Annotated in this window: 179 protein-coding genes and 1 pseudogene (1 of these 180 only partly in view); 134 read left to right on the top strand and 46 right to left on the bottom strand. The window is 45.8% G+C overall.

Going from position 1 to position 217,554, the window contains the following annotated elements; all coding sequences use genetic code 11:
* Positions 1-175: 175 nt before the first annotated feature.
* The gene (locus C170_RS09690) at positions 176-2,086 is read left to right on the top strand and encodes an AraC family transcriptional regulator (RefSeq protein ID WP_036608869.1); all 1,911 of its coding nucleotides are present in this window, start codon (positions 176-178) and stop codon (positions 2,084-2,086) included.
* 137 nt (positions 2,087-2,223) lie between these two features.
* Here C170_RS09690 and C170_RS09685 read toward each other — a convergent pair whose 3' ends face one another.
* Positions 2,224-2,895, bottom strand: a complete 672-nt coding sequence (locus C170_RS09685; protein WP_036608867.1) for a hypothetical protein — start codon at positions 2,893-2,895, stop codon at positions 2,224-2,226.
* Between the two features lie 44 nt (positions 2,896-2,939).
* Positions 2,940-3,461 carry a hypothetical protein gene (locus C170_RS09680; protein WP_051447100.1) on the bottom strand — a complete coding sequence of 174 codons (522 nt, stop codon included), beginning with the start codon at positions 3,459-3,461 and terminating at the stop codon, positions 2,940-2,942.
* A 228-nt stretch (positions 3,462-3,689) separates the two neighbouring features.
* Here C170_RS09680 and C170_RS09675 point away from each other — a divergent pair, with 228 nt between their 5' ends.
* The 5 genes from C170_RS09675 to C170_RS09655 all read left to right on the top strand — a co-directional run bounded on the left by C170_RS09675 (position 3,690) and on the right by C170_RS09655 (position 7,718).
* Positions 3,690-4,367: an SOS response-associated peptidase gene (locus C170_RS09675; protein WP_036608866.1), complete on the top strand. Its 678-nt coding sequence runs from the start codon at positions 3,690-3,692 to the stop codon at positions 4,365-4,367.
* 187 nt (positions 4,368-4,554) lie between these two features.
* A complete protein-coding gene (locus C170_RS09670; RefSeq protein ID WP_036608863.1) occupies positions 4,555-5,685 on the top strand; it encodes an NADH-dependent flavin oxidoreductase in 1,131 nt (376 codons plus the stop codon).
* Positions 5,686-5,822: 137 nt separating this feature from the next.
* The gene (locus C170_RS09665) at positions 5,823-6,590 is read left to right on the top strand and encodes a DeoR/GlpR family DNA-binding transcription regulator (RefSeq protein ID WP_036608860.1); all 768 of its coding nucleotides are present in this window, start codon (positions 5,823-5,825) and stop codon (positions 6,588-6,590) included.
* A gap of 20 nt (positions 6,591-6,610) precedes the next feature.
* Positions 6,611-7,069 carry an OsmC family protein gene (locus C170_RS09660; protein WP_036608858.1) on the top strand — a complete coding sequence of 153 codons (459 nt, stop codon included), beginning with the start codon at positions 6,611-6,613 and terminating at the stop codon, positions 7,067-7,069.
* 58 nt (positions 7,070-7,127) lie between these two features.
* Positions 7,128-7,718, top strand: a complete 591-nt coding sequence (locus C170_RS09655) for a DUF2062 domain-containing protein (protein WP_036608856.1) — start codon at positions 7,128-7,130, stop codon at positions 7,716-7,718.
* Here C170_RS09655 and C170_RS09650 read toward each other — a convergent pair.
* Positions 7,696-8,625, bottom strand: a complete 930-nt coding sequence (locus C170_RS09650) for an AEC family transporter (RefSeq protein ID WP_036608854.1) — start codon at positions 8,623-8,625, stop codon at positions 7,696-7,698. The genes C170_RS09655 and C170_RS09650 overlap by 23 nt on opposite strands.
* A gap of 214 nt (positions 8,626-8,839) precedes the next feature.
* On the opposite strand from C170_RS09650, the gene C170_RS09645 reads away from it, so the two are divergent.
* The 13 genes and pseudogenes from C170_RS09645 (at position 8,840) to C170_RS09585 (ending at position 24,693) form a co-directional block, all read left to right on the top strand.
* Complete coding sequence (locus C170_RS09645; RefSeq protein ID WP_036608852.1) at positions 8,840-9,922, top strand: lactonase family protein; 1,083 nt, start codon at positions 8,840-8,842, stop codon at positions 9,920-9,922.
* Positions 9,923-10,302: 380 nt separating this feature from the next.
* A pseudogene (gene hxlA / locus C170_RS09640) lies at positions 10,303-10,935 on the top strand (3-hexulose-6-phosphate synthase).
* Positions 10,936-10,939: 4 nt separating this feature from the next.
* Positions 10,940-11,503: a 6-phospho-3-hexuloisomerase gene (hxlB, locus tag C170_RS09635; RefSeq protein WP_036608850.1), complete on the top strand. Its 564-nt coding sequence runs from the start codon at positions 10,940-10,942 to the stop codon at positions 11,501-11,503.
* A gap of 267 nt (positions 11,504-11,770) precedes the next feature.
* On the top strand, positions 11,771-12,130 hold the full coding sequence (locus C170_RS09630; RefSeq protein ID WP_036608849.1) for a winged helix-turn-helix transcriptional regulator: 360 nt from the start codon (positions 11,771-11,773) through the stop codon (positions 12,128-12,130).
* Positions 12,131-12,452: 322 nt separating this feature from the next.
* Positions 12,453-14,255: an oligoendopeptidase F gene (pepF, locus tag C170_RS09625; protein WP_036608847.1), complete on the top strand. Its 1,803-nt coding sequence runs from the start codon at positions 12,453-12,455 to the stop codon at positions 14,253-14,255.
* 110 nt (positions 14,256-14,365) lie between these two features.
* Positions 14,366-14,881: a DUF2500 domain-containing protein gene (locus C170_RS09620; RefSeq protein WP_235200741.1), complete on the top strand. Its 516-nt coding sequence runs from the start codon at positions 14,366-14,368 to the stop codon at positions 14,879-14,881.
* A 237-nt stretch (positions 14,882-15,118) separates the two neighbouring features.
* Positions 15,119-16,612, top strand: coding sequence for a rhamnulokinase (locus C170_RS09615; RefSeq protein WP_036608845.1), 1,494 nt, complete (start codon positions 15,119-15,121; stop codon positions 16,610-16,612).
* Between the two features lies 1 nt (position 16,613).
* Positions 16,614-17,375 carry a DeoR/GlpR family DNA-binding transcription regulator gene (locus tag C170_RS09610; protein ID WP_036608844.1) on the top strand — a complete coding sequence of 254 codons (762 nt, stop codon included), beginning with the start codon at positions 16,614-16,616 and terminating at the stop codon, positions 17,373-17,375.
* 113 nt (positions 17,376-17,488) lie between these two features.
* Positions 17,489-18,217, top strand: coding sequence for a (Fe-S)-binding protein (locus C170_RS09605; RefSeq protein WP_017688927.1), 729 nt, complete (start codon positions 17,489-17,491; stop codon positions 18,215-18,217).
* On the top strand, positions 18,214-19,734 hold the full coding sequence (locus tag C170_RS09600) for a LutB/LldF family L-lactate oxidation iron-sulfur protein (protein WP_036608841.1): 1,521 nt from the start codon (positions 18,214-18,216) through the stop codon (positions 19,732-19,734). The genes C170_RS09605 and C170_RS09600 overlap by 4 nt, the downstream gene beginning before the upstream one ends.
* Positions 19,724-20,449 carry a LutC/YkgG family protein gene (locus tag C170_RS09595; protein ID WP_036608839.1) on the top strand — a complete coding sequence of 242 codons (726 nt, stop codon included), beginning with the start codon at positions 19,724-19,726 and terminating at the stop codon, positions 20,447-20,449. Before C170_RS09600 ends, C170_RS09595 begins: the two co-directional genes overlap by 11 nt.
* A 215-nt stretch (positions 20,450-20,664) precedes the next feature.
* Positions 20,665-21,219 carry a glutathione peroxidase gene (locus C170_RS09590; protein ID WP_036608837.1) on the top strand — a complete coding sequence of 185 codons (555 nt, stop codon included), beginning with the start codon at positions 20,665-20,667 and terminating at the stop codon, positions 21,217-21,219.
* A 300-nt stretch (positions 21,220-21,519) separates the two neighbouring features.
* Positions 21,520-24,693 carry a bifunctional cytochrome P450/NADPH--P450 reductase gene (locus C170_RS09585; RefSeq protein ID WP_036608834.1) on the top strand — a complete coding sequence of 1,058 codons (3,174 nt, stop codon included), beginning with the start codon at positions 21,520-21,522 and terminating at the stop codon, positions 24,691-24,693.
* A 199-nt stretch (positions 24,694-24,892) separates the two neighbouring features.
* On the opposite strand, the gene C170_RS09580 is transcribed toward C170_RS09585, so the two are convergent.
* The gene (locus tag C170_RS09580; protein ID WP_036608832.1) at positions 24,893-25,315 is read right to left on the bottom strand and encodes a hypothetical protein; all 423 of its coding nucleotides are present in this window, start codon (positions 25,313-25,315) and stop codon (positions 24,893-24,895) included.
* Between the two features lie 123 nt (positions 25,316-25,438).
* Between C170_RS09580 and C170_RS09575 the strand changes: the two genes are divergently transcribed.
* Positions 25,439-25,783, top strand: a complete 345-nt coding sequence (locus tag C170_RS09575) for a hypothetical protein (RefSeq protein WP_036608830.1) — start codon at positions 25,439-25,441, stop codon at positions 25,781-25,783.
* 73 nt (positions 25,784-25,856) lie between these two features.
* Here the strand turns inward: C170_RS09575 and C170_RS09570 are convergent, their stop codons facing one another.
* From C170_RS09570 to C170_RS09540, 7 genes are all read right to left on the bottom strand, one after another.
* Positions 25,857-27,503 (bottom strand): MGH1-like glycoside hydrolase domain-containing protein, encoded by a 1,647-nt coding sequence (locus C170_RS09570; RefSeq protein WP_036608826.1) that lies wholly within the window; start codon positions 27,501-27,503, stop codon positions 25,857-25,859.
* 22 nt (positions 27,504-27,525) lie between these two features.
* Positions 27,526-28,851, bottom strand: coding sequence for an ABC transporter substrate-binding protein (locus C170_RS09565; protein WP_036608823.1), 1,326 nt, complete (start codon positions 28,849-28,851; stop codon positions 27,526-27,528).
* 39 nt (positions 28,852-28,890) lie between these two features.
* Positions 28,891-29,736, bottom strand: a complete 846-nt coding sequence (locus C170_RS09560; RefSeq protein ID WP_175623674.1) for a carbohydrate ABC transporter permease — start codon at positions 29,734-29,736, stop codon at positions 28,891-28,893.
* Positions 29,736-30,650, bottom strand: coding sequence for a carbohydrate ABC transporter permease (locus tag C170_RS09555; protein WP_036608820.1), 915 nt, complete (start codon positions 30,648-30,650; stop codon positions 29,736-29,738). Before C170_RS09555 ends, C170_RS09560 begins: the two co-directional genes overlap by 1 nt.
* 116 nt (positions 30,651-30,766) lie before the next feature.
* Positions 30,767-32,323 (bottom strand): response regulator, encoded by a 1,557-nt coding sequence (locus C170_RS09550; protein ID WP_036608818.1) that lies wholly within the window; start codon positions 32,321-32,323, stop codon positions 30,767-30,769.
* Positions 32,298-34,115, bottom strand: a complete 1,818-nt coding sequence (locus C170_RS09545; RefSeq protein WP_036608813.1) for a sensor histidine kinase — start codon at positions 34,113-34,115, stop codon at positions 32,298-32,300. The genes C170_RS09550 and C170_RS09545 overlap by 26 nt, the downstream gene beginning before the upstream one ends.
* Before the next feature lie 119 nt (positions 34,116-34,234).
* Positions 34,235-35,524 (bottom strand): Gfo/Idh/MocA family oxidoreductase, encoded by a 1,290-nt coding sequence (locus tag C170_RS09540; RefSeq protein ID WP_036608810.1) that lies wholly within the window; start codon positions 35,522-35,524, stop codon positions 34,235-34,237.
* Positions 35,525-35,651: 127 nt separating this feature from the next.
* On the opposite strand from C170_RS09540, the gene C170_RS09535 reads away from it, so the two are divergent.
* The 17 genes from C170_RS09535 to infC all read left to right on the top strand — a co-directional run bounded on the left by C170_RS09535 (position 35,652) and on the right by infC (position 56,026).
* Complete coding sequence (locus tag C170_RS09535) at positions 35,652-36,554, top strand: AraC family transcriptional regulator (RefSeq protein ID WP_036608807.1); 903 nt, start codon at positions 35,652-35,654, stop codon at positions 36,552-36,554.
* The gene (locus tag C170_RS09530) at positions 36,551-36,997 is read left to right on the top strand and encodes a RidA family protein (RefSeq protein WP_036608804.1); all 447 of its coding nucleotides are present in this window, start codon (positions 36,551-36,553) and stop codon (positions 36,995-36,997) included. The genes C170_RS09535 and C170_RS09530 overlap by 4 nt, the downstream gene beginning before the upstream one ends.
* 8 nt (positions 36,998-37,005) lie before the next feature.
* On the top strand, positions 37,006-37,596 hold the full coding sequence (locus C170_RS09525) for a GNAT family N-acetyltransferase (protein ID WP_036608802.1): 591 nt from the start codon (positions 37,006-37,008) through the stop codon (positions 37,594-37,596).
* A 13-nt stretch (positions 37,597-37,609) separates the two neighbouring features.
* Positions 37,610-38,446 (top strand): aminoglycoside phosphotransferase family protein, encoded by an 837-nt coding sequence (locus C170_RS09520; protein ID WP_036608800.1) that lies wholly within the window; start codon positions 37,610-37,612, stop codon positions 38,444-38,446.
* Between the two features lie 25 nt (positions 38,447-38,471).
* Positions 38,472-40,694, top strand: coding sequence for a class I SAM-dependent methyltransferase (locus tag C170_RS09515; RefSeq protein WP_036608795.1), 2,223 nt, complete (start codon positions 38,472-38,474; stop codon positions 40,692-40,694).
* On the top strand, positions 40,691-41,269 hold the full coding sequence (locus tag C170_RS09510) for a histidine phosphatase family protein (RefSeq protein ID WP_327196632.1): 579 nt from the start codon (positions 40,691-40,693) through the stop codon (positions 41,267-41,269). The genes C170_RS09515 and C170_RS09510 overlap by 4 nt, the downstream gene beginning before the upstream one ends.
* Positions 41,270-41,666: 397 nt before the next feature.
* Complete coding sequence (locus C170_RS30020) at positions 41,667-42,041, top strand: hypothetical protein (RefSeq protein WP_051447099.1); 375 nt, start codon at positions 41,667-41,669, stop codon at positions 42,039-42,041.
* Between the two features lie 178 nt (positions 42,042-42,219).
* Positions 42,220-43,224 (top strand): ABC transporter substrate-binding protein, encoded by a 1,005-nt coding sequence (locus C170_RS09500; protein ID WP_036608793.1) that lies wholly within the window; start codon positions 42,220-42,222, stop codon positions 43,222-43,224.
* A 99-nt stretch (positions 43,225-43,323) separates the two neighbouring features.
* Complete coding sequence (locus tag C170_RS09495; protein ID WP_143781411.1) at positions 43,324-44,994, top strand: helix-turn-helix domain-containing protein; 1,671 nt, start codon at positions 43,324-43,326, stop codon at positions 44,992-44,994.
* A gap of 642 nt (positions 44,995-45,636) precedes the next feature.
* Entirely contained in the window at positions 45,637-45,954 is a 318-nt protein-coding gene (locus C170_RS09485) for a hypothetical protein (protein ID WP_036608789.1), read from the top strand.
* 188 nt (positions 45,955-46,142) lie between these two features.
* Positions 46,143-47,219 (top strand): fibronectin type III domain-containing protein, encoded by a 1,077-nt coding sequence (locus C170_RS09480; RefSeq protein ID WP_235200740.1) that lies wholly within the window; start codon positions 46,143-46,145, stop codon positions 47,217-47,219.
* 260 nt (positions 47,220-47,479) lie between these two features.
* Positions 47,480-49,852: a putative PEP-binding protein gene (locus C170_RS30015; protein ID WP_051447097.1), complete on the top strand. Its 2,373-nt coding sequence runs from the start codon at positions 47,480-47,482 to the stop codon at positions 49,850-49,852.
* A gap of 115 nt (positions 49,853-49,967) precedes the next feature.
* The gene (locus C170_RS09470) at positions 49,968-51,905 is read left to right on the top strand and encodes an LTA synthase family protein (protein WP_036608787.1); all 1,938 of its coding nucleotides are present in this window, start codon (positions 49,968-49,970) and stop codon (positions 51,903-51,905) included.
* A 234-nt stretch (positions 51,906-52,139) separates the two neighbouring features.
* A complete protein-coding gene (locus tag C170_RS09465) occupies positions 52,140-53,147 on the top strand; it encodes an LLM class flavin-dependent oxidoreductase (RefSeq protein ID WP_036608785.1) in 1,008 nt (335 codons plus the stop codon).
* 99 nt (positions 53,148-53,246) lie between these two features.
* Entirely contained in the window at positions 53,247-53,999 is a 753-nt protein-coding gene (locus C170_RS09460) for a metallophosphoesterase family protein (RefSeq protein ID WP_036608783.1), read from the top strand.
* Between the two features lie 482 nt (positions 54,000-54,481).
* Entirely contained in the window at positions 54,482-55,414 is a 933-nt protein-coding gene (locus C170_RS09455) for a manganese-dependent inorganic pyrophosphatase (protein WP_036608781.1), read from the top strand.
* A 120-nt stretch (positions 55,415-55,534) separates the two neighbouring features.
* Positions 55,535-56,026, top strand: coding sequence for a translation initiation factor IF-3 (gene infC, locus C170_RS09450; RefSeq protein ID WP_036608779.1), 492 nt, complete (start codon positions 55,535-55,537; stop codon positions 56,024-56,026).
* A 186-nt stretch (positions 56,027-56,212) separates the two neighbouring features.
* On the opposite strand, the gene C170_RS09445 is transcribed toward infC, so the two are convergent.
* Positions 56,213-57,037 carry a protein-glutamine gamma-glutamyltransferase gene (locus C170_RS09445; RefSeq protein WP_081745900.1) on the bottom strand — a complete coding sequence of 275 codons (825 nt, stop codon included), beginning with the start codon at positions 57,035-57,037 and terminating at the stop codon, positions 56,213-56,215.
* A 210-nt stretch (positions 57,038-57,247) separates the two neighbouring features.
* On the opposite strand from C170_RS09445, the gene C170_RS09440 reads away from it, so the two are divergent.
* A complete protein-coding gene (locus C170_RS09440) occupies positions 57,248-59,995 on the top strand; it encodes a PAS domain-containing hybrid sensor histidine kinase/response regulator (protein WP_036608777.1) in 2,748 nt (915 codons plus the stop codon).
* Between the two features lie 50 nt (positions 59,996-60,045).
* Here the strand turns inward: C170_RS09440 and C170_RS09435 are convergent, their stop codons facing one another.
* Together C170_RS09435 and C170_RS09430 are read right to left on the bottom strand one after the other, a co-directional pair.
* Positions 60,046-60,258 carry a hypothetical protein gene (locus tag C170_RS09435; protein WP_017688899.1) on the bottom strand — a complete coding sequence of 71 codons (213 nt, stop codon included), beginning with the start codon at positions 60,256-60,258 and terminating at the stop codon, positions 60,046-60,048.
* A gap of 117 nt (positions 60,259-60,375) precedes the next feature.
* On the bottom strand, positions 60,376-61,131 hold the full coding sequence (locus tag C170_RS09430; RefSeq protein ID WP_162158963.1) for a DUF3153 domain-containing protein: 756 nt from the start codon (positions 61,129-61,131) through the stop codon (positions 60,376-60,378).
* A gap of 606 nt (positions 61,132-61,737) precedes the next feature.
* Here C170_RS09430 and C170_RS09425 point away from each other — a divergent pair.
* The 16 genes from C170_RS09425 (at position 61,738) to C170_RS09350 (ending at position 83,643) form a co-directional block, all read left to right on the top strand.
* Entirely contained in the window at positions 61,738-63,432 is a 1,695-nt protein-coding gene (locus tag C170_RS09425; protein ID WP_036608773.1) for a M3 family oligoendopeptidase, read from the top strand.
* Positions 63,433-63,678: 246 nt separating this feature from the next.
* Positions 63,679-64,830, top strand: a complete 1,152-nt coding sequence (locus C170_RS09420) for an iron-containing alcohol dehydrogenase (protein ID WP_036608771.1) — start codon at positions 63,679-63,681, stop codon at positions 64,828-64,830.
* Between the two features lie 158 nt (positions 64,831-64,988).
* Complete coding sequence (locus tag C170_RS09415) at positions 64,989-65,927, top strand: tyrosine-type recombinase/integrase (RefSeq protein WP_101313923.1); 939 nt, start codon at positions 64,989-64,991, stop codon at positions 65,925-65,927.
* 628 nt (positions 65,928-66,555) lie between these two features.
* Positions 66,556-67,725, top strand: coding sequence for a glucose-1-phosphate adenylyltransferase (locus C170_RS09410; RefSeq protein WP_036608767.1), 1,170 nt, complete (start codon positions 66,556-66,558; stop codon positions 67,723-67,725).
* Positions 67,726-67,751: 26 nt separating this feature from the next.
* The gene (gene glgD / locus C170_RS09405; protein WP_036608765.1) at positions 67,752-68,855 is read left to right on the top strand and encodes a glucose-1-phosphate adenylyltransferase subunit GlgD; all 1,104 of its coding nucleotides are present in this window, start codon (positions 67,752-67,754) and stop codon (positions 68,853-68,855) included.
* A 470-nt stretch (positions 68,856-69,325) separates the two neighbouring features.
* Positions 69,326-71,758 (top strand): glycogen/starch/alpha-glucan phosphorylase, encoded by a 2,433-nt coding sequence (locus C170_RS09400; protein ID WP_036608763.1) that lies wholly within the window; start codon positions 69,326-69,328, stop codon positions 71,756-71,758.
* Between the two features lie 264 nt (positions 71,759-72,022).
* Entirely contained in the window at positions 72,023-72,892 is an 870-nt protein-coding gene (locus C170_RS09395) for an effector binding domain-containing protein (protein WP_036608761.1), read from the top strand.
* 41 nt (positions 72,893-72,933) lie between these two features.
* Positions 72,934-73,392, top strand: a complete 459-nt coding sequence (locus C170_RS09390) for a VanZ family protein (RefSeq protein WP_051447095.1) — start codon at positions 72,934-72,936, stop codon at positions 73,390-73,392.
* A gap of 328 nt (positions 73,393-73,720) precedes the next feature.
* Positions 73,721-75,412 carry a glycoside hydrolase family 13 protein gene (locus C170_RS09385; RefSeq protein WP_155985045.1) on the top strand — a complete coding sequence of 564 codons (1,692 nt, stop codon included), beginning with the start codon at positions 73,721-73,723 and terminating at the stop codon, positions 75,410-75,412.
* A gap of 98 nt (positions 75,413-75,510) precedes the next feature.
* Complete coding sequence (locus C170_RS09380) at positions 75,511-76,203, top strand: metal-dependent hydrolase (protein ID WP_036608759.1); 693 nt, start codon at positions 75,511-75,513, stop codon at positions 76,201-76,203.
* 238 nt (positions 76,204-76,441) lie between these two features.
* Positions 76,442-77,797 carry a C4-dicarboxylate transporter DctA gene (dctA, locus tag C170_RS09375; protein WP_036608757.1) on the top strand — a complete coding sequence of 452 codons (1,356 nt, stop codon included), beginning with the start codon at positions 76,442-76,444 and terminating at the stop codon, positions 77,795-77,797.
* Positions 77,798-78,093: 296 nt separating this feature from the next.
* Positions 78,094-79,815 (top strand): alpha,alpha-phosphotrehalase, encoded by a 1,722-nt coding sequence (gene treC, locus C170_RS09370; protein WP_036608755.1) that lies wholly within the window; start codon positions 78,094-78,096, stop codon positions 79,813-79,815.
* A 28-nt stretch (positions 79,816-79,843) separates the two neighbouring features.
* Positions 79,844-81,862, top strand: a complete 2,019-nt coding sequence (gene treP / locus C170_RS09365; protein ID WP_036608753.1) for a PTS system trehalose-specific EIIBC component — start codon at positions 79,844-79,846, stop codon at positions 81,860-81,862.
* Positions 81,863-82,087: 225 nt separating this feature from the next.
* A complete protein-coding gene (locus C170_RS09360) occupies positions 82,088-82,936 on the top strand; it encodes a hypothetical protein (protein WP_036608751.1) in 849 nt (282 codons plus the stop codon).
* Positions 82,937-83,098: 162 nt separating this feature from the next.
* Positions 83,099-83,362 carry a YkgJ family cysteine cluster protein gene (locus C170_RS09355; RefSeq protein WP_017688873.1) on the top strand — a complete coding sequence of 88 codons (264 nt, stop codon included), beginning with the start codon at positions 83,099-83,101 and terminating at the stop codon, positions 83,360-83,362.
* A gap of 77 nt (positions 83,363-83,439) precedes the next feature.
* Positions 83,440-83,643, top strand: coding sequence for a hypothetical protein (locus tag C170_RS09350; RefSeq protein ID WP_017688872.1), 204 nt, complete (start codon positions 83,440-83,442; stop codon positions 83,641-83,643).
* Between the two features lie 129 nt (positions 83,644-83,772).
* Here C170_RS09350 and C170_RS09345 read toward each other — a convergent pair whose 3' ends face one another.
* The 3 genes from C170_RS09345 to C170_RS09335 all read right to left on the bottom strand — a co-directional run bounded on the left by C170_RS09345 (position 83,773) and on the right by C170_RS09335 (position 87,129).
* Positions 83,773-84,888 (bottom strand): AbrB family transcriptional regulator, encoded by a 1,116-nt coding sequence (locus C170_RS09345; protein WP_235200739.1) that lies wholly within the window; start codon positions 84,886-84,888, stop codon positions 83,773-83,775.
* A 148-nt stretch (positions 84,889-85,036) separates the two neighbouring features.
* Complete coding sequence (locus C170_RS09340) at positions 85,037-86,347, bottom strand: MFS transporter (protein WP_036608748.1); 1,311 nt, start codon at positions 86,345-86,347, stop codon at positions 85,037-85,039.
* Between the two features lie 77 nt (positions 86,348-86,424).
* Positions 86,425-87,129, bottom strand: a complete 705-nt coding sequence (locus C170_RS09335; protein ID WP_051447094.1) for an O-methyltransferase — start codon at positions 87,127-87,129, stop codon at positions 86,425-86,427.
* A 138-nt stretch (positions 87,130-87,267) separates the two neighbouring features.
* Here C170_RS09335 and C170_RS09330 point away from each other — a divergent pair, with 138 nt between their 5' ends.
* Complete coding sequence (locus C170_RS09330; RefSeq protein WP_036608744.1) at positions 87,268-88,164, top strand: LysR family transcriptional regulator; 897 nt, start codon at positions 87,268-87,270, stop codon at positions 88,162-88,164.
* 127 nt (positions 88,165-88,291) lie between these two features.
* Here C170_RS09330 and C170_RS09325 read toward each other — a convergent pair whose 3' ends face one another.
* Positions 88,292-89,008, bottom strand: coding sequence for a YoaK family protein (locus C170_RS09325; RefSeq protein ID WP_036608741.1), 717 nt, complete (start codon positions 89,006-89,008; stop codon positions 88,292-88,294).
* 86 nt (positions 89,009-89,094) lie between these two features.
* Entirely contained in the window at positions 89,095-89,748 is a 654-nt protein-coding gene (locus tag C170_RS09320; RefSeq protein WP_327196631.1) for an alpha/beta hydrolase family protein, read from the bottom strand.
* Positions 89,749-90,224: 476 nt separating this feature from the next.
* On the opposite strand from C170_RS09320, the gene C170_RS09315 reads away from it, so the two are divergent.
* Positions 90,225-90,968: a GTP pyrophosphokinase gene (locus C170_RS09315; RefSeq protein ID WP_036608962.1), complete on the top strand. Its 744-nt coding sequence runs from the start codon at positions 90,225-90,227 to the stop codon at positions 90,966-90,968.
* A 6-nt stretch (positions 90,969-90,974) separates the two neighbouring features.
* Positions 90,975-92,210: a multidrug effflux MFS transporter gene (locus tag C170_RS09310; RefSeq protein ID WP_036608737.1), complete on the top strand. Its 1,236-nt coding sequence runs from the start codon at positions 90,975-90,977 to the stop codon at positions 92,208-92,210.
* Between the two features lie 137 nt (positions 92,211-92,347).
* Here C170_RS09310 and C170_RS30010 read toward each other — a convergent pair whose 3' ends face one another.
* Positions 92,348-92,998: a hypothetical protein gene (locus C170_RS30010; protein WP_051447092.1), complete on the bottom strand. Its 651-nt coding sequence runs from the start codon at positions 92,996-92,998 to the stop codon at positions 92,348-92,350.
* Positions 92,999-93,456: 458 nt separating this feature from the next.
* Between C170_RS30010 and C170_RS09300 the strand changes: the two genes are divergently transcribed.
* From C170_RS09300 to C170_RS09275, 6 genes are all read left to right on the top strand, one after another.
* Positions 93,457-94,455 (top strand): ABC transporter substrate-binding protein, encoded by a 999-nt coding sequence (locus C170_RS09300; RefSeq protein WP_155985041.1) that lies wholly within the window; start codon positions 93,457-93,459, stop codon positions 94,453-94,455.
* A gap of 152 nt (positions 94,456-94,607) precedes the next feature.
* Positions 94,608-95,228, top strand: coding sequence for a flavin reductase family protein (locus C170_RS09295; RefSeq protein ID WP_036608732.1), 621 nt, complete (start codon positions 94,608-94,610; stop codon positions 95,226-95,228).
* A gap of 233 nt (positions 95,229-95,461) precedes the next feature.
* Positions 95,462-96,616 carry a type III polyketide synthase gene (locus C170_RS09290; protein ID WP_036608727.1) on the top strand — a complete coding sequence of 385 codons (1,155 nt, stop codon included), beginning with the start codon at positions 95,462-95,464 and terminating at the stop codon, positions 96,614-96,616.
* Between the two features lie 108 nt (positions 96,617-96,724).
* On the top strand, positions 96,725-98,971 hold the full coding sequence (locus C170_RS09285) for an MMPL family transporter (RefSeq protein WP_036608724.1): 2,247 nt from the start codon (positions 96,725-96,727) through the stop codon (positions 98,969-98,971).
* Positions 98,972-99,162: 191 nt separating this feature from the next.
* The gene (locus tag C170_RS09280) at positions 99,163-100,182 is read left to right on the top strand and encodes a dienelactone hydrolase family protein (RefSeq protein ID WP_036608721.1); all 1,020 of its coding nucleotides are present in this window, start codon (positions 99,163-99,165) and stop codon (positions 100,180-100,182) included.
* Between the two features lie 235 nt (positions 100,183-100,417).
* Positions 100,418-101,533 (top strand): rhamnogalacturonan acetylesterase, encoded by a 1,116-nt coding sequence (locus tag C170_RS09275; RefSeq protein WP_051447107.1) that lies wholly within the window; start codon positions 100,418-100,420, stop codon positions 101,531-101,533.
* Between the two features lie 134 nt (positions 101,534-101,667).
* Here C170_RS09275 and mnhG read toward each other — a convergent pair whose 3' ends face one another.
* From mnhG to C170_RS09245, 6 genes are read right to left on the bottom strand one after another with little or no spacing between them, the layout of a single operon-like run.
* The gene (gene mnhG / locus C170_RS09270) at positions 101,668-102,060 is read right to left on the bottom strand and encodes a monovalent cation/H(+) antiporter subunit G (protein WP_017688856.1); all 393 of its coding nucleotides are present in this window, start codon (positions 102,058-102,060) and stop codon (positions 101,668-101,670) included.
* The gene (locus C170_RS09265) at positions 102,044-102,328 is read right to left on the bottom strand and encodes a Na(+)/H(+) antiporter subunit F1 (protein WP_017688855.1); all 285 of its coding nucleotides are present in this window, start codon (positions 102,326-102,328) and stop codon (positions 102,044-102,046) included. The genes mnhG and C170_RS09265 overlap by 17 nt, the downstream gene beginning before the upstream one ends.
* Positions 102,328-102,804, bottom strand: coding sequence for a Na+/H+ antiporter subunit E (locus C170_RS09260; protein ID WP_036608718.1), 477 nt, complete (start codon positions 102,802-102,804; stop codon positions 102,328-102,330). The genes C170_RS09265 and C170_RS09260 overlap by 1 nt, the downstream gene beginning before the upstream one ends.
* A gap of 6 nt (positions 102,805-102,810) precedes the next feature.
* Positions 102,811-104,289: a Na+/H+ antiporter subunit D gene (locus tag C170_RS09255; protein WP_036608717.1), complete on the bottom strand. Its 1,479-nt coding sequence runs from the start codon at positions 104,287-104,289 to the stop codon at positions 102,811-102,813.
* Positions 104,282-104,620, bottom strand: a complete 339-nt coding sequence (locus C170_RS09250; RefSeq protein ID WP_036608715.1) for a Na(+)/H(+) antiporter subunit C — start codon at positions 104,618-104,620, stop codon at positions 104,282-104,284. The genes C170_RS09255 and C170_RS09250 overlap by 8 nt, the downstream gene beginning before the upstream one ends.
* Position 104,621: 1 nt before the next feature.
* The gene (locus tag C170_RS09245) at positions 104,622-107,576 is read right to left on the bottom strand and encodes a Na+/H+ antiporter subunit A (protein ID WP_036608953.1); all 2,955 of its coding nucleotides are present in this window, start codon (positions 107,574-107,576) and stop codon (positions 104,622-104,624) included.
* Positions 107,577-108,037: 461 nt separating this feature from the next.
* On the opposite strand from C170_RS09245, the gene C170_RS09240 reads away from it, so the two are divergent.
* Together C170_RS09240 and C170_RS09235 are read left to right on the top strand one after the other, a co-directional pair.
* The gene (locus C170_RS09240; RefSeq protein WP_036608713.1) at positions 108,038-109,678 is read left to right on the top strand and encodes a sensor domain-containing diguanylate cyclase; all 1,641 of its coding nucleotides are present in this window, start codon (positions 108,038-108,040) and stop codon (positions 109,676-109,678) included.
* A gap of 71 nt (positions 109,679-109,749) precedes the next feature.
* On the top strand, positions 109,750-110,271 hold the full coding sequence (locus tag C170_RS09235; RefSeq protein WP_036608711.1) for a hypothetical protein: 522 nt from the start codon (positions 109,750-109,752) through the stop codon (positions 110,269-110,271).
* Between the two features lie 103 nt (positions 110,272-110,374).
* On the opposite strand, the gene C170_RS09230 is transcribed toward C170_RS09235, so the two are convergent.
* Complete coding sequence (locus tag C170_RS09230) at positions 110,375-111,514, bottom strand: GGDEF domain-containing protein (protein WP_051447091.1); 1,140 nt, start codon at positions 111,512-111,514, stop codon at positions 110,375-110,377.
* 232 nt (positions 111,515-111,746) lie between these two features.
* Between C170_RS09230 and C170_RS09225 the strand changes: the two genes are divergently transcribed.
* The 7 genes from C170_RS09225 to C170_RS09200 all read left to right on the top strand — a co-directional run bounded on the left by C170_RS09225 (position 111,747) and on the right by C170_RS09200 (position 123,601).
* Positions 111,747-118,457 (top strand): DUF7507 domain-containing protein, encoded by a 6,711-nt coding sequence (locus tag C170_RS09225; RefSeq protein ID WP_051447090.1) that lies wholly within the window; start codon positions 111,747-111,749, stop codon positions 118,455-118,457.
* On the top strand, positions 118,454-120,145 hold the full coding sequence (locus C170_RS30005) for a DUF11 domain-containing protein (protein ID WP_051447089.1): 1,692 nt from the start codon (positions 118,454-118,456) through the stop codon (positions 120,143-120,145). The genes C170_RS09225 and C170_RS30005 overlap by 4 nt, the downstream gene beginning before the upstream one ends.
* A gap of 153 nt (positions 120,146-120,298) precedes the next feature.
* On the top strand, positions 120,299-120,556 hold the full coding sequence (locus tag C170_RS09220; protein WP_036608707.1) for a YolD-like family protein: 258 nt from the start codon (positions 120,299-120,301) through the stop codon (positions 120,554-120,556).
* 100 nt (positions 120,557-120,656) lie between these two features.
* On the top strand, positions 120,657-120,776 hold the full coding sequence (locus C170_RS09215) for a hypothetical protein (protein ID WP_017688846.1): 120 nt from the start codon (positions 120,657-120,659) through the stop codon (positions 120,774-120,776).
* 156 nt (positions 120,777-120,932) lie between these two features.
* Positions 120,933-121,436: a ferritin gene (locus tag C170_RS09210; protein ID WP_036608705.1), complete on the top strand. Its 504-nt coding sequence runs from the start codon at positions 120,933-120,935 to the stop codon at positions 121,434-121,436.
* A 471-nt stretch (positions 121,437-121,907) separates the two neighbouring features.
* Positions 121,908-122,648: a polysaccharide deacetylase family protein gene (locus tag C170_RS09205; protein ID WP_036608702.1), complete on the top strand. Its 741-nt coding sequence runs from the start codon at positions 121,908-121,910 to the stop codon at positions 122,646-122,648.
* 44 nt (positions 122,649-122,692) lie between these two features.
* Positions 122,693-123,601 (top strand): hypothetical protein, encoded by a 909-nt coding sequence (locus C170_RS09200; protein WP_051447088.1) that lies wholly within the window; start codon positions 122,693-122,695, stop codon positions 123,599-123,601.
* Positions 123,602-123,787: 186 nt separating this feature from the next.
* Here C170_RS09200 and C170_RS09195 read toward each other — a convergent pair whose 3' ends face one another.
* The 3 genes from C170_RS09195 to C170_RS09185 all read right to left on the bottom strand — a co-directional run bounded on the left by C170_RS09195 (position 123,788) and on the right by C170_RS09185 (position 126,678).
* Positions 123,788-124,387 carry a response regulator transcription factor gene (locus tag C170_RS09195; protein WP_036608692.1) on the bottom strand — a complete coding sequence of 200 codons (600 nt, stop codon included), beginning with the start codon at positions 124,385-124,387 and terminating at the stop codon, positions 123,788-123,790.
* On the bottom strand, positions 124,384-125,532 hold the full coding sequence (locus tag C170_RS09190; protein ID WP_036608689.1) for a sensor histidine kinase: 1,149 nt from the start codon (positions 125,530-125,532) through the stop codon (positions 124,384-124,386). The genes C170_RS09195 and C170_RS09190 overlap by 4 nt, the downstream gene beginning before the upstream one ends.
* Positions 125,533-125,619: 87 nt before the next feature.
* Entirely contained in the window at positions 125,620-126,678 is a 1,059-nt protein-coding gene (locus C170_RS09185; RefSeq protein ID WP_036608678.1) for a fatty acid desaturase, read from the bottom strand.
* A 373-nt stretch (positions 126,679-127,051) separates the two neighbouring features.
* Here C170_RS09185 and C170_RS09180 point away from each other — a divergent pair, with 373 nt between their 5' ends.
* The 11 genes from C170_RS09180 (at position 127,052) to C170_RS09130 (ending at position 142,104) form a co-directional block, all read left to right on the top strand.
* Positions 127,052-127,891, top strand: coding sequence for a YitT family protein (locus C170_RS09180; protein WP_017688839.1), 840 nt, complete (start codon positions 127,052-127,054; stop codon positions 127,889-127,891).
* Between the two features lie 670 nt (positions 127,892-128,561).
* Positions 128,562-129,764: an ROK family transcriptional regulator gene (locus tag C170_RS09175; protein ID WP_036608676.1), complete on the top strand. Its 1,203-nt coding sequence runs from the start codon at positions 128,562-128,564 to the stop codon at positions 129,762-129,764.
* Positions 129,765-129,800: 36 nt separating this feature from the next.
* Entirely contained in the window at positions 129,801-130,853 is a 1,053-nt protein-coding gene (locus C170_RS09170) for an ROK family protein (protein WP_051447087.1), read from the top strand.
* Positions 130,854-130,902: 49 nt separating this feature from the next.
* Positions 130,903-132,126: an MFS transporter gene (locus C170_RS09165; RefSeq protein ID WP_235200738.1), complete on the top strand. Its 1,224-nt coding sequence runs from the start codon at positions 130,903-130,905 to the stop codon at positions 132,124-132,126.
* Positions 132,127-132,147: 21 nt separating this feature from the next.
* Positions 132,148-134,391, top strand: a complete 2,244-nt coding sequence (locus C170_RS09160) for a helix-turn-helix domain-containing protein (protein WP_051447085.1) — start codon at positions 132,148-132,150, stop codon at positions 134,389-134,391.
* Positions 134,392-134,575: 184 nt separating this feature from the next.
* A complete protein-coding gene (locus tag C170_RS09155) occupies positions 134,576-135,004 on the top strand; it encodes a hypothetical protein (RefSeq protein ID WP_162158962.1) in 429 nt (142 codons plus the stop codon).
* A 395-nt stretch (positions 135,005-135,399) separates the two neighbouring features.
* Positions 135,400-137,001: an extracellular solute-binding protein gene (locus tag C170_RS09150; RefSeq protein ID WP_036608672.1), complete on the top strand. Its 1,602-nt coding sequence runs from the start codon at positions 135,400-135,402 to the stop codon at positions 136,999-137,001.
* Positions 137,002-137,112: 111 nt separating this feature from the next.
* Positions 137,113-138,015 carry an ABC transporter permease gene (locus C170_RS09145; RefSeq protein ID WP_017688833.1) on the top strand — a complete coding sequence of 301 codons (903 nt, stop codon included), beginning with the start codon at positions 137,113-137,115 and terminating at the stop codon, positions 138,013-138,015.
* A 38-nt stretch (positions 138,016-138,053) separates the two neighbouring features.
* Positions 138,054-138,926: a carbohydrate ABC transporter permease gene (locus C170_RS09140; RefSeq protein ID WP_036608671.1), complete on the top strand. Its 873-nt coding sequence runs from the start codon at positions 138,054-138,056 to the stop codon at positions 138,924-138,926.
* A 205-nt stretch (positions 138,927-139,131) separates the two neighbouring features.
* Positions 139,132-140,850 (top strand): hypothetical protein, encoded by a 1,719-nt coding sequence (locus C170_RS09135; RefSeq protein ID WP_036608669.1) that lies wholly within the window; start codon positions 139,132-139,134, stop codon positions 140,848-140,850.
* A 288-nt stretch (positions 140,851-141,138) separates the two neighbouring features.
* On the top strand, positions 141,139-142,104 hold the full coding sequence (locus C170_RS09130) for a sugar phosphate isomerase/epimerase family protein (protein ID WP_036608668.1): 966 nt from the start codon (positions 141,139-141,141) through the stop codon (positions 142,102-142,104).
* Positions 142,105-142,252: 148 nt separating this feature from the next.
* On the opposite strand, the gene C170_RS09125 is transcribed toward C170_RS09130, so the two are convergent.
* The 5 genes from C170_RS09125 to C170_RS09105 all read right to left on the bottom strand — a co-directional run bounded on the left by C170_RS09125 (position 142,253) and on the right by C170_RS09105 (position 150,173).
* Positions 142,253-142,888 carry a response regulator transcription factor gene (locus C170_RS09125; RefSeq protein ID WP_036608667.1) on the bottom strand — a complete coding sequence of 212 codons (636 nt, stop codon included), beginning with the start codon at positions 142,886-142,888 and terminating at the stop codon, positions 142,253-142,255.
* Positions 142,885-144,966 (bottom strand): sensor histidine kinase, encoded by a 2,082-nt coding sequence (locus C170_RS09120; RefSeq protein WP_162158961.1) that lies wholly within the window; start codon positions 144,964-144,966, stop codon positions 142,885-142,887. Before C170_RS09120 ends, C170_RS09125 begins: the two co-directional genes overlap by 4 nt.
* A 386-nt stretch (positions 144,967-145,352) precedes the next feature.
* Positions 145,353-147,392 (bottom strand): serine hydrolase, encoded by a 2,040-nt coding sequence (locus C170_RS09115; RefSeq protein ID WP_051447084.1) that lies wholly within the window; start codon positions 147,390-147,392, stop codon positions 145,353-145,355.
* A 309-nt stretch (positions 147,393-147,701) separates the two neighbouring features.
* Positions 147,702-148,286 (bottom strand): AAA family ATPase, encoded by a 585-nt coding sequence (locus tag C170_RS09110; protein WP_036608665.1) that lies wholly within the window; start codon positions 148,284-148,286, stop codon positions 147,702-147,704.
* Positions 148,287-148,373: 87 nt separating this feature from the next.
* Complete coding sequence (locus C170_RS09105; RefSeq protein ID WP_036608661.1) at positions 148,374-150,173, bottom strand: ABC transporter substrate-binding protein; 1,800 nt, start codon at positions 150,171-150,173, stop codon at positions 148,374-148,376.
* 134 nt (positions 150,174-150,307) lie between these two features.
* Between C170_RS09105 and C170_RS09100 the strand changes: the two genes are divergently transcribed.
* The 6 genes from C170_RS09100 to C170_RS09080 all read left to right on the top strand — a co-directional run bounded on the left by C170_RS09100 (position 150,308) and on the right by C170_RS09080 (position 157,602).
* Positions 150,308-151,927 (top strand): DUF4153 domain-containing protein, encoded by a 1,620-nt coding sequence (locus tag C170_RS09100; protein WP_036608658.1) that lies wholly within the window; start codon positions 150,308-150,310, stop codon positions 151,925-151,927.
* Between the two features lie 92 nt (positions 151,928-152,019).
* Positions 152,020-152,370: a hypothetical protein gene (locus C170_RS31000; RefSeq protein WP_235193801.1), complete on the top strand. Its 351-nt coding sequence runs from the start codon at positions 152,020-152,022 to the stop codon at positions 152,368-152,370.
* Positions 152,307-153,194, top strand: a complete 888-nt coding sequence (yidC, locus tag C170_RS09095; RefSeq protein WP_036608656.1) for a membrane protein insertase YidC — start codon at positions 152,307-152,309, stop codon at positions 153,192-153,194. Before C170_RS31000 ends, yidC begins: the two co-directional genes overlap by 64 nt.
* Positions 153,195-153,481: 287 nt before the next feature.
* Positions 153,482-155,449, top strand: a complete 1,968-nt coding sequence (locus C170_RS09090; protein ID WP_036608653.1) for an AraC family transcriptional regulator — start codon at positions 153,482-153,484, stop codon at positions 155,447-155,449.
* Positions 155,450-155,566: 117 nt separating this feature from the next.
* Entirely contained in the window at positions 155,567-156,592 is a 1,026-nt protein-coding gene (locus C170_RS09085) for a FecCD family ABC transporter permease (protein ID WP_051447083.1), read from the top strand.
* Positions 156,589-157,602, top strand: coding sequence for a FecCD family ABC transporter permease (locus C170_RS09080; RefSeq protein ID WP_036608650.1), 1,014 nt, complete (start codon positions 156,589-156,591; stop codon positions 157,600-157,602). Before C170_RS09085 ends, C170_RS09080 begins: the two co-directional genes overlap by 4 nt.
* Positions 157,603-157,839: 237 nt before the next feature.
* On the opposite strand, the gene C170_RS09075 is transcribed toward C170_RS09080, so the two are convergent.
* Positions 157,840-158,949 carry a helix-turn-helix transcriptional regulator gene (locus C170_RS09075; RefSeq protein ID WP_051447082.1) on the bottom strand — a complete coding sequence of 370 codons (1,110 nt, stop codon included), beginning with the start codon at positions 158,947-158,949 and terminating at the stop codon, positions 157,840-157,842.
* Positions 158,950-159,078: 129 nt separating this feature from the next.
* Here C170_RS09075 and C170_RS09070 point away from each other — a divergent pair, with 129 nt between their 5' ends.
* The 13 genes from C170_RS09070 (at position 159,079) to C170_RS30705 (ending at position 174,500) form a co-directional block, all read left to right on the top strand.
* Positions 159,079-159,786: a class I SAM-dependent methyltransferase gene (locus tag C170_RS09070; protein ID WP_036608640.1), complete on the top strand. Its 708-nt coding sequence runs from the start codon at positions 159,079-159,081 to the stop codon at positions 159,784-159,786.
* The gene (locus C170_RS09065; RefSeq protein WP_051447081.1) at positions 159,770-160,867 is read left to right on the top strand and encodes a saccharopine dehydrogenase family protein; all 1,098 of its coding nucleotides are present in this window, start codon (positions 159,770-159,772) and stop codon (positions 160,865-160,867) included. Before C170_RS09070 ends, C170_RS09065 begins: the two co-directional genes overlap by 17 nt.
* 74 nt (positions 160,868-160,941) lie before the next feature.
* Complete coding sequence (locus C170_RS09060; protein ID WP_036608638.1) at positions 160,942-161,235, top strand: hypothetical protein; 294 nt, start codon at positions 160,942-160,944, stop codon at positions 161,233-161,235.
* A gap of 78 nt (positions 161,236-161,313) precedes the next feature.
* Positions 161,314-162,606: an amidohydrolase gene (locus C170_RS09055; protein ID WP_036608636.1), complete on the top strand. Its 1,293-nt coding sequence runs from the start codon at positions 161,314-161,316 to the stop codon at positions 162,604-162,606.
* 192 nt (positions 162,607-162,798) lie between these two features.
* Complete coding sequence (locus C170_RS09050) at positions 162,799-163,836, top strand: dockerin type I domain-containing protein (protein ID WP_036608633.1); 1,038 nt, start codon at positions 162,799-162,801, stop codon at positions 163,834-163,836.
* A gap of 91 nt (positions 163,837-163,927) precedes the next feature.
* Positions 163,928-165,880 carry an S-layer homology domain-containing protein gene (locus C170_RS09045; RefSeq protein ID WP_051447080.1) on the top strand — a complete coding sequence of 651 codons (1,953 nt, stop codon included), beginning with the start codon at positions 163,928-163,930 and terminating at the stop codon, positions 165,878-165,880.
* A 385-nt stretch (positions 165,881-166,265) separates the two neighbouring features.
* Positions 166,266-168,230, top strand: coding sequence for an ABC transporter ATP-binding protein/permease (locus tag C170_RS09040; RefSeq protein ID WP_036608631.1), 1,965 nt, complete (start codon positions 166,266-166,268; stop codon positions 168,228-168,230).
* Positions 168,231-168,259: 29 nt separating this feature from the next.
* On the top strand, positions 168,260-168,928 hold the full coding sequence (locus C170_RS09035; protein ID WP_036608628.1) for a response regulator transcription factor: 669 nt from the start codon (positions 168,260-168,262) through the stop codon (positions 168,926-168,928).
* Positions 168,929-168,930: 2 nt separating this feature from the next.
* Positions 168,931-170,268 carry a sensor histidine kinase gene (locus C170_RS09030; protein WP_036608626.1) on the top strand — a complete coding sequence of 446 codons (1,338 nt, stop codon included), beginning with the start codon at positions 168,931-168,933 and terminating at the stop codon, positions 170,266-170,268.
* A gap of 216 nt (positions 170,269-170,484) precedes the next feature.
* Positions 170,485-172,320, top strand: coding sequence for a UbiD family decarboxylase (locus C170_RS09025; RefSeq protein ID WP_036608625.1), 1,836 nt, complete (start codon positions 170,485-170,487; stop codon positions 172,318-172,320).
* A gap of 283 nt (positions 172,321-172,603) precedes the next feature.
* Complete coding sequence (locus C170_RS09020) at positions 172,604-173,689, top strand: HD-GYP domain-containing protein (protein ID WP_036608620.1); 1,086 nt, start codon at positions 172,604-172,606, stop codon at positions 173,687-173,689.
* 161 nt (positions 173,690-173,850) lie between these two features.
* A complete protein-coding gene (locus tag C170_RS09015) occupies positions 173,851-174,306 on the top strand; it encodes an SRPBCC family protein (RefSeq protein WP_036608619.1) in 456 nt (151 codons plus the stop codon).
* A gap of 32 nt (positions 174,307-174,338) precedes the next feature.
* Positions 174,339-174,500, top strand: coding sequence for a hypothetical protein (locus tag C170_RS30705; RefSeq protein WP_155985038.1), 162 nt, complete (start codon positions 174,339-174,341; stop codon positions 174,498-174,500).
* A gap of 1 nt (position 174,501) precedes the next feature.
* On the opposite strand, the gene C170_RS09010 is transcribed toward C170_RS30705, so the two are convergent.
* Complete coding sequence (locus tag C170_RS09010; protein WP_235200742.1) at positions 174,502-175,671, bottom strand: MFS transporter; 1,170 nt, start codon at positions 175,669-175,671, stop codon at positions 174,502-174,504.
* 335 nt (positions 175,672-176,006) lie between these two features.
* Between C170_RS09010 and C170_RS09005 the strand changes: the two genes are divergently transcribed.
* The gene (locus C170_RS09005; RefSeq protein WP_036608615.1) at positions 176,007-176,588 is read left to right on the top strand and encodes a TetR/AcrR family transcriptional regulator; all 582 of its coding nucleotides are present in this window, start codon (positions 176,007-176,009) and stop codon (positions 176,586-176,588) included.
* An 80-nt stretch (positions 176,589-176,668) separates the two neighbouring features.
* Positions 176,669-177,637, top strand: coding sequence for a D-2-hydroxyacid dehydrogenase family protein (locus C170_RS09000; protein ID WP_036608613.1), 969 nt, complete (start codon positions 176,669-176,671; stop codon positions 177,635-177,637).
* A gap of 178 nt (positions 177,638-177,815) precedes the next feature.
* On the opposite strand, the gene C170_RS08995 is transcribed toward C170_RS09000, so the two are convergent.
* Positions 177,816-178,853, bottom strand: coding sequence for a LacI family DNA-binding transcriptional regulator (locus C170_RS08995; RefSeq protein ID WP_036608611.1), 1,038 nt, complete (start codon positions 178,851-178,853; stop codon positions 177,816-177,818).
* Between the two features lie 386 nt (positions 178,854-179,239).
* On the opposite strand from C170_RS08995, the gene C170_RS08990 reads away from it, so the two are divergent.
* The 13 genes from C170_RS08990 (at position 179,240) to C170_RS08930 (ending at position 195,233) form a co-directional block, all read left to right on the top strand.
* Positions 179,240-180,289: a 2,3-butanediol dehydrogenase gene (locus C170_RS08990; protein ID WP_017688800.1), complete on the top strand. Its 1,050-nt coding sequence runs from the start codon at positions 179,240-179,242 to the stop codon at positions 180,287-180,289.
* 181 nt (positions 180,290-180,470) lie between these two features.
* Entirely contained in the window at positions 180,471-181,784 is a 1,314-nt protein-coding gene (locus C170_RS08985; protein WP_036608608.1) for a hypothetical protein, read from the top strand.
* A 332-nt stretch (positions 181,785-182,116) separates the two neighbouring features.
* Positions 182,117-183,220, top strand: a complete 1,104-nt coding sequence (locus tag C170_RS08980) for an NADH:flavin oxidoreductase (protein WP_036608606.1) — start codon at positions 182,117-182,119, stop codon at positions 183,218-183,220.
* 397 nt (positions 183,221-183,617) lie between these two features.
* Positions 183,618-184,958, top strand: coding sequence for a beta-N-acetylhexosaminidase (nagZ, locus tag C170_RS08975; RefSeq protein ID WP_235200737.1), 1,341 nt, complete (start codon positions 183,618-183,620; stop codon positions 184,956-184,958).
* 41 nt (positions 184,959-184,999) lie between these two features.
* Positions 185,000-185,704 carry a response regulator transcription factor gene (locus tag C170_RS08970; RefSeq protein ID WP_036608604.1) on the top strand — a complete coding sequence of 235 codons (705 nt, stop codon included), beginning with the start codon at positions 185,000-185,002 and terminating at the stop codon, positions 185,702-185,704.
* Entirely contained in the window at positions 185,701-186,684 is a 984-nt protein-coding gene (locus tag C170_RS08965) for a sensor histidine kinase (protein WP_081745893.1), read from the top strand. The genes C170_RS08970 and C170_RS08965 overlap by 4 nt, the downstream gene beginning before the upstream one ends.
* A gap of 307 nt (positions 186,685-186,991) precedes the next feature.
* On the top strand, positions 186,992-187,762 hold the full coding sequence (locus C170_RS08960; RefSeq protein WP_036608600.1) for an ABC transporter ATP-binding protein: 771 nt from the start codon (positions 186,992-186,994) through the stop codon (positions 187,760-187,762).
* Positions 187,737-189,695, top strand: coding sequence for an ABC transporter permease (locus C170_RS08955; protein WP_036608599.1), 1,959 nt, complete (start codon positions 187,737-187,739; stop codon positions 189,693-189,695). Before C170_RS08960 ends, C170_RS08955 begins: the two co-directional genes overlap by 26 nt.
* 173 nt (positions 189,696-189,868) lie before the next feature.
* A complete protein-coding gene (locus tag C170_RS08950; RefSeq protein WP_081745892.1) occupies positions 189,869-191,314 on the top strand; it encodes a 4-hydroxyphenylacetate 3-hydroxylase family protein in 1,446 nt (481 codons plus the stop codon).
* A gap of 234 nt (positions 191,315-191,548) precedes the next feature.
* Positions 191,549-192,256 carry a response regulator transcription factor gene (locus C170_RS08945; RefSeq protein ID WP_036608597.1) on the top strand — a complete coding sequence of 236 codons (708 nt, stop codon included), beginning with the start codon at positions 191,549-191,551 and terminating at the stop codon, positions 192,254-192,256.
* On the top strand, positions 192,234-193,691 hold the full coding sequence (locus C170_RS08940) for a sensor histidine kinase (RefSeq protein ID WP_036608595.1): 1,458 nt from the start codon (positions 192,234-192,236) through the stop codon (positions 193,689-193,691). Before C170_RS08945 ends, C170_RS08940 begins: the two co-directional genes overlap by 23 nt.
* Positions 193,692-193,726: 35 nt before the next feature.
* Positions 193,727-194,806, top strand: a complete 1,080-nt coding sequence (locus C170_RS08935; RefSeq protein WP_036608593.1) for an AI-2E family transporter — start codon at positions 193,727-193,729, stop codon at positions 194,804-194,806.
* A 28-nt stretch (positions 194,807-194,834) separates the two neighbouring features.
* Positions 194,835-195,233: an Asp23/Gls24 family envelope stress response protein gene (locus tag C170_RS08930; RefSeq protein WP_047842725.1), complete on the top strand. Its 399-nt coding sequence runs from the start codon at positions 194,835-194,837 to the stop codon at positions 195,231-195,233.
* A gap of 69 nt (positions 195,234-195,302) precedes the next feature.
* Here C170_RS08930 and C170_RS08925 read toward each other — a convergent pair whose 3' ends face one another.
* Positions 195,303-196,148 carry an AraC family transcriptional regulator gene (locus C170_RS08925; RefSeq protein WP_051447079.1) on the bottom strand — a complete coding sequence of 282 codons (846 nt, stop codon included), beginning with the start codon at positions 196,146-196,148 and terminating at the stop codon, positions 195,303-195,305.
* A 201-nt stretch (positions 196,149-196,349) separates the two neighbouring features.
* Here C170_RS08925 and C170_RS08920 point away from each other — a divergent pair, with 201 nt between their 5' ends.
* The 3 genes from C170_RS08920 (at position 196,350) to C170_RS08910 (ending at position 200,697) form a co-directional block, all read left to right on the top strand.
* A complete protein-coding gene (locus tag C170_RS08920) occupies positions 196,350-197,354 on the top strand; it encodes an aldo/keto reductase (protein ID WP_036608591.1) in 1,005 nt (334 codons plus the stop codon).
* A gap of 318 nt (positions 197,355-197,672) precedes the next feature.
* On the top strand, positions 197,673-199,214 hold the full coding sequence (locus C170_RS08915) for an acyl-CoA synthetase (RefSeq protein WP_051447106.1): 1,542 nt from the start codon (positions 197,673-197,675) through the stop codon (positions 199,212-199,214).
* Between the two features lie 238 nt (positions 199,215-199,452).
* Positions 199,453-200,697 carry an aminopeptidase gene (locus C170_RS08910; protein ID WP_036608587.1) on the top strand — a complete coding sequence of 415 codons (1,245 nt, stop codon included), beginning with the start codon at positions 199,453-199,455 and terminating at the stop codon, positions 200,695-200,697.
* Positions 200,698-200,796: 99 nt separating this feature from the next.
* Here the strand turns inward: C170_RS08910 and C170_RS08905 are convergent, their stop codons facing one another.
* The gene (locus C170_RS08905; RefSeq protein ID WP_036608586.1) at positions 200,797-201,438 is read right to left on the bottom strand and encodes a superoxide dismutase; all 642 of its coding nucleotides are present in this window, start codon (positions 201,436-201,438) and stop codon (positions 200,797-200,799) included.
* Positions 201,439-201,769: 331 nt separating this feature from the next.
* Here C170_RS08905 and C170_RS08900 point away from each other — a divergent pair, with 331 nt between their 5' ends.
* Entirely contained in the window at positions 201,770-202,417 is a 648-nt protein-coding gene (locus C170_RS08900) for a helix-turn-helix transcriptional regulator (RefSeq protein WP_036608585.1), read from the top strand.
* A 69-nt stretch (positions 202,418-202,486) separates the two neighbouring features.
* Here the strand turns inward: C170_RS08900 and C170_RS08895 are convergent, their stop codons facing one another.
* Positions 202,487-202,726: an indolepyruvate ferredoxin oxidoreductase subunit alpha gene (locus tag C170_RS08895; RefSeq protein ID WP_036608584.1), complete on the bottom strand. Its 240-nt coding sequence runs from the start codon at positions 202,724-202,726 to the stop codon at positions 202,487-202,489.
* A gap of 202 nt (positions 202,727-202,928) precedes the next feature.
* Here C170_RS08895 and C170_RS08890 point away from each other — a divergent pair, with 202 nt between their 5' ends.
* The 4 genes from C170_RS08890 to C170_RS31130 all read left to right on the top strand — a co-directional run bounded on the left by C170_RS08890 (position 202,929) and on the right by C170_RS31130 (position 205,249).
* The gene (locus tag C170_RS08890; protein ID WP_036608580.1) at positions 202,929-203,927 is read left to right on the top strand and encodes an NAD(P)/FAD-dependent oxidoreductase; all 999 of its coding nucleotides are present in this window, start codon (positions 202,929-202,931) and stop codon (positions 203,925-203,927) included.
* 128 nt (positions 203,928-204,055) lie between these two features.
* Positions 204,056-204,484, top strand: a complete 429-nt coding sequence (locus tag C170_RS08885; RefSeq protein ID WP_036608578.1) for an Rrf2 family transcriptional regulator — start codon at positions 204,056-204,058, stop codon at positions 204,482-204,484.
* Positions 204,485-204,518: 34 nt separating this feature from the next.
* Positions 204,519-205,061, top strand: coding sequence for an NADPH-dependent FMN reductase (locus C170_RS08880; RefSeq protein ID WP_036608577.1), 543 nt, complete (start codon positions 204,519-204,521; stop codon positions 205,059-205,061).
* A 35-nt stretch (positions 205,062-205,096) separates the two neighbouring features.
* On the top strand, positions 205,097-205,249 hold the full coding sequence (locus C170_RS31130; protein WP_200868493.1) for a hypothetical protein: 153 nt from the start codon (positions 205,097-205,099) through the stop codon (positions 205,247-205,249).
* Positions 205,250-205,464: 215 nt separating this feature from the next.
* On the opposite strand, the gene C170_RS08875 is transcribed toward C170_RS31130, so the two are convergent.
* Entirely contained in the window at positions 205,465-205,929 is a 465-nt protein-coding gene (locus C170_RS08875) for an AraC family transcriptional regulator (RefSeq protein WP_036608575.1), read from the bottom strand.
* Positions 205,930-206,094: 165 nt separating this feature from the next.
* Here C170_RS08875 and C170_RS08870 point away from each other — a divergent pair, with 165 nt between their 5' ends.
* Positions 206,095-207,255 (top strand): leucine-rich repeat domain-containing protein, encoded by a 1,161-nt coding sequence (locus C170_RS08870; protein WP_036608566.1) that lies wholly within the window; start codon positions 206,095-206,097, stop codon positions 207,253-207,255.
* Positions 207,256-207,524: 269 nt separating this feature from the next.
* Here the strand turns inward: C170_RS08870 and C170_RS08865 are convergent, their stop codons facing one another.
* Positions 207,525-208,157 (bottom strand): nitroreductase family protein, encoded by a 633-nt coding sequence (locus C170_RS08865; RefSeq protein ID WP_036608564.1) that lies wholly within the window; start codon positions 208,155-208,157, stop codon positions 207,525-207,527.
* 130 nt (positions 208,158-208,287) lie between these two features.
* Here C170_RS08865 and C170_RS08860 point away from each other — a divergent pair, with 130 nt between their 5' ends.
* Entirely contained in the window at positions 208,288-208,527 is a 240-nt protein-coding gene (locus C170_RS08860) for a hypothetical protein (protein ID WP_235193803.1), read from the top strand.
* A 138-nt stretch (positions 208,528-208,665) separates the two neighbouring features.
* Here the strand turns inward: C170_RS08860 and C170_RS08855 are convergent, their stop codons facing one another.
* Together C170_RS08855 and C170_RS08850 are read right to left on the bottom strand one after the other, a co-directional pair.
* On the bottom strand, positions 208,666-209,439 hold the full coding sequence (locus C170_RS08855; protein ID WP_036608562.1) for a M15 family metallopeptidase: 774 nt from the start codon (positions 209,437-209,439) through the stop codon (positions 208,666-208,668).
* Between the two features lie 239 nt (positions 209,440-209,678).
* Complete coding sequence (locus C170_RS08850) at positions 209,679-210,041, bottom strand: iron-sulfur cluster biosynthesis family protein (RefSeq protein WP_036608559.1); 363 nt, start codon at positions 210,039-210,041, stop codon at positions 209,679-209,681.
* A gap of 168 nt (positions 210,042-210,209) precedes the next feature.
* Here C170_RS08850 and C170_RS08845 point away from each other — a divergent pair, with 168 nt between their 5' ends.
* The 7 genes from C170_RS08845 (at position 210,210) to C170_RS08815 (ending at position 216,980) form a co-directional block, all read left to right on the top strand.
* Positions 210,210-210,794 carry a TetR/AcrR family transcriptional regulator gene (locus C170_RS08845; protein ID WP_036608551.1) on the top strand — a complete coding sequence of 195 codons (585 nt, stop codon included), beginning with the start codon at positions 210,210-210,212 and terminating at the stop codon, positions 210,792-210,794.
* A gap of 132 nt (positions 210,795-210,926) precedes the next feature.
* Positions 210,927-211,373, top strand: a complete 447-nt coding sequence (locus C170_RS08840; protein ID WP_051447078.1) for a nuclear transport factor 2 family protein — start codon at positions 210,927-210,929, stop codon at positions 211,371-211,373.
* Positions 211,363-212,223 (top strand): ergot alkaloid biosynthesis protein, encoded by an 861-nt coding sequence (locus tag C170_RS08835; protein WP_036608549.1) that lies wholly within the window; start codon positions 211,363-211,365, stop codon positions 212,221-212,223. Before C170_RS08840 ends, C170_RS08835 begins: the two co-directional genes overlap by 11 nt.
* Positions 212,224-212,443: 220 nt before the next feature.
* Positions 212,444-213,418 carry an ABC transporter ATP-binding protein gene (locus C170_RS08830; RefSeq protein ID WP_036608547.1) on the top strand — a complete coding sequence of 325 codons (975 nt, stop codon included), beginning with the start codon at positions 212,444-212,446 and terminating at the stop codon, positions 213,416-213,418.
* Complete coding sequence (opuFB, locus tag C170_RS08825) at positions 213,411-214,925, top strand: osmoprotectant update ABC transporter permease/substrate-binding subunit OpuFB (RefSeq protein WP_036608545.1); 1,515 nt, start codon at positions 213,411-213,413, stop codon at positions 214,923-214,925. The genes C170_RS08830 and opuFB overlap by 8 nt, the downstream gene beginning before the upstream one ends.
* Before the next feature lie 50 nt (positions 214,926-214,975).
* On the top strand, positions 214,976-216,322 hold the full coding sequence (locus tag C170_RS08820; protein WP_036608542.1) for a dihydrolipoyl dehydrogenase family protein: 1,347 nt from the start codon (positions 214,976-214,978) through the stop codon (positions 216,320-216,322).
* 37 nt (positions 216,323-216,359) lie between these two features.
* Positions 216,360-216,980 (top strand): DUF1349 domain-containing protein, encoded by a 621-nt coding sequence (locus tag C170_RS08815; RefSeq protein ID WP_235200736.1) that lies wholly within the window; start codon positions 216,360-216,362, stop codon positions 216,978-216,980.
* A 230-nt stretch (positions 216,981-217,210) separates the two neighbouring features.
* Here the strand turns inward: C170_RS08815 and C170_RS08810 are convergent, their stop codons facing one another.
* Positions 217,211-217,554 carry the 3' portion of an SET domain-containing protein gene (locus C170_RS08810; protein WP_036608537.1) on the bottom strand. It continues 130 nt past the right edge of the window, so only the last 344 of its 474 coding nucleotides appear in the window; its start codon lies beyond the right edge, outside the window; it ends in the stop codon at positions 217,211-217,213.

Raw genomic sequence — 217,554 nt, 5'->3', positions numbered from 1 at the left:
CCCTTTTTTTTTTTTTTTTTTTTTTTTTTTTTGCGGCATCTAACAAAAACGAAGGTAGGCTTCAAAGATGGTTGCATCATTGTTATAATTGATAATCATTATCAATTATAGGTGGGTTTTTAGTCACAATGCCAAGGTATTGTGTGTGTTTGATCGCTTAGGAGAGGGAGTTTATATGGGAATTCAGAATGACATCAAGCTGTGGGATCAGGTTCAGGTTCGCGTGCTTGATGTGCGTCTTATATCACTCGGAACACACGAGTTCATACGCAATTATGTGTTACCGACGAGTGCATTTGTGTATGTTCAAGGCAGGGGGCAGGTCTGGCTTGATGAAGAGGTATGGACTACAAACCAGTTCTTGTTGCTGCATGGGGGAAAAGGAAGACGCCTAACACTTGAAGCGACAGGGGTTATGGAGGTACATCTGATTTTGTACAAATCAACCTTGCCCTCCAATGTGCTTGTGGAGTACCGAATGATGTTGAACCAGCGTAATCCGTTTGAAGAGTCCTGGGCGACAGTGCCGGATCATACACTTGAGCTGCGTGAGCTTGTGCGGAATATACATGAATGCTGGTCAGGGCAGGAGCGAGTGGGCAAAATTCAGGTTAAAGTGTATTTTTTTCAACTGGTACAGCTTGTCTTGTTACAGCGGAGTCGCATGTTTAACGAATTTCAACAGCCTTCGCTTACCGATCAGGTTTTGCGATATATCAAAGCTCATTACCGGGAATCCATCTCACTTGATTTGCTTGCCCAGTCCTTGAGTTACAGTCCGCAATATGTATCACGCAAATTCAAGGAACAGACGGGATGTACACCGACAGAATATGTGATTCGGTTACGAATGGGTGAGGCAAGGAGTCTGCTTGCGTCCACAGAAGCTTCATTACAGGAGATTGCTGCGTATGTGGGTTATATGGACCCGTTTTATTTCAATCGTATATTCAAAAAAGAGATCGGTATCACACCGGGGCAATATCGGTTGAAGCAGCAGGAAAACTCGAAATCAGTTTCAAAAAGTACATTAAATGCAACAAATCAATCCATTGTAACAGGAGGGGATGAACGTTATCCTTTAATTGATGATGATAATCATTATCAATATAAGGGAGATGAGGAAATCAACATGTTTAACCATTTTAAATCAGCGATTATGTCGCTTGCGCTTGTACTCACATTGAGTGCTTGTGGAACAGCCCAGCAGGGGGCAGAAACATCCGAAGTTGCGGCTGAACCCGAACAACCGGCAGTCGTGGAAACCCAAATGGTAAATACGACCTTTGGTGAGGTAGAGATTCCTGCACATCCCGAGCGAGTTGCTGCCATAGATTATCTGGGAACGGTGCTTGCTCTTGGTGTCAAACCGATTGGTGGAGGCCAATTTCTGATGAACAGTCCTTATCTGGAAGGTCACATGGATGGTCTTGAAACGATAGGGGATTCCGTTGAACAATTGATGGAGCTGGAACCTGATCTTATTATTACATTGAATCCGGACAAGGCGGCTTATGAGAAATATAGCAAGATTGCTCCGACCGTTTCGATCGCATCCATCACTTTTCCGACACTCAAGGACGAAGTGAACTATTTCGGTAAAGTCCTTGGCAAAGAAGCGGAAGCAGAGAAGTGGCTGGCTGATTTTGATGAGGAGATTGCCAAAATCAAGCAGGAGGTGCAGAGTGTTGTTCCAGCTGATGCTACATTCTCCGTTATGCAGGAATATGATCGCCAAGTCTTCATTTTTGGCAATCAGTCGGGCCGGGGAGGGCGTAACATCTACGAATTGCTTGGTTTGCAAGCACCAAAGAACATTCCATCCGAGTTGATGCAGGGCGCCTATCATGAATTCTCCATAGAACTGCTCTCCAAATACGCTGGAGATTACATTGTGCTGACCAGCAAGTCTCAGTTGAAAGACCTTCAGGCAGATCCGATCTGGGGTTCATTGCCTGCTATCAAAAATGGAAAAGTGTACATATGGACGGAAGAACAATCCTGGTTCCGTGACCCTATTGCCTTGTTGAAACAGACACAGGATCTGGCTGAATGGATTATTGGACTTAATACACCGTCTAAATAAGGAACTTCAAAAAACCGTGCCGCCCAGTTTGCTGAGCAGCACGGTTTTCATTTTCTTATGTAGGACTGAACAGTAGAGGGGATTAGCTACCTGTACGGAGATGAAATAACAGTGTGGTGTGATTACCGTATAAGAGTTTATTCGCTCTTTTGTTCGTTCTGAATTTCTTGCAGATCCTCCAGTTGCAGTGTGAGGTCATTCTCGGGGTTTGCGCTCACAATGACTTCTGACTGTGATTGTTGCTGACCTGGCTGATTCGACTTGGCGGCAGGTTTGATCACGTAGAGACTTTGAACGGAGTTGAGCAGGCTGGCAGGGGTGTCTTCATACGTTTCCAGGAAGAGTACATAGTCTTTGGTAGGAATCAGCTTGAGGTTGTCATCATTAATAATCTCGGTGTTGCCAAGTTGTCCGCCAAGTTGCTTCACTTCAAGTTTTTCCCCGGCAGTGTAACCGCCCTTATAGGATTCAGCGACCTGAATCGTGTGAATCGTATAGATTTTGTCAAAAGAAGCTGGCTCTCCGCCCGGATCGGACGCGGGGTTTAACTCGTTTTCATTGGCAGCATCAGTAACTTGTACGATATCGTTTAAAGCTTCCACACGAGTCTCAACAACACTGCCTTTTACAATGGTATTTGCTCTCTCGGACAGGTCGCCAATGCTACCATAACTCGGGTAATCTTCAGAAGCAATAATGGTCATGGGTGCATCGGATGGGGACGCGGTAGGTGTAACAGAAGAACATCCAACAGCAGATAAAATGAAAATGGAAGAGAGAAGCAGCGTTAATACTCGATTTTTGTTCATGGACAGGAATCCTCCTTGGATTTTTGGGATAAGTTCGTAGCGGATTAGTACTTGGATTTTACGTTATTGATATCAAAAGTTTGAGGTTGGGTCATGGAATTGCGGTTACGGGAGTAAGACATAATGGAAGGACTGCTTGTTGTCGGGTTGTCACCGAGCCAGATGGAGTGTCCGAGTTCGTGGACAAATACGCTTTGAATGAAGTTGGATAAGTTGGTCGCGTCAGGGGTGATTGTGGATGCATTGAGTTCGATGCGGAAGCTTACGACTTGACTGCCGGATACGGAGGCGTAGTTGACACCATATGCTGTATTATTGAAGTTTCCTGCGGTGATGGTGTTTGGGGAGTTACTTGTTTTGGTGAATTTAACTTTGGCACCTGCATTGTTCCAGTTGGTAAGGGAAGCGTCCATGGGAGTCTGCCATGCGGCGGCGTAATTATACGTACGAATGGGGATGGTGGTGCTGGGGTAACCGTAGGTTAGAAAGGTTGCAGCATAGATGGTACTGCCAAACATCGCAATCGCTGAGAACAACATGATGCTCATCAAAAAATTCCTTTTCATACTTAAAACCTCCAATAAATGTATTTTATTCTCTATTATAGTAACAAGTAATATTGGAGTTGAAATGAGTCCGAGGTCGTTGTTTTTGTCGTGAAAAACATGAAATATACCTTGATCAGACCCTAATGGTGTCAAAATAAGTCATTTTCTGTTCAATGTTCATGAATAATTTCCCTAAAATTACAAACAATACGTTCAACTTCTCATAGGGAAAGGTAGTGCTTGAACATGTGCAACCGTTTTTCATTGGCAGCCGATTTAGACGATGTCAGAGATCATTTCAAGATTCAGCGAGTGATGTATTATTACAAAAACCGATACAATATCAGCCCAACCCAGCATACGCCGATTATTTTGCATCAGGATGGTGAGCGTGTATTGGATGAGTTCCGGTGGGGGTTCATTCCATTCTGGGGTCGTGATGCCGTTAACGCAAATCTTATGACAGTGCATGAGAATCCTTCCTATTACAAACTGGTAGAGACCAAGCGCTGCGTTATTCCCTGCAATGGATTATATTACTGGCGGCAAGAGGGCAAAAAAAGTTATGCGGTTCGTGTTGTTATGCCGGATCGTGGCCTGTTCGGTATTGCTGGGTTATATGAGGTGTGGAGAGATACACGGAAAGAGCCGCTTCGTACCTGCACGATGCTTATGACAGGCGCAAACATGGTTACACGTGAGTTTGGCAGTAAAATGCCAGCGATCCTTTCCGAAGAAGAGATCAACACCTGGCTTGACCCGGCTAATACACGGGTGACTCAGTTGTTACCGCTATTGAAATCGTATAACAGTACAGAGATGAATCTGTATCCAGTCACCCCAATGGTCGCCAACGATGAACACGATTGTTACGAATGCGTAGAAGAGATGGATCAGAAGCTGGCTTACGTTCGGAGTTTCTGAGTATCCTTTGGAAGATGTGAAGAAAATGAAGAGGGCTGAGAGTCTGGAGACACTCTGCTCTTTTTTTCCTTTCTGAAAATGAAAAGTTGCAATTGCAGTGAAACGTAACTATAATCATTACAGTAAGCGAACGCATATATTCATATATCTATTAAAAGAGATATTTATAATCAGGAGGGAACCACGAATGAATCCAAAGTTTAACCAGATGTTTGAACAAGTTTCACTACCGACTGGCATTACACTGAAAAACCGTATCGTGCTCGCTCCCATGACTCATATGTCCTCGAATGCTGATGGTACGATATCCGACGCTGAACTTGCTTATTATGCACGTCGCACCGGTGGTGCGGGCATGTCAATTACGGCTGTAGGGCATGTAACAGAGACAGGCATTGGTTTCCCGGCTCAATTTGGCGTATATGACGACCGCTTCATTCCTGGTCTGAAAAAACTGGCTGATACCATTAAACAACAGGGCTCCTTAGCCGTATTGCAAATTTTCCATGCGGGCCGTCTGACGCCTGAACAAGCTGTACCTGCGGGTCAAGTGGTTGCTCCTAGCGCGGTTGCAAGTGAGCGTCCAGGATCTCCTGAACCCAGAGAATTGACGGATGCCGAGATTACTTCGATTATCAAAGACTTTGGTGAAGCGACACGTCGTGCAATCGAAGCCGGATTTGATGGTGTTGAGATTCACGGTGCTAATGGTTATCTGATCCAGCAATTCTTCTCCCCGCATTCCAACCGACGTGAAGATCGTTGGGGCGGAAATGTAGAGAAACGTCTGACATTCCCACTTGCTGTAGTGGATGAGATTCAGAAAGTGGTTGCCAAACATACCAAACTGCCGTTCATCATTGGTTACCGTTTCTCACCGGAAGAACCGGAAACACCGGGACTCACAATGGAAGATACGTACCTACTAGTGGATGCGCTGAAAGATAAAAACCTGGATTACCTGCACGTTTCCCTGAACGAATTCTGGTCCAAGCCAAGACGTGGCGAAGCAGATACACGTTCTAGAATGGAATTCATCCTGGATCGTGTGAACGGCAAATTGCCTGTGATCGGCGTAGGTTCAATTCATACGGCAGATCAGGCCGCTGAGGCGCTTCAAACGGGAGTACCTCTGCTTGCCATTGGACGTGAGCTGATTATTGAACCGGATTGGGTTGAGAAAATCGAGAGCGGACGGGAAGAAGATATTGAGACGATTCTGACCAAATCGGATCAGGAACGTCTGGTTATCCCTGATGGATTGTGGAATGCAATCATCCACACACCAGGCTGGTTCCCTATGGCAGAAGATAAATAAGATACACTTCAGGACTGGAATGGAGGGGGCGAAAGCTCCCTCTTTTTGCACATGGTCCAAATTCTCCTTGTCATCGCTCTGTGGTATGATGGATGAACAGGATCAACTGGATAATCAACGGTTTGGAGTGAAGGAATATGCTCGTAGCTGAACGGTATGAGAAAATAGTGGAATGGGTGGATACGCAAGGCAGCATGCGTGTGACCGAACTTAGTGAGCGCTGCGGGGTGACGGAAGAGACGATTCGTCGTGATCTGGACAAGCTCGAACAGGCGGGCAGGCTCAGACGGTCCCATGGCGGGGCGGTCAGCGTAAAATACAAGGATGAGTTACAGTCGGAGATTCCGTATCCGGAACGGGCTGTAGCCCATGCAGAAGAGAAGCGCAGAATTGCAAGCGAAGCGGTGAAAATGGTGGAATCCGGCGACCGGATCGCCCTGGATGCAAGTACAACGGCGTGGTACATGGCGGCAGGATTGCCAAACATTCCACTGACGGTATTAACCAACTCGATTAAGGTCGCCGCAGAGCTGAGTAACAAGGAGCAGATTCGTGTGATTGCCACAGGTGGGCAATTGGCTTCGAAGTCACTGTCTTTTGTAGGACCGCTGGCGGAACGTTCGCTTGATGCCTATCATGTGGATAAAGTATTCCTGTCTTGCAAAGGAGTGCATCTGACCAAAGGCATCAGTGAATCCAATGAATTACAGGCCTTGGTGAAGCAGAAAATGATCCATATTGCGGATGAGGTCATTCTACTTGCAGATTCCAGCAAATTTAACATACAGGCGTTTACCAGAGTTGCTGAGATGAGCAGTGTGGGCAAAGTGATTACAGATCAGGGTGTAGATGAAGAGCACGTTAGCGCATTGATTGAGCAGAATATTACGTGTATACGTGTGTAAACAAGAAAGGAATGAATGTCATGAAACATCCTTTTCATCTGAAAGCGGTATGGAATGGTGGGCGTAACAGTGAGGGAACAATCGATGCAGGTGGATTAAAAACGGTCATATCGATTCCGCAGGAGATGGGCGGACCCGGTACGGGAACTAACCCGGACGAGATGCTGCTGGGTGCAGCCTCCACCTGTTACCTGATCACGCTGGCAGCGATGCTGGAGCGTTCGGATATTACGCCGGATGAATTAACGCTTGAATCGGAAGCAACGGTAGATGTTACGAATAACGTATTTACGTACGAACGGATCGTACATAGACCTCGGATTGTGCTCAGCGCAGATGCCTCTGAGGCGGATCTGACCAAGGCTGAGCGCTTGGCGCATAAGGCTGAATCCTCCTGTATGATCTCCCGAGCGGTGGCAGGTAATGTCCAGATGGAGACACAGCCAGTCATTGTTATCACTGGAGCTAACGCGGTGTGATATACTGAAGAATAGACGATTCAAGTCGTCATTTGTACAAAATAAGGAGAAATTCGGTATGAACACACAGAAGCGCAAGACTAACCTCTGGGTACGTTTAACACGTGCTATGAAGCTGAATTTCCTCAAATTGTTACGTGCTCCCGGAGGTGCTCATAAAGTATCCACCGGATTTGCAATAGGGTTCGGACTGGAGCTGATCGTGATCTCGACCGCATCCCTGATATATCTCATATTCTACCCAATTGTGCGACTGTCTGGGGGTTCGATGCCAGCAGCGATTGTTGGTAACGTGATTGGAAAACTTACGTTTTTGCCTATCATTCTGATGCCGCTCGCGAAGCAGATTGGTTCCTGGATTCTACCTGCTCACAGCATGGGACAAGGACCGGTACATGAGAGTGCATTCATGGAGCTGTTTCGCGGGAACTGGTCGGCCGTGAGTGAATTGTTGCTTGGTGGACTGGATATTCTGGCAGGCATGTCCGTGTTTGGTGTCATTCTGGGTGTGATTTCGTACTTTGTCGTAAAATTCTTCTACGTCAGAGCGCTCAACCGGCGTTATGAACGCCGGTTGGAGAAACGCCGACAAGCGGATCTAGCGTCGGTGTCGCCTCCGGTACTAATCAGGAAGCCATCACAATCATAATCGGCAGCATCAACATGGATGCAGCGGTTGTCCACAGGATGCAACGGGATACAAACTGCGGAGAAGCATTGAACTGTTCAGCCAAAATAACGGCGTTCACTGCGGTCGGCATCGATGCGAGGATCAGCAGCACACTGAACAACGTACCCTCGACCTGAAGCGCGGTCAGAATCACCCAGGAGAGGATGGGCGCAGCTGCGAGACGGACCACAAGTCCGGTCCAGAAGGCTCGGCGTACATTGGGCAGCCAGGGCACTGTAGCACCTTTTGGTCTGAGCATCTGTGCTCCCAGAATGGCGAGAACGACAGGAGAGTAACCCGCGGCCATCATGGAGATGCCTCCATCGAGTGCGTCAGGCAGGCTCAGATTGGACGCACGTAGCATAATGGCGATGCCAGCAGCATAGATGGATGGCATGCGGAAAACGGACAGAATCGCATCTTTTACCGTGAATTGGGATCTTGCGGCAAAAAAGATACCTACCGTATTAACAATGATCATCTGTCCAATGACGTAGACCGAAGCCTTGTCCAGTCCAAGCTGACCAAAGGCAAGCAGTACAAGCGGGAGCCCGTAATTCACGCAGTTCGTAAACGTGGAGACGAGGGTGAGACCCGCTTTTTCGCTTGCACCCAGACGGAACACCCGGCTCAACAGTTCGGCGAGGGCCCACAGAGCAATCAGATTAATAATAGAGAACCAGAACGTGCTGGTGACGTCCGTCCAGGTAATCTCTGCATGCAGCAATGTATTGAAGATGAGAGCAGGGCTCAAAATATAAAGGGAAAAGGTCGAGAGCGACCGGGTATCCCAATTCTTGAAGCGTTTTAACAGAATACCTCCGATCACGGGAAGTGATATCGGCAAGAACACATGGTATAAGGTGAGTAAAAATGAGTGAAGCAATGCAATTCAGTCCCTTCTGGATGAAAAACCTATCTTATCATAGCAGAAGATGCATCTCATATGAATGGATTTCAGTATGATGATGTGTAGTAATCGCCTTGTTTAACTAAGGATTTCGCTGATGGGCAGCGACAGCGGATTGCTATTTTGATATGGCAGATTTATTATAGAAGAGGTGCAACAAGATTACATACACATAGAGGAGGAAACTGTAATGAGTGAATCAAAACGCTTGCTCGTACTTGCCGGCTCTTACGCCGAAGCGGAAAATGAGGGCATTTATGCATATGAATTGAATGAGGATACAGGCAGCTTGTCCAAGCTTGACGGCATCGCGGGAGTGAAAAACCCAACGTTTGTCAACGTGGATGCTGAAGGAAACAAACTGTATGCGATTGGTGAAACAGCGTCAGCTGAAGGCAATAAAATGTCTGAAGCTGTAGCTCTGAGCATTGATCCTTCTACAGGAAAATTAACGTTGCTGAACCGGAATAATTCCATTTCAGCTCCACCATGTCATATCCAGCGTGACCCTTCCGGTAAATACTTGATTCTCTCCAGCTACCACGGTGGTCTGGTAGGTCTGCAAGCCTTGACGGATAACGGTGAAGTGGGAGCGCTCTTGGACGAGAAGAAACATGAAGGACAAGGTGCGCATCCTGAACGTCAGGACAAGCCACATGTGCACTCCGCATTCTTCAGCCCGGATGGTAAATACATGATGGTACAGGATCTCGGCGCAGATAACATCGCGATCTATTCTATTGATGCAGACAAAAATGAACTTGTGCTGCACAGTGAAACCAAAACACATCCGGGAGCAGGCCCACGTCACTTGGCATTCCATCCGAATGGTGAATTCGCTTATGTTATCAATGAAGTGGATTCTTCCATTACTTCGTTCAAATATGATGCAGCAGCGGGCACGTTGACTGAATTGTCTACTTTATCCACATTGCCTGATGGATATGATGGCAAAGAGAATACAACAGCCGAAATCACGGTTTCCAATGATGGACGTTATGTATATGGTTCTAACCGTGGACATGACAGCATCGTTGTATTTGCAGTAGATGCAGACAAAGGTCACCTGACACTGGTTGAGCATGTATCTGCTGAAGGTGAGCACCCGCGTCACTTTGCGCTGACACCTAACGGCAAATTGCTGATTGCAGCTAACCGCGATACGAACAACCTCGTGACATTCACGGTAGATCAGGAGAGCGGACGTCTGAAATACACTGGTCACAGCACAGGTGTATCCAAGCCGGTATGCGTGAAACCTGTATATCTGTAAAATGATAAATTTCTAAACCAGCTTTGGCTGGATTGAAAATGAAACGATAAAGATAAAGACCCTGCCATGTGGCGGGGTCTTTTATATTGAATATATAATTGGAAGATTAGGCTGCTGTTCAGCTGTAAGCGTGTGGATTGGAATAGAGCATTAATTCTATATAGGTTCACCTAACAACGAACAATTATCAATAGTATCGTGCAAGTAACTACCCCACTTCAAAGTGCGTACTTCCTGAATGGATAGTCAGGGTCTACAATGAGTGAGTAGCCAAAACAAACACTGCATGCATCTGAACAGACAAATTGGTGCAGGCTAAATATCTGATTATTATTTTTACAGGAACGAATCATATTTGAACAACAAAGGAGAAATAAATGATGAAATTGCAATTGGCGCTTGACTTGGTAAATATCCCTGAAGGTATCGCATTGGTTAAAGAGGTTGAACAATATATTGATATCGTTGAGATTGGTACTCCAATCGTTATTAATGAAGGTTTGCACGCGGTTAAAGCAATGAAAGAAGCATTCCCTAATCTGCAAGTTCTTGCAGACCTTAAAATCATGGATGCTGGTGGTTATGAAATCATGAAAGCAGCTGAAGCTGGTGCGGATCTAATCACTGTGCTTGGGGCAACCAATGACAGTACGATCAAAGGTGCAGTAGCATAAGCGAAGAAACAAAACAAACAAGTTCTTGTGGACATGATCAACGTGCCTAACCTGGAACAACGTGCTCGTGAAATTGATGCGCTTGGCGTAGATTACATCTGTGTACACACAGGTTATGACCTACAAGCTGAAGGACAAAGCCCGTTCGAAGATCTGCAAACGATCAAAGCTGCTGTGAAAAATGCTAAAACGGCTGTCGCTGGTGGAATCAAGCTGGAAACATTGCCAGAAGTAATCAAAGCACAACCGGATCTGGTTATTGTAGGTGGCGGTATCACAGGACAAGCAGACAAAGCGGCAGTTGCAGCTGAAATGCAACGTCTCGTTAAACAAGGGTAAGCAGATGAGCAAAACACAGTACGCAGCTGACATCTTGAAGGAGCTGGAACGTACGTTAAGCCAGATCGACGATGCAGAGATGCAAGCGATGGCTGAGCACATTCTGGCTGCGGAACAGATTTTTGTAGCAGGAGCAGGCCGGTCAGGACTTATGGGGAAGGCTTTTGCCATGAGACTGATGCAGATGGGGCTTCGTGTATATGTGGTGGGCGAAACCGTAACACCTGGGATCAGCTCGAAAGATTTCCTCTTGCTGTGCTCTGGCTCAGGAGAGACAGGCAGTCTGGTGGCCATGGCTCAAAAGGCTAATCAGGCTGGTGCGCCTGTAGGTCTCATTACGATTAAGCCAGAGTCCACGATTGGGAAATTGGCAACTACGGTAGTGCGTCTCCCGGCTTCAGCCAAAGAGGACACAGCAACTTCCGGAGCGGCAGTAACCATTCAGCCGATGGGCTCGTTGTTCGAACAAGGACTGTTAATCGGCATGGATGCTCTCATCCTTACGATGATGGAAATGAAGGGTATGACCGGAGCGGATATGTTTGGCCGCCACGCGAACCTGGAATAGTGAATAGATGAAAGACCGGAATCCTTTGATTATGAAGGGTTCTGGTCTTTTCTGCGATACATAATCATTCATCTGTATAGGTTTTATCCGTGATTTACAGTTAAACTTTGCATCCCGACCAGGCTGTAGTAGAATTAATAGATAGCTGTATCGAATGAATGTACTTATTACATCATGCATGGAGCGGAAAACTTACCTCGTGTGAAGTGTCCCCGTGATATGTGTATTATACGCGATATAAGATTGAAGATGAGGGGGCTCGGAGCCATGGCGTCCGAAGTGAAGGAACGGATTAATCTGAAAGAAATCAACTGTGAGAAGGAATTGACCCTTGCGGTGATCGGTGGCAAGTGGAAACTGATTATTTTGTGGCACTTGGGCCTGGAAGGCACCAAACGTTTCAGTGAGCTGAAACGCCTAATCCCTCATATTACCCAGAAGATGCTGACCAACCAGCTTCGTGAGCTGGAGGAAGACAAACTGATTGAACGCAAGGTGTATGCAGAGGTACCACCTCGGGTGGAATATACGTTGACAGATCACGGTCAAAGCCTGATGCCCGTCCTGCACGCAATGTATAACTGGGGTAAAAATTACGGCGAAAATGTAATCTGGAAAGAAAGCTAAATAAGTTATAGTTAGAACGACCGCTAGGTAAATGGATTCTTCCATAAACCAGCGGTTTTTTTAGTTACTTTTAAATTTTGGACAGTAGATCAATAGTTTACTCCAAACGCAGCGGGCAGAAATAGACTTAAGAAGCGAAGCGTTCGCCTTTATCACCGGATTTTCACCTTTGAAAAAGGGGAATCAAAAAATCTGGGGATAACAGCGATCGAAAGGCTATTCTGCCAGCGGAGTAATAAGGAGTAATCATTGTCATGTATAGATGAGCAGAATATGATACGATGAGAGATATTGGAAAATGCAAGGAGGATGACAACTAAAGATGGAAAAAATACGTACACGTGCTGAGGTAAACCCAGAAACCACTTGGGATCTGAGAGACTTGTTTGTAACCGATGTAGAGTGGGAGCAGGAGCTTCGATCACTTCCTCAGGCTGCTGCCCAGATCGAAACGTTCAAAGGACGTCTGGGCGAAGGCGCTGAACAATTACTGGCTTGTCTGGATGCGCGTGAAGCTTTGCAGGAGCGGATCGGCAAGACGGCTTCTTATGCTCGACTGAAGCAGTCAGAGGACAGCACCAATCCGGTGAATATTGAGAATTCAGCCAAGGCAGGAGATATCCTATCAAATCTGTCTTCGTCCTTGTCTTTTGTCAATTCGGAGATCGTTGATCTGCCGGAGGGAACCGTTGAACGTTACCTTGAAGAACTTCCGGGATTGGAGCCGTATGCGCGCAGTTTGGAGCGTTTGATTCGAGAAAAAGAACATCGGCTTACGCCCGAGACCGAGAAGGTACTCGCTTCATTAGGAGAGGTACTGGATTCGCCATACCGTATCTATCTGCGCGGTAAACTGGCAGACATGACGTTTGACGATGCTCTCGATGGAGAGGACAATAATCGTCCGTTATCCTGGTCATTTTATGAAAATAATTATGAGATGTCGTCTGATACAAAGCTGCGCCGTTCTGCTTATGCTGCATTCAGCTCGACATTAAATGATTACAAAAATACGTTTGCAGAAGGTTATGCAACCGAAGTGAAGAAACAGGTTGTTTTATCCAGGCTGCGTGGTTACGACGATGTTACAGATATGCTTCTCAGCCCACAACAAGTGAGCAAAGAGATGTACAATAATATTCTGGATATTATCCAGCAAGAACTCGCACCTCATATGCGCAGACTGGCGGCTCTCAAGAAACGTGAGCTGGGTCTGGACAAACTGATGTTTTGTGATCTGAAGGCGCCGCTTGATCCTGAATTTAGCCCTGCCATTACATATGATGAGGCGTGCATACTCATTCGAGAAGCGCTTGATGTGCTTGGGCCGGAGTACGGCGAGATCGTAGAGCGCGCATTCAGTGATCGCTGGGTGGATTACGCAGATAACGCAGGCAAATCCACAGGGGCATTTTGCTCCTCTATATATGGTTCACACTCTTATATCTTAATTTCATGGGCAAACAATATGCGCGGAGCATTTACACTTGCCCATGAAGTGGGGCATGCAGGCCACTTCATGCTTGCGGGACGTTACCAACGGCTCACGAATACACGGCCATCTCTTTATTTCATTGAGGCACCATCGACCATGAATGAAATGCTGCTGGCCGATCATCTATTGAAGCGTTCCGATAATCCTAGAATGCGTCGTTGGGTCATTTTGCAACTGTTGAACACGTATTACCATAACTTCGTTACACATCTGCTGGAAGGTGAATTACAGCGCAGGGTGTATGCACGCGCAACCAATGATGAGCCCATTACGGCGAAGACGTTAAGTCAGCTCAAAGGAGACATCCTTTCTGAATTCTGGGGACCTGATCTGGTAATTGATGAAGGGGCCAAGCTCACGTGGATGAGACAACCTCATTATTATATGGGATTATATCCATATACCTATGCGGCAGGTTTGACGGCTTCCACAGCGGCTGCACAGCAGATTCGGGAAGAAGGACAGCCTGCGGTAGATCGCTGGCTTGATGCACTCAAAGCTGGTGGAAGTCTCACACCGCAGGAGTTAATGAAACTTGCGGGTGTGGATATGTCCGGACCTGAGCCGATTCGCTCTGCGGTTGCTTATGTCGGCAGTCTGGTCGACGAACTTGAACGTCTGTATTCCTGATCTGGTTCATATAGTATATGGACAAGGCAGAACGGGTTGTCTGCATGCACCGCCTTCCTTGCGTGGGGGCGGTGCATCTTATTTTTGTAAGGGGAAAGGAACGATGATGAATGGCGTTAACGAGCGTGTCCTCATCGATGGGCCGATTAAGCGTAGACGGCTTTGGTGTGTTTGACGACATGAATGGAGTACCAGGTTTTAAAGGCAATCAGGGTGGTTTTTTTTCGGGATTTAGTGAGTTTGCTGCAATGAATGCATTTGCTTCGATTTTCATTGGTGCCATATTTCTCATCATTGCGGGAGTCATTGTTTTTGTTATTTTTTCAGGCATACGCTCAGGGATGTCAAATAACGCAGCAGCCTTGTTAACCCTGCACTCAACAGTGGTGGCTAAACGAACGGAAGTCTCAGGTGGAAGCGGCGATAGCAGTGCGACTACCCGGTATTATGTTACATTTGAATTCGACAATGGGGAGCGCACTGAACTGATTGTTGGCGGAAACCATTATGGCATGATGGTGGAAAATGATCGAGGGATGCTGACGTATCAGGGAACACGCTTCAAGCATTTTGAGAGAGATGTACAACCCCAGTCGGGGGTAAGCAAAGGTCAATTTTATACGTAAAAAAAAGAAATGCGGCTCCTCCCAGGTGGGAGAGAGTCGTTTTTGGTATACCCAAAAGAAAGAAAAAGCGAAGGGTATTCAAACGCTTACAATGGTGATATACTCGTAAAATAAAGTAAAACAGTATTAAACAAAAACAAACAAACAATAAATATAGAATAAAGTACAGGGTTACGGACTGAATTCAAGAGATGCCGTTTGGAAAATAGGATTGGTTCGAAAGGTTGGTGAAACGCGGTGAGTGTGCTGGCTTATGATTTGGGCGCTGGGAGCGGGAGAGCGCTACTGGGACATCTGAATGATCGTGGGATCGAAACAAGCGAAATTCATCGGTTCAAGAATGAACCAGTGAAGGTTGGCGAGCGGATGCACTGGGATATTCTGCGATTGCATCATGAATTGTTGCAGGGGCTTACCCTTGTGAAACAGCAGGGAGAACAGCCGGAGAGCCTGGGGATCGATTCCTGGGGCGTTGATTTTGGTTTGCTTGGCAGTAATGGTGAGTTGCTTGGTAACCCGTATCATTACCGTGATACACAGTTTAACGGCATGATGGATCAGGTACGGCAAGAGCTGACCTCTCAGCGAATCTTCGAACGTACAGGGATTCAGTTTCTTAGCTTTAATACTTTGTATCAATTGGCAACGCTTCAACGCAGCGGTTCCCCGTTACTTCATGAAGCAGAGCGTTTTCTCATGATTCCGGATTTGCTACGTTATTTCCTGACAGGGGAAGCGGTGAATGAGTTCACCAATGCAACCACAACACAATTATACAATCCATCAGCGGGGCAGTGGGATAGTGAGTTGCTGGCGCATATTCGCATTTCGGAGAAATTGTTTGGTGAAGCCGTGCTGCCAGGTACCCGTGTTGGACAATTGCGAAGCAGTATCTGTAACGATCTGGGATTGTCCCCGATACCTGTGATCGCTGTTGCGGAGCATGATACGGGTTCAGCTGTTGTGGCTGTTCCTGCAACGGAACGTTCATTTGCTTATCTGAGTTGTGGAACCTGGTCCCTGATGGGTACGGAGATAGATCATCCTGCAATTAGTACCGAGAGTCTGGCCTTGAACTTCACGAATGAAGGCGGGGCGGGCGGAACATTCCGTCTGCTGAAAAACATTATGGGTTTATGGATTTTGCAGGAAAGCATGCGCGAGTGGGAGCGCCAGGGGCAGGGAATTAGCTATGATGCGTTATTGGCGCAGGCGGAACAGGCACCCCCATTTGCCAGTTTGTTTGATCCGGATGATGAACTGTTCATGCCCGCAGGAGATATGACGACCCGTATACGTCAGTATTGCCGTGATACAGGGCAAGTGGTACCAGAGGATCAGGGGGCTATTGCCCGGGCAATTCTGGAGAGTCTTGCATTGAAGTATAGAAGAGTTCTGGAATGGACGGAGCAATTGTCGGGTCAGGCGTTCAACGGATTGCATATGGTCGGTGGAGGCATCCAGAACCGCCTGTTATGTCAGTGGACTGCAAATTCCATTGGTAAGCCGGTATGGGCAGGTCCAGCAGAGGGAAGTGCCATCGGGAATATGGCTGTGCAATGGATGGCGAGCGGAGCTTTTAAAGATATCTGGGAAGCTCGTAAGGCCATTCGTGATTCATTTCCGGTAACTGTGTATGAGCCGCAGGACGGATCAATCTGGGAAGATGCTTACGGCAGATTTCTGCGTGTGACGGCTTCATCTAATTCACAAGCGGGGAGTGAGGTGTAACATGCTGGCAGCCGAGCGGTATGACCGAATTGTGGAGATGGTGAATGTAAAGGGCAGTATGCGTGTATCCGAGCTTAGTGAGCGCTGCCGGGTGACGGAGGAAACCATCCGGCGGGACCTGGATCGGCTGGAACAGGCAGGCCGACTGCGACGATCTCACGGTGGTGCAGTGAGTGTGAAGGAAGATCAACCGGAGATCCCTTACCGGATCAGGGAGACAACCTATGCAGAAGAGAAAAAACGGATTGCACAAGCGGCTCTGGCGATGATTAATCCGGGTGATCGCATTCTGTTGGATGCGAGCACAACGGCAGGTTATATGGCAGCGAATATGCCGGATTTCCCGCTGACGGTCTTAACCAACTCGATCCAGATTGCCACTGAACTCAGCAGCCGTGACAAGGTTGAGGTCATCTCAACAGGGGGTCAGCTGGCATCTCGCTCGTTGTCTTTTGTTGGGCCGCTCGCGGAGCGTTCTCTGGAAACGTATCACGTGGATAAAATGTTCATGTCGTGCAAAGGTGTACATCTCGAAGGTGGCGGAATCAGTGAGTCCAATGAACTTCAAGCAAGGCTGAAGCAGAAGATGGTTGGCATATCCGATCAGGTCATCTTACTTGCAGATGCCAGTAAATTTGGTGTTCGTGCTTTTGCCCGAGTATCCGGGTTAAATGCAGTCCATATGATCGTTACCGATCAGCCATTGGAGTCTGAACAGACAGAACGTTTGAGCGGATACGACATAGGGATTATTACAGTTTAATCTTTTAGATTTTATCTATATAAATTGAACTAAACATTTACACGAAACGGAGTGTCCAGTGTAAATATTCTTAGTCAATTTATCTACTAATCAGTTAATAGGAGCGTGTAATTATGAAGGTCTCCTTATTCATTACCTGCCTCAGCGATGCCATCTATCCCCGAGTGGGGGAAGCCATGGTCAGATTGCTCGCCGCTCATGGCGTTCGGCTGGATTTCCCGCCGGTGCAGACCTGCTGCGGTCAGCCTTCCTACAATAGCGGGTACTGGGATGAGACTCGGGTAGCGGCCAAAACGATTCTTGAAGCGTTTGACGACAGTGATTTTGTGGTATGTCCTTCGGGATCGTGTACGTATATGATTCATCATTATCCCGAGCTGTTCGCGGATGAACCAGTATGGTTGGAGAAGGCAAAACGATTGGAAGCCAAAGCCTATGAGTTTACTCAATTCCTCGTTCAGGTACTCGGGATAACCGATCTGGGCGCACATTTTCCGCACAAAGTAACCTATCATCCATCCTGCCACGGCAGCCGTCTGCTGGGTGTGAAGGATGAGCCGATGGCGCTGCTCTCTCAGGTAAAAGGACTGGAATTGGTTCCACTTCCATTTGCTGAGGATTGCTGCGGGTTCGGGGGCACGTTTGCCATCAAAATGTCCGATATTTCAGGAGCGATGGTGACGGAGAAGGTCGATCATGTCAAAGAGACACAAGCCGAAGTATTGGTAGGGCTGGACATGGCCTGTCTGATGAATATCGCAGGTAATCTGCGTTATCGGAATGAACCGGTGCGTGTAATGCATCTGGCGGAACTACTGTATGAGGGGGTGCGAACAGGATGAGCCAACCGGGAGTCATGGATACTACGGTCAAAGAACGTGCCGGACTGGCCTTGAATGATGATTTTCTGCGAAAAGCAGTCAAATTCACGACAGAACGTTTGCGTAACGGGAAGAAATCTGCCTCAGAAGAACATGGAAATTGGGATGAATGGCGGGAGCGTGGCCGTCAGATTCGTTTGCATACGATTGCGTATCTTGATTATTATCTGAATGAATTTGTGAATAACGCCCGTGCAAACGGGGTTCATATTCATTTTGCAGATACATCGGTGGAAGCTGCGGCGATTGCGCTGGATATTGCGGCGCATAAGCAGGCTTCTACGGTGGTGAAGTCCAAATCGATGGTGTCGGAGGAAGTACATCTGAATCATGTGCTGGAATCGGCGGGCATTGAAGCCATCGAGACCGACCTGGGTGAATACATCATTCAGTTGGCAGGCGAAGCCCCTTCTCATATTGTCATTCCAGCGATCCATAAGAACCGCTACCAGATTGCAGAGTTGTTATCGAAGGAAGCGGGTGAAATTCTGGAGCCGGACACAACGGTACTTGCCGGATTTGTTCGCAAAAAGCTGCGTGAGAAATTCCTCGAAGCAGATATCGGCATGACCGGCTGCAATTTTGCAATTGCAGAGACGGGTTCCATGGTTTTGTTCGAAAATGAAGGCAATGCCCGTATGGTATCCACTGTTCCAAAAACGCAGATTACACTGATGGGCATGGAGCGGATCATCCCTTCGTGGACGGATCTGGAAGTCATGGCAACCTTGTTGCCACGCTCCGCAACAGGTCAGAAACTAACGATGTACATGTCAGGCATCACAGGTCCTCGCCGCACAGCGGATGCGGATGGGCCGGATGAAATGCATATTATTATCGTGGACAACGGTCGATCTTTACAGCTCGGTGATCCTGAATTCCAGGAGTTGCTGAATTGTATTCGCTGCGGTGCTTGTCTGAATGCTTGCCCGGTATATCGTCATATTGGAGGTCATGCCTACGGTGGGACGTACAGTGGTCCAATTGGCGCAGTACTGACACCTGCACTTAATGGCAACATTGATGAATGGAACGATATTGCGGGTGCTTCGAGTCTGTGCGGAGCCTGTTATGAAGCATGTCCAGTTAAAATTCCATTGCATGATATGCTCGTTTATCTACGTAGGCGTAAAGTGGAAGACGGCCATGGAAACAAAATGGAAAGCATGGGTATGAAGGGATTTGCCGCTGTTGTATCCAATTCCAAACGTTTCAGTGCGGCCATACGTCTGGGACAGATCGGGCAGAAGGCAGTTGTACGCAACAACGGCATTTCAATCAAATTGGGTCCACTTAAAGGCTGGAACAATTATCGGGTTGCGCCAAGCCTCGCCAAGAAATCCTTCCGGCAACAATGGAACAAGCTGGATCAGGAACTGAACCAGGAGCAACCGGCCATGGATTCTTCCGTTCGCAGCCGTATGGAGCAGATTATTCGTGAGCGAGAAGAAGGGGAGGGTACTAAGCATGGTCACTGAACATCAGCAATGGCTTGCACAATTGGAGAAGAAGTCCATTGAGAAACAGGAGCAGTTCATGAATGACATTGCTTCGAAATTGAGAAGACCAAGGCAACGCCATGCACCGACCCAACCCTTTCGGGGAGCACCCGACTTTTGGACTGAACTGGAATGGGATGAAGAGAAGCGTATTCAAGCATTTACGGATAACTTTGTGAGTGTAGGCGCACACATTGCCCGGGTTCAGAACATGGAAGAAGTATCTCAATTTATAGCCAACAAATCTCATGAACTGAGTGCCAGGTATATCATTCGTCAGAATGAACAGGCGTTACAGGATCTCGGATTGGAAGAGCAGCTTCCCGATGTGCAGATCTCAGTCTGGAATAGTCAGGCTGATGAGAATTGGAAGGCTCGGGCAGCTGAGGCGGATATCGGTGTGGTTATGGCGGATTATGCAACAGCATACACAGGCTCGGTCACTGTACTTTCTTCACCGGAAAAAGGTCGTTCAGTCAGTCTCTTGCCTACGGTACTCATCATCATTATTCCAGTAGATCGACTGTACACCAGACTGGGTGAGACGCTGGATCGATTTGACGAAGCGGGAAGAGAGAATCTTCCGGCAGGCATCCACTTTATTTCCGGGCCAAGCCGCTCTTCCGATATTGAAAATGATTTAACCATTGGGGTACACGGACCAGGCATTGTATATGGTTTAATTATGGGTTAACGATGTGTTTAGCGTGATGGCACATCATGATTTTGATAACTGTCCGAGATGCAGTGTGTGACTGCTGAGGGCAGTTTTTTATTTTGTCTACTATAGTTAAAAACTATTAAAATTATATTTATTATATATTTCACCTATTAATAATGGGAGTGTATAATCCATCTCAAGAGAGAGTTCATATGAGATACAAAAGAGAAAGAGGAGGATGAATACAGATGAGTATATTTTCTTACCAAGTTCCGTTTATGGATAGACACAAGGGTGATTTTTCTGCTTTTAAAGGGAAGGTGCTACTTATTGTGAATACAGCAAGTCGGTGCAGCTACTCCCGGCAATTCAGTGAACTTCAGCAGATGTATGAGAAATATGGTGATCAGGGGCTGGAGATTCTGGCGTTCCCGTGCAACCAGTTTAACGACAAAGAACCTGGTAGTAGCGCTGAGGTAGCTGAGTATTGCAGAAGTCAGTTTCAGATATCCTTTCCGATTTTGGAGAAGGTTGAGGTCGTTGGGCAATCGATGCATCCTGTGTTTCGTTATCTGACTACAGAAGCGCCATTTCAAGGTTATGATCTGGACACGAAGGAAGGAGAGTGGATGGACACCTTTGTGAAGGAGAAACATCCAGAATTGTATCAAGGTGACGGCATCAAATGGAATTTCACCAAATTCCTGATTGACCGTAATGGGGACGTCCATGGCCGTTATGAAACGACAGTAGCTCCATTAGAGATGGAGTCAGCTATTCAAGTTCTGTTAAAGAATTCATAAGTATACCTTAATCCCTGTCCTGAGGTCCTATGACTTTGGGACTGTTGAAGATTAGAACTGGAAATGTTAGGGTAAAAGAAGATAACGAAGGGCTCCATTTTTTTTAATCAAAAATGACCAATATACCATTTCAGTCAGTTAGTTCTTTAAATGGTTTTATCGTTATCTGGATGAAATATGAAAATGTGCAAAAAATAACTTGAATCTGTTGATCTGAAGAGTAAGTGTAATCACGTCTTTAAATCAAGTCATTATTTTTTAGTTGTAGAACTCTTAACTTGGAAAGAAGGAGTGAGTGTCATGCCACCAATTTCAGTGCCTCAACCAAAAACATTTGGCCCACTGGGCAATTTGCCGCAATTGAACTTTGAAGAGCCGGTGCAATCCTTGGTGAAACTGGCTGAAGAATACGGACCGATCTTTCGTATGGAGTACCCTGGGCGAAGTGAATTGTATATTTCAGGTCACGAACTGGTTGCCGAGGTAACGGATGAATCCAAATTCGACAAACGTGTGTGGGCACCCCTTGCGAAGGTTCGTGCTTTTGCAGGAGATGGGCTATTTACGAGTTGGACCGAGGAGCCGAATTGGAAAAAAGCCCATAACGTACTGCTGCCAAGTTTCAGTCAACGTGCGATGCAGGGATATCACAACAAAATGATTGATCTGGCTGTGCAGCTGGTTCAGAAATGGTCACGATTGAACCCGGATGAGACGGTTAACGTTCCGGATGATATGACACGCCTTACGCTCGACACGATTGGTCTGTGTGGGTTTAACTATCGGTTTAACAGCTTCTATCGGGAAGAACCACATCCATTCATTACGAGTATGGTTCGTGCGTTGGATGAATCCATGAGTTCATTGCAGCGACTGCGTCTGCAAGACAAGTTGATGATCACCAAAAAGAAACAGTTTGAACAGGATATCCGTTCCATGTTCTCGTTGGTGGATCACATTATTGCCGAACGCAAAGAGAAACCGCAGGAAGGCGCAGATGATCTGTTGTCCCACATGCTCAGCGGCAAGGACCCAGAGACAGGAGAAACGCTGGATGATGAGAATATCCGTTATCAGATTATTACATTCCTGATTGCTGGACATGAGACCACAAGTGGACTGTTATCCTTCGCCGTTTATTATCTGATGAAGAACCCGGATACGCTGGCTAAAGCCCAAGCTGAGGTGGATCAGATTCTGAAAGATCCGGTTCCCACGTACAACCAGGTTCGCAATCTGAAGTATGTTCGCATGGTTTTGAATGAAGCACTGCGGTTATGGCCTACGGCCCCGGCATTTTCCCTGTATGCAAAAGAGGACACGGTACTTGCGGGTCAATATCCTTTGCAAAAAGGAGACAGCGTCAGTGTACTTATTCCCAAGCTGCATCGTGACCGCGAAGCCTGGGGAGACGACGTAGAGGAATTCCGCCCGGAACGGTTCGAAGATCCGAGCAAAGTGCCGCATGATGCCTATAAACCTTTTGGTAACGGTCAACGGGCCTGTATTGGTCAGCAGTTTGCACTTCAGGAAGCAACGCTGGTACTGGGCATGGTGTTGAAGCATTTTGACTTCATAGATCATTCTGATTATCAGTTAAAGGTGAAAGAAACGCTGACACTCAAACCGGATAACTTCACAATTCGTGTACGTGCGCGTGGCGGGCAGCCAGTCATGGCCGTTCCGGGTGTAGCGGTAGAAGAACCAAAGCCAGTTGCTAAAAGAACGGAGCCGGATGCAGCCAATGCCCACCACACACCGATGCTTGTTCTATACGGTTCCAATCTGGGTACCGCTGAAGGCATTGCACGTGAAATTGCGGATACCGCCAGATATCAGGGTTTCCGGAGTGAGGTCGCTACGCTTGATGATCGTGTTGGCAAACTGCCAAAGGAGGGTGCCGTCATTATTGTCAGTGCATCCTATAATGGTCAGCCGCCAAGTAATGCCAAGATGTTTGTCGAGTGGATCGAACATGCGGATGCCAATGAATTCAAAGGTGTGCGTTTCGCCGTTCTTGGATGCGGTGACCACAACTGGGCCAGCACCTATCAGCGTATTCCGCGTTTAATAGATGAACAGTTATCTTCCAGAGGAGCAGAGCGGTTATCACCACTGGGTGAGTCAGATGCTAGCGGAGATTTTGAGAAACAGGTGGGGGATTGGACAGAGCAATTATGGCCAGATCTCGCACGAACGATGGGACTGAAACTGAACACAAGCTCCAATATCGAACGCAGTTCACTGTCTGTACAGTTTGTAAGTGGACTCGCCGTAACACCGCTTGCGGATACGTATGATGCACATGTGGCAGAAGTACTTGAGAACAGGGAGCTTCACGACGCGGGCAGTGAACGAAGCACACGTCACCTGGAGATCAAATTGCCAGAAGGCATAACCTACAGGGAAGGGGATCACCTGGGCATTCTGCCGCAGAACCCACCGGAGCTGGTGGAACGTGTATTGTGTCGTTATGGATTCACCGGAACGGAGCATCTCGTTCTGGATGCATCCGGTCGCAGTGCCGCACATCTGCCGCTGCATCAACCGGTGAACCTGTATGATCTGCTCAGTCATAGCGTTGAGCTTCAGGAGGCGGCAACTCGTGCGCAGTTGAGAGAAATGGCAGCATACACCGTATGTCCACCGCATAAGAAAGAACTTGAAGCGCTGCTTGATGAATCTGTGTATATGGATGAAGTGCGGAATAAACGGATCTCCATGCTGGATTATCTGGTGAAATATGAGGCATGTGAACTGCCGTTTGAGCGTTTCCTTGAATTATTGCCTTCACTAAAAGCCAGATATTATTCGATCTCCAGTTCACCGCGTGTTCAGCCCGATCAAGCGAGTATTACGGTCAGTGTTGTGCGCGCCCCAGCATGGAGTGGACAGGGAGAATACAAAGGCATTGCGTCCAACTATCTGGCTAACCTGAAACCGGGTGACGAGATCGTCATGTTCACGCGGACACCGGAATCCGGCTTCCAACTGCCGGAGGATGCACAGGTTCCCGTTATCATGGTAGGTCCGGGTACAGGTGTTGCTCCATTCCGAGGTTTCTTGCAGGCAAGGCACGTATTGAAGGAACAAGGTCGTGAGGTTGGCGAAGCCCACCTGTACTTTGGATGCCGGAATCCCGAGCATGATTATCTGTACAAAAATGAATTGGAAGCAGCCCAGCAAGAAGGGCTTGTGAAACTTCATACGGCCTTCTCCCGTGTAGACGGGGAGGAGAAATGTTATGTACAGCATCTGATGAGAGACGATGCCCATCATCTGATTCCTTTGTTTGAAGAGGGTGCGCATCTGTATATCTGCGGTGATGGCAGCAAGATGGCACCTGATGTGGAAGCTACACTCCAGCAGGCATACGCTGATATTCATGGCAAATCCGCGAAGGAAGCAGAAGATTGGCTTAATCAGCTTCAGCAGGAAGGTCGTTATGCCAAGGATGTATGGACAGGCATCTGATGTACACATGTGAAGGGTCAGCTTGATCCGTAACTGGCTGAGCGGTGAGATACAGAAGCAGTTCTGTTCTCACCGCTTTTTGACATAAAATGATTCTTCAGCAGATAAGTGGTTGCATGGGTTATAATTATATATTGGAAGGGAGCACCCGTATGCAGACATTTGGGAACCATTGTATGGCTTGCGAAAAGAACCAGCTTTACTTCCGCCTACAAGGCCGTTTCAGGTTTTTTCTTCCGGTGGTTGGCCGATAGATCGACTCGACGCTGGAGAGAGGAAATAAAATACGGGAAGGGACTCTGCCTTTTCCTTGGAGTTCAAGATAATCCAGTCCCACACCCACAAGTCTGATATTGTTAAATGCATTCCTGGAAGGGAAAGTCGTGCGGATTCCCACTCTGACGCCTCGCCGTGTTCGAGGAATATCGAATACCCGAATGGAATTCAGACTAAGTGGAATGAATAACTGCCGGTTTACTTTGATAAACTGCCTTGGATAGACACGACGAATACGTCCCGGTTCCAACCCGGAGAGTGGAGTATTCAGTTCTGCAAGGTGCCCCTGGAGTTCTGCCAGGCGCTGCTGAAGTGTTTTTCCAGTATGGAGATGCTGCCAGCTCATAAGTATTCCTCCGTTCGCCATTTGTACCTAGTATATGAAGGAACGGGGTCGGAAGGTGTACGTTTGATAGCCCATGTTCGTTAAGGCTAACGGGGTTTCTTTTATAATAGAGGAGTGATTCACATGATCGTAGAGATGTATAAAGACCTCATTAAGGATGAGCGTGGCAATTATTATCTAGCAGTGCAGATCGAGGGCAATGAGCTTACGCTCGTTAATGCTTTCGTCGAAGCGGCATTCACACCTGAACTGATCTACAATGAAGAGTTTCGTGCCAAGCATAAAGAGATGGAAGGCGGGTTTGTAGGCAAAATTGCGATGGATCTGCTAAGGCACGATGTGGTCATGGGGATGAAGCAAATCGACCGCAAACTGTTGAACTTGTCGGATGTGGAACAGCATTTCACGGTAAATTATATTGATACGATTGAATTTTATCGTCACCCGGCTTGGCAACGGAAGGTGTAGAAATAAAGAAATGCAAAAGCGCAAGTTCGAGGGCAGTGAACCTCCGCAACTTGCGCTTTTTGCATGCGAACAATTAACGATAGGTAGGATGGATGATGCCAATATCGCGCTCGGTTTTCAAATTTCCATCAGCATAACGCTGCATTTCATTTCCTTTGATCCGAATCGGGATACACTCGCCTTGATAGAAAAGCTCTCCCTCGACAGTACGGACGCTCATTCCAATGATGCCTTCCAGATGTCCGCTATGATCCGTCACCAGCCGAATCCCTGACGGTCCGTCCAGATGAACCTTGCCTTCCAGATATACCCTCATGCGATCCGAGGTGTTGACCAATTCATATCTTAGTCCATGGACCTTCCGGCTATAAGCCGTGTTGCCAGATACGACCTCGCCATGATCCATATCGATAGGGAGCAGACCGGTAAACCAGAGCTGATTCGATCCAACAGGCATAATTCCGCATAATCGCTCCACATAATCGAGAAGACAAAGGATAGTAGGAGAGTAAGTCTCAGTAAAACCTTGTTTTCCGGTCCATGGGCTTAGTACCTGAGCAAATTGCTTATCTTTGGATAGCGCAGACAAGATAGGCTGCATTACCCAGGTTAGCTCCACATATCGATGATGATACTCAAATGCGTGTGGTGCCCGAATCAGACTCAGGAAATTGGATGCCCCTCCCCAGCTGTTATAGGAGGAAAAGGGATCGAATCTGGGATCATCCATTGAAATCGATGTAAACGGGTATTTAGCGAAAAACTTGCTTGTATTCAACAGGTACCGACGCAGTAGGCTATCGAACAATTCACGGTCGCCCACCTCGCAGGCCATTACGCGGAGCAACACATCAGATTGGACTCTGACCCATTCGTCATTGCGATCCCGATCATAGAAGAACATATCCTGTTCGTCGTAACAATAACGAAAGAGACTTTCCAGGCTAGACTCGGCTTTTGCTTTCCAATCTGTTCCCGATTCTCCCAGTTCTTCAGCTATGCGGGACAGATACATGCGCTGACAATAGATATTGGCGGTCAGATCCGGTGCCAGAAAAGGCAGTATTGGAGAATCCGGATGATAGGCAGCAGCATCATTCATATAAGGTGTATCGGGAACATGCCAGAATCGGGGGGATAAGTCATGTCCGGTGTCAAACGTACTGAAGGCTTCTACACAGCCGGTTCCTCGAGTATTACGGTTACGTGCAATCCACTCATCGTAACGAACCATGGTCTTGTACATGGTACTCAGGAAAGAAGAGTGCTTGCCATGAAGCTGATAGTGGTTCCACACACTGCGTGCCAGTGGAGTGACCAACTGGATTTGCCGGAAAGAGGGTCCGTTTGCCGTCAGTTTATACGGAAGCAATCCATCATCTCTTTGCTGCTTGGCAAATGCGAGGTACGTTGTTTCGGACACGGAAGGAAGCAGGCGAGACAGCAGCTCCGCATTGATGGTACCTGTGCTCTCTAACCAACATCCCAGATAGATGCCACCTTCTTGTAAAATGGGATCGCTGTCTCCCATGGGCAGGGTGCAAGCAAGCAATTTCTCCACTGCCGCATAATACGTAGCTTCCATTTGACCGCCTGATGCCGCAAACCGGATACCCAACGCATGCCATTCCTGTAATAACTGCTGATCTTCCGGTTTAACTGGTTGAACTTGATCCATAATCGAAATGTTGCGCAGCCGATTCAGTATCTCTTCTGTCATTTGTTCCTCCTTGTAGCGTCTGCTATTGATTCGATTCAAAGATACGAACGGTACCGTTATAGAAGTCGGAGACAGCTTGCTCCACACTTTTTCGTCCAAATCCGATCTCCTGATTCGTCGTCTGAGCTAACTTGGAGAACTCTGCAAATCCCGGAGGATTGTAACTTACGTCAAAAGGTTCAGTCTTCGTAGCTTCGGAGACAAGGCTCGTATAGTTATAGACAATCTCCTCCACAGGGCCTGCACCTTCCTGAAGAAGATTTCGATTGGCTTCCGTAACGGGCACCCCGCGGTCATTACCGAGGATTTTGGCTGCTTCAGGATCATGAATCCAGAAGTTCATCAACGTCGCCACTTCCTTCGGGTGTTTCGTATTGGCATAACCTGATAATCCCTGACTGGATTCAAATACAACACCCGTTCCCTGAGGGCCTCGTGGTACAGGGAGAAGTACTAGCGGGTCTTCCGTCAAGCTCTGGAATGCAGCCAGCTGGTTGGATGGCAGGAGGGTCATGGCTGCTTTACCTGTGATTAACAGGGACTTACTGGTGTCATCATGCGGGTTGGATACCTGCAATTCCGGTGTAACTACACCGCCGGATGCCGAAGTCTTTTCCCAATACTGGAACCATTCCAGAATATCTTCCTTGGCGAATCCGAGTGTGCCGTTTTTCATGTCATACAGCTGTTTACCCCGTTGTTTCAGAAAAATATCCATTCCGTCGACGGTAAAATTGTACGTTCCATAGAAGCCGTCTCCGAGCTTGTCGGACAACTCCTTGCTAATGGCGGCATAGTCCGCCCAGTCCCAATCTGAAGCTGGCAAAGGCACGCCGGCTTTCTCGAAGAGTGCCTGATTCACAACAATTCCCCGTGCGTTCGCACCGGCAGAGATATGTTGCAGCTTCCCGTCGAGACGTCCGTATTCGATCATGGTTTCATCCATACCGTCCAGATTCAGTTCGTTGCCTACATACGGGTCCAGATTGAGCAGGACATCTTTTTTGGCATAGTCCACGACATTTCCCCCAAGGAAAAAGATATCTGGAGCTGTACCTGATGCCAACTGGGTATTCAGTTTGTCGAAATATCCGGAGGAGGGCGCAAATTCACCTACAATTTTAATATCCGGATGTTTTGCCTGAAAGATCTTCAAGGCTTCATTCGTAATATCTGCCCTTTTCTGGTCACCCCACCACATGATGCGCAGTTCGACCTGTCCGCCCTCGGTAGTTCCATTGTCATTACCATTGCTTGCATCATTAGCACCCGTATGGTCTGTTCCGGAGCAAGCTGTTACGAATAACAAGAGTGAAGTGATCATACCGATCATGAAGCGTTTGAACATGGTAAATCCCCCTGTCTATGGATAATGAGAAACGTGTTGTTACTTCAGACCTGTCGTCGCAATGCCCTCAAGGAAATATCGTTGAAACAGTAAAAAGATGATGGTCACGGGAAGCAGTGACAAGGTGGACATGGCGAGCAAAGCGCCCCAATCGGATTGTCCTGATGGATCGAAGAGAGACCGAATGCCCAGCTGCACGGTAAACAGATCAATTTTGCTCAGATAGATCATCTGGCTGAAAAAATCATCCCAGCTCCACAGGAAGGTGAAGATCGCTGTTGTAATCAGTGCTGGAACGAGCAGTGGCACTACGATTCGGAAAAATATCTGTGATTGCCCGCAACCATCAATGGTCGCACTCTCGTCCAGCTCTCGCGGTATACCGCGTATAAATTGAACCATAAGCAAGATGAAGAAGGAATCCTGCGCGAGCCATTTGGGCAGAATCAGCGGGAAATACGTATTAATCCATTGAAGCTCATTATAGAGAATATACTGGGGCACCAGAGTAACATGGTAAGGCAACATAATTGTGACCAACATCATGCTGAACCACAGGCCTTTGAATCTAAACTTCAATCTGGAGAAGGCGAAGGCTGCAAGGGAACAGGAGATCACATTGCCCAGCACACTCATGACCGAGATCAGCACGGAGTTGCTGAAGAAACGGCCGAAGGAGATCCCCTGCAGACCTTTCCAGCCATTAATATAGTGCTCCAGCGTGAAGCTGGTTGGGAAAAGACTGCCGCTGGTGAAAATGAGATGGTTCGGTTTAAACGAACTGAGAATCAACCATAGTACAGGATATAACATCAGCAGACCGAGGAGTATAATGGCAGCATGCCTCCCGGCCTGAAGCAGTTGTCGTTTGATTGGCACATGCATTACCTCCCCTCCTGATTATCCCCGTAGAACACCCAAAATCGGGATGTGACAAAGACGATTGCGGTAAATACTCCGATAATGACCAACATGATCCAAGCCAAAGCCGAAGCATAACCCATATCAAAGAACGAGAAACCTTTCAGATACAGATACAACGTATAGAACATCGTTGCGTCGAGTGGCCCCCCGCGGCCATCCCCGATCACATAAGCTGGTGTAAACGCCTGGAATGAATTGATCATGCTCATGATCAGGTTAAAAAAGATTACGGGGGAGAGCATGGGCAGTGTAATTCCGAAAAATTGACGTATCTTTCCCGCCCCATCGACATCGGAAGCTTCATATAATTCTGCCGGGATCTGTTTTAGACCAGCAAGAAAGATGACCATGGCAGACCCGAATTGCCACACGGATAGCGTGATGATGGTGTAGACCACATAATCTGGATGCGCAATCCAGGATGGTCCCGAAATACCAAACCAGCTCAAAAACTGATTAACCAGTCCATTTCCCTCAAAAAGTTGACGCCAGACGATTGCGATCGCTACGCTGCCGCCCAAGAGGGAAGGGATGTAATATACGGTCCGGTAGATGCCAAGGGCTCGAATTCCCTTATTCAGCGCCATCGCCACCAGTAGGGCGAAGGCGAGCCTTAGTGGAACGGATAGAAAGACATAATAAAACGTCAGCCCGAGGGACCTGCGAAAGGTATCGTCCTCGGTAAAAATGTGAACATAGTTGCTAAGTCCAGTCCAAGTCGGTGATGACAGCAGATTGAATTTGGTCATGGATAAGTATAGGGACGCAACCATCGGTCCCAGTGTCAGACAGAAGAGTCCGATCAGCCAGGGCAGAAGAAACAAGTAGGCTGTGGTATTTTGCTGACCGTATAAGGGCTTGGTCTGTTTTTTCATCATATGCCTCCCTTCTGAATGGGTAAGAATAATGGTCACCAATTATGAATCCGCTTACAACATGCGGCGTTCTCTTGGTAACCACATCATACCGGGGAAGGGGAGAAGCTTGAATCTCATTTCTTCGGATCATGGCTATCGATTTTTTCGGAATGCAGCAAGCGATAATCTGATGGACTCATGTTGAACATTCTTTTGAATTTCGAGCTGAAATAACTTGGTGAACTGAAGCCGGTCAGTTCTGTAATATCCCATACGGTTAATTGGGTTTCCTTCAGCAGTTGCAAGGCGTGTTTCATCCGAACGCCCGTCACATATTGAATAAAAGAGGTACCTGCACCTTCCTTAAACAGTTCGGAGAAATAGGTAGGATAATAGTTGAATCGTTCAGCGAGCAACGTCAACGTTAGCTCCTGCATGTAGTTCTCCTCGATATATCGCTTGGCTAACTCTATAATCGTCCCATCCCCATCTTCCGAGGGTAGCTTTTGATCCAGGAAGTCTTGAGCCCATTGCATTAATAAGCGTTCTGCTTGATCTGGCGTCTTGAGCCACAGTATCCATTCCGGGGCCATAGGACAACCCATCAACAGTGAAATTTGAAAAATGCTTCGAGACATTCGGGAGGGAGAGAGCTGGAATGCCTCGTGAAGTTCCTTGTGGATGATGCTACGGAAGGAGTCCAGTTCCCCTCGAATGAGGAAACGATGCAACGCTCGGGTAGTCTCCTCAGGCAGTAATGGACTATAATCTGTTCCTGCCATTGGGTTTGGATCGCCGCCAGCCCGTTCAGCTGAATTCCAAGCCAGAAGGGAATGGATGTAACCTTCTTTCCAATGCTCAAGTCCAGAACCAGAAAGTCCCACCCCAATCTTAAGTTTCATGGAAAAAACAGATGCCGTATGTCCCGTGAGCTGTTGGATGAATTCGTGCTGCATACCGTCCTGTACCATGAAATGCATGATGCCTGCGTATGCCGAATCATGAAAAACCTGGACATTGTCTGAATCAGACTGGGCGATTTCATAACAAACCAGCTCGAAAGGAAGATGCATCTGCTCGTGTGAGCGATCTTTTCGAATATTCTGCTTGTCCGATTGACTTATACTCGCGGTGATGAAACAGACCTTCTGATCCTGCCATGATTCGAGATGGAACAATCGGAGTCGTTCTGGCAGTGAGGAAGGGGGAAGACGATTACCTCTGACGAGATCAAGAAGGAAACGTTCTTTCATTTCCCGGTAATACTGAGAGAGTCGCCATTGCAGTAATTCGGAATCGCCTCGTACTTTACGTTGATCATCCAGATCCGCTTTAATTTTGCATAATGTCGCTTTCAGTTCATCCCGGGTTACAGGCTTCAGTAAATAATCCATGACCTGGCTGCGGACACCCGCTCTGGCATATTGAAAATCTTCATAACCCGTGATTATGACAATCTGGATAGAAGGATTATAACTGCGGCAGACATCCAGTAATCGGACACCGTCCATGACAGGCATGTTCATATCGGTAATCAGCAGGTCGAAATGTTCAGATTTCAAAAGTTCGTCAGCTTCAATCCCGTTAGATGCTTCCCCTGTTATAACAAAGCCCATGCCGTGCCAATCGACTTTCAATTTTAATCCTTCGCGAACTTCGATCTCGTCATCTGCGATTAATACGTTGTACATCATATTCCTCCTGTACGGGTAGAGTCAGTTCAATACATGCGCCTCCGCTTTCATCGTTCTCCATATGAACAGTGAACAAGGCACCATAATGCAGACGGCAACGAGCAATGACATTGCCTAGTCCAATATGCCAGCCTTCGTTATGCAATATGGATTCCAACGAGGGGGGAACTACGGGATGTTGCAACTTGTGGATGATTTCTGCTGGAATACCTGGTCCATTATCTGAAACACTGATATGCAGACGATCATGCATCCGGTTGATCCGTATCTGGACCTGGGCTGTCGTCTGATGTTGAAAACTGTATTTCACTGCATTTTCAATAAGCGGCTGAAGAATGAACTTGATGATGACCAAGGCGTTCAATGTGCCTTCCTTCGTTATCGAAATGTCGAGTTTACGACCGAAACGGGTTTGCAAAATGGAGATATAACGTTGTACATAATCTAGCTCTTCGGTCAGGGGAACACGGTCGTCATTAGTGTTTATGGAAAAGCGCATCATTTTACCCAAATCCTCAATGACCTGAACCGTATCATCCGTTCTACGCTGAATGGCAAGGCTGCTCACCAGCTCCAGGGTATTAAACATAAAATGAGGATTAATCTGTATGAGAAGTGCCTTATACTCTGCTTGCTGGCGGAGTAGCTTCAGCTCGAATTCATTCTGGATATGCTGGCGCAACTGACTGATCATATAACGGAAGGTGAAGATCACATAACTGATCTCGCTCTTTACATTTTTATCTGGAGGCAGCAGTGAATCCGCTTGGTCGAAAGCACCTCGTTGAACCTGTCTCATCGCCAGTACCAATCTGGTCAAAGGTTTGGTTACACCGTGGGATAACCATGCAGCAGCCAAGAGGGAGACTAGAATCAGGGCAATCGTCACCACCACAATCGTGCTTTGGAGCTTATGGAGAGAGAGGTACATTTCCTTTTCCGGTGCCAGACCCGCCAACATCCAGCCGGTACGTCCCAGTTTCTTGTATACAAGGATGTCTCGCTGTCCTTCATGGTTTGTGAGGTATGCCACCCCGGATCTGAGCGGGCTGTTTCGAATACGATTGATCTCTGCGGTAGCTACAGCACCCAACGTGTTTACCTGCTGTGAGAGAATAGGATTTCCTTGCTCGCCCAGCAGAAAAATCGTGCTATTCTCCGCAAGATGTATGCGCCGGAGCGGCTCCAGAAAATAGGATTCACTGACATTCACCTTCATGACATTCTGCGCTGTAGCATGATGAAAGGTGCCAATGGGCATCAGCAGACTGACCACCGGATGACCATGATCTCTGACACGTTCATGTTGGTCGGTGTGTGCAGGTAACCAGCGTTCCCCCAACGTGTAGAAATTCGTATACCAGGATTCTTGTTGAAAGGCAGGATCATACGCTACTTGATTCTCACTGCCAATTCGCAGTCCATTCCGTCGATAGATGGATACATCCGAGATACTAGTGTAGCTGTTAGTTGCCTGAGTGAGGAAACGGCTCATAGCGAGGTTCGCCAGCATCTTCTCTCCTTCCGGCAGGCTCGGATCTCCGATCGCATTATCCCAGTTCTTGCCCATATCACTATTGAAAACAAGAGAGGCGACATCATAGATTTGCATCTGCACCATGTCTACGTATGAACCATATTCCTCCATTTTCTCAAGAGCAGAGGATTCGATGTAAGAGCGAATGACCGTGCGTGATTCCTTGAAAAGTAGGTAAGAGAGTGTGCCAAAAGCGAGGACAAACAGGACAACGATAAAGGCAATCAGGCGGTTTTTTAAAGAGAAGAACATGGATTTCCTCCTTCTACCGAGTCAACTTGCGTGCAGATTAATTATAAAAATATAAAAAAGACTGCGTGATATGCGCAGCCTTTAAATGAAATTAATAATGTAGTGCAGACCTGGGAGACTTAGAAACGAACCAGATTATTGACATTGACAGGCAAACCCGTCGCGATGGCGCGATTGGCAGCAATACCCGTCAGAATGGATCTGGCACCGTCCACGTGGTTAGCAGCGCGATGATACGGATCTTCAACAGGCTCTCCAAACAGATCATTCAGCAGAACCGGGTCACCTCCGCCATGTCCACCTGCTTTTTCTTCCACTTCAACCTCATATGGCGCATCAAACATTGGAAGAACCCGCAACGTTTTACCGATCAATGCACCTTCTTTACTCTTGTCACCCAATGAGTTGACATAGGATTGCTCCACAATGTTCATCTCAATCCGGCCTTTGGTGCCATTAATGGCAATGCGGTAACCTTCCCATGGCTGGTAGGCGACGAGGGAGTAGGTCAGAATGGCTTTGTTCCGATACTTCACAAGAACACCCATTGTATCCTCAATGTTGATGCCATCCCCAAATACACTCTGATCGCGCTGGTAACCATCTTCCGATTCGGCATCCAGATACATGGACTTCATATGTGCGTCTGAATCCAAATGCAGTGCAAAAGGATCATCCTTTGCGATCGGGTTGCCGGTTGCCCGGTTGTAGAATTGCGTTACACCGCGTTCTTCTGCGTTTTCTCTGCCGTAATACATCAGATCACCAAATGCAAACACGGTATCCGGTTGCGAGCCAATCCAGAAATTCACCAAATCGAAGTGATGGGTGGATTTGTGCACGAGTAATCCGCCGCTATTACGCTTGTCCCGATGCCAACGGCGGAAATAATCTGCCCCGTGGCGGGTATTCAGCAGCCATTCAAAGTGAACGGAAGTGACTTTCCCGATGGTATCATTCAGAATAAGTTCTCGAATCTTAGTATGGTGCGGTGCATAACGGTAGTTAAAGGTGACTCTTACGTTCTGGCCAGTCCGCTTGACAGCATCCAGAATCTCCTGACATTTCTCCTCATCGATGGTCATCGGTTTTTCGGTGACAACGTCACAACCCAGTTCCATCGCACGAATGATGTACTTGTGATGGGTGCGGTCAACACTCGTTACGATGACATAGTCAGGTTTCTCGTTCTCAATCATCTGATCAAACTGATCTGCAGGATAAGTGGGTACCTCAGGATACTCGTACTTTTCCTTCAATAGTTGATTCGCGTAGTTCATGCGGACTTGATTTATATCACAAAAGCCGACAAGCTCGGATGTATCTCTATAATCCCGGGTCAAAGCACCATAAAAAAATTCGGCGCGGCCGCCGGTTCCGACTAATACATAACGTTTCTTGTTACTCATGTCTATCGCCTCCTTGAATATAGCTCTAGACTATAACAAGGGAGTACTTCTTTCGCCGCATTTTATGCGTAACCGCTTTCAAATGCCGCATATTTTGCTATAATTTATGGAAAGGAGAGAGGGCGACATGACAGAACCTTTTCGTGCAGATTTTCATGATCCGACGGATTTGTTGCACATCGAATATGATCGTCGCATTGGATATTTCTCGATGACGGATGACCACCTGCATGATCATTATGAGTTGTATTACCTGTTGTCTGGTGAGCGCATCTATTTCATTAAGGACCGGACCTATCGGGTAAAGGCTGGTGATCTGGTGTTTGTTGACCGCAATACGGTTCATAAAACATTGGAGAGTGGCATGCCTGACCATGAACGGATGGTGCTGTATTTGAAGCCTGAGCTTTTTGCAGCCATAGCTATTTCCCCCGAGTTAGTTGAAGGCTTGAAGGAACCCTTCTGTTGGGAGATTCCTATTGTAAGGTTTCCATCTCAAGTCACTGAGGTTCTAGAACGGATGGTTAGCGAAATGGTGGATGAAATGCTTCGTCCTCAACCCGGAAGCGACCTGCTGCTCCGTCACCGGGCTGTTGAATTGTTGCTCCATGCCTATCGTAATCAACACTTGGGCAGGTTAAGCTCCGATGATCGTGAGCCGGTTCTTCATCCCAAGACACAGGCAGTTGTACGTTACCTGAATGAGAACTATCAGAAACCACTGACATTACCGGAGGTGGCGGGCATGTTTCGCATTAGTCCGCATTATCTGAGTCGATTGTTCAAACAAACGACGGGATTTACCTTCAGTGATTATCTGAATCTGTTACGGGTGAAGGAAGCACAGCGTTTGCTGCGAGAAAGTGAAGAATCCATTACGGATATCGCCTGGCTTGCGGGATTCAGTAACTTCTCTCATTTTGGCAAGATGTTCAAACGTACCGTTCAGGTATCACCCAGAGTTTATAGACAGGAATACAAGGAATCGGGTTCCGTGAGGACCCTAAAAGAGGGAGAGAATATACGATGATTGAAGCGAGATTAAATGAACTGGGGATCATTTTGCCACAGGCCAGTGCCCCCGCAGCGAAATACGCCAATGCCGTTATTGTGAATGGAATTATGTATGTATCCGGGAAAGGACCGGATACCTCCGAACGCGGCAAACTGGGATCAGACTTCACAACAGAGCAGGGGTATGATTTTGCCCGGAATGCTGGACTGGAGGTGCTTGCTGTCGTTCGAGATGTGTTGGGTTCACTGGATCGGGTCAAGAGAGTGGTTAAAGTGCAGGGATTCATTAATGCGTCCGCTTCGTATCAGGAGCATCATAAAGTGCTAAATGGATTCTCGGATCTGATGATGGAGGTATTTGGGGATCAGGGGGTACACGCTCGTTCAGTACTCGGTGCAGTGTCCGTAAGGGATAATTTACCGCTGATCATTGATTCCATATTTCAGGTGGAGGAGTAGATGTATATATGATTGGTTCATCTTCATTTAATCCGATTATGTTAACGATACCCGAGAGCTTCCATACGGAACGCCTCTCGATTCGAGCACCACAGTGGGGGGATGGCGCAGCCGTTAATGAAGCCGTCCGTGAGAGTGCGGAGCAGCTGCGGTTGTGGTTACCTTTTGCCGAGAAAATCCCTTCATTGGAAGAGTCTGAAGTGACTGTTCGCAAAGCAAGGTTGCAATATCTGGAACGTACCGACATGATGTTACATTTGCGTGATAGACATACGGATGAATTCGTAGGCAGCAGCGGGTTACATCGTATTGACTGGAATGCACGCTGTTTTGAGATCGGTTACTGGATTCGAACATCGCGAACTGGTGAGGGTTTGATGACAGAAGCGGTGAAAGGCATTGAGCAATTTGCCATTACTCATCTGGGGGCGAATCGGCTGGAGATCCGTTGTGACGCCCGCAATGTGCGAAGTGCCAAAGTAGCCGAACGAGCGGGTTATACACTGGAAGGTGTACTGCGCAAGATGAGACGTGACAGCACAGGTACGCTGGTCGATTGTATGGTTTTCTCCAAAATCAGAGGCAGTGAGTTCGAGTAAAGGGAGGGTAGATATGGAGCGAATCGGTCAAGGAAGAACTGCGGAAATCTATGCGTATTCGAACGAGCACATTATGAAGTTATATCGAATGGATTTTCCTCACGAAGCCGTCCAGAATGAATTTAGAATAAGTGAGTTGGCATTCAAAAAAGGACTCCCCGTCCCACAGGCAGTATCCTTAATAGAACATACTACATCGCGAGCAGGCATCGTTTTTGAGCGAATCCAGGGGATTACCCTGTTATCACTTATCATTCAGCAACCGGAGTTACTAGAGCAGCTGGCGTTTAAAATGGCTGACTGCCATTACAGACTTCATTGCGAGCGAGATGATGAAGGAACACTCCCCTTACAGAAGCAGATTTTATCGGGAGCGATTCGCAATGTTCGATTATTGTCGGAGGACGATCAAGCGCGAGTCCTTTCTTACTTAACAACATTGCCTGATCAACAACAGATCTGTCATGGCGATTTTCACCCTGATAATGTTATGCTCAGTGAGGCTGGCGATCAATACTGGGTCATTGATTGGATGACTGGTATGTCGGGTGATCCTGCGGGTGATGTGGCTCGAAGCTGGGTAATATTAATGAGTGCCACATTGCCGGAAGATACAGATCCTGCTATACGAATGGGGTTTGAAACGGCTCGTGAATCGCTGGTCGAATTTTACATCCATCATTATATGCAACTTTCCGGGATTACACGTGAAGCAATAGAGTCCTGGATGCTGCCAGTTGCTGCCGCGCGTCTTGACGAGGATTTGCCCGCTCAAGAGGTGGAACAGCTGCTCAAGTTTGTTCAGGAACGAATTCGTCGGTTGGACGAATCTAATGATTTTTTTATATAAGGGTAGAGAAAGAGGGGACATATTCATGCTGCATTCATTAAAGGCCATACAATCACACAAGTCAGGTAATACGCCGGAAGCCCAGCAGCTATGGCTGCAACTGCTGGCAGCAGCGGAGAAACCCCATATTAACCTCGAACGCATTCATTCCATTGCCGAACTTGAGGGAACAAATCCGGTACTGGACTACACCGAGCGTACACTTCACGTACTGGAGGAGCTTCAGGTTTCTTTTTGGGTGCGAGAAATTCTGGAAGACGTATTAATCTGGTCAGAGACGGCGAAGGCCGGATCACTGGAGCAACGGCGAGTATGGCAAAAGCAGGGCGTTAACTTGTTTGTACACAATGTGGGGTCCGCTCAATTATATGACTTATACGCAGTGGCAGAGCACCTGGATAATGACATCGATAAGACCAAGGAGACGAGTATATATCAACTTGGTTCTCCGAGTGGTGCTCTAAGTAACAATGCGGATATAAGCGAGCATGCTGCACTGACTTCACACACACCAAGGCATGAGATTATTCGTACTCTGATTGCTACGCATGGACTTATTGGTCAATACATACGGGGCGAGATTCCATTTGCCGAGAATGCTTCGCTCCACGCCTTCATCGTCAAAGGATGGCTTACTACAGATGAATTGCACACCATACTGATGGCATTAAATGAGTGCATTATTGCAGGTGTTGATCCAGCGTTATGGAATCAGGTTCAGGCTGAGGTGCAGCGCATTGTAGGCTGGATTATCGTTGGACCGGATCATGAGGACTGGAGCGTGAAGGAACGGTTATCCCGCTTAAGAAGTTCATCCATTCGGCAGGGAGAAGCTATGGATACGGCTTACGCCAAGCTACAAACGGAACTGGATGTAGAACAGGCGCTGGCTCCGCTGGCTCATCGCACATTATGGTATGTGGAGTCGGCCATGCAGGATTTTTCGTTGCAGGAGATGGTAAAAGTGTTCCTGTTGACGCTTCGCAGCGAAAGTATGAATCCAACATCCATGGAGAGTCGATCTGAAATCGTTCGCCATATCAGCTTCGAACCATTGATGAATACGATGTATTACGACTACAAGGGTGTGAAGAAGCTCAATATTTACAAGAAACGAATGATTGAAAAATATTTGGAACAGTATGCATGGGAACAGATTACGGCTGGAGAGCAGATCGTCTATCCCCATCTAACCCATCGCATTGAACGTCATGCGGATCTGCCGGATACACTGTTTGTGACCTTTGAATTTTCTCCAGCGGCGGAGAAGCTGATTGCATTCTGTATTGAAGCGGAAAAGTCGCCCTTATACGAGAAGGCTGTACTGCTGTTATTTGACCTGTTCGGATTGCGCCGGGATGCCTATGACAGATTCCACAACGAAGAGACTTATTTGTCGGATATGAACAGCTCCGGTGATTACAAAAAAGTACTGCTCAACTATATCGTTGGTAAACGGGTACTGGATATCGGTCCAGGTGGAGGAATTCTGCTGGATCTGATTGAGCAGGAAAAACCTGAAGTGGAGCCGATAGGTATCGATATCTCAGCCAATGTCATTGAAGCGCTGGAGCGCAAAAAACAGCGTGAGGGACATCGTTGGCAAGTGATGAAGGGCGATGCTCTGCAACTGGAGCAATATGTGCAGCCGGGCACAGTGGATACGGTTATTTTTTCATCCATTCTGCATGAATTATACTCATATATTGAACTGGATGGTCAAAGATTTAATTCTGAAACGGTTGTAGCAGCGCTGAGAAGTTCATTCCGTGTGCTGTCACCTGGAGGAAGAATTCTGATTCGGGATGGCATCATGAGTGAACCGGAGGCACAGAAGCGCCGTATTCGTTTCCTGGAAGCGGATGGGATGCGCTGGCTGGAGCGGTATGCAGAGGATTTTCAGGGACGTGCAATTCAATATGAGCGGATCTCAGACAACGAAGTAGAGATGCCGATTAACGATGCGATGGAATTTCTCTATACCTATACGTGGGGTGAAGAGGCATACGTGCATGAAATTCAGGAACAGTTCGGTATATTCACGCCGACAGCCTATGAGAACTGTATTCGAGAAGCGCTAGGTGAGCAAGCCGAGATTATGACTTTCGAACATTTCCTTCAGGAGGGGTACACGGAAGCACTTGGAGAACGAATGATCTTCATGAAGGAAAATGGTGAGCCTGCGCCATTGCCAGACAGTACCTGCCTGATTGTCATTGAGAAGAAAAAAGGGTTGGCGGATGGATGATGAATGAGGCCAATACGTTTTTGTATTTTGTCAGACATGCGGAGTCTCGATATGTTGAAGGACAGGAACGCGAGCGTGGACTGACAGAGCAAGGTCATCAAGATGCGGGAACGGTTGCCAGTCTGCTCCATGGGGAGCAGATTCAACTGTTCTATTCTAGCCCTTACAGGCGCGCGGTGGATACGATTCAGATTCTGGCAGATCAGTCAGGTGGAATTGTGGTTACAGAGGAAGATTTGCGTGAACGCCAGTTGTCGAGTTCAGATGTGAAGCATCATAATTTTCGTGAAGCCAAGCAACGATTGTACCGTGATCCTACGTATGCGTATCCTGGAGGAGAGTCTGGTGAACAGGCTCACTCAAGGGCAGTAGCAGTGATCGAGAGAATTTTGGATAAACATGTGGGTCACAAGGTAGTCATCGGAACACATGGAGATGTAATGACGCTTATTTTACAACACTATGATTCTTCCTACGGTTATGATTTCTGGGAGAAGACTACGATGCCGGACATCTATAAGTTGCAGTTTGATGAAACTCGCAAGTTGCTCCAGGTCACCCGATTGTGGGAGTGACAGAGTTATATATGAGAAATGCATTTGCCAGAATGAGAGTGGAGAGGAGTGAGTTGGACGGATGAAAATTACGCTGTTGCCTGATACATACTTTATTGAAAATCTAAGCATATCTTCATTACAGGATAGAATGTACTGCATATTTGATCTCGAAGGTACAGGCATTAATCCGTCTCTACGGATTTTCTGATTCGGTATTACGATCTGAATACAGATGGAATTCACAGGCACAATGCTTTGGCAGATTGTGGTGTGATCGCTGGTATCTTTGAAAGTATCCTTAGCGAATATGAGGAACTTCAATTGGATCATTTTACAGCCGATCCAAAGCAGATGATGAAACGTTTTGTTATACCAGAGATGTATCTGACTTGACGAGGAACTGGAGGAGAGATCAATGAGCAAAACGGATGTGGAGAAGCTACTGTTGGATCTTAACGAGGGACGGATTCTGACCCAGCAGACATTCGAAGGATTGGATGTGGAAATTTACTTGGATGAAAGGGATGCTTCTGCATTTGCTGACGAGTGGATGCAAGCTTTTGTACGATGGGCTCAAGATAAAGTGGTGGCTGAAGAAGAGGTGCTGCGCGCATGTAGGGAACAGGCGTTCAAACAGACCTTGGCTCTCACCGGCGAACCTGAGTTAGCGGGGTATGTGAGTGATGATATGGGTTTAATTGGTGCTGCATTGTTACAGGGTACGGCGAACGATTTCTTTGTGGATCAGTTGTTGAAAAGTTATCGTCAAGGCAGGTTGCCCCTGCGATAAGCGGGGGAGGACCAACAGGGTTGTTTTCGTTTGTATAAAAAAACAACATCAAATGTACATTGTGGGTCGGCTGAGGCATAAGGTACAATTCACCTAAGCAATCGATGAGAATGATAATCATTATATGTGAGATATTCTCACGGTTACATCAACAGATCACATAGGGGTGAAGGGTAACATGGTAGGTTTAGTTAAAGGTTTCAAAGGGTGGACGATTACATTACTGCTCATGGGTCTGGTTATTTCAGGATGTAGTACAAATACCGCTACGAATGCGGAACAGACTCCTGCAACTGCAACTGAAAGTGCGGCTTCTGGAGAAAATACTTCTGGAACCGAGACAGAGCCTGCGACACGAGTTGTACAGGATGAATTTGGAGATGTGACGATTCCGGTTCAACCACAGCGGATTGCTGGAATATATGTGGAAGATTATTTGAAGGCGCTTGATATTACACCTGTAGTGCAGTGGTATAACCCGATGTGGGGTGTACAGGATTATTTAGGACTGGATGTTCCTCAATTTGATACTACGGGGAGTATTGAAGCTTTGTTGGAATATGATCCGGATCTCATCATTGTAGATGGTGGGGTAGATATGGAGAAATATGAGATGTACTCCAAGGTGGCACCGACATATCGTCTGCCTGAGAGCGTACTGCAGGATTCGAATCAAATTTTGAAAACCATTGCCGATGTTGTAGGGAAACCGGACAAGGGTGAAGAAGTTGCTGCGGCATTTAAGGCCAAGATTGCAGATGCTAAGGCGAAGTTGCAGGAAGCGGTTGGAGACGAGACTGTCGCAGTTGTCCGACTGAATGTTAACGATGATACACTGGCACTGTTCGGTGTGAAAAATCGGTTCACCGGATTTATTTATTCGGAGCTTGGCCTAACACCTCATCCTCTGGTTAACAAGATGGAAGAATACCAGGAAATTCTGTCTGAAGAGGCCGTGCCGCAACTTGATGCAGATCATCTTATTGTGTTCCCTTCCAATGGTGAATGGTCTTCTCCTGAGAACAAGGAAGCCTTGAAGGTACTTGACAGCAAATTGTGGAAATCTCTTCCGGCCGTTAAGAACAATCAGGTATATATTATGGAAAGATCACATTGGCAATCAGGTGCGATTACAGCAAATTCCATGAAAATTGATGATCTCTTGGAAAAATTGACTCCATAATTGAATCGATTACTTAAAGAAAGTTCTTCAGCCAGGGTTGAAGAGCTTTCTTTTTTCGTATACACTATTTTAAATGATAATAATTCTCAGTTAAGGACGATGAACATGTGCCCCACGATAATACAACTGATCCCCAAGCCCTGGCTATGCTCACTTCAGCATATGGAATACGTAGATCACCATCAATCTCATATCAATAAACGTTTGTTATACAGAATGTCGACTTCACACTCCATATTTGTTGTAACGTCTGGGAAAGGTTCAATAGTTTGCTCAGATCGGGAATCTCATCTGGAAAAAGGAATGATTATGTTTGTTCCGGCTGGAACATCCGTTAAAATAGAAGGTTCGCCTTGGACAGAAAGTGAATTGCAGTATTATAAGCTTGATCTTATGGTGGCTGAGTTGAAAGAAGAGACTTCGAACGCTTTGTCTAGAAGAAACACGGAGAAGCAGCAGGAACTTTCCCAAAGTCCAGATTCTCCGACATTATTACCGCTTATGCAACTCAGTTACAGTCCGTGGAGTTCCTGTCTGGAAGCCTTGGAACAAATACTGCGTCAACAGGTCACTGGCGATTGGCTGGAGCAATGGGAGGTACAGCTTCGTTTCCAGGAGTGGTTTCGTGCCTTGCTTCGCCATAGTGCCCTCGAAACAGAAGTACCCGATGACCGTGCCCGTCTTCAAAGTTCAATTCGTTATATTGGCGACCACTATGATCAGACCATAACCGTGGATGAGCTCGCAGCAGATATTGGTCTAACAAGAGCCAGCTACACTCGGCAATTCAAAAAAATTACGGGCAAGCTCCCGCTTGAATATGTAAATGCGGTTCGGCTGGAGCGCTCGAAGCAACTATTGCAGCTTACGGATGATCGCATCCATGAAATTGCACAGAATGTGGGATTTAGCAGCGAGTATTATTTTGGCCGCCGATTTAAGCAATACGCTGGTATTTCACCTGGGTTATACCGCCGTCATCACCGTCAAGAGGTTCGTGTCTTTGCTCCTTATCTGGAGGACTTTGTGTTGGCTCTTGGCGTAAAACCTGTACTGCAATGTTCGCATCATTCTTGGGGCAGGCAGCAATATTTGGGGTTGGATGACGTACCTGAATTTGATGTGAGCCAGATGGATGCGCAGTTTAATCTGGGTAATGTACCGGACTTTATCATGCTGGATAAGGGATATGATCGATGGAATCTGGACCGCTTCAAGCAGGTAGCACCTACATTTTACGTAGATCATTTGGGAGAGGACTGGCGCTCCATTTTAAGATCGACAGCCGATGTGTTAGGGAAGGTGAATCGGGTTCAAGATGTAATTGGTGCGTATGAGGACAAGGCAATGGAAGCTAAGAGTCGGTTAGCACGTTATATGCGTGGTCAAACAGTAGCTTTTTTGCGTATATCTGCTTCGGATATTACTCTCTATGGGGTTCAGCAGGGCTATGTCGGACCTGTAATTTATCAGGATCTTGGACTGACTCCCCACTCCCGTGTGCAGCAATGGACAAGACACGAGCGGAGGATTTTCATTGGATTGGACCAGTTAAGTCAGCTTCATGCGGATCACTTGTTGATTACATTTGACACTGGAAATTCTGCTAAACCTGGAGAGGAGCGCGAACTGCTCGATAGGGATGAATGGAAACGTCTGCCTGCGGTGAAGAGCGGTAATGTGTATGAAGTGGATTTTATGTCTTGGATGAACTACGGTGTGATTTCTCATGGAAAGAAGATTGAGGATGTATTGCGGTTTATGGCTTGATAATGAATGGTCTGTGAGATGTTTTTCGAAAAAATTAAGAAAACCATATAACTTTCAAAACTATCAAAATTTTGTGATGTAACTCACGGGCACTCTATGAATCTACTGGTATTATCCTTTTCGTTAATCTATAATCTGTTTGTTTAATAGACTAAATAAAGGAATTTTAATTAGATTGAGGAATATATTATAACAGATAGGATATAAACTAAAGGAGCAGATCAATGATAAAGGATAAAATTCCAATTTGGTTCTGGTGTACCTCGGTAGTAGTTGTCATTATGCTAGTATATAACTTGTTTCAAGTAGATTCTCGTATTAACATGCTTGCACTAGGCATACTAAATATTGCTAATGCCATTCGGATGTGGAAGAAATATCGGAACTCAGCAATTATATTTTTGATAATAGGTGTTCTTTGTGCAGTTTTATTTTTCAAATATCTATTTCAATAATCAGAAGCCTGACCATCATATATCTGGCGGTCTTTTTCGTTTTTAAAAATTAAAACATTGGAGGAATTACAATGAGCGACAAACTACAAAATAACAAACACGCTGGATTCAACATCAGAGAAAATATTATAACATTCCATTTTAATGTATAATATAGGAAAAATAGAATTGGAGAAAGGAACTTCCTATGCGGAAAAAAATCTTGGCCGTACTTTTAGTAGTAGCTGTTATTGGGATGATTCCTGTTACAGCAATATCGACGACTATGGTTGCCGAATCGCATGAAATTTCGGGTGAAGATCTTCCTGAAAGCTTACGATATGATTCTAACCATCCAGATATAATTTATGTGAAGGATTGTGGGGCCTACGAGAAAGTGGATTCGAGTTTAGTAGATTACGGCGAAGAAGAATTTGTTTTCGATGATGTACAAAAGGTAACAGATAAAACGAATGTAATTGTTGCATATGATGCAACTTATATCAAAACAGGTGAATGGGAATAGCTAATTCATTGGATATACAATCTGGAAGCGCAAGGAGAGATTTATTCTTCTTGGGCTTTTTTTATATCCAATAAAAAATAAAAATCCAGAATTTAGCTGAATTTTATAGATTAGCAAGTTTATGTTTAGACATATTTTCAAGTACATATTACATTAGTCACTTATTATATTAATAGGGGGATAATAGAGTGATTGCTAAGTTTAAGAAAACAGTATTTGCGGTAGTGTTATTATGTTTAATGAGCATGAACGTAGCTATGGCAGCAAATGAAGAAGTAGCTACAGTAGAAGGGATGCAAGGAATTTCACCTCCAAAGGAAACAGTTGTAACAGTAAATGGTACATATAGTGCGAATTATGGTAAAAATTCTATTGACGGTAAGTTGGGTACTCTTTGGAATTCGGGTGCAACAAAAGGAACAATTCAATATGTTTTTCCAGAGGAATTAAGTCTTAACTTTATTCAAGTTGCTGCGTATTCTAATCCTAAATCCAATAACTATTACACAGTGTACGGTTTGAAAGATGGTAAATGGATTTTGGTGAGCCCTAAAGTGGGAAGGTATGTAAATGCAACTGTTACCATAACCGAACCAGTAGCAATTACTCCAGGGGTCTACAAAGGCATCAAGGTAGAAGTAGATGGAGCGGCGTCATGGGCTCATATTAATGAACTTACGATAGGTGTAGTAGAGATGATGAATCCAAATATAATTGATCTGAAAGCAACTCCTGGAAATACTCAGGTCGGACTAAATTGGGGAGCCATAGATGGTGCAGAAAATTATATTGTGAGGTATGGGACGGAATCAGGAAAATATACTGAAACTGTTGTTGCTACAAAAGATGAAAATGGGAACTTTGTCATTCCTGCTCTTACAAACGGAACTACGTATTATTTTGTTGTAACGACTACGATTAATGGTGTTGAAACTGAATACTCCAACGAAGCATTTGCTACTCCGTATGGAGAAGAGCTCCCTAACCCAGAACCAGAAGAACCTACAACTCCGGAACAACCAGAGGAACCTTCCACTAACCGTGCCATCTTTGTCGTCACCATGACAACGGGTTTGGAGAAAGAATTCGACCTAAGTATGAAAGAAGTAAATGATTTCATCGACTGGTATGAAGCGAAGCAAGCTGGAAGCGGAAAAGCATCGTATGCGATCAATAAACACGACAACAACAAAGGGCCATTTAAGAGTCGGAAGGATTATATCCTGTTTGATCGGGTGCTGACGTTTGAAGTAAGTGAATACTAAAAAATGTGAAGTTCCTCCAGCTTAGCTGAAGGGGCTTCTTTTTTGTTACTTTGATGAATGAGCCAATGCAACTGCTCGAAAGGCTTGTTTCATCTTATTTTAGTGTAACGTTTACAAAAAAACAGGATAACGAGCACAAAATGCAAAAGCGGATGTCCTTGACTGAACGATTGTGACATACCATTAGAGTGAAGGCTGATCTGTAACGCAAGAATTGCAGTCTTCAAGCATAGCCATGAATGGCGGATGGGAGAGCTGTAATGACAAAACGGGTAATTCTGTTGGAAGAAGGTACGGCAGAGATGAAAGGGCTAATGGGCAGTAAAGGGGCTGATCTTGCAGAACTTATCCATGCAGGGTGGTCTGTCCCAGCCGGATTTGTAGTCACAACGGAATGCTGTCGCGAGTTCTGTACCCGTCTTGGACATCTTTCCGGTGAAGGAGAGGAAGAGATTATTAACGCGATCCGGCATCTGGAACAGCAAACCGGGAAGTTCTTCGGACATTCGGAGAATCCGCTACTACTCGCGGTACGTACGGACCAGGATCGAGCCTCAGCAACTGCGACACAATCACTGCTCAATGTTGGTCTGAATGATGTTACTGTGGAAGGACTCGCACGTCAAACCGGTGATCGGTTGTATGCACTCCAATGTTATCTAGATTACTTAGAGGAATATGGACAGCTGGTATATGCAATTCCGTCTGAATTTTTCACAAAAATATCAAGTCACGTCAAGGGTCGGGATGAAACGGAACTTGAATTAACCATTACCGAGTTTAAATATTTAATCGAAGGGGAGGGGCGTAACCCTTTTCCTCAAGATGTTCAAATTCAATTCAAAGAAGCAGTACGTGCGGTATATCATTCACAGCGTATTAAAGCATCCAGATCTCAGGACGAGATCATGCGTAAATCATATTACATCTCTTCGGAGCAAAGCGCTCCTGTTCTTATACAGACGATGATGCATGGAAAATGTGGAGAATCAAGCGGGACCGGAACAATATATACGTGTAACCCACTTACAGGAGAAAAGGGAATTACAGGACAATATGTCCCAACCGGGAACGCGAGCCAAACAGATCACAGCCTGGAGCGTTTACGGAATGACGAACCTGAGCTGTACACAAGTTTGCTGGAGATAGGTAGCCAGCTGGAGACGCATAAGGGAGAAGTGCAGGAAATCACCTTTGTGATTGAATCCGGCGCGTTGTATGTTGTGCAGACCCAGCCCGCACGATTATCCTCAACAGCCACACTGAGGAGTACTGTGGATTTTGTCCATGAAGGACTCCTCACCAAGGAGGATGCACTTCTTCGCATCGAACCTGCGCATATCACGGAAGTGTTGAAGCAACACTACACAGATTCTAACAGCGAAGCGAGCAATGGACATCTGCCCATACAGATCCAGCCAGTAACTAATGATGAATGTCCAGCTTATAACAACTCAGATTCACTTTTATCAGCAGATCTGCAACTACTGCTCAATTGGGCTGATGAAGTGAAAGAGTTGAAGGTACTGGCCAATATAGATCATCCACTGGATGCCAGGACATCACGGCTACTAGGGGCAGAGGGAATAGGTCTGTGCCGGACGGAGAACATGCTGTTATCACCTGCGCGGTTACCATTTGTACAAAAAATGATCCTGGCAGACAGTGAATCCGAACGCAGGCGTGGGTTGGAGCGTCTGTTGCCGATGCAGCAGTCTGATTTTGAACAGATATTCGAAGCGATGGATGGATACCCGGTAACGATACGTCTGCTCGATTCGCCGTTGCATGAACTGTTACCGGATCTGGGAGTGTTGGAGAAACGACGTGAGTGGTTACAAGCAGAGGAGTGGCAGGAGAAAAAAGACCATCAGATTGAACTGGAGGAACTGGAGCGTGTAATTCGCAGAGTCAGTGAATTGCATGAACATAATCCGACATTGGGGCAACAGGCTTGTCGGCTGAGTACGGTGTTCCCGGAGATCGTTGATATGCAGCTGGAAGCGATATTCCGCGCAGCGGTGAAAGGTATCCGGCAAGGCTGGTGGGTACGTCCCGAGATTATGATCCCACAGATCGGTCATGTGCATGAACTTCAGGTGATGAGAGATCTGGTGGATCATGTGGCTGACCAAGTGCTGGGTGAGGAGAAGCGGCATTGTCACTATAGAGTGGGGGCGATGATCGAAGCTCCGAGAGCGGCGCTGACGGCGACACACATTGCTCGCCAGGCTGACTTTTTCTCGTTTGGCACGGATGAGCTGACAGAGATGACATTTGGATATAGTCGTCATGAAGCTGAGAAGCGCCTCCTTCTCCTTCAACGTGATACGGACTCTCGTACGGTAACGAATAATCCATTTCATGTGCTGGATATTGAGGGAGTCGGACAACTCATTGAGATGGCGGTAGTCCAAGGTCGAATTCGAAAACCTAATCTGAAGACAGGGATCTGTGGAGAAAATGTTATAGATCTGGAGTCGATTACGTTCTGCCACCGCATTGGTCTCGATTACGTAAGCTGTTTGCCTGAACAGATCCCTTATGCACGAATTGCTGCTGCACAAGCAGCCATTAAGGGAGAGAGAGAGGGAGCGGACACGCAGAACACGGATATCTCTACAATTGCGTAACGATCACTCTGTCCTACACGGAACTTCCATGGAATAGCAACCAGAAAACTGTTATACTGAAATATACGTTTTGTAAAAGGAACGTAAAATTTCAGGGTAAGGGTTGAAAACGACCATGTATAATTCCAAAAATGAACGAACTTCATCACGGACCTTATTCGCCGTGTTATTCATTCTTATGCTGCTGAAGCTGTCACTGTTGCGGTATTTCTTTTTCCAGGGTCTGTCCGGCATCGGTCTGTTAACTGACGCATTAGGCGCACTAACTGTGGTTTGCCTGCTGGATCTGATCGTGCCCAAAGGCTGGAAGCGAGCAGTATACGGAGGATTTAATGTTCTGTTTTCTCTGGTGCTGTTCGCGGCTACGCTGTATAACGTTCATTTCAGTTCGGTACCCACCTATACCGCGCTAAGTGAGCTGGGGCAAGTTGCCCAAGTACGGGGAAGTATCGGACCACTGGTACGACCGGAGCACTTTCTGTTTTTTGCAGACATCGTACTGGCATTGCCAATATGGTTGATTATGCGTAGACGTGCTGGCGGGCGTAACCACAGCAGTTACCGCGATAGCGGTTTGACGTTTGGTAGAATTCGCAGACGTTACTGGGGCAAGCTCGGCGTTGCGCTTACGGCTGCATTCTGCATCGTGCTGTCTGGCAGTTTTATTGTCAAAGGTGAAACGATTGATAACGAGTTGGTGCGAGCCGAGAATCTCGGTTTCCTGAACTACCAGGTATCGTCTGCCATTCTGACGAGCAAAGAAAATGAGGCCATTGCCAATGGCAACATTAACGAAACCATTGCCAAGATCAATGAGCTGGTTAGCCAGTATCCGTATCAGGATAAACCAAGTGACGGTACAGCCGTGAAAGCCAAATATTTTGGTCAGGCCAAAGGTAGTAACCTGATTGTACTGCAACTGGAGTCCTTTCAGAATTTCCCGATTAATGCTTCATTGGATGGTCAGGAGTTAACACCGGTACTGAATGATCTGGCCAAAGAAAGCTATTATTTCTCTCATTTTTTCCAACAGATCGGACAGGGAAACACATCAGACGCGGAGTTCATGTCGAACACGTCTATCTATCCAACCGGAGTTGTTCCCATGTCAGCAGGGTATAGTGACCGTGAACTGCCGAGTCTTCCCAAGTTATTAGGAAAAGAGGGATATGAGTCCGAGACGTATCACGTTAATGACGTCACCTTCTGGAACCGGAACAAAATGTATCCGGCACTCGGATTCACTCGTTACTTCGACAAGCCCAGCTTCGAGAACGACAGATTCAATGACTTTGGACCATCGGATGAAGAGCTGTACCGTGTAGGTGTGGAAAAAATGACTGCGCATCAGGCTGCGAATCAGCCGTTCTATGCTCAGTTCATAACGGCATCGAGCCACTCGCCGTTTACGGTTCCCGCTGATCGTGCACGGATCACGATTCCTGCGACCATCACGAACAAACTGCTTCACGATTATCTGCAAGCGATCAACTATACGGATTATGCCATCGGTCAACTCATTAATGAGTTGAAGGCGAACGGATTATGGGATAATACTACTTTAGTGCTCTACGGAGACCACTTTGGTCTGCCTGCTGACGAAGAGATTACACAGCAAATCCAGGCCAATCTGGGCGTTGCTTATGACGGCAAAGTAAGTCGTTTTAACATTCCGTTCATGATTCATACGCCGAAACAGACCAAAGGACAAGTGATTGAGCAGCCAGGCGGTCAGTTGGATATGTTGCCAACGATCATGAACCTGATGGGTGTTTCGCTCCAGGATGAGAAATTCACTGCCTTCGGACATGATCTGCTCAACATGGACCATAATGCCTTCGGTATCCGGTATTATTTGCCCACGGGTTCATTTGTCAACGATGACATTATGTTTATCCCGGGTGCGGGCTTTGACGATGGAACAGCCTATTCGCTGAAGACATACGAGCCGGTAACGGATTTGGAACCGTATCGTGCCGATTATGAACATGTGCTCAGCCTGATGAAACTGTCTGACGAGTATGTGAAGTTGTTACCAAAACGTGCACCATAAATCAATTTTCTGCAATAGGTCAGATCAAAAACGTCACCAGTTCAAAAGCTGGTGGCGTTTTTTTGCATGTTTCTTGCACAAGTGTGGTAATAAAGAGAATAACTAAAGTTTGAAACTGTAATAATTAATGTTACAATGTAATGAGCAAGAATGAAGTGAGCAAAAGCGCGTAATATTCGCAGATCTCATATTCAAAGCACTTATGAACCTAACAGACGAGAGGATTGAATATATATGAAACTGAGTGTACTCGAACATGGACATATCAATGAAGGACGAAGTGTACAGGATACGTTGCAGGAAACGGTGAAACTCGCACAACATGCGGATCAATGGGGGTACTCCCGGTTCTGGATGTCGGAGCATCACGGTAGTGGTGCGCTGTCATTCTCCAGTCCTGAAGTTATGATTGCACATGTGGCTGCACATACGGATCGAATTCGCGTAGGTTCCGGTGGCGTTATGTTACCTCATTATAGTGCTTATAAGGTTGCAGAGAATTTCCGACTGCTGGAAGCTTTGCATCCGGGGCGGATTGACCTGGGGATTGGCAGAGCACCAGGTGGCATGCCGATTGCCAGCAGAGCTCTGAATGAGGGGAAATCATCGAATGTACAATTCTTCCCGCAACAGATCGCGGATCTGGGCGGATACTTCCACGAGCAGTTGCCCGAGGATCATCGGTTTGCATCCCTGGTAGCCGGACCATCGGTTCCCACGGTACCAGAAGTGTGGTTGCTGGGTTCCAGCTCCGAAGGTGCAAGAATTGCTGCGGCACAAGGGACATCGTATGCGTTTGCCCAATTCTTCGGAACACCAGGCGGCGAAGAAGCGATGAAACATTACCGCAGACATTTCAAGCCGTCCATCCTGAATGACAAACCACATTCAATGATTGCTGTCTCGGCATTCTGCGCGGAGACAGAGGAAGAAGCTGCTGAACTTGCACGCAGCAATGAGCTTTTCTTCTTACGCCTTGGACGAGGTCTTGAACAAAGTTCATTCCCATCTCTGGAGACGGTGAACAACTATCCATACACAGCGATGGAGATGGAACAGATTCGTCAACGTCGTTCTTTTTCCATCGTGGGAACACCGGATCAGGTGAAAGATAAAATTACCGCAATGGCTGAACGCCATGAAGCAGATGAAGTCATTATTGCATCAGCGGTCCATTCGTTTGAAGCACGTCTGCGCTCATTCGGCTTGATTGCAGAAGCCTTTGGACTCAAGCAGGACTAATGGTAAGCAAGCGGGAATAACTACTCTGAACAGACTGGAATCTTGCTCATGCAAGGTTCCGGTTATACTCTTGCGTGATCAGGGAGAGGAGAGATTCACATGCGCAGATGTGTCATTAGTGATATTCATGGCTGTTACGATGAATTTAATGCACTGCTTAAGCTTGCAGATTATAATCCGCAGCAGGATGAATTGATTTTACTCGGTGATTATGTGGATCGCGGTCCAAGCAGCAAACAGGTCATCGAACAGATTATGCAACTTCAGCAACAGCACCATATTATGGTGATCAAAGGCAATCACGATGCCATGATGGTCAAGGCGTTAACCCAGGATGTTGAGCAATATGATCAACACTGGATCCGTAATGGTGGATTACAGACGATGGCAAGTTATCTGGATCTGGAGCTTACTTATGATGAGCAACAGATAGATTGGGAAGCTTATGCTGAAGCTAAAAAGTGGATACGTACACACTATGAACACCATCTTCGTTTTCTGGAACAGCTTCCGCTGGTGTACGAGATTCCGGGTTATATTTTTGTGCATGCCGGGATCAACCCGGATATCGAGGATTGGAGAAGCCAGTCCGAGCGGGACTTCATTTGGATTCGTGAATCATTCTATTCCAAACCAACGACGATTAGAGAGACGGTCGTATTTGGACACACCCCCGTGAAGCATTTGCATGATGAGACAGGCATTTGGTTTGACCCGAGCGGAGACAAAATTGGCATTGATGGTGGTTGTGCCTACGGAGCACAACTGAACCTGCTGGAGATTAGCGAGGACGGCAGTCTACAGACCTTTTTTGTACGGCAAGGGCAGAGCGCGGAAGAGCCTGAGATTTAATGTTTTCGTTGCGTATCAGAGTTTCGTATGCTAATTTATAAGGTTGTACGATGGAATAAATAGGATACATAGCATATCAGCTTGAGGGAATGAACCAAGTTTGGCTATTTTCCAAAATGACTTGCCTGAGAATGATTTGCAATTAATTCGCTGTAAAGGGATTGGAATTAAGCCTTATTAGCGCTATAATCAGTAGGGTATGATTGAAATATGACATATATTTTCTATATAAGTTCAACTAAACTTTTTACACGAGAACGGAGAGGACAGAAAAAAGCTGGAGAAGCGGAGCGTTCGCCTAAAAGCTTTCTGAAAGAAAGCTGCATCGGAAGCGTATGCTTATCACCGGATTTTCCCTTTAAAAGGGAATCAAAAAATCTGGGGATAACAGCGATCGGAAGGTTATTCTGTCATCGGAGTGGCAAGTGTAAACATTCTTTGGTTAAACTTATATAAATCAGAATTGACGGAGGGCTATGAATATGGAAAAAGCGTTAATCTTCGGTCACAAAAATCCCGATACGGATACGATCTGTTCGGCAATCGCCTATGCGGATCTCAAAACAAAATTGGGTCAGGACGTTGAAGCTGTTCGCCTCGGCGAAGTCAATGGTGAAACCCAGTTTGCACTGGATCAATTCAAAATTGCAGCACCACGTCTGATTAAAACCGCTGCAAATGAAGTAAACAAAGTTATTCTGGTTGACCACAACGAGCGTCAGCAAAGTGTAAGCGATATTGAAGAGGTGACTGTCGTTGAAGTTATCGACCATCACCGTATTGCTAACTTTGAGACAAGCGGACCTCTGTATTTCCGTGCAGAGCCTGTAGGTTGTACAGCAACCATTTTGAATAAAATGTACAAAGAAAATGGCATCGAAGTGAGTGCACAGATTGCTGGCCTGATGCTGTCTGCGATTATCTCCGATTCCCTGTTGTTCAAATCCCCGACTTGCACAGAGCAGGACGTAGCCGCTGCACGTGAACTGGCTGCCATTGCTGGTGTAGATGCAGACACTTATGGTCTGGACATGCTGAAAGCCGGCGCGGATCTGAGCAAAAAAACAATTGCTGAACTGATTTCCCTGGATGCCAAAGAATTCGTAATGGGTCAATCCAAAGTGGAAATTGCACAGGTTAATGCCGTTGACGTGAATGATGTTCTCGTGAAGCAACCTGAGCTTGAAGCAGCTATTGAAGCGATCATTTCGAGTAAAGGTCTCGACCTGTTTGTATTTGTCGTAACAGACATTCTGAACAACGATTCCGTAGCTTTGGCATATGGTACATCCACTAAAGCAGTGGAGAAAGCCTACAATGTGACGCTGTCTGATAGCAGAGCTATCTTGAAAGGCGTAGTATCACGCAAATCACAAATTGTACCGGTTCTGACTGAAGCATTCAACACGCTGTAAATCAAACCGATTGGCATATTCATACGCTGATAAGTATTACAATTAAGTAGCAACACCATCCTAGCCTGCTCTGATCCGTAAATGGTCAGGACAGGCTTTTGATGTAGAGGAGGAAGAATCATGATCAAAAATGAAAAGATCAAAGCAGCCGAAGTGCAGCTGACCGGCCTGAATGGTGAAGATCTGGGTGTGATGTCCACGCAGGAAGCACTTCTACTTGCGAAGCAGCATAAAGTGGATCTGGTGTGCTTGTCCTTGATGACAAGTCCACCGCCATGCAAGCTGATTGGAGCTGGAGCGGCCAAAGCAGAAGCGCAGCAGGCGAAGAAAAAAGCGAGTAAATCTCCCGATAAACGTAAAGTAAAGGAAATTCGCTTGAACCTTGCGATGGAGGATCATGACCGGGAGACGAAGCAGACTCAAGCGGAGCGCATTCTGAAGAAGGGTGATTCGGTAAAACTCGTCATCCAGGTGCATGGAGCCAAAGAAGGAGTTGCAGGCAAGGAGTGGGCTGAGCAACTGAGCAAATCGCTGGCTGAATTCGGTAGCAAAACGACAGGTGTTCAGGTAAGTGGTAAACAGGTTGTTGTGCAACTGGACCCGAATGCGTAAACTGCCAGAAGCGATCCTCGATGTAGTACAAAGGTAAAGCGAATGTCGATATAGTAATGATTTTTTGGATGTAAAAAAGCCCAATGAGGTGGCAGGTTAACTGCTACTGTATTGGGCTTGTTTGTCATCACTTGGATTGAGGTATTGTTCGCAATTTAATGCAAAATCCGTTTCCGTTTCAGTAGTTCAGCTGCGTAAATAACGGCTGCCACCAAGTCGTACATATAACTGTCCGGGTAATACGGGCGTAGAACCAGCGGCCATATTATTCTGGCTGTTTTTGGCGAATCGGGATAAATAAAAGAAGTCCGGATAGATCACCATATCCATTAAGTAGGCGGAGACTCGGCTACCTGGAACGCGGAACTGATTCAGGGTACGTATAATCTCTTCGCCACTTGCAATACCAATGCCATGACCATAATACAAGTTCTCGCGCAGCATGAACGTATTCTCTCCCTGCCACTCGGGGGTTTCCGGAGAAACATCCGGATTTTTGAAATACAGCACATCTCCTGGCAGGGCGGTTTCGCTACCGTTTTTTTCGGTTAATCGCAGGTCACTGTCATAATGCCAGTCAAAGAGTAACAGATTTCGAAACAGGGAATTAAATGCGTCTTCGCGAATGCTTCCCAGCACGCCACCATACAGCACAATAACGGTAGCTGTTGCACATTCAAAAGCATATAAGTGTCCATTCCTCCAGATATCCCGGATGCCGTCGGCTGGGGTCACGTTTGATCTTAGCTCAAACCCACCTTCCGCATTACGATTCCAGTAGGCAGGATTACATCTGGATTTTTCAAAGGATGCAAAACTCACACCGCTTCGATCCAATCCTTCCGCGGCTTCCACGAGAGAGCCCCTCAAGTCCCATTCAAATCGAAGATGATCCATGGATTGGTACACATACCTCGTTGGACGATTCTGGAGTTGCTGTAACCAATACCATTCAAAATCAGACCATTCCGAGCGGTTCAGCTGGACGGGTTGATTAGCAACAATGATCATGATCCATAACCTCCGTTCCTATTCGAATATTCAACATTGTATAATCGGGAGAGCACGGGTATTGTGTAGTATATGTCGATTCATGCAGGGATTTTGCCCGATCTCGTTTATCAATCATGGCATTTGGGGTAGTACTCTATAGATGAAGTTATGTTCAGGTCTATCTATTCATACGGAATACATTCAGATTCTCATAAAGGAGGACATGTAATGTCGAAATCCATTACAGAGAGCCGATCTCTGTTCGAACAATTGTATACGCACGCACCAATCGGCATTGCTGTCGCATCGCATGTAAATGGACGGTGGTTGCAGCTTAATCCTGCATTTTGCGAGATGCTTGCATACAGTGAAGATGAACTGATCGATACTTCGGTCATACATATGATCTACGAAGAAGATCTGCATATGGAGGAATTCCGCAGCAAGTTCTGGGAAATGACTCATGAAACAAGTCCGATGTACGAGACGGAGGTTCGTCTGAAACGAAAGGACGGTTCGTTATTGTGGGCAACCATTAGAGCTTGCATTGTTAGGGATGAAACGAATGGTGAGCCATTGTATCTGTTGGTACAGGCTGCTGACATTACGAAACAAAAAGATGCAGAGGAAATCCTCATTGTGCAACGTAAGCAATTGGAAGAGAGCAGTCGCATCTCTCGCCTGCTGGCGGAGTCTTCACTAGACCTGATTGCAATACATGATGCCGATTCAAGTCGTACATTTAAATATGTATCGAATGCATGTAAAAGCATGTTGGGCTATGAGTTGGAAGAAGTTATAGGTAAGCCGGGAACATTTGTTATCTATCCGGAGGATGTGCCTTTGGTTGAAGCGTACGTAGAAGAGCAGAGAAAGGGTCTGGCTCCCAAACGGCTCAATTATCGCCTGTTACATAAGGATGGATCTACGGTATGGGCAGATACGATTACGCACTATGTATATGACGATTCAGGTGAATTAATGGAGATGGTCGCCGTAACCCGAGATATCACAGCCAGCCAGCAACAACAGTTAAGCATGCAGGAGTACAGATCGTTATTTGACTGTAATCCCCTAGGTGTGGCTTCTCTTGATCTGGAAGGCAATCTGCTGAAAGCCAATATGGGTCAGGAACAGTTGACAGGACACACCAAAGAGGAACTGCTGAGTCGGCCTTTTGATCACCTCATTGATCCTGTGGATCTGGAGAAGACTCGATATCATTTTGAGGAAACGGTGAAGGGCAATGCACAGAGCTACGAGATAGGTTTAATTCACAAAAATGGGCAGCGGATTGAAACAAATGTGATTAATGTTCCTATTATACTGGAGAACAAAGTTGTTGGGGTCTACGGGATTACGAGTGACATTACAGAGTCCAAACGTTACGTCGAGGAAATCGAGAATCTTAGTTATGAACGGGCATTGATTTTGAATGGCATGTCTGAGGGTGTTATTGGACTGGACCTGGAAGGGAATCTGAACTTTGCCAATCCGGCCGCTGCGGAGATCATGAACTTCTGTCCAAGTGAATTGAATGGCAAACCATTAGAACAGATGATGATCCAAATGCAGAGCGAAGGCATCCCCTACCCATCCAAGGATACACCAATTCTACAGGCTGTTCGTGAGGGACGAGGTCTGCCACGTACCGAATCCGTATTCTGGAGACAGGATGGGTCCAGTTTCCTGGCAGAGTTCCAATTGAAGCCGATTATGGATCAGGGTAGAACGCGCGGAGCAGTGTTGGTTTTCCGTGATATGACATCTGTTAAGGACATCATACGTGCCAAGGAAGCAGCAGAGCATGCAGACCGGGCAAAGTCCGAGTTTCTCGCCATCATGAGTCATGAGCTTCGTACGCCATTAAACGGCATCATGGGCATGGCCCATCTGTTAATGGAAACCGAGCTGGATGATGAACAGAAAGGTTTTGCGGAAATCATGATTGATAGCGGCGAATCCCTTTTGTACATTCTGAACGAAATTTTGGATTTCAGCAAAATCGAAGCAGGCAAAATGGATCTTGAGCGCGCACCTGTAGATATTAAGGCGATGCTGGGTGGGGTGATCGAGCTGTTTGCACTGAAGGCATCAGAGAAAAATATTGAACTCTATTGTGAAGTGTCGGACCATATTCCTGAACGCATTCGAGGGGATGAGACACGAATCCGGCAGATTTTGATTAATCTGGTGGGTAATGCCGTTAAATTCACAGAGCAGGGCCGTATTATGGTGAGCGTAGGTGCTGATTTCTCAGATGAGCATGGTCAGGATAACCTGATGTTGACCTTTAAGGTGAGAGATACGGGGATTGGCATTCCAATAGAAAAGCAGCATCAGTTGTTCCAATCCTTCTCACAGCTTGATCCGGCCATCAATCGTAAGTTTGGCGGGACAGGTCTGGGCCTTGCGATCAGCAAAAAACTGGTGGAGTTAATGGGCGGAGCGATTGGTGTACAGAGTGAGATCGGTGAGGGGGCAGAATTCCAGTTCACCCTCGTAGTGGAGCGGTGGTTAGAGGAAAGTAATGACCCGATTGAAATCACCACGAATGATGAACTGCAATTGGATCGAGCAAGTCTTGCCCATGACATTAAAATTTTGATTGCTGAGGATCAAGCGGTCAACAGTCATCTGTTGGAGGAGATGCTGCGCAAGTTTGGCGGAGTCTGTGATATCGTTGAGAATGGTGCACAGGCCGTCGACATATTGAACAAGGTTCAATATGACCTGGTGTTTATGGATATTCAAATGCCAGTTATGGATGGGATTGAAGCGACCTGCCACATCAGACAGAGCCACCCAGAAATACCGGTTATTGCAGCGATTACAGCTTTTGCAGGCGCCGGTGACCGTGAGGAGTGTCTGAAATGCGGGATGCAGGACTTTATCAGCAAACCGTTTCATTCCACGGAGATTAGCCGCGTATTGAATACATGGGTTCCATATATTCGCTCTCAAAGGGTAACGTAACAGAAAAATAACCTGCACCTTGAAATTCAAGGTACAGGTTATTCTGTCATTTACGACCAGCCTCCGATTAAACCGGAGAGAGTCACGCATTCGTCATCTTCCAAATCTGCAATCAGAGTGAGTTCTTCGTTGTCTTGTGGATCAACGGAGAATAATTCACGGCGTCCGTCCTCATGCACAATAATGACTAACTGATGGCCGCCCTTTGTATCAAACTGGTACTTAACTCCGATACCAGGTAGTGGGCATTCGCGGATATTCATGAAACCTGTCACCTCTTTAGCTTTGCTTAATAAAAAATTAACCGTTCACACAGTACGGATGTATTCTACTATCCATAACACCGTTTGGCAAGTCACAAATAAAATTGGTGTGAAGAATTAATTTTTTCCGCGATGTGATCTTGCACTGTGGCGCTGTCTGGCCCGCCTGCGACGAACAAAAAACCAAATGAGCAGAGCAGCAATTAATAATAGACCAATGACTGCAATTATGATGATATTCCGGATATTAGGAACCTGTACAGTCAGATCCAGTTTATTCATCTGGAGGGGTGAAACGTGCCAAATGAGCGTTTTTCCGCCATCCTCCACTTGATCCGCATTTGAATCGGCTGCTTTGATGGGCAAAGACAACTTAAAGTCAAAGTTAACATCTTTTAACAAGAGGTTTTTAAGAAAGCTAGGCACCTTGTTAATTTGATTTTTGATCTCACCATCGGGCATGGACTCCATGAGATCGGCTTCTGCTGTAATGTGCATCTTGGAAGTGAAGAAGCCGGGGGAAGTTGTTTGTTCAACCTTGATTCCTTGTGGTAACTTGGACGTATCAAAGCTGGTTTTATTGCTTCTTTCATAATGGGTGGTCGCTGTGAGCTGCTTCTGATCTCCCTGTTCCGAAACCTCTGCCTGGAAGTTATTTCGATTCAATGCATCTGCGATCAGAGGCATGAGATTGTCTTGTCCAATTTTTCCAAGAGCGGAGTTCTTTACGTTGAGATTGAGATCCAGATCCGTTGATCCATCCATATTCACCGTTAGATGGGCCTCTCCATCAGCACAGGCGGATAAAACAGATAACATAAGGGCTAATAAAACAGTAAGAAATAGCTGACGTAAGGGAATGCGAGTTGACATGTCTTTCAACCTTTCTGCGTAAAAATCCAAATTCCATTTCATAGAAGTATAGTATACACCGTAAGCATGGCGGATGAAACTTTGCACCGTGCAGCGAGGTACGTATGATTTAGTGTGATCGGGGAAATAATCCATTTATTAAAATTAAAGATTTCGTATTTTTGTCAATGTTCGGTCAATTCAAACGGCGATTCACCGTGTACACTAGTAGTAGTGTGATGAATATACGGAAGCAGGGAGGTTACATTCATGACATATATCATTATTATGGCCGTTATTATGGTCGTGGGCATGGTCGGAATGGGCTGGTTCTATCAGATTATGGATAAAGACCAAAGCTAGTATTGTTTAAATGTGAAAAGAAGAGAGACAACCTATAAGCTGGCTTCGCTAACGCGAGGCGGGCTTATTTGTGTGGGGAAAAATTTTGAGGCACTGACCTTACATTAGCGCGTAATATATGTAACCATTCATGTTGCACAATTTGACCGATGGACAAATATTTTTCGTAATTATGGGATTTTTTAGCTGCTCTTTTGTATAATAGGGGGTAGTTTAACTCGGGATACTCCCGAAATTCTGCCAAACAGGAAAGGGTGTACATAAATGAAATTTAGTGAGTATACGTATACACGTCCGAATCTGGAACACATCAAGACATCTTTCCGTGAGCTGTTGAGCGGTTTTGAAGCTGCGGCAACGGTTGAAGAACAGAGTGGGTTCATGGATCAGATTAACGCGCTGCGCAGTGATTTTGAGACACAAGCCCAATTGGTCTACATCCGTCATTCCATTGATACCAATGATGAGTTTTACAAGGCGGAGAACGAATTTCTGGATGAGAATGCACCAATTGTACAGGAATACATTACGGATTTTTACCGTGCATTGGTTAACTCCAAATTCCGCAACGAGTTGGAACAAAAATGGGGTTCACAGCTGTTCCAACTGGCGGATCTTTCACTGAAAACATTCAGCCCGGAAATTATTGAAGAGCTCCAGAAGGAGAACAAACTTTCCACAGAATACAATCAGTTGATCGCATCGGCCAAAATTCCGTTCCAAGGTGAAGAGCGTACGTTGCCACAGCTTCATCCATTTGAACTGTCCACGGATCGCTCCATGCGGGAGCGTGCTTCGGAAGCCAGATACACGTTCATGGCTGAACATGAAGCTGAATTCGATCGCATTTACGACGAACTGGTTAAAGTACGTACACAGATCGCGAAGAAACTGGGATATCCAAGCTATGTGGAACTCGGCTATGATCGTATGAACCGTACGGATTACAACGCCGAGATGGTTGCGAACTTCCGTGCACAAGTTCGTGATTACATTGTACCTGTAGCGACCAAGCTCAGAGAGCGCCAGCGTAATCGGATTGATGTGGATACGCTTTATTATTACGATCAGGGCTTCAGCTTCAAGACGGGTAACCCGACACCTAAAGGTGACGCGGACTGGATTATCGATAATGGTAAAAAAATGTACGCTGAATTATCACCAGAGACGGATGCATTTTTCCAGATGATGACCGAAAACGAGCTTATGGATCTGGTAAGCAAAAAAGGTAAACAGGGCGGCGGATATTGTACGTTCCTGAACGATTACAAAGTGCCGTTTATCTTCTCCAACTTCAACGGTACCTCCGGTGATATTGATGTATTGACACATGAAGCAGGTCATGCTTTCCAGGTGTATGAGAGCCGTGATTTTGCAGTGCCTGAATACAACTGGCCGACATATGAATCGGCTGAGATTCATTCCATGAGTATGGAGTTCTTCACATGGCCGTGGATGCAGTTGTTCTTCAAGGAAGATACGGACAAGTACAAGTTTGATCACCTGTCTTCCGGTCTGTTGTTCATTCCGTATGGTGTAGCTGTGGATGAATTCCAGCATTTTGTGTATGCGAACCCGGATGCAACTCCAACGGAGCGCAAGCAGGCTTGGCGCAACATTGAGAAGACCTATCTGCCACACATCAATTACAAAGATAATGCGTATTTGGAGCAAGGTGGTTTCTGGCATAAACAGGGTCACATTTTCTCATCGCCATTCTATTACATTGACTATACGTTAGCACAAATCTGTGCATTCCAGTTCTGGAAACGCAGCAATGAGGACATGAAGTCCGCATGGGCCGACTATCTGACATTGTGCAAAGCGGGAGGAAGCCTGTCCTTCACTGGATTGGTTGAACTGGCTGGATTGAACTCTCCATTCGAGGATGGCTGTGTATCCTCCGTAATTGGTGAGATTGAGGCATGGCTTGACGGCGTGAACGATAAGGCGCTGTAAGCCTTCGTAAGGATGCTTTTAGTGTAAGTACCTTCGGTAAGGTATAAGTAGTGGATAAAGCTTTAAGATAGATAAGTAAGACGACTTGGAGACCTTCGGGTGTCTGGGTCGTCTTTTTCATTACGGGGAAAAATCAACCTCAAGTGTAACATTTATCGGATTCATTGTGATTTATTTCACTATATCTGAAAACGGATTCAGTTACAATGAAGATAGTAAATCAGGGGTTACAGGAGGCTGGTTCAAATGGCAACACATGCATATTATGTTCCGCCCGTGAACTTGATGGGTAGAGGCTGTTTACAGGAAGCAGGTCAGATGATTGAACAGATGGGTATCCGCAAGGCGCTGGTTGTAAGTGATCGCCAATTGATAACTTCAGGCGTTGCTGAACAGGTACTGTCTATACTAAGAAAATCAGGGTTAGACTATGTAGTATATGATGAGGTTCAGCCTAATCCAACATGTCAGAATGTACATGATGGACTACAAGTATTCCAGGATCATGGCTGTGACGCCATTATATCGATAGGCGGAGGTTCACCGCAGGATGCTGCCAAAGGCATTGGTATTGTAGCTACGAACGGTGGGCATATCCGCGAATATGAAGGATTTCATCAATCAAAACATAAGTCCGTGCCACTTGTGGCGGTTAACACAACGGCTGGCACATCGAGTGAGGTGACAATTAACTACGTGATTACAGATGAGGAACGTAAAGTGAAGATGGTGATGGTGGACCGCAACAGTCTGGTCTCCCTGTCGGTTAATGATCCGGAGCTGATGCTCAGCAAACCTGCAAGTCTCACAGCGGCCACAGGAATGGATGCGTTGACACATGCCGTAGAAGCCATGGTTACACCGGGTGGATTTACAGTGACAAGTGCGACAGCTGCTGCAGCTGTTGAACTGATCTTTGAATATTTGCCAAGAGCGGTGAGAGACGGCAGTGATCTGGAAGCGCGGGAACATATGACGTATGCGTGTTTCCTTGGCGGGATTGCTTTTAATAATGCGGGGCTGGGTTATGTCCATGCGATGGCGCATCAACTGGGTGGCGTATATGATCTGCCGCATGGTGTGTGCAACGCAATGTTACTCCCCTATGTAGAGGAGCTGAATGCCAAGCATGTACCGGGCAAATTTCGTCATATTGCCAAGGCGATTGGTATGGATGTGAAGGGCAGAAGTGATGAGGAATGTTCCGATTACGTCATTGAGGCCATACGTCAGCTATCGAAGGAAGTCGGCATTCCTGAGAAACTGTCTGAACTGGGTGTAAAAGATCCCGATGTGGAACTGCTTGCCGATAACGCGATGAAAGATGCCTGTGCACCAGGCAATCCCTATCAACCGTCCAAGGATGAAGTGATGGAGCTGTTCCGCAAAATTATATAAGTGAGAACGTATCGAGTCGGAGGGGATCCGGCTCTTTTTTGTTTTTCAAATCTCGGATATTGTATCTATGCCTTTGGGCATCTTCACAAATGGAGTTCAATGCGTAATAATGTAGGTCGGGCCATTGGCAACATATGACATCGACATCAGGAGGCATCATGAGACTTAGTACAAGTAACCTAAACACCTATATTAAGCAATATGAGACTTATTTAAGCGTGGAGCGTAATCTATCCCTTAAATCCATTAAAGCCTATCTGTCTGATCTCAACAGACTTGTAGAATGGCTTGATACTAAACATATTCATGATGTAACCAGAGAAAATTTACGAATGTATCTGGAACAATTAAACAGTGAACACACACTTAAAGACTCGACCATTAAAAGAAAGTACATATGCTTCAAAGCATTTTTTAATTATTTGGTTCAAAGCGGAGATATAATCGAGTCCCCAATTATTGGTTTCGGAAAAAAATTCAAAACGGCAAGACGTATTCCAAAGACACTTTCTGTCAATGAGGTTGAAAAGTTACTAAATGCACCACAAGAGCACATGAAACAATTACACACGAGTTTTAGAAGAAGAATCAACCTTCGTAACGATGCTATCATTGAACTGCTCTATGTTATTGGAATTCGTATTGGAGAATTAGTGAATATTGATATGGAGCACATCGATCTCGAAGAGAAAACCGTGTTGATTTTTGGAAAAGGTCGTAAGGAGCGATTGCTCTACATTTCAAGCAGCGAAGTCATCCATAAAATTAAAACATGGTTGCATGCCCGCGAACATTTCGACCCCCAATCTGATGCTCTGTTCCTTAACAAATATGGTGATCGACTCTCCATTTACTCCATTGAGGATATTTACTCTAAATACAGGGACTTATCTAAAGTTAGCAAAAAATCAACACCTCATTACCTCAGACATAGCTTTGCTACACATCTGCTGAATAATGGTGCAGATTTACGATCAGTTCAGGAAATTCTCGGACATACCAATGTAAGCACCACGCAAATATACACAGAAGTGTCTGTTGAACGGAAGAAGGATGTGCTTTCACGGTTTAATCCGAGGAATAATCTAAAAGTGTAGAGAAAAACCTCCAAATAATTTATAGTTATTAGTATGTAACTCCTTGATAGACTGCATGCTTAAAGAAAATTCAAACACTACTTTCATACTACATCTCTATATTCGACACATTTCTATATAATCCTCTAAAAATTTACAAATAGCTTGCCATTTTCTGATTCGTAAGACCTGCATTTTTGATTTTATAGGTTTATGGGTCTAGTAGTGTCACACTTTTACCATGAATTTTCCAAAAGGAGTTTACTTCTCTTATATCGAATACAATATGAATAACAGCGGCACGAGAAAGGGTAATCTTACCCGCAACTTGATGTCGATGTTTTCCAGTAAGATTCCCCAGTCCGTTTCGTGTTTAATGTTAAATAGGAGTAGACTATTTCATTGTTCACGAGCTACACCTTAAGTTCTGCATCTAACATTCACCTCTGTAAGACAGTCAAGCAATTCTACACCAGCATCATCTCTATTTCAGGCTTTACAATCCAAGAAGTTAAACTGCAACAAAGATTCACCGGTTACACATCTGTACAGCAAGCTCCTAATCAAGACAACAGTGTCCACACAACAGAATATCGATTATGGGCTCTGAAATGAATCAGAACGAATGCACGTGGAGGAGGCTGTAATGATGGCGAAAAAAGAAGTTGTAGCGATGCTACTTGCCGGAGGACAAGGTAAGAGGTTAAAAGGATTGACCAAATCACTGGCTAAGCCAGCTGTATATTTTGGGGGCACGTACCGAATCATTGATTTCCCGCTGAGTAACTGCTCTAATTCTGGTATTGATACAGTGGGTGTATTGACCCAATATGAACCACTTGTCTTACATTCCTATATTGGCATTGGCAGTGACTGGGATCTGGATCGGAAAAACGGCGGGGTATATGTACTTCCTCCACATGAACGTGAAGACGGTAGCAACTGGTACCGGGGTACAGCGGATGCGATCTTCCGGAACCTGAACTTTATTGAACAATTCGATCCTGAGCATGTGCTCATTCTGTCAGGGGATCATATCTATAAGATGGACTACGAAAAAATGCTCCAGTATCACAAAGAAAAAGATGCGGATTGCACCATATCGGTCATTGATGTCTCATTGGAAGAAGCCAGCCGGTTCGGAGTGCTGAACACCAACGATGACTATAGCATCTATGAATTTGAAGAAAAACCTCCTGAGCCCAAGAGCACACTGGCTTCCATGGGTATCTATCTCTTCAAGTGGGATGTACTGAAACGTTTCCTGATCCAGGATGAACAACAGGCATCCACCTCCTATGATTTTGGTAAAGATATTATTCCTTTATTGCTTGAAAATGAAAAATCCTTATATGCGTATCCATTTGAAGGTTATTGGAAAGACGTTGGTACCATTCGCAGTCTGTGGGAATCCAATATGGATCTTTTGGACGAAGACACACCGTTTAATCTGAATGATCCGGACTGGCGTATTTTCACACGTAATCCAAACCAACCTGCACAATACATCTCACCTTCGGGCAAGGTGCGGAATTGTATTATTAGTGAAGGTACTGTAGTGCATGGTGAGGTCAATCATTCTGTTCTGTTCTATGGAATTGAAGTTGGTGAGAACAGTGCGGTCATTGATTCGGTGATCATGCCAAGAGTGAAAATCGGGCAAAATGTGCGCATTTACCGAGCTATTATCGCAGAAGGATTGGTTATTCCGGATGGAACACAGATTTCGCCTGCACCGGAAGATGAGAGTGATATATTGCTCGTGGATCAGGAAGAACTAGAACGTCAGCTTCGCCAGGGAATAACTAGCAAGGCCTAATTGAAGTCAAAAGGACGGTGCATGCGATGAAACAATTGATCGGAGTTATTAACCTTGACCATGAACTTGAAGAATTGAAGGAATTGACGTATTTTCGCTGCGGAGCCGCGGTGCCTTATGCCGGGCGTTACCGTCTGATCGATTTTGTTCTATCCAATATGATGAATGCAGGCATTGAGAGTATTGGTGTATTTGTACGGCGAAAATATCGCTCGTTGATGGACCATCTTGGTGACGGTAAACCTTGGGATTTGGATCGCAAGCATGGGGGTATGTTTATTTTGCCACCAGACTGGAATGATCCAACAGATACATCACAGGGGGACTTGCAGCATTTCCACAACAATCTGGACTTTTTCCACAGAGGAGCAGGACAATATGTTGTGCATGCGGGCAGTCGCCATGTGACCAAAGCAGACCTCCAGGATGTCTACAGGTATCACATCAGTAAAGGAGCGGACGTTACACTGGTTTGCAAAAAAGTAGATCAGCTACTACCTGAGCATGACGCCTGTGTCAAAGTTGAACATGACGGGGACGGTAACGTGGTGGACATTCACCAAAGCGCTAATCACCCGAATATATATACAGAAATTTTCATCATGGAAAAAGAATTGTTCCTGCGCCAGGTGCAACGCTGCATTGATCATGGCGAGAGCCATTTCTTCCGGGATGTGATTCAAAAAAATCCGGATGGATTGAATATCGCTGCGTATGCATATGATGGCTATCACGCAGTCATCAATTCCATTGACAGTTATTATCGCAACAGTATGGATCTGCTGAACACAGGGCAATATGAACAACTGTTCAAGGAAGATCCGATCCAGACGAAAATTAAATACGAAGCGCCTGCCAAATACCTGGATACCGCCGATGTTAAACATTCACTTCTCGCGAATGGCTGCATCGTAGGTGGAGAGGTGGAGGACAGCATTCTGTTCCGTGGTGTACAGGTGGCCAAGGGTGCCAAAATAAAAGGTTCCATCATCATGCAGAAATGTTACATTGGTGAGGGGACGGTACTTGAGAATGTCATTCTCGATAAAGACGTCAAGCTGACCGGAGGACAGACGCTGATCGGTGACCCGTCAAATCCATACATCTTAGCGAAAAGTACTATTATCTAATGCCCCCACGTAACCGATATCTTCTATAAATATATATAAAATAAAAATCCTGTAGGATGGATTTTAGGTTCATACACTTACTAAGCATCGGGTGCCACTGTTAGAGCTCCTTCATACGTGCAAACGTAGTGGAGGGGACGAAATCGATTCTGAAGAAGCGTAGCGGTCGCCTAAAAGCTTTCTGCAAGAAAGCTACTTCGAAAGCATATGCTGTCTTCAAATTTTATCCTTGATTATATAAATTCAACTTAAACATTTACACAAAACGGAGAGGACAGAAATGACCTGAAGAAGCGTAGCGCTCGCCTTTATCCCCGGATTTTCCCATTTTAAAAAGGAGTCAAAAAAATCTGGGGATAACAGCGATCGGAAGGTTATTCTGTCATCGAAGTGTCCAGTGTAAATATTCTCTAGTTCAATTTATATGAACCGCCACCATCCTGCAGGATTTCCCCGGGAGGAACCTACTTTTGTTTGACAACAAGGAAACGTTCAAGAGTATATTTACACGGAATCTGGTCAGCAAATTGGGCAAACCGATTGAAGAAGCAACACAGGAAGACGTGTACCATGTACTGGGAAGCATGATTCGTGAATATGCAGGCCAGGATTGGGCAGCGTCGAATCAGGGGTTCAAGCAGCGCCAGGATAAACAGGTCTATTACTTCTCGCTGGAATTCCTGATTGGACGTCTGCTCGGCAACAATCTGTTGAATGTGAATGAATTGGAATTGGTGCGTGACAGTTTAGCTGAGCTGGGCTTCTCCTTGGAGGAGATAGAAGAACAGGAGGCGGATGCAGGACTCGGTAACGGAGGTCTGGGACGACTCGCTGCTTGTTTCCTGGATTCACTCGCATCACTACGATATGCAGGACATGGTTGCGGGATTCGATATAAATACGGGTTGTTTGAGCAAAAAATCATCAATGGTAATCAGGTAGAGCTACCCGACAATTGGCTGGATAAGGGCAATGAATGGGAAGTACGCCGTCCAGACAAAAAGGTGGAAGTACAGTTCTGGGGCCGAGTAGAAGCTCATGAGCAGGATGGAGAATATCAGTTTGTTACAAAAGATGCCGAATCGGTTGTCGCCATTCCCTATGACGTGCCTGTCATCGGTTATGGTCAAACCCATGTGAATACATTGCGTCTATGGAGTGCCGAGCCAAAGCGCGAGACTTCACTCGACACCCCTTCGAACTACTACGGTTATCTGGATTATAGCCGATCGGTTGAATCAATCTCGGAATTCCTGTATCCCGATGATTCCCAGTACGAAGGAAAGCTGCTGCGATTGAAGCAGCAATACTTCATGTGCTCAGCAGGTGTACAGAGCGCCTTGCGTACGTTCAACAAGCTGGAGTTACCGTATGATCGTTTGCCTGATAAAGTGGCCTTCCACATTAATGACACGCATCCAACCTTGGTTATTCCAGAACTGATGCGCATCCTGATTGATGTGAAGGGTTACGGCTGGGATGAAGCATGGGATATCACAACCCGTACTGTATCGTATACCAATCATACAACGCTTAGTGAGGCGCTTGAGAAATGGCCTGTATCCATGATCAGCAGACTGCTGCCACGAATCTACATGATCATTGAAGAGATCAACAAACGTTTCTGTGGCATGCTGCTGGACCGGTATCCGGGAGATCAGGATCGCATAGGGCATCTGGCGATTGTTGCAAACGATCAGGTACGGATGGCGCATTTGGCGATTGTAGGCAGTCATAGCGTGAATGGTGTTGCTGCTTTGCATACCGAGATTTTGAAAGAGCGCGAGATGGCTCCGTTCTATGAACTGTATCCAGAGCGTTTCAATAACAAAACGAATGGTATCACCCATCGCCGCTGGTTGATGCATGCCAATCCGAAACTGTCGGATCTCATCACGGATACAATCGGTAACGAATGGATAACAGAGCCGGGCAAGCTGGACCAGTTGGCTGGTTTTGCGGATAATACATCATTCCAGGAGCAGTTCCGTTCAATTAAGCGGGATAACAAAGAGCGGCTTGCTGCGTATATTCTGGATCATACCGGGACAGCAGTGAATCCGGATTCCATCTTTGATGTACAGGTGAAGAGACTACACGGGTACAAACGTCAACTGTTGAACATTCTGCATGTTATGCATCTGTATAACCGGCTTAAGAATGATGCTTCGTTTGATATGGTACCACGTACGTTCATCTTTGGTGCCAAGGCAGCGCCGAGTTATTATTTCGCCAAGAAAATTATCAAGCTGATCAACAACGTGGCTGACACGGTGAATCGGGATGCGGCCGTGAATGACCGCTTGAAGGTATTTTTCCTCGAAAATTATTCCGTCTCTCTTGCAGAGAAGATCATTCCCGCTGCGGATGTTAGTGAACAGATCTCAACCGCAGGTAAGGAAGCTTCCGGTACGGGCAACATGAAATTTATGATGAACGGTGCTTTAACGATTGGCACGATGGATGGAGCCAACGTGGAGATGGCGGAGCAGGTTGGGGAAGAAAATATGTTCATTTATGGTCTGCGTGCAGACGAAGTACTTGAGTATTATCGTTCCGGCAGCTACCGTCCGAATGAGATTGTGCAGCACGATGAACGCATTCGCGAGGTCGTGGAGCAACTGGTGCATCCAGGTGCATTCTGTTATCGTGACGGGGAGTTCTGGGATATTTATGACTCCTTGCTGGCCCATGGTGACGAATACTTTGTATTGCGTGATTTTGCTGCTTATGCCGACGCGCATGCTGCGATTGACCAGGCGTATCGGGATATTCCGGGCTGGACTCGGAAAGCGATATTAAACACGGCACATTCCGGCATATTCTCCAGTGATCGTACCATTAGTGAGTATGCGACAGATATCTGGGGTATTCATCCCGTGTCCGGGAACTGGAAAGGTTAAGCATAGATTGTTAAACAAACAAGTCCCCTTGTTCACAAGAGCTATCTCTGCTGGTAAATCAACCAGCGTAGAGAGCATCTCCTTGAAGAACAAGGGGATTTTGGCATACAGTGTATCATAGTGTCATTCAACTTGAAGATAAGCGAAACTTGCGTATCTTTCGTCATACAAGTTCGCACACAAAATCAAAAAAAAGATCTGGATCTCAGTCATACTACATAAGAAATCGTTTGATATTTTGAATTAGATAGGGGAGCCGTCACTATGGATCATTACACACGAATTCAGCTTGCTATTGAGTATTTGGAACAGCATTTGCAAGATGATTTTAATATCAGAGAGACGTCCGCTGCTGCGAGCTTTTCGGCGTTTCATTTTCAGCGTTTATTTCAGGCGATCACGGGATTCACGGTACTGGAGTACGTGCGCAGACGCAGATTAACGGAAGCTGTAGGGATGCTGCGAGGCACATCGGAAGGCATACTGGACATTGCGATGAGCTTTGGCTATCAATCTCAAGAGGCATTTACCCGTGCATTTTCAGCCTACTTTGGAATGACACCGGCGAAGCTACGTAAGCTGGAAGTGGATCAGTTGCCTCTTCTGAAGATGCAACAGAGCATTGATTTTAACGATTATCGAACTTCGCTTGGTGGAACTTTTCACATGAACACACCCCGTCTGGTCACACGGGAACCGAACTGGATTGTCGGCTATGAATATAAGACCAACCTGAATGACAATCAGCATTATGCTGAAATACCCGGATTTTATCACGATTTTGGCATGGAACAGAAATTCATGGCGATCCAGGAGAGGACACGCCCTGATATGGCTTATGGTGTGGCCTGTCATTTTGAAGAGGATGGAGCATTTTCTTTTATTGTGGGTGAAGAAAGCAGTGGAGCATCGCAGGTACTTGAACCCGGTTTTACTTCGATTGAAATTCCGGGCGGCTTGTATGCAGAGTTCACCGTGGAAGGCTCCGGGCAGGATATTCGGAAAATGATCTATGGCAGCTGGTTGCCGCAGTCGAACTATGAACGGAGGGAAGGACCAGACTTTGAAGTGACGGATGTCTGGAAATCGACCCCTGAACAACTGGACATGAAGATATATATCCCGTTAAAATAGACCTTACCGCTTCGCGGAATTCAAGGTCGGAGGACAGATGAATGAGCGAAAAGTCGTGGCTCCACTCCAAGTGGATGCTGACCATTGTTGCTTGCATGGCAGCGCTCTACATACTGATTATGGGCATTTTACTGTTTGTCAGTGGTCGAACACCAGGCATGTATTATCAATATAATCTCGTACCCTTCGAGACGATTCGTCCACTTCTTATGGAGAGGGAGAGGTACAATACAGATACCTGGGTGAAAAACCTGTTTGGCAATATCGTATTGTTCATTCCGCTGGGTATCTGGATTCCATGGTTGTTTCGGAGGAGTCGTACGTTCCTGACCTTTACATCTACAGTTGTTTTGCTTCTGCTGGGTGTTGAGGTCACACAATTGATTACACGTGTAGGTTCGTTTGATGTGGATGACATTATTCTGAACACGATCGGTGCCTGGATAGGTTACGCCGGATTTAAGTTAGTCTTATATTCACAAAAAAGGACTCGGAATTGAACCGCAGATCGCGGTCCATGACCGGGTCTTTTTGCATAAGATACCTTTCAAATGTTTACAGGGGAATCATTTCGGATAAAACATATTAACGGCTTAATACAGTGAGCAGAGATTATATATAAATTTAACTAAACATTTACACGAAACGGAGAGGACAGAAATAACCTGAAGAAGCGAAAGCGTTCGCCTTTATCACCGGATTTTCCCCTTATAAGGGGAATTCATAAAATCTGGGGATAACAGCGATCGGAAGGTTGTTCTGTCATCGGAGTGTCCAGTGTAAATATTTTTTAGTTCAATTTATATAGTGAACAATGATGAGAGCGAGGTGGGCGATATCGTTTGGTGGAAAGAGAGTGTGGTATACCAGATTTACCCGAGCAGCTTTAAAGATTCGGACGGGGATGGATATGGCGACTTGCAGGGGATCTATGAGAAGCTCGATTATTTGGAGAATTTGGGCGTAGATGTGATCTGGCTCTGTCCCATTTACGATTCACCAGGACATGATAACGGATATGATATCCGGGATTACTACGGCATTTTACGCAAGTATGGCACGATGGAGGATTTTGATCGATTATTGGCAGAGGCACACAAACGTGGTCTCAAGATCATGATGGACCTGGTGCTGAATCATACGTCAGATGAACATGCGTGGTTTGCCGAATCACGTTCATCAAAGATGAATCCAAAGCGGGATTATTATATTTGGCGTTCAGGCAAAAATGGTCAGGTGCCGAATAATTGGGAGTCCTATTTTGGGGGTTCAGTGTGGAAGCATGATCCTGAGACAAATGAATATTATCTGCATCTATATTCCGAACAGCAACCGGATCTCAACTGGAACAATGCACAGATGGCAGAAGAGATGTATGAGATGGTGCATTGGTGGCTGGAAAAAGGGGTCGACGGATTCCGTTTCGATGCAGTAGCGCATATCGCCAAGGCAGAGGGGCTGCCAAGTGCCCACAACCCGCATAATCTGCCGGTGGTTCCAGCGTATCAGCTCTTTTCCAACCTGGAACAGGTACACTCCATCCTGAAGAAACTGAATAACATGATCCTGAAACCCTACGGACCCATGACAGTTGGCGAGACTTCAGGACTTGGACCTGAGCAGGCCTTGGCTTATGTGGGGACGGATCGTGATGAGCTTAATATGGTATTCCAGTTTGAGCATATGTTTATCGATGCTAAATCCTCCGGAATCGGTAAATGGAACTATAAGGAATGGAAATTGACCGATCTCAAAGAAATCATGAGCCGATGGCAAACGGTTTTACATGGTAGAGGCTGGAACGCCAATTATATGGGGAACCATGATCAGCCACGTCCGGTTTCCCGTTTTGGTGATGATGGTAAATATCGGGTGCGTTCTGCTCAGATGCTGGCGACATGGATGCTTACACTCGAAGGGACCCCCTACATCTATCAAGGAGAAGAGATCGGCATGACCAATGTCGCTTTCCCGAATATCGAACAATACCGGGACATCGAGACCAAAAATTATTTCAATCATTATATTGGTCAAGGTAAATCAAAGCATGAAGTCATGCAGGCGATCTGGCTGAAGAGTCGCGATAATGCCCGCACGCCTATGCAATGGGATGAGACGGAACACGCAGGTTTTACCCAGGGTCAGCCGTGGATTCAGGTGAATGATAATTATCCTGAGATTAATGTGGCTGATGCCGAAAGTGATCCGCAATCCATTTTGCATTATTACCGTAAGTTAATTGCGCTTCGCAAACAACATAAAGTGCTTATCTATGGCGCGTATGAATTGCTGTTGCCGGATGATCCGGATATCTATACCTATACCCGAACGCTGGATGATGAGCAGATGCTGGTCATTCTGAATTTCCGTGGGCATGAACCTGAGATGCACTGGCCGGAAGGTTGGACTTCCGAGCATGCCAAGCTGATCATCAGCAATGTGAGCAGACGTTATTCTACCGATGAAGGTGCGATTCAGCTTCAGCCGTATGAAGCAAGAGTGTATCGTAAGCAGCGGTGACACGGAGGCTAGCGTGATTTTGCGTTGGTGAAGAGGTATGATTTATAATAAATAGTGGTTTTCAAAATAATCAAAACATATGTCGGGAGGAATCCAAATTGTTGAATATTACGTTCCACGGTCACTCCAGTGTACAGCTGAGCACAGAAGAAAAGTCTCTGATCATTGATCCCTTCCTGCGTGGCAACGATCTTGCCGTCACGAAGCCTGAAGATATTAAGACAGATGTTGTGTTGCTGACACATGCACATATGGATCACATCCTCGATGCTGAACCTATTGCCAAAGCAAATAACGCCAAAGTTGTGGCTATTGTGGAATTGGCTACATATATGTCTTGGAAGGGTCTGGATACACTCGGCATGAACATGGGCGGAACGGTAGATCTTGATTTTGCTCAAGCTAAAATGATTCAGGCGTTCCACACTTCCGGGATTGTGCTCGAAGAAGAACAACGGATCATGTATGCAGGTTTGCCTGCTGGATATATCATTAATATTGGTGGTAAAACAATTTTGCATGCCGGAGACACAAGTCTCTTCGGGGATATGAAAATGATCGGTGATCGTCATGATATTGATGTAGCCTTCTTGCCGATTGGTGGACATTTCACCATGGGACCTGAGGATGCGCTGCAAGCGGCCGAATGGTTTAATGCCAAACTGACGATTCCGGTTCATTATGATACATTCCCGGTGATTCGTCAGGATGCGGAACACTTCGTGCAACAACTGGCTGCAAAAGGGTTGGAAGGACGTGTGCTGGCCCCCGGAGAATCTATTACCCTGTGATGCACATTTAACCCCTGTTCAATAATAAATGGATTTATGGATAAAGACGAATATCACGTCAAGATAACTGACGCGATATTCGTCTTTTTTCGGTTCCAGGTTCAATTTTCACCGATAGAGTTGGTACAAATGACAAAAACATTGAAATTCCATTGTTGAACTCCCTTTTAGAATGATATAAAAAGTTACACGGAAACCAAACGGAAATCCGAATTGACCGCAAACAGGGGGAGCGTTCATGTCATTTATGAAATCATTATTTTTTCAAATTATTGTAGCGGTAATCATCGGGATTGGCGTAGGCATCCTGTGGCCGGATCTGGGTAGCCTGCTGCAACCGCTCGGAACAGGTTTCATCAAATTGATCAAGATGATCATCGCACCACTGATTTTCATGGTGATTGTGACAGGTATTGCCAAGATCGGTGATCTGAAGTCGGTAGGTCGCATCGGACTGAAAGCCACCGTGTGGTTCGAGATTGCAACTACAGTGGCACTGGTACTTGGATTGGGAACAGCCAATCTGCTTCGCCCCGGTGCCGGAATGAACGTGGACCCTTCAACCATAGACGCAAGCGGCATTGAAGCAAAAACCAATGGTTCCGAGTTACCGCATACGGTAGACTTTATCATGAATATTATTCCGACAAGTGTTGTAGATGCCTTTGCACAAAATGCACTTCTGCAAGTACTGCTCGTGGCCTGCCTGTTCGGGGTTGCCCTGGCAGCAACAGAGAGTAAGGCAAAAGAGAATGTACTGACGCTGATTGAGAACTTGCTCGGCATTGTGTTCCGTATCATCGGTTATATCATGAAACTCGCGCCAATTGGTGCATTTGGAGCCATGGCTTACACGGTAGGTGCCTATGGGGCATCCACATTGTCGTCCTTTGGTCTGCTGATTCTGGCCTGTTACGGCGCAGCACTGCTGTTTCTGGTCATGCTGGCATTGGCTGCCTGGTGGATTACCGGGCTGAATTTCCTGCAATTTGTGAAATATACCCGTTCTGAAGTGATGCTGGCGATTGGAACCGGGTCATCAGAAGTGGTGATGCCACGCATGATGGACAAACTAACCAAGGCGGGTTGTGATCGTGCGGTTGTGGGTCTTGTGGTGCCGACGGGGTATTCGTTTAATCTGGATGGTGCTTCAATCTATTTATCGTTGGCAACGGTTTTTGTTGCTCAAGCCGTAGGGATTGAACTGACATTGATGCAGCAAATTACGATTTTGCTGGTGTTGATGTTAAGTTCCAAAGGCATGGCAGGAGTACCTGGCTCCGCATTCTTGGCCCTGTCCGCAACAGCAGTGGCTGTTAATGCTTTTCCGGTAGCAGCGGTTGCTCTGCTGCTTGGTGCAGATCGATTCATGGATACGATGCGTGTATTCACCAACCTGATGGGCAACTGTGTCGCAGCATTTGTGGTGGCAAAATGGGAAGGTCTGCTGGATCAAAAGCGAATGCGTGCCGTACTCTCTGGTGAGATCAGTGCCGCTGAACTGGAAAGGGAAGAGCAAGCTGCACTATCTCTATTGAAGTTGAATATGCAGGAAAAACAAGGGAAAGCCGTAGTTTCACCGGAGATGTCGTAAGAAGCGTTTTTGAAAATTTCAACCAAGTTCAACCAAATTAAACCGTCTGTTGCCCACTCCAATCGTGGGAAGAACAGACGGTTTCTTGTTGTCCCAATACAGATATCATTGGGTTCACGAACGCAGGTTCCAAAATAAATGTTACAGAGGAAAGATTTATGGGGAATGTGTAGAAGAGGCGGAGAATATACATATTATAGTTTCAACTTGTATATACATGTTTACTTATGTAATATAGATATGAAGTTAGCCGAGAACATCACATAAGAGCATTACAATTTATTGGAGGCGTTAACATGAGTTCTAATAACACAACTCCGTCATCTTGGTGGAAGACATCAACGGTGTATCAGGTATATCCGAAGAGTTTTAATGATACAACCGGATCGGGTACTGGAGATATTCGTGGATTAACCGAGAAGCTTGATTATTTGCAGCATCTGGGTATCGATATTGTGTGGTTGCAGCCGGTATATGTATCCCCGCAGCATGATAATGGATATGACGTAGCGGACTATTACCGGATTAATCCGGATTATGGGACGATGGAGGATTTTGACGAACTGCTGAAAGGTCTGAAGGCTCGTGATATGAAACTGATGATTGATATCGTGGTGAATCACTCCTCGACCGATCATGAGTGGTTCCAGCAATCCCGTTCTTCCAAGGATAATCCGTATCGGGATTATTATATTTGGAAAGATCCTGCTCCGGATGGCGGTGTGCCAAACAACTGGCAATCCAAGTTCGGTGGGCCTGCTTGGCAGTTCGATGAACAGACGGGACAATATTTCCTGACTTTATTTGATAAAACGCAGGCAGATCTCAATTGGGAGAATGAAGAAGTACGCAAAGCTGTACGGGATATGATCAAGTTCTGGGCCGAAAAAGGTGTGGATGGTTTCCGTATGGACGTGATCAACCTGATCTCCAAAGACCAGCGGTTCCCTGATGATGATGGTAGCGTGTCACCGGGTGATGGACGCAAATACTACACGGATGGACCGCGTGTGCATGAGTACATCACCGAGATGTACGATGAAGTATTCGGGCCTTACAACATGGTGACCGTAGGGGAGATGTCCTCCACAACACTGGAACATTGTATCCAATATTCGAACCCGGCTTCCCGGGAGTTTTCGATGACGTTTAACTTCCATCACCTGAAAGTGGATTATCCGAATGGTCAGAAGTGGGAACTGATGCCGTATGATTTCGAAGCGATGAAGCAGCTCTTTAGTGAGTGGCAAACTGGCATGCAGGCCGGTGGAGGTTGGAACGCGCTGTTCCTTAATAACCATGATCAGCCGCGGGCACTATCCCGTTTCGCCGATGATGGTGATTATCGTGCCGAAAGTGCGAAGATGCTTGCAACAACGATACACGGCATGCAAGGTACACCTTATGTCTACCAGGGTGAAGAGATCGGCATGCCGAATCCGGTCTGGAATGACGTTAGCGAGTTCCGCGATATCGAATCAACGAACATGTACCGCCTGCTTCAGGAAGAACGAGGCAAATCCGCTGAAGAAGCTTTCAACATTGTAAAAGAGCGTTCCCGGGACAACTCCCGCACACCGATGCAGTGGAATGGAAGTAAGAACGCCGGATTTACTACTGGAACACCTTGGCTGAAGGTGGATGAGCGGTATCCTTCCATTCACGTGGAACAGCAGCTGGCTGATCCAGATTCGATCTACTACCACTACCGCAAATTGATTGCCCTACGTAAACAGGTTAACGTGCTGATCGACGGTCTGTATGAACGATTGGACGATGCACATCCGGATGTATTCGCGTACGCACGGACCAATGGAAGTGAAACCTTGATTGTTGTATCCAACTTCAGTAAACGAGACGTCACGTTCTCGCTTCCGGAAGCGGTCTGGAATGATCACATTGCAGGCAAATCAGCAGAGTTACTCATAGGAAATACGGAGGCAGCCCCTGCGCTGACGCAGGAAATCTCTCTTAGTCCGTATGCATCCTATATGTGGCTTGTGCCACAACAGGACTAATCACATTTTATAAATAGGAAGTGACACTATGGCAATCGATAAAAAACAGGTTGAGGAGATCGTCCGGGCAGTCGGTGGCAAAGAGAATATTGAAGCTGCAACACACTGTGTTACACGACTCCGTTTTGCCTTGTACGATGAGAGTAAAGTGGATACTGAAAGTCTGGATCAGAATGATCTGGTTAAAGGACAGTTCTCTTCCCAAGGACAATTCCAGGTCGTTATTGGGCCTGGTCTGGTAGATAAAGTCTATGATGAGATGATTCAGATTACCGGGGGAGATCGTTCTTCCAAGGATGATGTGAAGGCGGTTGCTGGTAAAAAGCAAAATCCAATCCAGCGAGCGATTAAAACACTCTCGGATATTTTCATTCCGATCTTGCCTGCAATCATTACGGCAGGTCTTTTGCTCGGGATTAACAATATTCTGACAGGTCCAGGCATTTTCTTTGATGGAAAATCATTAGTGGATGTTTATCCAGCCTGGAAGGATCTTGCGTCCATTATTAATACGATCGCAAGTACAGCCTTTACGTTCCTGCCGGCTCTAATTGGTTGGGCAGCTGTAAAAAGGTTCGGCGGCAGTCCGCTGCTCGGGATCGTGCTGGGTCTCATTCTGGTACATCCCGATCTGCTGAGTGCATATGGTTACGCTGATGCCGTGAATAATGGCACGGTGCCAACATGGAATCTGTTCGGTTGGGAGATTGAGAAGATTGGTTATCAAGGGCAGGTTTTGCCAGTACTGGTATCGGCCTATCTGCTTGCAAAGATGGAAATTTTCCTGAATAAAAGGGTACATGATTCGATCAAACTGCTGGTCGTTGCACCAGTTACGTTGCTGATTACCGGATTCCTGGCATTTACAATTATTGGACCGGTTACATTTGCTATTGCAAATGCAATTACTTCCGGCTTGATCTATGTATACGATTCATACGCGGCGCTGGGTGGTCTGATCTACGGTGGTCTGTACGCTTTGCTCGTTATCACCGGTATGCATCACACGTTCCTCGCGGTGGATGTTCAGCTCATTGGTAGTCAAGGCGGTACGTTCCTGTGGCCAATGCTGGCATTGTCCAATATCGCACAAGGCTCGGCGGCACTTGCGATGATGCTTGTCCTGCGTGAAAAGAAAATGAGAGGACTTGCGGCAACGTCTTCGGTATCGGCCTTCCTCGGGGTAACTGAGCCGGCGATCTTCGGAGTGAATATCCGTTACCGTTATCCGTTTATCTTTGGTATGATCGGTTCCGCGATTGGTGGTGTGCTGCTGACGATGAATAATGTTCAGGCAACCTCCATCGGTGTAGGTGGTGTACCTGGATTCCTGTCGATTTTCCCTGACAAATGGGGCGTTTTCTTCATCGGCATGGCGATTGTCTTGGTTGTACCGTTTGTACTGACCGTCCTTTTTGGCAGAGCCAAACTGAGAAAAGAAGATCGTAGTGCAAGCAATGAAACCGTTGCTGAGCCTAAAGCGGCTACATCGCAGTCTGCTTCGGGTGTTACCTCTTCAACTGCAAAAACAGATCCAAACCAGCGCACACGTAGTGCAGCTCAAGTAGGAGACGAAGCCGTGAATACACTGGAAATCATGGCGCCTTTAACAGGCCAGGCCGTGTCACTGGAGCAAGTACCAGATCCGGCTTTTGCCGAGAAACAGATGGGTGAAGGTGTAGCGATTGAACCTTCCGGCAACGTTGTTGTTGCTCCGTTTGATGCTCAGGTAGCTCATGTAATCAAAAGTAAACATGCGGTGATTCTTGAACACGCGAGTGGATTACAAGTTCTGATCCATGTCGGGATTAATACAGTATCCCTCAAGGGTGAAGGCTTCAACATGCATGTGGAAGCTGGCGAGCATGTAAAAGCTGGACAAAAGCTGTTGGAGTTTGATCGTAAGGCAATTGAAGATGCGGGATACCCGCTGATTACACCGATTATCATTCCAGATGGTCAGGATATGGTTGAACGGGTGGAAGTCACGACAGGTGATGTTACATCTAATCAAAATGGTGTGTTGAAGGTTCATCTGAAAGGTTAATTGAATACAACAACAAGAAGGGGCTGCATGATGCGCAGCTCCTTTTTGCTGTATGATCGTTATTTTCATGACGATCATGGTAAACTGTATATAAAATGGAAGAATCACATTTTTAAAATAATGGTGGTTGGAAAGGTTCTTCTGACAAAGCAAGCTTCAGGCATGTTCGAGTCGTGGCGTTCATATGGTGGAGAAAGAGTTCCTAGATCGATGAGGAGGAGAGCCATGACACGTATTGCGGTGATGGTCATTCATGGGCTGGGTATGCGGAAGGATGGGTACGCGGACAAGCTGATTGCTTGTTTGCATAAGGAATTGGACAAGGTGATGGTCTTGCCTGGAGCCTCCAAACAGATGCTGGATATCGAACCTGTATATTGGGCGGATGTATTTGAGGAGCGGGAAGAGGCGCTCTTTCAACAGCTCGTCAGCTCTCCGGGATTGAACTTTCAGGCGTTGCGCCGATTTGTCATCCACTACCTGGCTGATGCGGTTGCTTATCAACCGGTGGAAAATCAAGGCCATAACTACGATGCCGTACATCGAACGTTGAATCAGGCGATGCATACCCTTGCACAGCGTAATGGACCGGAAGCTCCGCTCTGTGTGGTTGCCCATAGTTTGGGTGCCGTAATCGCCAGTAACTTCTTCTACGATCTGCAATATCCCTCCAGTCGTGTGCCTGAGGTTGTGGATGTGAACTCGGCTCTGGAGCGGGGGGATACGCTGACCCATTTTTACTCCTTTGGTACAACCCTGCCCTTATGGAGTTTGCGTTACCATGACTTTAGTTGTCCAATTCAGGTGCCCTCTTCCCATGTGAATCAGTACTATGCTGGGCTGGAAGGGGAGTGGGTGAACTTCTACGATCGGGATGATATTCTGGGTTATCCATTACGCCCCATTGATCCCGCTTATGAGAAAGCGGTCAAAGAAGATATTGAAGTGAACTCTGGCGGCGTGGCTATGAGTTGGAATCCGCTAAGTCATGGGGGGTATTTTTCCAATCGAAGTATGAATCGGAGAATGGCTCAGGGGCTTGCTCGAACCTGGACCTGGATAAATCGCTCATAATATCAGAGGTAGTTCAAAAAGTCCGCTTTTGATTACGAAGGATGCCTAATGGCATCATCAGCATCGAATATGGAATTCATCCCATCTTCTTGGTACTGAAAACCGGTCTTTTTGAACACGTATTGTCAGTACTATAAGTATTGAAATTAGGAGGGAATATGTATGGAATGCAGGACAGGCTGTGCCGCATGTTGTATCGCGATTTCCATATCATCACCGATACCGGGCATGGCTCATGGCAAGCCGGCAGGTGTACGTTGTGTGCAGCTTACCGATGATAATCGTTGCGGAATTTTTGGCCAAAAAGATCGTCCTGCGGTATGCAGTGGGTTGCAAGCTGAGGAAGAGATGTGTGGTAGCACCGATCAGGAAGCATTTGATATTCTAACCTGGTTGGAGCAAGAAACTGCACCAAAGGTAATATGAGTAGGTTGTTTTAATGAATTGGGATAATTATACTTAATAGGGAAGAAGGTTGATTAGAGAGAGGAGACGCGAATACAATGGGGCTTGTTAAACGTTTTGTATTGGTTGTAGTGAATATGATCGGAGAGTTATGGATGGGGTTTTACCGACGTAACTCGGATTATTATGACCATCAGACTTCGGAGTCCAAAAGTAAGATTGGCTATTATGCATTTATTATTGGGGCAACAGTGGTTACGGTGGGCATTGTAGGCTGGATGTACAACCGAATTTATTCATAAGTAGTCATTATGCTTAAAATTGAATGAAGCCAAATGCTGAAGTTAAGTCTGTACAAATAAAAGAGAGTATCCGCAGGATGTGACATCAAATGGATACTCTCTTTGTCATGGAATCGGGGCGAAATATGATCATTGAAGTGAGGGCTCTGCTTTCTTTTCTTTCAACATATGTACAAGAATCATCTTCAGTACGGAAGAGACGATGAAAAAGATAAACAGGATGCGGAACAATTGATACCCGGATACAACCGAAAGATCGGCATTCACTTCATGTGCCATGATACTCATCTGATCCATCCCGCCAGGGGCCATGCTGAGTAGTGAGGTAGCCGCCGAGAGGGAGAATACATTCATTAACAGATAACTCAATCCAAGCGCACCAGCAATGAGAAGTACACTGCTAATCACGGCTAGGGTCACCGTCTGTGTCTTACGTTGCAACTGTTCTGGCTTGAGCATCAGTCCAACATGACTGCCAATCATCAATTGCGATACGTTTAAGAGGGAGGTTGGCAGACTGGGCGTGTGCATCGTTGTGCTTAATTGAACGACACACATGACAATCATGGGACCCAGCATAAAGGCCGTCGGAAATCGGAGTTTGCGTGCAACCCATGCACCCGCTACACAGAGAGGAGCATAGACAAGAATCTCCGGGAAAAGGGAACCCCACGTTGCTACGTCAATGAACGGATGATCCAAACCTCCACCTGCGGTACCTCCAATCCACGGACTGAACAGCAGGAACGGAACACAGAAGACAATCATGATCAGCCGAGTCACCTGCAAAAAGGTAACTAGCGTCAGATTGATGGATTTCATCTCTTCTGCAAGGGACACCATCTGGGACAGTCCTCCTGGAATGCTGCCAACCAGCAGGGAGGGGAAGTCAAAGTCGGTTATCTTTGAAGCGATGTAGGCCGTAATTACACACAATCCGATTAACAGCAAGGTCATCAGAAGCATCATGGGAAGTTGTTGCAAAATGCCGTGCAGTGCCTCTTTTGTTAAGGTGAGTCCAATCGAATAACCTACAATCAGAATGCCATAGTCCCGAATGGAGGCAGGCCACATGAGGGGCCATTTGGCGACTTGGGAGCCAAGCAACATAAATACCATTGGCCCGAGCAACCACGGGATCGGTGTATGAATGGCTGTGAACAGCAATCCGCCAAGAACAGAGACACCCAGACTAAGAAAAAACCGAAAGACAACGTGGGAACCAAGCTTGCGCATCAGTTCCATCCGTTTAGCCTACCGGTTGAATGAGGTGGTATGAGATTCAGGTATGCATTCAGGTTTAATGAAGGATTCATGTTCATGTGTGATCACTCCTGATGATGAGATACGTTGCGTTATCTGCGGAACAACCAGACTGCTACTGTTCAATTCATTAAGATCCTGCGAGAGCCGTAGCGGAAGGTTTGGGTTCTCTGAACATTACAAAGTACATCAGTGATGAAATAACGTATAGACAGCCTGTGATGCTGAAAGTGATCGCGTAACCCCAATACGTTCCGTACGTGGTGACGAGATAGGATTGAACGGGTCCCATGGTCGCCCATCCAATCATGAACGAGGTCTGCATCAGTGAATTGGCAATGCCGCGGCGTTTGTCCGAGATCCGATCCACCAGTATCGCTGAATGAATGGGATTGGCTGCGTTCATCAATGCTTGTCTGAATAAGAAACTGAGCGAAGCGATGAACAACAGATTGGTGAAGCCTGTTAATAGAAGGAAGGGTAGCGACATGACCTGGAAAATGACAACGGCTCTTACGCTTCCGACCTTTGCCGCCAAGGTAGGACCAATCAGCATGGATACAATCGTCATAATCTGACCAAGTGCAATTAGTAAGCTCATGCCGCTCAGAGAAACCGAGAATCGATTGGTGAAATACAGATTCAGATACGGTACAACCAGTCCGGAACCTAATCCAATTAACAACTGAGTCACTATAAACTGACCAATCAGTCGGGAATCTTTTTTCTTCGTGATCGAATCGTCCGTGCTTGGGGTATTTGTTGAACTTTCTTTTAGATCCGTATTGGGTTGAAGAACGGGTTGCGCCGGAATCGTGGTCTGCGGAGCAGCCTTGCCTTCGGTTACAAATAACAGTGGAATAAATGCAGCTAGTGTTGCTGCACCACCAACAAATAAAACCGTCTGCAATCCGGTCACTTTGGCGAGTCCTGCCGTATGTAACAAATCTGCGAATACGCCGCCACCCAGGCTACCAAGAACCTGGGAAGCGAGCACAAGAGATGAATAATAACTGAACATCTTCAGCCGCTGGCTTTTCTTGACGTTTTCCGCCAGATAAGGAATGGCCAGTACTTGGAACACCCCAGCGAAAAGGCCAGAGAATACCGCGAACCAGATCAGTCCTGTAGCCGAATAATCGAAGGAGCGTCCGATCAGAAAGATTCCGCTGAATAACGCCCCGGTAATGAGTAATCGCTTGCGGCTGAACAGATCACCGCATAGACCGATAGGAACAAACATAATGGCTGTTGCGAGTGATTGAATACTTACTATCTGGCCGTTCATTGTATCATTATAGCCCAGACCCTGAATGTACAGATTGTACAAGACAGAGAACATGCCATTTCCGATCTGATACAGAATGCTAGCCAGGAAAAACAGTTGAATATTGCGGGACCAGCCGCGAATTTCATCATTAATATGTTGTAAAACTCTCAAGTGGTTCCCCCCAGTCTGCCTGTGCAGTGATTCCAGTTTAACAGGAAAGGGGAATTTTCGGAAGAATTGACCACTGTTTATTTTGGTACAGGGGCATCAATCACACGAGCAATGACGAATCCATCGTAACCTTTGCTACCGACCGTTTGCAGTGCTGTAGCTTCAAGTCGAGGGTGATCCGCGATCAACTGCAGGAATGATCGAACGCCCTGAACTCTGGGGTCTGTGCTGTCTGTGCGGATCACTTCACCGTCCCTGACGATATTATCACCAATAATAAGACTCCCCGTCCGAGTCAGTCGCAGGGCCCATCTCAGATAATCGGGATTACTCGGTTTGTCAGCATCGATGAAGATCATATCAAACGGTTCCCTGTATTCTTCCTGAACATCGGGAAGGGTGGTTAGGGCAGGACCAACTCTCAGGTCAACCTTGTGCATCAGTCCTGCTCGTGTGAGATTGGCTCGGGCCAAGTCTGCATGGTGTGATTCCGATTCCAGTGAGACGATGCGTCCGTGTTCAGGCAGCGCTTTTGCCATCCAGATGGTACTGTATCCACCCAATGTGCCTATTTCAAGTACACGGGATGCGCCTTGGATTTGCAGCAGGAGCTGAAGTAACTTTCCTTGATTTGGTGTTACATCATGAGCAGGGAGTCCAGCTTCGGCATTGCTTTGCAGTGTATGTTCAAGCAGGGAATCTGATGGAATCAGCAAATCATTCATGTAGTCGTCAACTTGAGTCCAGGTATGCTGTAGGTTGGTCGTATTTATATTTTTCATGTTTACATGTTCCTTTCCTTGTTCCTTGTATTGGATTTCATATTTCAACTATAAATGGAGTAGATGTATAAATAAAATATATATTATGTATGATAATATAACTTTAGATTATGTATTTGACGTGGAAGAGGTGTAAACATGAATCTGCATGGATTACGATTATTTCATGCCATCGTGAGATATGGCGGGGTCACTCGTGCCGCAGAGGAACTAAATATTAGTCAACCTGCGGTATCTTCTCAGGTGAAGAAGTTTGAACGTGAATTGGGAATCCAGCTTTTTGTTTCGGAGGGAAGAAGACTGGTGCTTACGGATGCGGGGATACAGTTAACAGGTTATGCGGAACGTCTGTTCATGCTGGAGCAGGATGTCGAGAATTTTGTGCAGGATTTTCGGGAGGGCAAGAAAGGACTGATCCGTCTTACGGCAACCTACTTGCCTTCGAATTTTCTGTTGCCTGGCTGGATTGCGCGGTTTAAGCAAATGCACGAGGATGTGGAGATTGTTGTGAGCACAACCAACACCCGGATGGCTTTTGACCAGTTGCTTCGTTATGAGGCAGAGATTGCAGTGTATGGTGGAAGTGGCATTACACATGCAGGTGTCCAATGGGATGAATTGTTTGACGATGAGATGTGGTTTGTTGTGCACCCTGACCATCCGTATGCGGGCAAAGAAATCGAGCTACATGAGATGATGGCAGAACCGTTCATTATGCGCGAAGAAGGCAGTGCCACGCGTGAGCGACTCGTTTCCCTTTGCACAACAAATAACCTGGCCGCTCCCCGCATTGCGCTTCAGTTCAACGGGCTGAACGAAACGATTAGTGCGGTGAAGGCAGGTTATGGGGCCAACTTTATATCTTCTTTGGTTGTGAACGAAGATGTGCAGCAAGGCAGGCTGGCACGTGTGTTTGTTCGAGGTGTACAGCTGAGAAATACGGTTGCCGTATGTACACGAGCCGGGGAGGTATTATCACCTGCTGCACAGCATCTGGTCAAGCTTATCCGCCAAGAAGCTGCTTTGATGAAATAAATAGCGTGATTGTACTTAAAACAATTTAAAGTACGTGTTCAAAAAGACTAGTTTTCAGTATCCTAAAGCGGACTTTTGAACAGCCACTTGAACATGGACAGGGTACTTCTTCTATTATTCACTTTTATTAACTTTCGCTTTGTTGTGAAGTTCCCCATGCATGTAATCGGGCGTATAGGGTTACGCCGCCAATGATCAGGACAGGAATCCAGACTGCAATCATGGGCACACGGTGGAACAACAATGCGGCTGCAATGACGCCGATCAAATAGATGACAACAGCACCTGCACGAAGGTAGGAATCTGTGGACAAGGCTTTGGTTAACGATCGGATATTGGCATGTCGCAGCTTTTTGAGGATGTTTACGGTATCCTCGACCACAGCGGCCAAATTATTGGTGAGCACGGTTGTTGAGATGCCAGCAATGCCAATGCGGCGTGCCGCAGTTGTTTGCATCCCCATTGCAACGGCTAGGATGACAATTAACAGATAGGACAGTTGTTCTGAAAATGGACTAATCAGGGCGATCGCGAACAGCAGGAGCAATATGCTTTCAACAGTAAATACAGCTGTGACCTTAGAAGACCAGCCATTTTTGGTCTGCACAGGTCCAACCATATGTGCTGCAATGGCATTGCCGGCAATAAAACCGATGAGAGCAAGCAATGACCGCAGCACGACAAATTCCTGAGCACGGGCAATGGCAATACCGAGCAGTACAATATTTCCCGTCATATTGGCTGTGAGCACATGCCCCAGTCCCAGATATCCGATCAGGTCCACCATTCCGGCAGACATGCAGAGAAGCAACATGGCGTATTTTTGGAGGGTGCTTTGATTCATCCTATCCGTCCTTTCAAAAAAACGTAGCCCCTCCAGTATACAGCCATAACCCACGCTTCTTCAAAATGAAATTCATAGCGCAAGACTTAAGGTGCAGCGAGCCAATCAAACATATTGTTAACCGCTGACTCATGTATTTTCTCGTGAAAATGATGATCCTGCCCGCCATAAGCGTGAAATGTGACCTCTGCACCTCGCCGCTTAAGCCAGTGATACATTCGGGTTCCGTGACTATAATTCACTTGTGTATCTGATGTACCATGCATGATTAGCACGGGACAAGATAGTTTGTTCGCTTTCGACAAGGGAGAACGGGCGAGATAAGCTTCTGGAACCGTGCGTGGGGAACCACCCAGCACCCGTTTCAATGTGCGCCTCAGGTCGGTTCGCTCATGGTAAGTGCGTTCCACATCGGCGACACCGCTCCAAAGAACTAACTTATGTACTCTGTCAGGTCCCTCATTATAGGTCGTTGCGGTATGTACAGCATTAATGGCCCCACGGGAGAAGCCCATTAACGATATCCGAGTCGGGTCAACAAAGGGTAAACGCTGTATCAACCGGTAAGCGGCATGCACATCTTCGGCATCTTTTCCGCCATACTCGTCACGACCTTCACCGCCTTCGTTGCCACGATAGGATGGAGCGAACACGATATAACCTTTATGTACAAATTGCTCAAGCCAAACGGTATTTACCCCGCCATAGCTGCCAAGTCCGCCGCGACAATAGATCAGCACAGGCCATTGTTCCGTTAAGTTATCCGTATCATGCATTGTTGCAGAAGGGTAGTGGCTGGCGAGCGGTTGCAGATGAAGATGTAGAGGCTTATGTATGGAAGCGAAGTCTGGAAAGGAAGAGGAGATAGAGCCGGGATGAGAAGTTTCATATGTTGTGATATCAGGTAATGAACAACCTTGTGGCAGGTATAAATAAGCTTTAACCCGAAGTGTATCGGATGAATACGTCACTTGATAGAGCAGGAAAATCCACCTCTTTTATTAATAATTGCAGGCCAAATGACAGGGATGCTTCTATAGGATGCGCGTAAAATAAGTTCCCATACCTTCCAGGCTGAATCGCCAGCCCAAATGTGAGAAATTCGTTTATTGGCTCCATATGATTTATAATGGTTCAGGAGACATGTGGATTGACCACTTGTTCTCATATTCATAAAACTAATTTCAGTGTGCAGAAAGAAAGGGAGAAAGCCATGATGAACGCTCCACATCCAATCGATCAATTCAAGAAATTCAAATATGAAATTACCAGATTTATGATGATCTATAAATTTGCTCTGGATCAAATGGAGACCAAGATTGAAGTCCTGAAGGAAGAATTCCAGTCTTTGCATGATTACAGTCCAATTGAACATACAAAGTCCAGACTGAAATCACCTGAGAGCATTATGAACAAGATGTTCCGCAAAAATCATGAGTTAACGTTTGAGAGCATCAAGCAAAATATCAAGGATATCGCCGGGGTACGGATTACATGTTCCTTTATCTCGGATATCTATCGCATTAAGGATATGCTGTGCAACCAGAGTGATCTGCGTGTACTGGAGGTCAAAGACTACATCGAGAATCCAAAGCCAAACGGCTACCAAAGCCTTCACCTTCTGGTGGAAGTGCCTGTGTACATGTCCAATGGTGAGGAACGAGCATGTGTGGAGATCCAGATCCGTACAATCGCGATGGATTTCTGGGCGAGTCTGGAGCATAAGATTTTTTATAAATACAATAAGGATGTTCCCGAGCATTTGACGAGAGAGTTAAAGAGTGCGGCAGATTCGGCAAATGCGCTGGATCAACAGATGGAGCGACTTCACCGGGAAATACAGGAGATTAAGGACGCCGATAACGAACGGGATGAAGAAGAACTGCGCCGTATTATTATTAACAATCAACAGTTCACACTGCCGTCCAACCTGCTCAAGCTACTGGGTAGCGGGGAGTAGTATTTGATGAAAAGTACAACAGCTTCATTGAACACAAACTCCACATCTCGTGTACGAATGGCTTTAATTCTGGGGACACTGTCGGCCTTTGGGCCGTTGTCCCTGGATATGTATTTACCCGCATTGCCCACGCTGGCTGATGAGTTTGGTTCATCTACTTCGTATGCTCAACTCAGTCTGACGGCGTGTATGATTGGACTTGCGGTTGGACAGTTGCTTGCCGGACCTCTAAGTGATGTACGTGGTCGGCGAACACCGCTCATTGCAGGGCTTGTGCTCTATACGATCGCCTCCATACTTTGCTTGGTCAGCCCGACGATGGGCTCTTTTGTTGTGCTACGGTTTATTCAAGGTGTAGCTGGATCGGCAGGGATTGTCATCTCGCGCGCAATCGTCAGAGACGTATATTCGGGCCCGGAACTGACACGGTTCTTCTCCCTGTTAATGCTGATAAACGGCGTAGCCCCGATTGCTGCACCAATCATTGGTGGACAATTGTTGACGTATACATCGTGGCGCGGCGTGTTTATTTTGCTCAGCCTTATCGGTATACTGACGCTGTTGGCTGTCATTTTCGGTCTTGGAGAGACATTACCTTCCAATCGCAGATCAAGCGGAGGATTGAAGCAGACATTACTTACGTTTCGCCAAATCGCGGGGGATCGTCAGTTTATGGGTTATGCGTTAACCCAAGGATTTGTAGCTGCTGGCATGTTTGCGTACATATCAGGTTCACCGTTTGTGCTTCAGAAAATATACGGGGTATCCCCGCAAATGTTCAGTGTATGCTTCGCCATTAACGGGTTAGGCATTATTCTGGCCAGTCAGATTGCCGGTAGACTTGCAGGAAAGGTATCAGAGAATCGCCTGTTAATCGCGGGGCTGCTAACCGCGGCGCTCGGAGGAACTTCATTGCTCATCGCCATTCTGGCTGGAGGTAATCTAATCTCTGTACTGATTCCGCTATTTTTGGTGGTATCCAGTGTTGGGTTGGTCAATACCGCGTCCTTTGCCTTGGCGATGGCCAATCAGGAGAAGTCGGCAGGCAGTGCTTCTGCGCTTATTGGTGTGATGACGTTCCTGTTCGGTGGTATTGTCGCTCCACTCGTAGGTCTCGGAGGAGAAGGCACAGCTGTGCCAATGGGAATCGTTATCGCGTGTGCTGATCTCGGTGCCTTGGTGATTTACTTCCTAATGGTCAGTAGAGGCGGGAAGCGCCAGAACGATCAAGTGTTGAGTTAAATGTACTGATTCTGTACACCTTGCGTTTATGGAGTCTTAGTAATGTAAAGGTACATCTGGATAAAAGGACGAAAAAGAGCCTCACTTGGAAGGAATTATGCTTCCAAGTGGGGCTCTTGCTGTAGGTAAGGACAGGTTTAGCAGAGCGCAAACAAAATCTGTGTATTGGACAGTATACCTGGCGTGAGGAATGGATAGAAGTAGCCCACCACAAAACCAAACAGATTAATTGCAGGCCACATCAGGTAGACATCATTGTATGTGAAGACAAGGGACCACCGGTTATAGCAAAAGTTGGGCAGCGCACGTTCTTCGTTCTCTCGAGGTGCCGCTGCACCAGTCTGTGCAAATTGAACCGCTTGAGTGAGGCTTTGCGGCTGCTGCTGGAGTAAGAGCGGAAGCAGACCCGGGCTGCTTTTGATCAGGTTATACAGAAAAAGCATTTCTGCCGGAGGCTGACCTACCGGACGAGGATAGGCACTAAGCAGGGTGGGCAGGTTGCCTTGAGTTAGTTGCGCAGGTACGCCCGGTGCTGTACCCGGAATTGTACCTGGAATGCCTCCAGGGATATATGGACCGGGTCCTCCGCCTGGAATGTATGGAGGATAGGCGCCTTGACCGCCAGGGATACCAGGAAACGTCGGACCACCCGGTGTGCCGCCACCGCCACCTCCTGGGAACAGGGGAGGCAATTGAAAGGAACGGTCTTCTCCATAATTTAGATAAGGGTTATATTCGTAATACATGTACAGAACATCCTTCCTGTCGTCGTATTCTGCATTCAGCATATGGCGGCATCCGCCTATAGGTGAATGCCGTCAAGAAGATTTTAGATGATCTATATAGTTGAACTAATCCTTTACACAAACGGAGAGGATAGAAAAAACTGAAAAAGCGAAGCGGTCGCTTAAAAGCTTTCTGAAAGAAAGCTGCATCGGAAGCATACGCTATCACCGGATTTTCCCTTAGAGAAAGGGGAATCAAAAAAATCTGGGGATAACAGCGATTGGGAGGTTGTTCTATCATCGTAGTGTCAGTGTAAATAAATTTTAGTTCAACTGTATAGCGCAGAATATAATCGAATTGACAACTGAACTGATAACAATTATCATTGTCAATGGAATCGGACAAATGTACATACGGATATTATATGTATCAATAATAGTGTCAATATTTTTGAACATTGAAATCTGTCACAATAACGCCGAATAAGGTTTTTATAATGAATTGAAAGGGGATATATCAAGTGTTTAAGAGAAATAAAAAGATGATCATGCTTCTAATGACGGTGATGGTTATGTCCATCTGGTTGGCCGCGTGTGGAGCGAAGCCTGCAGAGGATGGAGCAGCAGGAGAGAACGATACAACAACGGAGACTGAGACACAAACAGAAGCCGCTAAAGAGCGCACATTAACAGATGCAATGGGACACGAAGTAACCATCCCGGCTAACCCTGAACGTGTCATCGCGTCTTATCTGGAAGACCATCTCGTTACACTCGGTGTTAAGCCAGCGGCACAGTGGTCCATCAACAACGGCAATGGTTTGCAGGATTATCTGCAAAATGATCTGAATGGCATACCTGGTATTGCAAGTGATCTACCTTTTGAAGCCATGGCCAGTTTCTCACCAGACCTGATTATTATGGGTTCTGAAAGTACAGTGGAAGGGGAGAAATACGAACAGTACAACAAAATTGCCCCTACTTATGTACTCGGAGATGAGGTCAACAAGGACTCGCGTCAGGCTCTGCTCAAGATCGGCGAGCTTTTGAACAAATCGGATGTAGCGCAGAAGGCGCTTGATGATTATGATGCCAAGGCAAAGGAAATCAAAGAAAAAGTAACTGCTGTTACTGGAGGAACAAAATCCGCTGCAGCGTTGTGGTTATTCAATAACAAGTTTTATGTTGTAAGCAACAATGTTTCCAGTGGTGAAGTGATGTACAACGAACTTGGACTTGCAGAGCCTAATGTTGTGAAGGAAGCATCCGCGAAAGCAACGGGTAACTGGTCTGAGATTTCATTGGAGAAGATCGCGGAAATGGACACAGACTATCTATTCCTGGTGAACAGTGACAAGGGAGCAGGCTCAGAAGCGCTGAAAGATGCCGTATGGCAGAGCATTCCTGCTGTAAAGACAGGTAATGTCTTTGAATTCACCCGGTCCAGTAGCTGGTTGTACAGCGGAGTTCAAGCGAACCTTCAAATTATGGAAGACATTCTGAACAGCATTGTTAAATAAGAAAAAGCATGTTCGTACTTCCTGGTGCAATCGCACCAGGGAGTTTTTTTGTTAATTCAGCATTTTACGTTATATAATAAATATGAGTGTGTTATCGTGTCCTGAAGTGAAATTGACACTTGTTACACGAGCATGGAAGGGGATATTTACATATGTATACATTGGATCCGCGTGAAATAACGGGAAGAGACAACTATAAACTGATGAGTGGTTCGGTGGTACCACGTCCAATTGCTTTTGTGACGACACTTTCAGATAAGAATGGTGTAATTAATGCAGCGCCTTTTAGTTTCTTTAATGTGGTTAGTTCGGACCCACCGCTGTTATCCATATCCATTGCACGTAAAGACGGTATCATGAAAGATACTGCGCGTAATGTGCTTGCTCATCAAGAACTGGTCGTGCATATCTGTGATGAAGCAATCATAACAGAAGTGAATGAGACAGCAGCCATACTGGAACCCCACGAAAGTGAGCTTGAGCGGACAAAACTGACTACAGTGCCAAGTACCAAGGTTGCTGTGCCAGGAATTCAGGAAGCACTCATTCGGATGGAGTGTGAGCTGTATCAACACATTCCGATCACGAATGATGAGGGCAAACCAGTGAGTGACCTGCTGCTGGTACGCATTGTACAGTATCATTTCAGCGAACAAGTCTACAATCCGGACAAGGGCTATATCCTGATGGATCATTTGAAACCAGTCAGCCGACTGGCGGGTAATGATTATGCCAAGCTTGGGGAGAGATTCACGATAATTCGGCCTGAATAGTTCTGACAGATCGAATATGTAATATAGGAACGGGTTTAATCCGGTATCAAAGGCGGACAGCACGTGCGAAACTCGCATAAGTTGTCCGCCTTTGCTTGTTAATATGAACATAAACAGGACAGGTAGTGAATAGACTTGTACTATATCCTGCACACATGTCATATGAACCTATTTTATATATAGGTTGTTTAAAAAGCCTACTTTTGAACACGTACTATAAGGGGGTTAAGCCGATGAACCAGCTTGAGGCAAATACTGGGGCAAGTATTATGGGAATAGGAACGGCGTGGCCTGCCCACCGTATTGAGCAAAAGGATGTGTCTGCCCGTCTCGCGCAAGCGCTGGAACATGAGCCAGATGCGAGAAGGTGGGCCAAACGAATCTTTAATCAGTGCGGTGTAGAGACTCGGTATACGTGTGAACCGAATCTGCTTGAGCCTGTTGATTCTTGCCGATATTTACCCTTTACCAATGCGGACGAGGTTCCGACTACATCCGAGCGTATGGGCAAATACAAAGCTGCTGCTGTTCCACTTGGTCTCGAGGCGGTCGGACAGGCCCTTCGGGATGCAGACGTAACCTCCTCGGAACTTACACATCTCATTACGGTGAGTTGCACGGGGCAATTCCTGCCCGGACTTGATGTTCGGCTGATCCAACAGCTTGAACTTTCACCGCAGATCAACCGGATTCCACTGGTGTTTCAAGGATGTGCAGCCGGTCTGAAGGCGATCCAACTGGCGAATTCCATTGTAACGACAGATCAGAAGGCTACAGTTCTCATCGTGTGTGTGGAACTATGCACACTTCACTTTCAGCCATCTGCCAAACGGGACGACCTGTATGCCGCATCGTTTTTCGGAGACGGTGCCTCTGCCTGTGTTATTGGTGCGTCAGAAACAGACCGCAATGAATGTTTTCGATTAGGTCGTGGGCACTCAACGCTGCTCCCGGATTGTGCAGAAGAAATGATCTGGGAAGTGGGCAATACAGGCTTTGATCTCTACCTGTCACCACAGATTCCGAAGCTGCTTGGTTTGCATCTCGGTTCAGAGGTAGAACGGTTGCTGGAGGGGAGCGGTTTACCGGAAATATGGGCGATCCATCCGGGAGGCAGAGGCATCGTGGATGCCGTTCAGAAGCTATATCAGTTGACAGATGAGCAGGTCTCCTACAGCCGAAACATCCTGCGGGATTATGGCAACCTGTCGTCCGTGACGATTCTTTTTGTTCTTCAAGCCATCCGTGAGGATTACAGACAGAAGGAAGAGCATTCCAGTGGGATAGCGCTGGCCTTTGGCCCGGGACTGACGGCAGAGTTACTTCCTTTTACATACATCCCTGCCCCCATTGCGAACAGAACACCTGTGAATCATGGCATTCAATAGTTCGCGAACCCGAGTGAAGGAGATATACACCGTAAGTGTATGAATGTGCTTATGATCTTACCGATGAACATAATTGAATGACTAATCTGATCGCAGAGGAGCTAAGGTATGGGTTATCGCAGACTTGCTGCCTTCATCAGCCGATATCCTCGGTTCATTATTCTCTGCTGGGTATTTATCATCGGGATGTCAGCGGTCTGGGCGTGGAAGTTACCTGACATTGTTCAGGATCACGGATTAAAACGGGTTCACGGGGATGCGCAAGCGGTTGAACTTGTTCTGGAGGATGAATTCGGATCTCCTGCTGATCCGGTTATTCTGGTTTTTGAGAAAAAGGAAAATACCTCGCCGTTACAGTTCAGGCAGTGGATCAAGGATCGTTTGACACAGGTTCAAGTGTTGCCTGCGGTAACCTCTATCACGTCCCCTTTGGATGCTAGCGAAAGGGTGACGCTTAAAGACCATAGGGCATATTCCCTTGTGAAAATGGATGTGCCCGCGCATCAGATGGGTCCCCCACTGGAGCAGTTGCGCGCCGTGCTGGAAACAGACGGTCCAGGTACGGTGCAATTGACGGGGAAGGCAGTCGTGCAGCAGGATGTCAATAATCTGAGCTTTCGTGATCTGGAACGGGCAGAGATGGTGGGCCTGCCGATTGCCCTGATCGTTTTGTGTTTTGCATTCAGGGGGCTATATGCTGCATTGATTGCTGTCATGATGGGGATCAGTGCTGTGATTACTGCGATGGGAGTCACGACACTCCTTGGTTATCATCTGGAATTGTCCAACTTTATCATTAATGTGATTCCAATGGTGGGCATGGCACTGAGTATAGACTTTGCTTTGATCATCCTGAGCAGGTACAGGGAAGAAGTTCAGCGGGTCTACGAAGATGAAAGCGAAGTTAACGTTACAGGCAGCAGTCTGGATATGCAGAGCGAGGTTTTGCGGAGCGAGATTCTTCAGCGAACATTGCGTACAGCAGGCAGAGCGGTGTTGTTCTCGGCAGCTTGTGTGCTCCTTGGGCTACTGGGTCTGCTCTGGATCAGACTGCCGATGTTTCTGAGTGTCTCCTTGGGGGCTATTATTGTTCTGCTCCTATCGCTACTGTTAAATGTTACGCTGCTGCCAGCTCTGCTGTCACTGTCTGCGGATCGGGTATTCAGGCGAAAGTTAGTCCATTGGTTACCCAGACGCTCGGTCTGGCATCGATGGTCAGCGATGGTCATGAAACGACCCGTCAGTATGGCCATTGGAGGTACGGTTGTGCTGCTCCTGTGTGTTTATCCAGTGACCCGGCTGGAACTGTCCGTCCCGGATGCCTCTTCACTGCCAGAGAGAATGGAGTCCCGCCAGGCAGCCGAGCAGTTGCAACATGATTTGGGGAAAAAGAATACCTCCGTCATCGAGATTCTGATTGGCGGACAGCAGGAACTGTTGACTGCCTCTCACTGGCAGTTGGCCCACAACAAAGCCCGTCAACTACTGCAGGACTCAGGCGTATTGAGCATTGTTTCACCATGGGGCCTATTACAGCCGAATCAAAATGACTATCAGAGCCTTTTTCAAATTCCACCGTTGGAGCTCACTCCTTCCATAGAAGGCAAGGAGTCAACAAGGGCCTCATGGCTGCGTTCAACGGTCTCTGATCACTCGATTCGATTGATAGCCACCGTCCACGGGGAGCCTGGGTCGGAACAGGTTGCAGACTGGCTGGAACGAATAAGGAATAGCGATCATGCACCAGGTTTCAATAACGTAAAACTACGTTATGGTGGGGAAGCTGCCAAGCAGTATGAAATAATGCAGGAAGTCACAAGTCAACTGCCCAAAGTGATGGTATTTGTAGTGGTCACCAATTATCTTGTGTTACTGGCGGCATTCCGATCGATGCTCATTCCAATCAAGGCAATTGTGATGAATCTGCTCAGCTTAGCCGCTTCATTTGGCATATTGGTGTGGGTGTTCAATGAAGGACATCTAGGTATGGAGCCGTCAGCCATTGCCATTATGATTCCTGTATTCATTGCAGGATTGGTGTTTGGCATATCCATGGATTATGGTGTGTTTATGCTGAGCCGTATCCAGGAAGTGTATAGACGAACCGGAGACAGTGATGTGGCTGTCCAACAGGGATTGGCTTCTACAGGCCGTCTGGTCACCTCCGCAGCGGCCATTCTGCTTGCGGTGACCGTGCCGTTTGCCTTTGCTGAAGTCGCAGGTGTGAGGCAGTTAGGGATCGGAATCACGGTAGCGGTGTTGATTGACGTTACATTAATCCGTCTAATACTGGTACCTGCATTGATGAAATTAATGGGCAGGTGGAACTGGTGGCTGCCAGGTCAGATGAAATGAAGGGTATTTCCGTAACCTGTCTTCAGGTTGGAGATATCCTTTTTTTGGCTAGAAATCATGTGATTCCATTCAAAACAGGCAAACATGTTCAATTCATGGGTGACATGGATGTTCTATAATGGATGGGATTAATTCCAACTGACAGTCTTTTATCTACGTTATCCTACGAAAAACAGGAGGGACACAGGCCCATGTCTGATATTGAAGCCTATCTACAACAACAAACGAATCTTCGTGGTCGTTCCGCGTATCATGCAGATCAACCCCTGGAGTTATGGCGCAGTCAGTTACGTACACGTGTGAAAGAACGGCTGGGAGGTTTTCCCACGATGGCGGCCGCACTGAATCCTGTCTTACTGGAGCGCATTACCTGTGACGGATATATTCGGGAGCGGATTGAAATCACGACCTATGCAGGACTTCGCATGCCTGTGTATTTATTAATTCCGGGTGATGGAAGCGTTACTGATACAAAGAGACCTGCTATCGTTGCTTGTCATGGGCATGGCTACGGTAGCCGAGAGATATCGGGTATGGAACCGGATGGGTCACTACGGACAGGCGAGCCCGGATTACACAAGGACTTTGCAGTAGCTCTTGTGAAGCGTGGTTATGTGGTTGCGGCTCCAGAGTTGCTCGGATTTGGTGATCGAAGACTGGAAGAGGACCGCGATGCGCCACCAGGGGTAAGCTCCTGTACGAAGATTGCTGCGCATCTGCTCATGGTGGGGAAGACCCTCGCCGGTCATAGGGTGTATGAAACAACACGTGTATTGGATTATGTATCGACTCGGCCAGAAGTGGATTTGGAGCGAATTGGAAGCATGGGTATCTCGGGCGGTGGGCTGGTGACCGCATTTACAGCCGCGTTGGATGAACGGTTCAGGGCAACTGTGGTAAGCGGTTATGCAAATACATTCCAGGGTAGCATATTGGATCGGAACCATTGTCTCGACAACTATGTGCCAGGTATCCTGCGTGAAGCGGAGTTGCCGGATCTCATCGGCCTGATTGTGCCTAGGCCACTTTTTATTGAAGCTGGAAGTGATGATCAGGTGTTCCCCATCCATGCAGCGAGAGAGGCGTATGCCCGTTTGACACACATATATGAGCAGACGGGAGCAGCAGAATCACTGGATGCGGATTTCTTTACCGGTGGACATGAGATTAGCGGAGTGAAAGCCTATGACTGGCTTGACCAAGTTCTGTGAAACTGAGGCTTAAAAAAACTGAAAAAGCGAAGTTACAAGCTTTCTGCAAGAAAGCTACATCGGAAGCATAAGCTATCACCGGATTTTCCCTTGAGAAAAGGGAATCGAAAAATCTGGGGATAACAACGATTGGAAGGTTATTCTGTCTACGTAGTATATTCGAGAGGAGAATTCAGTGATGAAATGGTCAATATCGGTAAAGCTTCTGCTCTGTTTTGTTCTGTTTGCAAGTACAATGGGCATCGGTTTGGGAAGCAGTGGAGGGCAAGTCGCCGAAGCGGCAACGGACAATTACAGATTTGATTTTGGTTCGGGTGGTGTTGAGAGCGGTTACACAGGCGTGTCCGCAGGAGATGCTTATACGCCTACGAAAGGTTATGGCTTCAACACACCTGCACAGATGAGGAATGTGTCTGCCTCAGGAAGCGGGGTTAAGAGTGACGCTGTGCAGTTTTTGACTTACGGCACCAAGAGCACCAATACCTTCAATGTGAATCTGTCCAATGGCCTATATGAAGTCAAAGTAGTCTTGGGCAATACTGCCAGAGCCAGCGTGGCTGCAGAAGGTGTCTACCAGATCATTAATATGACGGGCAACGGGGCAACGGACCAGTTTCAAATTCCGGTGACTGACGGGCAATTAAACCTGCTGGTTACAGAAGGAAAGACAGGTACCGCCTTCACACTTAGTGCACTCGAAATCCGGAAGTTATCCAATCAGACCGTTACCAACCGCACAATCTACATTGGTGGTGACTCAACAGTTTGTAATTATTATCCGCTGGGTAGCAGTGTACAAGGAGGTTGGGGACAGCTGTTTCCGTCCTATGTGAACAATTCCACCTTCCAGGTTCGAAATATGGCGGCAAGTGGTCAATTTGCGAGAGGTTTCCGCGATGATGGTCAGATGGAAGCGATTCTGAAGTATATCAAGCCGGGAGATTATTTTATTTTGCAATTCGGAATTAACGATACCAATGCCAAGAATAATACAACAGAGGCGCAGTTCAAGGAGATTATGCGGGATATGGTACGTCAGGCGAAGAACAAAGGAGCAACAGTCATCCTCTCCACACCTCAGGGCCGGGCCACAGACTTTAATACAGCCAATGTACATCAAGCGGAGAACCGCTGGTACAATCAATCAACCCGTGCACTCGCTCAGGAAGAGGGGGTTACCCTTGTTGAACTGAACAAGCTGAGTTCTGCCTATTTCACGTCTATTGGTCCTGCCGCAACACTTGCTCTGTATATGACAGGGGATAGTCTGCATCCGAATCGTCAAGGGGCTGCGGAGCTTGCGCGTATTGTGGCTGCGGATCTGAGAAGACAGGGACTGAATGGATTCTGACTTTACTACTTAATCAGTCTGCATAATCAGTGGTTGATATGATCCGTATATGCAAAATAAAAAAATACCCCCGGGAACATGCCGCGAAACGGGCGGCTGATCCTCGGGGGTATTTGTTATGCCTAGGCTGGGGATTACTCCATCATATCCTTGGCTTCATGGTTCACTTTTTTCCCTTTTAACAAGGGTTCCAATTCATCTTGTACGCTCTGCTCCCACAGTGGTACATCTGTGCGATAGGCGGCCCGTCCGTTCAGATGTCCGGCGACCGGAGCAGTGATGAATACAAACAGGATACCTAACAACAAGCGGGCACTGATATAGTTATCGAAATACCAGAAGTAGAAAAATGTAGCGCTTAATACACAGAACACACCAAGCGTCATACTTTTGGTTGCAGCATGGGCACGTAGATATACATCAGGCAGACGAATAAGTCCAAATGCACTGAGTGCACTGAGTAATGCACCGAGCAGTACGAGTAGACCTATAGCTGTTTCAGCGGCTACTTTAACGATCTCCATCATTTTTGAATACCGCCCCCCGTTCAATATAACGTGCAAATGCCACTGTACTTAGAAAAGCCAAAATGCCAATCAGCAAGATAATATCCAGATAGGCCTGAGTTTGCAGCATCATCGACAGAACGGCAACGATGGCAATCACATTGATACCGATGGTATCCAGTGCCGTGATCCGATCAGCCATGGATGGTCCCCGCAGCACCCTGTACAAGCAACCCAGAATGGCTAAGGAGAGAATGAGCAATGAGATGAACAACAGTGAGGATAACATTAACGCGTCACCTCCATAATTGCTTTTTCGAATGTATTTTGGATATCATCTCTCATTTTCTGTTCATCTTTGATATCCAGTGCGTGGATAAACAGTTTACGTTGATTACCCGAGATCTCAAGCGGCAGAGAACCTGGTGTCAATGAGATGAGTAAGCAGAGCAGAGTAACCTCCCAATCCGAGGACAATTGAGTTTTATACGTAAAAATACCGGGCCTTATATCTAACTTGGGCTTGATAATCTGGCGTATAACCTCAATGCTGGCTCGCACCAGTTCCTTGAATAGCAGTGTAATCAGTTTGAAGATGGCCCAGACTCGTACAATATAGAAGCGCTGGGGGAAGAATCTGCGCATCCCCCCGATGAGAAGCAGTCCGAGCAGGTAACCTATGAGAAAACCAACACCATTCCAGGCGTTGTTCAGAAACATCCATACAAAAGCAATGATAAGATTCAGTACAATCTGAAAGGCCATAGACATCTACTCCTTCAATACGGCATCAATATAAATATTGGGATGCAGTAGAATATCGCCTGCGCGGGAGGTCAATTGGAACATGCCTTCAGCCCCCACACCCATTACGATGATGAATACAAACAGAATTCCGGCAGGAATCAGAAGGCCGTTCACCGCGTAAGGGCGTCGTGTAACCCCGGCAGGTGGTTCGCCCCAGAACGCTTGTATGAAGATGCGTAGTACCGAATATAACATCAACAAGCTCGAAAGCACCGCAATGCCGGTAAGACCATACAAGCCTGCCTGCAAGCCTCCTTCAAAGAGAAGCAACTTCCCTGGAAATCCACTGAATGGCGGCAAACCTGCCAAAGCAAGTGCACTAATGAAGAACATCCAGCCGAGCAGCGGGTAGCGATGGATCAGCCCGCCCATGTTATCGAGTTTGGATGTTCCGGCAACAGCGATCAAGGCACCGCCGAGCAGGAAGAGCAATGTTTTGATCAACATATCATGCAGCATATAGAAGAGCAGACCTTCCAGTGCAGGGCGACTGGCCGCGGCCATACCAAAAGCGACAAACCCTACACCTGCGACCACGTTGTAGATGAGAATCTTGTTTACATCGCGGTATGAGATCGCACCGATGACACCCAGGACCATCGTTGCTCCAGCCATCCATCCGATTAGTGCATGGAAGAAATCAGGATCATGATAGAAGATCAGTGTGAATGTTCGCACAATCGCGTACAAGCCAACCTTGGTAAGCAATCCTGCGAACAATGCAGTGACAACAGCAGGTGGTGCCGCATAAGAGCCCGACAGCCAGAAGAAGAGGAACAGCCCGGCCTTGATGCTAAATACGATCAGAAAGAGAACAGCAATTAAGGTAATGACTCCGCTCTGTCCCACTTCAGCAATTTTGACGGACAAATCTGCCATGTTCAGTGTACCAGTTATGGAGTAGAGGAAGCCGATGGAAGCGACAAAAAGAGCTGAAGAAACGATGTTAATCAAGACATATTTGATCGTTTCCCGAAGCTGTCTTTCCGTACCTCCCAATACGATCAGTGCATAGGAAGAGATGAGCATCAGTTCAAAGCTGACAAACAAATTGAACAAATCTCCGGTTAGAAATGAACCGTTAACGCCCGCGATCAGAAAATGAAAGAACGGATAGAAGTGGTGCTCTTCCCGCTCCTTGTTCACACTGCGGAACGCATACAGCAGACACGCCAGTGCAATGATGGAAGCGGCAACGACAAGTAGCGCCGATACCATGTCCGCAACAAGCACAATACCATAGGGAGGTGCCCATCCACCCATATTAAGAGTTAGAACTCCAGTCTGAGCTACCCGCGTAATGAGTATCGTTGAGACCGCTGCTGTAAACAAAAGTCCAATGACACTAATGATCCGCTGGATATTCGTTTTCCGGAAAAATAGCAGAGCCAGAACACCTGTAATCAAAGGCAAGAGAATCGGCAGAACGACGAGATTATTCATATGGGCGCCCCCTTACTTCTTCCATATCGTCTGTTCTCAGCTTCAGATAAGAACGATAGGAGAGAACAAAGAAGAACGCAGTGAGTCCAAAATTGATAACAATCGAAGTTAGTATCAAAGCCTGAGGAAGAGGATCGACATAACGTTCAGCCATCTCCCCAAGCAGCGGTGGTGCCCCAGTTTTGAGACGTGACATGGTGATCAAGAGCAGATGCACGCCATGGGTTAGTATGGACATGCCAAGTACGATGCGGAGCAGGCTCCGCGACAAGATTAAAAAGACGGCAACCGCAAACAGAATGCCAACGGCTACACACATCAATATTTCCATATCAGCGATCCTCCCCGATCTGTAGAATGATGGTCATGGTGACACCCAGGACAGCGAGATACACGCCAAGATCAAACAACATGGCCGTGGCGAGTTCTGTCTCTCCCAGCAAAGGAAGTTCGAAATAACCGAAGGTTTGACTTAGGAACGGGACTCCAAATATAAATGAACCCGCACCCGTAAGTAACGCTATACCCAATCCGATCCCTGTGAGAACACGGAAGTCAACGGGTAACGCTTTGCGTATCGTATCTGTACTGAATGCCAGGGCAATCAATACGAGCGCTGCCGCTGTGACCAAGCCACCGATGAAACCTCCGCCCGGATTGTGGTGACCTGCAAAGAAGAGGTGCATGGCAAACGTCAGTATGATGAACACAACAACCTTGGTGGTCGTTTGCAGCAATACATCATTACTCTGCAAAGGGACAGTATCCCACGAGGATGAGCTGCGTTCCCGGTTACCATACTTTTTCGTATTGTCCGCTTCATCATCTAGAGCAGGTTCGGAATCCTGACTCTCGTCCTTCTTACGGAACTTCAAGCGGGCTCCGAGATCTTTTGCTTCAAGGTTCAGATTAATCATGGAGTAGATGGATAACGAAGCAACGCCAAGCACCATAATCTCCAATAACGTATCGAAGCCACGGAAATCTACCAGCAACACGTTCACGACATTTTTACCACCAGCTGAGTCATAGGCTTCCTGAAGGAAGAAAGTAGAAATGCTGTCCAGTGAGGCTGTTCCGCTTGCGGCCAATGCAACAAAAGTCATCACGATCCCGACTGCAATCGCTACGATCATATTTACCGTGAGATAACTGCGGCTTGATTTGCCACGTTGAAGCTCAGGCAGATGGTAGAAGCAGAGCAGGAACAATGCAACGGATACCGTCTCAACAATCATCTGTGTCAACGCCAGATCCGGCGCCCGGAAGAGTACAAACAGCAGGGTTACGAGGTAACCAACTGCTCCAGTCATAATGACTGCCGATAGTCTGTTCTTGGCAAAAGGAATCGAAACTGCAGCACCGATGAGCGTGACTAGCAGTACCACCTCATAAAATGAGAAAGGTGCATTGCCCTGCAGATTCCAGGTAATATTTTCTCCTGAACGGAAGAAAGCATAGACCAGCAACGCGACCGTGAATGAGAAAATGTAAACGAGATAATTACGAACCGAGCCATTCATATAGGCTTCCGTCCATTTGCGTGCATAATGCTGAAGATTATCCAGCACGACGTGGTACATATTGTTAATTGTTAATCCTTGTGGATAATGCTCATAAATATTCCTCCATCGTGGCAACAGCTTGTAGAGAGTGATTCCGAGAATCACGACTCCGATTGTCATAATCAGTTCCGGAGTCCATCCATGCCACAGTGAGAAATGTACATCGAAGCGCTCATTTCCATTCAAGAGGGATGGAAGCACAGCGGCCATTGCCGGTTCAATCAGTGATCCGGCCAGCAGATTCGGGAAGAGTCCGAATACAATGACAAGAACACCTAGAACAACAGGCGGAATGAGCATGCCAGCTGGCGCTTCGTGCAACTTCTCGGCAGGGATCTCGCTTTGGCTACGACCGAGGAATGTTTTGAACACGATAATTAGCGCATAGATCAGGGTAAACACACTTGCAAGCCAAGCGAATACCGGCAATAGAACACTCCAGGACCCAAGTCCAAAGATTCGCAGATGCGTGACTTCCACCATCGCCTGGAAGAATAACTCCTTGCTCAGGAATCCGTTGAAGGGCGGAATACCCGCCATGGCAAGTGAGCCGATCAATGCCACGGTGAATGTGATTGGCATGAATGAAGCAAGTCCACCGAGCTTCCGTATGTCACGTGTACCCGTTTCATGATCAACAATCCCTACGACCATGAACAGAGCGGCCTTGAAGGTTGCATGATTAAACAGGTGAAGCAGCGCAGCGGTTATTGCAACAGTGTACATCGCAGAGGATTCGCCATATCCGAAGTAGAGAGCAGCAGATCCAACCCCTAAGAGGGACATGATCAGACCAAGTTGAGAGATGGTCGAATAGGCAAGAATCGCTTTGAGATCGTTTTTTTTCACCGCCAGGAATGATCCATAACACAAAGTCAGAAGACCAACGCCAGTAACGAGCCAGAACCAGAGTCCCTGTCCACCGAAGATTGGTGTAAACCGTGCGACAACGTACAGTCCGGCCTTGACCATGGTGGCTGAGTGAAGATAGGCACTAACAGGTGTCGGAGCTTCCATGGCATCCGGCAACCAGATATGGAACGGGAACTGAGCTGACTTGGTGAAAGCTCCAATCAGGATCAAGATAAGTGCGGGTAGAAATAGTGCGCTTTCCTGAAACTGACCCAATCCTGTAATGGTTGCACGAATACTGAATGTTCCTGTAATGAGATACATCATCATGAATCCGGTAAGCATGGCGAAACCGCCAAATACCGTAATCAGGAATGATTTTTGTGCTCCTGAAGTCGAGGCTTTACGTTTGTAATGGAATGCAATCAACAGGAATGACGTAATACTGGTCAATTCCCAGAATCCGTAGAGCACGATCATATTATCAGACAGTACCACGCCCAACATGGCTCCCATGAACATCAACAGATACAGGTAGAAACGGTTCAGCGCTTCTTTCATATCCATGTAGAAGATGGAGTAGAGAACAACGAGGACACCGATTCCGGTGATTAGCAGTGTCAACATGAGGCTCAGACCGTCCAGATACAGATTGAATCCAATGTCCAGTGAAGGGATCCACGGGATATTTCCGGATACGGTATTGCGCTGTGACACAGCGGGTATGAGACTCGCAAAGTATACAAATAATAGTGCCGGGACAAGGAGAACCGGCCATCCCAAATGTAATTTACGGAAGAAACGATGCAGCATGGCAAGAAGAATGCCAGCGGCAAAAGGCAGAATAACAGCAACATGAAGCAGGCTCAACATTACACCCCCAATGTTTAGTATTTCGATTACTCTCTCTGTGACATACAGGCGCATGATCCTTTGAAGGATATGCTTGCTCTCTATATTCATAACCCAAGTATGTATATACAGAATCGTGTCTATTCTTTGAATGGAAGAAACACGGTGAAGATTTCAGTATAATATTGTATGGGCATGTATAATAAAAAAACACACAAGTTCCGATAAATATGAAAACGATTAGGGCGTGTCTGAAACTCCGAAGAAGCAGATTTTGCCGAATTTTCGTTCCAAGCCAGGAAGTTTTCCGCAGGCGTGCCGGGGCACGTCAAGGGAAAGTGACGCAGCAGGGGGCGAAAAGGCGGTAAAAGATGCACTTCAGCGAGTTTTGAGACACGTCCGAGGTGACATTCCGTGTACTCTTTACAGCATAGTTATGTTGAGAAGCAAGATGGTTTCACCGTGTAATGGAGGAAGTAATGTCATTCAAAATTAGAACTGTGCTTACAGTCATCTTTGCTGTGTTATCCTTGCTGGTTACCCTGACGATTGGGTCTATTTTTAGCCAAAAGTCATTTGTTGCTGTAGAGACTGAGATTGGTCACTCGCTTACAGGCACGGCCTCACAGGCTTCGGACAAGCTGGATCGATTCATGTCGGCTCGCGCGGGTGAACTGGACCTGCTGGGCCGAATGGCTTCGTTGGAAGATGAATTCCAACCTGATGAGATTCAGATGCTGCTGGATCAGTTACAAGATAGCTTTCCCTCATTCTCATGGGTTGGATTCATGGACCCGAAGGGAAAAGTGTTAGCTGCTACGGATGGTATCTTGCTTGGGGAAAATTTATCAGAGCGACCTGTGTATCAGGAGGGAATCAAGGGTAAATTCATTGGAGATGTGCATAATGCAGTACTTCTTGCCAAGCTGCTTCCGAATCCAACGGGAGAGCCGTTGCAATTTGTCGATATCAGTTTTCCGCTGAAGGATAGCAAAGGAATGATTCAAGGTGTGCTCGCTGCACATTTAAGCTGGGAATGGGCGAAGGAAGTTGAGGAATCCGTACTCGCCCCATTAAAAAGGGAAGAAAAGGACATTGAATTTTTTATCGTTAGCAAAAAGGAACATACAGTGCTGCTCGGGCCGAAGGAATGGATCGGTAAACCGTTAGTATTGCCTGGCATTGAAGAGGCCCAGCTCAACAAGAGCAGTTGGTCCATTGAAAAGTGGCCTGACGGTAATGAATATGTGACAGGGTTTGCCTACAGCCAGGGTCATCTGGATTTTCCCGGATTAGGCTGGACCGTAGTCATTCGTCAAGTCAAGTCATCTGCTTTTGCGTCTGTGTTTGACCTAATGTGGTTTAATGTGTGGTCTGGACTCGCCGTTACCGTGCTGTTTGCACTGATTGGCTGGGTTGTCTCACGTCTGATCTCTGCCCCGCTTGTGCGTCTTACCAGAGTAGCCAATCGACTGCGTGCAGGGGAAGAGCTTGAGATTCCTGCGATTAAGGGGATTAAGGAGATTGAAGTGTTGTCCCGTTCACTTCGGGATATGCTGACCTCTCTTATGAATAAAAACTCAGAGCTGGTCGTGATGCAGAATCTGGCGCATTTTGATCAGTTGACTAGACTGCCAAATCGCACTGCCCTAGAAGTGTATCTGGAGGAGTCTCTGGAGACCGAAAGTGAAAATCACACGCTGACTTTTCTCTATCTGGATCTCGATGGATTCAAACGGGTCAACGATACACTTGGACATCAGACTGGAGATGTACTGTTACAGAAAGTGGCCCAGCGACTGTCTGCTCTTGGTCAGGTGAAGGGGATAACAGTCCGATTGGGCGGAGATGAATTCCTGATTGTACTTCAGTCTGTTGGAAGTCATCCGAGGGAAGAAGCCATGGCTTATGCAGAAGCCATCATTCAAAGCTTGAACAAGCCGTTTATTATCGAATACGAGCGAATTCGAATTGGATGTAGCATCGGAGGTGCCGAATATCCAACCAACAGCGACAACCCAAGTGAGATTATTCGGATGGCGGACGAAGCTTTGTATGAGTCCAAACGTGCAGGCAAGAACAGAATGACATTTTATTCCGAGTTGAAGCAAGATCGTTAGCGTATAATAACATGAGCTGGGTTATCCCAATCACCTTTGTGCGAATGTGCGTATAAACAAGGAGGGGTGAAATGTCTGGAAAATATACATCTGTACCTTATGGTTATGAGCCACCGGCGGCCAGCCGCAAAGGCACACTGACTTTTTATGACTCGTTTGAACATGTGACTGATGAGCAACTCGAGCGCGCCGCTGCAACGGTAGATACCCGTTCATTCATACAGCTTGTGTTGTATCCTTTACACGAGAGCACGTTTAAACGAATGAGCAAGGATTCGATACAGGCATATTACAAAAGAGAAGACCGCCTGCATGATTGGCGGCGGGAACATCCAACTTCGCGTATACGTGTGGAGGGGCTTGAGGGCAAGAGAAAGAAATATACACCTGTGGATAGCGCGCTGCGCCATATCACTGCGGAATATCCAGCCCCTCACTTTCTGTATTTGACGATAGAGATGGCAAATATGTTTGCTTCATTTGATTCCTTCAAGGATTGGATCAAAGAGCTGCGTCTCATCATTGATGGATCGTCCGAATACCTGCATCCGATGCTGGAGCAAAATCGCCATCGCTGGGAATGGGCGGAATGAAAACATAGATGTATGAAGAAGATCGGCGTGCTGATCGTATTCAGACCCAAAAAAAGTTGTGTTGTACAAACCGGAATCCCGGTGTACAGCACAACTTTTTTATTTATATTTTCTCTGCCAAGGATGAAGTCAGATCAAGTGATGTTACGGTTTTATTTTTACCTGTTCGTTTCGCGGCATACAGACAGGCATCCACTTCCTCGAACAATTTGTCTTTGGTTAGATTAGGGCTGTAGCTTTTGAGACCGATACTCACGGTGATGGAAGCTCCTTCAAGTTCCAGATGGCCCATCAAGGCAATCTTCTGACGAATCTGTTCCACCAAGGCATAAGTCTGCTTGAAAGATTGCTCAAACATCAATAAGGCAAACTCTTCGCCCCCGTACCGTGCTGCAATATCACTTGAGGTAATGGTTTCCTGAATGATCAGGGACACTTTCTCCAGAATAATGTCTCCAACCCGATGACCATACGTATCATTAATGGACTTGAAGTCATCAATATCGATCAGGGCCAGATGCAGACTCATGCCACTGTTGGCATACTCAAATGCTTTTTCATAATAATCCTTGAATGAGCTTTGATTATAAAGGTTGGTTAAACCGTCTGTTTTGGACTGTTTGGTCATAATGGCATTCCGCACAATAAGGTCCTGCTTGGCAAGCATGCTGGCTTGAAGATCATCGAGCACCTCAACGCCGCTAGTTACGATAACCTGTGCTACATATGTACCTAAGATTAGAAAAGCAGGAATGGATACCATGTCAAATGAAGACAGGTACAACCGGTAGGCCGGATCGAACAAAACCATAAGGTAACCAGCCATCTGCATCAGAAAGACAATCCAGACTCTCTTTTTACTGAAGAACAGCACCGAAGCAAAGATGGGCAACAGGCAGATCGCTAATATAATCCGAATGTCATAATTGACATGAATAATCGTCCAGGCGATAACCGTGCTGGCTATAGACATGGTGTAAAAGGAATATGAACTGAAGCGCCGATCAACCCAACTTGCGAACAAAATGCATGAACTGCTGACGGCCGTAGGCCAGAACAGGACATTCATCAAGAAATCTGTAGGTGTGCGATCATAATCCAGAAACAGGAAACAGCCAATCTGAATGGCGAAATGTGCAATGATGACTATCCAGTAGGCATGGAGCATTTTTTGAATCCATTTGGAATGTTTGAACTCGTATTCTGTTGGAATGTGACTATTTTGCGTATGGAAACCTTTCATATATCACCGCTGACTGCATCATAATGGTACGACAGAATTACTCTCGTATATGATGATTATAAATGACAATGAACAAAACGCAAATGTATTTAACTGTTATATGAGAACAAGACTCACAGAAGTTTCGAGTTGTCACAAACTTTTTGTGGAGGACAAACAAAACTCAACGATACACTCATAGACTATATACATGGCTCCGTTCCATATGTAGGAAATCATTGATGAAGGGGAGGTGATCTTCATTCCTCTTGTCGTTCGTTCAACCGTTAATGCTACGGGAGCAATTACATTTACAGGAAATACGCTTGGACTGAGTCGTTCGGAAACAGCGGGGGTACCTGGAACACAGGATAGTATTGGAGGTTTTATCACAACCAACACCAGCCTCCAGTACGGCACCTATCCACTGGGAACGACAAGCCTGTATCAGAGCAACAGTTCAGCAGCCATTCTTACACTACCTGCTGGAAGTACTGTTCTGTATGCAGAATTGATCTGGGGCGGCAGTTACATCAATGGTACAGTCAATCTGAGTGCTGCCATCAACAATCCGGTTACGTTTGTTACACCCGCAGGGACTTCCAGTGTTACCCCTGATCCACTTACCTACAATCAATTCGATCTGGGGGGCGGTGCTGCTGGCTATGTACGTTCCGCCAACGTGACCGCACTTGTACAAAATGGGGGAGCAGGTACATATATCACCGGTGCAGTGGTAGGGACTATAGTTATTACAAATGATTCCACGGCCAATCATGCAGGGTGGACACTTGGAGTCATTTATCAGAATCCCAATCTGCCTTTTCGCAACATGTCTTTGCGTGCAGGCGGCGTACTTGTTCAATCCACTTCACCACCTGTTGTTACCACACTAACTGGATTTGCAACGCCCCTTTCCGGTGTATTGGGAGGAAGGATACTGTTCAGTGCACAGGAGGGCGACGCGAACCGGACTGGTGACCAGGCATTATTCGGGCCAAGCTCAGCCACATCGGTTGCTTTGTCCGGGCCCAATAATCTAGCTGCGAACTTTTTTGCTTCTCAGATTAACGGAGATACCGGAGCGCTTAATACAACAGGAACGTTTGGGACACGAAATCAGATCAACGGAGCTCCAGGTACAAATATTATCGGTGGACGTCAAGGCTGGGATATTACCAATGTGGATGTTTCAGCAAGATTGATCAATAACCAGTCATCTGCAGTGTTGACATTAACCACCTCGGGGGATGCCTACATTGTCAACGCCAATGCAATTCAAGTTGATATTAATGCGCCCAAGATCACATTGGCTAAGGCAACGGTCGCCGCCGGTGCAGTTGCCGGAGATAGTATTTTATATTCGGTTACCGTTACCAATGCAGGCACTGCGAGTGCGGCCAGTGTTGTTTTATCCGATTCACTTCCTGCAGGTCTTACCTTTATTCCAGGCAGTGTCACTGTTGCAGGTGTATCCCGTCCAACACTTGATGTGACGGCAGGCATTCCGCTGGGTTCGTTAACTTTATCCAGCAGTGTCGTTGTAACCTATCGAGCACTCATCGGTCAGGATGCAAACATCCTGCAACTGGTGAATTCGGCCAATGCAGCCTTTACATTTCAAAGTGTAGCAGGGGGGCCGGTCATTACCGGAGTTATTCCGTCCAATAACTCCACCCTTACGGTTTATTCGCCAAACCTGTCCATTGTGAAATCGGCGAGTACCACCAATGCCACGGTGGGTGACCTGGTAACCTATACACTGCAAGTGAACAACGGAGGAAATGTTGCTGCCAACGTTACATTGAGGGATAACATACCAAGTGGTAGCTCATATGTAGCAGGCAGCTTTCGTCTGAATGGAAATGTGATTGCTGGCGCCAATCCGGTTACTGGCGTTAATCTGGGGAGCCTCGCGGCAGGAAGTGCCAATACCGTGACTTTTCAGGTACTTGTAACAAGCTTGCCGACACCGCCGACTCTTGTGGATCAGGCGACAGCTTCTTATTCCTTCAATTCACCTGATGGTCGGACGATCACGGGAAACATCGCCTCGAATACCTTAACGATCCCGGTAACATTGCCCAATGTGACCACGGTAAAGTCAGCATCCATTACTGATGTTGCTGTCGGGGAGACCTTCACGTACACCGTAGTTACTACCAACAGCGGTATTCAGGTGATTAACAATGTGGTACTTACAGATGCGCTCCCTGCTGGAATAACTTTTGTTCCCGGCAGTGCAACCGTAAGGGGAACTGTCGTACCGTCTGCGAATCCGAGCAGTGGTATCTCTATTGGGACATTGGCGGCCGGAAGTTCTGCAACGGTGACGTTTCAGGTGAATGTGCAGTCTTTGCCTGCTTCAGGTTCGTTAGTCAATCGAGCGGTAGTGTCCTATAGTTCTGGTGCGTTCACGGGTATTTCCAACTCCAATTCCATTACAACCCCTGTATACCAAGCTGTTGTCGGTATCAACAAGTCGGCAAGCCAAACCAATGCGACACTGGGGGATCAGATTGCATACACACTTGTGGTCACGAACAGTGGAAACATAGCGACTCAAGTGAATGTGACGGATACGATCCCAGCGGGACTGACGTTTGTCCCGGATTCGGTAACTGTGAATGGTACTGCACGTCCTGGAACAAGCCCATTAACCGGAATAATACTGGGCAGTCTCCTGCCGGGAGTTACGGCTACGGTGGTGTTTCGCGCTACACTCACCACACTTCCGACTCCCCCGACACTGGAGAATCAAGGGACTGCAAGTTATACGTACCAGCTTCCAAGTGGAAGGAATCTCTCAGGCAGCAGCTTATCCAATATCGTTCGTATATCTGCATCGGCTCCCAATGTTTCTATTAGTAAAACAGTAAATACTCCGGATGCGACAGTAGGAGATGTGCTTACGTATACCGTTGTTGCAACAAACGCAGGAATTAGTGCAGTACAAAATCTGGTGATTTCGGATGCACCATCCGGCTCTGAATTTGTCCCTGGTAGTGTCACGATTAATGGATCTGCTGTTACAAGTGCAAGCCCCGTTGCGGGAATCGCAGTGGGTACATTGAATAGCTCAAGCAGTGTAACTGTGACCTATCAGACCCGAGTGAATTCCGTTCCATCTACGGGTTTCGTTAGTAACCGGGCCAATGCAGCATTTACATCAGGCAGTTTTAACGGTGTTTCTTCTTCTATATCAGTAAATACCCCCATATTTCTGCCAGTGATCCAAGTGGTGAAGTCAGCAAGTACAACAAGTTTGACGGTAGGCGATACGTTTAATTACACCATCCAAATTAACAATACAGGTAACATAGCTGCAACGGTTACCTTGACAGATCCCATTCCAGCAGGAGCAGTATTCAGCACAAATAGTGTCATTATTAATGGCGTACCTACCCCTGGGGTCAGCCCGGAGTCGGGTATCAGTCTAGGAGAGATTGCTGCGGGCTCAGGTGCAACGGTCACCTTTGTTGCGACGGTTACCAGTTTGCCAGATGCAAGGCAGTTAATTAATCAGGCGGTTGCCTCGTTTGCCTACACACTCCCAAGTGGGAGAACGATTGCCGGTCTCTCGTCATCAAACACCATCACTATTCCAGTGTCTCTGCCCAATGTTACCATTGTCAACAGTGACAATGTAGAGTACGGCGTAGTCGGAGATGTCATTCGATACACATCTGTTATTCGTAATAACGGCACAGTAGCCGTTAATAATGTGGTATATGTCAATCCTCTTCCTTCGAATACCCCATTTGTACCCGGAAGTGTCATTGTGAACGGGACTTCGTTCCCGCTCTCCAATCCGACCGCCGGCATTCCAATCGGTACGTTGGCTCCAGGAGCCGAGGTTACCGTAACTTTTGAGGTGACGATTACCATGCCGATTCCTTCGCAGATTAACAATCAGTCGACGGTCAGCTTCACATCCGGTTCATTTTCAGGGTCATCATCGTCCAATAACACTCAGACTCCGGTCATACAACCGCAGATTTCACTTGTCAAAACAGCAAATACCGTAAATGCAACTGTAGGTGATACGGTTGTATACACGGTAACGGTCAGCAATGCTGGCAATCTGGAAGCAAATGTTACTCTCACAGACAACATTCCTTCTGCGACTACTTTTGTACCCAACAGTGTGGTTGTATCCGGTGTGCCAGAGCCGGGAGTAACACCAGGAACAGGTATTCCGGTAGGCATTGTAGCAGCGGGGGCGACGGCTGTTGTCACGTTTGCCGTTGTTGTGGATTCACTTCCATCTCCACAGCAGCTTAGCAACTTTGCTACATCATCCTTTACATTTACACCTCCAGATGGGCGGACGTTGACTGGCTCAGCCACTTCGAATACACTCACGTTTCCAGTCTCGTCACCAAACGTCGCTGTTGTCAAAAGCACAGCTTCCACTGCGGCTACGGTAGGAGATACAGTGAGCTATTCCATTCTGGTGACCAACAGCGGAATTGCACCGGTGAACAATATTCAGTTTTCAGACCCGATTCCAGCTGGAGCCTCTTTTGTTACAGGGAGTGTCACAGTGAATGGGGTTGCGCAACCCGGAGCCAATCCGGCAGGTGGGGTACCCCTTGGTACATTGGGGCCCGGAACGTCCGCGACGGTCACATTCAGTATCCGTATCGACGCGATCCCGCCAAGTGATCAGTTGAGCAATCGCTCTACGGTCAGTTTTACCTCAGGTACATTCTCAAGCACAACCTTTTCAAATACCGTGGTCACTCCGGTGTACCAGCCTATTCTTTCAGCACAAAAAACAGCCAGTACACAAAATGCTACCGTTGGGGATACAGTCAGCTACACGATAACCGTGAGCAATCAGGGAAACTATGGAGCCCAGATTAACCTGACAGATAACCTTCCAGCCGGAACCATCCTTGTTCCAAATAGCGTTATTGTGAACGGTCAACCACTGCCAGCAGGAAATCCAGCAACGGGCATCCCCGCAGGCAATGTGGCTCCCGGAGCTACGACAACCATTACCTTTTCAGTAGTTGTTGATACGCTGCCAAGTCCACAACAACTGGTGAATCAGGCTACGGTAGCTCTATCATATACATTGCCGGATGGGCGGAACATCACGGAGTCTGTTTTATCCAATGTGCTGACCATTACCGTATCGGCACCGGATGTCGATGTCGTCAAATCCACAACTTCAACGGCGGTATCTGTTGGAGATGTCGTAACGTATAGCATCGCTGTAACCAATAACGGAATTGCAACGGTCAACAATGTGGTTTTCACGGATGCAGTGCCGACAAGTACCGTTCTTGCGCCAACCGGCGTGTTTGTCGATGGTGTTCTGCGCCCTGGTGCCAATCCTTCTACGGGAATAACGCTTGGTTCCATCGCACCTGGCGTTACGGTAACCGTTGTATTTAGTGTGCAGGTTACGGCGCTCCCGGCAAGTGCAGTGTTAAACAATCAGTCCACGGTCAGCTTTACATCAGGGGCTTTCTCAGCGACCACATTCTCCAATACGGTTACAACTCCGGTCTTTCAACCTATTCTGGCTGCAGTGAAAACGGGAGATCAGACGATAGCAACGGTAGGGGATACCGTTGTGTACAGCATCGCTATTTCCAATACCGGGAACTATGGGGCATCTGTCACGTTAACGGATACCATTCCGGCAGGAACAGAGTTTGTTCCAAATAGCGTTATTATTAACGGGGCTTCTGCACCAGGTGCAGATCCTGCTTCGGGTATTCCGCTTGGTGTCGTTTCCACAACAACTCTAGTTACCTTCTCCGTTGTGATTGTGACGTTACCTTTGAGCCAGTCCATTACCAATCAGGCATCTGCGACATTTTCGTATACATTACCTGATGGAAGAACACTTGGAGGCACGATTACGTCCAACGCACTCAACATTCAAGTATCTGCTCCGAACGTGAGTGTAGTTAAGACGGCTTCGGTAGTTGATGCCGTGGTAGGCGACACGATTGTGTATGAAATGGTTGTGACCAATGAAGGAATTGACCCTGTAAACAATATTGTGATCACCGATCCGATTAACCCAGCCACCACATTTGTTACAGGCAGTGTTCTGGTGGACGGCGTCCCACGTGCCTTGGCCAACCCTGCGCTGGGCATAGCTCTTGGTAGTTTGGCGCCTGGAGCATCGATAGCGGTATCGTATGCAGTGCGGGTCAATACGCTTCCAACACCACCACAAGTGAGCAGTCAGTCTTCCGTAAGTTTCACATCGGGTGTTTTCTCGGGAGCAGCGTATTCCAATACGGTTATAACACCAATCTATCAGCCGATTATTGCCGTAACCAAAACAGGGAGCACCTCCAATGCAACCATTGGTGACACCATCACCTATTCTTTTGCCATTAACAATAGCGGGAATCTGGATGCAAGTTTGACATTAACGGACAATATACCGAATGGAGCCGTACTGCTTCCCAACAGTGTTCTGATTGATGGTGTTCCACAGCCAGGTGCCAATCCAGAGACGGGTATCGTTGTGGGTACCATACCGTCCGGAGGTACGGTTATTGTAACGGTTACCCTCGAGGTGACTGTAGATACGTTGCCGCAGGATCAGCAACTGGTTAACCAGGCGGTGGCCAACTATACATTTAGTCCACCCGATGGCCGTCTGTTGACGGGGACCGTATCTTCGAATGTTCTGGTTATCCCGGTATCTGCACCAAATGTTGTTGTTGCCAAAAGTACAAGTGCCATTGATGCTGTTGTCGGTGATGTAATCACCTATACGGTTGTAGTAACCAATAGCGGCATTGAAGTGGTGAATAATGTGGTCATGGTTGACCCGGTACCTGTCGGTACAGTATTTGTGCCAGGAAGTGTTACGGTGGATGGTGTGCCAAGACCAACAGGGAATCCGAATACAGGCATCACGCTTGGTTCGATTGCTGCGGGTGCTTCCGTTACGGTTACATTCAGAGTAGAGGTTGTGGTGATATGAGCCAATCTTCCGGTCCGTTGTCCCACTGGCTAAAGAATCAGTCCCTGGTTCGATTCAGCTCTGGTGCGACTGAACTGGAACAGGTATCCTATTCGAATACGGTTGTAACACCGTGGATCGGCCCCAGGCTTGAAGTCAGAAAAGTCTGCAATGTCACGGAGGCTGCCTTAGGGCAGTCTCTTATCTACCGTGTTGAAATTGTTAACACCGGAAATCTTACGGCCCTAGTGTACCTATTGGATCAGCTATCTGCAGAGACGGCACTGCTTCCCAACAGTGTACTGCGTGATGGTATTCCGTTACCGGGAGCATCACCGGAGAGAGGATTGCCTCCAGCTGAAATCGCGCCCGGAGCCACGTTGCGATACCACTTCCAAGTTGTAATCTTGCGTTTACCTGAGACACTGAAGCTGCTGAATCAGGCACAGGTTAACTATGAGTTTTTGACACCGGAAGGCAGAACGGTTACAGGTATGGAACAATCCAATATCGTGGAGGTCAATCTGGTCTCATCCCGGCTGGAGATCTCCTTTCAGGCGGATCACATCTATACCTTCTCAGGGGATATTGTCATGTACACCGTCATCGTTAGCAATCCGGGTTTTATTGCAGCCACGAATGCCCAAGTAACGATTTCTTTGCCACAAGGTATTGTTTTTATACCTGCGAGTGTCATCGTAGATGAAATGTTTGCGCCACAAGTAACGCCTGATACGGGCATACAACTTGGAGAGATTTTACCCGGAAGTTCAATTAGAATACAATATCGGGTTCAGGTTATTGGGGGAAGCGATGCAAACGGAATATCAAGTGTAGCTGTACTGGCGTATATCTCGGCAGGACAGCAGGAGACGGTCTACTCCAATCAGGTTACCCTGGAAGTGATACAGCCCCAGGTCTCTGTGGTGAAAAGTGTGCTCCCGGTAACGGCCACATTAGGCGATGTCGTCCAATATAATATTACCGTCTCCAATGCAAGCAGTTATGCGGTCGATGGAACTCTCCTGGATGGACTGCCCACAGGTGTGACATTTGTCGAAGGCAGCCTGCGCTGGAATGGGGTTAAACGTCCCGGAACCCATCTGGCTAAAGGGCTTAATCTGGGGACGTTGACAGCCCGGTCGGTTCTGAATATTCAGTTCGAAGCGAAACTTCCAGATCGAGATGAATCGATGCCTGATGACTACAGGTATGTGAATCATGCTAGCCTGATGTATACATTTCGATTGCCAGATTCACGGTCAGTGCAGCGGATGATTACATCCAATGAAGCTGTGGTCGAATTGAAAGCGCCAATAATTCAGGCTTATGTTCAAGTGACACCCACATTGGTCGAGCAGGGAGGTACCGTCACTTTTCAGGTACGTGTGGGGAATACGGGTAATTTGCCGGCACGTGTACAACTTGGGAGCATTTTACCTGAGGGTGCCAGATGGCTTGGTCAAGCTACGGGTGAGCTCCAATTGAGCATATCAGAGTATTCCACACCACGGGTTCTGCATGTGGGCGTGATTGAGCCTGGAACGGAAAAGAACATCTCGTATGTAGCGAAGTTAGCTTCTGAGAAGGTGGGGACGCTGCAAGGAGACTTGATTGCCAGGTACACGTATGAATGGAATGGACAAAAACGGGCTGGCGAAACCCGATCGAATGAGTACAGCATCATTGTGGAGTATAGAGAAGAATAGGAGGTATCACGGTTAACGGTAACTTGCCTGAGGAATTTGCTCATTCTGGTTGCCATGAGATTACACGAACGTAAATGAATGGTATACTAATTGAATATGAACTCGGCAATCAACCCGTGGAATCGGGACGTCGGAGTAGAGGAGGCAGCCACATTGGCAAAAGCAAAAGTAGCAAAAAGACCTACACGGGATGAGTTTGAACTTGAAGAGTTGGGAAACCAGCTGGTTGAAGCTTTTCGGGAACGTTCGGAAGTACTGTTGACGGTATGGGGCAAAGAAGATCAGGTGCAAGGAGTCATCGTCAAAATGGACTCCCGTACACGACTCGTGCATGTAGAGTATACCGAAGAAGAGTTCACAGCGAAGGTACCTTTTCTGGATATCATGCGTGTGCAATCTCCCCGGTACTGAACGAAAAAAACAGCAATCTGAATAATTAGGGCATCCGCCCTGTCAAAGTCGTTCTTCCTGCATAAGATAACCCATACCTGTTGCAGAGGAGGTACGGTCAATGAGCGAAGTATTAGGTGGAGAAACAAGAGGCTACGGATACGGAGGTTTCACTTCTGTAGGTGCCATTCTGGTTCTGTTCATCCTGTTGGTTATCATCTCCAAAGCGTTCTTGGTATAATTGCATATCTCTAAAGAATGAAAGAAGCTCTGCCATCGCGGCAGAGCTTTTTTGTTCGTTCAGTCCTTGGCGAATTTTGTAGAAAATCGGTGTAAGTCCTGCTTACGTTATGTTAGAATATAACCATCCCTAGAGAAAGAAAGAGGTGTTTTGATTATGAGCCAAACGTTAACAGAATCTTTAAATGAACAGATGAACTTTGAGTTTTATTCCGCTCATGTATATCTGGCTATGGCAGCCTATTGTTCCAGCAAAAGTCTGGATGGATTTGCGAACTTCTTCATCGTGCAAGCGGAAGAAGAGCGATTCCATGGCATGAAAATATACAAATTCCTGAATGATCGTGGGCAACGTGCCACACTTGAGGCTTTGCCAGAACCGAAGAATGAATATGCTTCGATGCTGGATGTGTTTGAGCATGGTTATGCTCATGAACAGCAAAACACGAAAAAATTCTACAATCTGGCTGACATCGCTCTGAATGAACGTGAACATGCAACGATGTATTTCCTGAAATGGTTCATTGATGAGCAGGTTGAAGAGGAAGCTTTGTTTGACAATATTATTCAGAAGCTGCGCCGCATTGAAAAAGACAGCAATGCCTTCTACATGCTGGATGCCGAGTTTGGCAAACGTTCGTTCACTGCTCCTGCTGAATAAATGCATGTTGGGAGTCGAGAAGATTCCAGCGTCAAAACACCATTTACATACAGCATGAGGTAATGATCCTGAAAGCAATGGGGGCAATCCCCTTGCAAGGGATGATGGTTTGATGCCATATGCTGATTGAAGACAAAGAAGCCTGCACTTGTGCAGGTTTTTTTGCATGCAACGATATTTAATGATTGTATAGATTTACTTGAATTGGAGGAAAGGTCTATCAAAATTCTGAATGTGGGTAATAGAGGATATGTCACAATTGATCTATCCTGACGGGATCTTATTTTGCGCAAATCTATCAAATTCGTATTAAATTTTAGGTTTATCTGACAAAAGTGTAACTCTACCGTAGCCTTTGGAGCGAGAACAGGAGCCACTATCTTTGATAGTATTAGGATTAATCGCCAAGGGATGAAGGTAGAAAAACATGGACACCCGGGGAAATTTAACACACAAGGGAGACTTTTAATTATGCTACATATTCGTAAATCTATCATGGTCACACTTGCTATTTTATTAATCATTCCACTATTATTGCCGCAGTCGGTATCTGCCAAATCAGCTGCATCCAAGGATGGTGCAAGCAAAGCAAATTCCAAAATCATATACCTGACGTTTGATGATGGGCCAACTGCTCATACGGGTCAGTTACTGGATATTCTGGATCAATATCATGCGAAGGCAACGTTTTTCATGCTGGGACCTCAAATGGAGCAATTTCAGAAGGCTACCAAACGTATCGTAGCTGACGGGCATGGATTGGGTCTGCATGGTGTGACTCACGTTCCAGGCAAATTCTATAAATCTGCATATAGCGGATTGAAAGAAATGCAACAGGCCAATGCAAGTCTGAACAAGGTTGCCGGAGTTAAAACAAGTCTCGTGCGGACGCCATACGGTAGTAAACCATACCTCAAGCCTGCGTTCCGTAGTGTACTTCTGGGCCAGGGTGGATTCCATCTATGGGATTGGAATGTCGACTCGGAAGATTGGAAATACAAGAAGGATCACCAGAAAGTCTATAACAGTGTAATGAAGCAGATCCACAATGTGCAAAAGAGCGGAACAACACCTGTTGTGCTTATGCACGACCAGGAAGCAACGCTGAAAGTATTACCGCAAGTATTGAAAACATTGAAGGCAGAAGGGTATCGTTTTGAAGTATTAAGCAAAAAAGTACAGCCGGTTAACTTCTGGAACGACAAGCGTTAATCTTTTGAATTTTTAGATTGGCTACAACGAAGGAGGTACACATCATGAAGAAACAGCCATTATGGATCATGATTCCAGTAACGACAGCCGTTTTACTTGCTCTGGCAGGATGTGGCGGACCGGATTCAAATGCAGCATCATCAGAGAATAGCTCTTCACCAACAACAACAGTGGGGGAGCAGACCGAGACCGGCAGCGGTGGTGCTGATTTCTCTAATGAAAATGAAACAGGAACCAAAGAGAATACGGGCACAACAGATAATGTAGACACATCAGGATCGAAGGCAAATGACAACCAAGTTGCCACTGGTCATTCAGGTGTGAATGATGTGATCAAGCAAGTTCGCAACCAGTTGAAGATGAAGGATGCAGCGTTACCCACTTCATTCACATTGGACAAGGGTACATCTTTGGGGGCGGCAATACTGTCCAATACTGCGGATGCATTTAAGGTAAACTTCTACGCTACCACTCAGTCTGTTGCCATTAATGATCAATCTTTAACTGCATCCGACAGTAAGATACCTGTACTGGCTTCCTATGAAGTGAAGACCTATAAGGACCCGGATCAGCCAGAAATTTTCCCTGAGACGGACCTGAAAGATATTCCAGCAGATATGGTTGTGGATCTGGGACATGGTATCAAAGGTATGAGTGAAGGTGCCGCAGGCAGTCAATATCTGACTTGGCAAGAAGGTAGATGGACGCTGGAAATTCGTTCGGTATCCGAAGATGAAATGAATAATCCGGGCATAGCGAAGAAAATGGTGGAGTACCTGGAGTCACATACGTTGCCTGTACCCAAAGATAAAGGGTATATCAAGGTTGAATATCCAAGTGGTGGACAGTCTGTTCATGTAACGATCTCATGGCAGGACGGTAACCAAATTCATCAGCTTAAGACCGATCAAGTGCCATTAGAAGCTCTTGGCATGGTTGTATCTGTGAAATAAATCTTGAGTGTTTTACGGATATTCTGCAATGTAGAAGAGATGAGTGTGGGATTGTTACGATACACCTAAAAAAGCCTGGCCCAGGAAGAAATTGCTGGGCCAAGCTTTTTATTTTGAGCATGTTATCGCAGCTTATGCAGCCGGGGTACATGCTTATTTTTGTTTCAATGGGTTAAAGCGGTACTTTCATTTGAACCACCCTTTTTCCTTGGAGCGAGTGATGGCCTCAATGCGGTTACTGGCATTTAACTTGTTGAGAATAATGGAGATGTAGTTACGCACCGTTCCCGTTGTAATGAACAGATGCCCGGCGATTTCCTTGGTGTTTTTCCCATCTGCCATGAGGCCTAGTACAGCGTTCTCCCGTTCTGTCAGTGGGTTTTCTTCTACATAAGCTTCATCTACCAAGTCGGGAGCGAAGATACGTCTGCCATTCATAACTTGGCGGATCGACTCGGCAAGTTCTTCAATTGGACTGTCTTTGAGCAGGTAACCACGGACACCGCCCTTTAGGGCACGTTCGAAATATCCGGTCCGGGCAAAAGTGGTCAGGATAATGACCTTACAGCTCATTCCTTTGAGTTCTTCTGCGGCTTCAAGGCCGCTTTTCACGGGCATTTCTATATCCATCAGACAGATGTCTGGTGCAAGCTCCTGGACAAGGGCAAGGGCTTCCTGGCCGTTGCTGGCACGTCCGACGACTTCCATATCTTCCTCCAGATTGAGGAGGGAGGACAAGGCGCCGAGCATCATGCGCTGATCTTCCGCGATTACAATTCTAATCATGATTCTGCCTCCTTTATCGGTTTGCGAACGAGTTTCGGAACATGAATAATGATCGCTGTACCCGGGATGTCTGTTGCAGAGCGAATATCCAGACAACCGTTCACAAATTCAAGTCGTTCCTTCATGCCCAAAATTCCTGTTCCGCGCCGATCCTGTTTGCGAGTTCGTTCTATTCCAACACCGTTATCTTGAACGGTTACTACATTATCCGCTAGTGTTTCCTTAATGATGATAGTACAGGTTGTTGCCTGACTGTGTTTGACGACATTCGTGACAGCTTCTTTCAAGCACATACCGAGCACATTTTCATTCAATTGTGACGTATCCTGTAACTTCGGATTACCTTCCAGCACAAATTCAATCGAAGCGGCCTTCAGAATCTGCTCCGCCCGGAACAGTTCATCGACCAATTGTGTACCACGCATGGTGGTGACCATTTCCCGGACTTCCTTCAGAGCTGTACTTGCCGTTTGTCTGAGGTCGTTCAATTCAATCTCGGCCTGATCGGGATTATTGCGGAGCAGCCGTCTCGCCAGATCGGTTTTCAGACCGATCAAAGAGAGCTTCTGTCCAAGTGTATCGTGCAGGTCACGAGCGATACGCTGGCGTTCTTCCATTTTTACGAGATCATCAAGTCGCTTGTTCGCATTCTCCAATTGGCCTTCCAAATGTTCAGTTTTGTTTTTGTTATACGTACTGATTGGGAGCAGGATGGAGGCCATTAAGCTGATGAATACAAACGGGAGTTGGCTCACCAACAGAGAACTCTGATTAATGAAACCGTAATTAATGGTTACGAAACTGGCTCCCAGGTTCACCGAGTAGAGGGTGAAGAAACCGGCTTTATTTTTAATATTCCCAATAAAGAAAGCAAGAAACAATGAGAAATACGCATAATCATAGGCGATCGTCATCGTAATGGATATGGCAATAAGCATTCCAATCCACATGTACACCTGCCAGCCCTTGGTGATGAAGGCGAGCAGGTAACAGACGAAGAAAACGAGGATAATGATGATGCCGGTTACCATCGTCCATAATTTAGAATATTGCGATATAAAATAGAATGGCAGGATGAAAAAGGCGAGCCATACATAAAGGTTCAACCCTGTTTTTTTATAAAAATTTTGCATCCACTTTTGAATGGAATTCTCCTCCTCAAACTTGTACTCAACTTTAGCATGACTGTAGCATGACTATGGCTTGAACACAAGAAAACGAATCCGACAGAGTTAAGGCTTCTCTGTCAGACCCGCTGGATTGGTTACTCGGATAGGCGGTTGAACATACGGCTTGCGGGATAGCTTTTTGAGCTGTCTGAAGCTAATAAACTGTTTAGAATCTTCATCCCACAGACGGAAGCGCAGGGCAACCAGACTGGAACGTAGTGTAATAGTCGTTGCTTTTTGCAAAGGTGGTGTTGCGTTATGTGCTTCTTCCAAGAAATAGTTAGGTACACGTGGGCTCAAGTGATGCACATGGTGAAACCCGATATTACCACTGATCCATTGCAATAATTTTGGCAATTTGTAATAAGAACTGCCTTCAACAGCTGCTTTTACATAACTCCACTCATCTTCATGTTCAAAATACGTCTCTTCGAACTGATGTTGGACGTAGAACAACCAGATACCAAAGAAACCGGAGAAGAAGAAGATAGGTGCCTGCACCATTACAAAAGCCTGCCATCCGACTAACCAGGACATGAATGCATAGAGCACTACGATCAATACGGTAGTCAGGTGTGTATTGATACGTTCTTTACGTCTAGCACCTTTGCGGTTAAAACGGTAAGCCAACAGAAACACGTAAATGGGTCCGATACAAAACAATACAAACGGGTTACGATAAATCCGATAGAAGAGACGTCCCCAAGGAGAAGCTTCTTTATATTCGTCAACCGTCATAACCCAGATATCACCTACACCACGTTTGTCAAGATTACTGCTTGTTGCGTGATGGATAGAATGCTCGTTTTTCCACTGCTGATAGGGTGTAACTGTTAAAACACCAGTAATGGTACCGAGAATATCATTGGCGCGTTTGCTCTTGAAGAATGAACCATGGCAGCAGTCATGGAAAATAATAAAGGTCCGTAGTACAAATCCGGATGCCACCAAGGCAATCGGGAAGGTCAGCCAGTAGGAAACCGATAAGCTAAAGTAAGCTGCTGCCCATAACAAGAAGAGCGGGAGCAATGTATTGATTAACTGACGGATACTTAATCTGAGATCATTTTTTTCGTAAGGGGTAACTTCTTTTTTTAAGGCCATTTCTTTTGATCTGTTCATAAAATTGTGTCCTCCTTCAATCGTTATAACTGTAATCAGCTACAACTTGGCGTTTCCCGCTAGACTTTCCTGTAGGAAGCGTTTTTATCATTGTAAAACAATCCGAACATGACAGTAAGTCATAAACGTCAGCCTTCTGTAATGATGAATATCAATGACGGACCATGACATTTGTCATGGGTGTATGATGCTCAATAGCTCTGCGAAGACAGAAAAGCAGGTTTTACTAATTCCTTTGCACAAATTACGCAACAATTTGTATTATGTATACAAATTTTGTTGAGAGCATGGTAAAATCTATCTTTGAGTGGTTATGACAACTTATGAGACGGGTCGATTAGGTTGATTTCTGATGGATTGGATGGAATGCATAATGAAGAAACGAATTACGGATATCCTATTTATTATGGCTGGTGCATTTCTGTTTGCACTGGCGGTGAACCTGTTTGTCATCCCGAACGATTTGGCTGAAGGCGGCGTCACGGGTATCACGATTATTTTGTATTACCTGTTTGAATGGTCCCCTGGACTGATGAACTTGATCCTGAACGGTATTTTGTTAATTGTGGGATATCGGTTTCTTGATAAAACGACTACGGTATATACAATTATTGCAGTGGTATTCAACTCGTTGTTCCTGCATCTGACGGAGAGTTGGACGATTGCATCGGATGAACTCTGGATCAATACCATTTTTGCCGGATTATTTGCCGGTCTTGGTATTGGCTTGATTGTTAGAGTGGGAGGCACAACGGCGGGGACAGTGATCCTGGCCCGACTTGCCAACAAATATCTGGATTGGAATATCAGTTACGGACTTCTGTTCTTCGATCTGATTGTGGCTTTCTCCTCATACTTCATCATTGGACCACAAGGATTAATGTGTACAATTGTCTTGCTGTTTGTCGGAACCAAAACAATGGAGTTCATTATTGAAGGGCTTAATCCGAAAAAAGCCGTTATGATTATCTCTTCCAAACAGGATGAAATCGCAAAGCAAGTCATTGAGAAGATGGATCGCGGAGTAACCGTCCTGTCCGGTCATGGCTATTACACAAAAAATAAGAAAGAAATTCTATACATTGTGATTAGCAAGCAGGAAGTTTCTATGCTGAAGAAGATTGTACGAGCAGAAGATGAGATTGCTTTTATTACCATTCATGACGTGCGTGATGTTTTCGGTGAAGGATTTATTGAACTCTCTAAAACTTGATGAATATGTATATAATGAAGAAAGGAGTTGCGGTGAAATATCACCGCAACTTTTTTGATAGGTTAATGGTATCCGGTATTAACCTAGTTCAATAAGAAAGAACCCTTCTCTGAAGAGAAGGGCAAAAGAGTATTAATAATGTCTTCTTTTTTTGATTCCACAATATTCAACAGTGACATGACAGTGTTTTTTACACTTTGTAGGGACATATTTCACTTTGGTAACACAAGTTTTCGTAATTTTTTTGTAAAAACACTTTGGTCTTGGATGATGACATTTATGATGTTTTCTATACATATTAAAACCTCCCTGATCGTGATAAGGTATTCTATGAGCGTGTCACTGTTTCGGAAATGTATAAACGTCTATTATTGTATAATAATTCCTTTATTAGGCTTTTGTGTTACAGGTGAAGGTTGGTTCTTTCTAGTAAAACTTTCTACTAAAAGAGTGCAATGACAAAAAGCTGTACACCTACCAAACACGATGATATATTGAATTTAATCAATTTGTTAATAAACCTAACTAACTAAGCATTTAGCATAATTTCCAAGAGCGTTTTACAATCAGCAAGATATAGATCGAAACGGTGTTATTCGTCTATATTTTGTACGCGAGAGCGACTTTAATCGAATTATGAAAAATGCTAACTATAAAAGGAGGCGATAACATGGCTGGCACACCGCAGTATATCCGCAATCTGAATGAAAATCTCATTATGGATGCCCTCATAACTCAGGGAACCATGTCGAGAGCGGATATCAGCCGTCAGACCGGACTTAGTAAACCAACAGTATCTTTGGCAGTCGAACATCTGATTGACCGTAATCTGGTGAGGGAAATGGGGCCAGCTGACAACGCTCAGGGTCGAAAAGCAACCCTCATTCGTTTCAACGAAACGGCTTATTATGTCTGTGGGATAGATATCGGCGCAACTCGTATTCGGATTGCATTATCCGATCTGAATGGAGAGATCATTGCCTATCGAACATATCCCATGGTTGTTCAAGGAGCTTATGAGCGAGGAGAAGCGACGATGTTGGAGCTTCTTCGAAGCCATATGAACGAACTGCTTGATGAGAATCATCTGAACTGGGATCAGATTCAGTGCATCGGGTTCGGTATACCAGGCGTAGTGCTGCCTGAATCAGGGCGTATCAATCGTATTGTGGACCCTTTAGCGGGTCTGGAAGAAGCTTTCTCTTTAGAGTCGTTGTCAGGAGCTTTTCCCTGTGAAGTAATTCTGGAAAATGATGTGAATCTTGCAGCCCTTGGGGAGTATCGGAGTGGTGCAGCAGCAGGATATCCCTTGTTTGTTTTTTTCTCCATCGGTACAGGGACAGGCGCTGGCATCATGGTACATGGCCAACTGCTTCGAGGTTTAGGTGGCTTAACTGGAGAGATCGCGGAGATGCTGGTGGACGATGGCCGACGTCTGGAGGAAGTGCTGTCCGCTGATGGTCTGATGCAACTGGCGAAAGATTATCTAGATCAGCATGATGAACTATTATTGGAGGCTGCTGATTCGGGTACAGATGCTCTTCACAGACACCTGACTCCCGAGAAGTTATTTGAAGCTGCGCGCAGTGGAGAAGTAGAGGCGTTAGACATTCTACAACAATACAGCCAGAAGATTGCTTCAGCTCTGCGTCAGATTAGCGTTGTGCTTGCTCCGGATCTCATTGTGCTTGGCGGAGGTGTAGGAGGGAACGGTGATGTGTTATTGCCTTTACTGAGGCAGATCATCTCTGAGCAATTCCCGGTGCAACCACAGTTAATCTGTTCCAAGCTTGGTGAGCAAGCTGTTGTCACTGGTGCAGTGCAGGTAGCCGTACAACAAACGATGCTGAACCTTCAGCAGGCAATGGAATAAGAGATTGGATATACAACATGTGAGGAGGGAAAAGGGATGACAGAATCCGTGAAAAACGTAAGCATTAATTATCAGACCAATCAGAATGGTACGGTTGGAGGTGATCCATCCGGCTGGATTGCAGGTATTGACATTGGAGGCACCAAAACATTAATGCTCTTGTCATCACAACAGGCTGGAAATGAAGTTCATGAACGTATCTTGCCTACGCTTGCCAGTGATCAGCCGGATGAGTTCTTCCGATGGTTATTCACTGAATTGGAAATATTCTGCCGCGAAGTTGGATGCAGTCTGGATCAACTTAAAGGTGCAGGCTTGGGATTCCCTGGTGTGATTCTGCAAGAGGAGGGGATACTGCGAAATGCTCCCGCTTTTCAGTGGCCTGAGCTAGATATTCGCCCTGTTATTGCGAAGTATTACAGCGGGAATATCATGTTGGATAATGATGTGAATATGGCGGCAATGGGAGAGTATGATCAAGGGGCAGCACAGGGACATCAACACTGTGTAATGGTCACGGTTGGAACAGGCATTGGATCTGCTCTTATCCTGAATGGACAGCTCTATAGCGGCCAGAATGGAGCAGCAGGTGAGATTGGGCATTTCATTGCAGGAGACGAAGGGCTTCATACCGGTTACGTTGCGGATGCGGATTCCTTTGGCGTATTTGAGCAAGTGACTTCAGGTACGGGAATTACCGAACAGGCGAGGCGTTATTTTGCTGCTGGAAAGGGAAGTTCCTTATCCCTGATCATGAGTCTGGCAGGAGGGGAAGCGGAACAGATTGAAGCCAGGCATGTATTCAAAGCAGCGGAGTCGGGTGATCTTGCTGCCCTGGAGATTTTGGAACTACCCATGCGTTATATGGCTAGAGGTCTGGCGAATATTACGGCTTTACTCAATCCTTCCATTATAGTGATCGGTGGTGGCGTGGCTGCATCCAACCCATCCTATTATCTAAATGAAGTGCGCACACGCCTCCAACGTTACACTGTTCTGCCTACACTTCTAGCTGTAGCTGAACTGGGGAACAAAGCAGGAGCAATCGGGGCATTGGCTGCAATCAAGTCCAGTCTGACACGCACTTAAAAATAGAGAATAGGCGAAGCAACTATAGAAATAAAGGATGGAGATCCGGATGAGAAGTAGACATATGAAGGCTTACACAGAGAAAATAAAAGCCGATTCCAATGATGCAAAACGTGTTTTACTCCAATTACAGGGCCTATATCTGTTTATGGGGCTAGCTGGTGGGATGTTTAACCCGTACATTAATCCCATATTGGTAGCACAAGGGTTTTCCAGTAAAGAAACCGGATTTATTATGGCGTTTGGCACACTTGTATCCATTATTCTTCAACCTATATGGGGAATTCTGGTAGATAAGTTTAAAAAGACACGGTTCGTACTGGTGATAAGCCTGCTTGTTCCTGCATCGTTAGCGTATTTCTACAATATTCAAGTGTACTTTATATTAATATTGATTTATACTTTATGCACTATATTCCAAGTGACTCAAATACCCGTTGCTGACTCCTATGCGGTTACAGCTGCGAGAGCCGCGAACACCTCATATGGCATGATCCGACTCTTCGGCAGCATAGGAACGGGAGTTGGGGGATTTGCCGCAGGGATGTATCTCTCCCAGTTTTCCATTCACATGTTATGGCTACCATTTCTCCTGTTTAACATTCTGAGCGCTATACTGGCAAGTACACTTCCCCGGCAGACGAGCATCTCCTCGTCCTCGGTAACCTTCTCCGTAGGTTTGGCAAGATTGCTCCGAAACCGGACATTCCTTCTATTTCTAACAGGTTGTTTCCTGGTTAACCAAACGCTCACTGCGTTTAACTCCTTTTTTGTTATTTCATTTCAGATGGCTGGCGGTTCTGTGACGATGACGGGTACAGCGTTGTTGCTTGCGTCGATTACCAATGTTCCATCCATGTTGGCAGCGGCATTCATACTCCGAAAATGGGGGCATGAACGCACGATGCTGCTTGCAGCGGGGGCCTATATGTTACGTTGGGGGATACAATGGCTATGGCCGACGCCTGAGGTCATGATTGGCGTTCAGGTGCTGCATGGGTTATCCTTCGGATTCTTTTATATCGCAGCAGTGGAATATGTGGCTTCGGTTACGGGACGGGAAATGCAGGCCACAGGACAAAGTTTATTTAACATGGTGTTTGCTGGCCTGGGCGGAATTGTTGGTAATATGCTTAACGGATATTTACTCGATTCCGGCGGTCCATCACTGATGTATCTGGCTTGCACGATCAGTGCGGCACTAGGATCAGTGATTCTGTATATCGTCAGCAGGCAGGCCAAAGAACAGAGAAGATCATACTCATTAGAATAGAGATGGAAGGAGTTGGAGCCTATGAAAGTAAATCTGAAGCGGAATTGGCACACCAAGTTGATGTATTCGTATTTTCCTATTTTTCTGCTTACGATTTCCATTCTGATCTTTCTCTCCTTCCTGATTGTCAACGAACTCTCACGTAACGAAACACAAAAAGCCGACATGATCTCCACCCGCTATATCGTGGATACACTGGAGCGCTCACTAAGCGACATTGAACTTCGGTTGCTTGAAGACATTGGTGCAAACAAAACATATAGTCGCTTTCTGGAAGCTGGCCAGGGACAATTATCGAGTCAGTTCATCTATGATGCGGCAAGTGGGCTGGGAAGTATGCTGGATCAGCAGGATATGATTCAATCCATTTATCTCTATCGCATGTCCGATTCCCAGATTCTTACGCCCAGAGGCATGATGCGTTTGGAAGATTTCGAAGATCGTGCCTATATTGAGCAAGCCTTGAAAGATCGGGAGTACCTCGGTTGGAACCTGCCACGTGATTATAAGGAACGTTCCTTCGACGTACCTTCACAGGTGATTAGCATGAATAAGTGGCTTCCGTTACCGTGGGGCGGGGAAGGACTGCTCGTCATTACCATCCGCATGTATGCAGTGGAACGGCAGATTGATAACATGACCAATGAAAAGTTATCTGTTCTTCAGGTTCGGGATAAAAGCGACAATCTGATCTATACCGCGCATCAAATGGACCCTTCAGCAGGTGAAATCCTTAATCGTGTGACTGCGGACAAGCTTGGTCTGGTCTTCGAGAGTGGTATTCAATCCGGACAGCTGTATTCATGGGTATCCCTTGTTTCTTATGTGTGGATCGGTATTGGTTTATTAACGATTGTTGGTGCGGTGGCGGGACTAATCTACATTACTCGCAGAAATACACGCCCCATCCAGCTGATCATGAATCGAATTCAGGCGTTACAGCCACGTGCCGAGGAGAATGAAGCAACTCCATCCGTCAAAGATGAACTGGCACTCATCGACCGTGCGCTGGAACATCTGATTGCTCAAACGGTTGACTATGAGAAACAACATCATGAAAACTTGTTAATTCATCGCAGACAGTTGCTTGTTGATCTGATGGAAGGAGAGCGGATGGATTCGTTCCGTCAGCGACTTCGCCATCTGCAACCGCTAGAGGAACGATTCATGGAACCGAAGAGTGTTGCTGTCCTCATTGCGGAGATGAATGGTGACGATCTCTCGACCAATCAGAATATTCTGAAGATTGCGCTCATGAATGTAGTGGAAGAACTTGTGCAGAATGAGACCCAGTTCGGCGGTTGGGCTGAATGGTTTGGGAACCGCAGGCTTATTGTGATGATTGCATCGGATGAGCAGGAAGGACTGGACCGTGAATTACTTATGGATCTGGCTAAGCAGATGCATATGTGGATTGCGGAAAACTTCCGCCTACGGTTTACGTTCGGGATTGGACGAACCGTACCGGGCTGGGAAGAGATTACTCGTTCCTATGCGAGTGCAGATGCGGGTTTGCAGCATAGACTTACCCTTGGTAAAGATGCGATCGTTCTCAGTGAGCAACTGCCGGATCGTATTGAGCTGCAATCGTACAAGTATTTGCAGATACTCGCAGACTTTGTCCGTGAATTCAGACTAACCGGCGATGGTTGGCGAACGCAGCTGGATCAGATGTTTGTTGCGTTTAATGAAGATCAGATTACAGATAACGATATTCGCATGTTGCTGCAGGCGTTAATCCAGATGTTGTCCCGTGAATTCGGGGAGCTGTCTGAGCGGTTGCAAAGCCAATTTGCCGAGGAAATCCTGACTCGTCTTCGCAGTGATATCCAGCAGGTGGAGACACTCGAGGGAATTCAAGAGATTTTGCAGGAGTGGCTTAAAGAAGTTTATCGCAATTATGTATCTGTAAATGAAACGAAAAGTCATCGAGCGATGATCAACGAGCTCCGGATTTATATTGAAGAGCATTTTGATGATCCGGATCTGTCGCTGAAACATCTGAGTGATCGGTTCCAGATCTCGGGCAAATATGCGAGTTATCTGTTCAAGGAAGAGTTTGAGATGAAGTTTGTTGATTTTCTGGTGAAACTGAGGGTCGAAAAGGCCTGTCGTCTGTTGTCTGCATCCGATATGGCTGTTCAGGATATTGCTCTGCAAGTGGGTTATGCCAATGCCATCTCTTTCGGCAGAGTATTTAAACGGATTATGGGCGTGACACCAGGAGACTACCGCAAGCAGGGTGGAAAACAAGGGGATCAATAACGGAATTGCACGTGTTAGAACATTCGCGTATCGGGTAAAATCCAATAATCCTAGAGATATCTATGAAATCTCCTGTATGAGGCAATAAGGTTTTGTCCCTTATCGTCCTTTACAGGAGATTTTTTGGCTGTTCAACCACGATCTTAGGCCAGTGTAGCTGGTATGTTGTTAAGGAATTTTACGAATGTCCTATACTAGCATTATGACAATTCATAGATTAATAGGGCAGGAGTTGAAGATGGTGTACAAATATGGACAGCAAGTGTGGGGATCGGTAGATATCAGTAAACGGGTTACCATTACAGCAAGCAACAACACATTTACATTTCATGTAGATGACTCGTCATATACGATAACTATACCTGTTGGTACCTACACGACAAGTCAACAAAGGCATGAATCCGAACTTATTCAAGCCATTTCGAAGCAAGGGACATCTCAGAACATTCCAGTACGATTTATTTTGGGCGGAATGCATTATGATGAGAAGTATAATGTGTTGATTTTGGAACATACGGACACGATCAACGAACATGTCATCGATCAATTTGCGGGAAATGCCATCGATACGTTGTTTGGTCAAATGAAGTTTAATCTTCCGCCAAGGAATTAGTGCGTCGAATCGTTCTACACGTGTTGCTAAACAAGGAGATCACATAAGATGTGGTCTCTTTTTCATTTTTTGAAGAGAGATTTAATGGAAAAAAGATTATTGCAAGATGGGTGATGCCAGATTGTCTATGAGAAACCAAAATGAATACAACACAATATGTTATTATAGTTAACGTTAATGGTGTGAAAATTGCATATTGTCAGGAAATATGTTTATATATCGCGGTATTTAACTTAAAAAACGTGAATTTCACATGTTGAAAATAGTTTATTGTCTAAATATCAGATCTTATGTAATGATTAGTGACATTCACAGGTGCAACAAAATGGGATGAACAAAGTGGAGTGGCAATCATGTGAATCCATTCAGAGAGTGTGCGAAAGGGGAAAGGTCAAATGAGATTATTTCAAAGACGTAAGGCACGCAAGGCAAGTTCAATCCTCGCAGTGGTAACAGCATTCACTCTATTATTATCTGCATGTTCATCAGGAAGCGAATCAACATCTTCCTCTGGAGAGTCGGGTTCGGGGGGGAAAACGACTTTGAAAGTAGAAATCTTCGATCGGGGAAACACTCCGGCGGGCTACACCATTTCGGACAGTTATCTGACTCGCTTCATTCAAGAGAAGTTTGGTGATCCAAATAACATCGATGTTCAGTTTGTTCCGGTACCACGCTCGGAGGAAGTACAGAAACTTAACGTTCTGATGGCGAGTGGCTCTGAAGTACCTGATATCGTCTTTACCTACGATTCGGGAACATTCAACCGGTATGCAGAGCAAGGAGGTCTGACCGAACTTACGGATCTGATCAATCAAAGTGGTCCTAACCTGAAGAAGTTCCTGGGAGATGAAACGCTGGCCTACGGTCAATACGATGGACAACAGTTCGCGGTTCCAGGTAAACGTCTTGTACTTGGGAAGTACGCATCCTATGTTCGTCAGGACTGGCTGGATGCACTCGGATTGCCTTCCCCTGAGACAGCTGAGGAGCTGCATACAACACTGAAGGCCTTTAAGGAAAAAGATCCGGGTAAAGTTGGTACAGGACTTATTCCGATGGGGATGTCCATTGCCTCGGCTCAATATGAACCACTGATCTGGTCATTCATTGAACCGCTGACGGAAGAACAGAAATATACATTAACGCAGCAACTGGGTTCCAATGACTATCCAACGTTGTTGCCTGGTTTCAAGGACGCTCTGAAATATATGAACACACTTTATAATGAAGGATTAATGAGCAAGGACTTTGGACTCGACAAAGACAAGAAAAAGCTGTGGGAAGATGTATCTAACGGCAAAGTTGGATTCTACACCGAGGATGCAGGGGAGATTTATATCTCCGGTACGTACAAAAACCTGCAAACCAATCAACCTGGTGCAGTGATGACACCGATTGATGCATTCAAAAACTCCGAAGGCAAATTCGCCAAACCGGCTTATGCACCCAATGCGATGTATGTCATGATTCCGAAGTCAAGCAACAATGCGGAAGCAGCGACGAAGTATCTGGATTGGATGGCTTCGGGCAACAACCTGTTCGATCTGCAATTCGGTGTTGAAAACGAGAACTATGAGCTCGTGGATGGAGTTCCACTGATCAAAGATGATGCTTCTCCTGAAATCGCAGGTCGTATCTATAATTCCGGTGACATTGCCATTATCGTCAATGGTAAATACGTTGGAGATGACAAGAAAAATGAAGAGGCTTATGTCGTACAGGTAGAGTCGAAGTATCGGGATGATATGCGCAAGTCGGTAGCGATCTCTAACACGGACACCATTCAACCGGTACGTTTCTCCAAACCGATTGACGCAGAAGCACGTTACGGTAACGGCTTGAAAGACAAGTTTATGGAGTTTTTCGTGAAAACAACCATTTCCAAACCCGCTGATTTTGAAGCTACGTATGACAGCATGATGAAGGACTACATGGCGAGCGGTGGTCAAGCAATCCTGGATGAACGTACAGAAGCTTACAAAGCGATGAAATAAGTAGAGTAGAGATCACATCTAATGTGTATGACAACAAAGAACAGGGATTTCATTAGGGCGATGGCAACATCGCCTTGATGAAGAATCCTGAATGACATGGGGGGAAGGTATATGAAAACAAGCATCTATTTCCGCAGAAACTGGCAACTATATGCGTTGCTCCTACTGCCCATGATCTACTTCATTATTTTCAAGTATGGGCCAATGTATGGCGTGCAGATTGCGTTCAAGGACTTTAACTTCTTTCAAGGGATCGCCGGTAGTGAGTGGATTGGCTTGGATGCATTCAGAGAAGTGTTTCAAAATCAGGGATTCTACACGGCATTACGCAACACGTTAGTGCTTAACATGCTGGATCTACTGGTCTCCTTCCCGGCACCACTTATATTAGCCATCTTATTATTCGAGCTGAAGAAGGCCTGGTTCAAAAAGTTGGCACAGACTTTACTGTACATTCCTCACTTTATTTCGTGGGTTATTATTGGAGGGATCGTACTTCAGGTATTCGGTACACAATCCGGTTTTATTAACAATATCTTGATGAGCATGGGATTTGATCCATTACCTTTCCTTTCAGACAAAAACTATTGGCTCTTCACGTATCTTGCGGTAGGCGTGTGGCAGAGTGCAGGCTGGGGTACGATTCTGTATCTGGCATCTCTCACGGGCATTAACCGGGAACTCTACGAAGCCGCAGAAGTGGATGGAGCAAGTCGGCTACGCAGAATCTGGCACATCTCCTTGCCAGGCATCAAAACAACGATTGTTACCTTATTGATCATCAATGTCGGCAACATGATCTCTATCGGCTTCGACCGACCGTTTATTATCGGTAACGTGGCTGTACGTGAATACTCGGATGTGCTCAGCACATTTGTCTATCGTGTCGGTTTACAATCTGGTCAGGTTACGCTCGCAACAGCTGTAGGTTTGTTCCAGGCATTAGTTGGACTTGTCTTCATACTCGGAGCGAACTATACGTCCAAGAAATTAACCGATGAGAGCATTATGTAGTGGATTGATTCACATATGATCTGTAAGGAGTGAGTGAGATGTCTGAAAACACGGCGAATCGAATATTCAACACGGTAAACGTCATTCTTATTATCATTACGATGGTGGTGTGTCTTGCACCATTCATTCATATTATTGCGATCTCGCTCAGCTCAAACCGGGCGATCGGTTCAGGAGAAGTTTCCTTTTTCCCCAAAGAGTTATCGTTTGAGGCGTATACCAAGGTATTTGCAGATGGATCAATGATTCGTTCCCTCATCTATACCATTTGGCTGACCGTCCTGAGTACGGTGCTAAGCATGGTGATGACCATTGCAGCAGCTTATCCACTGGCGAAGAGTAATCTAAAAGGGCGCAAGTGGTTCATGCTTGTCATTGTGGTGACGATGTTCTTCAGTGGCGGCATTATCCCCGAGTACATTCTGATCAAAAATCTACATCTACTTGATAGCACATGGGGACTTATTCTGCCTGGATTGATTAGTCCGTTTTATATGATTATCCTCATTACCTTCTTCAGAGGGATTCCCGAAAGTCTAGAAGAAGCAGCAGGCATTGATGGAAGCAGCCACTTTGGAACCCTTATGCGCATCATCTTGCCGCTATCCCTTCCGGTTATGGCAACACTGAGCCTATTCTACGCGGTAGGACGGTGGAATGGTTTCCAGGATGCACTCATGTATATTACCAAGCCTGAACTATACCCTTTGCAATTGAAATTGTATCAGATGATTCAGCAAAACCAGATTACAGAACTGATGCAGAACGAAGGTATTGGTGCTGTTCAAGTCCTGCCTGAGAGTCTGAAAGCAGCCAGCGTTATATTCTCCACGTTACCGATCCTGCTTGTGTATCCGTGGTTGCAGCGGTACTTTATCAGTGGCGTAATGGTAGGTGCTGTAAAAGGTTAATAGAGGTTGTTCAAAAAGTTCACTTTTGATTACGAATGATGCCTAGTGGCATCATCAGCATCGAATATGAAATTTAGCCGAAATGTCCGTTGCTCACGTAGTTGTCCTACGCTCCGCTACTCCATTTCTAGCTTAATTCCATCTTCTTGGTACTGAAAACTGATCTTTTTGAACACACACCTATAGTCTCGGGAGGTCACATGACATGACACAACGAATGGTAGAGAAGATGTCGAAAGAACAACAGTATCTTATAAATCAGTCCATGTTGATGATGGATAGCTTCTATGACAAGGAAATGGATCTGCTTCGCAGTTTTGAAGAAGAGGATTCATCGCAGCATAGCACACGAGCCAGTGCACATTATGCGCTCGGGTTGTTGATTCGAAATAAGCCTGGTGATGTGGAACACGCGATACGGGTGTTCCACAAGGTGCTCGATGTTCAATATGACGCTCCGGATGAGATCTATCACGGAACCTTCGCGACCCGACCAACTGATGTGCATCCACCAGCGGGTCACTATGCTTGGAAATCTTTTGCGCCAGGCACGGCCTATTTCCTGGAACGCACCTTTGAGAAGGTGTCTGCGCAGTTTATCCATAAACTACAGGAAGAGGGTTCTCTGCTCACAGAGGCAGTAGACCCCAAACAACTGAAACACCTTTTTCATTCGGCAGTGAATCAGGTTCTGCCACCGGTCTGGATCAGCTATGATCCCAACTGGCGCGAGTTTATCGCTTGTGTCTGTGTGGTCGTAACTGCCGAATTCGCCGAACTACTGCCGGAGACACTCATGAAACGGATGGACCATGCGATGGAACTGGCTGTTCAAGGGTCAATAGAACGCAGGTTATCCGACGTAATTCCAATGAACACGAATATTGAGTTGATGCATATTTTCATTACCCACTACTACGGCCATCGCTTGAACCGAACAGATTGGATTCAGCATTCGGATGAACAGGCGGAGGGGTTGATGAAGGAGGTTGAACAATACAACGGTACATTCGCGGAGTTCAATACGACAACGTATTACGGGGTTGATCTGTCCGTGCTTGGCATGTATCGAAAGTATGGACTCACGGAACGTTTGATCGAAATCGGACACCGGATTGAACATGGGCTGTGGAATAACATTGCGCTATATTATAATGCCAACCTGGAGAATCTCTCCGGCCCATTCTCTCGGGCGTACGACATGGAGATGCGAGAGCATAGTTCGATCGGTGTATTTATCTATCTCTTGCTTGGAGAAGGGTATGAATATCTGGCAGGAATCAACTGTGAGTCAGGCCATGATCCACTGATTGCGCTCCTTGGGGTGGATGTGCCCGCTGAAGCCGTGCCGTATTTCAAGGCTCATCAAGAAGATCGGCTTGTGCAGAAACAGTTCATGGAACTGTGTGAGCGCAATGATCCAACGTCCAATCGGAATCTGTGTACAGCCAAAGCCTGGATCGGTGAGGATCGGATGATCGGGGCCATGTCGGGAAGTGTGAATACGAATGGACAGATGCATCCAGCTACGATCCACTGGCAGACAGAGACGGGTGAGCGTTATTATCTCCGCTTGATCCGTCGTGAGGTAGGCGAGGGCTGGAACAGCCATCTGCGCGGAATAACGTTTGATGCGGATCTCACGCCAGATTCGTTAACCATTGATGTGGAGCTGGATACGGCGGAAGAGATCGACGTTTATTTTGAAATCAGAGGGCCATCCCTTCGTCAGGAGGATATTACAACAGCGTTATGGCAGTTCCCAGGACTTACGTGTACCGTGAAGGCTGAAGCACCTGAACCATCCGTGTTAATTTACGTGAATCATGCGGAGATCGTCTATCGTTATGTGCCTGGGATGACGGCAAACAAGATGAGATTTGAATTGACTCTCCGTGAAGACAACGGTTTGAGGAATAAATAGGTATATAAGATGAACTGAACATTTACACGATAACGAAGAGTGCAGAACCGATCTGAAGAAGCGGAGCGTTCGCCTGAAAGCTTTCTGCAAGAAAGCTGCATCGGAAGCATAAGCTATCACCGGATTTTTCCCTTTGGAGAAGGGGATCAAAAAATCTGGGGATAACAGCGATCAGAAGATGGTACTGCAATTGGAGTGATCTAGTATAAAGTGTATTGGTTCAACTTATATAGATAGAGATAAATGGAATATGAATGGGCGATAGAATGAGAGACAGGAGGACCAATGATGTATACGGACAAACAGGAATATTCGTTCTCAACATGTTGGAATATCAAACGTCATACGACCGGACAAGGCATGATCGAGGAGATCAAGTCTCTTGGATTCAAACAAGTTGAGCTGAATTATAACGTTACGGAAGAGATGCTGCAGACGATAGAACCGATGATTGAACGGGGCGAGATCGGTGTATCCAGTGTGCATAATACATTCCCGCATGTGGCTGATCCCGACTATGGGACGGATTCCGTCCTGCTTGGGTTCGATGATGAACCGCGCCGCAAACGGGCGATTGAGCTGTTACTTCGCTCAGCCGAGTACGCACATCGTTATGGGGCCAAGGCTGTCGTTGTACATCCCGGTGAGGTTCCGTTTGAATATAATATAGATGAAGCGTTGAAAAAGATATACCACGATCAAGGACCGGATTCACCAGCATATCAATCTTTATGGCAAGAGATGCTGGAGAAGCGGGAAGATGGCAGCGCACATTACCTGAGCCTTATTCAGGAGAGTCTGGAAGAGGTATGTAACTTGTCGGAGCAGCGGGGATACGGGGTGAATTTCGGTATTGAGACCCGTTCACGCTGTTATCAGATGCCGACTTTGCACGAAGCGGGAACGATTATTGGACAAATGAAGGGCGCACCGCTTGGTCTTTGGTACGATATTGGTCACGGCATGATGATGGATCGAATGGGGCTGTACGATAATGTACGTGAGGCTAACGCGTTGATTGATCACGTGGTTGGCGTGCATATTCATGAAACCGTAGGGTTATCAGATCATTGGTGTCCATACATCCATAGTAAAGACATGACCTTTTTTGATTCGTTTTTGGATATTATCGACCGTTCTCCGGTGAAAGTATATGAGCTGAAAGCCGCGTGCACACCGGAAGAGATTGATGAAAGTCACGGAATGATTAAGTCTCGCATTGCTGAACGTCAAGCGGCACGTCAGCGCGGGTAAAGGAGCAGACGTATCAAGCATGAATGCTCCTTATAGGAAAACCTCATAGTAAAGTAAATCAACAAATAGAGCGGTTCAGAACAAACCTCAGGTTGTATTACAGGGTGTTCTGCCGCTCTTTTGTTGTTCTTTTAAAGTGGTACATGTTTTACCGTTTCTCAGGGAGTGTTACGTCACCGAGAATCCCTGCCTGATAGCCTTTGACTACAGCACCAACTCTGGACTTCACACCAAATTTCTGCGTAATAGAAGTTATATGATACTCCACTGTACGTGGACTGATCGCCAGATCCTGTGCAATCTCCTTGTTGGTCATCTCCAGTGCAATGCGGTTAAGCACTTCCCGTTCAGTTGCTGTGAGGGATTGCTCAAGATTAGGAGATAACATTTTCTCTGGAATAAGCACATGACCCAACATACTTTGGTGGATGGCGTTGATAATCTGTCCATACGTTGCTTGCTTTGACAAGTAGGCATGAACGCCCAGATCATAAGCTTTTAACTGGAATTCGTGATAGTTGTATCCGGATAGCAGTATAATTTTGACGGATAACCCGTATTGATCTTTCAATCTTCTCACAACCTCGAACCCGTCAAGCTGGGGCATGCGGATATCCATCACAACAACATCTGGTCGCAACGCCTCTACTTCGGATAAAAAAAGCAATGGATCGCTGAATGTTTTTATTACCTGTATGCCGGGTTCGCGGTTTAAGCGGTTGTTGAGACCTTCCATGACCAGGGGGTGATCATCAAGCAGTACGACTGTAATGGGTTCGCTCATTGTTCAGTTGCTCCTTTGGTTAAAGGCAAACGGATGTTGATTGAGGTTCCTTTGCCAAGGCTGGAATGTATGGTGAATTCTCCACCGAGATGCTGAATGCTGCTTTGTATGGATATCAAACCGAAGTGCCCTGTTGCAGTATCAAATGTGGTATGAACATTAAACCCCAAGCCGTCATCCTCTACTTGGAGAATCAAGTCAGTATCCCTTGTATGTACCTGAATGGAGCAGAACGACGCCTGTGCGTGCTTCATCACATTCATAATGAGTTCGCGGACCGTCCGAAAGACGGTGGACTTCAGAGGTTCGTGCTTCAACTCTTCAGAGAGGGCGTTGTAGTTTAGTTCCATTCTGATGCCACTTTGCATTTGAAGTGTACGGATGAGCCATTGCAACGCTTCCTCAAGATCACTTCGATCCATAATATGAGGGTAGAGATCATCGCACAATTGACGTATATCTCTCTGGGAAGCATACAGGCACTCCAGCCAAACAGCCGTTTGATCCTTATGCGTATCTCCGGTATCGTGTAATTCCTCCAAATCACGAGACAGGAAAATCAGGTTTTGAAGCAGTTGATCATGAAGGAAATAAGAGGTTTTCATACGCTCTGCCTGTTGGGCTTCCATCATAATATCATTGAACTGCCGATGACGGCGTATCTGGTATTCATGAAGAGCTGTCTGGTCTACACGGTATTCATATCGCTTCTGCAGATCGGATAAGAGTCTCCCATTGACGAGCATTCGAATTGCTTCCAGCCTGCCTTGATCAATGATATCCTGCTCTTCTGCTGAAAAAAGGGTGCGATTTTCTTTGTGACCGATGCCCAAAAATCCTATCGTCTCCGTAGTGGGTTCACCTGATAGCTCCCAAACCTGTGCCAATTCATATTTTTGTCGTAAAACTTCAATATCCAAAATCTGGTTATCTATATTCTGAATGGAAGCAAAAATCCCTGTGCCTTCCTGAGAATATCTGTGTTTATCATCAATCCATATGAGAATTACACCTTCAATATCCAGCATCTTGTGGAACATCTCGGCAAACACGTGAATCATGTCCCGCATGTTTTGCTGCTCAGCCATTCGCACAGTCAACCGCAGTTGCTGGTGTTCCAGCCAGTCTTTGTTAAGTTTGTTTTTCTTGCGTGAGCGTGTGAGCGTGTACTGATACACCCAAGTGATCAGCAAAAACGAGACAAACAGCAAGCTGATATGAATTAACGAATGCAGGTGAGAAGCAGCCAGAAACAGTAAAAATGCGATTAAAGCATATAGTCCATGAATCATCAATCTTGGCATAACCAGTTTGAGGTCAAGCATACTCCGTTGTACAAGTACATAAGTGAACATCCATGATAAAGGCAGAAATCCAATTAATGTGTACTCTACAGGCAATAACGGTTCACCTTGAAGCAGGGTTGGAATAGCAAAACAGATGATGAAGGGAATCAGGCTGACAATAATTCCTGTTAACATGAGCAATAGCTGGTTCTGCTCCTTGCGATTGTAGCTTTTACGATTAACCCATGTCATCCAGATTAAGATCAGAAGGGTTGCACAAAGAATAAAGTTGAGCAGATTGGTTGGACCAGACGGTGCAACAGGAGTACTGACGGTAGTAATGCCTTGATTGATCTGAATATCGGTCATCATCCACTGCTTGATGTACAGAAAGGCAAGGCCAGTAGAGTAGGCAATCGCAATACATCTGCTGATGATTAATAACCATCGAAAACGATGCAGACGGGTACGGAATACAAAAGACACATAAAAAGCAGTTAGACAGTAAGGTAACCATGCCGCACAAAAGGCCAGAATATAATTGGATAAAGGCAACTGGGATGTGTATATCGTCAGTATACATATGGCCATGGACAGGTTAAGGAGGTAGAACAGGCGCATCACTCGTGAACCGGGTTGGTTAAAGAAGGCATAGGTTCCGGTCAACAATAGCAATAATTCTACTATGGATGAGAAGCCGATGTTGAACCATTCACGTGGTCCAGGCTTCATGGTATGTTCGGATGCCTGACCGTGAGAATTCTCAACGTCGATGATGTAGGCTTCAGTCACTAAGAATACACCTTTTTGATGGAGTAACCGGACTCCTCCTTTGGGTTCCAAGGAGATAACGGTGTCACCTGATCTAATCCCGGATGTATAAGCTAAACCTTGCGGATCTACATCATGTACTGCCCAAGAATTGGAGGCATTTGGTGTCAACGAAAGTCCGATATAAGGATTCATAAATGAAGAGATATGGATATACGTGGCTGTCAGTATAAAGCACAACATCGTTACAAACCATACGAAATTAAATTTAGTTTTCATGAATCTATGTAATGAGAGTTTTAGTCGCATGGTAAAATCATCCGTTCTTATAAAATGCATCGTTGGTAAAATGAAGTGGAAAAACAAGCCATGTAGCAATGACATGGCTTGCCGAGCATCACTCTATGTTAATGTAGCAGAGTGCCTAACATTTTGTACATCAAAACTGATGATTCCTGCCTCAGCATAGGTTGCTTCGATCTATAATCCACAGCACCGGTGCTGGATACAGATACTTCCGGACCGTAGAGACCTAGAGCAACCACAAACTGGACACCTTCTTCAGCCCAACGATCCTGTGAACCGATGAGATCGGCAGTTACGGCAGGTGCGCCAAGGAGTTGTTGTGCCGTTCTCGATATGATCACCGCGGCCTCTTGCCTTGTTATGGCTTGGTCAGGATGGAACAATCCACGAGTATTACCTTGCACAATACCCAGTTCAAGAGCGGTTTGAATGTAGGCGGCGTAGGGACTTGATTGGGTATCTTTAAATTTTGGTGATTGAGCTGAAATGGACATTCCGCTTATGCCCACAACCTGTGTTACAAACTCCCCACGACTAACAGGCTTCTCTGGTTCAAATAGGGATTGATCCTGTGGATACAGGCCAATCTGTGTTAAACGATAGATGTACGGAGCATAGGGATGGTCTTCTGGCACATCTTCATAAGGTTTGGCTTCTGGCAATTTCTCGGACCAGCTATCTGACTTGTTGTAATAGAAATACGTGATTTCACCTGACTGATTTTTTTTGAAACCAGCGAGCTTGCCTTCCTCATCCATGAACAACATGTCCTTAACGGGTGTTAAAGTGTGAGTGCCATAAGCATCTATAACCTGAAGACCTTTCTCTGTTGCTGTAATATCATACAACCATGCAGGCAAACGGATATCCCGATATAGTCCCTCGTAGGAATGGAGTGAAGACTCGGGTACGCTATAATTGACATCTTGGACCTCATTACTCGGATAAAAATGATCCATAAATGCTTGAAAAAGCGCTTCTCGCAGATCTGGTCCATCACTGTTGGAGACGATAAATAGTCCAGTCTTCTCGTTAGGCAACAGCCACAGATTGGAGTGGAATCCGTCCAGATCGCCTGCTTTACTCACGACTTTCCGTCCATGATTATACTGCGAATAGGTGGATTCGAATCCGTAACCTGTTCCAGGTATATCCGGGTGTATGGAGACATCCAGCGTTTGCATTGCTTGGACGGATGACGGTTCTAGTATACGTGCACCCTGGTACGTACCTTGATTGAGCTGCGCAAGCATAAAGTGAGCCATATCCCGTCCAGTTGTAATGAATCCGCCCTCAGGGGAGCTGTCCGGTACATTGGGATATTGCGGAAGTTCTTGTCCTTCAGCGCCATAAGGAATTGCGAGTTTACTCAGCGTGTCTTTGCTTAGTGTAAAATGGCTATCCGACATATCAAGAGGGTTGAATATATGCTGTTGTACATAAGTCTCAAACGGAAGTTTGGACTGTTTCTGAACAATGTAGCCCAAGAGTGCATAGCCGTAGTTGTCGTAACGGAAAACTTCTCCTGGATTGCGAACAACGGACGGTTTGTTGTCTTGGATGAATTGCTCAAGCGGATAAGGATGATTCAACTCCCTGGGTGTAGCTGCTGCATCTGTGAAATCAAACCCGCTGGTGTGGGTCATCAGATGTTCCAATGTTAACGCTGTTCCGGTATGGTTGGTCAGATGCAAAGCATCTGTGTATGCGCTGATATCCTGATCAAGCTTTACGTTACCTTGCTCGGCCAATTGCATAATGGCAGTTGCTGTCAGCGTTTTGGAGATGGAGGCTACACGGAATAGAGTGGAGTCGGCATCGACGGGGATTTGTTTTTCCACATTGGCATAACCATATCCTTTATTCAACACGATCTGTTGGTCGTGAACAACCGTGACTACGGCACCTTTCAAAGCAGACTTCACTTCAGGTTGGGCGAAGAATTGATTGATGAACGATTCAGTTTCCTGAGGACTTACCTGAGGAAGAGGGAGGCTGCTCTCTGCCGATACACTGGTTATTGTGGTGAAACTCAGAGATGCAACCAGGAGGATGTTGGCTACGGCACGTTTCCAATTAGGATTTGATTTGTAGCTCTGTTGTTGTTGTTGAGTTGGACATGTTGCTACGTGAGATTTCATGAAATTCTCCTTTGAGTTGAGATATGTTCGTTCTCTTACATTTAAGTACATCTATAATCTATCAGTTTGAATGTAATGGCGATTCCGTAGTACGCACTTATTATGGCAGGACTTCCGCAAACCTTTTTGCGTGATCCCGCAATTGTGGAGGATGAAGAGTGAGTTTTGAATAATCTTGAATATATGAAAAGAGGTATTTGTCATGATGACCCAACGGGGGTCTCGACAAATACCTTTTTTTGTTTTGTCTTCTTATTTTCCATGCAAAGCGACATCGTGCAAAGGAATTGGGAAGTAGATTTTATAAAACTACGCGTACATCCGTCGTTCAAGTTCAGCATAGGCAATCGCAGGATCATCACTGGAATTATCAATATAAGCGACGGATGAAGCAGGGAGAGGCCAGGCTATTTCTTTACGGACGAGAGAAGCTGTGAAGGCATCCCAGTTGGCTAACTTCCATTCATCTAGTGGGGATTGTCTTGCTGAGATCCGTTTGTGATACAACGCTTCATTCTCAAGATAAATATAGGCCACACGAACATCCGTATCATCCAGAGTATGTCCAATTCGTTCAAGTTCCTGAGCAATCCAATCCGGGGTACCGATTTCCTTGGTAAATGGCCCCACAACAATCGTATCGATACCCAACTGAACGTTATCCAGAGCGGCGTCCATCGTAATGCGGTACCCAAGATCACGGCACAACCTTTTGTATTCAGGCGAATCTCGGTCGGAAGGATCAAGTCCCTGAAGGGTCATGATCGCCTCAGCCGCGGGACGAAGCAGAATATCCATATCGAAGAAAGCAGCTTTATGTTTACGGGAAAGGGCTTTTGCTAGTGTGGTCTTGCCACTTCCGGCCCCACCGAGAAAGAAAATTAGTTTGCTCATGAATGTAATGCCTCCTTAGTATGGTGTAAGTGCGTGTAAGATGTGAGCTGATATCATTTGCTTATTTTAGCACAATCCATATCAATCTCACTTCATCACCTGCGAAGGAAACCAGATATGACGCAGGTTCACCCAGCCCTGGCTGTTGAAAGATAGACCACGTACCGAAGGCAGATAAGCGGTTTCTACCGGTTTTTCTGATAAATGGAACAGTAAATTCTGATCAACCAAAAATTGCTCAATTCGGTCTAATTCACAAGTTCGATCCGCAGCGATGTGAGAGGCGACGATGGTTTGCAAGATCTCATGGATCGTTATACGAGTAGAATCTTCCAGATGCTCAGACAACGTGGAGTAAAGATCATACCTGCGCAGTTCTTCATCCCTGTCCCGAATGAGAGAGAAGAGAATCAGATCAGATTCCAACCTCAAGTTTCCTTTGAACTGCTCCATCGTAGCAGTACGGACGGTACAGGAGAAACCGCCCAGCTCCAGTATGGACGCCAGATGTTGGGCATCCCTGCGATACTGTGGAATGGTTGCAATGTGCAGGGAGATGGGACTAGCCGAAGTGAGTCGTTTAGTAATATCTCTAAACCCTTCCGGGTCAACCATTCCGGCATTCACCGCACTAAAATCAGTCTCCACGACTTCAGAGTCATCTGCATGTCCGTCATCTCTATACATTCCAGCAAGGCATGACTGAAGGTGTGCTCTTACTTCCGGATCGTTTAACGGTCCGGTTTTTTGTGTATTACACGTGAGTAATTTATGAACCATTACACCTGCACTAATCTGTGTCCAGTCTGCACCCGCAGACGAAGACGGATTATGAACAAGATGAAAGAACGGAGTTTCGATATCTTGGCTATCGTCCATTTTTGCCGAGGCACTCCACGGAATTTGCAGGATATCTACCCGGTCCATATGTGCTCTACCCTGAAAATACGATGAAAAGGCTTCAAGTCTGCACAAGTGATCATCCCAGGCGGTGACCTTGAACGGTCCCGTCCCAACAGGTTTTTGCATCCCATGCACATCACCCGAATGCTTCATCTTATGTTCGTTTGTTCCTGGTGAGGGTACAATCGCCGCACGACTTGTTGTCAGGAAGGACAAAAACAATTCATGAGGATTTTTAAGCTGGAAACACACGGTTAAGGAATCGACCGCTTCAATAGATAGAATCTGTTTACTTACATCACGGTACAGTGTCCGGCGATCTGTAGACTGCAGTCGTTCAAACGTATGCACTATATCATGGGCCGTCAACAACTGACCATCGTGAAATGTAATACCTTTTCGCAAATAAAAGATCCAGGTCTTTCGGTCTGCACTGACATCCCAGGTATGAGCGAGACATGGGAGGATCTCTCCCTGTTCACCCCGCTGAACCAACCCGTCAAAGACATGGCTGGTAACAAAGGATTCAGCTAATAGATTAATGTACAGCGGATCAAGCGCATGAAGCTGTTGGCGGAGGGGCAACCGAAGCGTATCAATCTGCTCATTATTGGTGCCGGCTTCCGTATGATGTCCTGAATATCCAAGCAACCACTGGTTTAGATGATCCTGCATGATTGTTGAACTGGAGAATGCGCTCACCTGCTCGGCAGCTTCCTGTAACTCCCGGCGATTCATGGCCTGCATCATATATTCTGCGGCGATTTGATCAGCCGGAACAAGCAAAGTCAGTGAAGAACGCCGACCCCGGCCACGCTGGGAAACCCAACGAATCCAATCATGGGCAACCATCTTTTTGACAATCGTTAACGTATTGCGGTGTGTACAATTTAGCAACTCAGCGAGATCGGCGAGTGTAAGTTCATGTTCTGTATGGTGACCGTAATGACGATGTAACAGCAGATATTGCTGATGTAATTTCAAGTGTTGATTCCCTCCTGGAGGTGAACTCTGACGTATTCCTCTAAAATAAGAAGTTTTGTCGATTTTAATTTCTATTTATATTCCTATTTTATCATCTAGAATATAGCATAGAAAGGTTAATGGAGGTTTTTCCCATGATTGATAAAATAATGGCTTCACCGCAACGCGCTCTAATCACGCTACTGTCTGCATGGATGCTGGCGATCATTCACCAGTATTTATTCTATGGTAATGAGATTGGCGTATCGTATCCTATCTTTGTAATTCTCTTTTATGTGTTCATGTATCTGTTTGCAAGGGACCGCATGAGGTCTTTCAAGTTCATTGATGCTTTTGTAGCGGCTGTAGTGCTATTGTTGTCGCTAACGTTCCTGTTATACGACAATGAACTGCTGTATGTTCTTAATTTTCTGGTCATACCTGGCGTAGTTATCTTACATATGACGTATCTGATGGGCAGAAAACAGAAGCAGTGGTGGGAGATTGGCTTGATTGGTACGGCTATTGACCACTTGCTACCTCAAGCCATACGTCATTGGGGGACTGTTGCTGCTATTGCTGTGAGAGCAGGCGGGCGTGGCATGGGCAAATCCCAGAAAACAGTTGTTTTCAAAGTACTCATTGGTCTTGTGGCGTCCTTGCCTATCCTCATTGTAGTCGTTGCATTACTGTCCTCTGCTGACGGGGTCTTTGATCAGTATTTAGCCGGTTTTCCGGAGTGGCTGAATCAATTGGCTTTTACTCCAGGGATACCAAGAATCATCTGGATTGTCATCGCAGGTGTATTGCTGTTTGGTTATGTATGGGGATTTGTACAGCCAATGCAATATGAGGCAGAGAAGAGAGCGAACGCACATTGGAAAAATGGAGCAGTATCCACGGTTGATAAGCGTGATCACACCTATATATTCTCTCCTGTGGACCCGGCCACTGAAGGTAAGGTTACAAATAAGATTACACCCGAGCCCGAACGCACTCCGGTTCAGCGGGAACCATTCAGATTGGACCCCATCATTGTGGGGACGATGCTGATTGTCATTAACTGTGTGTACGTTTTGTTTGTACTTGTGCAGTTTTCGTATCTCTTTGGTGCAGGAGAGGGGCATCTTCCGGTAGATCTGTCTTACGCAGATTATGCGAGAAGTGGATTCGCAGAGTTAATTCTCGTCACAGGTATTAACTTCTTTATTCTTATTGTTGCTTTGCAGTATACCCGTTCGAGTGGCAAAACGGGTTCCATCGTACATCAGGTACTTCTCCTGATTCTGGTCAGTTGTTCAGCAATTATGTTGTATTCCGCGTTTATGCGCCTAAATCTGTATGAGCAGGCATATGGATATACGTACATCCGCTTCCTGGTACACGCATTCATGATCTTCCTCGCACTCCTGTTGCTGATTGCTGGCCTTCGTATACGGTACACATCAATACCTCTGATCCGCTGGTATATTGTGCTTGCGCTCACTGCATATGTTGCTGTCAATTATGTGGGCATGGATAAACGGATTGCCGAGCTGAACATAGAACGTTATCATCAGACTGGCAATATTGATGCAACCTATCTGGCAAGTCTGTCGGCAGATGCAGTTCCGTTGCTTCGAGAGTTTGCTCAGGAGGAGTATCCGGATCTCAAGAGGGAAATGCTGGAACGTCAAGCCTACCTGGACGATGATTCATCAGATCGTTCATGGCCTTCTTATAACGTGGCGAGACACCGAGCTGAGCTAGAAATGTCCAAATTGAGAACGGAATAGCTGAATAGTAGTTGTTTTCACGTACAGATTTATGCAAAAACAATATGTAAGTGTTATAATATAAAAACTAACCTATAAAGGGGGTGAATCCCTTGTTTGAACTGCAGGAGTTATTACCATATTTATTTTCGATTGGACTCATCTTCACCGTCAGTTATGCCTATATTGCCCATCTTCATTGTGGCATGACAGAGTACTGGATGGAAGGTGGCGCCGGTGGTGGACTTGAACCTGTACTTCCCGCCCTGTGTTTGGACAGACAGCATAGACAGGAAGACTGGAGTCGCATGATTAGACGAAGAGAAGCGCCCGATGAAGATGAACCAGATTGTCATTCCTCGTTGAACGATTGGTCAACAAATCAACGAGGAGGATATATATGGAACATAAGACCAACAAGGGATTCACTTTTACTTCGGGCAAGGGACGGATCTATGGCCTGATTGTCATTTTGTTTGCAGTCATGCTGCTTGCCGGATGCAGCAACAACGTGTCGGAGATTACTTCATCGACACCGGGATTTTTTAATCACTACATTGTATTTCCACTGTCGTATCTGATTCAGCATATTGCCACCATATTTAACGGAAGCTACGGGGTCGCGATTATCGTGATTACGCTGGTCATTCGTTTAGCATTGTTGCCCTTGATGATGCGTCAAGCCAAGTCCCAGCAGGGAACACGAGTCATCATGAACGCCATGAAACCCGAGATGGATGCGCTCAAGAAAAAATATGAAGGCAAAAATGATCCTGCTGATAAGCAAAAGATGTCTCAGGAAACGATGGAGCTATACAAGAAACATAAGTTCAATCCGCTGAACATTGGTTGCTTGCCGATGCTCATTCAGCTGCCTATACTTTCAGGTATTTACACAGCCATCCGACTTACACCGGAGTTGTCCTCCCACTCGTTCCTGTGGTTCAAACTGGGAGCGCCGGACTACGTACTCGCTGTGGTTGTTGCGGTCATATATCTGATTCAAGCCAAGGTATCACAAGCCAATATGGCGCCTGAGCAGCGAAAACAGTTCGCCATTATGGGTTATCTCTCCCCATTGATGATGGCATTCTTTTCTCTTACAGCTCCGGCAGCGATGCCGCTCTACTGGACCGTTGGGGGTTCGTTCCTGGTACTACAGACATTATTGTTCCGTAAAATGTACCCGGTGGAACACCCACAGGAGCCTGTGGTTGTGGAAGTAAGTAAGAAAAAGAATAAAAAATCCAGCTCCGCCAAACCTTCTCGGAAACCTGCAAAGTCTTAATAAATTTGGTCGCAGGTGACAAGAGAAACATGGTGACTACGTAATCTTGTTAAATACAATAAACATAATGAATAAGCCTGATCCATATGGATCAGGCTTATTTTTTGTACTATCAGGTGTTCCTTTTTAGTTTTTTACGAAAGCGGATGGAAAGCATAACGTCCACTGCCTGTTTCCCAATATCACTTAATGATATATACTTACCTGATCAAATGTGATATTGATAATCAATATCAATTATTAAGTGATGTATACATTGGAAAAAGTGAAACGAGGAGTGCGGGTAGATGCAAGAGGAAGAAGCAAGACAGGGATTTACACCAGAGATGATTGATATGATGGCCAGTATCTGGACACGTTCGATCATTACATTAATAGATGTACGCTTTCAGAATGTAGCGTCACAATACCCGTTGGAGCAATATAAAATGCCTAGTAGCATGTTTATCTATGCATATGGGGGAGAAGCGCAAATCCAACTGAATGAAACCACATTTGCAATGGAACGCTTCGGTTTAGTTCACGGCGGGAAGGGGAGCCTGCTCAGTATTACGCCTAAAGAGGAGATGGTGAAGACATTTATGGTGTTTTATAGAGCAGAATCACCTCTCTTTTTCAAGAAACATCTGCAACAATTACTGGAGCAAGTAAATCCATTTGTTCAACAGTTTGGTTATACGCCAAGTAATCCGATCTTGCTACGCGATTGGTTCCAACGGATGATGAATGGCTGGAAACGTGGCAAGGCGATGGATCAGCTACAGGCCAAAAGTTTTTTATATCAATTGATTCATGAGGTGTTCAGGGATTTGGAGGGTGGTGAGATTCGGTATCTCCAGCCAGATCCAGCCTGTTCTGCCAAGGTATATCTCGATAAACATTACAGGGAGCCGATTATGTTCCAACAAATTGCCGATATGTTTGGGATCAGTGGTGGACAATTGACGCGGTTGTTCAAAAAAAGGGAAGGGATGAACTTACAGGAGTATCTCATTCAGAGAAGGATTGAAGCTGCCTGTCATGACTTGAAACATACAGAAGCGACAGTTAAAGAAATCGCAACTGGAGCTGGTTTCACAGATGAGAAAAATCTGTTCCGCATGTTTAAGAAGCATTACAAGATGACGCCAAGTGATTATCGGAAAATAAACGCACTATCCATGCAGGTTGATGGTATTGATAATGATTCTCATCTCCCTTACGATGAGAGGGAACTAGCGAGTCTAGTTAAGTCTTATAGAGATGGGGAATCAACGATGTTTGGATCTTTAAGAAGTAAAGAAATGATTTTGGCGGCGGCGATAAGCATGATGCTGTTATTAACGGCATGTACGTCAGGGACGCCAGCGAATAATGGGGGAACGGCAAATACAACACCTGCGCAGACACAGCAGGCGACACAACAAGAAGGGTCGGAGACAAAAGCTTCAGAAGCAGTCTCGCAGACCAGAACGATATCCACAGTTAAGGGTGATGTTGAGGTACCTAACAACCCTCAGCGAGTTGTAGTCGATTATTTGGTTGGTGATGTGGTAGCCCTAGGTGTAACTCCTTTAGGTGTGGCTAGAGCTGCACGGGGAGAGACAGAGCCTGTTTATGCTAACCAGATTACAGACTCCATAAAAGTAGCCATGGAGCCGGAAGATATCATGACGCTTGAGCCGGATCTTATCATTTTGGCATGGAGCGATGAGTCGTATGATGATTTATCCAAAATTGCCCCGACCATTTATGTTCCCTATGGTGATATGACTACAGAAGAGCGGATACAATTTATTAGCGATGTTTTGAACAAACAGGAAGAGGCTAAGGATGTTTTGAATGCTTATACCGGAAAAATTGAAGAAGCAAAGCTAGCCTTTCAGAATGCGGGCCTATCCGATGTGACGATTACGGTTGGAGAATTCAGTGATAAAAGTAACTACATAGCTGGAGCCAAGCATGCCGTTGGCGAGCTTGTTTATGATGAACTTCAATTGCAGGCACCTGCAAAAGTCCAAACGGATATTATCGATGCAGATAAATATTGGGGCGATGTCTCCATGGAAGTATTACCCGCTTACTCTGGGGATTATATGATCTTCTTAGGAGATGGAAACGTTGCTTCTGATAATGCAGTGTGGAATGCCATACCTGCTGTGCAACATGATCGGATCGTAAAGGTAGACTCTTCGCTATCTTGGTCCACCGACGTAATGACTTCCAGTGCATTGATTGATTATATTGTTAGTCAATTGCTAGCATTAGCTAAATAAGAGTTAGAACGAAATTTTAATTGAGCACTCCAAATTTTCAAACATGACCAGTCGAATTTATGGACGTTAATATCCATATTCGTTTGGATTGTAAATAGGTGATGAAAGGGAAACGAGATGAAAAGCAAGCCTGAACAAAAACGCCGTGGGGCGATGAACTTCACCATGTACATGGTAATAGGGCTTGGATTAACGGTTCTCATGTCGGCGGCATCCATTATGTTTGGTGCTGCTGATATGAGGTTAGCAACGGTATGGGAGGCTATTTTCCGATTTGATCCAATGCTCACTGAACATCAAATTATTCAAACCATGCGTCTCCCGCGTACCGTAGCTGATCTGATCGTTGGGTGCAGCCTTGCGGTATGTGGCGCTATCATGCAGGGGACAACGCGTAATCCGCTGGCCGACTCCGGGCTGATGGGGATTAGCTCTGGCGCAGCATTTGCAATTGCACTATGCCTGGCCTTTCTGCCGGGTTATTCGTATTGGCAGATGATGTTGTTCGCTTGTCTGGGAGCAGCGATCGCCACCGGTATGACTTACTTTACCGCGTCACTGGGCAATCGCGGAATGACGCCTCAGCGGCTTGTACTGGCAGGTCTGTCTATTTCAATGTTGTTTGGCGCACTCAGTCAGTACTTGGCAATCAATTATGATTTGGGGCGAGCATTGACATTCTGGACGGCGGGTAGCACAGCGGGGGTCAAATGGGGAGAATTGCTGATTATCTCACCGCTCTTTGTTGGGGGTATACTGCTGGCACTGGCGCTGTCCCCTTCCGTTACATTGCTCAGTTTGGGAGATGATGTGGCAAGTGGACTCGGCATTCGTAGCGGACTGGTCAAGATTTTGTCGACAATTATTGTACTTGTGCTGACTGGATTGGCTGTTGTTGTGGTTGGCCCGGTTGGTTTTGTGGGTCTGATTACCCCGCATATTGTGCGATATATGGTAGGTGTCGACTATCGATACATTATTCCGGCAGCGGCTTTATATGGTGCGTTGCTGACCGTATCGGCTGATTTGGCTGGACGTTTGATCAATAAACCGTTCGAAACGCCGATTGCCATTATATTTTCTATCATTGGTGTGCCGTATTTTCTCTTCTTGGCTCGAAGACAAAGGAGGGAATATGAATGATCAAGCGGCGTTATACGATGAAACGAGGCATTATCATCAATGTAGTGCTTGTGGTGCTCATACTTGTGTTTGCGATCATTAGCATGAATTCTGGCAAAATGAATCTTTCACCGCTAGAAGTGCTGAACGTTCTCATAGGAAACGGTACCGATAAGCAAAATCTGATTGTGTTTGATTTTCGTTTGCCACGAATTGTACTTTCGATTTTGGTAGGTCTGGGAATGGGAGCGGCGGGGGTCGTGATGCAGAGTTTGCTGCGTAATGACATGGCTAGTCCGGGAACACTGGGAATTAGTTCGGGATCGGGTTTGTTTGTCCTGTTCTTCGTTGTATTCATTGCATCCACAGGCAAGAGTTCCTTTATTGCTCTGCCTCTGTTGGCTTTTGTTGGCGGACTATTGGCAGCGGGTTTGATCTTCTTATTATCGTATCGCCGCGGACGAGACATCTCGCCAATCGGTTTGATCTTGACCGGGGTCGCGTTAGGAAGCGGGTACGGGGCGCTGACGACCTTCTTGACACTCAAGCTGGATGATTCGCAGATGAACTTCATGCTGTATTGGCTGGCGGGAAGCCTATGGGGCGATGATTGGGGTTATATTTCCATACTGACACCATGGGTCTTGATCTTACTCGGCTATATTTTTTACAAGGCTCGCATACTGAATGCCCTCCATTTGGGCAATCAGACAGCACAGGGGCTTGGTGTTTCCGTGAAGCGACAGTTCTTGGGGTTGTCAATCGCTGCTGTTGCTTTATCCTCTGGCAGTGTAGCTGTGGGAGGCAGCTTCTTTTTCGTTGGATTGATCGCTCCGCATATGGCCAGAAAACTGGTCGGTCCCGATCACAAATTGCTCATTCCGGCTGCCAGCTTGGCTGGGGGACTAGTCGTGGTGTTGGCTGACACGATTACGCGCACGGTTAGCCTCGTAGGAGATGTGCCAACAGGAATCGTTATTACAGTTATTAGTGTTCCATATTTTCTTTATTTACTAGCAAAAGCCAAATAACACAATCAATAATATAGTCGGAATTTTTTGTGGAAAACGGTTTGGCAGGACTGTGCGCTGCATTTTAAAGCAGAATGCACGATATCAAAAGTTCAAACATCGAAGTTACCCTGTATTACCGCTATGCTTTTTAAACAATAGCTATAGAAAAAGATGCCATTACGAGGATATCGTATTGGCATCTTTTGATTTTTTCTCATTTGATAGTTAATTTGATACTGGAGAATTATTCAAGATTTATATGGCAGATTCATCCGACAGCTGAAAACGGGAAACGAAATACCAGATGAGCTCGCGACGTGAGGATACCTTGGTTTTGGCGAAAATGGATTTTAAATGATCCTGAACGGTGTAGACAGAAATATGCATCGCAGCAGCAATTTCCTTGGACGAATAACTGCGGAGCACATATCCGAGAAGTTCCCGCTCTCGACTGGATAATCCATGGCTTTCGGCGAGCAAGGGCAGCAAATCCTGTGGCATCGCCTGCTCCAAACGGATTGCAATCTGATCCGGCCCTGTAAGCTGTTGCATGAGACTAGCATGAAGTATGAGGTAACGCCCATCCGGAAGTTGGATGCAAACTTTGGAGGGTGATTCGGGAGCGATCTGAGTATCCACGGCCAGATCTGCCCGATTCTTGCGCTGCAGGTGGGAACTCACTGCACGTACCGGACGGGGCAGAACATCCGGCCCTACATGTTCCAGCATGCGCAATTGGGACAGCCAATATTGAGCGGAGGCGTTCAGGGATAAGAGCTGGAACGTGTCTGAGGTGATCAAAATTCCGGGTTCCTCGGGACTTTCACTCGTGATCTCATCGATCAGTGTCAAGCTCGTGGACCGCAGCATCGATGCAATAGAAGCGGTCCAGGACTGAATCATCAACCGCTCCCCCTCTGTAAAGACAGCACTTTCTGTCTTACGATATAGGGTCAGATATCCCCAGCAAGCGTCTCCACTAACCAATACAGCACGTAGTTCATCACCGAACCCCGCTGGCTGAAGAATGTTGATATAACGTTGGCTTTGTTCAAGCTGTGAGTTCATAGACGTATGAAGTGTAGCTGTATGCTCACCGCTGCGAATTAATTCAGCGTATTTATGTATATCTTCTTCCATGTATTCATTGATGAATAACCGATCATGAATGGCCTCAATGCCATCTTCTGTCACGGCTCCTGTGGAGAGAAGAGTCAGAGGATCAACGGTAGTGAAACAGTATGCATCGTAAGGTATAACCGTATGGATCTGCTTAAGAACAGCTTCCCGATAGGTATGTGAGGTCCAGGTTCCTTTTTCAAGAGAAGTGATAAGTCTGTGGTTCCGATCAATACGTGATGTCAACAAGATTACTCCTCTCTCTGTGCGCATATCCCAATGTTCTGGGATTGTAGGCTCGCCGTATCCTTCTATAATGAAATTAGACGAACAACGAGTCAAGTCTAACTTCAATTCAAGAGGAGTGCGGTGTCCATGAATCACAATCTATCACCGATGAGCTGGGAAACAGCAGATGTTCATCGTTACGAACAATCGATAGCCCTGAAAATTCCGGGTTATTCTCATATGCATGATCTAATGGAACGGCTGCTGTCAGCATCTTTCGCGAATAACAACGATATTCATATCCTTGTTGCCGGTGCGGGAGGGGGAAAAGAGATTGCTCTGCTCGGATCACGTCATGCCGGTTGGACATTGACTGGAGTAGATCCATCACAGCCCATGCTGCAACTTGCTGAGAAACGAGTCACGGAAGCAGGCATCGGTTCCAGAGTGAAACTGCAACCTGTCACGGTTGAAGAATTGCCGGAGGATATTGTATATGATGGGGCGACAAGCATGCTCATGTTACATTTCCTTCAGGGGATGGAGGCCAAGAGAACGTTTCTGACCAGCCTCGCAGCTAGACTTAAACCGGGTGCACCACTGATCATTGCGGCTGTAAATGCCGATCTTCGTTCACCTGCACATCCAATCATGATGCAAGCTTGGAAGGATCACATGTTGAGTGTGGGCGTCCTTCCTGAAGAGTGGGAGCGCTTTGCTGCTTCCCTGGGCCGTGAATCCGATCCAATATCCTCTGAAGAGATGACTCAGCTACTGACCGAATGCGGTTTCTCACATATTACACGTTACTTCGGGGCGTTCTGGGTGGAGGGGTATTATGCAATTCGAAACTAACGTGAAGCCTATGAAAGATCAGATCTGGGTGGTTGGTGGTTATGGTCAAGTGGGGCAGATGATATGTACTCAACTGGGGAAATTGTTCCCGGGTAAAGTATGGGCTGCGGGTACACGCATGAACCGTGCGGAAGAGTTCAGCAGGTCTACAGGTGGTGCTGTGCTACCGCTTCAACTGGATGTAACAAAACCTGTGGAGCCATCCATGTTACGGCCTGTGAAGCTGGTCATCATGTGTGTGGATCAGAGCGATACCCGTTTTGTTGAAGCCTGCGCACAAGCCGGAACCGACTATATTGATATTTCTGCAAAATATGATTTTCTCGCTCAGGTTGAACAGCTCCACACCAAAATGCAACGTTCCAAATCGACCGCGATCCTCAGCGTTGGATTATCACCTGGAGTGACTAATTTGCTTGTGCGCGAAGCGACCATGCATATGGATCAGGTTGAGGAAGCAGACATTACCGTAATGCTGGGACTTGGAGAGAAGCACGGAAAAGCTGCCGTGGAGTGGACCGTTGATCAGATGAATGCCACCTACCAAGTGATGCAAAAGGGCAAACCTGCTGAGGTACAGAGTTTCGGAGATGGCAAACGTATTGATTTTGGAGCAAAACTAGGGAACCGGAAGGCGTATCGATTTAACTTTTCGGATCAGCATGTGGTTGCTCGGACGTTACGTATTCCAACCGTATCTACCAGACTCTGTCTGGACTCCCGCTGGATCACAAGATCCATGGCAATCTCCAAACGTGCAGGGTTGTTTTCGTTGTTGCGTATCCCGTCTATTCGGAATGGAACGGTTAAGGCATTTGGCCTTATTCCTGGGGGAGAACCGATGTATGCGGTCAAGGTCGATGCCGTAGGATGGGAAAATGGTGAGCAAATCCGCGTCGAACAACTACTGGTCGGTGCAAAGGAAGCAGATGCAACAGCAGCGGTAGCTGCAGCCGTGGCAGAACGTGTGTATAAAACAGAGTTGCCACATGGTGTGTTTCATATTGAACAGTGTCTCTCTCTGCAAGACATTCAGGATGCACTTCATACGCCACTAAAGGTGACGACCAAGATCACCTAGTTTCATGTTCTTTTGCTGAGAACCTCCGATCTGCTATGATGGAACAATAATCATGGCATGAATGGAGGGAGATCATGAACTGCGTTGCTGTATTACCTTATTACAAAGTACAGAGAGAAGTGACGGGTCTCGCCCAAGAGATTGAGATGAATGCCCGCTCCATGATTCTGTATTCAGATAAAATCGTGACCAAATACCGCGAGTTCAACATCACGGAAGTGTTTGATATGTCATTTCGCCGTATGGGTGATGAAGGTGGATTTTTCTATTTGCACACAAGCACAGGAGTATATCCATATATGGTCGAAATCGACCCCAAACCGTTTATACAACATTTCAGAAAGATGACGATCCAAAAATTAAAATGACTTGACCTTGCCGTTACGTGAAGGCTTACCCTCGGATATGGAAGGAACCACAACCAATTCAGAGGAGCCGTGAATGTAATGAGTATACTGATTCAGCAAGCTACGATCCTAACGATGAAAGATGTCGATGCCCCCTTTACGGGGGATATTCGTGTTGAGGGTGATCGCATTACGCATATTGCTGAACACATTGTGCCTCACCCCCAAGATGAGATTATCGATGGACGCAATAAGGTTGCCATGCCAGGACTGATTAATGCCCACCAACATACACCGATGAGTCTGCTCCGGGGATTCTCGGATGATCTGAAGCTGATGGACTGGCTCGAACGCAAAATGCTGCCTGCTGAAGCACGGATGAACCCGGAAGACATCTATTGGGGTGCCAAGTTATCCATCGCCGAGATGATCCGTTCGGGTACCACTGCGTTTGCGGATATGTACATTCATATGAATGAGATTGCAGAAGCGGTTAAGCAAACGGGGATGCGGGCATCGCTTACACGTGGAATGGTATTCATGGAGGATGATGGGGGACGCAGATTGCAGGAGGCGATCGACCTTGTAGAGCGCTGGTCTGGAGCGGCCGATGGGCGGATAACAACCATGTATGGACCCCACTCACCCTATACATGTCCCATGGAGCAGCTACGTGAAGTCATTGCTCTGGCTGTCACAGAGGATATCCCGCTACATATTCATCTGGCTGAGACGAAGGAAGAAGTTGTGAAGATTCGTGAGCGCTATGGCATGACACCGACAGAGTATCTGGAAGAGGCGGGGATGTTCGAACAGGCACATGTGTTGCTTGCGCATGGTGTACACCTCAATCGCAGGGACATCGGCAGATTGAAGGGCATGCGCGGCGGTGTAGCACACAATCCAGTCAGCAATCTGAAGCTGGGGTGCGGAATTGCTCCAATTACCGAGATGTTGGCTCAGGGAATTAACGTGGGAATCGGAACGGATGGAGCGGGAAGTGCCACAACCGTCGATATGTTCGAGGAGATCAAAGCCGCGACCTGGCTGCAAAAGCTGGACTATGGCGATCCCACTCGCTTGCCAGCCAAGGACGTACTAAGCATGGCTACACGTGGAAGTGCTAGTCTGCTTGGTCTACTGGATGAAGTGGGTATGCTTGAGGTGGGGCACAAAGCTGATCTGATCCTGATCGATCTGGCGAAACCACATCTTCAACCGATACATGAGGTAGAATCGTTACTGGCTTACAGCGTAAATGGGGCGGACGTGGACACCACGATCGTGAATGGTCAGCTCCTCATGAGAGGCAGGAAGCTGCTCACGATCGATGAGGATGAACTTTACCGTGAGGTGAAGGTTAGAGCCAAAAGAATTGTTGAGGGAATTTAATTTTAGGTGAATTTGATCCAAACTGGAAAATGATTTGTGTTCAAAACGCTATGGAGGCTTACTCCATGGCGTTTTTTGTCGAATTTCAACTGGAAGTAGTTCTGTGGTCCTGTTCAGAATCGGTTCAGAATGGGTCGTTATACTGAGCATGTAGTTGTTCAAATTTGAAATGTATACGAGGAGGAACATGAATTGAAGGGGAAACAAAACAAAAAACGGCTTAAGCCGATATTGAAAAAAAGCATGTTGACTGCAATCGGGCTGGGCATTGCGTTGCCTATAGGTGGAGCGCTTCCTCAAGCTAACGCAGGTGAAATTGGCCCAGAGATTAACATTTCACGGCCTGTACTCAACGACGGCATCCATTGGTTAAATTATTCATCGGAACAAAACGATCCTTCTTTTGTGTCCGGTGTACCCATCGAGGTAATGAACAATAGAGTTAGAATTGATTTGAGTACCCATTTACGATCTGATGAGTTTAGTATGCTCACAGCCAACTCAAGTGATAACAGTATAGCTAGGGTGTATGTAGAAACGATAGAAAATGAAAATACATTGGTTGTTATTCCTTACAAGAGCGGCAAGATCAATATTGAATTGAAAGCTCAATATACTGTATCTGATGTACCGGAAACGGTTACGGATAACTTTGAACTTAACATTAGTAAAAAAGGGGATGTAAATGCAGACGGAAAAGTGAATTCTGCGGATGCAGCAGAACTTTTGACTTATCTTCGTAATATGGTCAGTCGCCGCGGTTATTCTTATGTAGAGATGAACCGAATGGACGTGGATCGTAATGCGGAACCCACTTTGGGGGATATGAATGCGTTGTTAAACGGATATGCCAATAAAACACTTGGCGCGAAAAACAATGATTATGTGTTGACCTTTCAACAAGTGGACGATGCGCCGTATGTGCTGAATGGTCAATTGAAGAATTACATGGAGAACACAATTGCCACAGATTATTATTTAATGGATGTTGATGGTGATGATATTGATTACATTAATACTCCTTCTTATCAGTGGTACCGCGCAACAGACCCTTCAGGAGAAGATATGGTTCCAATAGAAGGGGAGACACGAGAACAGCATACCGTTACATCTGAGGACGAAGGTTATTATCTTGTGCTCGAAGTGACTACTCATTCCACTTCGGATACGAATACGGAGCCTAGACGAGTATACATTGTTGGAAAAGAAAAAATACAACGCCCTGATTAATTCATATTTTTTAATTTAAATAACGAATAACAATATTTTTTCTATCGTCACCATACATTCTACCAATTGATACAGACATGGAGGCTAATACATGTTTCAACCGAAAAAGAAACGTCCAAGAATCAGAAGAACAATGTCAGGTCTCATCGCACTGACGCTACTCTCGTCTCTCGTATTCCCGAGTATAGCTGGGGCAGAACCGGCAGAACCATCACAGGTGCAATTTGCAAATGTTAGTGTACAGGCGGGGCAGACGGTTCATGTCCCTGTTACATTAAAGCAGTCCTATTCTCAGGTTAGCGCTTATAATATGCAGATTGATTATGATACATCTGCCCTAGAAGTTGTCCGTATCACGCCTAAATCTGTCAACGTCATCAGCACATCCCCAAATGAAGATGGTGTAGCAGACTTCCAGTACCAAATTAATAATGCGGAAGGCTGGGTACGGATCATCTGGGTTGATTTTACTGGGGGTGACCACTCAATTGTAGATGAAACCCAATTATTTGATATTGAGGTCAAAGCCAAAAGCAATGCGGCGCCTGGAACGAAACAGCTATCCGTAGATCAAACTGATTCAGAACATTGGCATTTTACAAATGTAGAACACAATAGTGGTGCTCAGTTGTCTGGTGGAACAATCACAATTACAGCAGCAAATTCAGGTGGCGACAATTCCGGTTCGACACCTACACCGAATCCTGGTAACTCTTCAGGTGGAGGAGGAGGAAGTGTATCACCAACTTCACCAGTCGTTACCCCAGTTCCATCGACTCCGGTGGTAACTAAAGGTGTAGACATCTATGTGAACGGTCAGAAACAGGAACAGTCTGCTACGGCCACCACATCAACGGTAAACAATCAGGTTACCACCACGGTTCATGTGGATAATGACAAAGTCATCAATCAGATTGGAAGTGGACTAAAAACGCTTCTGCTGCCTATTACAGGTACTGGCAAGGGTGCGGTCGTTGGTGAACTGAACGGCAAGTTGGTCAAAACAATGGAAGGAAGTAATGCCGAAGTTGTCATTCAGACTGATAGCGGTACGTACACACTTCCAGCTAACCAGATTCAAGTGGATCAGATTCTGAACCAATTCGGAAGCACGGTTCCATTGGAAGATATCACAATCCAAATCGCTATTGTGCCTAGTGCCACATCTAAACAAACAGCAATTCAGGCTGCAGCGGATAAGCTGGAGAACACAACGGTGATCGCAGCTCCGATTGATTTTGAAGTAAAAGCGATCTGGAATGGACAGCAAGTTAATGTAGATCGTTTCAACTCTTATGTAGAGCGCTCCATTACTTTGCCAGAAGGTGTCGATGGTTCAAAGATCACGACAGGAGTTGTGCTTCAGCCAGATGGCAGCCTTCTGCATGTACCGACCAAGGTTATCAAAGGTAACGTGCAAGATTCTGCTATTATTAACAGCTTGACGAACAGCACTTACGCCCTGATCTATCATCCGGCAACATTCAGCGATGTATCAAGTCACTGGAGTCGGGATGACGTACAGGATCTGGCATCCCGTCTGATCGTACAAGGCACCGGTGAGAACGTGTTTGCGCCAGACCGGAGTATTACACGGGCAGAGTTTACGGCTGTTCTGTTAAGAGGTTTGGGGCTGCACTCCCCGCGCAGTACAGAAGCGGCATCGTTCACAGATGTGAAGACTGGTAGCTGGTATGAGGATGAGGTTCAGACGGCTGTGTCCTACGGCCTAATCTCAGGTTATGCTGACGACAGCTTCCGTCCGAATAGCGAAATTTCTCGTGCTGAAGCGCTGACTATTGTGTCACGTGCGATGAAACTGGTCGGTCTGGCACAGGCCGACGCGTCAGAGACAACAAGTCTGCTTAGCACATATAGCGATAGCGCTAAAGTACAGGCTTGGGCAGCAGAGCCAGTTGCATCCGCGATTAAACAAGAGCTGGTACAAGGTGCTGATGGCAAACTGATGTCCGATGCAGACATTAGTCGTGCGCAGTCAGCCGCGATTGTGAAAAGGCTGCTGGCAAAAGCAGGATTAATCTAAACTTTATAAGTTGAACTAAAGATTATTTACACTGACACTACGACGACAGAATAACCTTCCAATCGCTGTTATCCCCAGATTTTTTGAATCCCTTTTCCAAAGGTGAAAATCCGGGGATAAAGGCGAACGCTTCGCTTTTTCAGGTTTTTTCTGTCTTCTCCGTTATCGTGTAAATGATTAGTTTAACTTATATTATCAAATGCAATAACGAAATAAGACAACCCGAGTCCTTATATCTAAGGATTCGGTTTTTTTGTATATAGTTCTTTTGAACAACCTCTTATAGGTGCACTGGTCCAGTTCATTATCAGTTCATACTGATTTGTTACGATATGAACATCAAATAGATAGATATCGTGCATGATCAGGAGAGGAAGAGATCCATATGAAAATACTAGAAGTTAAAAATGTGAAGAAATCATACACCTTATATGGAAAAGAAAGAGTTCCGGTACTCCACGGTTTGAACTTAAGTTTTGAGACAGGGGAATTTGTCTCCATCCTCGGCGAATCTGGCTGTGGTAAGTCGACACTGATGAATATCATTGGTGGCATGGACTCCGATTATGAAGGGGACGTCGTTGTTCGTGGCAAGAACTTAAGTGCCATGACAGAGAAGGAAATGGATGATTATCGGAAGAATAATATCGGCTTTGTCTTTCAAAATTTCAATCTGATCCCGCATCTGTCTGTCCTCGAAAATGTAACGATTGCGATGCAAATGACGGATACCAATGAGAAGGATCGCAACCAACGTGCTGTTGATATATTGACAGAGGTGGGACTGAAGGATCATCTGAACAAACGTCCCAACCAGTTATCTGGCGGTCAGAAGCAACGGGTTTCCATCGCACGGGCATTATCCAACAATCCGGATATTATTCTTGCAGATGAACCGACGGGTGCTCTGGATAGGGAAAACGGAGATCAAATCCTCGCTCTGCTCGACAGTATAGCCAAAAAGGGAATGCTGGTGATTGCCGTAACTCACTCGCAGAAAGTCGCTGACTCCGGTACACGGATTGTGAAGGTTGAAGAGGGGCGTATTAGTGATGATATTCACCTGAAAGATCCTTCTACGGCTGTTTACGAGAGTGGTCAGGATTCTTCCCGTAGCCTGAGCTTGCTTGCTTCATTCAAGATGGCACTTAAAAATATGAAACTCAACGGCAAGCGTAATGTTCTGGTCGCTTTGGGTGGATCTATAGGTATATTAAGTGTACTCCTGATGCTCTCCTTGGGGAATGGAATAACGACGTATATGAATGACGAAATCAATTCAAGTATGGACCCTTTGCTCGTGGATATAACAAAGCCGAGTGAAGAAGCCAAGGACATGCAAGGTCCCGAGGCCTTGATGGCACCAGGTGAACCGTTCACCGAAGCTGATGTAGAGACGATTCGCAATTTTCCTAATGTGGATCATGTAGAGACAATTACGACCATTACAGGCAAATCCACTATGGTGAATGAAAAACAAAGTGTAGGACTCACACAGTTAACAACGTTAACGGATGCTTTTGATCCAGCATTGATGACAACTGGTGTTCTGCCGGTAGAAAATCAGATGCTGTTACCTCTCGATACAGCGAAACAATTAAGCGGAGATGATCAAGCTGAAACCATGATCGGCAAGTCCGTGTTTTTATATATCAATGAGATGGATAGTAATAATAAACCAGTGACTTTGGAGAAAGAAGTAACAATCTCAGGGATCTACGAAGCGGCAGATCCGCAATCTCCAATGCAACAATCCCCGGGGTACATTTCATCAGAGACGCTGGAGCAAATGTATGCGGACGAAGGAATAACGATTGGGCCAATTCAAGTTAACGCCTATGCAACCGATATGAAATATGTAAATGATATCAATGAAGCTGCTGTAGACGCTGGTTTCGCAGGCTCCCAAATGGCCAAGGTCATGGAGAATATCACCACATATGTAAGTATGGCTTCCATTGTACTTGCGGGTATTGCAGGTATTTCGTTGATCGTATCCGGTATTATGATACTGGTAGTACTCTATATTAGTGTCGTGGAACGGACAAAGGAGATCGGAATTCTCCGAGCGATTGGAGCAAGAAAGAAAGATATCAAGCGAATATTCTTCTCCGAATCTGCCTTATTAGGCGTATTTAGTGGTATTATTGCGGTAATCTTTGCAGTGATCATTAGTTATGTATTAAACATTCTTTTGGACAATGCGTTTGGAGCTAAACTCATTAATCTCTCGGGATATTATATCTTGTTTGGTATCGTGGTAAGTACAGCGATTAGTATTGTTGCCGGTTTGATGCCATCATCAAAAGCGGCGAAGCTGGACCCGATGGAATCCTTACGATACGAATAAATATCAATTTTGGAAAGGATAATGGCTACATGAACACAATTCTGGTGGTGGACGATGATTCCCATATCCGTAAATTAATCCGAATCTATCTTGAAAAGAATCAATTTTCCGTGCTGGAAGCACCAGACGGTCAAGAGGCGTTAGATATCCTCTCGCACACGAAAGTTGATCTGGCGATTGTGGATGTGATGATGCCGCGAATAGACGGCATTGAACTGACGGAAGATATTCGGTCTTATCTGGATATTCCCATCCTGATGGTGACTGCCAAGGGAGAATCCAAGGACAAAGTCAGAGGATTTAATGCAGGATCAGACGATTACCTGGTTAAACCATTTGATCCTGTGGAGTTAATCTTGCGTGTAAAATCGTTACTGAAACGATATAACAAAAGTGCATCAAACATGATTCAGATCAGCGGTGTAACGATTGATTTGGGCAATCTGATGGTTGTTTCGGATGGACAATCTATCGAATTGAAAAAGAAGGAATGTGAATTGTTATTTTCTCTGGCGAGTTCGCCAGGGAAAATATTCACACGTACACAGCTTATAGATGACATATGGGGCATCGATTACGAAGGAGATGAGCGTACAGTTGATGTACATATCAAACGGTTAAGGGAACGTCTTGAACATGTTCCTGAGTTAGTGATCTCAACGATAAGAGGACTTGGATATCGGCTGGAGCGGGCATGAAAATGTTTAGGAAAAGCCTGCGACTTCGCATCGTAGCTACGTTTATCGGGATTGTTCTGGTGAGTTTGATTCTCTCCTTTATGATAAATAACGGGTCCCAGGAAAAGACACCGAATCGATTTATGGTTACTTTTGCTCAAGATCTCGCTACACTGATTAACCTGATCGATGATCCGGAAAAAGTACAATCAAGCTTAGGTATCTTTGCTCGCTACGGCTTAAATATCACTCCCGTGAATGAACAAAGTGAAGTGTTATCTTCCTTGCCAGAGGACAAAGTTCATTCGTTATTTGAGGCGGGTACAACGGATGCCATTTTTCTGTCCAGTAAAGATGGAGTCGCGACCATAGGTGTTCCTGGAACAAACGAGGGGATCGGCACATTTCTGATTCAAAGTGATTTCTCCTCTCTTTTTCATACACTGCGAAACACGCTCTTAACCTCACTATTAACAGTTCTGGTGATTGGCAGCTTATTAATCCTGTTCATGTCCGGGTACATTGTGAAACCGATTAAGAGATTAACGGTTGCAGCGAAGGAGATATCATCAGGTGACCTGTCGGTTCGCTTGAAACATAATAATCAGGATGAGTTTGGCGAACTGATGGAGAGCTTTAATCATATGGCCAGTGAGTTGCAAAAAATCGATTCGGTTCGTGATGACTTTGTCAGCAACGTCTCTCATGAAATGCAATCTCCGCTCACATCAATTAGAGGATTTACCAGAGCACTACAAGATGGTGTTATTCCATTAGAAGAGCAGAAAGAGCATTTGGATATTATATATGAAGAAACGCTGCGCTTATCGAGGCTCAGTGATAATCTGCTTCGGCTAGCCTCGCTGGATTCAGAGCATCATCCGGTTCATTTCACCACATTCCAGGTAGATGAACAATTAAGAAGGGTGATCTTACTGGCAGAGCCGCAGTGGGCTCAGAAGGACATACAGATCGAATTGGATTTGTTGCCCTGCGAGATCACAGTGGACAAAGATTTGTTTGATCAGGTCTGGCAGAATTTAATAAACAATGCGATCAAATACACCGGTGCACAGGGTATCATTCATGTCGAAATTGAGACGTCATCTTCACATGTGAAGGTATTGATTAGAGATTCTGGACAAGGAATACCTGAGGAAGCACTCCCGTATATCTTTGATCGATTCTACATGGTGGACAAAGCGCGAAGCAGCTCGCTTCGAGGGAATGGATTGGGTTTGTCCATTGTCATTAAAATTTTGAAATTGCATCAATGTACAATTGATGTAGAGAGCGAAGTAGGAAAAGGTACACAGTTTATTGTCACGATCCCCAGATCGACCATTACACCTCCATCTTAAGGAAAGCCAGAAAATAGAGAGCAGCAATCTGGTAACAATCGGTTCCTGTGTGTTCAGGATTCAGATTGTTGCCAGATTGCTTATTTTGATATATGTATTCGCGACAAAATTTCACATATAGTTTTGTTTAGCAGTGGATCATTTGATAAAATAGAAGAGACGTTATGTGAATCTATGAACTTAATTAATTTATCATACACAGAATGGAGCCATCCAATGAAATATCGCAATATGGAAGATTGTATTAACGATCTGGAACAGCATGGTCATTTGATTCGGGTCAAAGAAGAGGTTGATCCTCATCTGGAGATGGCAGCGATCCACATGAAAGTGCACGAGGCTAAAGGCCCGGCGTTGTTATTCGAAAATGTAAAAGGCTCAAAGTTCCAGGCCGTATCCAATCTGTTCGGCACGGTGGAACGAAGCAAGTTCATGTTCCGCGGTACGCTGGAAGGCGTACAACGGGTCATGGCTGTTCGTGACGATCCCATGAAGGCGCTTAAGACGCCATTTCAGCATGTCCGCACAGGTCTTGCTGCGTGGCAGGCGCTGCCAAAACAGAAATCTATAAGCCTACCCGTGTCGGCGCAAGAGATTCAAATCTCGGACTTACCACTCATCAAACATTGGCCTATGGACGGTGGGGCATTTGTGACGCTACCACAGGTTTATTCGGAAGATCCGGACAAACCAGGAATCATGAATTCAAACTTGGGGATGTACCGGGTTCAACTGGATGGCAATGATTTTGAAATGAACAAGGAAATTGGGTTACACTATCAGATTCATCGCGGAATTGGTATACATCAAGCCAAAGCGGTCAAAAAGGGAGAACCACTGAAAGTGAGTATTTTCATTGGTGGTCCACCTGCACATACACTTTCAGCGGTTATGCCTTTGCCTGAAGGACTAAGTGAGATGACATTTGCCGGTCTGCTCGCTGGACGTCGCTTCCGGTACAGTTACAAGGACGGATATTGCATCAGTAATGATGCTGATTTTGTCATCACGGGTGATATCTACCCAGGTGAGACAAAACCCGAAGGGCCGTTCGGTGATCATCTGGGTTATTACAGTCTGACACATGAATTCCCGCTAATGCGTGTGCATAAAGTCTATGCCAAACCTAATGCCATCTGGCCGTTTACGGTTGTTGGTCGTCCACCGCAAGAGGATACGGCTTTTGGCGATTTGATTCATGAGATTACTGGAGACGCGATTAAACAGGAGATTCCAGGTGTTAAAGAAGTACATGCGGTCGATGCGGCAGGTGTCCATCCATTGCTGTTTGCAATCGGCAGTGAACGTTACACCCCATATCAGGCGGTGAAGCAGCCGACAGAGTTGCTTACGATTGCCAACCGTATTTTGGGTACGGGTCAGCTCAGTCTGGCGAAGTACCTGTTTATTACTGCTGAGGATCAGCAACCTCTGGATACCCACAAGGAAGTTGAATTCCTGACCTATATCTTGGAGCGTATGGATATGCAGCGGGATATTCATTTCCATACCCATACAACGATTGATACACTCGATTATTCGGGTACAGGACTGAACAGCGGAAGCAAGGTAGTTTTTGCAGCGTATGGCGACAAGGTTCGGGATCTGTGTGCGGAAGTTCCGGAGTCTTTGAAAAACATTCGTGGTTATGAGAATCCACAGCTCATCATGCCGGGTATCGTTTCGATCCAGACATCGGCCTTTACGAGTTATGCGGATATAGCACAGGAGATGCAAGCATTCACGTCTCTATTGAAAGAACAGGGAGGTCTGGACTCGTGTCCGATGATCATTCTATGTGACGACAGTTCGTTCCTGAGTGCTAACCTCAGCAACTTCTTATGGGCAACCTTTACTCGAAGCAACCCTTCACATGATATGTACGGGGTTAATAGCGGATATGACCACAAGCATTGGGGCTGTGATCAGGTGATTATTGATGCACGTACCAAACCCCATCAGGCACCACCGCTGATTCCCGATGCTTCGGTCGAGAAGAGCATTGAACGATTTTTTGTTAAAGGGGCTAGTCTGGGTTCGATCAAAATCTAATTTGAGATGTCTTGAAGAAGTTCAAACGGAGCGTTTGAACTTCGTTGGCTTACTCTGATACGGCGATGAGGCATAAAAGTGTGTAAAAGCTTAAAACCGGGACTAATTTGGATATTGGAGTGAGGATAAAGTCATAGGCGTTCGTATTTACCATTGTGATTAAGGTCGTTTGAACTATGTATGAATTGAAGAATTATAACGATATAAAGAAGTATAGGTATTTTTGTGGCCCCGTTCCGTTGGGTGCTGTTACTATAATGAATTGTTCAGGGGGAATACCGATTTGAGAATCCATATTATGAACCTGCAAGACGGAGACCGTCTAACTGCGGATACATTCAGCGATGCAGGATTACACGTTCTCGGGAAGGGAACTGTGATCAAAGGTGAGGATATCACCTTGCTTATGCAGCACCGTGTAGATTATGTAGATATTGAATCACGCGAAGAGGAAATCACTGAAGCAGAATTTTTTGCAGCAGCCGCAAAGCATGCTTCGGGGATAACTACGAAGGAAGAACCGCCTGAAGAAGAGCTGAAGTCCCAATTTATTCAGACTGTACATAATTATCAAAATGCTTTTCTCGAAGCTCTGACCGTTGGCAAGTTCAACGCCACCATGGTGGATGATGCACTGCAACCGATGGTTGAAGGACTGGATGAGCAAAAAGATGTCGTTCATCTCCTGATGATGCTGGAGCGGGATGACGTCAATAACTATACACATTCAATCCAGGTAGGATTGTTGTCATTCTACCTCGCGAATTGGCTTGGATATTCTCAGAAGGAGAGTTATCAGATTAGTCGCGGTGGTTATCTGCATGACATTGGAAAGTGCAAAGTTTCCCACCGGATTCGGAACAAAACAGAACCGTTGACGGCTGATGAGCAGCTTGAAATGCGGCGTCACACTATATATGGCCATGAAATTATCAAAAATTCGATGACGGATGAAGCGACAGCACTGGTTGCTCTGCAACATCACGAGCGGGAAGATGGGTCGGGTTATCCGATGCAACTTGAGAAAAGTGAAATTCATCCATATACACAGATTGTATCTGTAGCGGATATCTATATAGGCATGAGATCCGGGAACCACGGAGGAAGCAATCCAAACCTGATCAACAACCTTAGAGATATCTATGGAATGGGATTTGGTAAATTGAATGAAAAACCGGTTCAGGCATTGATGCAACATTTGCTTCCTAATTTCATCGGGAAACAGGTTCTGCTCAGCAATGGAGAAAAAGGTGTTATTGTCATGAACAATACGTCCGATATTTTCAAACCACTCATCAAAGTGGAGTCTGAAGAATATCGCGATCTCTCCAAAGAGCGTACGCTTGCCATTGATGAATTGCTTATTTAATCTAAATATGATCTGTATTCCTTACTTATATTGAGGACGGGCCTCCTGTACGAAGACAGGGGACCCGTTTTTTGTTATATCATCCTAGATGTGTTGTTCGACCAAGGAAGCAAGCGTATACTTTGCAAAGACCTTATTTTTCCTGCCAAGGAGCGATCGCCATGATTGAAGTGACAACCGAGATTACAATACATGCCTCGATTGAACGATGCTTTGACTATGCCCGGGATATTGATGCACATACTCAGACCGTCTGGCAACATACAAGAGAGCGAGCAGTTGCAGGAGTAACAACAGGAAGAATTGGAGCAGGGGATACTGTTACATTTCAGGCTACTCATTTTGGGGTCAGACAGAAGCTGAAGTCCCGAATTGTGCAGTTTGAACGACCTTTCCTCTTTGTGGATCAGATGGAGAAAGGGGCTTTCAAGAGCATGCGACATGAACATCATTTCAGCGTAATTGGGGATCAGATGACTTGCATGAGAGACACACTTCGATTCGAAGCTCCACTTGGATTACTGGGATGGGCAACGGAGCGACTTGTGCTGAAGAGATACATGCAGGCATTTCTGGAGGATCGTAATCGTAAGCTCAAAGATATGCTTGAGCAGTAGCCAGAATTGAAGGGATAGAGGAGAGAAGACATTTGATGGATAATGAATATTTTGTAGGTTGGGGTACCCTTGCCTTGATTAATGCCGGACTGGCTCAGGGAAAAAACAGAAGTGGTCGGAACTGGTTTCTGATTTCCCTGTTATTTGGTCCGTTGGCAACTCTTTTTATTGTGGTGTGGAATAAACTGGACTAATTCAACGATCGAGATTCCGATGCATATAACGATCGATCATCCAGAATATAAGGGCTGCTGCACTAACACCAGCACCTAACCAGCAAATGGCTGTCCAGCCTGCCCATGCATACACTTGGGTAGAAACAATGGAGCCGGTTGCACTGCCGATGGAATAAAAGATCATATAAGCTGCCGTCAGGCGGCTTTGCGCTTCGGGGCGAACTTCGTAGATCAGGCTCTGGTTGGTAACATGTATGGCCTGCACGGCGAGATCGAGCAGGATAACACCCAGGATCAGAAACCAGAGAGAATGATGGACATAACCGATGGGTAGCCAGGACAAGAGTAGAATGACAAGGGAAATACCGGTTGTTTTCTGCCCAAGGCCCCGGTCGGCAAGTTTACCTGCACGGGCAGCAGCCAATGCTCCCGCCGCTCCTGCGAGACCGAATGCACCTATGACTGTATGAGACAGGGACAGTGGAGGGCTACTTAGTGGCAGTACTATGGAAGTCCACAAGATGCTGAAGGCTGTAAAAATCAGCATGGCCAGCACACCTCGTACTCGTAACACACGCAACTCACGGTACAGTTGCAAGACGGAACCGAGTAATTGGGTATAGCTTTGTTTTACTTGTGTTGATTGTTGCCTTGGGAGAACAAAAAATAAGGCGACAATTCCGAGTAATGTAAGGCTGGCGGAGAAGAGATACACCGATCTCCACCCGAGCCAATCGTTCAGCGTACCTGCAACCGTTCGTGCAAGCAAAATGCCAATGACGATTCCGCTGGTTACCAACCCGACAATGCGACCACGTTCGGAAGGGGCTGCCAAGTGTGCAGCAAAGGCAACGAGCGTTTGCGTAATGACCGCGAGTAGACCTACGACAGCCATGCCCGCGAATAAAAGTGAGCTGGATTGTGCGGTTCCTACGAGAACCAGTGCAAGCACGGATAAGAGCATTTGAATGATGATCAACTTGCGACGATTTAAGAGGTCACCAAGCGGAACAAGAAGGAACAGCCCCAAGGCATAACATATTTGAGTCACTGTGATGACAATCCCTATGGATGATGGAGAGAGGCTGAATTCTTGAGCGATGGAGTCCAGCAAAGGCTGAGCATAATAGATATTGGCGACCGCAAGTCCGCTGCACACGGCAAAAAGAAGAGCAACTAACCGTGACATGGCAGGACGATCCTTATTGGATAATTGTGCATCTGGAGAAGAAGTTTGCAAGAGTATTTGTCACCTTTCTATTGTGTACTGATCGGTATGTTATGTTTCGGAATAACCATACTTTATTTGCGTGAATTCTGTCAACAGAGAAATGGGTGAGGGTTAAATTGAAGATTATTTACCAGAGAATACGACGATAAATAACGACGCAATCGCTTCTATTCCAGATTTTTCGATTCATTTATAGCTAAACACGCCTTTCTGGTTATTAGGTTTTGACTTTGTAATAAGAGTGAGGTTAAAATATATAAACATACTGATCGATACATAAAGAGGTGAATTGTATGGTTAGACAACGGGAATTTGATACGGATAAAGCACTTGATGCAGCGATGCATACGTTTTGGGACAAGGGATTCGAAGCGTCATCTTTGAGTGATTTGACGACCGCAATGGGCATACAACGTCCCAGTCTGTATGCGGCTTTTGGAGATAAAAAGGAATTATTTGAAACAGCACTTCGCAGGTATACCACTCAGCACGCGGCTCAAGTCAGAGCCAGACTTCAACAGGGCTCCTCCGTGCGGGAAGCCTTTCGTGGATTGTTTGAACATATTGGAGCAGAGGGGAGTGTGACCGAGCCTAGTCACGGCTGCTTTTGCATTAATACGATGGTTGAGCTGGCTCCACATGATCCCAAATTCGCTGTCCTTACACGGGAGCATCAGATGTACCTGGGTGTTCTTTTCAAAGAAACGATAGAACGAGGGCAACAGAGCGGGGAGTTGTCCGCTGACATGAACGCAAGTGCGGTCGCACAGTCTCTGGTTGTATCCATGATTGGACTGACTGTACTGATGAAATCAGGACCGGACCGCTTGTTTGTAGAGCAGAGCATCCAGGTTACGCTGTCTTTGTTACATTAATAGGGAATTATTCTGTTTAAAGTGATGCGGAGTTGCTACAATATAGACAAGAATTGAGCAGATATAGGAGGAGATCAGAAATGAATACGAAGTTGCGCTGTGCCGTTTTGGATGATTATCAGAACGTTGCGCTGACGTCGGCGGACTGGGGTCCGTTGATGGATCAGGTGGAGATTCAGACATTCAACAACTATATGGGCTCGGAAGAAAAAGTCATTCAGGAATTGCAGGATTTTGATATTGTAGTCCTGATGCGGGAACGTACGCCGTTTCCAGAGAAGGTCGTTTCGCAGCTCCCTAAGCTAAAACTTCTGATTACAAGTGGTATGCGCAACGCTTCGATAGATCTCAAGGCTGCAGAGCAGAACGGGATCATTGTGTGTGGAACTGAGGGAAGCTCTAATCCGCCGACGGAGCTTACATGGGCACTGATTCTGGGGCTGTCCAGACAACTGGTTACAGAAAATAATGCACTTCGCTCCAATCGTAACTGGCAGAGCACAGTAGGATTGGATTTGCATGGGAGAACACTTGGATTGCTTGGTTTGGGCAAGATAGGTACTCGCATGGCTGAGATTGCAAAAGCATTTGGCATGAATGTGATGGCCTGGAGCGAGAATCTAACACAAGAAAAAGCCGGAAAACATGGTGTGATCTGGTCCGAGACCAAGGAGCAACTGCTTGCACAGAGCGACATCGTATCCATACATCTAGTATTGAGTGATCGTACGCGGAATCTGATCGGACAAGCCGAGTTTCAACTAATGAAATCGAGTGCGCTACTCATCAATACGTCGCGAGCGGGCATCGTCGATCAGGAAGCTATGGTGGAGGCATTGCAGAGTGGTGTGATTGCTGGTGCAGGTCTGGATGTATATGAGCAGGAACCGCTCCCCGTTAACCATGTGATGCGAACATTACCCAACGTCCTGGCCACACCGCATCTGGGTTATGTGACTCGTGGCAATTATGAGATCTATTATAATCATACCGTAGAGAATATAGCGATGTTCCTGAAGGGAACACCGATCAGGCAACTGCTTTCTTAGAATGAACGTATGCGGAGTATAAATTTGCTATAGTGATATAGAATCAACGACAAATAAGGTGCTGCCAGGAAAGAGTTAGACCTGAGCAACACCTTTTTAGTATATCTGTGTAACAGAACAAATGAAGGGATAGCCGTAAAATATATTCTATACTACTGACCCATTCCCCTCACCGAATTTAACTGTGTGGTCCTCGCTGGGAGGAATGAATCATGGCGACGCTTGATTCACGAACGATTAAGCGCGGTTCAAATTGGATGTGTTCGTAATCGGTCGTGCTCATCTCCCGAATTCGTTTTAACAACAGCTCGGTAGCAAGTCTGGCGACTTCTTCGCCCATAATGGACACGGAACTAATCTGAGGAGACGTGACGGTTGTCCATTGATTGTTATCCACACCCACAACAGCCACATCTTCAGGTACACGAACCCCTAACTCCTTGAACCGATTAACCAATCCGATGGCAACCATATCATTAATGGCATAGACAGCATCTGGCATATGCGTAAGTCCATAGAAATAATCTGCAGCATTGGCACCTGTATTCAATGAAAAGTCCTCACCAAAGTAGACGAGAGAAATGTCCACATGGCCTACGGCTTGCTCATACGCACGAAAGCGTTCTTCGATAATGTCCTTCGGTGCTCCCGCATATGCAATTCGAGTTCGACCGATCTTGAACAGATGTTCCATTACCAATTTGCCTTCAGGTTGAGAGAGAGAGACGATATCCGCTTTCATACCCGGTTCCAGTTTTTTGCCGTAATTAATCATCGAGATAGGGAGCGGCGCCTTATCAATCAGTCCGGGTAACGTTTTGGGGTACGCCAGAGGCATGAAAATCAGTCCGTCCACATGCAATTTTTTGACATTACGAATGGTTTCAAGCTCCGTTCTGGCATTGCCTGCCGTATTGATCTGCACGACATGGTACCCATGCTGCTTCGCCGTTTGCTCTACAGACCAGGAGATTTCCGGAATGATGGCGTTACGTATGTCGGGTACAACAAGAGCGATCTGGTGCGTTTGCCGGATTTTCAGACTCTGTGCCGAGGTGTTGGGTACAAAACCAAGTTCTTCAATGGCCTGCATCACCTTATCCCGTGTTTTACTGCTGATGCCTTCTGAATTGTTGATGGCCCGGGATACGGTAGCGATGCCCACGCCGGCACGCTCTGCAACGTCCTTGATCGTAAGTTTCTGTTCTTTCCTCAATGTACGGTTACCTCACTTTATCGGAAACGATTCCGAATTATTAGGAATATGTATGAACTTCACGATAGTTATATAACTTGATTATAACATTTGAACAATGAAGTATCCCGTGAATGGGCCAGATTTATGGCAAGGCCTGATTAAATTTCAATAGATCTACAATAATATTTGCCATAATATATGTTAATAACAAGGATTACATCGTTTGTAATACCGCTAAGATCACTTGAATTAAAGTACAAGCATTCTAAAGTGAACTCGATATGATCACGAAATAGACATATTAGTGGAGAAATATGTTTGACAGCGTATCTAAAATGTGACATATTTAATTTACGGAAACGTTTCCGATTATATCGCAAATTATGATCTGGGAGATGAAATGAATGAAAGCATTACGTTGGCATGGAGTCAAAGATTTACGTCTCGAAAATATTAATGAACCTCAGCCTGAAGAAGGGAAGGTCAAAATAAAAGTGGAATGGTGCGGTATCTGCGGCAGTGATTTGCACGAGTACACAGCAGGTCCAATCTTCATTCCCGCTCAAGCACCGCATCCGCTAACAGGGGAACAAGCGCCTATAGTTATGGGGCATGAATTCTCAGGACAGGTGGTTGAAGTAGGGGAAGGTGTTACACGTTTCAAGGCAGGCGATCGTGTTGTGGTAGAACCCATCTATGCATGTGGACACTGCGAAGCTTGTAAACAGGGCAGATACAATCTGTGCGATCAGATGGGTTTCCTTGGACTCGCTGGAGGTGGCGGAGGATTCTCCGAGTATGTAACTGCTGCAGAAAACATGGTACATGCCATTCCGGATTCAATCTCGTATGAGCAAGGTGCGTTGGTTGAACCTTCAGCTGTAGCACTTCACGCTGTGCGCCAAAGCAAGCTGAAAGTGGGAGATACGGCAGCCGTGTTTGGCGCAGGCCCAATCGGACTACTGGTCATCGAAGCGCTTAAAGCTTCGGGAGCGTCGGATATTTATGTGGTGGAGTTATCGGATGAACGGAAAGCAAAAGCCGAAGAGCTCGGTGCCATTGTGATTGATCCAATGCAGTTTAATGTCGTGGAAGAGATCCATCAACGTACACAAGGTGGCGTTAACGTAGCTTATGAAGTAACCGGTGTTCCACGTGTTCTGCAACAAGCCATCGATTCAACACGTATTGGTGGAGAGTTGATGATCGTCAGTATTTTTGAACAGGAAGCGCCGATTCACCCGAACTCAATTGTCATGAAAGAACGTACAGTTAATGGCATTATTGGTTATCGCGATGTGTTCCCGGCGGTTATCAGTCTGATGGATAAAGGTTTCTTCCCGGCTGATAAGCTGGTGACCAAACGAATTTCGTTGGATGAAGTGGTAGAGCATGGATTTGAAGCACTGTTGAAAGAGAAAAATCAGGTTAAGATTTTGGTAAAAGCTGAATAGAAATCACAGACATTAAGAACAAGTAGACAGCACATCAACAGATGTGATTGTCTACTTTTTTTGTATAAATAGGGCGAAATTTGTTGCATGTGCGGGTGGTTTTACATAGTATAAAAAGATACAAATTGTATCATCTTGGTGTGAAGGTAATGATGATGAAAAAATGAAGGAGGAAGCGGACATGCAGAGACATACAAAATGGACAGCCGTAATTTTGACCATTGTCGCAGGAATGAGCTGGATGCTTATGGGGAACTCCAAGCCGAAAAACACCACGTCAACAAGTCAACCCCCTGCGACGGAACGTGGGCTTGCCAAGGTGTCGAATGCACCGATCAGTTCAGCGGATGTAACATCGAAGATCGAACTGCTAGGCAGACCTTTTACCAAAACACCATATGCTAATAACGTCTGGGACATGCAACTGTACAACGGCAAAATATATTTGGGCCACGGAAATAGCAGCAATCTGGGCGTAGCTCCTAATTCAGGCCCTATCCCAGTCATTTATTATGATACAGCGAATGCAAAATTCAAGACCCAGTCGGTGACTAACAGCAACCCGAGCATCTTGCCATCAACGAAGATGTATGTGGATGAGGAACAGATTGATATCTACAGAGTACTAAACGATAAGTTATATATTCCTGGCAATGATTCCGATAGTGAACAGTGGGAACTGGGTAACTTCTATCGTCTGGATGGAGAAGTGTGGACCAAATATCGCAATCTGCCGCTGGGTGTACACGTATACGATTTGGCATCTTATCAAGGCAAGATGTTTGCCGCGCTGGGTACAGAGTCCAAACCAACCATTCTAATCTCTCATAATGAAGGTGAAACTTGGCAAAAATATGCGACTATTAATACGTTTGGTTTCCGGGCTTATACCATGTTCCATCTTAATGGCAAGTTATATGCATCTGGCATGATGTATCCTGCCAATAAAATATGGAATGACAAAACTAATATTCTGGAGATTAATGAAAAACTTGAGAAACGAGATGTTGTCATCTATGGTAACAAAATGCTGCCTGGACTAACCTATCAAACGGGCACGATTCCTTATAATAAAATAGGCAAAAATGTTAACTTCAATAACAAGTTGCTCTATATAGCAGGTGGCGTGTTTAATGATGGGCAGCTGCTGCCCAAATCTTTGAATGTCATGACCGACATCAATCAGGCAAGGCGAGTTAATCTCCCGGATGCCAAGGCGCTCCCAACCGATGTGCTGTTGCGTGATGGCAAGGTGTATGTGCTTACGTACACTCGCCAAAGTGCCAATCTGTATATCAATCGGGTCTACCAATCAACGGATCTGACCACATGGAATGAGATTTTACGTTTTAACCAGGACACCTATGCCAAGTCTTTCGAAGAGAACGAGGGTGACTTCTACTTTGGTCTGGGTACTGATCCGGATGTGTTATCAAATTCATCAGGGAAATTGCTTCGAGTGAACCGCAGCGATATCCCCGTGAATGCTAATTAAATTGGAAGGAAGATTATGGATTATATACTATGCTACATCCACATTATTGGTGACCGGGAAAATACTTTAAGATGTAGTAGAGTGCATGTCAGACTGCTTCGGTAGTGTGATCCAACAGAGGCTGCCGTAAGGTAGCTTTCTTTTTTTTCTATAAGAGTAGTTTGAATGCCCAACTTCGAAAATTTGAAAATAAAATTAAGAAACTATAAAATGGATAGAGAAATAATCCTAAACCAGTCAACTGGATTACACGTGTTACAATATACGAAAGCATGTCGCATTTCATGTGGATGCGGAGTTCCACACTTCCAATTGCAAAGGAGCAATGTACTATGAACGTACCTTCAGCATTATTCAAACCTTTCACCTCGGACAAGCTAACATTGTCTAATCGAATCGTTATGGCACCCATGACTCGCGGATTCTCACCAGAGGGCGTACCTGGACCAGAAGTTGCTGAATACTATCGTCGCAGAGCAGCAGGTGGAGTGGGGCTCATCATAACGGAAGGTACAGGCATTAATCATCCATCTTCGGTTAGTGGAGCGAGTATTCCATTATTCCATGGTGAAGATTCGTTGCAAGGATGGGCTAATGTAGTGAAAGCAGTACATGAAGTGGGTGGCAAAATCATGCCACAATTGTGGCATGTGGGTACAGCACGTCGTTCCGGTGACTTGCCTAACGCAGAAGCTGAGCCTGTAAGTCCGTCAGGGGTTAGCATGGCAGGTGAACCATCACGTGAACCATTAACGGAAGAGGAGATTCAAGGTCTTGTACAGGCATTTGCCCAAGCGGCAGCGGATGCACAGCGAATCGGGTTTGACGGCATTGAATTGCACGGAGCCCATGGATACCTGATTGACCAATTCTTCTGGGAGCAGACGAATCGACGGACCGACAATTATGGTGGTGATTTGGTACGGCGAACCCAATTTGCGGTTGAAGTGATTGAAGCTTGTCGTGCGGCGGTTGGTCCTGATTTCCCAATTGTGCTCCGGTTCTCCCAATGGAAGATGGGGAATTATGAGGCACGTCTGGTGGAGACGCCAGAACAATTGGAGCAATTCCTGGCACCACTTAGTGCTGCTGGCGTGGATATATTCCATTGCTCTACACGCCGGTTCTGGTTACCGGAATTCGAAGGATCTGAGCTGAATCTTGCGGGTTGGACGCAAAAAATAACGGGTAAACCAGCTATTTCAGTTGGATCGGTAGGTCTTGAAGCTGAATTCGTAGACAGAGCAACCGAGAACCAGGGAACAGGGGATGCCCATTTGGATCAATTAAATGAGAAGTTGGAGAACAATGAATTTGACCTGATCGCCTTGGGTCGTGTTCTGCTTAGTGATCCCGAATGGCCTGCCAAAGTTCGTGAAGGTCGCATATCCGAAATCATTCCATTTACAACGGAAGTGTTGCAAACACTCCATTAATAGAAGCCTAAGAACGTTTGGTGAAAGGTGAACTAACGCTGAACGGCAACGATTTACAACAAAAAGTAAAACAAAAACGAACAAATAGGCCGCCTTTGGGCGGCTTTTTGATCTTACTATACTAATAATTTCAACATATGAAAAATTCACAATAGAAATTCATTCCTGCACCGTTACTCCTTTTTACTCTCCACATACATCGCACACGCGCCTAGTCACAACACCATTAAGTTCCACATCTCAGGTTCCAGTGCAACCACTTTTTTTACCGCTTAAGTGTCTAAACAACGATTCAATCTTCAGTACGACTTATTTTGAAAATCCACCACCTTATGATAAGGTTAGGCCTGAACCCAAGGGTTGCCAAGATGACATTACATAAGGAGGATGAATATCCTTGCACAACTATAGGTACAACTCGAACAATAAATGGAGAAAACCACTGCAGATGCTGTGTCTTCTGCTGGGGATCGTACTGCTTTTATCGGCATGTGGCCAAGCACAGAAACCTTCCTCCGCAACGGACTCGAACACCGGATCGAATGCTGGCTCCAACTCAGGGCAATCTTCTTCATCGCCGGAGCAGAATACCGCTCCACCGCAGGAAGAAGTACCAGAGGAACCGCAAGAAGAAGTCGATCCGGTGCAGGAGCAGCTTAGTTCATTAACGTTAGAAGAGAAGATTGGACAGATGATACTGGCCGGTGTTCAAGGGACAACGTTGGATGATCAAGCCAAACAGATGATCACCGATCAAAAGGTAGGGGGGATTATTTTCTATGCCAACAATGTATCAACACTCGAGGGAACAGCCAAGTTTGTGAAGTCCATCAAGGAAGCGAATCAGTCCAACCCGGTACCGATCTTCATGAGTGTGGATCAGGAGGGCGGCAAAGTCAGTCGTATGCCAGAGACGGTGGAATCCATTCCTTCCAGTAGAAAAGTAGGCGAGACGAAAGACAGCGCGCTTGCTGAAACGATGGGCGAATTGTTGGCGAGACAGGTTCAGCTTGCGGGTTTTAATGTGGACTTTGCCCCTGTGCTGGATGTGAATAGTAACCCGAAGAACCCGGTAATTGGAGATCGTTCATTCGGCAGCTCGGCAGAACTGGTGTCACGTATGGGGATTGCAGAGATGAAGGGATTACGTAGTGAAGGCATTATTCCGGTAGTGAAACATTTTCCGGGTCATGGTGATACGTCCGTAGACTCCCATCTCGATCTCCCTGTCGTGAATAAAACGGAAAAACAACTGGCCGAGCTTGAATGGATTCCGTTCCAGGCCGCAGTGAAGGAGCAGGTAGAGGCGGTCATGGTTGCACACATTTTGTTCCCGAAGCTGGACCCGGATCATCCGGCTTCCTTATCGGATGTCATTATAGGTGAACATTTGCGCGGGAAGTTCAAGTATGATGGTGTGGTCATCACAGATGACCTGAGTATGGGTGCAATCGCGAAGAACTACAAGTTGGACCAGGCAGCCCTAGCAACTGTCAAAGCTGGAAGTGACATTCTGTTGGTAGCTCACAGTTATGAGAGTGCCAAGACGATTTTTGATACGCTAATAAGTGCAGTAAAGTCAGGCAAGATCACCGAGTCCCGAATTGATGAGAGTGTATATCGTATCCTGGCATTGAAGCAACAATACAAGTTATCGGATGATCAGAAAGCTTCCGGAGACCTGAAGCAATTGAATGCAGATATTGTGGATTGGCGTAAGGAAGTCGATGCTCGATAATAAATCCTGTGTTATGATTTTGCCAGAGGTGAGATCCAATAATGTATACCATTATGATAATAGAGGACGATCCCAAGATTGCGGGATTATTGAAATCACATATTGAACGCTACGGGGACCGGGCCGTTCTGGTCGAGGATTTTGAGATGATTGTACAACAGTTTGAGCAGGTACAGCCACATGTGGTACTTCTGGATATCAACTTGCCCAGTTACGATGGTTTCTATTGGTGCCGCCAGATTCGTACGCTGTCTACATGCCCCATTTTGTTTATCTCCGCACGGAGTGGGAAGATGGATCAGGTCATGGCACTGGAGAACGGGGCGGATGATTATATTACGAAGCCATTTGAGCATGAGATTGTGATAGCAAAAATTCGAAGTCAGCTGCGCCGGGTATATGGGGACTATGCTGCACGTGACGAAGAACGCAAGGTGGAACTGGACGGTTTGGTCGTATACTTGGAAAGACTGGAGATTCAGCTTGGTGATCGCAAAGTGCAGCTGACGAAGAAGGAAACGATCTTGCTGGAAACGTTACTGCGCCGCAGTCCAAAGCTTGTGAGCAGAGAGACAATCTTGGAGAAGCTGTGGGATGACTCTTTTGTGGATGACAATACACTCAGCGTAAACGTTACTCGGGTGCGTAAACGATTAGCCGAACTTGGTATTACGGACGCACTGGAAACGGTCAGAGGTTCGGGTTACCGATTGAACAATACCTGGAAGGCCGCTTCACCATCATGAGATTGTTTATACGAGAACATCTCGCTTTAACGTGCTGGGTTATTGCCATCTTGTTCACCGTTGTTGCGGTGTTCTGGTATGACGGTTACAACGATTGGGTCACGGCTGCTTATGCCGTAGCGCTGGGATTGTTTTTATACATCGGATATTTGGTGTATCGTTATTATTCACATCGCTCCTTTTATACCCGGATGTCACGGTCGATGGATTCGCTGAAGGAATTTGTACCATTGAACGAAACAAGTCCTTTATCACTGGCGCTGGAGAAGTTGTTGGATTCACAATACGGCCAGTATCATGCTCATCTTCATCGGCTGGAACAACGGCAGCAAGAATATCTGACATTCATGAACCAATGGGTCCATCAGATGAAGACACCGTTATCCGTTATTGAGTTGACCGTGGAAGGTCAGGAAGATGATGATCCTCGGCTCGTAAGCATTCGGGAGGAAGCGGACCAGATGAGGCGAGGTTTGGAGACTGTGCTGTATGTGGCCAGGTTGGATACCTTCGAACAGGATTTCAGTGTGGAACCTGTGATACTGAGGACCGCTGGGGAAGAGGCGATCCATGAGCTGAAACGGTTCTTCATCCGCAATCACGTCTATCCAGAGATACATATAGATCCTGCGCTGGTTGTGCAATCCGATGCCAAGTGGATTCGGTTTGTCCTGGTACAGTTACTGTCGAACGCAATCAAATACTCCGCGGGCAGCGGGCAAAAGATCTATGTGCGTGCGTATGAAGCCGAACGCTCCATCATACTGGAAGTGCAGGATCAGGGCATCGGAATTCCGAAGTCTGATCTAAACCGGGTATTCCAGCCTTTCTTCACCGGGGAGAACGGGCGGCATTTCAAAGAGTCCACAGGCATGGGGCTGTATATTGCCAAAGAAGTGTTGACACGGATGAATCATAGGATTGATCTTGAATCTGTGTACGGCGAAGGAACGACTGTCCGAATTACATTCAACTCCTGAAGTGACAGATTGAGGTGAGATTGGGACATAAGGTGTGTATTTTTAAGAAGTGTGAGTGGAGTATGAATTACAGTGTGAGTGTATGTATAGACGTCTATTGCCTGATCGGGGCGAAGGCGTCTTTTTGATTTTCATGATGCAACCTTACAACATTGTCATGTTGATGAAAGGTTAAACCATAGGAGAATGGCCGAAACTTCGATAGACTGTAGTCATAAGAGTACAGGAAAGGCCACGCACAATACACATGCACATAGCATGAATGTAACTTGATTTTGAATTCATATATCACTAAGGAGTTGTAACCATGGAGATTTGTTCTGTGAAACAGATCAGTAAAATCTACAAAGGCATCGTATCTTATGAAGCGTTATCAGGTATTGACCTCAGTATTCAGGAAGGTGAGTTTGTTGGCATCATGGGACCATCGGGTAGTGGCAAAACAACGCTGCTGAACATGATCTCAACCATTGATCACCCAACATCAGGCGAACTGCGGATTGCAGGAAAGAATCCGTTTGAATTGAATCAGGACGAACTCGCGCTGTTCCGGCGCAAAGAGCTTGGATTTGTTTTTCAATCGTTCAATCTGTTAAATACACTGACAGTCAAGGAAAACATTGTGCTGCCACTGACTCTTGACGGTGTTTCGCTAGCAGAGATGAACACACGTGTCGAACAGCTGGCAAGCAAGTTGGGTATCGAGGGTATTCTGAACAAACGGACATATGAGATATCAGGAGGACAGGCACAGCGTACGGCCATTGCCAGAGCGCTTATCCATTCCCCGAAGCTGATTCTGGCCGATGAGCCAACAGGCAACCTGGATTCGAAGGCGGCAAGAGATGTCATGGAGATTCTCGAAACGCGCAATCAGGAGGATCAGGCTACGATGCTGCTGGTCACTCATGATGCAGTAGCTGCAAGTTATTGCAGTCGGGTTGTCTTTATCAAGGATGGCAAACTGTATAATGAAATTCACTACGGCGATAATCGCGCAGCCTTTTACCAGAAGATTATTAATGTATTATCCCTAATGGGAGGTTCAGGACATGAATTTTCGCCAGTTCGCCATTAATAACGTTGTTCGTAACAAACGAATTTATCTGGCTCATTTTCTGAGCAGTACATTTTCCGTTATGATCTTTTTTACTTACGCATTGCTCCTGTTCCATCCTGATTTGAAAGCGGGGTTAAAGGGATCAAGTGGGACGGTTACGTTGCTTGCGAATCAGGGGTTTGTGATTGCAGAGATCATTATATTCATCTTTTCATTCCTGTTCCTGCTCTACTCCGTTGGTTCATTTCTGAAGACGCGCAAGAAGGAATTTGGTATTTTCCTGATCATAGGCATGACACGTAAACAGATGAACCGGCTCCTGTTTATGGAGAACATGTGTATCGGATTAGCCTCCATTATTACCGGGATTGGACTCGGAATTATTTTCGGCAAATTGATCCTGCTGATCTGTGGCTCCATGCTGGCTGTTGAGAACAGCCTTCGATTCTATTTTCCGCTAAAAAGCATTGCCCTGACGGCAGGTGCATTTCTGCTGCTGTTTGTTGTGATCGCGATGTCCTCGTCCTTGCTCATTCGCAAAGGAACTCTCATTGACCTTGTGAAATCAGAGGAAAAACCGAAACCGGAACCCAAAGCCTCACGTCTACTCGCCTTGTTATCCGTATTGTTGATTGGCGGGGGTTATGCAGGAGTATTCACTTTTGTATGGATAAGCTTCTCCTTTCCGTTATTACTCGCAAGTGTCGTGGTTGTTATTGCAGGTACGTACTTTCTGTTCACGCAGCTCAGTGTATACATCATTCGGGCACTGAAAAGAAATCCAAGGTTGTTTTTCCGTAAAACCAATCTGCTCTTCCTATCTGAACTTACCTATCGAATGAAAGATAACGCCATCATGTTTTTCATGGTAAGTATCATTTCAGCTTCTTCATTTACGGGAATTGGCACCATGCTTGCTATTGCTGACCCGGGGTTGTCGTCCATGTCGAATCCGTACGCATTCAGTTATATGAATAACTGGGATACTCCAAACTCCGAGCGACATATTCGGCAGATTGAAGAAACGTTGATTGATCATCAAGTTCCCTACGTGAAGGGCAGTTATGCTCCTATAGGTGAAAATAATAATGGGAAGATTATCAAACTGAGTGATTATAACCGTCTTGCGAAGGCACTGGGGTATGAAGAACGTACGTTGAAACAAATCGATGAGTCATTTATGACACCAAGCAATTTGGCGATTCGCAAGGAGTACCGTGAACAGGTTGAAAAAGGAGCCTCGGGAGGAAAGGTCAATCTGGAGGTTGATAATCAGCACATACCTGTCCAGCTATCGACACCTGGTACCGATATTGTGATTCCTTTTCAATATGAAATTTATCTCTACGTCGTAACCGACGAATTGTTTAATAAGATGAGACCTGCGTACAACGAGGAAGTTGGCATGCCTGAAGGTTTCTATTCGAGTCGAACGATACAATTTATCGTGAAAGATTGGATGGGTACACGCAGCTTTGCTCCTGAATTGATCAAATCCATTCAAGATGATCATTCCGAAAAAGGTTATTACGAGGTCAGCGCGCTTGTGGTGGATTGGCTTAATTCCAAGCAGACCAATGGCATCATTCTAATTTTGAGCGGCCTAATCGGCATTGTTTTCTTCACCTTTGCAGCAAGTTTCACGTATTTCAGACTTTACGCAGATTTAGAACGGGATGAAGCGCAGTATCGCATGATTGGCAAAATGGGACTGAGTCGTCCCGAACTCCGTAAGATCGTAACAAGGCAGCTATTGCTTATGTTCTTCCTGCCGATTCTGGTGGCGGTCATCCACAGTTCGGTTGCCTTTGTGGCGTTGCAGCAACTGGTTGATTTCTCGGTCTTTGGATACAGCCTGCGCATCTTCTTGGTGTTCGCTTCCATGCAGATTTTGTATTTTGCACTCGTACGCTGGCGGTATCTGCGTCACATGTATTCCAAATTAGTCTAAAATAGCATGGCCCAACAGACACCGGACTCTTCGCTCGGTGTCTGTTGACTTTTCTATCCCTGGCACAGTACTATTTTGTTAGATACAGAATGTATCATTACATAGTTTCTCAAGCAGTTAGAAGGATGGAGTTACAGAAATGTCAGGCCGGTGCCTGAGAGGGAGGACATATCATGAGTATCACGATGTCTCGTGGACAAGCTTACATTCAACGTTTGAATGATGAGCGGAATGTATGGCTGGACGGAGAGCGTATCCAGGTAACTGGGCATCGGGCCTTTCAGGGAACACTTCAAACCATAGAAGGATTGTTCAATCTGGTGGATGACCCGAAGACAAGGGAAACCGTGGCCTATTGGGATGAACAGACGGGAACTTACGTGCATCGCTCCTTTCTTGTGCCCCGTTCACTTCCTGACGTAAACAGCAGGGCGGATGCTTTTCGGCTGTGGGCCGATCGGACGTATGGGGTGATGAGCCGATTGTCTGATTATGCCCGATCGAGGCTGACCGGTTGGTATGCAACACGACATGAAATGACATCAAATGACCCGGCATTTGCAGACAAAATATCGGATTATTTTGCACAAGCCAAACGAAAAGATGCATTCCTGACAATTGTCCAGCGTGACCCGCAGATTAATCGTTCCTTGCCTGTTGGAGAAGATGAGGATGCCATGCTGCGAATTGTCAAAAGGAATATGGAGGGCGTAGTGATCCGCGGGGCCAAAATGGTGGCAACAGCAGCGCCTTATGCGGATGATATCATTGCTTATCCCGTTCAACGAATTCCAGGCCACCTGCCAGAGCTGGCCCATATGGTAATTGTAGCCGCGGACAGTCCGGGCTTGCACATGATGTGTCGTGAATCTTTTGCCACAAAAGATACAGATAAATCACATCCACTCAGTGCGCAGTATGATGAGATGGATGCTGTATTATTTTTTGATGATGTATTTGTGCCCTGGGAACGTGTATTACTGCACAATAACCCTGAAGCCGTATGGCAGATTCGCTGCAATACAGCTTCGGCCAGTCTGGCCTACCATCAGAGTGTCATTCGATTACACTCGAAACTGGAGTTTATTACAGCCGTGACCTCAGCCATTGCCAAGGAGATCGGGGTGGACTCCTTCCTGAATGTGCAGGAACAACTCGGAGAGCTGATCAGTCAGATGCAGACTATCGAGGGACTGATTATTGCTGCTGAAGCACAATCCAAGCCGGACCCATTTGGCAACTGGCTGCCGGAATTCAAATATATTGAAACCGCACGTAATCTGGGCAATCACTATTATCCCCGCGCGGTGGAGATTTTGAAGACCATTGCTGCGGGTGGTCTGATTCAGATTCCTTCAGGTACGTTTGAGACTAATGAAATGATGGGTTCCATGATAGGCAAATATCTTGGTGGAGTAACGATGCAAGCCCCGGAGAAGATGCGGCTCTTTCAACTTGCATGGGAGCTGACCGGAAGTCCACTCGGAGCAAGGCATGATCTATATGAACGTTTCTACGCGGGTGATCCCGTGCGCAATCGGGCGAACCAATATGTTCAGTATGACAAGGAACGTTTATTGGGGAGAGTTGAGCCGTGGCTTCGTTCGCTTAAGGACTGATCTGATGATCTAATACAAATGGTCCGAATGAAGATTGAAAAGCCTGAATGAAGAACGAAAAGCTTGAATGTAGGCTGAAAACAGCCCTTTTTTAGTTAATGCCTTGGCCTGAGCCAGGGCTCTATTTCTATTTATTTAGATTATCTTTAGAAATGATTTAGGTTGAATTAAGAGACGTAGTATATAGTAATAATGTAGAGATAGGCATAGAGTATAGGAAATGAGAGGAATAACATGAGATACACCGTATTAATTGCAGATGACGAACCAGAGATTGTTGAACTGCTTCAACTATATCTGGAGAAGGACTATACCATTAAAACTGCGGTGAATGGAGCCGAGGCATTACAATGCATACGTTCAACACAGATCGATCTGGTCATACTGGACATCATGATGCCTGTAATGGATGGATTGCAGTTGATCAAACAGATCAGAGCTACATATCACATGCCTGTACTGTTCCTATCCGCTAAAAGTCAGGATCACGATAAAATCCTTGGACTTGGACTTGGGGCAGACGATTATATAGCGAAGCCATTCAACCCGCTTGAGATTGTCGCCAGAGTAGAGGCGTTGCTCAGAAGAGTTAATCAATTTGATGCAGCGGAGATCCCCGAAGCGAAAGAACAGAATCTGGTATTAGGTGAGCTGACGCTGGATCGATCCCAATGTATCCTTTTTCGTTCAGGAAGTCCTGTAACACTGACCTCTACAGAGTATAAAATTATGGAGTTGTTGCTTGATCAACCTGGCCGAGTGTTCACCCGTAAAAAAATATACGAAGCGGTCTGGGGCGATTATTATGCGCACGAGGACAGTACTATCATGGTACATATCAGCAATATTCGGGAGAAGATCGAGCGTGACTCCAGACAACCGGAATATCTCAAAACGATAAGGGGACTGGGATACAAAATTGAAGCGCCCATGGAAAGCTAGAGAAAAGCGACTGTTGCAGACATCCCTGACTTTGGACTTCTTGCTGTTCAACTTCTTTTTGCTGTTACTGGTATTGATTGTGTACCTTATGGTTTCACTGGATGTCGTGGATTTTCGCATTTCGGATCAGGTGGTTGATCCGGATCTGAATGTTGAAGCCCACGTATATGTGGAAGAGCTGGAGAACGAATTTTATTCCGGTGGAGGTTCGGTGTCGAAAGGCAAAGACACAGAGATTCAACGTCTCAAGGACAGCGGCGGCTGGATTGAAATTCTGGATGCGAATCGCAATGTCATTCGTCATGTGGGAGACAAGCAAGATGCGTTCACGCAATACCGTGAAGCCGATCTGTATGATGGACTGGAAAATCGGAGTGACCAGGAATACTATTATTCGATCACGCCTCTCTCGACAGAAGGAGCGGCAGCGTATGTATTGCTCAAAATCCCGCGTGATCTGGTCAGCGTGCGAATTAATGATAATCAGTTGATTACCAATCTGAAACATCCATTATCCTTTTACATTATGATTGGCATCGGTTTGGTTTTATTGTTGATCTTTGTCTATAGCTATTGGGTCGCACGGAGAATCAAAAAACCACTCAGTATTCTCTCCTCGGGTCTTACGCAGATGATACAGGGAAATTATAGTACACGGATGTCGATCTCAGCCGAGAGGGAATTTGTCCAGATAGGTGAGACCTTCAACTACATGGCTGACGTTATTGAGAACACCTCTGCGGAGAAACGTTACGCCGAAGAGAGCAAACAGCGATTGATTGTAGATTTATCACATGATCTGAAGACACCGATAACATCCATACAGGGATATGCGCAGGCATTGGTGGAAGGGCGTGGAGAGGACAAGGACAGGCAGCAGAGGTATCTGGGATACATCTATAACAAGTCCGTTCAAGTTGCACGCATGATACAGAATATGCTGGAGTTGCTCAAGGTGGATTCGCCCGATTTTCGCATGCATATTCAGAGAAGAGAGATTGGAGAATTCCTGCGCGAGATTATGGCAGATACCTATGGGGAGATTGAACAGAAACAGTTTGTCCTTCATGTACTTGTTCCTGATGAGGTGATCTACGCGAGGTACGATCCGGAGCTGTTATCCAGAGTCATTCAGAATCTGATTACCAATGCTCTGTCTTATAATCCAATCGGGACCGAACTGCGGGTCGAACTCATTCCGCTTCATACCCATGTGGTGATAGAGGTGGCAGATAACGGAGTGGGCATACCTCAAGAACTATGGTCAACGATCTTTGACCCGTTTGTACGAGGGGATGAGGCGCGGACAGCGACCGGAGGCACCGGACTTGGTTTGTCCATCGCACGACGTAATACGGAGAAAATGGGCGGACGGCTGATCCTTTCCCGGCGTGGGCGAGAGACCACCGTGTTTACCATTGAGATTCCAAATTAAATAAGAGAAGAAATGTCCATGTGGGGGGAAATATTTTGTTCAAAGTAAATACGTTTGTCCGGTTCAGTATTGCACTGGCGCTGATATTGGTTAATATCTATTTATTATCACGTGTAAGCTTCATCTTTCAGCCGCTCGTCACCATGATCACGGTCATTACCGTGCCGATGATGTTGTCGGTGTTCTTTTATTATCTGCTAAGGCCGCTTGTGAATTATATGGAGAAAAAGAAAATAAATCGCACGCTAAGTATTTTGCTAATCTATCTGGTTATTGCTATTCTGGGAGTGTTCTTCATCATTGGTTTATGGCCATCGTTACGTGAGCAACTGATCAATCTGGTCGATAACGCACCAAGTTTAATTAATTCATTAAGTGACCAGCTCAGAGAGCTGGAGCAAAATGGTGCCATTCAGGCCTTGTTCCCTGAGGGCTCGACACCTTTCTCCCAGATCACGGAGTATATCAACAAAGGATTTAACTTTGTAACCAACTATGTAAGTGGATTTTTCTCACTTGTTTCCAGTTTTGCGATCATCTTGTTTACACTACCGATCCTTTTGTTCTATATGCTGTTACAAGGCGAGAAATTTGGTCGTAAATTGGCACATATCGCTCCAAAACGTTTCCAAAATGACAGCCGTGATGTTGTAATTGAGATTGATCAGGCGTTGAGTGGTTTTATCGTGGGAAGAGTTTTGGTCAATCTGGCGCTGGGTGTATTGATGTATATCGGTTTCCTCATCATTGGACTGCCGTACGCATTACTGCTCACGGTAATTGCGGTCATCATGAACTTTGTTCCGTTTATCGGAGCGATTGTGTCGTCCGTACCTATTGTGATCATGGGTCTCGTGGTATCACCATCGGTTGCCATCTGGTCTCTGATTATTATTCTTGTCGCTCAGCAGATTCAGGACAACCTGGTTGCACCGTACGTATTCGGCAAAAAGCTGGATATTCACCCGCTCACGACCATCATTCTGGTGTTGGGTGCAGGCGACCTGGGTGGAATTATTGCCATCCTGATTATTATCCCGGTTTATATGATCGTTAAAATTCTTTTGGTTCGAATCTATAACATGTTCTTTAAGGACAAATGGCAGAATGCATAGAATTTAATTATTCGAAGGAGTGGAGCACATGTCTGAAATTATCGAAAAACAATACAATGAACCTGAATATATCGCACCTCAATCTGTTCAAATGGGTACCATTCATATCTCGAATGATGTGCTGTCCAAGATCGTAGGGATGGCCGCTCAATCAACGGCTGGTGTATCCTCCATGTCCGTTGGACTGACTGAAGGGATTGCCAAGAGCATCAGCGGCAAGAGTCTGCAAAAAGGGATTGACGTACACGTCAAAGACGATCAGGCAACCATCCAGCTGCGCATCAACATTCAATATGGTAACAAGATGCATGAGGTTTGCCGTGAACTTCAACATAATGTTCAACAGGCTGTAGAACAATTAGCCGGCGTTATGGTCGATGAAATCAAAGTGCAAGTTGTTGGCATATCCATGCCGGAGACGGTATAAACCAATGAAAAGAATGTAAGGAATAACGATTGTAAGGATAAACGATTGGCAAAAACAGCACCTTCCCAATTAACAACTTAACTGGGAGGGTGCTGTTTTATGTTTGCGATAATAGGTGGGCGCTTCGCCCATCACTTTTTTGAACATTTTGGAGAAAAGCAATTGATCGGTGTAGCCCACAGAACGGGCAATATCACCAATGGTCAGACCGGGATCAAGCGTCAGTTCGGCTGCCCTGCGCATCCGATAATGGACCAGATACGACTGAATACTGCTTCCCATTTGATCCTTGAAGAGAGAGCACAGATAACTGCGCTGTAAACCGACATGGGCAGCGATGGACTGCACGGTAATGGCATTGGCATAGTTCATTTCAATGAAGTCCATTACCTGCGTTACGTACGTTTCCTTCGAATAATCCTGAATGGGTTGAAGATGCTCTGAATTGGCCTGATCAATCAAAATAGAGAAGAATTGATACAACAAACCAGTCATGCTAATCTCCCAGCCTTTATGGGTATTGCGAGAATTGATCATTCGGTGCAGGCAGGATCGCATCTCGTCATCCTCATTACCCGGCTCAAAAATCGGGTGATGCTCGGACAGACAGGCCTGCTGTAAAAAGGAAGAACTATTGCTGCCTTGAAAAGCAACCCAGCTGTATTCCCATGGATCATCCTGATCTGCTTCGTAATGCACGACGGAATGCGGAACGATCAGAAATCCTTGTCCTTTGTGCAGGGTATACGTTTTGCCACCAACTTCGAAGGTGCCTTTGCCATTCAAAATATAATGAATTTTATAATAGTCTCGCATGGCAGGGCCAAAGTGGTGACCTGGTGTACAGGCTTCGGTTCCATAATGAAGGAGCTGAAGCTCCTGAAAATGATTGTTTTTGAACATATACGTAATCAAGGGTATTCACTCCTGTACGATTTCGTCTCATCTTGCATTTTAACATACTAAATAGCTAAAAAGATTAATTATTTAAGATTAGTATATATAGATAACAATCATTATTCCATATGTTCAAAGTGAAATGCCATATCGTTTATCCAGGAAAATGTCTAAGATGAAAAGGAATTCAACAAACCTTACAGGAAAGTGAGAATAACGATGCCCTATACTGCGAGTGAACAACGATATGATGAGATGAAATATGTACGTTCCGGCAAATCCGGAATCAGACTTGCGCAAATTGCGCTGGGTTTATGGCAGAACTTTGGTGGTAACCGCACATTGGATATTCAGGAAGAGATGATTTTGCGTGCCTTTGACCTCGGAATTAACCATTTTGATCTGGCGAATAACTATGGTCCACCTCCAGGATCAGCGGAAGAGAACTTTGGCGTGATTTACAAAAAACATCTTCGTCCTTACCGGGATGAACTGCTCATCTCCTCGAAGGCCGGTTACCATATGTGGAATGGACCTTACGGCGAGTGGGGCTCCCGCAAAAACCTGATTGCCAGTCTGGATCAAAGTCTTGGTCGGATGGGACTGGATTATGTAGACATTTTCTATCATCACCGTCCAGATCCGGACACGCCATTGGAAGAAACGATGACGGCGCTGGATCACATCGTGCGGCAAGGTAAAGCACTGTATGTAGGCTTGTCCAATTATAATGCAGAACAGACACAAGAAGCGGTAACTATTCTGCGTCGTTTAGGTACGCCATGTCTGGTTCATCAGCCAAACTACTCGATGCTGAATCGCTGGATTGAAGACGGTTTGCAGGACGTACTGGATGAGCAGGGCGTAGGTTCCATTGCATTCTGTCCACTTGGCCGCGGTCAGTTGACGAATAAATATGTCGATAAGATCAAGGAAGAACGCGCCAATCCAACAGGCAATTTGAAAAAAGAAGCATATACGGACGAACGGATTGCCAAGTTCGATGCACTTCAGGCAGTTGCCGAGCGAAGAGGGCAGACGATCTCCCAACTGGCTCTGAACTGGATTTTGCGTGGTAACCGTGTAACCTCTGCACTGATTGGTGCAAGCCGTGTGTCCCAGATTGAAGAAAACGTGGCTGCGCTAAGCGCACCTGATCTGACAACGGAAGAGTTGAATGAGATCGAAAGCATTTTGGATGGAATGGGTAATTATCCGTGGTAACATACACAGTATAGCTGTGTGAAAATTATAGTTAGGTAAAATTAATGTAATATAAATGAAGAATGAAAATGGCGCCTATCTGATCAATCAGGAAGGCGTCATTTTGTATATGTCATTTTCTTTATAGGATAAGATCTATTATAATAGTTCATTAATTGACCTATGTTTATTTTTTTCAGAATGAACCTAGTTCATAGCACCTGGTCCTAGGATTTAGGGTATAATATATAGAAGCTTTACAATTGAACTACGAAGGAGAGGCTCCATTTGAACTTTGAACAGTGGATTTCGCCTGAAAGCTATAACCTGACATCCGAGATGGAGAATCATCCATCAGACCGGATTGCACTTAGATGGCTCAGCGATCAACGAGAACTGGAAGAGATCACGTATGGTGATTTGTTCAAGCAGGCGAATCGTCTTGCTGGAGGTTTGCGTGAACTTGGACTAGAGAAGGGTGATCGGGTGTTGGTCATGGTACCACGCCGTATTATTGCCTATGTCATTTATATTGCTTGTCTGAAACTGGGGATTGCCGTTATTCCTTCCTCCGAGATGTTACGGGCAAAAGATCTGGAATATCGTCTGCGTCACTCTGAGGCGCGGGCTGTTATTGTATGGTCCGAGACGACCTCGGAAGTGAAAAAGATGGACGCGGATCTGCCGTCACTGGCATATCGCATCGTGGCATCGCCGAATGAAGAGGTTAGCGTACCTGCTGAAGGTTGGGTGAATGTGCATCAGTTAATGCAGAATCAACCCGAAGAGATGGCCGCGGTGGAAACTCACCGTGATGATACGGCTATTCTTGCTTACACTTCGGGCACAACTGGTAATCCCAAAGGAGTTGTACATAGCCACGGTTGGGGATATGCCCACCTGCGGATCGCTTCTTCATTATGGCTGGATATTCAACCTTCAGATACCGTATGGGCAACGGCTGCACCTGGCTGGCAAAAATGGATCTGGAGCCCATTCCTGTCGGTACTCGGAAGAGGCGCGACCGGACTGGTCTACAATGGATCATTCCAGCCCAAGCGTTATCTGGAACTGATGCAGGAACATCAAATTAATGTCCTTTGCTGTACACCAACGGAATATCGGTTGATGGCCAAAGCCGATGATCTTGGACATTATGACCTGTCTCATCTGCGCAGTGCTGTTTCAGCGGGTGAACCGCTCAATCAGGAAGTCATTGAAATCTTCCAGCGTCACTTCGATCTGACTATTAGAGACGGATATGGACAGACCGAGAGCACGTTGTTAATCGGCAGTCTCAAAGATGCACCTGTACGTATTGGCTCCATGGGTCAGTCGATTACACCTGGATTGATTGAAATTATTGACGAAGAGGGACAACCTGTTCCTCCGGGTGAAGTAGGAGATATCGCGGTGCACAAAGAGATGCCAGCCTTGTTCCGGTCCTATTATCAGGATGAGGGACGGAAGGAAGCGAGTCAGCGCGGCGATTATTTTGTAACAGGGGACCGTGCACGCAAAGACGAAGAAGGTTACTTCTGGTTTGAAGGCCGCAGTGACGATATCATCATCAGTTCGGGTTACACGATTGGACCATTCGAAGTGGAAGAAGCACTTATGAAACACGCCAGCGTGAAGGAATGCGCGGTGGTTGCAAGTCCGGATGAGATCCGTGGCAATATTGTCAAAGCTTTTGTCGTGTTGAGAGACGATTCACTGGCTTCACCGGAACTGATGCGTGAACTGCAACACCACGTCAAGGAAATTACAGCACCTTATAAATATCCACGCAAGATCGAATTTGTTACGGATCTGCCAAAGACCAACTCTGGTAAAATCCGCCGGATTGAGTTACGCGAACAAGAAAAACGTAATAGTTAGATCATTTTGTATAGATGAAATTTTGGGAATTGTGCCTGCGTAGTGAAAGAGAAGGAATCGATTCTGCAGAAGCGAAAGCGGTCGTATTTGTCTCCGAATTTTAACCTTTGAAAAATACGATGAAGAAAATTTGGAGACAACGACGATCTAAAGAACGATCCTTCGCTGTAACGGCCACTCAACAGATCCCAAGTTTGCAAACCATGCCATAATATATGAAACAGGAGTGAACACAACCATGAGTCAATTTGAACAAACCTTTGAAAAGTCATTGGAACAATACGCAGAACTAGTTGTTAAAGTTGGCGTGAATATTCAAAAAGGACAGGATCTGCTCGTCACTGCTCCCATCGAAACGCTAGAATTCACACGTCTCATTGTGCAAAAAGCCTATGCGGCTGGTGCAAATTATGTACAAGTGGACTTTGATGACGACAATATTACCCGCAGTCGTTTTGAACATGGTTCCAATGACAGCTTCGACTATTATCCAGCCTGGAAAGCGGATATGATGGAAAAGTTTGCGGAAGCAGGCGGCGCTACCCTGACGATCAAAGTTCCAGATCCTGAACTGTATAACGGAATTGACTCCGACAGCGTTTCCCGTGCTACCAAGGCAGCTGCACACGCACGTCGAGGATATGCCAAATACACACGCAACCATGAAATTAGCTGGTGTCTGATCAAGGCCCCAACCAAGGCTTGGGCGAACAAAGTATTTGCCGACATCCCGGAAGAAGATCGAATCAACGTGATGTGGGAAACCATCTTTAAAATGAACCGTGTAGATGGCGGAGATGCCGTACAAAATTGGAGAGAACATCTGGATACCCTGAATACTATGAGTGATCTCTTAAACAAAAAGAATTATAAGAGCCTGCATTACCGTGCGCCAGGTACAGACTTGAAAATTGAATTGGTTCACAACCACATCTGGGGTGGCGGTGGTAGCGAAAATAAACAAGGCGTATACACGGTTGCCAACATGCCGACAGAAGAAGTATTCACCATGCCTAAGCGCAGTGGAGTGAATGGGTATGTTAGCAGCACCATGCCTTTGAACCTGAACGGGCAACTGGTAGATCAGATGAGAATCACATTCAAGGATGGACAGGTTGTAGCGTTTACGGCAGCATCCGGTGAAGAGCATCTGAAGAACCTGTTTGCTACTGATGAAGGTGCACGTTATCTGGGTGAAGTGGCTCTCGTACCACATGACTCCCCGATTTCCAACCTGAATCGCATTTTCTACAATACGGGTATTGACGAAAATGCATCCTGCCATTTGGCTGTGGGAAGTGCGTATCCATTCAACATGAAAGATGGCACAACGATGTCGAATGAAGAGTTACTGAAGCATGAGTGCAATGTGAGCTTGACTCACGTTGATTTCATGATCGGTTCCGCTGAACTGGATATCGATGGTGAGTTACAAGACGGTACAATCGAGCCGGTATTCCGTAAAGGCAACTGGGCATTTTAATTTCTAATAGGTGTAATGAAAAAGGAGAAGAGCAATCTCTAATGAGGTTGCTCTTCTCCTTTTGGTCATACTCTTAGTAGCATAGTTGAAGACTTGAATTTATGAAATGATGAAGTTGGAATCAATGCTTTGTTTGATTGCGAGTTCGTAGCGCTTATTTACCTCGCTCCAATTGATTACATTCCAAAATGCGCTAATATAATCTGGGCGCTTATTTTGGTATTTCAAATAGTAGGCATGTTCCCAGACATCCAGACCAATAATCGGAGTTTCCCCCTCCATCAAAGGACTATCTTGATTAGGAAGACTATCGACTTTCAATTTTCCATTCGCAACGGAAAGGAACGCCCATCCACTGCCAAACCGAGTAGTTGCTGCTTTCGTAAATTTCGCTTTAAATTTTTCAAATCCGCCCAGTTCATTATCGATCGCTTTTGCTAATGCTCCTGTTGGATTTCCTCCCCCGCTGGGGCCAATGATTTTCCAAAACAAGCTGTGATTGGCGTGCCCGCCTCCGTTATTTCGAACAGCTGCGCGAAGTTCCTGTGGAACACTGTCCAGATTGGAGATCAAAGCTTCAATAGATTTCCCTTGCAGCTCAGGAAAATGCTCCAGAGTAGCATTCAGATTCGTAATGTAAGTATTATGATGACGATCATGATGGATCATCATCGTTTGCTCATCAATATGTGGTTCGAGTGCGTTATTTGCATAGGGTAATGCAGGTAATTGATATGTCATGTGTTATTCCTCCAATGTAATATAATGATATTTCTAAATTGATCATACTTCATTTTATATACTTAATCAACATTTATGTATATAAAGTTTAGTTTGTATTCTCGTATTATATGATCACAATTAATAGTTTGGGTTATTTTCCATTTATTAGAGTTTGAATTAACACATATATTATATATAATAAATATAAAATTAGTTATATCGGTTGTTTAAGGATATAATGTATCTGAGAACATGAGATGATGTAAACAACGAGAGCGATATACATGGATTGTATACACGAAATCGAAGGTGTTAAAAATTGTTTATTCGTAAGGAGGTTGAATCATAAATGACTAATCCTGATCTGGTGAATAGTCTTCCAACCAGAGAAATTATATTACATCTCCTTAAAACCAAAGGGGACATGACTACTAAAGATCTTACCGATGAGCTTGGGATCACCACCATGGCGGTTCGGCGTCATATCCAATCGCTAGAACGAGATAATTTAATTACGTCTAAGATACAGCGACAATCTATTGGAAGACCAACAACAGTGTATTGTTTAACTGAACAGTCTGTAGGATATTTTCCTAATAAATATCATTCACTAACATTGGATATATTGACTGAGCTTGAAGAACAATTAGGATCGGAAGCTGTTGAGAAAATTTTTGAAAGTCGCAAAAATAAAATGATCGAAAAATATGACCAAAGTATGAAAGCGAAAAATATCTCGGAGCGTGTTGAGACACTTGCGAACATTCAGAATGAGAATGGCTATATGGTGGGACTTGAGAAGATTAGCGATGATGAATTTATTTTAAAGGAAAATAACTGCCCAATTAGTCACGTCGCCATGAAATATAAGAAGGTTTGTCAATGTGAATTAAGTATGTTTAAATCATTACTTGGGGATGCTGAAGTCAAAAGAATGGAGTGTTTGGCTGACGGCGGGCAACGTTGCACATATTCCATAAAAGTAAAAAAAGAGTAATTGAACGTATTAGATATGTAAAGATGCTTCCTAGCATAACGCTAGGAAGCATCTTTTTTATATATTCATTTAACTTAACTTAAAGAAGTCGAGTGCCTTGCTTACATATATTTGATGATGATCAGGTAAATCTTCCTCATAATAAATAGCTCCAACAGGACAAGCTGTTTCACAGTTCCCACAATCTATGCATTGGTCAGGATTGATAAAATATTGGTCTTCTCCTTTTACAATGCAATCGACTGGACATACATCAAGACAATCGGCAGCTTGTTCATGAATGCAATGCTCTGTAATTACAAAGGGCATATTCCTCCACACCTCCCATCTTTTCATTTCTATTATTAGCAACTCTTTAACATATACATAATATACACATAAGTATAAAAATATCAAATCTATCGTTTAGGTTTGATTCTAATAAAGAATTTTATTTGATATTTATATATTTTATACATTATAGTATATTATGTTGTGTATTATAAAAACATAAAGAGAGGGAGAGCTCCCATTGTCACTAGAACTTACTCCATCAATTACTGATATCACAATTATTGGTGGTGGTCCAACTGGAATGTTTGCCGCTTTTTATGCTGGTATGCGTCAAGCAAGTGTCAAAATTATTGATAGTATGCCGCAATTAGGTGGTCAAGCGATTGCCCTATACCCTGAGAAATATATCTATGATATTGCTGGATTTCCAAGGGTTACAGCTGCTCAACTCGTTGAAAATTTACTGGAGCAGATGCAATTATTTCCGGTTGATGTCTATTTAGAGGAGAAGGTACAACAGGTATTAAAAAAAGGGGAACATCATTTCGAAATTATTACAGATAAATCTATTCATTACAGTAAGTCGGTTATTATTGCCGCAGGTATAGGGGCATTCGAACCACGCCGATTGGAACTGGAGAACGCGAGTCAGTTTGAACAATCTAACCTTCATTATTTTGTTGAAGATTTGCAGCAGTTCTCCAATCAACACGTGATTATTAACGGTGGTGGAGATTCAGCAGTCGATTGGGCACTTATGCTTGAGCCCATTGCCAAACAAGTCACTTTACTTCACAGACGAGATAAATTTCGTGCTCACGAACATAGCGTTGAAAAATTGAGGGCATCTTCAGTTAATATCGTCACTCCGTCTGAGATTACCGGGTTAACTGGTGATGAACGGATAACCGAGATTACAGTCACTATTGCGAAAACGGGGGAGAAAAGAATCATTCCTTGTGATGCTCTTATCGTGAATTTTGGTTTTGTTTCTTCTTTGGGTCCCATTGCTGAGTGGGGATTGGAAGTTGATAACGGCTCTATTGTTGTTGATACGCGGATGCAAACCAATATTCCAGGAGTATTTGCAGCTGGAGACGTTACGTCCTACCCAGGGAAAATTAAGCTGATCGCTGTAGGCTTCGGAGAGGCTCCGACTGCAATCAACAATGCTAAAGTTTATATTGATCCTACTGCCAAATTATCACCAGGTCATAGCAGTAACATGAAGCTCTGATATGCTTAGCAAGGTAAATGACGCAAGATTTCAAAGAAAATCATGGTTTGATAAAGGTCAGCCTCCTACAGTTCATGCCATTGGATTTGAAGGACAACTACGAAGAATAATGAACTAGGGGGCCTAATATGAATAGTGAGCTAAGTGTTGTCATATACATTCTCATTATCCTTAGTTCACATAAGAATGAGAAACTAACCAGTGCTCAGATCTCAGAAAAGATTAGTGTAAACCCTGTTAGGATACGCCGTATCCTTAGCTCATTTAAAAAAGTGGGATATGTTAAGACAAAAGAGGGTATTGATGGTGGTTATGTGTTGTCTGTGGAGCCGCATGATATAACCTTGCAAGATATATATAAATTGGTGTCGTCTAAGCCCTTACAGATTCCTAAACCATCTATGAGCAGTAAGGGACATCTAACAGCAGAGATAGATATGCAACTCACAAGTATTTTTATAGAGTGTGAACAACAACTGATGAGGCAGTTAGGAAAAATCAACTTGGGTAGTATGCTCAAATTAATGACTGACTGTCAATTAGAACGAACGGAATAGTTCAAATACAGATAAGTGATTAGGAGGACCAGTTATGAAATTAATAGGTTTGTCTGGGTCATTGATTGGATCAAAAAATGCAATTGGTGTGGATACTGTACTACAATTCGTGAAAAAAAATCATCCGGAAATTGAAATTGAACTAATAGACTTGAGAGAATACAAAAACATCGAATTTTGCGATGGCCGCAAGTTAGAGGATTATAATGAACACACCCGGTCAGTAATCCAAAAAATGATTGATGCTGATTTTTTCGTTATCGGCACACCTATATATCAATCCTCTTTGACAGGTGTACTGAAAAATGTGTTCGATCTACTCCCTGTGCAGAGTTTTTATAATAAAGTGATAGGCTTTATTGCAACTGGGGGCACATATCAGCATTATTTGGTTGTCGAAAATCAATTAAAACCGATCGCGGGCTTTTTTCGTTCATATGTAGCGCCAAGATATGTTTATCTAAATAGTGATCATTTTGGTGCTGATAATAAAATCGAAGATGCTGATGCGCTGAGTCGGTTGGAGAAATTGGCCGAAGAAATAGTCTTCATGCAGATTCAATTGAAGACGCGATAAGATATCATTCTAATACGAAAAGGAGATTGGAAGAAATGCCTTTTGTAATTACCGAAGCATGTATTTCAGAAAAAGCAGCTGATTGTTTAGACGTTTGTCCAGTTGAAGCGATCTACTATGAAGAGGATTTACCTTCGCAATACTTGAAATACGTGAATAAAGCAACTGAATTTTTTGAAAAACAATAATGCAACAATCTACATTTGCTTTGGTAGAGTTGCTCCAATGCTTTTTACCAGGATACTCAACGCACTGAAAGTGTAATACAATTCAGTAAAAAATCTTCTTCTAAGCTTGATTAGCAATAGCAGGGAGCCGAGTGAAGAGATTAGTGGTTCAGTGGTCTTTGTTGGAACCCAAAGCAAAAAAGTGACTTCATTGACTGAAGTCACTTTTTTTGCAACTAAACAAGCCTGATTGGAACACATATCTCGCAAAAATCAAGGTTAACAAGATGGCCTGTATACCTTTCCATAACTGGCTTGTTATCCAGAGTATAACCGCTACTCTGCAAACGCGGGAAAATTTCAGTCCATGCTTGCTGAACAGCCTCTGTAGTATGTTTGACTTTGCAAACCAGATATTGCCCGCCTGGAAGTTCAGTTTCGTTTAGATCGGGGGTCAATTCATCCATAGGAAAATCTTTCGAAATGACAATACAAGCATCGTATCGGCAATCTTCGGGAATCGTGCTTTCCGGGTTATCCTGGGGGATACCAAATAAAACGGTCGATGCAGTAAGCAGATTTTTGGCTCTAGCCCAACTCTTTAACATTTCCATAGCTTGACTGTTGGCAGGCCCATACGAACCAACTTGTCGCACATAGGCGATACGATACGACGGGAGGTTTTCGATAACCATTTCCATGAAAATCTTCCTCTCTGTACGATTTCTCTTACATGTTTGATGCTAACATGGTATAAAAAAAATTGCTTAGGTAATTGTTGAATCCTGGAGACGAAACTCATAGAATAGTGATAATATGTTGGAAGACTGTTCCAATAGAGCAAAATGAGAGGGGAGGCGTTAGACATGGATATTACTTATGCCTTCACGGATGAGCGTTTCAGGCAAGTTGTGTTGGATCGTTTTTGCGATCAGCGGGATTTCATTCAGGAGAGTGACGTTTGTGAGGTTGAGATATTAGAACTCTCAAATCACAATATTAGCAATCTTGATGGAATCGAGTATTTCAGGGGTCTTCAAGAGCTGAATTGTGCCTATAATCAATTGAGCGGTCTGGATCTTACTCAGAATCACAAGCTGAGGACGTTACGTTGCAGAGAGAATCAGCTTCTTACACTGGACCTCCGTTCCAATTCGGAATTGCAGGTGCTGGATTGCAGTTTTAATCGACTTCGCAAATTGGATCTTTCTCATAATTCCAAACTTATAACGGTGGAGTGTCATTGGAATATGTTGTCGGAGCTGGCTTCAGAGCCCCTTGAGCAGTTGGAGGAACTTAGTTGCAGTTATAACGCTCTTTTCTCACTTGAACTTGAACACAATAAGCAACTGCGGCGACTTGATTGCGCCAACAATTACATGTTGGAACTTGATGTAACAGGTTGTCCAAACTTGATTGAACTTCGTTGTAACCACAATCATATCAAACAGTTGGATTTTCGTTCAAATATGGTTTTGGAGAGTGTCCGTTGTTTTAACAACCATATTAGCAAGCTGGATATTCGCCATAACGTACAACTAAAAGAGTTGTACTGTTCCGAGAACAAATTAACCGAGTTGGATTATAGCGCTAATCCCAAGCTGGAAAGACTGCAGTATGCAGATAATCTAATGTTTGAATCCAATCATGAAGTTCCGGGTATGGGGTTGTTTCAGTATGACGTCTCGATGTCCAACTATCAGATGTGCTTACTTATTCAGGATAAAGAACTGGTAGTCACTGCACAGGTTTCAACCAAGACAGAGATGGAAGCCTTATCCTCATATATGGAAGAGACGTGGAAACGGTGGGACATGCTTGGTGAGCAGGCACTTAAAACCATTGCCGAGGCTCATCCGGACGAAGATATCAATACATTGATTTTGGCTGATGTAGAATTTCAGGGAGATCAATATTTCCGATTGGGTTATGATGCGGGGGATACACCTGCTGGTCGACTGTACATATATGCGGAGTTTGACGATGAATTTCACATGTTGGATACGTTGATCTATGAAACGTATTAAAGCCACGATATCGTGGCTTTTTTGCTGTGTTGAACTAAAGATTATTTACACTGACACTACGATGACAGAACAACCTTCCAATCGCTGTTATCCCCAGATTTTATTTCCATTCCTTTTCTAAAGGGGAAAATCCGGGGATAGCGTATGCTTCCGATGCAGCTTTCTTTCAGAAAGCTTTTAGGCGAGCGCTTCGCTTTTTCAGGTTTTTTCTGTCCTCTCCGTTATCGTGTAAATGTTAGTTCAACTTATATAATTTGTTATATTATATGTTATTCAGCGTGCATTTTGTTAAAGCTAACATATTCGTTAATCGGTTTACGGTAACCGCGTGGGCGCTGTTTGGCTTCCGACTTTTTGCCGATGGTGATCAGCATAACGGGTACGTAATGGTTAGGGATTTCCAGACTCCGTTGCAGTTCTTCCGAGTCAAAACCAATCATTGGACAAGTGTCCCAACCGCGATCCTGAGCGATCAGCATCAATTGCATGGCAGACAGGCTGGCATTGCGAATCGCATCCTCACGTTGGAAGAATCTGCCGCGAGATTCGTAAAATTCGGTGACACTTTGGGATTCCTGCTCGTATTGGAACGGAGTAAGAGCGCCCAGGTTCAGCAGGCCTTCGTTAATAGTACGGATATGATGATGCGCATTGATGTCGCCCAATACCACGATGACCGCAGAAGCTGTTTTTACCTTATATTGCTGGGAAGCTTCATAGACTTTCTCTTTCTGTTCCTCGTCTTTAATTACAAGATAGTGCGTGTGTTGTAGGTTAAAGGCAGATGGTGCAAATTTATTCAGGGCAAACATTTCTTGCAGTTCCAAATCCGAAATTTCAATTCCTTCTTCAAAAATAACGGCCGATCTTCGGTTTTTGACTAGATTCTCCAACTCACTCATGGTAGTTTCCCTCGCTTATGTATGATTTATAAACTGACTATAACACACTTAGTTACTTTATGTAAGTATTATTTTAGAATAAGACAAGGATCGTCTGCCATACGCTAAAATAAAACACTAGAGGTGATTCATGAAAGCATTGATCGCAAGGTATATGGGAGGACATGACCCTCATGAATTTCGGGTATATGTGATCCAATCTTCGACGTTAAAACGTTTTGTAGTCGTGGAGATTATTCTAGGCCCTATCGTGTACAATGTCGCACTTTATTTGTGCCATAATGTAATACTTGCAGGAGTAGGCTCTTGGGCTGGAACAGAAGGTCTGAAGAGACTGCCACTGGTCTTTAGAAAAATCGTTGGGACATGATGAAGTGTGTAAATGAAAAATTGAAGCAGAAGAGGGCCAGTTGCGGCCCCATCTTCTCCTTCAGTCATGTTATCTATAGTCACGCTTCTTTTATCTAATCAGATAACTATAACTGTCTAAGCTTTGGGTTAACCTGCCTTATTTGGCACGTTCCAAATACTGCTCCAGCGTAAGTTTCTGGTTGGTAATCTCACCAGCAATATATACCCCTACATAACGTACATGCCATGGCTCATAGGAGTAACCAGTCAATTTCTCCTGATCTTTGCCATAACGGATGATGAAGCCGTATTTGTGGGCATTGGTTTTCAGCCATTTGCCTTCTTTGGTGTTGCCAAAGCTTTGCTGAAGATCGTAACCAGCCGAAGCGCTGGAGATATCCATAGCTAGACCGGTCTGATGTTCGCTTTGTCCTGGCCGAGCACTTGTTTTATTGGCAACAGCTTCACCTTTGATGCTGGCATTACGGTCAAAGATCGATTTCTGGGTCGCATACGAGCGATAGCCAGACACCGCTTTGATATCGATGCCGTCTTTTTTGGCAGCTGCAAATAGTTTCTCTAGCGCTGTTGCAGCTACTTTACGCATCTGTTTCTTCGGACTGGAGCCAGAGAAGCTAAAAGGAATATTAGGTACAACCAAATCTTGTGGTGCATAAGTTGAAGGCAGATTTCTCTTTTTATTGACAAGCACAACTGTACTGGACACATTGGTCACAGTTGCCACATTTTTAATCGTTTTGATCGTACGACCAGGTGCATTATCATGCAGAAATTGAGTGAAGCTGGAGCTTGCCGCAGACGCGACGGGATTCAGGCTAGAAGTGATGGGAAACGTAGTAAAGGCAGAACCTGCTACAACAGAGCCTATGAGAATTGTAGATATGATGGATTTACGAGTAAAAGATTTCATGATGTGTGTTCCTCCTCGGAATATATGAATCTATATACCGAGTATACTAGAGGATTATATCCATAGGTTCTCCAATTGTTTCCGAGTTGTAAACAAAGTTTGCTAGATTCTTCTTCTTCTTCAACTCTGATAGAGGCATATAAAGAAAAGCACGTTAAAAAAGCCGTTGCATTAGATGCAACGGCTTTTGTTGTGAAGAAAGATAATGCTAGATTACTTCAAGTATGCTGGAGACTGTGTTATAGCATGCAGGCGTCGGATCCACCGGAGCTTCCTGCAGTTACTGCACGGGTGTCACGAACGCGAACGTTGGCGCTGAGCACACCAGAATCACTGCTTAATTTGAAAGAAGGATAATTCTCTTCTGTATCCAGCTTCATGTGTTGTTCAAGGTTCAGCTGCTGCTTCGGATCAACATAGAACGGAACCAGATTGGTTTCAATCTGCGCGTCGAGAGCCGCAAGTTCATCAACAATGATAATAGCGATAACTCCGTTACATCCGCAACCTTCCAAGTCATAGATCACTTTGAAATATCCAGGTTGGTCATTCAGGCTTTCCGTCAATCGTTTTGAAGCCAAATCTGTAATTTGAATATACATATAGGTACACTCCTTTATATGTGGTCATGGTTGGTAAATGGTAAAAGAATTCATTCAGCTTCTATTCCCATTATACCACTTTGGCAAAAATCAAAGCATTTATTTTCTTGACTGATCAGTCTGGAAAAGGTATTCTTTAGTTAATGAATAGGGAGGTGAGGTCTTAAATTGGGAAGAGCCAAGGAGTTCGACACGGAGACTGTTCTAAGAAAAGCAACGTCTGTATTTGGAGCGTACGGTTATGAAGGTACATCTTTGAGCTTACTGCTGAGTGAACTTGGCATTGCGCGGCAAAGCCTGTATGACACCTACGGAACTAAACATGATTTATTTGTCACTGCTCTTAAATTCTATATTCAGCAGAAGACAGAGGCGGGGATCAAACTATTAAACGAATGCACAAGTGTGAGGCAAGGCGTGACCGAGTTGTTCAATGAAGCGGTTAACGTGTTGACAGACAACGAACGTCGTAATGAATGTTTCATCATTAATAGCGCGGTTGAACAGGCACCACAAAATCACGAAATCGCCGTCTTTATTCAAACCACTAACCAACAAATGGAAGATGTTTTTCATACTGCGCTGTTACGAGGCCAGAGGAGCGGCGAATTGAAGCACGCAGAGGAAGAATTGCCCGGGCTTGCCCGTTTTCTGAATTATTCCCGACTCTCATTGACCTTTACGGCTAAGAGCGGTGCAAGCACAGAAGCGCTGCGGGATTTTGTACAGATGACCCTAAGGGCTATGGATTAACGTTTTACATGATTTGAGTAAGAATTCTTTACGTTTTCTTGAAAATGGACGCTTAGGGCGTTTATTTTTTGACTATTATAGACCGATTGGTCTGGAAAAAAAACACCAAACAAACTGAAGGAGGAAATAAGGATGACACAATCTCAGCAGTTGGAAGCGGGCAATAATATACCGTATCGGATCATGCATGGATTTACTCAATTGCTACTGGAGGGAAAACTAGAACAATGGTTGGAGCTATATACATCTGACGCTATTTTCGAATTCCCATATGCACCAGCAGGATATCCTCAGAAACTGGAAGGCAAAGCCGCAATTACGAATCATCTTCATAATCTGCTGGGGATGATTGAAATTCAGCAGTTTTCTGAACCGGTGATCTTGGCTGATTCCACGAAACAACAGTTTGTGGCTGAATTTACTTGTAAAGGGCGTTCATTAGTTACAGGCAAGCCATACAACCAAACGTACATCTCTGTAGTGAGCCACTCTAATGGAAAAATTACACATTATAAAGACTATTGGAATCCGATGGTCGTACTCGAATCGGACTTAGGAGGAAACAAGCATGATCAATGATAAACCGTTGACACTTATTACCGGAGCTAATGGAAAGACAGGAAGCCGTGTTGCGGCCATACTTCAAAAGCATCATTATCCGGTGCGTTTGGCAGGAAGAACTAAACCATCTCTTTCTGGTTCTGCCGATAATTATGTCTATTTTGATTGGTATGATTCCGAGACATATGCGCTGGCGCTGAAAAATGTGAATCAGGTGTACCTTGTTGTGCCAGTCATGGACATGACCCCAGAAGACGTCATGATTCCGTTCATCAAGGAAGCATTGTGGAACGGCGTTAAGCGATTTGTCTTGCTTGGCAGTGCTTCAATTGATGAAGAGGGTCCTATTTTTGGCAAAGTACATCAGTATATAAAAGCCCATGCTCCTGAGTGGGCTGTATTGCAGCCTTCCTATTTTATGGAGAACTTTACGGAGGGACCGCATCGGGAGACGACGAAACAACTCGGGAAAATATACAGTGCTACGGGTGAAGGGAAAATTGGATTTGTTAGTGCAGATGATATCGCGGCAGTTGCGTTCCATACTCTGACGGATATTGTTCCTCATAATACGGAGCATATCATTACAGGGCCGGAGACGTTGTCCTATGGACAGGTTGCAGACGTCTTGAGCCGTGTACTGGGTCAGTCCATCCAGCATGAATCTTTGTCCGATGATGAACTGAGGAATAGCATGATTCGCGCAGGAATGTCAGAAGAATACGCTGCTGCCCTCGCAGGACTGGATGTGCCTATCCGGGAGGAGGGGAGAGAAGATCAAACGACGGATACGGTGAAAAAATTAACGGGGAATAACCCGATTTCATTCGAGCAATTTATTCAGAATCATATGGAAGTATGGAAATAATGGAAGAAACATTTTCATATTATGAGAAGACGGTGCCTAGTGCCCGTCTTTTTGCATGTCTACCAGCATGTTGACATCGTTGATTCGAATATGGATCTCTCCCTAACAAGGGACACTAAGGAAAGCAGTGATTATACGAACACACTTTTGGGGAAATAGATGAAGATGAATGTTAGGGCGTGTCTGAAACACGCCCTAGATAAAGGGGCGAAGAGAGCGAATGATTCAGTTCGAAAATGTATCAAAACAATATCCTGATGGAACAACGGCTTTGCGTCAGGTTAACCTCAACATTAACAAGGGAGAACTGTTTGTCATGATTGGTCCGAGTGGATGTGGCAAAACCACCATGCTCAAAATGATCAATCGCCTGATTGAACGAACAGATGGAACAGTGCGCATTAATGAACGCCCAATCGATGAATACAACATTCACGAATTGCGCTGGAATATAGGATATGTGCTGCAACAGATTGCACTATTCCCGCATATGACAATTGCCGAAAATATTGCAGTTGTTCCTGAACTCCGAAAATGGAAGTCAGATCAAATTAAGGAGCGTGTACATACGTTACTGGACATGGTGGGTTTGCACGGAGATACGTACAGTGAGCGTAAACCGTCCGAGTTATCCGGAGGACAACAGCAGAGAATTGGTGTGTTGCGTGCACTCGCTGCCGATCCCGAGATAGTTTTGATGGATGAACCGTTCAGTGCACTCGATCCAATGAGTCGGGAGAAATTACAGGATGATATTTTGGATATCCAGCGTCAGATGAAAAAAACAATTGTGTTTGTCACCCATGATATTCAGGAAGCGATGAAGCTGGGGGATCGCATCTGCATTATGAAGGATGGACAGGTTTTGCAGGTAGGCACCCCGGAAGAACTGATCCGACAGCCAGCTAATGATTTCGTACGTGAATTTGTTGGAAGTCCTAACACCGATACGAGTTCACAATCTGATTTTGATCTCGAATCCATCATGTCACCACTCTCACCGGGTCATGTGCCAAAATCAGCCAAAACCGCCGTTCCTGTATCCATTACGTTGACGGAGTTAGTTGATATCATGGCTTCCCATGACCATCTGCTAGTTGAACGTAACCGCCAGATTATTGGCGAGATCAGTCGAGTTGATCTGATGAAATACTGGTCTGGTCAGTTACAGGAACGAGGTGAAGAACATGAGTAGATTCACGGAGGTGTTCAGTGAGCGCAAAGGTCAGTTGTTGTCTGCTCTGCTGGAACATATTCAGATCTCATTTATCTCATTGTTCTTTGCTGTCCTCATCGCTATTCCGCTTGGTATTTACTTGACACGCAAGCCAAAAGTCGCTGAACCGATTATTGGGGTTACGGCTGTGTTGCAGACGATACCTTCCTTGGCGCTTCTCGGATTGCTCATCCCGTTATTCGGCATAGGCACACTTCCTGCAATCATTGCACTGGTGGTGTATGCGCTGCTTCCGGTACTCCGCAACACGTACACAGGCATATCCGAAGTTGATCCTTCCATGGTGGAAGCGGCGAATGCGATGGGCATGAATAGTTGGCAACGTCTAATCAAAGTGGAACTGCCACTGGCGATGCCTGTCATTATGGCCGGAATTCGGACCGCGATGGTGCTTATTGTAGGAACGGCGACACTTGCTGCCTTGATCGGCGCAGGAGGTTTGGGTGCATTAATTTTGCTGGGCATTGATCGGAACGATACCGCATTGATCATCCTTGGAGCCATTCCGGCCGCATTGCTGGCGATTTTGTTTGATGTACTATTACGTCAGTTCCAGCGGTTATCCTTCAAGAAAACATTGGTTACCCTTGGTTCGCTGGCAATAATCGCGATACTTGTGATTACCATTCCCTTCGTGGCACGTGGTGGACAGAAGGATCTCGTCATTTCCGGGAAATTGGGGGCCGAACCCGAAATTCTCATTAATATGTACAAATTGTTAATCGAAAAAGACACAGACCTGACCGTTGAACTAAAACCCGGATTGGGCAAAACGCCATTCCTTTTCAATGCACTCAAGTCGGGTGATATTGACATCTATCCCGAATTCACGGGGACAGCGATCTCCGAATTTATGAAGGAAACGGCTGTGAGTACGGATCGAACAGAGGTCTACGAACAAGCAAGAGACGGAATGTTAAGCCAGTTCAACATGGTGCTGCTGAACCCAATGGATTACAACAATACGTATACGTTGGCCGTTCCAAAGAGCATCGCAGATCAATACAATCTCAAGACCATTTCGGATCTCAAACCGGTTGAGCAGCAGATCAAAGCAGGATTCACACTTGAATTCTCGGATCGGGAAGACGGATACCTTGGCATACAGAAAAAGTATGGGATTGAATTCCCAAACGTTGCAACAATGGAACCCAAGCTTCGCTATGGTGCTCTTCAGCGCGGAGATATTAATCTCGTTGATGCTTACTCCACAGACAGTGAGTTGAGACAATATGAACTCGTTGTGCTGGAGGATGACCAGGAATTGTTCCCGCCGTATCAAGGTGCGCCGATGCTTCGTCAAGAAACGGCAGATCAATATCCACAACTGGTTGAGGTGCTGAATCAGCTTGCTGGAAAAATTACGGATGATGAGATGCGTCAGATGAACTATGACGTGAACGTAGAGGGAGAGAATCCTGAACAGGTTGCAGCAGAGTACCTTAAACAGGCTGGATTGCTGTAACTTCAGGCATCCCTGCAATAGATGCACCAAAAGGATGAGGAGGAACCATGATGACACAAGAAACGTATGACTTGATTGCAATTGGCACAGGAAGCGCGGCAAGCTCTGTTATCACCCGTTGCGCTGAAGCTGGCTGGAGAGTTGCTGTAATTGATGAACGTGAGTTCGGCGGAACGTGTGCACTGCGTGGCTGTGATCCCAAGAAAGTGCTGGCTGGAGCGGCTGAGCTGATTGACTGGAATGAACGGATGCAAGGGAAAGGAATTCAGGGACAGGCGACCATCAACTGGTCTGAACTTATGGCCTTTAAACGCACCTTTACCGAGAGCATACCTAGAGCAAGTGAAGATCAATTCAAACAGGCTGGAATGGATACGTTCCATGGTAAAGCTTCATTTGTCGATGAAGACCATATTCAAGTTGGAGAAGAAGTGCTCCATGGCAAACACATCCTGATTGCTACTGGTGCAAGACCTGCTTCACTTGAGATTGAGGGCTCGGAGCATCTTATATATAGTGATGACTTTCTGGATCTGGAACAGCTGCCGGATCGTTTAGTTCTGGTAGGCGGTGGATACATTGCATTTGAGTTTGCGCATATTGCGGCCAGAGCCGGGACGGAAGTCCATATCCTGCATCGGAGTGATCAGCCCTTAAAATCTTTTGATGCGGAGCTGGTGGAATCTCTGTTACAAAAATCGAAAGAGATCGGCATTCATGTTCACTTGAATGCGGAGGTGAAGTCCATACGGCAAGAGGGGAACGCCTATGTTGTTCATGGCACACGTAATGGTGCAGATCACCAGTGGCAGTGCGGACTTGTCGTTCATGGAGCCGGGCGTGTTCCTAATGTGGATGGGCTGGAATTGGAGAAAGCCAACGTCAGCTACAGCAAAAAGGGGATTACGGTGAACGAGTACTTACAAAGTGAAAGTAATCCGAGAGTGTATGCTGCTGGCGATGTAACGGATACAAAAGGGTTGCCTTTAACCCCGTTAGCAGGTCAGGAATCCCGGGCTGTATCGTTCAATTTGTTGGAGGGAAATCAACACAAACCAAATTATAAAGTGATGCCTTCTATTGTGTTTACTGTCCCTGCCCTTGGAGCTGTAGGTATGAGCACGGAACAAGCCAAGAAAGAGGGCTACGAGGTGCAGGTAAATGATATGTCGAAATGGTATACTTACAAGCGAACTCATGAAAAATTTGCCATGGCCAAAGTGGTGATCGACAAATCAACCGGGCGTATTCTGGGTGCACATGTGCTCGGGAGCAAAACAGAAGAATTGATCAATCTTTTTGCAATGGCGATTCAGTTCAATCTGACTATCGATCAGTTAAACACCATGAATTTTGCATATCCTACTGCTGCATCGGACCTGGGTTCTTTAATTTAGAAGTGATGATGAACTCCCCTTTGGGATGGAAGGAAGGATGAAAACAACGATGTCATCGGATTTTATTGGGCTTCATGAAGGAAAGTGGACGAAGGAACCCGTTGCTGCACGGATGGATGGGGATCGTTTCGTTGTGGAAGCTCGGGAAGGCAGTGACTTCTGGGAGAACACATTCTACGGGTTCTGTCATCGGGATGGACACGCCATGCTTGCTCCATGGGACGGAACGGAAGCGATTGAGGTATCGTTTGATCTAAGCTCATTCACCGAATTGTATGATCAGGCTGGACTAATGTTATGGTACGGAGAAGACCAATGGATCAAGGCTGGAGTTGAGGTTAATGATGGCGTGGCACATGTTGGAGCTGTCGTGACGGATACGTATTCAGATTGGTCACTCTCTCCTGTGCCAGAGTGGGGTGGACGAATCGTAACAATCAGAGCCTCCTACAGTAATGAGGCTGTTGTCATTCGTGCTCGCACAGATGAGCATCCTTGGCGTACGATTCGGGTTGCACGTTTTGCCTATCCGACGAACAAACATGCTGGTCCATTTCTGTGTTCACCAAAGCGAGCAGGTTTCGAGGTAGCCTTTACCAAGTGGAGATCCACGACACCCGATCAAGACTTGCATACAGATCCGCCGATTACAGATTAAAACAAGTTAAGATGCACGATAAACAATGAAACATGAACACGTGTACCTGGTTTAGAAAGCAAGACAACACAAATAAGCAAGTCTTCCACTAACGGAGGACTTGCTTATTTGTGTGTTTAAACTTTGGACTATGAAAAGTCTTCAGTTACTCATTTCATCATTCACCGGGGTCAGTGAGTTCTTTTCGCACATACAATAGAGTGCTTGCGAACTTTACTTGAGTTTAACGTTTATTTACTCGGGTCCGTATCCAGGGACTGGGGTTCGGTCTCTTTTTCAACCTCATCATCATTGGACTTATTGAACTCCAGCATACGCTCCTCGTAATCGTCCAGGAACCATAACGGGTCCATACTGTCTTCCTCACCGTTGTAATTGATCACGATTTCTTCTCCAGCTTTGATGTCTGTATACGCGTAGAAGTCAAAGGTGTGGTTATCAAAATTGATATCGTAAGTAGCGTTAGGTTCATAGGAGTGGTTGATCAGACTGCCGTAGCCGAGCAGAATCGCGGTATGATTCGCCCCATATTCGAACACGTAATCTTCCAAAATCGTTTTTTCGACATGCTCAT

The sequence above is a fragment of the Paenibacillus sp. FSL H7-689 genome (assembly GCF_000517905.1).
In the GTDB taxonomy this organism is placed as follows: domain Bacteria; phylum Bacillota; class Bacilli; order Paenibacillales; family Paenibacillaceae; genus Paenibacillus; species Paenibacillus amylolyticus.
This window is presented reverse-complemented; position numbering and strand designations above follow the sequence as displayed.

What these genes read in the sequence shown, in the direction of transcription:
- C170_RS09690 (WP_036608869.1), top strand. Translation starts at nt 176, where the DNA reads ATGGGAATTCAGAATGACATCAAGCTGTGGGATCAGGTTCAGGTTCGC.
- C170_RS09685 (WP_036608867.1), bottom strand. Translation starts at nt 2,895, where the DNA reads ATGAACAAAAATCGAGTATTAACGCTGCTTCTCTCTTCCATTTTCATT.
- C170_RS09680 (WP_051447100.1), bottom strand. Translation starts at nt 3,461, where the DNA reads ATGAAAAGGAATTTTTTGATGAGCATCATGTTGTTCTCAGCGATTGCG.
- C170_RS09675 (WP_036608866.1), top strand. Translation starts at nt 3,690, where the DNA reads ATGTGCAACCGTTTTTCATTGGCAGCCGATTTAGACGATGTCAGAGAT.
- C170_RS09670 (WP_036608863.1), top strand. Translation starts at nt 4,555, where the DNA reads ATGAATCCAAAGTTTAACCAGATGTTTGAACAAGTTTCACTACCGACT.
- C170_RS09665 (WP_036608860.1), top strand. Translation starts at nt 5,823, where the DNA reads ATGCTCGTAGCTGAACGGTATGAGAAAATAGTGGAATGGGTGGATACG.
- C170_RS09660 (WP_036608858.1), top strand. Translation starts at nt 6,611, where the DNA reads ATGAAACATCCTTTTCATCTGAAAGCGGTATGGAATGGTGGGCGTAAC.
- C170_RS09655 (WP_036608856.1), top strand. Translation starts at nt 7,128, where the DNA reads ATGAACACACAGAAGCGCAAGACTAACCTCTGGGTACGTTTAACACGT.
- C170_RS09645 (WP_036608852.1), top strand. Translation starts at nt 8,840, where the DNA reads ATGAGTGAATCAAAACGCTTGCTCGTACTTGCCGGCTCTTACGCCGAA.
- hxlB (WP_036608850.1), top strand. Translation starts at nt 10,940, where the DNA reads ATGAGCAAAACACAGTACGCAGCTGACATCTTGAAGGAGCTGGAACGT.
- C170_RS09630 (WP_036608849.1), top strand. Translation starts at nt 11,771, where the DNA reads ATGGCGTCCGAAGTGAAGGAACGGATTAATCTGAAAGAAATCAACTGT.
- pepF (WP_036608847.1), top strand. Translation starts at nt 12,453, where the DNA reads ATGGAAAAAATACGTACACGTGCTGAGGTAAACCCAGAAACCACTTGG.
- C170_RS09620 (WP_235200741.1), top strand. Translation starts at nt 14,366, where the DNA reads ATGGCGTTAACGAGCGTGTCCTCATCGATGGGCCGATTAAGCGTAGAC.
- C170_RS09610 (WP_036608844.1), top strand. Translation starts at nt 16,614, where the DNA reads ATGCTGGCAGCCGAGCGGTATGACCGAATTGTGGAGATGGTGAATGTA.
- C170_RS09605 (WP_017688927.1), top strand. Translation starts at nt 17,489, where the DNA reads ATGAAGGTCTCCTTATTCATTACCTGCCTCAGCGATGCCATCTATCCC.
- C170_RS09600 (WP_036608841.1), top strand. Translation starts at nt 18,214, where the DNA reads ATGAGCCAACCGGGAGTCATGGATACTACGGTCAAAGAACGTGCCGGA.
- C170_RS09595 (WP_036608839.1), top strand. Translation starts at nt 19,724, where the DNA reads ATGGTCACTGAACATCAGCAATGGCTTGCACAATTGGAGAAGAAGTCC.
- C170_RS09590 (WP_036608837.1), top strand. Translation starts at nt 20,665, where the DNA reads ATGAGTATATTTTCTTACCAAGTTCCGTTTATGGATAGACACAAGGGT.
- C170_RS09585 (WP_036608834.1), top strand. Translation starts at nt 21,520, where the DNA reads ATGCCACCAATTTCAGTGCCTCAACCAAAAACATTTGGCCCACTGGGC.
- C170_RS09580 (WP_036608832.1), bottom strand. Translation starts at nt 25,315, where the DNA reads ATGAGCTGGCAGCATCTCCATACTGGAAAAACACTTCAGCAGCGCCTG.
- C170_RS09575 (WP_036608830.1), top strand. Translation starts at nt 25,439, where the DNA reads ATGATCGTAGAGATGTATAAAGACCTCATTAAGGATGAGCGTGGCAAT.
- C170_RS09570 (WP_036608826.1), bottom strand. Translation starts at nt 27,503, where the DNA reads ATGACAGAAGAGATACTGAATCGGCTGCGCAACATTTCGATTATGGAT.
- C170_RS09565 (WP_036608823.1), bottom strand. Translation starts at nt 28,851, where the DNA reads ATGTTCAAACGCTTCATGATCGGTATGATCACTTCACTCTTGTTATTC.
- C170_RS09560 (WP_175623674.1), bottom strand. Translation starts at nt 29,736, where the DNA reads ATGCATGTGCCAATCAAACGACAACTGCTTCAGGCCGGGAGGCATGCT.
- C170_RS09555 (WP_036608820.1), bottom strand. Translation starts at nt 30,650, where the DNA reads ATGAAAAAACAGACCAAGCCCTTATACGGTCAGCAAAATACCACAGCC.
- C170_RS09550 (WP_036608818.1), bottom strand. Translation starts at nt 32,323, where the DNA reads ATGTACAACGTATTAATCGCAGATGACGAGATCGAAGTTCGCGAAGGA.
- C170_RS09545 (WP_036608813.1), bottom strand. Translation starts at nt 34,115, where the DNA reads ATGTTCTTCTCTTTAAAAAACCGCCTGATTGCCTTTATCGTTGTCCTG.
- C170_RS09540 (WP_036608810.1), bottom strand. Translation starts at nt 35,524, where the DNA reads ATGAGTAACAAGAAACGTTATGTATTAGTCGGAACCGGCGGCCGCGCC.
- C170_RS09535 (WP_036608807.1), top strand. Translation starts at nt 35,652, where the DNA reads ATGACAGAACCTTTTCGTGCAGATTTTCATGATCCGACGGATTTGTTG.
- C170_RS09530 (WP_036608804.1), top strand. Translation starts at nt 36,551, where the DNA reads ATGATTGAAGCGAGATTAAATGAACTGGGGATCATTTTGCCACAGGCC.
- C170_RS09525 (WP_036608802.1), top strand. Translation starts at nt 37,006, where the DNA reads ATGATTGGTTCATCTTCATTTAATCCGATTATGTTAACGATACCCGAG.
- C170_RS09520 (WP_036608800.1), top strand. Translation starts at nt 37,610, where the DNA reads ATGGAGCGAATCGGTCAAGGAAGAACTGCGGAAATCTATGCGTATTCG.
- C170_RS09515 (WP_036608795.1), top strand. Translation starts at nt 38,472, where the DNA reads ATGCTGCATTCATTAAAGGCCATACAATCACACAAGTCAGGTAATACG.
- C170_RS09510 (WP_327196632.1), top strand. Translation starts at nt 40,691, where the DNA reads ATGATGAATGAGGCCAATACGTTTTTGTATTTTGTCAGACATGCGGAG.
- C170_RS30020 (WP_051447099.1), top strand. Translation starts at nt 41,667, where the DNA reads ATGAGCAAAACGGATGTGGAGAAGCTACTGTTGGATCTTAACGAGGGA.
- C170_RS09500 (WP_036608793.1), top strand. Translation starts at nt 42,220, where the DNA reads ATGGTAGGTTTAGTTAAAGGTTTCAAAGGGTGGACGATTACATTACTG.
- C170_RS09495 (WP_143781411.1), top strand. Translation starts at nt 43,324, where the DNA reads ATGAACATGTGCCCCACGATAATACAACTGATCCCCAAGCCCTGGCTA.
- C170_RS09485 (WP_036608789.1), top strand. Translation starts at nt 45,637, where the DNA reads ATGCGGAAAAAAATCTTGGCCGTACTTTTAGTAGTAGCTGTTATTGGG.
- C170_RS30015 (WP_051447097.1), top strand. Translation starts at nt 47,480, where the DNA reads ATGACAAAACGGGTAATTCTGTTGGAAGAAGGTACGGCAGAGATGAAA.
- C170_RS09470 (WP_036608787.1), top strand. Translation starts at nt 49,968, where the DNA reads ATGTATAATTCCAAAAATGAACGAACTTCATCACGGACCTTATTCGCC.
- C170_RS09465 (WP_036608785.1), top strand. Translation starts at nt 52,140, where the DNA reads ATGAAACTGAGTGTACTCGAACATGGACATATCAATGAAGGACGAAGT.
- C170_RS09460 (WP_036608783.1), top strand. Translation starts at nt 53,247, where the DNA reads ATGCGCAGATGTGTCATTAGTGATATTCATGGCTGTTACGATGAATTT.
- C170_RS09455 (WP_036608781.1), top strand. Translation starts at nt 54,482, where the DNA reads ATGGAAAAAGCGTTAATCTTCGGTCACAAAAATCCCGATACGGATACG.
- infC (WP_036608779.1), top strand. Translation starts at nt 55,535, where the DNA reads ATGATCAAAAATGAAAAGATCAAAGCAGCCGAAGTGCAGCTGACCGGC.
- C170_RS09445 (WP_081745900.1), bottom strand. Translation starts at nt 57,037, where the DNA reads ATGATCATTGTTGCTAATCAACCCGTCCAGCTGAACCGCTCGGAATGG.
- C170_RS09440 (WP_036608777.1), top strand. Translation starts at nt 57,248, where the DNA reads ATGTCGAAATCCATTACAGAGAGCCGATCTCTGTTCGAACAATTGTAT.
- C170_RS09435 (WP_017688899.1), bottom strand. Translation starts at nt 60,258, where the DNA reads ATGAATATCCGCGAATGCCCACTACCTGGTATCGGAGTTAAGTACCAG.
- C170_RS09430 (WP_162158963.1), bottom strand. Translation starts at nt 61,131, where the DNA reads ATGTCAACTCGCATTCCCTTACGTCAGCTATTTCTTACTGTTTTATTA.
- C170_RS09425 (WP_036608773.1), top strand. Translation starts at nt 61,738, where the DNA reads ATGAAATTTAGTGAGTATACGTATACACGTCCGAATCTGGAACACATC.
- C170_RS09420 (WP_036608771.1), top strand. Translation starts at nt 63,679, where the DNA reads ATGGCAACACATGCATATTATGTTCCGCCCGTGAACTTGATGGGTAGA.
- C170_RS09415 (WP_101313923.1), top strand. Translation starts at nt 64,989, where the DNA reads ATGAGACTTAGTACAAGTAACCTAAACACCTATATTAAGCAATATGAG.
- C170_RS09410 (WP_036608767.1), top strand. Translation starts at nt 66,556, where the DNA reads ATGGCGAAAAAAGAAGTTGTAGCGATGCTACTTGCCGGAGGACAAGGT.
- glgD (WP_036608765.1), top strand. Translation starts at nt 67,752, where the DNA reads ATGAAACAATTGATCGGAGTTATTAACCTTGACCATGAACTTGAAGAA.
- C170_RS09395 (WP_036608761.1), top strand. Translation starts at nt 72,023, where the DNA reads ATGGATCATTACACACGAATTCAGCTTGCTATTGAGTATTTGGAACAG.
- C170_RS09390 (WP_051447095.1), top strand. Translation starts at nt 72,934, where the DNA reads ATGAGCGAAAAGTCGTGGCTCCACTCCAAGTGGATGCTGACCATTGTT.
- dctA (WP_036608757.1), top strand. Translation starts at nt 76,442, where the DNA reads ATGTCATTTATGAAATCATTATTTTTTCAAATTATTGTAGCGGTAATC.
- treC (WP_036608755.1), top strand. Translation starts at nt 78,094, where the DNA reads ATGAGTTCTAATAACACAACTCCGTCATCTTGGTGGAAGACATCAACG.
- treP (WP_036608753.1), top strand. Translation starts at nt 79,844, where the DNA reads ATGGCAATCGATAAAAAACAGGTTGAGGAGATCGTCCGGGCAGTCGGT.
- C170_RS09360 (WP_036608751.1), top strand. Translation starts at nt 82,088, where the DNA reads ATGACACGTATTGCGGTGATGGTCATTCATGGGCTGGGTATGCGGAAG.
- C170_RS09355 (WP_017688873.1), top strand. Translation starts at nt 83,099, where the DNA reads ATGGAATGCAGGACAGGCTGTGCCGCATGTTGTATCGCGATTTCCATA.
- C170_RS09350 (WP_017688872.1), top strand. Translation starts at nt 83,440, where the DNA reads ATGGGGCTTGTTAAACGTTTTGTATTGGTTGTAGTGAATATGATCGGA.
- C170_RS09345 (WP_235200739.1), bottom strand. Translation starts at nt 84,888, where the DNA reads ATGGAACTGATGCGCAAGCTTGGTTCCCACGTTGTCTTTCGGTTTTTT.
- C170_RS09335 (WP_051447094.1), bottom strand. Translation starts at nt 87,129, where the DNA reads ATGAAAAATATAAATACGACCAACCTACAGCATACCTGGACTCAAGTT.
- C170_RS09330 (WP_036608744.1), top strand. Translation starts at nt 87,268, where the DNA reads ATGAATCTGCATGGATTACGATTATTTCATGCCATCGTGAGATATGGC.
- C170_RS09325 (WP_036608741.1), bottom strand. Translation starts at nt 89,008, where the DNA reads ATGAATCAAAGCACCCTCCAAAAATACGCCATGTTGCTTCTCTGCATG.
- C170_RS09315 (WP_036608962.1), top strand. Translation starts at nt 90,225, where the DNA reads ATGAACGCTCCACATCCAATCGATCAATTCAAGAAATTCAAATATGAA.
- C170_RS09310 (WP_036608737.1), top strand. Translation starts at nt 90,975, where the DNA reads ATGAAAAGTACAACAGCTTCATTGAACACAAACTCCACATCTCGTGTA.
- C170_RS30010 (WP_051447092.1), bottom strand. Translation starts at nt 92,998, where the DNA reads ATGCTGAATGCAGAATACGACGACAGGAAGGATGTTCTGTACATGTAT.
- C170_RS09295 (WP_036608732.1), top strand. Translation starts at nt 94,608, where the DNA reads ATGTATACATTGGATCCGCGTGAAATAACGGGAAGAGACAACTATAAA.
- C170_RS09290 (WP_036608727.1), top strand. Translation starts at nt 95,462, where the DNA reads ATGAACCAGCTTGAGGCAAATACTGGGGCAAGTATTATGGGAATAGGA.
- C170_RS09285 (WP_036608724.1), top strand. Translation starts at nt 96,725, where the DNA reads ATGGGTTATCGCAGACTTGCTGCCTTCATCAGCCGATATCCTCGGTTC.
- C170_RS09280 (WP_036608721.1), top strand. Translation starts at nt 99,163, where the DNA reads ATGTCTGATATTGAAGCCTATCTACAACAACAAACGAATCTTCGTGGT.
- C170_RS09275 (WP_051447107.1), top strand. Translation starts at nt 100,418, where the DNA reads ATGGGCATCGGTTTGGGAAGCAGTGGAGGGCAAGTCGCCGAAGCGGCA.
- mnhG (WP_017688856.1), bottom strand. Translation starts at nt 102,060, where the DNA reads ATGATGGAGATCGTTAAAGTAGCCGCTGAAACAGCTATAGGTCTACTC.
- C170_RS09265 (WP_017688855.1), bottom strand. Translation starts at nt 102,328, where the DNA reads ATGTTATCCTCACTGTTGTTCATCTCATTGCTCATTCTCTCCTTAGCC.
- C170_RS09260 (WP_036608718.1), bottom strand. Translation starts at nt 102,804, where the DNA reads ATGGCCTTTCAGATTGTACTGAATCTTATCATTGCTTTTGTATGGATG.
- C170_RS09255 (WP_036608717.1), bottom strand. Translation starts at nt 104,289, where the DNA reads ATGAATAATCTCGTCGTTCTGCCGATTCTCTTGCCTTTGATTACAGGT.
- C170_RS09250 (WP_036608715.1), bottom strand. Translation starts at nt 104,620, where the DNA reads ATGGAAATATTGATGTGTGTAGCCGTTGGCATTCTGTTTGCGGTTGCC.
- C170_RS09240 (WP_036608713.1), top strand. Translation starts at nt 108,038, where the DNA reads ATGTCATTCAAAATTAGAACTGTGCTTACAGTCATCTTTGCTGTGTTA.
- C170_RS09235 (WP_036608711.1), top strand. Translation starts at nt 109,750, where the DNA reads ATGTCTGGAAAATATACATCTGTACCTTATGGTTATGAGCCACCGGCG.
- C170_RS09230 (WP_051447091.1), bottom strand. Translation starts at nt 111,514, where the DNA reads ATGAAAGGTTTCCATACGCAAAATAGTCACATTCCAACAGAATACGAG.
- C170_RS30005 (WP_051447089.1), top strand. Translation starts at nt 118,454, where the DNA reads ATGAGCCAATCTTCCGGTCCGTTGTCCCACTGGCTAAAGAATCAGTCC.
- C170_RS09215 (WP_017688846.1), top strand. Translation starts at nt 120,657, where the DNA reads ATGAGCGAAGTATTAGGTGGAGAAACAAGAGGCTACGGATACGGAGGT.
- C170_RS09210 (WP_036608705.1), top strand. Translation starts at nt 120,933, where the DNA reads ATGAGCCAAACGTTAACAGAATCTTTAAATGAACAGATGAACTTTGAG.
- C170_RS09205 (WP_036608702.1), top strand. Translation starts at nt 121,908, where the DNA reads ATGCTACATATTCGTAAATCTATCATGGTCACACTTGCTATTTTATTA.
- C170_RS09200 (WP_051447088.1), top strand. Translation starts at nt 122,693, where the DNA reads ATGAAGAAACAGCCATTATGGATCATGATTCCAGTAACGACAGCCGTT.
- C170_RS09195 (WP_036608692.1), bottom strand. Translation starts at nt 124,387, where the DNA reads ATGATTAGAATTGTAATCGCGGAAGATCAGCGCATGATGCTCGGCGCC.
- C170_RS09185 (WP_036608678.1), bottom strand. Translation starts at nt 126,678, where the DNA reads ATGAACAGATCAAAAGAAATGGCCTTAAAAAAAGAAGTTACCCCTTAC.
- C170_RS09180 (WP_017688839.1), top strand. Translation starts at nt 127,052, where the DNA reads ATGAAGAAACGAATTACGGATATCCTATTTATTATGGCTGGTGCATTT.
- C170_RS09175 (WP_036608676.1), top strand. Translation starts at nt 128,562, where the DNA reads ATGGCTGGCACACCGCAGTATATCCGCAATCTGAATGAAAATCTCATT.
- C170_RS09170 (WP_051447087.1), top strand. Translation starts at nt 129,801, where the DNA reads ATGACAGAATCCGTGAAAAACGTAAGCATTAATTATCAGACCAATCAG.
- C170_RS09165 (WP_235200738.1), top strand. Translation starts at nt 130,903, where the DNA reads ATGAGAAGTAGACATATGAAGGCTTACACAGAGAAAATAAAAGCCGAT.
- C170_RS09160 (WP_051447085.1), top strand. Translation starts at nt 132,148, where the DNA reads ATGAAAGTAAATCTGAAGCGGAATTGGCACACCAAGTTGATGTATTCG.
- C170_RS09155 (WP_162158962.1), top strand. Translation starts at nt 134,576, where the DNA reads ATGTCCTATACTAGCATTATGACAATTCATAGATTAATAGGGCAGGAG.
- C170_RS09150 (WP_036608672.1), top strand. Translation starts at nt 135,400, where the DNA reads ATGAGATTATTTCAAAGACGTAAGGCACGCAAGGCAAGTTCAATCCTC.
- C170_RS09145 (WP_017688833.1), top strand. Translation starts at nt 137,113, where the DNA reads ATGAAAACAAGCATCTATTTCCGCAGAAACTGGCAACTATATGCGTTG.
- C170_RS09140 (WP_036608671.1), top strand. Translation starts at nt 138,054, where the DNA reads ATGTCTGAAAACACGGCGAATCGAATATTCAACACGGTAAACGTCATT.
- C170_RS09135 (WP_036608669.1), top strand. Translation starts at nt 139,132, where the DNA reads ATGACACAACGAATGGTAGAGAAGATGTCGAAAGAACAACAGTATCTT.
- C170_RS09130 (WP_036608668.1), top strand. Translation starts at nt 141,139, where the DNA reads ATGTATACGGACAAACAGGAATATTCGTTCTCAACATGTTGGAATATC.
- C170_RS09125 (WP_036608667.1), bottom strand. Translation starts at nt 142,888, where the DNA reads ATGAGCGAACCCATTACAGTCGTACTGCTTGATGATCACCCCCTGGTC.
- C170_RS09115 (WP_051447084.1), bottom strand. Translation starts at nt 147,392, where the DNA reads ATGAAATCTCACGTAGCAACATGTCCAACTCAACAACAACAACAGAGC.
- C170_RS09110 (WP_036608665.1), bottom strand. Translation starts at nt 148,286, where the DNA reads ATGAGCAAACTAATTTTCTTTCTCGGTGGGGCCGGAAGTGGCAAGACC.
- C170_RS09100 (WP_036608658.1), top strand. Translation starts at nt 150,308, where the DNA reads ATGATTGATAAAATAATGGCTTCACCGCAACGCGCTCTAATCACGCTA.
- yidC (WP_036608656.1), top strand. Translation starts at nt 152,307, where the DNA reads ATGGAACATAAGACCAACAAGGGATTCACTTTTACTTCGGGCAAGGGA.
- C170_RS09090 (WP_036608653.1), top strand. Translation starts at nt 153,482, where the DNA reads ATGCAAGAGGAAGAAGCAAGACAGGGATTTACACCAGAGATGATTGAT.
- C170_RS09085 (WP_051447083.1), top strand. Translation starts at nt 155,567, where the DNA reads ATGAAAAGCAAGCCTGAACAAAAACGCCGTGGGGCGATGAACTTCACC.
- C170_RS09080 (WP_036608650.1), top strand. Translation starts at nt 156,589, where the DNA reads ATGATCAAGCGGCGTTATACGATGAAACGAGGCATTATCATCAATGTA.
- C170_RS09070 (WP_036608640.1), top strand. Translation starts at nt 159,079, where the DNA reads ATGAATCACAATCTATCACCGATGAGCTGGGAAACAGCAGATGTTCAT.
- C170_RS09065 (WP_051447081.1), top strand. Translation starts at nt 159,770, where the DNA reads ATGCAATTCGAAACTAACGTGAAGCCTATGAAAGATCAGATCTGGGTG.
- C170_RS09060 (WP_036608638.1), top strand. Translation starts at nt 160,942, where the DNA reads ATGAACTGCGTTGCTGTATTACCTTATTACAAAGTACAGAGAGAAGTG.
- C170_RS09055 (WP_036608636.1), top strand. Translation starts at nt 161,314, where the DNA reads ATGAGTATACTGATTCAGCAAGCTACGATCCTAACGATGAAAGATGTC.
- C170_RS09045 (WP_051447080.1), top strand. Translation starts at nt 163,928, where the DNA reads ATGTTTCAACCGAAAAAGAAACGTCCAAGAATCAGAAGAACAATGTCA.
- C170_RS09040 (WP_036608631.1), top strand. Translation starts at nt 166,266, where the DNA reads ATGAAAATACTAGAAGTTAAAAATGTGAAGAAATCATACACCTTATAT.
- C170_RS09035 (WP_036608628.1), top strand. Translation starts at nt 168,260, where the DNA reads ATGAACACAATTCTGGTGGTGGACGATGATTCCCATATCCGTAAATTA.
- C170_RS09030 (WP_036608626.1), top strand. Translation starts at nt 168,931, where the DNA reads ATGTTTAGGAAAAGCCTGCGACTTCGCATCGTAGCTACGTTTATCGGG.
- C170_RS09025 (WP_036608625.1), top strand. Translation starts at nt 170,485, where the DNA reads ATGAAATATCGCAATATGGAAGATTGTATTAACGATCTGGAACAGCAT.
- C170_RS09015 (WP_036608619.1), top strand. Translation starts at nt 173,851, where the DNA reads ATGATTGAAGTGACAACCGAGATTACAATACATGCCTCGATTGAACGA.
- C170_RS09010 (WP_235200742.1), bottom strand. Translation starts at nt 175,671, where the DNA reads ATGTCACGGTTAGTTGCTCTTCTTTTTGCCGTGTGCAGCGGACTTGCG.
- C170_RS09005 (WP_036608615.1), top strand. Translation starts at nt 176,007, where the DNA reads ATGGTTAGACAACGGGAATTTGATACGGATAAAGCACTTGATGCAGCG.
- C170_RS09000 (WP_036608613.1), top strand. Translation starts at nt 176,669, where the DNA reads ATGAATACGAAGTTGCGCTGTGCCGTTTTGGATGATTATCAGAACGTT.
- C170_RS08990 (WP_017688800.1), top strand. Translation starts at nt 179,240, where the DNA reads ATGAAAGCATTACGTTGGCATGGAGTCAAAGATTTACGTCTCGAAAAT.
- C170_RS08985 (WP_036608608.1), top strand. Translation starts at nt 180,471, where the DNA reads ATGCAGAGACATACAAAATGGACAGCCGTAATTTTGACCATTGTCGCA.
- C170_RS08980 (WP_036608606.1), top strand. Translation starts at nt 182,117, where the DNA reads ATGAACGTACCTTCAGCATTATTCAAACCTTTCACCTCGGACAAGCTA.
- C170_RS08970 (WP_036608604.1), top strand. Translation starts at nt 185,000, where the DNA reads ATGTATACCATTATGATAATAGAGGACGATCCCAAGATTGCGGGATTA.
- C170_RS08965 (WP_081745893.1), top strand. Translation starts at nt 185,701, where the DNA reads ATGAGATTGTTTATACGAGAACATCTCGCTTTAACGTGCTGGGTTATT.
- C170_RS08960 (WP_036608600.1), top strand. Translation starts at nt 186,992, where the DNA reads ATGGAGATTTGTTCTGTGAAACAGATCAGTAAAATCTACAAAGGCATC.
- C170_RS08955 (WP_036608599.1), top strand. Translation starts at nt 187,737, where the DNA reads ATGAATTTTCGCCAGTTCGCCATTAATAACGTTGTTCGTAACAAACGA.
- C170_RS08950 (WP_081745892.1), top strand. Translation starts at nt 189,869, where the DNA reads ATGAGTATCACGATGTCTCGTGGACAAGCTTACATTCAACGTTTGAAT.
- C170_RS08945 (WP_036608597.1), top strand. Translation starts at nt 191,549, where the DNA reads ATGAGATACACCGTATTAATTGCAGATGACGAACCAGAGATTGTTGAA.
- C170_RS08930 (WP_047842725.1), top strand. Translation starts at nt 194,835, where the DNA reads ATGTCTGAAATTATCGAAAAACAATACAATGAACCTGAATATATCGCA.
- C170_RS08920 (WP_036608591.1), top strand. Translation starts at nt 196,350, where the DNA reads ATGCCCTATACTGCGAGTGAACAACGATATGATGAGATGAAATATGTA.
- C170_RS08915 (WP_051447106.1), top strand. Translation starts at nt 197,673, where the DNA reads ATGGAGAATCATCCATCAGACCGGATTGCACTTAGATGGCTCAGCGAT.
- C170_RS08910 (WP_036608587.1), top strand. Translation starts at nt 199,453, where the DNA reads ATGAGTCAATTTGAACAAACCTTTGAAAAGTCATTGGAACAATACGCA.
- C170_RS08905 (WP_036608586.1), bottom strand. Translation starts at nt 201,438, where the DNA reads ATGACATATCAATTACCTGCATTACCCTATGCAAATAACGCACTCGAA.
- C170_RS08900 (WP_036608585.1), top strand. Translation starts at nt 201,770, where the DNA reads ATGACTAATCCTGATCTGGTGAATAGTCTTCCAACCAGAGAAATTATA.
- C170_RS08895 (WP_036608584.1), bottom strand. Translation starts at nt 202,726, where the DNA reads ATGCCCTTTGTAATTACAGAGCATTGCATTCATGAACAAGCTGCCGAT.
- C170_RS08885 (WP_036608578.1), top strand. Translation starts at nt 204,056, where the DNA reads ATGAATAGTGAGCTAAGTGTTGTCATATACATTCTCATTATCCTTAGT.
- C170_RS08880 (WP_036608577.1), top strand. Translation starts at nt 204,519, where the DNA reads ATGAAATTAATAGGTTTGTCTGGGTCATTGATTGGATCAAAAAATGCA.
- C170_RS31130 (WP_200868493.1), top strand. Translation starts at nt 205,097, where the DNA reads ATGCCTTTTGTAATTACCGAAGCATGTATTTCAGAAAAAGCAGCTGAT.
- C170_RS08875 (WP_036608575.1), bottom strand. Translation starts at nt 205,929, where the DNA reads ATGGAAATGGTTATCGAAAACCTCCCGTCGTATCGTATCGCCTATGTG.
- C170_RS08870 (WP_036608566.1), top strand. Translation starts at nt 206,095, where the DNA reads ATGGATATTACTTATGCCTTCACGGATGAGCGTTTCAGGCAAGTTGTG.
- C170_RS08865 (WP_036608564.1), bottom strand. Translation starts at nt 208,157, where the DNA reads ATGAGTGAGTTGGAGAATCTAGTCAAAAACCGAAGATCGGCCGTTATT.
- C170_RS08860 (WP_235193803.1), top strand. Translation starts at nt 208,288, where the DNA reads ATGAAAGCATTGATCGCAAGGTATATGGGAGGACATGACCCTCATGAA.
- C170_RS08855 (WP_036608562.1), bottom strand. Translation starts at nt 209,439, where the DNA reads ATGAAATCTTTTACTCGTAAATCCATCATATCTACAATTCTCATAGGC.
- C170_RS08850 (WP_036608559.1), bottom strand. Translation starts at nt 210,041, where the DNA reads ATGTATATTCAAATTACAGATTTGGCTTCAAAACGATTGACGGAAAGC.
- C170_RS08840 (WP_051447078.1), top strand. Translation starts at nt 210,927, where the DNA reads ATGACACAATCTCAGCAGTTGGAAGCGGGCAATAATATACCGTATCGG.
- C170_RS08835 (WP_036608549.1), top strand. Translation starts at nt 211,363, where the DNA reads ATGATCAATGATAAACCGTTGACACTTATTACCGGAGCTAATGGAAAG.
- C170_RS08830 (WP_036608547.1), top strand. Translation starts at nt 212,444, where the DNA reads ATGATTCAGTTCGAAAATGTATCAAAACAATATCCTGATGGAACAACG.
- opuFB (WP_036608545.1), top strand. Translation starts at nt 213,411, where the DNA reads ATGAGTAGATTCACGGAGGTGTTCAGTGAGCGCAAAGGTCAGTTGTTG.
- C170_RS08820 (WP_036608542.1), top strand. Translation starts at nt 214,976, where the DNA reads ATGACACAAGAAACGTATGACTTGATTGCAATTGGCACAGGAAGCGCG.
- C170_RS08815 (WP_235200736.1), top strand. Translation starts at nt 216,360, where the DNA reads ATGAAAACAACGATGTCATCGGATTTTATTGGGCTTCATGAAGGAAAG.